The organism is Paenibacillus sp. JGP012 (assembly GCF_014203995.1).
Taxonomy (GTDB): domain Bacteria; phylum Bacillota; class Bacilli; order Paenibacillales; family Paenibacillaceae; genus Paenibacillus; species Paenibacillus silvae.
Genome location: NZ_JACHKG010000009.1, coordinates 1 through 212,477 on the forward strand (window position 1 = coordinate 1; position 212,477 = coordinate 212,477).

Sequence of the window (212,477 nt, forward strand, 5' to 3'; positions counted from 1 at the left end):
CATGATACTTTAATTATAAGCGAAAAAGGTACAGTCTCCACAATTTTCTTGAGAGCTGTACCTTTAACATGGAATGGACTTTTTCAGTGGCCTCGTTCAATACAGAGATCATCTTCTTCAAGCCTTATGAGTTTTTTTAGAAATGTCCTTTACATAGGGTACAGTTTAATCAGGCAAACCTTTTTTTGTCGTCTAATTTCATTAATTCAATATCAGAAACCTAATACAAATTGTAAAAATGAATACAAGAATAAATAGACAAATTATTTGCACGTCACAATATTCTTAAGATACTTCAGCAGATCCTCCCGCAGTTCGGGGCGCTGCAATGCATAGTGGATGGATGTTTCAATAAAACCTAACTTCTCACCAACGTCATGGCGCAGACCGTCAAAATGATAGGCCAGAATCTGGCGCTGTTCGTTCAGACGGGACAATGCGTCCGTCAGCTGAATCTCTCCGCCTACACCGACCGATTGTCTGCCCAATATGTCGAAGATGTCCGGCGTAAGAATGTACCGGCCCATAATCGCGAGATTGGAAGGCGAGTCTTCCGTCTTCGGCTTCTCGATTAAACGGCGGGCGCGGAAGACACGTTCATCCGTGGGAGTCAGCAGCTCTCCGTCCACGATACCGTAACGGGATACCTCGTTCCAATCGACTGGCTGCACGCCGACGATGGGAGACTGCAACTCATCGTAGACTTCAATCATCTGCTGCAAACATGGGTGGTCCGCTTCCACAATGTCGTCCCCGAGCAGGACGGCAAACGGCTCATTGCCAATAAACTTGCGGGCACACCAGATGGCGTGACCCAGTCCTTTGGGCTCCTTTTGCCGAATATAATGAATGTCTGCCATCTCGGAAGGTTTGCGTACCTCGTTCAGCAGTTCCCACTTCTGTTTGTCTGCTAGGCTCTGTTCCAGTTCAAAGGAATAGTCGAAGTGATCCTCGATCGCCCTTTTCCCTTTTCCCGTCACGATAATAATATCTTCAATTCCGGAAGCAACCGCTTCTTCAATAATGTACTGAATCGTTGGCTTATCCACGATGGGCAGCATTTCTTTGGGCATGGCCTTGGTGGCAGGCAAAAAACGGGTTCCCAGTCCGGCGGCTGGGATGATCGCTTTGCGAATACGTATAGGAAACACTCCTTTGGCTGCATTAGTAGGATGGTATAGAAACTGCACGATCATTCGGTTGGGATAAGAGATGCATTTCTCTATACATTACCATAAATAATTGACAATCGTTGTATAAAAAACAGACTCGCTCTAAACCATCAACAGCTCGCGTATGTCCTGTTCGGACAATGTCGTTGATCCTCCATCGCCTGGTTCAATGACCTCTGCAATCAAGTCCTTTTTCCGCTGCTGCAGCTCCAGAATTTTCTCTTCGATGGTGCCCTCCGTAACCAGACGGATCACCTGAACGACCTGTTTCTGACCCATCCGGTGCGCACGTCCAATAGCCTGTTCCTCGACAGCAGGGTTCCACCACAGATCATATAAAATGACAGTATCTGCTCCCGTCAGGTTGAGCCCGGTTCCACCAGCCTTGAGCGAGATAAGAAACAGCTCTGCTTCTCCCTCGTTAAACCTGCGGCACATGTCCACCCGGCTCTGGGCAGGGGTCTGTCCATCCAGATAGAACAGGCTGTTTCCTTGGGCTGAAAGGGTCTGACGTATGAGATTAAGCATGCTTGCGAACTGGGAGAAAATCAAAATCCGTTTACCCGCGGCCAGACAGTCCTGAACGGTCTCAAGCAACTGCTCCATTTTCCCCGAATCCCCCTGATATCCATCTACAAAAAGAGCCGGGTGACAGCATAACTGACGCAGACGGGTGATTCCGGCCAAAATTTTGATCCGATTTTTCTGAAAGCCGTTATCCTCCATATCTTTCGTCGTTTCATCCTGAAGCTGAGACAGATAAGCCGCGTACAGCTTTTTCTGCTCCACTGTAAGCTCGGAGCGCTGCACCGTCTCGATGCGATCCGGCAGCTCTTCCAGCACGTCTTTCTTCAGGCGGCGCAGTATGAACGGCCTTACCATCCGAGAGATACGTTCCGGCGGCAGGTCACGAAATCTTCTGTAGCTTGGGAACAACCCCGGGAATATGGCTTCAAAAATTGACCACAGTTCATCCAGCGAATTTTCCACGGGTGTGCCTGTCAAGGCAAAACGGCGCGGGGCCTGAATTTGCTTAACGGCCTGTGCGGTCTGAGAGGACGCATTTTTGATCGCCTGTGCCTCGTCCAGAATCAGCGTATGGAAGGTGCGGCCCAGATACGTATCCAGATCACGGCGCAGCAGCGGGTATGATGTCACAATGACGTCTGCCTGATCCATATCCTCCAGCATGCTGGCTCGTTCGTGCTTTTGCCCGGCGGCAATCAGTACATTCAGATGCGGAGCAAACCGCACAAACTCATTCGCCCAGTTGTAGGTCAACGAAGCGGGAGCAACAACCAGAATCGGCGGATGAGTGGTGCGTATGCGGATGGTCAAACCGTCCTGCTGAGAGATATGCCATGAATTATCTGCGTTTGGCAATGCACTCGCGGCTTCCAGTGACTTCTGCGTAAGCTCCTCCAATAACAAGCTGTGAGGCAAGCGGCTTCCAGCTTCCGAATCTGTGCCCAATGCCGCTTGGTTCGCTCGCGCCTCCTGCTCATATACGGGCTTCTCCTGCAGCGATGCGGTGATATAGGCGATGCTTTGCAGTGTTTTTCCCAACCCCATATCATCAGCCAGAATACCGCCAAACCGATAATGCGCCAGTGTACGAAGCCATTGATACCCGCTCGCCTGATAATCACGCAGGACAGGTTCAAGGGTCTGAGGCAACGGAAAGTCCATCCGGTCAGGATCACGCAGATCATCGAGGAAACGTTTAAGCGAGCCTCCCCATTTCACATGACCGGATACCTCGTCTCGGCCTGGAAGCTGCAAAGCCCTTACCGCAGGCAGCCGGATAGGGCTGCTCTGAATGTCTCCTGCCTCCAGCCCAAGCGCATCAGCCATCTGAGCGAAGCTGCTAGCGCCATCGTGTTCAAGTGACAGGAATACACCGCTTCGCAGGCGGAAGAAAGCTTTCTTTTCCACAATGCTGCGCATCAGCTCCTGCAGCTCCTGCTCATCTACTCCCTCCATCTCGAAGGAAATCTCCAGCCAGTCCAGTCCTTTCCCCAGATCAGCACGCACCTTCGGCGGCACTGGATGAGTCGGCATCATCGCTTTCACCGCATTGGGCATGTAGATATCCGCCAGCTTCTCCAGCTCGGGTAAAAGGTGATACAACACATCATAGATCGCGTCCTCGCGCTCACTTGCCCAGACACTGCCCTCGCGCTCCAGAAAGGAGCGGTCCAGCCGCTCAATCAGATTTCGTTCCTTGAAGCGATCGCGGATCAGAATAACCTTCTTTTCTTCTTCTTGGATCAGATACTCTGCCAGCGGGTTAATCACCATCACACCATAATCAAATTCCAGGCGGACTGTAATGCGTTCCCGGTAAAAGTCGATGTACAGCTTCGGTGTCAGCTCAGGCTCTGCAATCCGCTCGCGCACACGTGAATCAATCGACAGATGCCCCAGTGTCCGAAGTTCCGGTACAACATGCTGCACAAACTCATCCACCTGCTGCGCCGATATATCAATACTCTCTTTGATTCCATATGACGTGAGCGCACTGCTAAGGTCCTCCAGACTCCGGATCTGCATCGGCTCCAGCATATAGAGCTGGCCTTCGACCACCGCTGCATCATACGCCGGAAGCAGGATCAGCTCACGCAGTCCCGATACTTCCAGCTGATATCCTTCATTAGCCCCCTCTGCAATTCGATAAAACAAGGGCAGCGCTCCCTCTGCCACGGCAAGCGGCCCGTTAGCCAGTCCCGCTCCCTCCATCCGACTGTCAGCCTGCAAAAGCAGCTCTAACAGCGGTTTCCAGATCATCGGCGCGATCAAAATATCCCTTCCGTCCGAAGCCCCCAAATACCCGGAAATCGACTGTCGGTATGCTTCTTCACTCTGCTTCATGCGAATGAGCATGGATAGAATCGCTTGATCGTGGGCATTAAACACATGCAGCAGCGGATCATAATGGAACAGCTTGGTGAAGGACATCGGCTCGCCCTTTTCGATACAGCTCAGAAACTGCTTGACCTTCTGTACAACATAGAGACGTTTGTTGCCCACCTTTAATTCAAGCGCAAGCCTGGCTCCTCCGCGAGAAACATGCACCAGCTTGCAGATGAACTGAACCTGAAGCTCCTCACGCAGCATGGAACGAGTGACTGGTGCCTTATATTTTTGCTCCCGTTCATGCGGCAATCTGCGCTCTTTGGCAAACAGGGACAAAATCTGATCTGCTGTACGGTAGGACGGTTTATCCGCAGAACGCCCCCAGCCTGAAGCAGAGCTTGGACGACCCGCCTGGACAAAGGGTGACGGCGATAACGCCTCCGGCTGTTGCCGCTGTGGTTGCTGTCCTTGTGGAGACGTTGAAGTTGAATAGGGCCGCTCCCATGTCTGTTCTTCGACCAGTGTGCCGACTTTCGATGGCGTAATTTTGCCACTGGACGGTTCTAGCGTGTCTTCACGTTCATGAATTGCGAGCAGAACAGCAGCTACGTGTTTGCAATAGTCATAATAGTTGCCGTACGCCGGGCAATTGCAGTAGGCTTCAATCTCTCCTGTGTCATCCAGATCAACTTTCACCTTATACGACTTTGTACCCCGGACGACGGCATCATAGTGACATCCGTCCTCGCTCACCATTAGTTTGCCAATCCTGCCCGACTGTTGATATTCTTCACCGCGTTTAAATGCCGTAACTCCGCACAGCAATTTGATATCCATTATCGTAAATGGCGCCATACTTCACACCTCCTCGGCTGCCGATACCGCCTTTTATAGAAAAAACCCCAAGAGCTCCGTAAAGCAGAGATTGGGGTCGCTTATTAAGTTGAAATAAGGAAGTTTACACGTGCACTTCGATGACAGAATAACCTTCCAATCGCTGTTATCCCCAGATTTTTTTGATTCCCTTTTGTAAAGGGGAAAATCCGGTGATAAAGGCGAACGCTTCGCTTTTTCAGGTTTTTTCTGTCCTCTCCGTTTTTGTGTAAAAAATAGTTCAACTTATATACCTTGTTGTTGCATTTATTTTACCAATTGACCGCGTGTAACGCCCAGCTGGTTCGTTGCTTTCAGTGTTTTCCATACTTGCGTACCGCTGATTTCGCCGCGCAGTGCACGGTTATACAAGTCGATAACTTCTTTCACTTGCTCCGGTGTCTCTTCCAGGAACTCTACCCGGTAACGGGATACACCCAGATCCATGAAGTTGGTCAGATACTCGGCACCCGATTGTTCCACTGCGTTATAGACGGTGTTACGGCAGCCTTCATCTACACGTACCGGGTGAGACATGCCGATCCGGTCCTGCAGGGATGCCCGTTTTTCCTCACAAGGGCGACCACAGTTTGTATAGTCCGTACCTTCACTCATAAACGTACAGTATACGCAGTGCTCGGTATGGAACATCGGCAGATGCTGATGAATAACGACTTCCGTCTGGCTTGTACGGGAGTTGCCGAGCAGATCAACCATCTGCTGAATGTTCAAGTCATACGATGGCGTGATCCAGTCGCAACCTGCTTCCAGGAACAATTCAACCGCTTTGTGATTGGCAATGTTCAAGGAGAAGTCACCGATCAGCTGCGGATGCTTCGCGTCCGGGTTCATTCTGCGGTGACGCAGATAGAAGTACAGCGCACCTGTGTTGCGTACCAACACGGCATCCGGCTCCAAACGCAGGATGTTGTTGTGGTAGCCGTTCTCGCCAGGCATGTGGATGCGCGGTGTAGCCAGCGCAATTTTGCGGCCAGCGGCATGTACAGCTTCCACCGCTGCCGGGAACTGCTTGATGAACTCGAAGTCGGCGTAGATCATGCCAACACCCGCCTCCAGCGCTGCCTCCACTTGTGGCAGGCTGCGGCAGAGTGCGGTCAGCTCCGCTTGACCGCGAGCTACTGGCGATGCCGGTTGTACTGCATCGCCGTATACGTCCACCGCCCGTTTCACGTAGACGGGCGGTTTCGGGCGCTCGCCCGCGAGTTGTTCTACCGCCTGACGGCGAATATTATTCAACTCGCGCATCGGGATGATGACGTCACCGTGCAGGTTGACGTCCAGTTCCTCCAGCTGGAACACGGTGCCGCCGAGACGTCCGAATTGCTCCTCGAGCAATTCATGGGTCATCGGACGTTTCTGGGCAATATCCAGTTCCATCTCCGAATCCACGCGCACGGTTGTGCCCTTCTGCACGTCGGTCCACCACGTGCTGAGCGGCTGGCCCGGGCTGCCGATAACTTTGACTTTGACCGGGAAGACACGATACGGCTTGTCGGTCTCAAAGGTTTGACGCAGACGTTTGTCGAGCGCAGGGTCATTCGTTTTCCATACCTTGTCGCCTACCTTCACGCGGCGCAGGTCCACATCACTGCGACCTGGCACGAGGTCTACGATCCAGCCCTCGCCAGCTTCGCCTTCGATTTTCACACCTTTGCGGCGTACATCATATACACGTCCGCCTTCTTCTTTTTTCGTTGGATCACCCGCGTCAAATACAATGCCGTCTCCACGCTTCACAGGTGCATCCAGCTTCAGCACAACACCGTCACGCAGCACTTGATCTACCCGACCAAGGTACACGCCGCGGCTTTTCGGGAACGTACCGTCCACCAGCTTTTTGTTGTTGATGCCATCCAGGAAACCATGTGTGAAACCACGCGAGAAGCTTTGCTGCAGCTCACGGATTTCTTCCTTGCTTGCTCGTGTATTGTCACCGTCAAAATAACGGTCAATCGCTTTACGGTACTTGCTAACAACGTTCGCTACGTACTCCGGCGTTTTGAGGCGGCCTTCGATTTTGAAAGACGTCACGCCCGCTTCGATCAATTCCGGCATAATATCAATGGCTGCCAGGTCTTTCGGAGACAACAGGTAGGCCACATCTCCCATCGGCTGGTGCACACCATCCACCATGAGGTCATAGGGCAGACGGCAAGCCTGCGCGCATTCCCCACGGTTCGCGGAGCGTCCGCCCCACATTTCGGAGGTCAGGCACTGCCCGGAATAAGACACGCAGAGTGCGCCGTGCACGAATACTTCCATCGGAAGTTTTGCCTGCTCGCCGATCTTCTGAATCTGCTTCAGATTGTTCTCCCGTCCGAGTACAACACGTTCCATGTCAAACGGCTTCGTGAACTCCACCGCTTCAGGCGACGTAATCGTCATCTGCGTGGAACCGTGAATCGGGAAATCCGGTGAAATCTCGCGAATGAGCTTGACCAGACCCAAATCCTGTACAATGACAGCATCCACACCTGCATCCACGCAGGCATCGATCAGTTCCTTGGCATCTTTCAATTCATTTTCAAAAATCAATATATTAAAGGTCAGAAACCCTTTTACGCCATAACTGTGCAAAAACGCCATAATCTCCGGCAGCTCGTCCATGCGGAAATTGTTCGCACGTGCACGTGCATTAAACTTTTCGACTCCGAAGAAAATCGCATCCGCTCCGTTGGCTACCGCCGAACGCATGCAATCCCAGTCCCCTGCCGGTGCCAGAAGCTCAACGTCTTCTCTTCGTATTGTTGCTGTTTTCATGTAAATCCTCCCCATACCGGCCTGTGCCGATGTTCTTGCCTTGGTACCTGAATTTCGGTACGTCTGCATTGCTGTCAACGTCAAGTATCACGATATCTATACATTATATCTGTATTGCCTGAAATTCAGGCGTACAGTCTCTCTATTTAGGCAATCAGCAGTAATAACTCCTGAACTAGTATAGTGTACCACTTCTGCACTGACTCTTCTACGCTTTCCTGAAAAAACCGTTTATCAAGGGCATGTCTTGAAACCTGCTGAAGTGCATCTTTTACTTTTACTTTTACTCCCCTTTCGCCCCTGCTGCGCCGTTTTCCCTTGATGTGCCCTGGCACGCCTACGGTAAACTTCCTGGCTTGGAACAAAATTTCGGCAAAATTGGCTGCCTTCAGCGTTTCAGACATACCTAAAAAAACCGGAAGGTCCTCAGACCCTCCGGCATTATTTCTGGTTCACCTTATTTAATAAAAGTAAATGAGTTCACTGCCTTCTCCAGCATATCCGCCTGGACCTGCGTACGATTGGCATCATTCAAACCTGTGGTGATCGTATACGTCGTGCCATTCTTCTCAAACACAATCTGACGTCCGGTATACGGCACGCCCTTGTCCGATTCATGATACGTGAAGGAGAACGCCGGTACTCCAGCAAAGGTCAGCTCTTCACTGCGAATCAGATTAAAGCTCTTCCGGGTTTTGGCTGCCTCGGCATACGCCTCTCTCAGCTGACTAACCGTCATCTCGATGGATTTGTCCTCCGTAGAAGCGATGGATAATTCTCCACCCGTAAAGGTATAAATGACAGGTGAGCTTTCAAACTTATCACTGTAAGGTGTCCAGTAGCGCGGGATATCAACGCTGTAATGGTAACGCTTGGACGTGCGAGTGATTGTTTTCGTTTTGTCTGTCAAATATGGATCTTCGTCCAGCTGACCAAAATTATCTTCTACCATTTCGAACTCGATCTCGATGCTCTTCATAATGCGTTCAAACCATGCCCGATCATCCTTCTGTTCCTCAGGGAAGGTATACTCCACATAATAACGATACCCGTTCTTCTGCAAAAGAACGTCAAACTCCGTCTGCCAGCCCGCACCGAAGTTATAACGGAACTCGTTGACCTCCGCCGTTTCACCGTATATCTCCGTCTTGAAGGAGCCTACCTGTTCATAGCTTTCGGGCGTAAACGTATCACTCATCCACTTGTGCAGCTGGTCACTCCAGTCTTTCACCGTTGCCCCAGCCTTGGCAGAAGTCACACGAAGCTGCAGATAAGCACCGTCCTCGCCTTCATATACCATGTTTTTATTATCCATGGACCAGCCTGCCGGAACCGTCAAGCCGATACCATAATCCTCATTCCATACCGCACGCATGCCATCTTCTACCGTTGAAAGGTCCTTGATCGTGCGATCGGACTGTGCGTAGCTTGGCTCAAAGGAGTTCAGCAATGAAGCATGCTTGCCCAGATCCTTGTAATTCGTTGCTTCATAATCCGCTAAATAAACATCATATTGACGTCCATCATGGACATACTGACGGAGCTCCCATAACAGACCATCCATATCTTTGACAACGACACGTGCATACGGTTTGTTTTTAGAAGCTACGGCTTCACGATCCAGGATCGTATCTCCCGACTGTTTAGCCACTTGTACAAGCTGGGTCAGCAAGTCGTCTGCATCCAGTGCTACATTCTGGTCGCTCACGTACACTTCCAGGTAATAGCTTTCGTCTGCTGCTCCAAAGGTCATCATGCTCTCCTGCTCGCTGGATTGCAGCACAAGCAGATCAGCCGGGTAATGGATGGACCAGCCATAGTAGCTGTTGCCGATACGTGTTTTACCCTTATCCAGATCGATGCCGCCAACATCTGTCACCTCACCCGTTTGCAGCAGACGAATGACGATCTCTCCCGAACTGTTCGGCGCAATCGTAGCACCAATTCCAGTAGCAACCGGGCGAAGCGGAACCATCAGCACACCATTCACCATTTTGGGCGCTGCACCCAGCTCCACTTTGATGCCATCAATCCAGGCTATAGGGCTGTTTATCGTCAAGGCCGCCACATGCGGGCCTTGTTTTATTTTGATTACGTCATTTTTCTCAAGCACGATCTCACTGCCAAAAGCTTTCTTGAACACCCCGACAGGTACCATGGTTACCCCTTGAATTACAAGGGGTTTCGTAATATTTTGTTTCTTGCCGTTGATAAAAGCACTGGTGCTTCCTGCTTTGACCCGCAGCTCGCTGGTAACCAGATCATCCGATGCCCACACCGGCAGCGCTGTTCCAGCCAACAACGCACCCGCCAAAACAGCCGTGCCTAACACACGTAACCATGACTTCTTCATTCCGTTCATTCGTCCTCTCTACATCCGGTTACTTGCCGGCTCTTATTCTTCTTAGTCTGCCAAAAGTGAATCATCCGCCTCGTCCAGCAGATCTTCACGATCAGCAAGGACCAAGGTGCGGGTAACGATATCCCCATCGGTTTGCACCAGCAGCTTCACTTTTTGTCCAGGCAAGTAGGCTTTCAGCAGCTCATTGATGTCTACAACCGAAGATACACGTTTACCTGCTACGCTGTAGATGGCATCGCCTTCTTTAATTTTGGCCTTTTTGGCTTCCGGGCTCAGCACTTCCGTTACGGTCAGTGGATCTTCCGCAGGCAGGCCTACAATGGCGGACCAGCTCTCTTCCAGCTGCAGACCGAGGCTTGCCCGTTTGATTGTTCCATACTTGAAATATTGATTCACAACATAATTAACAGTATCTATCGGGATGGAAAATCCCATGCTCTCAATGCCTACCGCAGAGAATTTCATCGAGTTAATGCCAACGACTTCGCCCTTCAGGTTAACCAGGGGGCCTCCGCTGTTACCCGGATTAATAGCCGTATCCGTCTGAATGAGACGGTAGGATGCTTCCACGCCGCGATTCAGACCACTAATGACACCGACCGTTGCCGAGTTACGCAATGAAAAAGAGATTGGCGTCCCAATCGCAATGACCGTTTCACCCACAACCGCTTGCGAAGCTTTGGCAAATACAGCCGGCTTGAGCGACTTGACATTAATTTTAATGAGCGCCAGATCACTTAACGGATCACTGAATGATTCGGTTATGTTATATGTATTGCCATCTGTCGTTACCACGACTGGATTGATCAGTCCATCAATGACATGGGCGTTGGTCACAATCCATCCATTCGACCGGATAATGACACCTGTACCATGCGCCAGATTGTAACGATCGTTATCCGTACCATCCTGCCCCTCTGTTGATTGGCCGATAATGCCTACAACCGACGGAGATACCTTTTCGATCACTTTCGGGATGGCCGAACTTCCTTTATACGTATACGTTCCTGACTTCGAATCGTACTGCCCACTGCCGCCAAACATGTTCACCAGATCCTTGGTATTCACATACACCTGACCATCGATTACTTTCGCTTGCATGCCTGTTTTGGACGCCGCTGCACCAGCTGAAGCTGCCATCATACCGATGGAGAGCATCGTGACCATCATTACAGCTGCCGCTCGTTTCACTACCCTTTTCATCATTTCACCTGACCCTCTCTATACATCCTTCTTGCGCGACCGGACAGGCGATCCCTGGCCAAATCTATGATCTCTCTCATCTGCAATACTGGTATCCCTCAATGTATCATACAAATAATGGCTGTACAATCGTTTTAATTTTCGATTTAATTCGACAAAAATTGCAACTGGATTGTTGAAAAACAGCCATGAAAAAACACCTTCCATGTCTAGCGTGGAAAGTGTTCGTTATTGCTACTGCATGTCCGTATGTCTGTTGTATGCTAGGATATTTGATACTGCTTTGTACTCCATTACATTTTCACTACATTTGTCTCGCGTTATGAACCAAACCAGCCCGTAATCATCGCATAGTCTGTCATCAAAAATACGAGCAAACTGACAATTGTAAACCCGATGGCAAACAAATTTTTCTTCGGTGCCCGCAGTAAACGGACCAATCCGATGAAGATCAGGATTGTAAACAGGATGACAAAGATATCAAATGCATTAAAATTCGATGTACTCGCCGTGGCAGCCTCTGCAAGCAGCATGGATAGACAGACCTCCTCACCATAGTTGAACAACTGATTAACGCATACCCTAAACTCTTCCTCTATGTTATCTGTACCCTGTTAGTAATGCAAGCCCTATCATCCAGAAAAATGAAAAAAATCCAGCCTGACCGCTCTGCCCACGAAAGCTCGCCCCCTCTTATATGTAAACACTTTCATTGAATCACTCGATTCATGACCATTCCGTATTTTTTTGTCGACCACAGCTGTAACTAACGGCGGCCCACAATCGCCGAATCACATCCATTTCTTATCCCGGGAGGACGATGACTTGGAAGTGGAGAATGAAGAGGAATGATAAAGAGTGTGTGCAGACACGCTGTGCTCTGAAGACGTGAATTGGTATGCGTGAGCGGTGCGCCCTGACGACGTGGAATCGGTGTGCGTGGGTGGTGTGCCCTGATGACGGGGATTGGTTCGTGGGCGTTGTGCTCTGAAGGCGGGGATTGGTTCGTCGACGTTGTGCTCCGAAGGCGGGGATTGGTTCGTCGGCGGTATCACTCTGGAGGAGTGGATAAGTGCGTAGTAGTCGTGGTAACTGTCATGTTATGTGTTGGATGCGAAAATGAAGCAGCGATGAAGCTCTAACGATCTCCAGAAAGCTTATTTCGTCTTATTTGACGTGTTTATAAATCTAACGAATCGAGGAAACCTTATTTTACTCAAAATCATCAAAACATAGCCTAATTCAAGCATTTTTGTTGGAATAACGTTTCTAGGAATCGTTAGAATTCTTAAAAGCCTGATTTCATGCAAATAAGCTTTCCTGGGATCGTTAGAATTTTTCGCCCCCAATAAATGCATGCAGCTAATGCGGCTGACCGACTTTACTGAGTAATTGGTACAACTTGCGAATTTTGAATTGTGATTTGCGAGTTCTGACTTTCAACTTGCAAACTGCGAATGGCGACTCGTGACTAGAGACTTTCGCAGTTTGAATTGTAACTTGTGACTTTGCGATTTGTCAGTTTTGACTTGCAACTTGAGATTTGTGACTTGCGAACTGCGAATGGCAGCTCGTAACTCGTGACTTTTGCTTTTGGCTTGTGACTTGCGGATTGCGGATTGCGACTTGCAACTTGCAAACTGCAAATGGCGACTCGTGACTAGAGACTTTCGAATTTTAAATTGTGACTTGTAACTTGTGACTTGTAACTTGTGACTTGCGGCTTGCAAACATACAGACTTATTACCAAACTTACAACTTATGCCTTGCAACGTGCAGCTTGCTGCACATGGCAGAAACGAAATTCAACACGGACATAATGCAAAAAAACCTTCTGCACCTGGGAGAGAGTGCGGATGATCATGCGCAGCTCTTCTCAGGTGCAGAAGGTCTTTCTTCAGCTTATTACACGCTATAAGGTTAGTCAGCCAGCTGCAGTGCCCGGCTTCGTTCCGTATCGCGCTCCAGAACAGGCTTCAGATACTTACCCGTGTATGAAGCTTCCACTTGAATGATATCCTCCGGCGTTCCGGTCGCTACAATCGTGCCGCCGCCGCTGCCGCCTTCCGGCCCCAGGTCAACGATATAATCGGCTGTTTTAATCACATCCAGATTATGCTCGATGACAAGCACGGATTCGCCTGAATCCACGAGGCGATGCAGTACGTTCAACAATCGGTCGATATCATCGACATGCAGACCTGTTGTCGGCTCGTCCAGAATGTAGATCGTTTTGCCCGTACTGCGTCGGTACAGCTCGGAAGCAAGCTTCACACGCTGTGCTTCACCACCGGACAATGTCGTTGCAGGTTGACCCAGATTAATGTAACCAAGTCCAACATCCAGCAGCGTTTGCATTTTGCGGTGAATCTTAGGAATGTTCTCGAAAAATTGGGTTGCGTCCTCCACCGTCATTTCGAGCACATCTGCGATATTTTTATTTTTATATTTCACTTCCAGCGTTTCACGGTTGTAACGTTTGCCCTTGCAGACTTCACACGGCACGTATACATCCGGCAGGAAGTGCATTTCGATTTTGATAATGCCGTCTCCGCGGCAGGCTTCACAACGTCCACCTTTGATATTAAAGCTGAACCGGCCTTTTTTGTATCCGCGCACCTTCGCTTCGTTGGTCTGTGCAAACAGGTCACGAATATCGTCAAAGACACCTGTATATGTGGCCGGATTGGAACGCGGTGTGCGGCCGATTGGCGACTGGTCAATATCAATGACTTTATCAATGTGCTCCAGTCCGCGAATCTCCTTATGCTGCCCTGGGCGTACACGCGCACGATTCAGGTCACGCGCCAGCGTTTTGTACAAAATCTCGTTAATCAGTGTTGATTTACCCGAACCGGATACTCCGGTTACCGCAGTAAATACGCCGACCGGAATCTTCACATTCAAATTCTTCAGATTGTTTTCTTTCGCTCCGCGCACTTCCAGCCAGCGGTCACCGACACTTCGGCGCTCCGTACGAACCGGGATAAACTTCTTGCCGCTGAGATACTGACCCGTTAACGATTTCTCGTCGTTCATAATTTCCTCAGGTGTACCTTGCGACATGACTGTGCCCCCGTGAATACCTGCGCCTGGACCAATGTCGATAATATAATCTGCCGCCATCATCGTATCCTCATCGTGTTCAACCACGATTAAGGTGTTCCCGATATCACGCATATGCGCCAGCGTAGAGATCAAACGGTCATTGTCCCGCTGGTGAAGACCGATACTCGGCTCATCCAAAATGTAAAGTACCCCCATCAGACTGGAACCGATCTGCGTAGCCAATCTGATCCGTTGCGCCTCACCCCCGGATAATGTTCCGGCAGCACGGCTTAGCGTCAGATAATCCAGACCGACATTGACAAGGAATCCAAGGCGGCTGTTGATTTCTTTCAAAATCAGCTTTGCAATCGTCTGCTCTTTCTCCGTCAGCTGCAGCGAATCAAAGAAACGTCCCGCTTCACCGATCGACAGACCCGTTACATAAGCCATATTGTGGTCATTAATCGTAACTGCAAGGCTTTCGCGTTTCAAACGCTGTCCTTTACACGTACCACATGGCTTCGCGCTCATATATCCTTCGATAAATTCACGGATGCCCTCAGAAGCCGTTTCGCGATAACGGCGCTCCAGATTATTCACGATGCCTTCAAACGTAACCAGTGCTTCCTTGCGCTGACCAAAATCATTTTCGTAACGGAAACGGATTTTTTCGGAACCTGTGCCTTGCAATAGCTTGTTCATCTGATCGGCAGGCAGATCCTCCACAGGCACATCCTGCGGAATGTTGAAATGCTCGCATACGGATCTGAGGAACTGCGGATAATACGTGGACGTTCCGCCTGTCCAGGCATCGAACGCTCCTTCTTCAATTGTTTTGCTGCGATCCGGTACAAGTAAATCCGGGTCTACAATCATCTTCACACCCAGACCGTCACAATCCGGGCAAGCACCAAACGGACTATTAAAAGAGAACATACGCGGTGCAAGCTCATCAATGCTGAAGCCGCAAACCGGGCAGGCAAAGTTTGAACTGAATCGCAACTCTTCTTCGCCAATGATGTCAACAAGCAGCTGCCCGCCGGACAGATTAAGCGCCGTTTCAATGGAATCCGCGAGGCGTGCCTGAACGTCATCCTTTACGACAATCCGGTCAACGACAACATCAATGGTGTGTTTTTTGTTTTTCTCCAATTGAATGTCCTCTGACAGATCACGCAGTTCACCATTCACCCGCACACGGACAAAACCTTGTTTGGACACGTCAGCAAATACACTTTTGTGCTCACCTTTACGTCCTGCAACAATCGGTGCGAGAATCTGCAGACGGGTACGTTCCGGGTACTGCATAATACGGTCGACCATCTGCTCCACCGTTTGCGATGTAATCTCGATGCCATGATCCGGACAATGCGGGTGGCCGATACGCGCGAACAAAAGACGCAAATAATCGTAAATTTCGGTAACCGTCCCGACAGTGGAACGCGGGTTGCGGCTTGTTGTTTTTTGATCTATCGAGATAGCAGGAGACAATCCTTCAATGGAATCCACATCCGGTTTCTCCATCTGGCCCAGGAACTGACGCGCATAAGCCGACAATGACTCCACATAACGCCGCTGTCCTTCGGCATAGATCGTATCAAAGGCCAGCGAGGATTTGCCTGAACCGCTCAGACCGGTCAATACGACAAACTTGTCACGCGGAATGGTAATATCAATGTTTTTCAGGTTATGCGCTCGCGCGCCTTTAATGACAATATTCTCGCTCGCCAATACTATTCATCCTCTCATTGCTAATCTATAAACCTTTTAACCAATTTTATCTGTTATACCAGTATTGACCTGATTACAACATTTCAATATTTTCGATATGGAATAATATCGGATCATTTATGCCGGTTCATTACTCAACAAGAGAACGGCCAATTGGCCGTTCTCTTATCACAAATTCTCCATCCAAGAACATCATCTATCAAATTACGTACAATCTATTCAGCTCGCAGTTCCAGCAGTGCATCACGAAGCTCGGCAGCACGCTCGAACTGAAGGTTTTTGGCTGCATCTTTCATCTCTGCTTCCAGACGCTGAATGAGCGACTGACGTTCCTTCTTCGACATCTTCTCGGCAGCGCCGGTCAGATACTCGTTTTTGGATTCGGCAACCTTCGTTGCCTCAATGACATCACGCACTTTTTTGCGAATCGTCTGTGGTGTTATGCCATGCTTCTCATTGTATTCCATCTGTATGGCACGGCGGCGCTCCGTCTCTTTCATCGCTTTATCCATGGAGTCTGTCACTTTGTCACCATACAAAATAACTTTACCATCGCTGTTCCGCGCCGCACGACCAATCGTTTGAATGAGCGAACGCTCGGAACGCAGGAAACCTTCCTTATCGGCATCCAGAATCGCTACCAGTGATACTTCCGGCAGATCCAGTCCTTCCCGCAGCAAGTTGATCCCGATCAGTACGTGGAATGTCCCCAGCCTCAGATCACGCAGAATAGCCATACGTTCCAGCGTTTTGATCTCGGAGTGCAGATATCGGACCTTGATGCCAATCTCCTTCAAATAATCCGTCAAGTCTTCCGACATCTTCTTCGTAAGCGTAGTGATCAGCACCCGCTCATCCTTCGCAATCCGGTCATGAATCTCGGCAATCAGATCATCAATCTGCCCCTTCGTCGGACGCAGCTCAATGACAGGATCAAGCAGACCGGTTGGACGGATGATCTGCTGCACCATCGTATCTGTATGCTCGATCTCATAAGGACCTGGCGTTGCCGAGACATAGATAATCTGGTTCATTTTCTCTTCAAATTCTTCGAATTTGAGCGGACGGTTATCCAAGGCAGATGGCAGCCTGAAACCATGATCTACCAGCACCGTCTTTCTGGCCTGGTCACCGTTGTACATCGCCCGAATCTGCGGCAGGGTCACATGAGACTCATCGACCACAATCAGCATGTCATCCGGGAAATAATCGAGCAGTGTATACGGCGTATCCCCACGCTCGCGGAAAGTCAGCGGCCCGGAATAGTTCTCAATGCCCGAGCAGAAGCCCACTTCCTTCATCATCTCGATATCATACCGCGTACGCTGCTCCAGCCGCTGAGCCTCCAGCAGTTTGCCCTGCTCACGCAGCACTTCAAGACGTTCTTCCAGTTCACGCTCAATATTCACCAGCGCCACACGCATCGTCTCTTCCTGTGTTACGAAGTGAGATGCCGGGAAAATAGCAATATGCTCGCGCTCACCGATCAATTCTCCTGTCAAAACATCAATTTCGGTAATTTTCTCAATCTCGTCTCCGAACAGTTCAACCCGAATCGCATGTTCACCCTTGGAAGCCGGGAATATCTCAATGACATCACCACGAACACGGAACGTGCCCCGCACAAAGTTAATATCATTCCGCTGGTACTGAATCTCCACCAGACGTGACAATATCTGATTGCGCGGCTTCTCCATGCCTACCCGCAGTGATAACAGCATGCTGGAATAATCATGCGGCGAACCGAGACCGTATATACACGACACACTCGCTACAATAATGACATCCCTGCGCTCAAACAACGAGCTGGTCGCCGCGTGCCGCAGCTTGTCAATCTCTTCATTAATGCTCGAATCCTTCTCGATATACGTATCGGATGAAGGAATATAGGCTTCTGGCTGATAGTAGTCATAGTAACTGACAAAATACTCCACCATGTTGTTCGGAAAAAATTCCTTGAACTCACTCGCCAACTGCGCTGCAAGTGTCTTGTTGTGCGCAATAATCAGCGTAGGACGCTGCAGCTTGGCAATGGTCTGTGCAATAGTAAATGTCTTGCCCGTACCCGTTGCACCCAGCAGTGTCTGGTATCTCTTCCCTTCCTGAACACCCTTCACCAATTCCTGTATGGCAGCAGGCTGATCACCCTGGGGAGAAAACTCTGACTCGATTTCGAACGTTTTGTCGCTCATAATAATATCGCTCATTGCCGTATCTCACCCTATCGTCTAAAATAATAGTCACTATATATTGTCGAAGTTCCCCGAATTTCCAGTTGGGAAAACTTATAGTAATAGGAATATTTGTTCCCGTTCAATTATACCTTGTTCGTTTTCGTGTTGCAAACGTGAATTGAAGATAGGAGTGGGTTAATTTATGGATATTGCGACACTTATCGGTATAATCGCCGGAATTGCCGCAGTCATCAGTGGTTTTCTATGGGAAGGCGGACAGCTGTCCGGTCTGCTTCAGAAAACCGCTGCTTTAATTGTGTTCGGTGGAACCATTGCTGCTGTTGTGGCCAGCTTCCCCACATACCGTCTGCGTACGATACCTGCTGCATTGCGCATGGCGTTTGGACGTCATCGTTACGATTCCAAACAATGGGTAGAAGAACTGATCGAGATGTCCACCATTGCCCGCAGATCGGGGGTGCTTGCTTTGGAGCGCAAAGTTGTAGATCATCCCAATCCGTTTTTACAAGATGGCATCCAGATGGTGGTTGACGGAACAGACCCGGATATTGTTCGCCAGATTCTGGAGATGGAGATTGACTCCGTCGAGCAGAAGCATGAAGGTTACGCCAAAATATTCGAAGCAGCCGGTGGCTATGCCCCAACAATGGGTATCATCGGGACCGTAATGGGACTAATCCAGGTGCTTGGAAGCTTAACTGATCCCACGGGGCTCGGGCCAGCTATCGCTGTTGCTTTTACCGCGACCCTGTACGGGGTGGCTAGTGCCAACCTGATCTTCCTGCCTATCGCCTCCAAGATCAAATCCAGAAGTGCTGACGAAGTTCAAGCGATGGAGATGATGCTCGAAGGTGTGCTTGCAATTCAGAACGGTGAGAATCCACAGCTTGTCCGCAAACGGCTGGAGTCTTTTACACTCACACATCGTCAGGACGCACCGTCTCCACTGGCAAAGGAGGGATTGGATGAGTCGGCGCAGTAAACGGCGTGCGAAACGTGAGACGGCTGACCATCGGGATCGGTGGATGATTACCTATGCCGATCTTATTACGCTGCTGCTGATCTTTTTTGTCATCATGTACGCCATGAGCAATCTGGATACAGGTAAATACGACGTCGTTACCCAATCCCTTCAGAGCACTTTTAACAAATCCAACTCCATACTTGAACTGGGAAATGGACTCGGGGATACTCCCGGTCAAACGATTAGTAAAACACCTTCTGCACAGGTTCAGGGAGAATCGGATAACAAACAGGAGAACCCTGCATCGGATTCGGAAAAAGATACCCCGGATGATACCAACCGTCCGCTTACCGAACGGGAAGAGCAGTTCAGAACGCAGGAGCAGGAGCTGCAGAATCTGTTCAATGTGATTACCCAATATATTGAGGATAATAAACTGGAGAACCAGATTTATGTTGCGGACAAGCCGCAAGGCATCTCCATTACGCTCAGTGACCGATTTCTGTTTGACCAGGGACAGGCTGCACTGAAAAAGGATGCCGCACCTACACTCAGCAAACTTGCCAGCTTGTTTCGTAATCTTCAAATGGTCGTCAGCATCGAGGGGCATACAGACAATGTTCCGATTGGAGCGAACTCGCCCTACAAGGATAACTGGGAGTTGTCTGGTGAACGTGCGTTATCCATCCTGCGGTTTTTTCTGGATAAAGAAAAACTTGATCCAGACCACTTCCAATATGCGGGATACGCAGATACTCGTCCAACCGGAGATAACAAAACTCCTGCCGGAAGGCAGAAAAACCGCCGCGTTGAAATTACCGTTCTTCGCCAGCTGCAACCTTAGTTGACGACTGAATGTGATGCCTTCTAATAAATGGAGCTTGTCTGTTCCGTTATGATGGAACCACTCATGCAGCTTCAGGAATGCGCTGCCTGCATTATGACATGGTGGTATACTTTCGAATCTGTAGAGACTAGAAACAGCAAAAAGCACGTTCTGCGGTATGTTCATCTACCTGACAGACGTGCTTTTTTGATTTTATTTTTACCTACATTACCTATTCCTCTTTTACCTACATCATCTCATCCTCTATTACCTACATCATCTCATCCTCTAAATTATCTTTCGATCTAATTCTCTCTACTTAAATTCATTCGTCTATTCGTTTATTTATCCACTCATCTATTGATTCTATGCTTGTTCTCGCATCACTACGCATCCATACCTGGCTGATCAGGCCGAAGGATGGCGGAGCCGACAGCCAGCAGTATCACAGCCATTGCACACAGAATGAGCAGAGGAAGTGTAATGTCTGCGAGCGTGCCCCCGGCAGAGATCGTTTCGACGGCCTGAATCGTCCATTTCTGCGGCACAAAGTTCGCCAGCTTCTGCATATATTCCGGCATGATGGACAAGGGCCAGAAACAGCCTCCAATCATACAGGTGGGTACAATAATAAGGGAATTCAGCATACTGGCATTTTTCGTTTCACGGATCAGACCGCTTACTGTGCTTGCAAGCCCCATGGATACCAGCATAAACGCGCCAAGAATCAGAAAGTGAATGCCAAACGGAATTCCTGCATCATAATGCAGCACCCACCTGCTAATCCCCAGCACAAGCACAATCTGGATGACTCCGATAGCAAAACTGCCCAGAAAGTTGCCCAGCGCAATCTCGTAGGATCTGACTGGAGCTGTGTACATCCGGGCCATCGTACGCTGCTTGCGATCCTCCATAATAACAGACACCGCACTGGTTAACAGCCCCATCATAAACATGACTGTAAACCCGGTGACGTTATTCAGCCCTGGCTTGGGATAGAGCCGCAGATGCAATTCTTCCCCTGATATCGTATGCTTGCTCAACTCGTGAAGCAGCTCTTCAAACTTTTTCCCGGTGTCTACCGCTTCAACATTAGAGGAAGACTTTAAGGAAAAGGCACGAACAGCAGATGCGGACTGCGTAAGTCCCTCTGTCAAACCTTCAACAGTAGCCCGAAGTGTATACGAACTTTCACTGACACGCATCTCGATCAGTTCGATATCTGTCTGCTTGCCTTCCAGCAGTGACTGTGTGTAATGAGCTGGAATAACGATGCCCGTGCTGCCTTTTTGCGAAACGATATCCGACCTCACTGCTGCTTCACTATTTACAGCCCTGAAGCTGTATTCTTTGTTCCGGGCAAGCTCCTGGATCAGCCATGATCCCGCAGTACCCTCATCCAGGTTCACATAAGGAACGACAGCACGACTTGCCTGCTCGCTTCCAAAAAGAGCAACCGCACCTGTCACCACGAGACATGGAAGCAGCAGAAAAGCAATAAATCCTCGCTTGCGTCCCAGTGTTCTTCTGATCATCAGCCAAGCGATATGCAGACTATTCATAGCGGTATCCAACCTTTCTGTAGATCACTGCCGCTGCGGCAGCGAGCACTGCACATACCGCTCCAAGCATATAAATGTTGTACATAATTTCGCGTGACGGGGCATCCAGCATCATGCTGAGAAAACTTTGAAGAGCCCAGTGATTCACTGTAAACTCGCTGATTCGCTGGATGACATCTATAGCAATTGGAGTAAATCCACCACTAATAAATGTCATGAAAATAATAATACCCTGCATCAGCGAACTGGCTGAAGCGGCGCTTTTGCTTACAAGTGCCACGATGATGCCCAATGTCATGGATGCCATCGTAATTAACACACAGATCAATACAATCAACCAAAGGTGACGACCCCAATTCACACCAAATAACAGATATGTCATTACAATAATAATGATGGCCTGCATGAAGGCAAGAAGACTGTTACCCGCGATTTTACCAGCAAATATAACCCCACTGTTCATCGGAGCAGCCTGAAGACGAGCAAGTGTTTTTTTGTCTCTTTCCGTATACAAGCTATTAATCGCGGTCATGCCGGAATACAGCATGAACATCGCCAGCATCGCTGCGGCGTAATATTGGGATGCACTATACGACTGGTTAGAATCGCCGGGACTGCTAATCGTTATATTCGATTGTGCAGCCACCCCCGTTTCAGCCCCTGCATCTGTGTTCAAGATCATCTCAGGCCCGAGAACCTTTGCAACCGCCGCCTGTCGGTTTAACTCATCCGTAAACCGGGTGAACAATGTCTGTCCTACCACATTCAGTGTGGCGTCTTTGCCCAGTATCCATTGCAGCGTGGTCTGTTCTCCCGCCATCCATTGCCGCACCATATCGGACGTAAGGATAACCGCAAAATCAAGGTTGCCTTCTTTTAAAGCGTGTACCGCTTCGTCCTGAGAAGACATAGGCTGAACCGTCAGCATCTTGGCTACCGAAGGAGCCACCACGAATGCTTCCAGTGCTTCACCCACAGGAGAGTCAGCAGCTTCAGCTGTTTCGACCACTCCCACACGCAACTGACCCGGTACAGCTGCCTTACCAGTTCCCATGGCACTGGATAGGGCAGTTCCTAATATAAAAATTAACAATAAGGGCAAAAGAAAAAGATTCAGCACAACGGAACGAATTTTCAGTATGCGCCTTAATTCAAACAAGCAAATATGCCATACTCTCATTCCACGTCCCCCTAATCTCGCAGCGTGCGCCCGGTCAGATTAAGGAACAATGTTTCCAGATCAGGCTCTTCGACTCGCAGTGAATGAATGGACACCTCATGTTTACTGCAAATGAACAGCATATCCTGCAGCGCGAGCTGCGCAGAAGGCAGGATAATGGTCAGTGTATCTCCACTCACTTCAACCGCCCGGACACGCGGGTGAAGCTTTAGCTCCTCCACAACACCGGCATTGATGCCAGAGGTGGTGAGCACTATTTTTTCCTCCGATGCAACACGTTCTCTCAGCTCACCCTCGGTTCCGCAAGCAATGATTCTCCCTTGATCCATAATAGCCACCCGATCACTAATCGCCGCAACTTCCTCCATATAATGACTGGTGTAAATAATTGTCGAGCCCATCTTGTTCAGCGTTCGAACCGATTCAAGAATGTGATTGCGGGACTGCGGATCAATGCCGACTGTCGGTTCATCCATAATAATCAGATCGGGATGATGGCTGAGAGCACATGCAATGTTTAACCTTCGTTTCATTCCTCCTGAAAAGGTGGACGGGGCTTCCTTGGCTTTATCCTGCAATCCGACAAACTCAAGGGACTCCTGCACTCTCTCTTTAAGCATTTTCCCTCGCAATCCATACAGCCGTGCAAAAAAAGTAACATTATCCGCAGCACTCATCGTTTCGTATAACGCCAAATCCTGTGGCACAAGCCCGATTTTGCGCTTTGCATCCAGCGGCCGCTCCTTCACGGATATACCATCCAGCCTGATCTCTCCCTGATCCATGCTCAGGAGACCGGCAATCATACTGATCGTTGTACTTTTACCCGCTCCATTGGGACCGAGCAGTCCAAAGATTTCTCCCCGGCCTACATCCAGATTGAGGTGATCTACTGACAGCTTGCTGCCGTACCGCTTCACAACATGATCGATTTCCAGTATGTTCATTGTTATACGCCCCTTATCGGTTTGAGCTTTTGCCACGAACTTTCGTATTTCCAGTATAATAAATTGTTTACTTTTCTGAAGGTACACAAAGTCATGAGTAAAGGTGACTTAAGTCACCTCCTGTATCGGAGATGGCCCGTGCTATAATCAAGGATGCAGTATCAACATAAATAATTTTTACTATATAGGTTGAACTAAAGATTTTACACAATCCACTCCGATGACAGAACAACCTTCCAATCTCATCATCATACAAAGGATGTCAATTACATATGCCGATGCGGTTTCTTCAATATGGTTTATTACTTGTGCCAGCTGTGCTGTACAGTCTGATGCTGCCCGTAGAAAGCGAGGCGCTGTATACCTTCTATATTCTCATTGCTGTAGGACTGGCGGTTGCCCACCGCTTCACTCGTTCAGGTGCATCGCAGGCGCTTTTATTTCTGGCAGAAATATTGTGGGGCTGCTATCTGATTGCTTTATACGGCCCTTTCATGTTATCCACCGGCTTATCAACGCTCTATGTATACATGTACCGACTCAATGGTTCTATGCGATGGATGATGTTAACCATACAGGTCACTGCCATTAATCTTGCATTATATGGGCATTATTCATCTTCAACAGGGCTGATGTGGAAAGCTGCGGAGCTTCAGGCTTGGGACTGGTTCTCGGAATCAACACAGGTGAGCCTTGCTGTGAATTTGCTCCTGATCATGACCACTGCGCTGTGCTGGCAGGGAGCCAGCACATCTGCGAGCAGAGGACAACTGGAGCATGTGTATGACGAGCTGCGGAATAAACACTATGAGCTGCAGGAGGCACGCGCGCAATTACTGCTGTTTTCCAAACAACTGGAGGATGCAGCCCAACTCGAAGAACGCACCCGCATATCCAGACAGCTGCATGACGATATAGGTCATCGCCTGATCCGTACCAAAATGATGTCTGAAGCTGCCCTGCTCACACTACCCTTGCATCCAGCACAAGGCCTTGTCATGGTTGAGCAGATTCGGGATCAACTAACGGCCAGCATGGATGATATGCGTAATACGCTGCTGAAACTCAAGCCCGATTCACAACCTTCCGATGCCTACGCGTTAGATCGTCTGCTAGAGGAGGTTGGCCGGGACACCGGTATTAAAACCAATTACGAGATTCGTGGTCAGGCTTACCCCATCTATCCGAGCACACAGATTGTGCTGTACAAAAATGCCAGAGAAGCAATAACGAATGCACTCAGGCACGGAAAAGCCAATGAGATTACATTAAGACTGGTATTCGAACCGCATGAGGTCACGATGATGATCAGTAATGATGGCAGCACTCTCTCGCTTCTACATGCAGAGGGCTCCACCAGTACAGGTCTTGGACACGAAGGCATGCGTCAGCGTACACAGTTCATGGGAGGCACCCTGGAGATTCAAGCCGGCTATCCGTACACTGTAATCACACGCATCCCTGTTTCAAATCAAATGAAGCTACTCTAATCAAGGGATTTAGAAGGGAGCACACTTATGTCTGAGCCAGAGCATGAAAAGAACGTTGACAGCAAGAAGCTGCCACCTGATGCCTCTTCTCGTATTCAGGTGCTGCTTGTGGACGATGATCACTTTATCCGAGAGAGCCTGAAGGTTGTACTCGGTCTGGATACAAGCATTCACATCACAGGCACAGCCTCCAACGGGAAAGAAGCACTTGATCAACTTAATTCTGGAACGCCCGCAGACGTGATACTCATGGATATTCGAATGCCCGAATGTGATGGAGTCGAAGGCACACGTCTGATCAAATCCCGTTTTCCCGACGTTCAGGTGCTGATGCTGACAACCTTTGATGATGATGAATATATTATTCAGGCTTTGCAGAACGGAGCAAGCGGATATTTGCTGAAAAATGTACCTCCTGCCCGTATCATTCAAGGGATCGCAGCGGTATACCGAGGAGATATGCTGATTCATCCCGATATTGCTCGCAAACTTGCGGGACTCCTTCGTGCACCGGCTTCTGCACCCGCACATGAACCTCTCGAAACCTATGGTCTTACTCGGGCAGAGCTGTCTGTTGCTGAAGCAATATCCGAGGGTCTATCCAACAAAGAAATTGCCGCCAAGCTGTTCCTGAGTGAAGGCACCGTCAAAAACTACGTAACAGACATTCTGGGCAAGCTGCACCTGCGTGATCGTACTCAAATCGCCATTTTTATGTTAAAAAAATAGCCAAATCAAAAAGGCAGCTCTCCACGCCAATCCTGGCGGAGGGAGCTGCCTTTTTGATTACATTTCAACAGAACCTTTGTCGCTCACTACAGGAGCTGATGGCAGGGCAAGAGGGGCCTCATCCATACGCCGCTCTTTCCGGCGTGTGAACAGCTTGAGCGTCAATACCTGAAGCAGCGTCACTGGACGCGGCTGCACGGCCCATGCCTCATGATTATCCGGTGCCATAACGACTCCAAGCTGGTGATGCTCGCCTTCGTAGATGGCGCGCTGCATAAACTTGCTCTCTCCTTGATGGTTCCGTACCTCCAGCTTGCAGAAGGCCGAATTCATACGCAAGGCCCGGTGCAGCTCTTCCGGTGAATGAACAAGCATGCCATTCACCTTGTACAGCGTCTCCCCTGCTTCGATGCCAAGTTCAGCAGCCGGACTGTTCGGGATTACACTCAGAACCTTGAGTCCATGCTGTGGATGCACAAATGCCGGACTGAGATGCTGCTCCTCCAGCGCGCTATACCATACCAGAAGCTCATGCCCGGCAAAAGCCACCAGCGCAGCAACTACGGTCAACGGCGGCCACCACACGGCAAGCAAACTGAACACGAGCAGGGTCATGCTGTATAACAACAAACGCTTTGCTGTAAGCTTCATTTTACGTCCTGGCAGCATGCTTTGTGTATTATCACTCAGTCCTAGCAGGATGGGAAGTGCAATCAACGTGTAACCTTGCCCCGCTTGAAACAGCGGAGTCCACGGAAGGGCTGCACCGCCTCCATTGGTGGGAACAAGGATCAGCAGCGGAAGTGCCCAGAAAAGCTGCATCTGATATCCGCCTACCAATTTGCCTCGTTTGCCCTCCATCAGAAACGGGGAAGCCATAGACACCCCCTGCATGCGGGCGAACGCTGCTTCGCAAATGTGCAATAACGCAGCCAGCACAAGCAGCGCAGGCATGTCCAGTCCACGCACAGTCTCTACAACCTGCCCAAGCATACCGGTAGGCTGCCAGCCAGAAGCCATATTGAATGCAAATTGAAGTATACCAAGCGCGCCCGCCGCATATGCAAAGCACAGGTAACGTATACGAATAAGAGCTAATACTAACGCTGCAACCCATATACTGATCAGACTGCCCAAGGTCAGGTGAGCGCCGAGGAACAGAAACACAATGGATACCGCGACGCCAATGACAATACCTCCAAGTACAGCTCGAATCGTCTGAGTAATCGAGCTCTGCATACGAACAAGGAATAGTTTACGCTCCTGGAGCAACTGACGATGGTACATCAAGGCAATCATAATGATTGCGATATAATAAAACGGCTGAATCAACAACTGTAACAATGCTTCCCCTAAAGCAGTTAACCACGGCCATACCCATTCCATTGTGGCATTCACTCCTCTCCTTCAGCCGGTTCAGAAAAAAAGAAGGCTGAAATTCAGCCTTCTCTATGGCTTCGACACAGCGGACGAAATATCCTTCGAGACATTTTCGATCGCGCGTTTCAGCTGTGCATCATATTGAGGATTAGCAATCCGTTCGATCAGAGATGCTTCCAGCGATTCAGCCGTTTTTTCATCAATCTGACCTGTAACCTGGATGCCTTTTTTCTTCTGGAATGCCTTGACTGCTTCTTCCGTCTTCTGATCGTAATATCCATCTACACGATCCGGCTTGAAGTCAAGTCCTCTCAGCATCGTCTGCGCGCTTTTCACATCCGTGCTATTGCTGTCATATTTCAGCGGCAGCTTTTCTTTATTAATCGGAGCAACCGAGAAATAGTCCGGCTGATTTACGGCAATATCCGGTTTAATGCCTTTTTCATGAATCCAGTCTCCGTTAGGCGTCAGCCACTTGGCAATGGTAATTTTCAGCAAGCTGCCGTCACCCATCTGTTTATCGTAGCTGGTCTGTACGGTTCCTTTACCAAACGAGTTCTCACCCACCAGCGTAGCACCTGCCGACTGCTGCAGAGCTCCTGCCAGAATCTCGGATGCACTTGCGCTGCCCTTATTCATCAATACCGTAATTGGATACGGTTTGGCTGAACCATTTGACTTGCTTTGTTCCTTCTTGCCATTTTTATCTTCCACCTGAACGATGACTTTGCCCTTAGGTACGAACTGCTCCGCGATATCAATAACGACTTGCAGCACACCGCCCGGGTCATTCCGTACATCAATAATCAGGCCTTTCATATTCTGCTTCTCCAGCTTGGCCAGCTCTTCCTTGAAGCGCTCACCTGTATTCATTGAAAACTGGGTGATGTTAATGACACCAATGCCGCCGTCCTCCATATGGGCATAGACGGTTTCCAGATCAATATCATCACGTACAATCGTGAATTCAATCGGCTCTGTGGATCCGGCCCGTTTCACCTGTACTTTGGCTTCACTGCCTTTAGGTCCTCTGATCTTGTTAACGGCTTTGTTTAATTCAAGCCCTTGAAGAGATTCCCCGTTAACAGACAAAATGATGTCCTTCGCACGTATACCCGCTTTTTCAGCTGGTGAGCCTTTGATCGGGGATACAACAACAACATAACCATCCTTCGAGGAAACCTCTGCGCCGATTCCTGTAAATGAGCCTTCAATCGACTCTTCGAATTGGGCCGCCGTTTCCTGGGCCATGTAGTTGGAGTACGGGTCACCAAGTGATTCCATCATGCCATTGATCGCACCATCAATCAGCTTGGTACGATCCACTTCTTTATAATAGTTTCTGGAGATCAAATCCATCGCGGTTTCAATCTTCTTCATATCGTTCTTCTGCTGTGAACTTCCGGTAACACTCGCCAGAAGTCCTTCGCCTGGTGCAGCCTGACTTGTAATCCCCGGATAAGTCATTAACACCAGCGTTAAGAGACTTCCGCCAAGCAGACCCAGTATTACGAACAGCAGTGCCGATCTTTTCTTCATCATCCGTTTGTCACCGCCTTTTGTTTTGAAGCTCCTCCGATTCGCACGATCCGAATCATTCCCTGAACATGCCAGCTTAGTATATGTCTAGCTTGTACGGATTATGTTTTTTCCATTCGGGCATTAAAAATTTTATGCACTTTATCAAAGAGTTCAACATGAATACACTCGTCAATGATTTAACGATTACACAGTCATCAATGTGACCATTCTACAGGTAATTCATCGGGTTCACAGCCGTTCCATTATCACGCACTTCAAAGTGCAAGTGTGGCCCGGTAGAGTTGCCTGTATTACCAGACTCGGCAATGACATCTCCTTTGTTTACTGTATCCCCTTTGCTGACCTTCAGACCACCCTCACGCAAGTGTCCATATAATGTCCACAGTCCGCTACCATGGTCAATGATAACCGCATATCCATATCCACTATACCATTCAGCCATAATGACGATTCCGCCGGCGGCGGCATGAACCGAGGTTCCTACTGGAACCGCGAAGTCGACACCATTATGCATTTTACCAACTTCCCCGGTAATCGGGTGAACCCGAGGACCAAATGGCGAAGATATACGTCCACCAGATACTGGTTTTGCGAAGATGCCGCTGCCTGCGGAATAGGTCACTGCACTGTCGCTGCTTGTACTTACACGGGTCGGCGTCTTCGCCGCTGCTTTGGCTCTTGCCGCAGCTTCAGCCCGAGCTTTGGCTGCTGCTGCAGCCTGCTGCTCACGTAATTTATTTTTTTCCTGCAACAGAGCAGACCGCTTGCTGGCAATCTGCATTAACACATCTTCCTGCTCTTGTGTCAACTCTTCGGATTCTTCAATTTTAGCATCATAAGAAGCCAGAAGCACCTGCTTTTCCTTCTCCTTCTCGTTCAGCTGTGATTTCCGCTGCTTCTTTTGCGCATACAGACTTTTGGCTTCGGCATACTGCCGGTCCAGGTCTGCCTTTTTCTCCACAACCAGCTGCTTGTCTGCTTTGTGCTCGTCCAGCAGATGCTGATCCTGGTCTACAATCGTTTTGAGTGAATCAGCACGGGTCAGAAAGTCGGTGAAGCTGGTGGAGGACAACAGGACATCCAGATAGGATACCGCACCGTCTGTATACATCAGGCGTACACGTGATTCCAGCAGCTTTTCTCTTGCCACAATGCGCTCTTCTGCGGCCTGCAGATCTTTTTTCGTTGTACGAAGGTCCTCCTCCGTATTTTCAATCTGCAGCGATACACTCGCCAGCTCATCACTAACGACATTGATCTGCTCCAATACGACCTTCAGATACGCATTGGTTTTATTCTTATAATGCTGTGCTTCCTTTTTGTTGGCAGCAGCTTTCTTCTGCTCCTGCTTGGCAGTGGCTGCCTTGCTCTCCAGCTGCTGAATCTGCTGATCAATATCGCTGATGCTGTTCTTGGCATATCCGTCAGAAGGTTGAAACGTCATACCGGCCAGTAACATAAAGGCCAGCAGCGAAGCGGTTTTTTTCAAAATGATAATCCCCCATCCTATGAATTCACAAGAAAGCAATCTGCACAGATGGTGAACAGCATGTTCCTTTGCTTTCTTTCATTGCATGTTCCTTTGAACATTTTGAACGTTGCGTCTTTTCTACATATCGTCAAACAGCGCCCAATAATGAACCTGTTCTGCTATTCTTTTTCGACAATTGCTGCGCAATGCAGCTTACACATTGAGCGACTTGCGGATGGACAGCGTACTGCCCAGAATACCAACCAATACACCAAGCCCGATCAGAAGCGTTCCCATCAGCGGCCAAATCTCACTGAGCGGAACCAGATTAAGCATCTGCATAAAGACATCCTGACCAATAGTCGCCATCAGGCGGCTGTATCCGAAGAAGAGCACACCCACTGTAACAATCGAACCGATAAGTCCAATCAACGCCCCTTCAATAAAGAAAGGCCAGCGAATAAAGGTGTTGGTTGCACCCACCAGCTTCATAATGCCAATCTCCCGGCGGCGTGCGAGAATCGTTACGCGAATCGTATTCGAGATCAGGAACATGGACATGAGACCCAGTCCTCCAACAAAAATAAATCCGATGTTCCGAACAAGCTTCGTAAATTTGAACAGCACTTCAACCGTTTCCTTGCCGTAGTTTACTTTCATAATCGGCTTCTCCGGGTGCTTCTCGTTCAATGCTTCAATCTTCTGTGCTACAAATGTGACCGTCTCCGGTTCAATCACTTTCACTTCAATCGTATCTGGCAGTGGATTGTTATCCACATCAAAGCCGCTTAATACATTATCTGCGCTTGATCCAAGACGTTCGCGGAACTCCTTGAGCCCTTCCTCCTTGGAAACAAAACGAATCTCGCTGACCTCAGGCATCGCGCTGATCTCCTGCTGCAACGTATTACGCAGGTTCTCGTCCACATTCAGCTCCAGAAACGTACTGATTTCCACCTGACTGTCTACCTGATTCGCCATGGAGTTCACGTTGAGCACCAGCAGCATAAACACGCCAAGAATAAACAGAGAGACGATGATCGACATCACGGATGCCACTGACATCCAGCCATTGCGGAATACGTTCTTGAAGCCCTCCCGCAGATGCCGCAAGAGAGTACTAAAATTCATAACCGTATTCCCCTCTCATCTGATCCCGTACAATCTGTCCGCGTTCAATGGCGATAACCCGTTTACGCATCGTATTAACGATGTCCTTGTTGTGCGTAGCCATCACAATTGTCGTTCCCCGGAAATTGATCTCGTCCAGCAGCTGCATAATGCCCCATGACGTCTCCGGATCCAGATTCCCTGTAGGCTCGTCCGCAATAATCACCGAAGGATTGTTGACAATCGCACGTGCGATGGCAATCCGCTGCTGCTCTCCGCCGGAGAGCTGTGAAGGCTCACGATTAGCCTTGCTGCGCAGGCCTACCAGATCGAGCACTTCCATGACCCGTTTCTTGATATGCCGCTTGGGCGCTTCAATAACTTCCATCGCAAAAGCAACATTCTCAAAAGCGGTCATCTTCGGCAGCAAACGGAAATCCTGGAACACTACGCCGATGTTGCGGCGCACGTAAGGAATTTTCCGTGGTTTTAACTTGCCAATATTAAATCCGTTAATGGATATTTGCCCTTTGGTCGGCACTTCTTCTCTGTACATCAGCTTCATAAATGTCGATTTGCCTGCACCGGATGGACCCACGATATAGACAAATTCATTGCGGTCGATCTTCACCGACACCCCTTGTAATGCGTGGGTCCCGTTGGCGTAGGTCTTCCACACGTCCTGCATTTCTATCACATCATCACTTCCTGCTCACATAGTTAGCCATTATGATTTCGACACAATCCCGGCATTTCCTTTAAAAAGACCTGAAATTCATCAGGAAAAATCCACGGTTCCCCTCTTATGCTGGTGAAGCATGGATTCATATGAAGTTTATTGTAACAAATTTGTTACCTATTGAGTACCCGAAAGTTTTCCACCCCTGGATCATATAGATAGATAATGTTACGAATTCCGAAACAACAGAAGCCAAAAGGAGCGTTCGGTTATGAAAAAAATTCATGTTACGGTCATCGTCCTGTTCTCCCTGCTCTTGATCGGCTCCGCGTCCTATGGATTGCTCTATATGTACGTGAATCAGCCCAATTTGCCTAAAGGTGTGAAGGTCGGTGGCTGGGAGATGGATGGCAAACCTCGCAAGGAAGTGCTGACAGAGCTGCGCATACGCATCCAGCAATTGCAGGACTGGCCTGTTACTCTTGAGATCGCTGAGCCAAGCCCGATCACAATGACTCATACCGCAGGCGAACTAGGGGTGAGCTACCACGCAAACAGCTTTGCAAATGCCCTAAAAAAGCTGGAGGAAGGCAACCTGTGGGAGCGCGCATACGCAAGGTATCAGTTTCCCGAAACATTCCCTTTGGATATGACCTATAACGAACCAACACTCAAGCAACTGCTTAGCCCTGCCTGGGAAAAAGAAACCTTCGGTACCCCGGCGGAAGCCGTGCGCCGCATCACCGCAAATGATAAAGTACAGTACATTCCGGAGAAAAGCGTACACCGGATTGATTGGAAAACTCTCTCTACCCTTGTGCAGACGAAGCTGCACCGGGAACTGAGCGATGTACATGAAGGCGCAAAGCCAGATCCCATTCGCATTTCTTTACCTTTATACCTCTTGAAACCCGAGGTTACGATTGATTCATTGAAGCAGGAAGGCATCGACCGCAAAATCATTCAATTCTCCACAAGTCTGGGCAACAGCAGTAAAGGCCGGGTACATAATGTCAGCGCTGCGGCTCAAGCGATTAACGGTATGATTTTGCCGCCCGGAGGTATGTTCGATTATGAGAAAGTCATTCGTAAAGCGGAGAAGGAATATGGCTTTCGGGAGGCTCCGGTCATCGTCAATGGACGACTTACACCGGGAATCGGCGGGGGGATCTGTCAGGTTTCCAGCACCGTTTATAACGCTGCCCTGCTGACAGGGCTGGATATTGTGGAGAGACGCAATCATTCGCTGCCGGTTAAATATATACCGAAGGGACTCGACGCCACCTTTGCGTCAGGAGCAATTAATTTTCGTTTCAAAAACAACACTGAAAAATCATTATTGATTCACGCGAAGGTGCAGGGCGGGCGCATGGTTGTGAAGTTTTTTGGTACATTTCCCGAAAATGTCAGCTATGCGCTGGAGTCCCGTACCATTGAAACGCTGAGCGTGCCCGTAAAATATGTATCCAGCAACGTGCTGCCCGATGGGGCCCAGCAGGTGCTTCAGAATGGACAGCCTGGTTATATTGTCGAGACGGTTCGCACCAAAAAAATTGATGGCAAGGTAGTCGAGTCCAAAACGATCTCACGCGATACTTACAAGGCACAGAGCCGCCTGATTGCACGCTCAGGTCACATCAGCATGCCTGATCCGAAGCAGCCATCTATAGTGGAGGACGGCATCCGTGAAAGTAATCAGCCTTAAACTCAGTTGTACTACAAGTAGAACGAGAGAACTTAACACTTGGCACTCCGAGGTCAGAGTAACTCCGGTGGTGGCCGCTAACGATTCCCAGAAGCCTTATTCCGTGCAAATTGGGTCGTTTGAAAATGTAACGATTCGTAGAAACGCTATTTCGATGGAAGTCGTGCAGAAGTGGAGGAAATGGCATCATTTTGACAAAATAGCGTCTTGTGAAATCGTTAGAATTTCAGGATGGTCTAATTCGTGTAAATAACGTTTCCTGGAATCGTTAGCGGCGAGGTCAGCAACCGCACTGCGTGCAGCTCCCAGCAAGCAGTGCCCTGCTTCATGTCGAGGGTGGTCAGCCTAGACGGAGTTTAGTTCTAGCCTGGTTGGAGTCAGGTCAAAGTGTGTGCAGAAGGAGGTTACCAGCGGAGCTGCTGCTACAACCATTCCCATCACCCATCCAGCTCACAGGAAAAACCATTCCAATACGTAGCTATATCAGGTACACATTCAAAAAGACACATTCTCATGCACTTTACAGCATACATGAGAATGTGTCTTCTCAGGATCTATGTTAATTTGTAATACATGCCTTAAAATTTGCACTGAAGAGAATAGTCCGTGTCTGAAAACGCTGAAGGCGTTGAATTTTCGTTCCCATCTAGTACGTTTCCCGCAGGCATGCCGGGGCACGTCAACGGAAGGTTACGCAGCAGGAGGCGAAAAGGCGGTAAAAGATGCACTTCAGCGGATTTCAAAACACGCCCTAGTAAAGCTTGAAATGACTCCGTTTAATTTCTTGTTAATGCCCGGCTGTATACTCATGCTGCTCTTCGCCCACAACCATCTTCTCGTTGCCCATGAAGAATGAAGCAAGCAGCGCAAGTGCCGCAGGAATTACAGCCCAGGCAAACAGCTGTACAATGGAGGATGACAGCGCATGTGTAATCGCATCCAGCACGTGAGACGGAATCTGTTGTCTTAGTTCTGGTGATAACAGCGCGTGCGGGTCCGTCAGATCCATTCCGGCAGGCAGACCGCCAGCAGGCGCTCCAGCTGATGCTCCGGCTTCTCCGACAGCACCAGCCATGCTGTCCGTCATTTTACGTGTGAACACCTGGCTCTGCACAATTCCAAAGATCGTAATGCCCATCGTCATCCCGAGTGAACGCAGGAAATTCAGCGTAGAGCTGGCCGCTCCTCTTCTGCGCGGCTCAAATGCATTCATCGCTGCATTGCTCAGCACGGAGAACGATGAGCCGACACCAAGACCAATCATAACCATGTAGACCCGAATGGTCCATAAGGATGAATCCTCATCCAATGTAGTCAACAGGCCCAGACCCAGAACCAACAGTGCCAATGTAGGAATCATAATGTTGCGATACTTGGTTTTGGTCATAAGCACACCGCCCATGGAAGCCGTCACTACAGAGCCCAGCATCATCGGCAGCAGGACAAGCCCGGAGTTGGTCGCTTTGCCGCCGAGTACACCCTGGATGAAAATCGGGATATATACCGATGCCGTAATAAATGCAGCGCCGCTAAACATCGCAATCACATTGCTTGACCAGTACACGCGCTTGCGGAACATGCTGAACGAAATAATCGGCTCCTTCGCTTTGCTCTCTGCATACAGGAAGAGCAGTGCCAGCACGACGAATCCCGCGAATAACCCCAGAATCTGCGGGGAGTCCCAGGCATATGTTTTGCCGCCCAGCTCCAGCCCGAAGATCAGGCAGACCACTGCACCGATCAATGTCACAGCACCCATCCAGTCAATCTGCTGCGACTGGTGCTGATGGGATTCCTTATAGAAAAATGCGATAAACAGGAACGCCACCAAGCCAAGCGGAAGGTTAATGTAGAAGACCCATTCCCAGGTTGCATATTCTGTAATATATGCCCCCAGCAGCGGCCCAAACACACTGGAAAGTCCAAATACCGCACCAAACAATCCACCCAGCTTGCCTCGCGCTTCCGGTGCCACTACATCAAACATAATGGTAAAGGCAATCGGCACCAGTGCTCCTGCACCAATCCCCTGAATCGCTCTGTACATCGTGAGTTCCACGATGGATGTGGCCGTACCGCATAAAGCCGAACCCAGCATAAATACGATGATTCCGAATACAAAAAACTTTTTGCGTCCATACATATCGGACAGCTTGCCAAAGATGGGCATACCCGCCATCTCCGCTACCATATAAGCAGAGGTGACCCAGACAAACTTGTCGAGTCCTCCGAGCTTGCCGACGATATCCCCCATCGCCGTAGCTACAATGGTATTATCCATTGAGGCCATCAATATGCTGAGCAGCAGCCCTGCCAGCACAAATCCAATTTTATTATTACGTGCAGCCATTGTTGTTAATCTCTCCATTCCCGTTCTATATCATATGACTGCATTAGTATATCCGAAAAGCAACAGCAAGCAATCAGTCCAAGGACCGATTGCTTTGTGGTAAAACCTTCTACCTGTGGAGGATAACTCGTTACCAGATATATCGTCATTTAACTCTAGCAGTCTGCCCTCAACCTCTAGCAGGGCAGCATCTAGATTAGCTGGCTATGTCCTACCTTTGCTTCAGGATCAACCGAAAGCTCGCCCGAATACTCTACGATGCGAATATTACAGCCGCGCCCGATATGAACTCGGGTACCCCGAACCGTATCTGCTTCGGTATCCTCGAGCACAATTTCATCCCCTTCGATGAGCTGAGCCCGGAAGGAAGGTGCACCGCCCAAACCAAGTGCTTTCCAGAAGCCGCTCCGTTCCTTGCGCCGAATATCGATACGCTCCCCGCCTACTTCTCTCGCGGAAGAGGCCGTATATAAACGAATCTGCACACTGTCTGCATTAAGCAATCCGCCTACCTTGATATTGCCTTGAACGCTGATTACTTCACCCTGAACATCTCCATCAATCGTTGCCATACCGCCGATATCGATGCGTTCACCATCCACTCTGCCTCGTACATTACATTTTCCGTTCACAGTTAATTCAGGCGTAGACAGGTCACCATCAATCGTGGTCATGCCATCGATCCGAACTCGGGAGCTGTCCAGTGCACCATTGATCGTACACATTCCGTTAACCGTAGTATGTTCAGCACGAGCCGGGCCGTGAACCCCAAGCGTTCCATTCACATCCAGGGACTGAGTGCGCATCTCCCCCTCCACCTTGGCCATTCCGTTAACCGTTGTGCTTTCAGAGGTTAGGGAACCATAGATTTTCAGCGTGCCGTTAACGCTCAAGGAGAAACAATCCAGGTCTCCATCCAGTTTGGCCATACCGTCGATATTAACCCGGTGATAACTACCCCCGGTCGTTTTGCGTGACCCTGTAACATTCAGATCGTTTCTCAAATGACGTTCTTCCATGCATAACTCCCCCTCAGCCCAATTTAAGTTTCAATTCTTCCATAAATGATGCCAGCGGAATGCGCAGTACCACTTTTACCCCTTGATCAAAATAAAGCTCTGCTCCCGCGCCCACCAGCATGAAGGCAGGTACGCCCATCTTGCGAATCAGCAGCAGTTCGCTCGCACGGTCACGGAAGCGATAGTAATGTTCAGACATCACATCAATCAGCAGCATGCCTTCCTGCTGGGTAATGTCTCCGCTCAGCAGCAGCTTCTCAAGCACATACAGCATCATAATCTGTTCCAGGCCATATAATGACTGCTGCCGTCCGGTTTCGTTTAACAAATCCAGTGCAGATAATGAAACAATGTTTCGATCCAGCAGCTGCTGGTCAGACATCTCCACCTCACCGAGTGTTGGCGAGAATACATCAGCCAGTTCATCCAGCGATAATCCGTCTTTCATATGAATGATCTTGTCAATTCGCTGTAAAATCTGTTGTTTCGGAAAGAACGTTTCCTGTCCGGTAAACGAGGACTTCCGAATAAACCATTCCTCGGGAATGAGATTTTTCCGTTTCCAGCGATACAATTGACCATATGAAATGCCTGTCAGATCAAGCAGTTCTTTTTTGGAGATCAAATCATCCGTCATATCCGGACCCCCTTTTCGCAAAGATAGTGTAACAAAACATTGTTACGTTGTAAAACATAATGATTGAATGCGTTTTCGAAAATTTCATTGCGTTCGCTTTATTTTAGATATAACCTTTGATTATAGGCCAATCTTCAATGATGAAAGGGGTTACTTTTTAATGGCACTCATCAAATGTGAATTTTATTCGGACACGCTCGGACTAAGCACCAGTATGCATGTGATTCTGCCTCAGCAAACCCATAGTCAGATCGGCATGCACAATGTCACCGGTTCTGGTCTGCACCCAACCCTGTATTTACTTCACGGTCTGTCTGATGACGACTCCATCTGGCTTCGCCGTACATCGATCGAACGTTATGTTGCCTCTCTTGGCATTGCTGTCGTTATGCCTCAGGTTCACCGCAGCTTCTACACCGATATGGCTGAGGGAGGACGATACTGGACCTTTATCAGCGAGGAATTGCCCGCACTTGCCCGCTCCTTCTTCCCGCTATCACCTCAAAGAGAAGATAACTTTGTTGCAGGACTATCGATGGGCGGTTACGGGGCATTCAAGCTGGCTCTTCGCAAACCGGAACAATACGCTGCTGCCGCAAGCCTCTCAGGCGCTCTGGACATGGCTGCTCATATGAACAACGAAGTACCTTCGGCCTTACAGCGGGCCGAGCTGTTACGTATCTTTGGACCCGAATTTGCCGGTTCGGATAATGATCTGATTCATCTGCTCAAGGAAAGCAAAAACAGTCAGGGCCCACGCCCTCTCCTTTATCAATGCTGCGGAACAGAGGACTTTTTATATGAAGAGAATCAGACATTCCGCAAAGCCTGCTCAGAGACCGATTTCGAGTTAACTTACGAGGAAGAACCAGGCGAGCATGAGTGGGGATATTGGGATATGAAGATTCAGGATGTATTGAAGTGGCTGCCGCTGACTAAACAGTGCTAAAGAACCGCCACAGCCCCGAATTAAGATTCAACAAAACAGGCCTGGGATCAAGCTATATTCCATGAGTTAGTGTCATGTCGTTCTTAACGATGACCATCCTTGGAGGCAGCTCTTCCCGGCCTGTTTTTTATCCGAACCTGTATATTCCTACTATGTTCACCAATCCGATTTTCCCTCTTCCGGCAGCAAAGCTTTAATTCGAAAAGCCATGCGAAGGCGCAGCGTTTCTTCCGGGTCCTTCAGACTGCGGCCAATAATCTCCTCGCATTTTTCCAACCGATAAATGACTGTATTGCGATGAATGTACAGCCTTTTTGCCGTCTCGGCAAGATGACAGTGCGTTTCCAGATAGACAGACAGGGTATGGAGCAGCATCTTGTGGTCCTTGAGCGTTTCATCTTCAAAGCCCTGCATCGTATCCATATAAAATTTCCTCAGATGCTCTTGGGGGATCAGACGCAGAATTTCCGGCACTTCCTTGGGCTGGTATAGCTCTATAAAACGTTTCTTTCCCGTAATGCCTCCGAAATAGAGCGCTTCATTCGCTTCTTTGTAGGACAAAGGAATCTGGGGCAGCGACTGGGCGTAACTGCTGAACCCAAAGGACATGTCCGACTCGTAATATGCTGCAATTTTGCTCTGCAAACGTTCCAACAGCTCAATGAAGAAAGGCCGGATTACCTTCCATTCCTCGGTCAGGCGCATCAGTAAAATGTAGGATTGATCGTAGGTATACACATGGATCGGATAGCGAAACTGAGCCACTTCTCCTTCAAGATACTCAGCGATCTGATCCTGCTCTGCCTTGTACTGCAGAAACGAAGTCGTTCGATCCTTATTGCTCAGCTTGCCGACTGCACAAATATATCGCTGGTCATTAGACAGCCCAAACTCCCGTCCCCGACTGGCAATCTCTTCACTGCCGGAGAATATCCCCCCAATGAAATTCGAAAAAAATTCATTCTGGATGCGGCGACGATTCTGCTTCAGGGCATTGTCCTTCATTAATTCAAACGCAATAACGTTGGTCGCTTGTTCAATGGTCAGGATACTCGAACGTTCAGAGGGCGGCACAAAACCTGTAATACAGAGGTAGTGCAATTGTCTATGCGTATAAACAGGAAACAGCGTTAACGTCTCACCTTTCTCCCCTAACAAGGAAAACGCCGAGAAGGTGGAAGGCGGCACGTAGAAACGCATACCTGCGGATAAAATTTCCTCAAGCTGCAAAGCCGTTCGGGGTGACAAGCCACCAAAGACAGGCTGCAAATAGGGGCCCAGCAGAATGACAGGCAATTTCAGTAAGGAGGACAGCTGATCCAGCAGCTTGGGAACACCCTGGCCGCTCATAATCTGCTGCGTGAACTGTCTGTGCGTTTGTATTGCATGGTGCAGCTGTGCTGTCTGTACATCGAGAATATGATTAAGCGCCTTATTGACAATATCCCCAAGCGAAGGCTCCACGGGCAGCTCCAAAAGAGGCAGATGCAGTTCGTCTGCCAACTGAACGGCTGATTCAGGTATGCTCCCCAGAAATCTTTTGCTTTTGATACCCAGCCCCGCGCATTCCTGACGGCCCATCTCCCGAATCAATTCTAACAAAGCTGGCAGATCATCCTTGAAGTGAAAAGCCGTTGTGATCAACAATTCACTCCTTTTCAGATAAGGAATAATATCAGGAGCATCCATCATATTTACCGTATGAACTTCCCTGTTTAAACCCAGCTCTCCCCCCACAATGGTTGTCCCGTTGAATATGGGCAGCTTTAGCAGGTCGTTTATTTTCATCTTCCCCACCCCTATGGTTAACATGCACAATGAATTGAATGATTCTTCTACATTTTCGTGAATGATTTCTATTATTTTTTATTTTACGATTAATTACACGCAATGCCAAGTCAATTAATATAACATCAATTGGAAAGCTTGCACTGCCGGAATGGGGGTTATTGCATTTGATGATTAAACAATTGAAACCATCTGCCTTATCAGCGCAGATTGAAGACATGGTTGAATGGCTGGCCTCGTACGGATTAGAACAAAGCGGTGGCGTAACCCGTTTACTCTATGGCCAAGCTTGGATTTCAGCTCAGAAGGCAATCCAGGCGAAAATAGAACAGCTCGGACTTACGGCACGTTACGACGATGTTGGCAATTTATTTGGCCGGCTTGCCGGAAAAGATTCCGAAGCCAAGGTTATATTAACCGGCTCTCATATTGATACCGTTACAGGTGGCGGCAAATACGACGGAGCGTTCGGAATTGTTGCTTCACTCCTTGCCGTGGAATATTTGCTGACGCATCACGGTCAGCCACTCAAACCGATTGAGATTGTATCGCTGTGTGAAGAAGAGGGAAGTCGTTTCCCCATGACGTACTGGGGTTCAGGAAATATAACAGGAGTAAAGGATCGGGGTACCGTCCATAACGTCAAAGACGTAAACGGAATATTACTTGAGCAGGCGATGAGGGATGCAGGGTTTGGATCAGGCCTTCATTCACCCCCCAAGCGTACGGACCTCGAATGCTTCATCGAATTACACATCGAGCAAGGCGAAGTGCTTGAACGTGAGGGGAAATCCATCGGGATCGTCAGCCACATCGTCGGGCAGCGCCGCTATAACATTACGGTGTACGGCGAGAGCAATCACGCAGGAACAACACCTATGCAATGGCGCCAGGATGCGATGTTCACCGCCGCCGAAATGATTCGCCTTTTGACGCATCGCGCCAAAGCGGACATGAGTGGACTTGTGGCTACTGTCGGACATATGGAGGTCAAGCCGAATGTAGGTAACGTTATCGCACGCGAGGTTACCTTCAGTCTGGATGTACGCCACAGTGATGCGGATACCATTGAGCAATTTTGCGAGACATGCTTTCGTGAATTCGAGACAATCGCGGCTGAACACGGAACACGAGTCATGTATCATAAATGGATGGATGAACCGCCGGTCGCAATGGATCACACGTTGAACGAGGCGGCTGAAGACATTCTGAGGCGCGAGGGAATCTCTTATAAACGGATGACCAGCGGAGCAGGACACGACTCACAGATCTTCGGAACCTATTGTCCGACAGCTCTGCTGTTTGTACCCAGCCGGGGCGGAATCAGTCATTCCCCCGCTGAATTTACCCACACGGAAGATTTGCAGCGCGGTGTACTCCTGCTCATCGACCTGTTATATAAGCTGGCATATTGAATGAACAATCAGGAGGCGATTACGAGATGACACAGTATCGGGAAATTAATGCACCTTTGAGAACGATTATGACGCCCGGCCCCGTTGAGGTGGACCCTAGAGTTCTTCGAGCCATGAGCACCCCTGTTTTGGGTCAATTTGATCCGGATTTTACCCGCATGATGAATGAAACGATGGAGATGCTGCGGCAAACATTCCAAACGACAAACCAATGGGCTTTCCCCGTAGACGGCACTTCACGTTCAGGCCTGGAAGCCGTGTTATGCAGTCTGATTGAGCCTGGCGACAAAGTGCTTGTACCCATTTTCGGACGTTTCGGACATCTGCTGACCGAAATCGCTGAGAGACAGGGTGCCGAGCTCCACCTGATGGAATGCCCATGGGGACAAGTATTCGACCAGCAAGCGGTGATCGACGAAGTGAAACGGGTTAAGCCGAAAATACTGGCAATCGTGCACGGCGAAACATCCACAGGCTGCATGCAGCCACTAGACCTGATCGGTCCAGCCTGCCGCGAACTTGGTGTCCTCACGGTAGTGGATGCTGTCGCTTCCATTGGAGGTGCCCCGGTCAAAGTGGACGAATGGCAGCTGGATGCCGTTATTGGCGGAACCCAGAAGTGTATCTCTGTTCCTTCCGGCATGGCGCCGGTCACCTACAACGAGCGGGTGGAACGTATTCTGACGAGTCGGAAAAAGGTGGAACGCGGCGTTGCACTGGATAGTGATCGCCGTGATGTCGCACATCCGATCCGCAGCAATTATTTTGATCTCAGTCAGCTGCAGGACTACTGGGGACCGCGCCGTTTGAACCATCACACCGAAGCAACCTCCATGCTCTATGCACTGCGCGAAGGTCTGCGTATCCTGCTTGAGGAAGGACTCGAAGCACGCTTCGCTCGCCACAAACTGCATGAACAGGCGCTAATGGCCGGCATACGCGGTATGGGACTCGAGCTGTTCAACGATGTGGCATGGAAGCTGCCCGTCGTAACCTGTGTAAAAATTCCGGCAGGTGTTGATGGCGAGGCTGTGCGCACCACTCTTCTGCAACAGTTTGGCATCGAGATCGCCAGCTCGTTCGGTCCACTGCATGGGCAAATCTGGCGAATTGGAACGATGGGCTACAGCTGCCGGAAGGAAAATGTACTCTTCGTCCTGGCTGCACTGGAAGCCGTGCTTATTCGGAATCAAGCTCAAATTGTCATCGGGCGCGGCGTGCAGGAAGCTCTGGACGTTTACGAACATGCTGATTGCTCGCATTAAAAATGATAAACTAAGGCGAACTATATCTAAATATGACGAACTAAGTCTAACTATATCTATAAATCTTATTCAGGCCAACCCATAAACTTCCGATGCAGCTTTCCTGCACAAAACTTTTCACTAAGGCCGCTAACGATTCCCAGAAGTCTTATTCAGCGCAAAATGGGTTGTTTGAAAATGTAACGATTCGCAGGAACGCTATCTCGCTGGAAATCATGCAAAAGTGGCGGAAATGGTATCATTTTGGCGAAATAGTGTCTCGTGAAATCGTTAGAATTTCAGGATGGTCTAATTCATGTAAATAACGTTTGCTGGAATCGTTAGCGTGATCAGCCGTAGAGGGAGTGTAGTTCAGGCTCATTGGAGATTGCAGTGGAAAAGATTAGGTCAATCTATATGCACCGCTAATAAACTTTGTAATGGCACAAGCAAGAAGGATTCCGGGAATTACCGGAATCCTTTTGTATCATAGAGCGAATCAACGATTCAGTGAATCTATTAAAAATGGATTCGGTAGTCTGGTAAGCTGGTGACTCCGCAATACAGACGTTTCAACATTTAACTTTGCATTCAGCCGGGCAGAAGTCCTTATACATTTAGATATAATCGATCTTTAATATTCATTTAATACGCAAACATCTTCATATATATGTATTTTTTGATATACTAATTTCTATATGCAGACATTCAGGCTTCTTATAGAGATACATTAATGGTCTGTAATTATATACGCGGAACTTATCAACGAAGCGTTAAACGGAAGGTGACACATGGTTCATACCCACTGGCTGCGCTCCGGACTGGCCGGACTGCAGTGGCTTTTCTTTTTATTTACCAATACAGTCGTTATCCCCATTACCGTTGGAGCTGCATTTTCGCTGCCCCAAGACAACATTCAATTCCTGATCCAATGCTCATTTGTGCTCACAGGGCTGGCATGCGCTGCCCAGGCAGCATTTGGACATAATAGAGCCGTGATGGAAGGCCAGTCAGGATTATGGTGGGGTGTTATTCTGAGTCTTGCCGCTGCCGCTCCCTCACTGGGCATATCACTAACCCAACTGGGAGGCAGTCTGGCTGTCGGAATAATGATCTCGGGCGCGATCACAATTCTCATCGGTTTATGCAATCTGGCTAAGCCATTTTCGAAGCTGTTCACGCCGGGCGTGATGGCTGTGTTCATGTTCCTGCTCGCCTGCAGGTTAAATATCATTTTTCTCGAAGGCATGCTCGGCATTTCGTCAGGTTCATCTGCTGAAAACAAAGTGATTCAGCCGCTCGTCTTTCTTCTGGCTGCAGCTGTAGCCATCTTTGTTGTTGTCCTGTCTGTGAAAGCGCGCCCAGCCATCGGACAGTATGCTTTGTTAATCGGCATCTTGGGTGGATGGGTATTACACTTTTCTATCTTCGGCAGCACAAGCGAGGCATCAAACGTTGGTACTGCGGGAACAGGCTGGTTTCCGCTCGGAGCCCCCTCGGACGGACTGAACGCAGGTGTAGTGACAATTGCCATTATTACCGGTCTGATTAACACCTCGAATACGTTCGGGGCCCTGAAGGGCACCGATCAGCTATATGAACGGGAAACGTCTGGTAAACAATATAAACGATCCTTTACAATAAGTGGTGTACTTGCGTTGATCTCCGGTCTGCTGGGACTGGTGCCCTATGCACCTTACGTCTCATCCATCGGATTTCTCCAGCAGACCCGCATCCGGGATCGCATGCCGCTTGTCATTGGCGGTCTGCTGTTCGCGGCGATCGGGTTGGTTCCAGCCATCACCAATGTGCTGACCACACTTCCGCTCAGTATCGGAAGTGCCGTACTGTTCGTAACATACCTGCGGCTGTTAGGCTCCTCGCTGCAGTATTTCGGACGCATTCATATGAATGCAGCAAACCTGTATCGGACAGCTGCACCGTTATTCACAGGTATTATCGTTATGGGCCTGCCATCTGAAGCTTTCGTTTCACTGCCTCCTTTGTTACGCCCCCTGCTTAGCAACGGGCTATTAGTAGGCATATTACTTGCACTATTGTTAAATCAAGTTCTCTCCAGCTCTCCCCGGAGTATGCTGAGTCCAGGTGTGAATACGAAAGGAGAACAACCATGAGCGTTTATGACGAGAATCAACCCGAGGTTTTGCTGCCACATCCAAATAAAACAGAGCACACTCCCCCGTCTGACCATTGGGGAGCGTATGTAAATGCCGGGTTAAGGCTGCCTGCCATGCAGCCCGGCCCGCTCAGCGGACTGTCTTTTGCCGTGAAGGATGTCTTCGACATCAAGGGTAACACCAGCGGGGCAGGCAACCCGGATTGGCTGCGCACACATCCTCCGGCAGAATCCACCGCTCCGGCACTGCTGGCCTTATTGCAAAGCGGCGCTGCGCTTGAAGGCACAACACAGACGGACGAGTTGATGTACAGCCTGAACGGGGAAAATGCCCACTACGGAACCCCGATCAATCCTGCTGCTCCTGATCGAATCCCGGGCGGATCATCCAGCGGTTCAGCTGTTGCAGCGGCAGCCGGACTGGTTGATTTCGCCATTGGCACCGATACCGGCGGTTCTATACGCATCCCATCTTCCTATTGTGGTCTATATGGCTTTCGTCCGACACACGGAGCTGTTACCACGGAAGGCCTTATCCCGCTCGCCCACAGCTTTGATACCGTTGGCTGGATGAGCCGGGATGTCAACATTCTACTCAAGACAGGTCGTGTCCTGTTAAAAGAAAACCACGCAGCTCCTGAAGACGCAGCAGCACTTCAGACCGATATCAGAAACGACGCACAACACCCGTCTGACCTTGATTTTTCACCCTTCACCCACTATTATATCGCAGCAGAAGCGTGGAACTTGCCAGAAGCAGCAGACCGCTCCCTTCTACTTTCGAGATTGCAGCAGCTTCCGGGTTGGCAGCCGGATCACACGACTACAATACAGCTAACAGAACCCAGCGAAAGCTTGGCAGACTGGTCAGCAGCCTTCCGCGTTCTTCAGGGGCTCGAAATTACGCAAGAACATGGCGAATGGATTTCTAAGGAGCAGCCCACATTCGGCCCAGGTATCGCAGAACGCTTCGCATGGGCCGGGCAACTGGAACAGTCCGCAAGCACTGAAGAAGCGAACCTTCGCGCTCGTGTCAGACAAACACTGGTTGATCTGCTGGGGAAAAACGGATTGCTCGCGATTCCAACAGCACCCGGGCCGGCGCCCCTCCTTGGCCTGAAAGGTTCCGAAGCCGAAGCTTACCGCGCCAAAACGATGCAGCTCTCTTGTATTGCCGGGCTTTCGGGCCTGCCTCAGATTACTGTGCCCGTCCTTCGAACAGATGGACTGCCTATCGGCTTATCATTCATTGGCGGTACACATACAGACCTGAGACTCCTGCAATGGGCAGCCAAGCATTTTACAGAAGAGGTGTGCAGATGAAACTGGTAACGATTGAACACGAAGGCCGGGAGCAGGTTGCTTTCTGGACCGAACGCGGCGTTATCCCGATGACCTGGCTGAATGACCAAGCAGGCACAGACTGGAACACTGAACTTTTCGCCTTACTGCAGCACAACCAGTTCACCGAACTTCGTGACTGGTATGACAATCAGGGTCAGGAGAAACTCTCCTCTCTGCCTTATCTTCCACCGAATGAAACAACCTATCGCGCACTGTATCGCAGACCAGGAAAAATCATTGGGGTTGGCCTGAACTATCGAGAAAAGGCGATCGAGCTCGCTGGACGGGCAGCCGAGGAAGAGCCTGTGATTTTCATTAAACCGGATTCGACATTGATTGGTCCCGGGGAATCGATCCGATTGCCGGGCAAAGCAGGTCAGGTTACGGCCGAAGCTGAGCTCGCCCTGGTCATTGGACAAACATGCAAAAACATTCAGGAAGAGCAGGCCATGAGTGTCGTGGCCGGTTTTACAACGTCTCTTGATATGACCGCCAAGGACATTCACGCACGCAACCCGCGATTCATGCAGCGCGCCAAGAGCTTTGATACCTTCCTGAGTCTTGGCTCCTCCATCTCCACGCCGGACGAATACAGCAATCTGGAGGCTCTTGGGATCAAGACGGTGCACAACGGGCTTGTTGCGCACAGCAATACGGTTAGCAGCATGATCTTTTCTCCTGCCTACTTGATCGCTTTCCTTTCCGATGTAATGACACTGCATGCAGGAGATATCATTTTAACAGGAACTCCAGGTTCAGTCCCTATTCAACCGGGCGATACAACAGGCTGCGAAATTGCAGGACTCATGCAGTTAAACAATGTGGTCGAGGGCTAAATCCGAACATTCACAAGCACCTTTTACAATAAATTACGCTTATAACACCCCCACTCCTCTAAAATAACATCATATGTCATATTTTTTCATGCAAATTCAACAGAAATTTAGATGATAATCTACGTTTTTGTCAATGAATTGTACAAACAAGCTGATAAAATAAGATATATGAAGTTTAGGTAAGGAAATATAACACAAATAAGTTATTATACCTTACATTTTTTTATATCATTCATGGTGTGGATGCAGACTGCCCGAATCACTCGTAACCTCGATATCGTTCAGCCCCTGCATGCCCCATATTAAAGAGGAGTGGGGAAGTTATGTCTACCAATTTAGCAGGACAAGCACTGGAGCAGGCACAGCTGCATGAAGAAATCAGCATGGATGACTCCCTGAAGCCCAAACGTGAGACTGATCGAACGGTGGGCCCCGTACCTTATATGTTCATGTGGATCGGGGATGGTGTAAATCTCGGTAACATGACACTCGGAGCAAGCCTGATCGTTGCTGGAGTTGCTACGCTGAATGTGTTTCAAACATTTGTAGCAGCGATGATTGCCATCGGCATCATTTCCTTGATCTTTGCGATCAATGACCGCTTCGGTTATCGGACAGGCATTCCCTATGTTGTTCAGCTGCGCATGTCCTTTGGCATCAAGGGAGCTATTATCTCCTCCTTCCTTCGCGGTGTACCGGCAATCGTCTGGTACGGCTTCCAGAGCTGGGTCGGAGCAACAGCCCTGAACGAAATCGTCAAGGTGTTCAGTGGTGGCAGCTTCGATAGTATTCCGATCTGTTTCGTATTGCTTCAGGCTGTTCAAATCATCCTGTCCATGTACGGATTCCATGCCATCAAGTGGGTGGAAACCCTCGCTTCCGTTGTAATCATGCTGGCACTGGTTTATGTGTTCGGCATCCTGCTTAACTCCCACAGTGCAGCAATCAGCCAAAACTGGGTGAATGCCAAAGGCACATGGGGACTTCCCTTCTTCGGCTTTATCATGGTATTTCTGGGCAATTATGCGGCCATTTTCCTGAGTGCAGGTGATTATTCCCGCGAGCTGAAAAGCGGCATCAGTGACAAAAAGCGCAGTATGCTCTACTTCTTGCCTATCGTGATCGCCTACGGTTTCGTTCTGACCATCGGAGCAATGATGGCCGCAGCAACGGGGATATCCAATCCGGTCAAAGCCTTCGCTGTCATTGTAGACAACCCGTACATCACCGTATTCGTATCTGCCTTCATCGTCATTGGCGCAGTTGCCGTCAACATGGTCGCTAACATCGTGCCACCCGCTTATGTCATCTCACTGGTTACCAAGCTGAAATACAAAGCGGCAGTTATCATCACCGGCCTGCTTGCACTTTGTTCCTTCCCATGGGTACTTGTCCAGGATTCCTCTGCTCAAGGCTTGAATACGTTCATTCTGATCTACTCTGCCTTCCTTGGCCCGATTGTAGCGATCATGCTGGTTGAATACTACATTTTGCGAAAACAAAAGGTGGATACCGCTGAGCTGTACATGGATAACGGTATATTCAAAGGGTATAACCCCAGCGCTCTGTTAGCGATGGTAATTGGAGCTGGCGCTGCCTTCCTGCTCGTAGATATCGGCTGGATCATCGGATTTATATCAGCAGGCACAGCCTATTTGCTGCTAAGCAAGTTTGCTTTTAAAGGCTCATCCTTCAAAAAAGGAACCATCTACGAGTGAACAGACCTGAATTAGCACAGCAAGACATACAATTCATCAACGATCGAAGAGGAGAGAGGTATATGGAACGTTATGATCTGATCATACGCGGCGGCAGTGTCGTACTGCCTGAAGGTGTCACAAACGTAGATATCGGCGTGAGGGATGGCAAAATTGCAGCGATCGCTGCTGCACTGGAAGGCGAAGCCGCACAGGAATGGGATGCTGCAGGGCATCATGTGCTTCCAGGCATGATTGATGTACATGTGCATTTCAGCGAACCTGGACGCGAGCATTGGGAAGGCTTCACCACCGGTTCAGCGATGATGGCCGCTGGCGGCTGTACCACCTTTTTCGATATGCCGCTTAACGGTATACCCTCGACAGTCACGGAGGAAGCACTGCTGGAAAAAGCACGCATCGGCAATGAAAAGTCACTCGTTGATTTTGGCCTCTGGGGCGGACTCGTGCCTGGCAACGAAGATGACTTGCAGCCCTTAGCCGAATCCGGCGTCATTGGATTCAAAGCCTTCCTGTCAACCACCGGCAATAAAGAATTCGAAGCTGTAGACGATATGACACTGCTGACAGGCATGAAAAAGATTGCGGCTCTCGGCAAAATTCTGGCTCTCCATTCAGAAAGCGCGGCGATCACCAACTGGCTGAAAGCGGAGAAGGAAGCCGCCGGGCTTGTCAGTGCCGATGATTATCTGGAGACACGGCCGATTCTTGCAGAAGTTGAGGCGGTTGAACGCGCACTTTATTATTCAGAAATTACAGGCTGTGCCCTGCATTTTGTGCACATCAGCTCTGCCGCAGCCGTAGCCAGAATCGAAGCAGCCAAAGCACGCGGCATGAACGTGACAGTCGAAACGTGTCCGCATTACCTGCTGTTCAACCATGACAGCCTGCGTGAAAAAGGTACGATTGCCAAATGTGCACCTCCACTGCGGGAAGCAGATGAACAGCAGCGGCTGATCTCCCTTCTGCTAGATGGCCGATTCGATATGCTGTCTTCAGACCATTCACCTTGTCCTTACGAGATGAAGGACCCGAAAGATTATAATCTTTTTCAAGCATGGGGCGGCATTAGCGGCGGACAATTCACACTGCTCTCCGCTCTCGAACTTGCAATTGCACACAACGTCCCACTTGAAAAGGTTGCTGCCTGGACAGCCTCGAATCCGGCAGAACGCTTTGGTCTTGCAGAACGCAAAGGCAGGATCGCTGTTGGCATGGATGCAGACCTTGCCCTAGTACAGCTGCATCAGCCCTTTACTGTAACGGAAGAAAACTACTACGCGAAGCATAAGCAAAGCCTTTATATCGGTCATACCTTTCCGTCCAGCGTGGCCGGCACGATTGTCCGCGGACATGTCGTTGTTCAGGACGGCAGGGTGATCACTTCTACAGCTCCTGAAGGCGGCTGGCAGAAGCCCTGAGATTGCTTGCACATCAACCTGAGATCACATGCACTAAACCTTAGATCACGTACACACAAAAAGAAGCATGTCAGAGAATACTTTTTCTCGAACATGCTTCTTTTTGTATGTTTCTTATCTATTTGAGTCCTGGTCAGGTATTGCTAAATTGTTAACCTCTGTTTTCAATCCACTGTTCCGTTGCTCCGAGCATCTTCTCACTGCGAGCAATTGCCTCTGCCACTTGACCTGAAGCCGTACCACCGTATACATTACGCGCGTTGACTACAGCTTCCGGCTGCAGTACATCGTAGATGCGATCATCAAACAGCGGTGAGAATTGCTTGAATTCATCAATCGTCAGATCAAGCAAATATTTGCCGTTCTGGATACAGTACAACACCGTTTTACCAATCACCTCATGCGCTTGACGGAAAGGCAGGCCTTCACCTACGAGGAAATCAGCGATATCCGTTGCATTCGAGAAGTCCTGGTTCACGGCTTGACGCATGCGATCCTTGTTGACCTTCATTGTAGCGATCATCGGAGCGAACAGCTGAAGCGCTCCTTCCAATGTAGCTACGGTATCAAACATGCCTTCTTTGTCTTCCTGCATATCTTTGTTGTATGCCAGCGGAAGAGATTTCAGCACCGTCAGCAATCCGATCAGGTTGCCGTATACCCGTCCGGTTTTACCACGAACAAGCTCAGGCACGTCCGGATTTTTCTTCTGCGGCATAATACTGCTGCCTGTGCAGAACGCATCATCCAGCTCAACAAAACCAAACTCTGTACTGCTCCACAGCACCAGTTCTTCGCTCAGACGGGACAAGTGAGTCATAATCAGCGAAGCAGCCGCCAGAAACTCCACGATGAAGTCACGGTCACTTACCGCATCCAGACTGTTCTCGTATACACCATCAAAGCCAAGCTGCTCTGCCACAAAATGACGATCAATCGGGAACGTTGTTCCTGCAAGCGCCCCTGCCCCCAGCGGAAGCACATTAATGCGTTTGTAGCTGTCCATCAAACGTTCAGCATCACGTTGGAACATCGATACATAAGCCATCAGGTGATGTGCAAACAGAATTGGCTGTGCACGTTGCAAATGAGTATATCCCGGCACAATCGTATCCAGATTATCCTTGGCTTGTCCGATCAGCGCTTCCTGCAGCGCATGCAGCATGCCAACAAAGCCGACTACACGCTCACGCAGATACAAGTGCATATCCGTTGCGACCTGATCGTTCCGACTGCGGCCTGTATGCAGTTTTCCGCCGACAGGACCAATCGTTTCAATCAGGTTTTTCTCAATGTTCATGTGGATGTCTTCATCGGATACCGAAAACTCCACCTCACCTGCACGGATTTTATGCAGAACGGTGATCAGGCCTTCTTTGATGGTTTCTACATCTTCCGCAGGCAAAATACCGCATTTTCCCAGCATCGTTACATGGGCCAAACTGCCTTGAATATCTTCTTCTGCCAACGCTTTGTCAAAGTTAATCGATGCCGTGTATTCCTCAACCAGATGGTTGGTTTGCTTTGTGAAACGTCCTCCCCACAGCTTGCTCACAGTGAGTATCCCCTTTCGCTCATGGACAAAGCCGCCCCTGCCAGAATGTGCAAGAACGGCCCGCCTTGTCAGTAAAGTAATTATAAGATAGCGTGAACACACGCTATAAATTATTTTTTGTTTTGCTCCACACCGGAATGTACTTTCAAGCGCAGTGCGTTCAGGCGGATAAAGCCTGTTGCATCGCCTTGATCATACGCCTCCGATGGATCAGCCTCCATTGTAGCAATGTCCGGGTTGTACAGGCTGACAGGGCTTTTCACCCCTGCGCCAATGACGTTGCCTTTGTACAGCTTCACACGAACCGTACCGGTTACGTTCTTCTGACTTTCGGTCACCAGCGCTTGCAGTGCCAGACGTTCCGGTGCGAACCAGAAGCCGTTGTATACGAGTGTGCTGTAACGTGTGATCAGGCTGTCACGCAGGTTCATCACTTCACGGTCCATTGTGATGGACTCCATTTTGCGATGTGCTGTGAACAGGATCGTTCCACCTGGTGTTTCGTATACGCCGCGGCTCTTCATGCCGACAAAACGGTTCTCTACCATGTCTACACGGCCGATACCGTGTTTGCCGCCCAGTTCATTCAGCTGCTCCATCACTTGCAGCGGGCTCAGACGCTCGCCGTTGAGGGCAACACAGTTGCCTTGCTCGAACTCCAGCTCCAGATATTCTGCTTGGTCTGGTGCATCCTCAGGTGCGCTGCTCAGCAGGAACATGTCTTTGTTCTCATCCGCGCTTGGATCGAACCAAGGATCTTCCAGCACACCGCTCTCATAGCTGATATGCAGCAGGTTGCGGTCCGTGGAGTAAGGCTTCGCCGCAGAGGCGGTAACCGGGATGCCATGCTTTTCAGCATAAGCAATCATCTCGGCACGTCCCGGGAACTGGTTGCGGAACTCTTCCAGACGCCAAGGCGCAATCACTTGAATATCCGGTGTGAGCGCAGCCGCGTTCAGCTCAAAACGAACCTGGTCATTCCCTTTTCCCGTAGCACCGTGAGCAATGGCTGTAGCACCTTCTGCACGAGCGATATCCACCATACGTTTAGCAATAAGCGGACGTGCGATGCTTGTGCCGAGCAGGTATTGGCCTTCATAGAGGGCACCTGCCTGGAACATAGGGTAGATGAAATCTTTCGCGAACTCGTCGCGCAGATCGTCGATGTATACTTTGGAAGCGCCCGTAGCCAGTGCTTTTTCCTCCAAGCCATCCAGCTCATCCTTCTGACCGATATCCGCTGTAAAAGCGATGATCTCTGCATCATAGGTTTCTTTCAGCCATTTCAGAATTACAGATGTGTCCAGTCCGCCGGAATAGGCGAGTACGATTTTTTCCTTAGCCATGTGATATGGTCCTCCCCAAGATCAGTTACGATATTTCATCTATCATCGCCAAATTGGCGTGTAAAATCAACCCATTATCGCAAACTGCGATTATTCGCTCATCAATGCAGCCATCAATGCCTTCTGTGCATGCAGACGGTTCTCTGCTTGATCAAAGATCAAGGAGTTCGGGCCGTCGATAACTCCTGCGCTCACTTCTTCGCCGCGGTGTGCTGGCAGACAATGCAGGAACATGTAGTCCGGCTTCGCACCTTTCATCAATTCCTCATCGACCTGATAAGCCGCAAATGCCTGCTCCCGAATCTTCTGTTCTTCCTCGAATCCCATGCTTGCCCATACATCAGTGTACACGATATCGGCATCCTTCACCGCATCCTGTGCATTGTACGTTACGAGCACTTCCGATCCGCTCTCCTGCGCGATTGCACATGCCTGCTCAACTACAGAACTGTCGGGCTCATACCCTTCCGGTGTGGCTACCGCAACGTGCATGCCCATTTTCGCTGCACCCAGCATCAAGGAGTGTGCCATGTTGTTGCCATCGCCAACGTAGGCCATCTTCAGACCAGCCAGTTTGCCTTTATGCTCAAGCACCGTCTGGAAATCCGCCAGCACCTGGCACGGATGCGCCGCATCACTCAGGCCGTTAATGACTGGAACATCAGCATGCTCAGCCAGTTCAATCACATTATGATGTCCAAACGTACGGATCATGATGCCGTCAAGGTAACGGGACAGCACTTTTGCTGTATCATGTGTCGTTTCACCGCGCCCCAGCTGAATGTCATTTTTGCTCAGGAACAGCGCGTGTCCGCCGAGTTGGAACATGCCGACTTCAAAGGATACACGTGTACGTGTAGATGATTTTTCAAAAATAAGTCCGATCGTTTTGCCTTTCAGTGGTTGAAACGGAACACCGCTTTTTTGCTTGCCTTTGATCTCAATCGCAAGATCCAGCAGGTAACGAATTTCCTCTGCCGTATAGTCCGTGAATTCGATGAAATCCCGGCCTCTCAAGTCAATCTTCTGTACCTTGTCTGTATGCTGTACTGCCATCTCTTGTATTCCTCCTCATTTCCGGTTCCCTGCACCCGCACGGGCAGAAGTCTCACATCCGCTACGACTTCCGCTGTCTGATCACCACGCGGCTACAGGGATTCTTTCGCTTTAATCTGCGCCGGGGGCCGTAATGGCCCCGGTTCAGTCATTGATTTTCAATAGATCAGGCTTTCGCCGCAACGTGCTCTTCAATCAAGGTTCCCACGAGGGATACCGCTTCATCAATCTCTTCTTTACTTACGTATAGGTTAGGAAGCAAGCGGATCACATTTGGGCCAGCAGAAACAAACAGTATGCCGCGCTTTTGTCCTGCCAGCACAATGTCACCAACCGGCTCTGCGCATTCAATCCCTACCAGCAAGCCCATGCCGCGAACGTCTTTTACGAACGGGATACCCGCCAGGCGGCTGCGTAACGATGTCATGAGATAGTCTCCCATCTCTGCCGCACGCTCTGGCAAGCGATCCTCCAGCATCGTCTCAATGGTTGCAATAACGACGGAAGAAGCCAGCGGAGTACCGCCAAATGTTGTGGCATGGCTGCCCGGTGTAAATGCATCCCGCAGGAAACCTTTACCCAGCATTGCCCCAACAGGGAATCCACTACCGATGCCCTTAGCTACAGTGAACACATCCGGCTCAACACCATAGTGCTCGTGAGCAAACAGCTTGCCTGTACGTCCCATACCTGTTTGCACTTCATCCACGATCATCAGCAAGCCGTGCTCATCACACAGTTTACGCACATGTTTCACAAATTCCGGTTCTACCGGATACACGCCGCCCTCGGCCTGAACCATCTCCAGCATAATCGCTGCGGTCTTCGGTCCAATTGCTGCTTCGAGCGCAGGGATATCATGCAAAGGCACAGTTACAAATCCGGCTGGCAGCGGCAAAAATCCTTCTTTTACTTTATCCTGTCCGGTTGCCGTTAACGTTGCCAGTGTCCGTCCGTGGAACGATTGGGCAAAGGTAATGACTTCGTACCGATCTTCGCCCTTTACCTTCTGCTGATAACGACGAGCCACTTTGATGGCTGCTTCATTCGCTTCAGCACCGCTATTGCAGAAAAATACAGCATCTGCACATGTGTTCGCCGTCAGCAGCGCGGCTGCCTTTTCCTGACCCGGAATCTGGAACAGGTTGGATACGTGCCACAGCTCATCGATCTGAGCTTTCAGCTTCGCGCCGACTTTCTCCGGTGCATGGCCGAGGCTCGTTACAGCAAGTCCACACATGAAATCGAGATAGCGATTCCCCTGATCATCCCATAACCAGCTGCCTTTTCCCTTGACCAAGCTGATTGGATACCGTGCATACGTTTGAAAAAGTGAGCTTTCCGTATGTGCCGCTGCACCTGTTGCTGCTGCGCCTGCGACGGCTGTGCCAGAACCTGCCTGTTCGTTGCCTTTTGCCATGAGCAAATCACTCCTTGTCGATGAGTACATGCCAATTAATTATGAGAAAACCTTTATATACACGAGGCACTTCGATGAAAGAATACCTATTGATTGCTCTTATCCGAGGATTTTTCGATCATACTAATTGAACCAAATACAGTTTACACCAGCCACTCCGATGACAGAACAACCTTCCAATCGCTGTTATCCCCAGATTTTTTTGATTCCCCTTTGTTAGGGGGAAAATCCGGTGATAAAGGCGACCGCTTCGCTTTTTCAGGTTTTTTCTGTCCTCTCCGTTTTAGTGTAAACAAATCGTTCAAGGATGATAAACGAGTGAAAATCCATGATAATGCGAACACTTCGCTTATTCAGGCCTCCTTCGTTAACGTGTAAATTTAACTTTCTCATAAAAAACGTCGTGTACAAATTTTTTTATATTAACTAAAACCTTTAAAATCTGAATCTCGTGTTGCGTCCTACTGCATTCGAATAATTCGGGTACCGATCGTCTCTCCGCCAAGCACTCGGCTCAGAATCTGCGGCTCGCTGCCGTCCACGATAATAACCTCTCTCACATCCCCATGGATGCATGCAATCGCCGCTCGCACCTTAGGGATCATGCCGCCGTAGATTTCGCCAGTCTGGATCATATCCTCGATCTCCTGTACGGATACGGATGGCAGTACCTTTTTCTCGCCGCCAATGGTCTTCATAATGCCTGGTACGTCTGTTACCACGATCATGCGGCTTACGCCGAGATGGGAAGCGACTGCCCCTGCTGCGGTATCTGCGTTAATGTTATAGCGCTGACCGCTGGCATCCACACCTACAGGTGCAATAACAGGCATGTAACCCATGTTTACGATGCCCTGAATAATCTCAGCTTTAACACTCGTCACGTCGCCAACCCAGCCGATTTCAGCGTGGTTTGTTACAGGCTTCGCCTGGATCAGACCGCCGTCTACACCCGACACACCTAATGCCTGCCCCCCTACGCTCTGAATCAAACGTACGATTTGTTTGTTAATGCTGCCTGCCAGCACCATCTCTACAACGTCCAACACAGGCTCGGTCGTTTTGCGCAGGCCATTCACAAATTCCGTTTCGATCCCAAGCTTCGCCAGATTATCCGAGATGGCCGGTCCTCCGCCGTGAACGATAACCGGACCATTTCCTTGAGACTGCAAGTCACGAAGATCTGCAAAAAAGGATTCAGGCAGTGCAGCCAGTGTACTGCCTCCACATTTCATCACAAACATCTGTTTCTCCGTACCTGTCTCCGCTGCAATACTGCCAATTGGCAATGTAGAATTCAAGAGGCAAGGCTCCTTTCGTTGGACGATGATATCAGACTTAACACTTAAAACAATTCTTGGTAGACGAAATGGGCCGTTCCAGATTCGGATCGTTCTTTCGATCGCCGTTGCCTCCAGGTTTTTTAGGATTCCCTTCTCCAAAGGGAAAACCCGGAGACAAATGCGAACGCTCCGCTTCTACAGAATCGATTCCGCCTCTTCCACTACAGTCGTCTATTGTTATTTTTTAAAGTTCAATTCTTATAGATCATTTTTACATCTATGATGGTACGCAGCTTTCCAGAGATCAAGCTGCAAAAGATTCTAGTCAATGTGAATTCAATTCAAGGAATTTTCATTCAATTGGAATGGCATTGAGACAAGCTGATCGAAATAAGATCAAACGATTTATATCCAAGTGGATAGAGTCTCGACATTTAAAATGACATTAAACATTAAAACACATTATTAGAATTAAATATGCAAAAACCACACATACAATTAACTAAGCATTTATTTACGTGCGGTATGCCGCGTTAATGCGTACATAGTCGTACGTCAGGTCGCATCCCCACGCTACTGCGTGGCCTTCGCCGTGATGCAGGTCCACCACAATGCGCACCGTATCGGTCTGCAAGTATGCCAGCGCCGCTTCTTCGTCAAATACTACCGGACGAGACTGTGCAAGCACCGAGATGTCTCCCAGACGGATATCGACCGTATCCGGGTTCACCGGCTGGCCTGCACGGCCCACAGCGGCAATAATCCGCCCCCAGTTGGCGTCAGCACCAAACATGGCGGATTTCACCAGGCTGGAACCGATCACCGTCTTGGCAATCGCTTGAGCAGACTCATCGCTAACCGCACCCGTCACTTCCACTTCAACCAGCTTCGTTGCCCCTTCACCGTCCCGCGCAATGGCTTTGGCCAGCACTTGGCACACATAGGTGAATCCGGCAGCAAACGCATCCCAATCCGGGTGCTCCATCGTGAGCTCTTCATTGCCTGCATAACCACTGGACATCGCTACGAGCATATCATTGGTGCTGGTATCTCCATCTACAGTAATCATGTTGAACGTACGGTTGGTCGCCTGACGCAGCAGGCGCTGCAGTGCTTCTGCCCCGATGACCGCGTCTGAGGTCATAAATGCCAGCATGGTGGCCATATTCGGATGAATCATACCCGAGCCTTTGGCCGCTCCCGCAATTGTTACCGTCTTGCCGCCAACAACGACGGAGACGCAAGCTTCCTTTTTGACCAAATCGGTAGTGAGGATCGCCTGTGAAAATTGTTCTGCCTCGTTCGCTTCCTTGCCCATCTGCTCCGGCAGCGCCTTGATGCCCGAATGCACCGCATCCATCTTCAGCAACTCACCGATAACACCTGTGGAAGCCACAGCTACATCCTCTTCGGCTACTCCCAGCTCACGAGCCGCTGCTGCACGCATCGCATATGCATCGTCTTCGCCCTGTTTGCCTGTGCACGCGTTCGCGTTGCCGCTGTTAACAATCACCGCCTGCAATCGCCCGTTGCTTAGACTTTCGCGAGTGACTTTGAGCGGTGCTGCTTGAAACACATTCGTCGTGTATACCGCCGCAGCTGTCGCAGGAATATCACAGCGAATGGCTCCGATGTCGTTGCGTGATGTTTTTTTCAATCCGCAATGCAGTCCACCCACGGTGAACCCGGCTGGCGTTACAATGGTTCCATTTTCAACTATAGTAAAAGCCTGTTGCTCCACGTTTGTTCCCATATCATATCCCCCGTATGCGTTCAGCCACATGCTGATCAACCGCCTGCTTCAACTGAAACTGCCCAACCTCTACCCATACTGTATGACCGGCAGATGAGACACCGCTTCTTCGTGCTTCCCCATGCGGTGTGCTTACCCGCTGCATGTTGTTATGGATACACTGGTGTCATGTTCAGCCCGAGGTTTTCCTCCCATCCCATCATCAGGTTCATATTTTGAATCGCTTGCCCGGATGCACCCTTCACCAGGTTGTCAATGACTGAAATAATCGTCAAACGCCCTGTGCGCGGGTCCACCGCAAATCCGATATCACAATAGTTCGATCCATATACCTCTTTGGTTGAAGGCCAGATGCCCGGCTCACGCACACGGACGAAAGGTCTGTTTTCATAATATTTACGGTATAAATCAACAAGCTCCCGGTCGCTGTGTTCTCCCGTTAGCTTCGCATACATCGTACTCATAATACCGCGTGTCATGGGCACCAGATGTGTTGTGAATGTCACGGTTACCGGGCTTCCGGTGATGTTACCAAGAACCTGCTCGATCTCAGGGATATGCTGATGTTTATTCAGTTTGTATGCTTTGAAATTCTCATTCATCTCGGCATAATGGTTGGTCAGGCTCGTTCCGCGTCCTGCACCAGATACGCCTGATTTCGCGTCAATGATGATCGTTGATGGATCAATCCAGCCTGCCTCCACCGCGGGAATCAGACCCAGCAGTGTCGCTGTCGGATAACAGCCCGGGTTGGATATAAAATCCTTACCTTTCACTTCATCCCCATACACCTCAGCCATACCGTATACTGCCCGTTCCAGCAGATCAGCCGATGGTGCAGGGTGTTTGTACCAATGCTCGTAGACCGATCCATCCTTCAAACGAAAATCACCGGACAGGTCGATAACCTTCAGCCCGGCTTCCAGCAAGCTTGGTACGAGCTTTGCGCTTACGCCGGACGGGGTCGCAGTGAACACGAGATCTGCACGGGTTGCAATCTCCGCCGGATCAACGCCGTCCAGCGGCCTGCGAATCACGTCCGTTAAATGTGGAAATCCATCTGCGATGGACTCCCCACTGCTGGATGAAGAGATTACCGATGTAATTTCAACCTGCGGGTGATTCTGAAAAAAACGAATCAGTTCCACCCCGCCGTAGCCGGTGGAACCGACGATTGCCACTCTTAATTTGTTATTCACTCTCGCTCCCCCAATCCTGTTGTATGCGCTACTTGTGCCATGTTCATGCCTCACACAGCAATTCCGTCGCTTCTATGCATATTTGTGTATTATTATACGACTCTAGTTATATAAATACAACACTCTATCATCAATTTAACACGGATTTCCAACAAATCCGAACGATATCTTTTTTGCTGTAGGGACGAACAGGGTTTCTTCTGTTAAAATACATAATAGCAGGAAACATTACATACAGAGTCTTGTTCCAAAGTACATCTTGTTATGCGAGGTTATATGGTATTGAACAGACCCTGATAAGTCATTATGAGACACGGAGGACTAAAGTGCATATTGAATCTATCTTACTTGTTATACTCCTGGGCCTGAATATTATTTTTGCGGCGGCCGTTGTATTCTTCGAGCGTAAGGATGCCAGTTCATCCTGGGCATGGCTGCTTGTATTGAACTTTATTCCGGTCTTCGGGTTTATTCTTTATCTTTTGACAGGGCAGAATCTGACGAGATATCGGCTCTTTCAGTGGAAAGAACGTAAAAAGCTCGGTCTGGAGGAACGCATAGCGGGCCAACTGGAGCAGCTGCAGGATAATCGGACTCCCTTTCACAACAAGGCAACCGAGAACAGCCAGGACATGATCTATATGAACCTCAAGCAAAATGGCGCATTGCTCACCGAAGATAATGAGGTGGAGATTCTAACCGACGGTCATGTCAAATTCCAGCGCCTTCTGGATGATATCGAGGCTGCACAGGACCATGTGCATGTGCAGTATTACATCTACCGCGGGGATAGCCTTGGCAAACGCATTCGGGATGCCCTGATCCGCAAAGCACGCGAAGGCGTGAAGGTACGTCTGCTCTATGACGCGCTGGGTTCACGGCGGGTCACGAGTCGCTTTTTCAAAGAGCTGCGGGAAGCCGGTGGACTGGTGGAAGTCTTTTTCCCATCCAAATTCAGTCTGATCAACCTGCGGATGAACTACCGCAACCACCGTAAAATCGTCATTATTGATGGTAATCTTGGTTATACAGGCGGGTTCAACGTTGGTGATGAGTATCTCGGTCTGAATTCGAAATTCGGCTACTGGCGCGATACCCATCTGCGGATACGAGGCAATGCAGTGCATGCGCTGCAAACCCGTTTCCTGCTGGACTGGAACGAAGCCTCCAAGCAGCATGACACACCTTACATCCCTGCTCATTTTCCTCATATTGAGGGCTCAGGCAAAACCGCGATGCAGATTGTTTCCAGCGGACCTGACGCCGAAACGGAGCATATCAAAAACAGTTATCTGAAAATGATCAATAATGCCAAGCATTCGATTATTATTCAAACCCCGTATTTTATCCCGGATGCCAGTGTCTATGAAGCGCTTCGTCTTGCATGCCTGTCAGGCATTGATGTGCGCATTATGATACCGAATAAACCGGATCACGCCTTTGTATATTGGGCCACGTTGTCTTATATCGGAGAGCTGTTAAAAGTAGGGGCCAAAGCGTTCATCTATGATAATGGTTTTATTCACGCCAAAATACTGATCATCGACAGTCTGGTCGCTTCCGTCGGAACTGCCAATATCGACTATCGAAGCTTCCGGTTAAACTTTGAGGTGAATGCCTTCGTATATGATGAAACGATCGCTACCGCGCTTGTACAGACGTTCGAGCATGATCTGCAAGTATCGCGTGAACTCACGTCTGAGGAATATCGGAAGCGCAGTTTGCTCATTCGTTTCAAAGAGGCTATCTCACGTCTGTTGTCTCCGATTCTGTAAACGCGTCGATGAGGGACCTGATTCCCAACGTATGGAAAGAAAACAAAAAGCAGATTCTCCTGCCCGTCATTCGGGTGAAGAGAGAATCTGCTTTTTTGGTGTACCTTTTCCCATGCTATGCCTGCTTCGATTTCATATATGCTCGCCGCGTTTAAAGCCTTCCCCCAGCACCTCTTGAGCATTGCTTATAATGACAAAAGCATCCGGGTCTACAGACCGGATCAAGGCCTTCAGGCGTGGCACTTCACTTTGCCCAACAACCACCATCAGCACCGTACGCTGATCATTCGTATATCCACCTTTCGCCTCCAGCTTGGTTAAACCGCGATCCAGATCAGCCAGAATAACCTTTGTAATCGGTTCTGTCTGGTTCGAGATAATGTACGCTACCTTGGAGTACCCCAGCCCCATCTCGATAGCATCAATCACTTTTCCTGTCACGTACAACCCGATCAATGCGTATAGGGACTGCTCCAGAGACAGCACAAAGGCCGCCATTATAATAACGGTCGCATCCATGATTACCACACATACCGAGTAGCTGAGTCCGCTGTACTTCTGTACAATTCGCGCCAGAATGCTCATGCCCCCGGTTGAACCTCTCCCCCGGTATACAATGCCAATCCCCAGTCCCACGCCGATGCCCCCATATAATGAAGCGAGCAGCGGATTGGTAGTGGGTATCACCCAATGACTCGTCAGATACACAAAGAGAGGCAGCACGATACTCCCGAGGATTGAACGAACGCCGTACTGCTTGCCGATGAGCAGGAAACCTGCAATCAGCAGTGGAATGTTAATAGCCCATTGTGTATATGCCGGTTCCCAGCCGAACCACTCATGCCCCAGAATGGATAACCCGGATACTCCACCGGAAGCGATCTGATTGGGAAGTAAAAATAAATTAAAGGCTACCGCGATCAAAAACGAGCCTACAATAATGAACAGGGTATCGATGACGTTCCGCCACGGCCCGTTCAGGGGAATGGAGGTAGCCAGCCTCTTCTTTCGTTGAGGGTATGAATGTTGTTGCTCTTGCATGATGTCGTGCTCTCCTTTTATATAATTGATCAAAAAAAAGCCCCTGTATACACCAGCATGCGCATGAGCACACGGGTCCATACAGGAACTTAGATTAATCGGCTTCTACTTTAATTTGGCTGCGCAAATAACCGTCGATGAATGCATCGAGGTCGCCGTCCATAACCGCTCCAGTATTTCCTGTCTCTACGCTCGTACGGTGATCCTTTACCATACTATAGGGATGGAATACATAGGAGCGAATCTGGCTTCCCCACGAAATATCCGACTGATCCCCTCGGATTTCGTCCAGTTCTTTTTGCTGCTCTTCAATTTTACGCTCATACAATTTCGAACGAAGCATCGTCATCGCACGCTCACGGTTTTTAATCTGTGAACGTTCGTTCTGACAGGTTACAACAACTCCGGTCGGGATATGTGTAATCCGCACGGCTGAGTCCGTGGTGTTAATGTGTTGTCCACCGGCACCGCTCGCACGATAGGTATCAATCTTGAGGTCCTCGGTACGAATGTCGATCTCAATGGTATCATCAATCTCCGGCACAACATCACAGGATACGAAGGATGTATGTCTGCGGCCTGATGAGTCAAAAGGAGAAATCCGGACCAGACGGTGAACTCCCTTCTCCGCCTTCAGATAACCATAGGCGTTATGTCCCTTGATGGACAAGGTTACGCTTTTGATGCCTGCTTCGTCGCCCGGAAGGTAATCCAGCACCTCAACCTTGAAGCCGCGCTTCTCGGCCCAACGGGTGTACATACGCAGCAGCATCTGTCCCCAGTCTTGTGACTCGGTGCCGCCTGCACCCGGATGAAGCTCCAGAATCGCATTCATTTTGTCATACGGCTGGTTCAGGAGAAGCTGCAGCTCGAACTCTTCAAGCTTGCCTACAATTGCTGCCACGCTGTTACCAATCTCGGCAGCCAGCTCCTCATCGCCTTCTTCATCTGCCAGTTCAGCCATCATTAGCGCATCATCGTAATCCTGCTGCAGCTTGGCGTATTGATCTACAGATCCTTTTACCGCATTCATCTCGGCAATTAAGGCTTGTGCCTTCTCATTGTCATCCCAAAAGTCGGGAGCGGACATTTTCTCTTCGAAGTTCTCAATCATCTCTTGCTTGAGATCTAAGTCAAAGAGACCCCCTAAGGTTTGTTAATTTCTTGCCTATTTCACGCAGGTCCTGCTTCACGCTTGGATCAATCATGTGCAATTCCTCTTTTCATTAAGATAAGCTCCTCGCATTCCGGGAGGTTCAATCAGACCCAGTGTCGAATGCATCTCTTCTTCTTACAGAGCAGCGCCTATACTGTTACCAGCAGGCATGCCAGCCCTATCAAGCGCCATATGATTATTCATATGCACCATTCAAAGATTATGCATCCTTCACTTTATCCTATTGAACCCCCGGCTGCAAGGAGCCGTATAAGTCAAACGATATACATCAGATTATATAATTTGAACTAAAGATTTCACACAGTCCACTTCGATGACAGAATAACCTTCCAATCACTGTTATCCCCAGACAAAAAACTACTCTTGACCGTGGCAGTGTTTGAACTTTTTGCCGCTGCCGCAAGGACAAGGATCGTTACGGCCAATCTGGTCGGAAACTCGCACTGGACGTTTCTCCGCAGGTTCACCGCTTGTCGAGATTTGGCTCTCGTCCACAACCGCTTGACGCTCTTGGTTGCTTTCGATCTGTGCTTTCATCACGTAGGTCGCCACTTCTTCCTGAATCGAAGAGATCATCTCGTGGAACATCTCGAAGCCTTCGAACTGGTACTCACGAAGTGGGTCTGTACCGCCGTATGCACGGAGGTGGATACCTTGACGCAATTGATCCATCGCATCAATGTGGTCCATCCACTTGCTGTCTACTGCGCGAAGCACAACCACTTTCTCGAACTCACGAACCATTTCTTCACCGATACGTTCCTCACGAGCATTGTACTTGTTCTGCACTTTCTCGAACAGATACTCGATGATCTCCTCGGCTTCTTTGCCCCACAGCTCATCTTTGGTAATAGAGCCTTCATCCAGAAGTTTGCTGTTCATGTAGTCAGCAACCTCTTGCAGCTCCCAGTTCTCAGGAATGTCGTCACTACAGTGTGCTTCAACAATGCGCTCAATGGATGGTTTGATCATATCCATAACGATCTGTTTAATATTTTCGGACTCCAGCACCTCACGACGCTGTTTGTAGATGATCTCACGCTGCTGGTTCATAACATCGTCATACTGAAGGACTACTTTACGCACGTCGAAGTTATTGCCCTCAACCCGCTTCTGTGCAGATTCTACAGCACGAGTAATCATGCGGCTTTCGATCGGCTGATCTTCTTCAAAGCCAAGACGCTCCATCATATTCAGCACGTTGTCTGCACCAAAACGTTTCATTAATTCATCGCCCAGCGACAGATAGAACTGTGTAGAACCTGGGTCACCCTGACGGCCCGCACGACCACGCAGCTGGTTATCAATCCGGCGTGATTCGTGACGCTCTGTACCGATGATATGAAGGCCACCAACTTCAGCAACACCTTCACCCAAAATAATATCTGTACCCCGGCCGGCCATGTTCGTTGCAATGGTTACTGCACCCGCTTGACCGGCACCGGAGATAATTTCAGCTTCTTCCGCATGGAACTTCGCGTTCAAGACCTGGTGTCTGATACCACGTCGTTTCAGCATGTCCGACAGACGCTCCGAGTTCTCGATGGATACTGTACCCACCAGAACCGGTTGGTTTTTGCTGTGACGCTCCACGATTTCCTCCACAACCGCTTTGAACTTGCCATCAATGCTTTTATATACGACATCCGCCATATCATTCCGTTTGTTCGGACGGTTGGTTGGAATCTGCAGCACTTCAAGGCCGTAGATTTTCTTGAACTCTTCTTCCTCTGTCTTCGCTGTACCTGTCATGCCCGCAAGCTTACGGTACATCCGGAAGTAGTTCTGGAACGTAATCGTTGCCAGCGTCATGCTCTCGTTCTGAACCTCGATGCCCTCTTTTGCTTCAATCGCCTGGTGCAAGCCATCGCTGTAACGGCGACCAGCCATCAGACGACCTGTGAACTCATCGACGATCATGACTTCTTCATCCGTAACAACATAATCCACGTCACGGCGCATAATCACGTTAGCTTTCAGCGCCTGTACAATGTGGTGGTTCAGCGTCACGTTGGCATGGTCATACAAGTTCTCGATGCCAAAGGCTTTCTCAGCTTTCGCTACGCCGCCCTCTGTCAGCGCTACGGATTTCACTTTGATATCTACTGTAAAATCCTCTTCCGGCACAAGACGTTTCACAAAACGATCCGCTGCATAGTACAGGTCGGTCGATTTTTGAGCTTGTCCGGAAATGATCAGCGGTGTACGCGCCTCATCGACAAGGATGGAGTCCACCTCGTCAATGATACAGAAGAACAATGGACGCTGTACCATTTGCTCTTTGTACAGAACCATATTGTCACGCAGGTAGTCAAAACCGAATTCGTTATTCGTACCGTACGTAATATCACAAGCATATGCATGCTGCTTCAAAGCGTGATCCATGCCGCTGAGGTTAACCCCAACCGTCATGCCGAGGAATTCATAGATTTGCCCCATCTCCTGGCTATCCCGTTGAGCCAAATAGTCATTAACTGTGACTACGTGTACACCTTTGGACATCAATGCATTCAAATATACCGGCAATGTTCCTACCAGCGTTTTACCTTCACCCGTTTTCATCTCGGCAATACGGCCTTCGTGCAGTGCAATCCCGCCCAGCATCTGTACGTCATAGTGACGCTTGCCAAGCACACGGCGTGACGCCTCACGTACGGTTGCAAATGCCTCAGGAAGAAGCTCGTCCGTTGTTTCTCCCTTTTCAATACGGGCACGGAACTCCTCCGTTTTTCCTTTCAACTGCTCATCAGACAAAGCCTGAAATTGCGGTTCCAGTTTATTGATTACATCGACCGTCTTCATCAGACGTTTCACATCACGCTCGTTCATGTCTCCGAAGATCTTTTTGACAAGTCCTAACATGGTATACCCCTTTCGTGCAAAACAGAATAGACCCCCTGCTGCCGCCATGCGGCACCATCCGATGGATTGTTCATCCAATGTCCCCGGGGGGTGACAAACAAAACTAAAATATAGATGAATCAACCCCAGGCTTGCCATGTCTCATGAAGCTGATTCGGTACTCACTTGAGCCTGGTTTTTAATAAAAAAAGTGCCCGCACTCAAGCCTATTGAATCATGTTCATGGTGCTGTGCCTGTCATTGATTATGATTAGCGATCATTCGTTGACAATTCTTCATCAGGACAATGATTCTCTTTGCATAAATTGTAACAGTTTGTAAGGGTCGCCGCAACACGCCGCAGCAGACTTCTTCGAACTTCACTCCCCCAATAAAGAGAGTTTAAGTGCAAAAAATCATAGTCGTTAGCAGAAGTGATAAGAGAACTCATTTATTTCCCGGCAAGCCACAAGGCGCAAGCATCGATTAATGGGAAATATGGAAGTTAACGGAATACTATTCAAACAGCCCAACTTCTACTCTATTAGACGCAACAGTACCCGTAATAGTTTCATCATTTTATTTTCCAGCGCTGTCCATTGTATTAAAGCTGCTACGCACAAAAGAGCCCCATCCCTTAAAGGATGGAAGCTCTTGTTAGGTTCATTTCAGGAAGCATAGTTCCTGCTTATATTCAATAATGGGATGTTCTATTCAATTGAAGCGATGTTATTGCCTGAGCTTAACCTTGCTCGATTAAACCGTACTTGCCATCGTTCCGTTTGTAAACCACGCTTACTTCCTCATTCTCGATGTTGGAGAATACGAAGAAGTTATGACCAACCATGTTCATCTGAAGAATGGCTTCTTCCACGTCCATCGGTTTCAGCATAAAGCGCTTCGTACGTACAACTTCCAGATCATCATCCGTATCCGTGTCCAGCTCGGCTGTAGCTACTGTACCTGACGGATCTTCCACGAAGAGTGTTTTCAGGCTGCCTTCCTGACGGAATTTACGGTTAATTTTCGTTTTGTGTTTGCGAATCTGACGTTCCAGCTTGTCCACAACGGCGTCAATGGATGCATACATATCATCGCTGCCATCCTCCGCACGAAGCACAAAGCCCTTCAAAGGAATCGTCACCTCAACTCTATGCAAGCCTCTTGTCGTGCTCAGTGTAACCGCACCATCAGAGGTAAGGGGTGCATCGAAATACTTCTCGAGTCTACTCAACTTTTTGTCGACATAATCTTTCAAAGCCTCAGTAACCTCGATTTGTTGACCTCGAATACTCAAATTCATAGGGCACTCCTCCTTTATCTTTGCACCTTCATTATACCACGAATGTAAGCGTCATGTAAAAACTCCCGGTGACCGAATAATGACATCTCCTCCAGCCACCTCAGGCAATGTCTGTTTAACGCCATATTTCGTGATTTTTCGCCATTTTCGGGCAAAATCAATTGTTTTGATGGAGTTATTTATCAGGCGCTTGATGATGTATTTAACCGTTTTGGAGCTGGTTTAATCGGTTATGTAAAATGATCTCTCCAAAGGCCCAGAAATTCATTTCTTAGCGTAGACATTGACACCCTTCGAATAGGCTGTTGAAGGAAATTTGAGACGCTCTCCCGCAAGCTAAACTAAACAAAAAAAGACCCCGGATCACCGGAGTCTGATGCTAGCGATAATTCAATTTGGTAACCATCTAACCATATATGTAGGTCGGATTAACCGGATGATTATAATTTGATTACGTTAGCTGCTTGCGGTCCACGTGCGCCTTCGACGATGTCGAATTCTACGGATTGACCTTCTTCCAAAGTTTTGAAGCCTTCGGATTGAATTGCGGAGAAGTGTACGAATACGTCGCCGCCGTCTTCAGTCTCAATGAAACCGTAACCTTTTTCTGCGTTGAACCATTTTACTTTACCTTGCATGCACTAACATTCCCTTCGTCATCAAATGAAGTGAAGCCCTGGCCAAGACCCTAGCCCACAATTCAGATGATATCACCTAATCTTATCCATTGTCAATTGGTAAAGAAAATGTTTTATTGGTATTTTTTTGTAGATTATTGTTGAAATATAAGATTTAACTATTCTGTCTAAGCTTTAACTCAAAGAAGCCCTCTCATTGTGTATAAGAATCAATAGCTCTTGGTTATTTGTCTTGGACTCAGCGATATCGAGATACCTCAACGCCTTAGAAAGATCCAAAACCGACATTTCTCTAGCCAAATGCAACCATAACCTAGCATTCTCCTGATTGCTTTGTAAACTTGCAACAAGCAAATCAATATTCCGTTTTTTCTTTGCCTTAAGGTCAACAAGATTAATATCATAACCATCATGCAATAAATGGATATCACTAGATGTGCGCGGAATATCACCGTAAGAGATCTGTTCATGAATTCTATCAACGTACCTTAAACGAGAAGGGAATAATCTCACGTACCCGACAGGGATAACCTCCACGATTTCTCCAGCAACTGTATTATCATAAATAATGTCAAATACGGCTTCCTGACCACGATCTATTTGATTCTGAACATATGAACGTATTTTAGACTGTTCTGTATCAGGTAAAACATCATCTGAATCTACAATGAAAACCCAGTCATGAGTAACTTGTTCTAAAGAATAGTTGCGTGCTGCGGCAAAGTCGTTAATCCATTCATACTGATACATCCTGATATGAGGATAATCTTGCACATATTGTTTAACAATTTCAATCGTTGCATCCGTTGAACCAGTATCAACAATTACGATCTCATCGACTGAGTTCACTATACTATCAAGGCATCGGGCAATACATCGTTCAGAATCTTTTACAATCATAGCAGCTGAAACTCCTATTTTATTTCCCCCCACTATAAAGTATAGAACATAATACTTTTAATATAGATTATCTTCTTTGAACAACCAGTCTAGCGAGATAGGGATCCTCACTTTTGTAAATTGACATCCCTTGACCTTTTTTATAATATTTTTTTTCAAAATTATACTTTTCCACCAAACATCCTAAGAGATCCTCTGCAATGACAAATCTACGATAATGATTTTGAAAATGCTTATCGATATCTCTGTCTTCAATTGTTCTAAACTCCGCTGCGATAACATCTCCTTTTATCATATTTTTAGAGAGTACCTCCAGCAACTTTTCTTCTGTTTCCTCCGTAATGGAATGTAACAGAAATCTTAGATATACCAATATTTTTCTATTTTTATTCGTGCTACTCTTCCGAAATGATGTGAAATAGTTGGAGAATTCTTCCTTATTACTAATATCAATAGTATGAAAGCTTATTTTATCATTGATTTCAGAAAAATCTTCCTTGATTTTATTATTAAACTTAATTGACTCTTCTGAACGATCAATCCCGATTACTTCATAACCACTTCGAGCAAATGAGAAAGCATCTCTTCCAGATCCACAACCGACATCTAATACTTTTATTTCAGTATCATTAATTAAAGCCTTGACGAATTTACAAAAAGTTGACTCTTCAACCAAATTGAAATTTTTATAAAATTGGTTCCAGTAATCAACATTTTCTTTCTCGCTAAAATTCATATCATTTAATTTTCTCAAAATTAACACCGCCGATACTTTTAATTTTCAATTGCAACACTTTTAAGAGCCTCTTCTATGATCTCCCATGTATTCCAAACAGAATTGGCATCAATACTTTCGAAGAATACAGGAGCTAAACGTTCCCTGTCCAGTCTGTAGTAATCGTCGTTATAACATGAATTCAGCAATTCTGATTCAAGATCGCTTTGGGTTTGTACTTTGGGTCCGGCTGTCCAAAATTCATAAGGTTCTAGGGCAAGTCCTCGTTTTAACCTATATTCTTCAAGATCGCTATTAACAAAAACAGTAGGTTTATTCATAAATAAAAAATCATTATATACTGTTGAGTAGTCAGTAATTAAAACATCTGCGCCATTTAAAATTTCATACAAATCTAATCCAAAAGAATCAAGTGTATTATTGTTAATAAAATGAAGGTTTTTCAATTTTCTTTTTTTTGTTTTACTTGTAACTGAGGTTTCTTCACCATGATGTACTTTTGAAATACACACTAAATTATTCTTCTCAAGAAAATCATCAAATTTCTCATAATCAAAATTGTGTATTTTGAAGCTATCATTCAAATTAATATCTCCTTCTATACGACCAATTCGCTCAAATACATGAAAAGTAGGCATATTAAATATTATTTTTTTTGAGGAAAAATCTTTATTTAATAACTTTTCTATATTCTTTCTACCATCAGTATTTAGCAACATATCATTTCTAGCCATTCCAGTTATTCTATATTTATTCTCTGGTATCGCATAGAAAGAGCTAAAAACTATCATTTGCATACGGGATGCTACGCAAACAAGATCAGCTTTTTTAAAAATTTCAGGATTCCCTCCTGAGTTCTTATCTTCCTTATCCATTAAACCACAAGATTTCAAAATAATCCCTGCATGACCAACCTCAATATTAAAAGTAAATTTAGGAAGATATAAAAATGTAGAAAAACCTGAAACAGTCACAGAACCCCAAAGGGGTATTTTAACAACATTCTCTGTTTTATAAATATCTTTCCCATATATAACCTTAACATTAAATTTGTTTTTAAACTCTAGAGGAATATACTTTATTAATGCTCCAACATTGGAGTCAGCAGCATTAAATTTGTTAAACACCACTGTTTTAGTATATTTTTTCAATTTTATGTGATTCATCAAATCTGGACCGATATACACTCGTTCTATTTTTGTTCCTTCTATTACTACTACTTCACACTCTTTGATACCGTGCTCAGCTAGTAGTCTAATTTCTTTAACATAATTAGAGTTGTAAATAACCATAACTTTAATTTTTGATTTATCATCAAACAGGCCAATTAAATCTTTTGAAAGAGAATCTAATGAAAGAACCTTTTCTATATGAACCCCATATTTCTTCAAAACCTTTAAACTATTTTCATCAATTTCACTAATCATATTCGACAAACAAATAATTTCCTTTTCTTTCATTTGTGACAACAGAAACATATACAATGGAGAATGATTAGCCCTTTCATCATTTCCAATATTCTCATAATTCTGATAATACAAGAATTTATAGTATATATTAAACATTCTTTTAGTATGTTCATCTGTTATGTTAAAAGTTTTAAATTCTTTAACTTTGTTTATACTTAAGTAGGCTAAAGGAATTAAAGCATTAAAATCACCGATTGAAAATCTATATTTTAATTCCTCAATTAATTCTTCTCTCACAAAATTTGATTTAGAATAACCTTCTATAAATTCAAAGTAATCTTCAACTTCTAATAATGAATTTAAGTAATGCAAGACAACAAAGTTATTTTTTTCAAACTGATTGTAAACCAACTTCATTTTTTCCTTATATCTACCCGTATCGTCGAAGCTAGTACATATCCAGTATAAGGTTGAGAATACCGATGATTGATAATGCGATACTAAATTAAACAACTCACTTTGAATTTTATCTCTTTCATTTTTGAAGTTTTCTTCAAAATCCAATGAACAATTTGCTAAATTGGAAATTAGAGCAGCTCTTGCATTCCAATTATTTTTTAATATAAACTTTTTTACTACTTCACTGTTTACCTCTACAGCTAAAGATTCATTTATCGCTCTACTGAAATCTAAACCATTATTGGCTATAAATGTATATTCTTTCCCTACAGCTGTATCGGTCATATAAGTTGTTATGACAGGCAGATGTGAGGCAAGGTATTCATATTGTTTTATAGGGTCACAGTTAATAATTATATTAGTCTCAGCCTTAAAAGGGATAATTCCAGTCTGCATATGCCTCAGATAATATTTTAATTCGCTATGTTTTTTTTCCCCCAAAAAATATAAGTTAGGGAGCGAATTGGATAATAACTCCGTTTTACCAAATCCTAAAATTACAAAAGATATATTAGGGTTCATCGATACCACTTCATTAAATAAATCCATATCAAACCATTCATATATTGCACCTGCGTATACAACTCTAGGTTCTGGAATATTTATCAAATCACTTGGCATGCTCTCTATTGAATAATCTAAAAAGTCAGAATCATTAACTGCATTTCTTGACAAAAATACATTTTTCCTTTTTTCGATACAACTACGTTGTAAATAAAGTGCTGTGGCTGTTGTAGTAATTGCATCAGCGGAATCCATTAATTCTTGTTCCCAAGCGATATCACTCTCATGTCCCCAAAATGAATACTTCAAATCAGAATGATCATCCACACACTCATAAATGTGATAAAACTCACCATTCAAGGATTTAATCGTTTTTATTTGAGAAGGTAAATATGATATGATCACTACTTCTTTATTTTTCGACAGATATTCATCCAACAAATGTTGGATGACTGATAAATAATTATCAATTACGAAATTGTTTTTTTCATCTTGCACTTCTAGAGTACTATAAATCTTAACACCGTCAATTTTTCTTGCTGAATTTATTGAATAGCTAAGAAGATCTAATGAAAGTATATTTTTATCATCTGAAATTAAATTCTTCTTTCTCTCAACATATAGTACTTCGTTTCCAAACTTAGATAGGGACCTTGCAATATGATGAGTCCTCTGATAAACATCTCCCCAAATATTTGAGGATAGTAGAATAAATACTTTTTCCTTGCTTTCTGAAGCTGTCATAAATATATTTTCTAGCGCTTCATCTCCAGCTTGGAACATTCGTTTTAATTCAAGTTTAATGTTAGAGTCATTTAAATATTTATACGCTCTTCCATAATAAAGAGCAGCGTCACTAAAACTACCTATTTTCTCCAAAGCATATGCATAATTGTAATAATAATCTCCATTTGTATCTTCTAACTCGATCGCGTTGGCAAGACAAGAGATTGAAGCATTATATTCATCCACTTTTAAACAGAGAATACCTCTCATATTCCAGTATTCTGCATTATGAATAAGCGATTCTTCGTTCTCAATTATTAAATTATACGCACTTTGAATCTGATCTGTATTTATATAATCCGCAATTTGATCAAGTATATGTTTCATCTCTACCTCCTGATGTTATAAAGTACGATATTCCTAAGGGGTCATTAGATGGCGTGAATACAAATCTTGAGTTTTTTGATCTAAAACACTCGCTATCCGGCCAATTTTCTGATTGATTACATAAAAATCAATCTCATTACTTTTATGCAAATTCTTGTCTAACTCAGTCAACCAAGATAGATATACACTGAGAATTTTAAATCTCACAGCCATATTCATTGAAAGTAATCCGTTACTTAAAGCAGTCCAGATATTCCAATGTAGCACTCTAGATAAATAGACACTTAATAATTCTATTCTTGTTTGAGGGTTGCTTACATATTCAGCAAAAAGATTTTGAACCAAAGTAAACATCTTCCTGAGATATTCAAAATTCTCGACAGGATTTTTATATACAGACTGAGATGACGATTCCGTATTCCCTTCTCTAAACCTGTAGTTATATACAATCGAAGAGAGGTTATATATTTTTTTAGTTTTCAAAAGACATTCGATGGTAAAGGCTTGATCTTCTCCATACTTTAAGGTTTCTGTGAAATTCATTTGTTCCACGACACTCATTTTAAAAAGCTTCCCACAAGTGTAGACCGAATAAAGAATGGCAGGAACTTTATAAACATTTAGTTCCCCTTCAGTTTTAAGTTCTGGATATATATTAAATATGTTCGAAATCGAACTACTACTCTTATCAAACCTTTCATATAATCCAGTTACAATATCAGCATTATGTTCTACTGCTGCATTGCACATTTTTTCTATGGCTTCTAAAGGGAGGGTATCGTCAGAATCCAGAAAGAAAACATAATCTCCTTTTGCTGCTCTTAATCCAGCATTTCTCGCGCTTGAGACCCCTTTATTTGTTTCTTGTTTTATTAACAATATGTTTCTATTAGTAAGAGAATATTGGATTGCAATCTCATATGTTCTATCAGAGGAACAATCATCAATCAGAATCACTTCAATATTTTTGTAGGTTTGGCCTATTATAGATTCTAAACTCTCCTCTATAAATTCCTCTGTATTAAACATAGGTACTATTATCGAAACAAGTGGAGTCTTCTCCTTCATCTATAGTCACATCCTCATTCTTTCAGCTAACTGAAGATTATTTATATTTACTTTTAATTTTGAAACTCTTTCATCTTCAACGCTAATCATTTCTAAATATTTAATAGCTCTGATCGCATCATTCTGTCGAATTGATAGGTTGCAAAGGAGTATTAAAGTGTTATCCTTCTCCTCTTGATAATCAAGGGTGAGTTCCAAAAGGTCTAAAATGTGACTCCACTCGTTTTCTTCATGCAAATGATTGATTAACATATTTATAGTACTTAGCTTATCTTCAATAACCTCTAGATTAGCCTTGACTGTCTGAACCACTATTTCATTCGAAACCAGCAATTTAGTAATTTCTTTTAAAGCTAATGCCCTTTCAACTCCATTTTCAATTCGTAAAAGAAGGAATTTTATCCACTTCGATATATCTCCCCTGAGGTTAAGGGTCTCTTTTATCTGATAAATCCATTCCAGGATCTGATCACTTTTCGCTTCAATTTTCTCCAACCAATACAGGGCCTTCTCATCTTCACCAATGCCATAATAGATGGTCCCCAGATTAAAGTGCGTTGTTGCATCTCCAGGAACTAGTTCATGAGCTTTTGAGAGGAAAGATAAAGCATTTCTGATTTGATCCTGTTCATAGTATGAAATCGCAAGATAATTCAGTAAAGCTGTGACAGGACCATCATAAGTTTTAACAGCCTTTAAAATAAAGTCAGGATTATTTTTCAGTATTGTCTCCAACACTTCAATATTTGTATTCCTGAATAACTGATTAAATTGATCATGTAAAACATCAAAGTTATCAACTTTTTTCGCAAGAATTATAAAATACTTTGTATTCACTATTTCAGGAGTCAATCCGGAGACATAGTTGCCTAGTTGTCTTATTAACGCTTGTCCCTCAGTCGTAATCGCTTCACTTATTGACAAGACATCATATATGTTAAATTCTAAGGCATTCAAAACTGATGTAAGACTCTTTACACTCCAATCATTTATTTGATGACTGGACAGTTCCTTACCACTAATTAAATCAAGCACTACTGAATAATGTCGTGAATTCGGAAGGAACACAGCCAAATTACCGTTTTGTTTCAATAGGTTCTTAGATATTTCTAATGAGTGCTTAATATTATTGGTTGTATTGAGGATAATATAATCAAAAGCTTCTACTTCACAATCATGTAAAGAATCTAAAGTAGTAATAAAACTGTTATTGATGCTATTACTTATTCTTAATGCTCCTAAATTTGTTTCAATTCCATATATTTTGGCATTAGGAAGAGCATTGTGTAGATATAGCAATATTTCACCACACCCACTCCCCACAACAAGTGCACGAGCATCATCAGACTCATCATAGCTTACAAACTCATCTATCATTTCATGATAGTTTGCTATGGGTAAACCATCAAATCCCCATCTCGCTTTAAACTCTCCACTAGAACAGTAATCTTCCTTTTCTTCCAATCCATAATGGTGAACAAAAACATTAGTGCAGACCATCAACCTGTAATTTGCTTCCCTAATTCTCAAACAGTAATCAATCAACATTTCATGTCCAGATAGATCATCGTGAAAAGAACCTGTTATATCTACAACATTTTTTTTAAAAAGTATACAAAACCCTTCTAATGTAATTTTTTGTTTTAGACCAAAGTTTCTATTACATTCCCGCCCATACTGAAGCATTTCTTCCATACTGTGATATTCTACGTTTACTTTCTGAATATCATGAGCTTTATTAGAGACAGGGCCTACCGCTGCAATGTTTTCATTCTGATATAACGACTGAAGCATATAATCTAACCAATACTCTGTTACCAAAGTATCACTATGCATCAGAAGAATATTATTTCCAGATGCTACTTCTATACCTTTATTCCAAACCTGACTCTCAGCTAAAATATTCTCGTTGAACAACGTTAGAATATCTGTCTGTTCTGATAGCCACTCTTTTAGCTTGTAGTTGCAAGAGTGCTCCACCACAATCAGTTCATAAGTTCCTTGCTCAGTAAATCTGCGTATATTCTCAATCAAAGCTGCTACATACTCATGATCATGAATTGAAGCATTGATTACAATACTAGTCTTGTACATAGAGGCCTCCCCTTTATTTCTTTACTATCTCAAAGTCTTTTAGCTCCACGTGCAACTAATATATAGACTCAATTTCTGCCAGTCTGTTTACTGATGGCTCATAATCAAAGGAAGCAGCCTTAGTATATTGTTCCTTTGCAAGAGTTGTATTCCCTATAACCTCGTAGTAAACCCCCAGATTATGATGGGCAGCATAACTTCCTGTTCCTTGAATACTTCCTTCTTGATCATTTTCTCCGATCTCCAAAGCCTTCATGTAGTTCATCTCGATTAAACCAAGCAGATGTTCATATTTTGAAGGCTCACTTAAAATGAGTTCCAGCAGATATAGAGCTGACACAAAAAAGAAATCCGGATATTCACATAAGAATTCTTGTTCATTATTAATTACATCTACACCATATTCCAAATTCCCGGAATGCATCATTGAGTAAATATAATTAACAATTAAGGATGGAGCATAGGCTTCGTGTCGAGTAATCATATTGTAACCTTGATGAAGGTAATTAAATGTCTTCTCATATTGCTCAAGTCCACGATATTCCTTGGCAATTTGATAATAAAAATAAGGGTCATTTGGATACTCATTAATCATATCCAGTAACAGTGGAATATTCCGGTCCCCTTTAGTTTGTTGATAATAACCATCATGCTTAATTTCGACATTTAACTTAACTCTAGGATATATGGTGTTTATCTGTTCATGAATAGCTCCACTATATCGGCAACTTGATGGAAAAAAGCGGGTGATAAAACTCTGCTCGTATTCCACACCAGTTTGTCCTTGATACTTATTAACTACCTTAACCTTACCAACAGCTAAAAAAGGTGACAGCATTAATTCTTGAAATGCTTCTGAAGGATTATTAGAGATATATTCATCTGCATCCAAAACCAAACACCAGTCACAACTAGCTTGTTCTAAGGCATAATTACGCGCAGCCGAGAAATCATTAACCCATTCATAATCAAAAACCTTAGCTTGGAATTCTCTAGCAATCTGTTTAGTAGAATCTGTAGATCCAGTGTCTACCACGATAATTTCATCTACATAACTTACAACACTTTCTAAACATCTTCTCAGATGATTTTCTTCATTTTGCACTATCATAGTTAAAGAGATGGAATTATTCATAATTACCTCTTTCAATTAATTGATCGTTAAGAACTGACTGCACGATAATATGAAAAACCATTTACATTTTAGAAAAAATAAATATCTTGATTGACCAAATAAAAAATTACAACAATTCTTGAAAGCAACATTCACCTGTTATATCTATTTATCGGTAATTCACTTCTTTTCTAAGAGCCCAAGATTCAATTTTTATATTGTATTTTCTTCCACTAAACATAATTCCGTGTTTATTCTCTTTATCTCACTAGGCAAATAACCGATAATGGTTTATAGATACAACTTTTTCTTTTAGGAAGGACTATATTTATGAAACCAAAGATCAAAATTTCTCTTTTCCACCTTTCATCCTCAGGTTCGAATAATTATCATTTATTTCACAATACTCCAGAATATTTATTAGAGAAATATGATATTGAATTATTAACAAAACACCAGGTGCTCTACAATTCTTCTATGGACCAAAGTGATGTATACATCACTACACACGGAGAATATGTCTCTGTTTATGACAAAATCAATATTGATCTCTGGCATGGTTTTCCTCTTAAAGGCATGGCTAAAATGGATAAAAATGAAACTGTCCCTGATGAAAGTATCCAAAACCACTGGTCTAAAGTAGACATGATTATGTCTTATTCAACTATGTATAACACTGCTATGAATGCCTGTAATGGAGCCAACATTGCTAAGTATCGTATTACAGGCGTGCCTAGAAATGACGCATTACTATCAAGTAAAAGCAAGGATGAGCTAAAAAAACTGTTCCCGGATATAAGCAAGACTGATCAAGTAATCTTTTTTATGCCGACGTTCCGAAAATCTATAATCAATCCGAACAAAGTAGAAGGTTCAAAGAATTCTGGAAATCTGTTAGGTATATTGGAATACAATAGAGATCAATTACAATCCTTTTTAAAAGCAAACAATCTGAAACTAATTCTCAAACTCCATCCGTTTGAAGAACAGTATTTCCAGAATGAATTGGCTGACATCCGATCGGAACAAATCTTAACTTTAAATGATCAGGACCTGGCTCATTATAATCTTGACCTGTATAACGTTCTTGGAGCAGGAGATATGTTAATTACTGATTATTCTTCAGTGTATATTGACTACCTGTTGTTAAATCGTCCTATCATTTTCACACCTGTTGATCTTGAAGAGTACAAGGAAAACCGTGGATTATTGTTTGAACCTTATGACTTTTGGACACCTGGACCCAAGGTCTATACTCAGCCCGATTTACAAAATGCTATTGAACGTTACATTGCAGACAAAGATTATTATGACAAGGAACGGAATACTCTACTAAATCTGTTCCATTTCTACAAAGATGATCAGTCCTCTAATCGGATATGGACAGAAATTGATCGTTATATTGAAGAGAATCTTGAGATTATTCACAGTAGAAGAGTCCATATGAGAGAGCACAAAGAATTACAAAGCAAAATTAAGCAGACTATCCAACAAATGATTGAGAATGGGTACTTGGCACAAGCAAATGAAGCTATCCAACAATATTTAGTGGATAACCCTGCCGATCCTGACATCTTTGCCATGAACGGCATGCTGCATTTAATGAATGGGGACAGCGCTGAGGCTATTCAGTCATTCCTGAGAGGACACCAGCATTTTCCTTGGGATGAAGACTTACTCTACAACTTGGGATATGTCTATGAAAGTATAGGAGATATTGAGTTGGCTCACTCTTATTACCAACAATCATTAAATCAAAGTCGGAAACCCGAACTCAATACAATCATTAATGAAAAATTGAAAACCTTTAATACTTCGAGGTAAGGGGGTCTCCATTTTGAAAAAAGTCATTACGTATGGAACATTCGATTTACTTCATTATGGTCACATTCTTTTACTACAGCGGGCTAAGACACTCGGGGATTACCTTATAGTAGCTTTGTCTACTGATGAGTTCAATCAATTAAAAGGTAAAAGTGCTTACTTCACATATGATGAGCGAAAGATGATGTTAGAAGCAATTAAATATGTAGATTTGGTTATACCCGAGGAGAATTGGGAGCAAAAAGCAAACGATATATTACGTTGGAATGTAGATGTATTTGTTATGGGAGATGATTGGAAAGGCAAGTTTGATCAATTATCAACGTTATGTGATGTGATCTACCTATCAAGAACTCCAGACATTTCTACTACATCCATTAAAAGCTCGTTACAATCTGCATCTCAATGACTTGTTACAATAACAAAAACGAATGATTTTGAGCCTGTATCTGAACTCGCAATCATTCGTTTTTTTAGTTTACACCGTATAGTTCAATGCTTCAATTTCTTTGTCCAGAAATTCTCTTACAAAAGAAATTTCATCAAAATCAGAAAATTGATTTTTGAAATTTTTCATTAGCCTCAATTTATCCTCTTTAAGTGCCAAGCTAATGAGGGTTTTATAAATATGCCTTTTTCCAGGCTCATCTAGCAACGCTTCATTAAGAAATTCGACTGCATCCTCTATATATTTTTGATTAGCATGATAAACCCCTAAATTTTCGAAACTCATGCCACTCAATCTGTTTCCTGATAACAATGCAGAATAATAGTTCATCGCCAACTCTACATGATTCATGTCATAGAAATAATTGGCCAATTTATTAGTTAAATCATCATTATTGATTTTGTTAACCCATTGATCAAATACTTCAAATTCTTTAAGCAAAAATAGCTGCCTAGACACAGCAAACAGATCATCCGTTGTAATTCTTGAAGGATCGACTGGTTTCATTTGCGAAAAAGCGTCAACCATGGTTTTAGCAGATAACCATACATCTTTATTCTGAATTTTTTTCGCAATTTTATCTAATAAGGAAGTATCGTTCCACATCAATACCCCCGTAATAACTTGCAGGCAAATATGCTCTTCATCATGAGATATCAGAGTCAAGTTATCTATCAGCTCATGCATCCCGTTCAAATTCCGATTCACAAGCGATAGCTTTAATTGATCACCAGGGCTTAGATCCATACTCATTGGAGTTAATGCCTTATAATGATTTACTAGCAACCTATTCCCTAAGAACAACGAAACTTTAAATAACAATAAATAATCCCCGTCAGTTGGAGAAGTGTAAATCTTCTCAAAAAAACGGATAACGGATTCTTCATCTTCATTCTGTAATAACCATTCCATCATTTTAGCTACATATCCAGGGTTCTTATTGTTTTTGTTAAGTTGCTTGGACATCCAATAAATTGCGTTCTGATTGTCATTAAGTCGAAAATACAATCCTATAAGCTGCTGCACAGGAGAATCAAAGCTGTACATCGGATCAATCAACCAAATGTCCTGTTTGCTTTTTGCTCTCTTCTCAGCAATATTAATAGCTTCAATATAACTAAGCCTGGCTTCATCAAAGAAACCTAATGTTTCATAATGGATACCTCTAACCGTGTAATACTCCGGAAATTGGTTATAACGAACGAGGTACTGTTCTGTTAGTTCCCAAGAACGTTTAAGTTGATCTTGACCATAGTAAAGACTAATTAACCCCATAACACAATGAGGATACCAAGCTTCATCTCGTTCTGCACCAGTCATCGCTTTCTCATAACATTCTATGGCCTTAAGCTCATTTTTTGCATAGCGATACTGATTACCTAACGTATACCAATCATAAGAACACAGATCTTGCTCTAACATCATTTGCTCAAAAATACTCATATTCCGTTCATGTTTATTTTTATCTTTGATATGGCTTATCTGATAACCGGTATGATAAATATGAAGATTCAATGTTTTATGAAACAATTCGCCTTTCGACCCTCTGGTTAATTGTTCATGTATTGGGCGTTCAAATGTTATTCCCATATGGTTTGGAAAAAGTCTTGTAACAGGTGATGTCGTAATTTCATCCTCAAATTCTTTCTCACCCGTAAAATTAATAATGGGAAGAGTATACGCCAAATGTGGCACTGGCTCTTCTTGTATTAGAAAATTTATCCAATCCCGATGATCCTCTTGAGATATATATTCATCCGCATCAAGAACAAGAATCCATTTCCCCGTTGCAGGTTGAATAGATTGATTGCGAGCTTTCGAAAAGTCATTGCACCATTTGAAATCATAAATATGATTCGTATACTTTGAAGCTATTTTTTTGGTTTCATCTGTCGAACCAGTATCCACAATGATAATCTCATCGGCGAGATTCTGTATACTACTAAGACAACGTTCAAGTACCTTTTCCTCGTCCTTGACAATCATGCAAACACTCAACAGCGTCATTGCTTCCCAACCTTTATTCAGTTTTTCATATCAAAGAATAAACTATCAGGTGCATAATTTGAACTATATGCATTTTTCTGCACCCGAATAGTTCCCTGTTTATTCAACCAGCTGGCCGCTTCATTTTTGAGTAACGACATTTTATTGATTAAGATCTGGTCATATTCCAAGAGTTGCTTGACCTTGGCTTTATCTGATTCATTAAGCTGGATGCCATCAGCCTTCATGTTATTTACTAAAGATTCTCTTTGATCTACAAAAGATGCCATCTCTTCGTAGTTAATTACATCAAGGCGATGAATAACTTGTAAAGTAAGATCATACAGACAATCTATATATTCTCCTGAGATTGTCATTTGACTGTTCCACCGGTGCTTTTACTAGCAATTTCCCAGGCTTCCCGCAGCTCGATCAGATAGGAAAGTGTCTCTTGTGCCGGTTTAACATCTTTTTTAAGATTAGCTTGAATTAAGCAATAGATCATATACTCATATACTGAGTACAGTGTCTTGGCAACAGGATAATCATAGTTTAATGCAGCGATTAACTCGTGAATAACTGCCTGTCCTTTGCACAGATTCATGTTTGTTTTTTCGAAGTTGGATTCTTCTATGGCAGCAATACCAGATTTCACAAAACGGATAGCACCATCATATAACATTAACAACAGTTGTGCTGGAGACGTTTGAACCTGATTTTGTTGATACTTTTGAAGGGGAGAATTGATCAATTTACTTCACTCCTTAATACTAAAAAATTAGCCCAGCATACTGGATAGACTTGAAGAAGTACTGTTATACTTATTCATTGCCGTTTCCATAGCCGTAAATTGCTTGTAATATTGATTTTCGATTCGAGTTAATCGTGACTGCAAATCGGTAATTTGACGTTCGTAAATAGTTAATTGATTCCCCATTTGGCTTTGAGGTAAAAATGCAGTTGTTAAATCACTACTAATTTTAGATGTTCCTGCTTTTTCCGATAAGCTTTCCAAAGCAGTTGCATTAATTTTCTTAATTCGACTAAACAAACCATCATCGCTGGTCACACTTTTGGTAGAGCTATCCACCTGACTAAACAACGCTGTTACTTGTTCAGGATTGGACTCTAACGCTGTCCGCAACTTATCTTCATCTAGGATAAGTTTTCCTCTTTCACTATAGCTACCTGTTGTAATGCCAATCTGAGTAATGTTCAGCTTGTTGCCTCCGAAATTAAAATCAGAGATCATAGCGGTACGCATATCACTTAAAGTCTTGTTAAGGATGGAATCGTTCTTTAACAACCCGCTTTTGGCTTTACTTTCCCAAAGTTCAATTTCACTGTCTTTCATATCTGCTTTTTGTTCAGTACTCAGAGGTAAATATTTTCTATACCTCTCTTCATTTGTTTTTTGATTCATTAATGCGATCGTTTCATTATAAAAATCAACAAATGCTTTGACTGTATCTACGATTGCATCCGTGTTCTGTGTGACTTCAATTTGATTCGTTTGCCCGGCAGGAGTTACCCCGGACAATGATAATTCTACACCGTTTACAGTAAATCGATTGGAAGCTTGCGTTGTTTCCAATCCGTTAATTATGACTGTAGCATCAACGCCCTTTTTCACTCCGGTTGTTGTGAAATTTGTATTACTTGTAAACAATTCACCAGTCAACTCTATATCTTTATTACCTGTGTCTCTATTCGTTAAAGACAGGCCACCTGTTGCAGAGTTAAATACCGCTGTAACACCGGAATCTTTGTTACTGTTGATTTTCTTCACAAATGATTCAATCGTATCATCTGCTGAGAAATTTATCGTTGCCCCGCCTACTTTCACGCTGGTTTCTGTTCCTGAATATAAATCAGACATCTTGGTGGCTCCGGCTGAGCCTTGATATACAACGTTTGAAGATGTTGCCAAGTTTTTAACACTTACATTCAATACAGAGTTGGTAGCTGCCCCTGTCGCCGTGGCAGTAAGTACGCCTGTTGCTCCTGTGACCAAAGCTTGTTTTGAATCTATATTCTTACTTAAATTCAAATTGGATATTTTTTCATTGAAACTCACCAATTTGGTACTAATTGTACGATAATTATCTCTTTTCCACTCCGTTTGTGTTTTTTGCTGATTAATCTTATCCAACGGGACTCGTTCTGCAGTCATTAACTTTTTTACCATTGCGTCAATATCGAGTCCTGAAGCTAATCCGCTGATTCTCATTCGATCCCCTCCATTTAAGCTTTTCTGTCAATGATTAAACCACTTAACTCCATAAGACTAGCAGCGACATCAAGAAGCTTTTCTTTAGGAATTTCCCTAATGAGCTCCCCTGTTGCTTTATTTTTAATTTTGATCATGATGGCTTTTGTCTCTTCGTGCACTGAAATTTCGAAAGTTTTCTCAGGTCCTTGAAGAGCTCTTGTCGCTATCTCCAACTGATCCATAGCTTGCTCTTGTTCACTTAATGAGTTCAGTCTTTCTCTGGCCATTGTATTGTTCTGAATTAACAATTCAGCTGATTCCTCTGATGTAGTTCTTGTTGAAATTGTTCTATGAGCACCCAGCGTTCCTGTAGTTCCTGAAGTTCCCTGGACTCTATGTTCCACCGCGCTTCCCTCCCGAACCCTTTTTCGAATCTATTGAAGATCATATTATGTATATCGGATAGAATTCTTCCGAAATGAAGAGATAAAAAAAAGAAGCCTTGAAAACAAGGCCTCCCTAATTTGTAAAATTTGAAGATTAACGAAGTACAGACAGAACGCCTTGCGGAGCAGAGTTCGCTTGTGCCAACATGGATTGGGAAGCTTGCAGCAAGATGTTGTTTTTAGACAATTGAACCATTTCTTTAGCCATGTCTGTATCACGTACACGAGACTCAGCAGCAGTCAGGTTCTCAACAGTAGTACCCAAGTTGTTGGAAGTATATTCCAAACGGTTTTGCACAGCACCCAGTTTCGCACGTTCAGTGGAAACACTGTTAATTGCTTTTTCAACATCAGCAAGACTAGTACCTGAACCCAGGCTGCTAAAGTCTGTAGTAGAAATTGTTCCAATTGTGATAGAACCTGTTGCTTTATCGTTAACAGTAATTGTAGCACCTTTAGTGATACTGATTCCGTTAAACGTAGTTTTAGTCATGATGTTATCAATTTGAGCACCCAGTTCTTTCAACTCTTCATTGATGTTGTTTTTATCGTTTGAGCTGTAAGTACCGCTTGATTTTTGAACGTTCAATTCTTTCATACGAGTCAGCATGGAGGATACTTCGTTCATTGCACCCTCAGCTGTTTGTACGAACGAGATTCCGTCTTGAGCATTACGTTGAGCTTGCTCCAAACCACGGATTTGTCCACGCATGGACTCGGAGATGGAGAGACCTGCTGCATCGTCAGCCGCACGGTTGATGCGCAGTCCGGAAGACAATTTCTCCATGTTTTTGCTTGCAGCTGTTGTGTTAAGTGTCATGTTACGGTGCGTGTTCAACGCTGGTACGTTATGATTGATAATCATTTGATATTTCCTCCCTGAAATGGTTTAATGCCCACATCCATGTGGTATTAGCGTCTTCACAGGTCGGCCGCCCTGAAGAATTACCGCTCTATAGTATATATCGACCATGAATTAAAAATTGTTTATAGCATTCTGCATTTTTTTTTACTTTAGTGTATTCTTATTGATTTGTTCCAGCGCTGCTTGAATCGTTACCGGATCCATCACAGCATTCTGATTATTCTGACCAATGGAATCAAAAATTTCTTTGCGGTAGATATCTACATCCTTGGGGGCAGAAATACCTACTTTAATATTCTCTCCCTCTACTGAAAGTATGGTAATGACAATGTTGTTATCAACGATTACTGATTCTCCTTTTTTTCTGGATAACACAAGCATTAAAGATCTCCACCCTTCATGTTCAGGTCTCTATCAGCCCACGGCGCATGTTTAGTCGAGTAGCCTGTATTCTGTAAAATAATCTGCTTCCCGGTATGGTTGGATGTATTCAATATAATTGGGGCAAGGAGATTAACTGTCACTTTATCCAGATTACTGTGCCATGTAACAATACACTGCACAAATACTTCTTCTCTATTGTTAACATCAATATCTTGCATGGCCTCTTGAGAAAGCTCAAACTCGTAGGTTGGATACAGATCAAAAGGATTAATTGTAATAAATGCAACATCTGGCTGAGTCAAGGATTGGAAAAGGTTAAACACCTCATTGTGGGGCTTCAAACAAAAATCCTGATGATGTTCAAACCCGGGTATTCCTTTCGCAAATGTATAAATTCTGCCTTCATTCTCACTTAGGTTCTCCAGCTCCACTTGTCATATCCTCCTTAATAATGAATAAAGCCACGGACTACTTATTGTCCATAGCTTATCACAATTCTCAGTTTATTTTATCTCATGAAATCCATCAAAGATGGTTGCATAATTTGGGCTGAGGATTTCAGCGCCGCTTCATATATAGTCTGAGCAGAAGTCGCCTGAATGAGCAAACTTGCTATATCCGCATCTTCTGTTTTTGACTGCAATGTGGTTACATTCAGATTATAATCATTTAATCTTGCCTGAACCAGCTCAACCCTATTGGTCCGGGCGCCCACTTCGGATATGCAAGATTGCATTTTCGTTGCTCTCGATTCTAATTTATCGGATTGACGAGACACGCCTTCATAGTCACCAGTGTCTAAAGCTTGGACTAGATCATCCATGATCTTGAAAATATTATCATCTTCAGTGGATTTCCCAAAATAATCAGAACCTGGAGTATTGATTTGAAAAATAGATTGATCCCCGATTGAATAATTAACGGCTGCATTATCTGTATCAATCTGGGAATATGCTGTAATAGTCCCGCCTAATTCATAAGGAGCTTTGTCATAGTTTTGCCCGTTAAAAATATATTTCCCTCGAATTTGACTGTTACCTATGTTAACCATTTGCTTTTGCAGCTCTTGCACTTCAAGTTTTATTGCATCTAATCCCGACTGAGGTACTGTCCCGCTCGAACCTTGTACAGCCAGTTCTTTAAGTCTCTGCATAACGTTACCTGATTGCTGCATTGTCGTATCTGTAGCGTCCAGCCAACTGACAGCTGCATCGGTGTTCGACTGATACTGTTCATTCGCAGCCAATTCGGCACGATAACGCAGTGCATAGGTTACACCAACGGGGTCATCGGAAGGTTTGTTTATTTTGCGGCCTGTGGAGAGTTGATTGGACATCGTATCCATCCGGTTCAAGTTGCGATTCAGGTTGCTGAGCATTTGCGTGCTCATCATGCCTGAGGTTACACGTATAGCCATTAAAGGTTACTCCCTTCTACCTCTTAGCGACCAACTACGCCGGTGCTGTTTATTAGTTTATTTAACAATTCATCATAAGCTGTCATAAAACGGGCAGCTGCGCTGTAAGCATGCTGAAATTTAATCAAGTTACTCATTTCTTCGTCCAGGGAAACACCACTCACAGATTGACGATTCAGATCGACCTGCTCTGTTAAAAGCTGAGCATTCTGTGCTTGACGATTCGCTTCCTGCGTTTGTACACCCAACTGCCCTACAATTGCACCGAAGAAGTCATTCACTGTGGTGGGCTTGGACACAGCAGTTCCAAAATCAAATTTGGCATCTTTTAGACCTGCAAGCGCAAGTGCAAGGCTATTATTACCTAGTACTACACTTTCATTTGTACCCGTTCCCGTCGTGCGCATTGAAGTTGCTATTTTGTTAGGATCGTTCTGAATATCTTTACTCAACGTAATATTGCCTGCCGTTATGGTTCCTGCGCCATCTTTAGTAGTGAAGAAGTCTTCCCCTGCTGTCGGCGTATTTCCGCTAAGCGTATAACCAAGTTTGTGTAACCCGTTAATGCCTTGAACAGTCACTTTAAGATCCGAGGTTATTGTTCTGTTATTGTTGGCATCCGAATAGGTTACGTTGTTCAGTACCGTATTGTTAGGCAATACAGAACCAGCCGGAATCGTTATTTCAATATCGCCCGTAGCCAGTGTATTTGCTAACTGGTCTAACTGTTTACGATAGTCAGCGACATACTGATCACGCGAGTGAATCATTCCGTATACCTCGCCACCTGTTAAGGTTCCAGCTTGATATGCATTTTCCAAGATGTCTGCAGTAACAGGAGTGACCGTCGCTCCAGTAACTGCAACTTGGCCTGCCAGTGTTACTTGATATCCACTGTCCAGTTCAGTGATCTGGACGCCTGCAATTTTGGAGAGCTGGTCGACTGCATAATCCCGTTTATCACGTAAATCATTGGCATTATCTCCAAGCTGCTCAACTTTTACAATATTGTTATTGAGATCAGCAATGGATTGCAGATATGAATTAATTTCCGTTGTTTTCAGTGAAACATTGTTAGTCAAATCATTGGAAAGCGCATCCAGTTGCAAACTGATCTGATTCAAACCATCCGTTAAGGCCAGTGTTGTTTCTTTTACAATTTTGCGGTTGGTCACATCCTGTGGATCCTGGCTTAAATCAGACCATGCATTCCAGAAATTATTGAGTACTGTTCGAATGCCAGTATCCGAAGGTTCGTTCATAATCGTCTCGAGTTTCTCCAACGTACTGTTACGAACGGTCCATCCCCCAAGCGAAGTATTCTCGTTACGAAATTGACCATCCAGGAACGTTTCTCGTACACGTTTAATAGAGTTGAACTCCACTCCCGTTCCTAGCTGTCCCGGTGCAGTCGTGCGATAAAACGCTACAGCATCAATAGGATCTGCTGCTGTCATATTGACCACTTGACGTGAATATCCTGGCGTGTTTGCATTAGCGACATTGTGTCCCGTTGTATTCAGAGCTGCAGTTTGTGTGATGAGACTGCGCTTGGCTGTTTCAATCGAATGAAAGGTTGAAGCCATCGTTGTTTTCCCCCATTATTAACCACGAGTATCAAATAACCCGGAACGAGCTACACCATAAGATTTCTCTAATGGATTTTGATAGGTGGCTTCTGATTCTGCATGAAATGACATCGTCTCAAGGAAGAAGTCAATATATGAAAGTGATTGCTTAATAAGTTGCTGATTAACTTCGTTTATGTGCTTCACTTGCTGTAATACATCGGTTAGGTCAGTTTGAGCTTGATAAAGCCTTTTCTTTTCCTCTGTATCAAAAACCAGTCTCATCAGCTCACTAATTGTCAAATTAAGCTTTGATTTGATTCCTCTTTCTTCAAGAAATTGATGGACAGCCTGCATCCTTTGCTGTTCAATCAACTCAATTTTCTTGGCCAGTTTGGACTCCTGATTAATCAGTGTAATCAAAACGTCCACTTTGTTAGCAACAACTGCTTCCTTTTTTTGTTCACCTAACTGAAGCATTTCAATATGAGCGGCCTGCAACTGTCCCAGTACACTAATTAAAGATTCAACCGCCATGTGTCCTCCTATTGTTCAGGAAAGTTTTTAAAGTATGGTGCTAACTTGTCTGCAAGTTTACTGCTGTCTACCTGATACGTTCCTGAACTAACCTGCTCTTTCAGCTCCTGAATTCGCTGCAATCGTCCCGCATCCTGCGTACGTCCTTGTTCTTCAAGCATTTTCATCGCCTCCGGAGAAATGGATACTTCATCCTTGCGGCGGCTTTTCTTGGTTTCAGCCTGCTGATTGGATTCAACATTCCTCTGATATGAATTGATGGCTCCAATTCGACTCGGTTCATTGATTTTCATTTGAAGTGCACTTCCTTTCAGTTAAAATGTGACGATTTACGTTTTTCTTTCTTTATCTTTATGTGTTTAAAACGAGTAGGATAATAAAAAAAACCGATAATCTTTAATAAGTTTATCGGTACGTTCCAAAACATTTGTTATAGCATTATTCGGATTTAAGACCACGTTCCTATTAGTCCCGTAGTTTGTCGACAGCATTGTAGGTTCGTCCGCCTACCTGGTTGTTCTCCTTCTGACCTACTTCACGAGCAGCGCCAGCCAAGTCTTTCGTTAACCGGGTACGGCATGAATCACACATATGTCCTTCACGAATCAACGTTCCACATACTTCACAAGGATACATCATATTCGGAGCGTTTTCGATGGAAATACGTCCCTCTCGAATAAACTTGGTAATCGTTTTGATTGAGACTTCTGTTGCATCCGATAATTCCTGTATATTGGCGCCTTTATTCTCGCGCAGATAGTCTACACAGATCTGATATTCCTGCTCCATTTCTTTGATACAATTCGAGCATACATCCCGAAAATTCAGTGCGTACAATCTGCCGCAGCGAGGACAATTTCCTAGATTCATCGCCAAAACTCCCCTCTTAATCTCGCTTTCCCGACTAGCTAATACCTATAGATTACCTTATTTTCTCATATGAAGTCCATATAATATTTGCAAACATTAAATGTGGGCTATTGCGTAGATACGCAATATATTCTATAGCTAAACTCTGCTATTGAACATAAATATTTACGTTGAGAAAAATAATATTTGCGTTTAACTGTATTTTAGAGAAAAACGGAGTGAACAGAAAGAAACTAAAAAGGCAAAGTGAACATCACAAATCAGGATCTTGCTAATGTCAGCGTATAAATATCCACCGGGATACCAGCATTTTTTGCAGCAGCCAGAATGACCTGCCCGCAAGCATCCAATGTACTTCCGGTTGTGTAGATGTCGTCAATTATAAGGATTTGTAAGGCTGTATCGGCATTGTTGATCTGATCGGATGATTGGGGCACGGGAGAATGATTCATTCTCCTGAAGATTGTTGCGAGATTCTGTGGATGAGTTTCTGGGTTTTGAGAACCTCGGTGGCCTTTATCATTCCAAATCTTTGTAATGAGTTCAAAACCTTCAGGATGAATAGAGAAAGCATGTTTCATCGTCTCGAATCGTTCGGCGCGAGATTTGAAGCTTTGTTTCCCGGTGTTGATCTGGCGCTGCAACAGATCAACACAGGGGATCCGGGCGGCGGTGGCAAGCCCTGCTGCCAGCCGCTCCGCCTGATTGAAGCCGCGCTCGGCCAGGCGCTCCTCGCTCACGGGAACATAAGTGAGCGCGTCAGGTCGCCAGAGCGGCTTTGGGATTTCTTTTCCACATATACGGGTCAGTTCTTCGCTCATCGCTTGAAAGGCTTGAATGAGAAGTGCCGTTAGCAACGGGGCGTAGCGCTCATGCCCTCTGAATTTATACATGCTAATCCATTCTCTCATTAAGTCATTGTACTGTACCGCACTGCGATTACAGATGAAGGAGCGGCGCTGCATATGCGGACGGACACAGTCGGGACAACCTACTCCCCGTCCGCAACGCTGGCATCGAATTGCGCGAATCCACGGAATCTGCTGCACACAGCGCGTACATATTCCCGGATAACGTGAGGACAACAGCGCTCGCATGCCGCAAGTCAGGCAGGAGGAGCCAGGCGGGCCGAGCAGATGGTGGAGATGTCTAGTTAGATGCTGCACACGTTCGAAGAGATGGGAGATGTAGTTCAACATGAAGCAAGGCTCCTTTCCTTACAATGTAATACCCTAAGTATGTAATGACCGTTGTAGTTCAATGTTTCATTAACGCTTGATGAAGAGGTTACTAATTTTAATGAAAAGATGGATGCTGGCGAAAACATGCTTTTGTATGAACGATTAACCTGTAGAGAGCCTTTTCGAATTCAACTGAGAGTAAGATGAGTTATGATCGTTATTTGGAGACGGGTGGGTGCAGGTAGCCTTTGCGGCGGGCGATGGCATTCATTTTGCGAATCTGGGATACCGCTTTGACTTGAGAACGAGTCCGGCGTGAGGCGGCGAACACAACCCGGCCTGCCGGATCATCCAGGGAGCGCCCAGCACGGCCAGCCATCTGTACTAATGAAGCTTCATCAAAGAGCCCGTTGTCTGCATCCAGTATAAACACATCACTGCGCGGTATCGTCACCCCCCGCTCCAGAATGGTGGTCGTTACAAGCAGGCGAATGGAGCGCTCGCGAAAAGCAATGACTTTGGACGCCCGCTCCGCATCCTGCGATGAAGTGCCTTCAATCGGGATATTCGCAAACGTTCGGCGCATCAGTTGAACAAAGGCTTCGATCTGCGCGATCCGTGTTACAAAAACAAACACCTGCGCATCGCGCTCCAGCGAAGAGCGAATGCTGCTCACGATGGAGGCGGGCAGCTGTTTACGCTTGAGGCACTGGGCTACGGTTATCATGCGCATTAGCTTGGGGACAGGCAGCGGATGCCGATGGAAACGGACGGGTACTTTGGCATGCGCGAGCTTGCCTAGAGCAGCCTCTCGCTGCAGCCGGGCTGGCGGCGTGGCCGATAAATATACGAAATGTCCATCCGGCTTGCAGGAAGCAGCAGCAGCGTGAGCCAGCATGGGATCGTTATGATACGGATAGGCATCCAGCTCGTCGATAATGACCAGATCGAATCCGTGATAAAAGCGCATAAGCTGGTGTGTGGTCGCCAGCGTGAGCTGAGCGTCTTTCCAGCGCTCCATGCTTCCGCCATAGAGCGTAGCAAGCGAGGTGTCCGGGAAAGCTTTCGCCAGGCGCGGAGCCAGCTCCAGCACGACATCCCTGCGCGGTGTAGCGACCAGAGCTTTGCCCCCGTGATCCAGTGTGTGCTGGAGCAGTGGGAATATCATTTCCGTCTTGCCGGCCCCGGTCACGGCCCAGAGCAAGAACCGCCCCGGCCCATCCCCTGCGGGAGGCCGGGCCAAAAACGCAAGCGCCGCGGCTGCTGCCGCGCTCTGCGCTGCGCTTAGCCCCCACCGGGCGAGTTCGCCGCCGGTGGGGGCCAGGGCCGTGCCCCGCGGTGCTTCGCCGCGTACGGGCACGGCCCCTTGCGCTGCACTGCGCAGCAGCAGCGCACAGGCACGGCTGCGCCCCAATGCGAGGCATGCCTCGCAGTAGGCGCACGCCGCCAGGCCGCAGGCAGCGCAGGGCACGCGCTGCCTGGCTTCGCTGCCACAGCGGTGGCAGCGGGGCGCGCTTCGCGCGCGGCCAAGCCACGCGAGCCGGCGGCGCGTGGCAGGCCCTTGGAGGGCGGCTGTCAGCTGCAGCCGCCCATGCAAGCGCGCGAGCTGCGCAGCCGCGCGCCAGCCCTCGGGCGGCATGGCGGGCTCTGCCGCCAGCAGCGCCTCGGCCTCGGCCGCCAGCAATTGGCGGCCGCTCATGCGCTCAGCCAGCAGAGCAGCGCACTGCAGCAGCTGAGCCCAATGCTCGGCGGGATAGGCCCTAGGCATCCCGCCCACAATAACTGCCTGTGCAGCAGCACCTCTTCCTCGAGCTCCAGTTCCACCACCCCCATCTTCTCTTTTACTACTCCTCCACCCACCTGCTTCACTCCCCTTCCCACCCCAGCCGCTCGCTCCCATGGCCACAGCCACAGCACCTCTAGCCTCAATCTCACCTGAGTCCCGCTCGTATTCAAGCAGCTTTGCGTTCAGATAACTTTGCCATGCCTCAACATCCCACCCGGTCATGCCGCGCACAGGCACAAACTGCTCCACCAGCCATGCGGCCTGACTTAACGGCAGCTGCAAGCTTAGAACCAGCCACTGATGAACCTGCCGACCACTCACACCCTCCAGCCACCACACCACATCGACCTGAATATCAAGAGACAGGATCATGCTCCACTTTTCATCCGTGCGACATACATACAACGCCACCTTCATCTCCCCAACTCCTCCCTCTTGCGATCCAAAGACTTATCCCGAAACGCAAAAAAGCACATACTACCGGCGGCTTCGCCGGAGCATGTGCTTCATGTTCCTGTCGTTTCACAGATATGATTCTGACCTCAGTATAACGATAATGCCAATTCATAAACAACCGTTTACTTCCCAACCCAGACTTTTGGCAGCTGATCTGAGCCGGATCGGATATAGATTGATTCTCCTGGATGCAGTTTTCTTATGTTCAATTATATGGATATCTTTCATAGCAGTCAATGCAACCGATAATTCCAGTCCTTGCTTATTCAATTGCCTTGAATTTTTCTTTGAAAAATCGCGCAACTTTTTCCAGTTTTCTCAGTCTATACTTTTAAGTTAAGACTTCTGACTTCAAAATGCTTCTCGGTCCTTAACCAAAGCAATAAATCCAGTCTTCAACCATAAGTTGCAATAAAACCCATATTCAATTTAAAGGCAGACTTGGCTACAATTACAAAAAAAGACTACAGCATTGCGCTGTAATCTTTCTCCATATGAATTGCATATCAACATCTGCATCACATCATTGTCTTGCTTGCCTGAATCCGGCTTCATCACTGGATTTGCGCAGATCAATGAGACGATAACCGCCATTCACCTGCTTGCTGCGGTCAAGCTCTGATGGCACAGCCGGAAGATAAGAAAGCTCCAGGCCCTGCTTCTGCATCATCTTCTCAATGATCGTAATCGTCTCTTCATCATGATGATCAGCGACCACTGTTAATGTAAAGCTCTTTCCACGATATAATAATTCCCGGCAAAGTGCTCGAATAATGCCCTCAATCCGTCCTGCCTGATTGGAAGGAATGAGCAGAATCTGCTCGAAGCCTTCGGACTCCGGGCGGGAAATATGGCGCTGGTGCATAACATGAACGGCCATTGCCGCCAGGAAGTATATAAGCAGAATCATAGTCAAATGAGCAACCATGGCAACTGCACCTCCTCGGAAGGTCATGCTCACCCATGGCGAACATCCCTGTATACAGCAGTATATGCTGCGTATTCCGAAGGGTTACAACCAACGCCGGTCCGTGCTCCGATTTGAACAGATGTTCAGCTCACCCTCGCACTTTGTTCATTTGCAGTGATAAAGTCCATCAACCCGCAAACCAATCCAGCTACTGGAAAGGGTGCGAGTGAATACAGGTTAAATGAACAATGAACAGATAGTTTAGAGCGTAACCCAGCCATATTTGATGGAGTTGATAACAGCCTGTGTACGGTCGTCCACTTCCATCTTTTGCAGAATGCTGCTGACATGGTTTTTGACCGTTTTTTCACTGATAAACAGGAATTCACCAATCATCTTGTTACTCTTGCCCTCAGCCATCAGACGCAGCACTTCGGCCTCGCGGCGTGTAAGTGGATTGTTGTCACCCGCCACAAATTTAACGCCAGCTTCCTTCGCAGTGCCTTCACTCATTGCACCCGTTTCGTTCAGATACGTCATGCGGCGAAGCTGCATAATCAGTTTGCCTGTTACTTTAGGGTGAATAAATGCATGTCCTTCATGTACCGAACGAATCGCATTAATCAGTGACTCTGCCTCCATGTCCTTCAGCAAATACCCGTTAGCCCCTTTACGGAGTGTCTCGAATACATAGCTTTCATCATCATGGATGGACAAAATAATAACCTTCACATCCGGGAACAGCTCACGCAGCTTCTCGGTGGCCTCCACCCCGTTCTCTACAGGCATGTTGATATCCATCAGCACGATATCCGGTTTTTCCTGATTACAGAATTCCAGCACTTGGATACCATCGCCACACTCACCGATGACCTCAATGTCGTCCTCCATATTCAAAATGCGTTTCAATCCCTCACGGAACAGCTGATGATCATCAGCCAAAAGAACTTTAATTGATGTTTTTCCAGTATCACGGTTTTCCATCCTGCTACTCCTTTCCCTTATCCACGTTAGTCGGGATATGAATGACTATTTTGGTTCCCTGGTTCTCTGCGGATTCAATCTCTATTCTTCCCTCTAACAGTTCAACCCGTTCTCTCATCCCGATCAGACCGAAGTGGTTGTGGTCCTTGCTTTTCTTCGCAAGAAGCTCCGGTTTGAACCCAAGCCCATTGTCCTGTACGACAATTTTGACGAGCTGAGCCTGGTATGTAATTTCTACGACAACATACGTGGGATAAGCATGCTTGGCAGCATTAGACAGACCTTCCTGCACAAGGCGGTAGATTGCAGCCTCCATTGCAGAAGAGAGACGATGTTCCTTGCCTCTTGTTTCAAAAAGCGACCGGATTTTTGTTTTTACTTCAAAATCCTGCACATACTTCCTCAGCGTCGGGATCAATCCCAGATCATCCAGTGCCATAGGACGCAGATTGAAAATAACTTTTCTCATTTCTTCAAGACTTGAACGAACCTGGCCTTTCAAATCTACTATTTCGGCCTGGACCATCTTAAAATCCTGCTTAATGAGCATTCTTTCTACAATTTCCGTCCTAAGCACTAGATTGGCGAGCATCTGCGCAGGCCCGTCATGAATCTCCCGGGCAATCCGCTTCCGCTCTTCCTCCTGGGCCAGAATAATTTTCAAACCTATCATTTGTCGATTCTTGGCAGACTCGATGATACGGGTCACTTGACCTAACTCGCCTGACAAGTATTCTAGCACAACGCCCATCTGCGAACCAATGGTCTCGGCACGCTCCACAGAAGCCTCCACATTTTTGGCACGCTTCTGCAGATCATCCCGCCGGGCCTTCAGATACATTTCCTTCTCACGATAAATCATCAGATCCAGCTGCAACTGTGTCGCTTTCTCATACGCCTGCTTGATATCATGCTCCGAATAACGGACAAAGTCGCGGCTTACCTCGGTAAGCCGAATCCGGGAACGGCGATAATTCAGCTCTAACTGATCTACTTTCTCGATCGTTTCCGCCGTTTCCTTCAGCACCGACTTCAACTCCTCGTTGAGCGTCTTCAGCTCCTCACGAGTGGAGTCCATGATTTCAAACATTTGATATTTGCTGTTTTCCATGACTTGTATGGCGTTTTTTATGACGCGGTCTATGGCATCGGCTTGTAAATCCACGTTTGTTCGACTCCATTTCTATCGTTTCCGGTATATATCATACCATATCACGATGAGATGGTAACGGTCTTCGTGTTCTGTTCCCATTTTACAGTCAGCCCAAGCTGCTCCGAAACAAGTCTGAGAGGGACTAAAGTCCTACCCCCGCTTACGTAAGGTGCAACTGATGCGCTCTGTCTTTTGCCATTCAGAACAAACTCTTTCTGACCTACCACCAGATCGATCAGCTTGCTGCCGCGAATTACGGTAATCCGCTGATTTTTGCTGTCCCAGCCCGCCTGTCCGCCGAAGGCGTCCAGCACGTGTTTGATGGGTACATATGTTGTTCCATTTTTAATGACTGGTGCTGCATCAATCGCTTTGGTTGTACCATTCACCGTCATCGACTTCTTTCCAAGCACGAGAGAAGCTGTTCCCGTAGGCAATCCGGCCTCGCTGGACTTGGATGGCATGGTGAAGGCAATATTGTCAAATGCCACCGTTCCTGTCATTGCGCGCTCATCCTGCCCCTCTTCCACGTTAACGACATACACACGCTTCAGCTTCGCCGGATAAGCAATGTTCAGCCCGTTCAGGTCCACATTCACCTTTTTCCATCCATTCCAGTCAATCGCTTTGGCCAGATCGGCATATACCGTTTTGCCCTTGGCATCCGTAAACTCGGCACGCAGCCAGTTCAGGCTCTTGTCACCCATAACATCCATAGACATGGAGGTTGCAGAAGCAGAAACCTCGCGGCCTGTCGAACCGTTCAGCTGAGCGTAAGCGTACATTTTGCCCGTTCCACCTGTCATGTCGTAGCTCAGCTGCAGCACCTTGGAGCCGGCCTTTTCACCCGTTCCTGCAACGACTGCAGATGATCCTGTTACTCCTGCCGCATTCGTTGTGAAATTAATCGGATAATTCACGCTTTCGAAGTTTTCCCAGATGGTCTCGCTATCTGCTGCCGAGAGCACAACGACCGTGCTGAAGCCATCATAACGACCGATCGCATAACCAACCTGCGCTCCATCATTCACAGACGACACCGTCAACTGATCTCCTGCCACCTTGCCTTTGAAGCCTACAAATTCCCAGGTGAGAGAGTCTGCCGGTACAGTCACACTTTGCCCGCTCTTCGTTGTCGCGGTCACTGGAATCGAAACTGTCGTACCCGCCTTGAGCGAACCAAGACCCGATCCTGCCGTCAGAGACGCCAGCTCACTGCCACCCAGCACCGTGACTTTGATGGAGGAGGAAGCGCCGCTGCTTGTAGCTGTCAACGTTGCTGTGCCCGGCTTCACACCTTTAACCGTTCCGTTGCTTACACTTACAATGTTATTGTTGCTTGATTTCCAGGTCAACGGAATATTACCTGTGGCGATCGGGTTGTAATACGTGTCATACCCTTTCGCAGTATACTTGCCTTCCTGACCCGCAAGCAGTGTCTGACTGCCACTTACCGCAAAGCCCTTCAGCTTGCCTTCCGGTGCTGTCGAGAATACACCCAGTGTGTTCACCACTTGGCGCTGTTCTGTACCGTACTCGGTATTAAACGTCAGACTCGCAGATTGTTCCCCTAGTGGACGTGTCACCATCGTCGTTGAGCCGCCGCCGTCCAGGTTCATGCCTTTCCACACCCCGATGCTTGTCATAAACGACTGAAGCTCGGTCAGTGACAACCCGCTGCTGTTGCTGTTTTTCTCCGCTGCAATGATGTACACATAACGCCCGTCCTGAGAATAACCTACCGCTGTTCTTGCACGAATCCCGCCAATCCCGGAGGCAACGATATCCCGCGAGAACGGTGTCGATTGTCCGCCGTTGACGAGAATCGTATGACCGCCGATCATCATCTCCAGATTGCTTGGATCAACCGATTGTCCTGTCGTTTTGGCGACCAGCTTGTAGTCCGCTCCCAGTGTCTGACCAACAGACAGATGAATCATTACCCAGGTTGCCGCAGTACCATGTGCCCGCAGAATGTAGCCGTCCTCCGGTACAGTCATATTTAATGCTTTTTTATCCGAAATCTGTGTGATGACCCCGTTCTGTACAAGCACCTCTGTCGGCGTGGTGGATGGATCGTTCGGACGTTTGGTTGATGTCCAGGCAGGTGTATAAATATACATGGAGTTGGCATGGCTGTATGTACCTGAACCCGTCTCAACGGTATAGTCCTCCTTATTTATCCCACGCAGAGCGAAGGTTGAACCATCCTGTGCCTTAATTGTGCCGTCAAACGAATATTCGTCGATCATCGGCTTGCCATCTTTGGTTACGGTGAGGGCATACATGCCCTTCAGCTCTGAAGGCGTGGACACCAATACCCCGTCAGAGACTTGTCCGCCAATCGGCGCGAGTTCCCCGGATACGTTGAAATAATCCCCGTTCACGGCAGCGACTGCACCGTTTTCCTTGGCCATGCCGCCCGTGCTCTGCTTGCTATTCAAGTTGCCGCCCTTACCCGTCATCACGTCCAGCTTCACGTACGGATTCTGCAAATCCACCTGCACGACATCTGCAAGTACATTGACCTTCGAGCCTGAACGTGTCGTTGTATACCTGTATTTCATGAGCTTCGCACCCGAAGTCAAAATTTCCTCACTCAGCTTGCTTGTATTGGTTGATGCCGCCGCTGCCACAGACTGCCAGGACGTTCCCGACCACATTTGTCCACCCGCACTCATCACCGGCGCGATCCAGATCACACCTGCCAATGTCACGATCGCCCATTTTTTTGCTTTGCTATGCTTTACGTCTTCCAGCTGTCTCCCATGTTTCCCCAGCATGTTCGAAACGTCTCTCCCATCTTGTATATCAATCTTAGATATCACATCTATGCTGCCGGACGGCAATACATAGAGCGACCCCTAGTATACTCTTCTATTAATAGACTGTTTTTTGTGGAAAAAGTTACGCCGAAAGCCAACAATCAGGCATAAATTGGCTATTGTTTAATGCATAAGACTCCTATTCTCTGTGTAATCTGCAATCTCCGAGAAAAAGACGCTTCAAGAAATATACATTCTCGAAGCGCCTCCATATGATAACTAAAGTATAAAGCTATATAACCGACTCTATTGCCTCACAGATAACCGAGTTTATCCAGAACCCTTTTCAGCATAACCGCTGCTTGTGCACGAGTTGCATTGCCTTGAGGTACAAACGTATTCGTTGTCATGCCTTGAATAATGCCCGCTTGAACCGCTTTGGCAACAGAATCCTTGGATTGAATTTTTTTGTTATCCTTGAACTTGGACAAAGTCGTAGCCGCAGAGGATTGAAGTGATACGGTTTGACCACCGTAGTTCATCGCACGAACCATCATGATCGCCATCTGTTCGCGGGTAATTGCACTTTCCGGCTTGAATGTACCATCTGTGTTCCCCGTAACGATTCCGGCCTCTGCTGCTGCACCGATATAAGCACTCGTCAGATCTCCACCACGGATATCCCGGAAACGCCGTGCTGCGTTCTGATCGCCCTTCAAGCCTAGCCCCTTAGCAATCAATTCGGCAAATTCAGCTCGAGTGATCTTCTGGTCAGGGCCATAGAAAGAACCATTGGAGGTCCCGATAATCCATTTAGAGGACAGCTCTTTGATAACTGCACCTGCCCAGTGATTCGTTGTATCCTGATAACTTACGGGATGAATGACTGGCACCACTGTCTGATTTCCGTTTAAGTACCCTTTAACAACTACCCCATTAGCAGCTGCTACAAAAGTATGGGGAACATTAGCCAAAAGCAATGTAACCGGATCAATATACGTCAGACCCGAGGTAAGAATTTCTGTTTTAGCGGACAACTGGATAGAAAGCTGACTCTTGATATCTTGCTCGACCCGCTGATTGTTATTAGCATTGAATGCCGACAGGTATACATTTGTATTGTTTCCCAGCTTCTGTGCTCCGGCAGCAATCAACATTCCATCCAAGGTTCCTGATAAAGATACAGGTACAGTCTCTATTTGCACATACAGATAGGACGAGCCCAGATTAGTCGCCGTACCCAAAGCCTGAATCATGGAGGATACATCCAGATTAGTCATAGGAACGGTCCACAATCGATCCCCATATTTAATCCCGATTGAACCCGTTCGATTGCTTGATAAAATCTGAGTCAGTGCACTAAGTGGAAATCCAACATAGGCTGATGACTCGTCTCCGTCCACTTCAAACACAACAGGCTGTGTCGTCTTTCCTGCATCTTTGGCGTATTCGAACGCCTGTAACAGCTTTGTTGAATCGACATTAAACTGCCGTGTGGACAGATTATTTCGACTCATCGTTAATGCATTTGAAGCCGTGTCACTGCTCATAACAAGCAGCGCTTGACCATAACGGGATGAATCTTGCTCTGTTAGCCAGGAAGGACGGCTATTATTTGGATTGCTCGTGTTTGAACTGCTGCTTTGCTGTAAAGCGAGCGGTCCAAAAGCTTCAATTGTATTATTCAGCCCATCACGTAAGGGTACCGCTCCTGGTGCGTAACTGACTGAACCTGTTTGTCCTGAAGCTGCCGCGCTGGACAGGTTCAATGTCACAATTGAACCCGCTATTGAAACGTTAAGCACATTGATGGTTGTACCACCGAGTTGTACATTAAATTGAGAGGGGCTTATAGCCGATTGGGCCTGAAGCACATCACGAAAATTGATGAAAACTTTATCCCCCTGAAGAGTAGCTGACAAAATTTTACCATTCCCGAAGGTATAGGTCACAGGAGCAAGATTTACATAGCCCGCCGGGTTACCGTTCAAATCGGTCAAACGCAATGTACCGGGTACATACGAGAAGGTAACATTCTGTGTACTTGCCACACTGCTAGCGAGAGTCAAAGTGATCAGATCATCTTCAATCTCGGAGTCGTTTACAAAAACGGCTTTCCCATCCACCAGGACAGAGTACTGGCTTTTCAGAGGTTTATTGGTGCGGCTAAGCGGCTCATTATATCGAATCCACATCTTGTTCCCGCTAATTTCAGCATTCTTGAATTCAGGGGGCTTGGTGTCGATACTGTTACGTACATAGAAATCAGTAAACCCTGCCAAGGTTTGACCGCGGCTGTCTTTTACAGGCCATGCACCAGGAGCATAGGACACGCGTACCACCTGGCCATTATCAATAGAACGACTTAAATTCAGCGTAACCAGTGAACTGTTACTCGTTGACATGCTGTTGATGGCTACAGATGCTCCGTCTGCTGTTACACTAAATTGTTTTACTGCATCGCTCGAACTGATATACACTGTCTCGGGATAATAAAGACTTATCGTGCTGTAGTAGGCTGTTCCTTCCCGAGGTTTTGACATAATGGAATCCAGACTGTTCTCGACATCCCTTGATCCGAATGAAGCCGCAGCGTTCAAGGACAAATCCTGTATTTTACGAGTACCTGTACCGGCGGTATACGCTACACGTACTACCTGTCCTACGGCAACTCCTGTATCAATAACGACATATACACTGTCTCCAGATATATAAGCTGTGCTTACATTACGGTTCTCTCCATTCACAGTTACTGTGAAGCTTGATGCGAACAGATCATAACTGGAGAGCAATTCATCATACGTGAGACGAATAATCGTATTGCTGTACATTTTGGCTGTTTTAAGCACAGGCGGTGTCGTATCAACGGTTAATGTTCTGAACGACCACGATGAGCTTCCGTTTAACCCCATGAATGGATTGCCGGTCTGATCTCGGAAAACATTCGCAGGGATATCCACGGTATATACGGTGTTGCTGGTCAAGCTTGCTTGTGGAATAATGCGTAATTGCCGAGCATTAGATGTACTAATTAAGGTAGTAGAAGGCACGATACTGCCATTAGCATTTTTTACTACCGCAGACCCTGCGATGTTACGATCAAGATCTTTATTAAAGGTAAGTAAGAATTCACCAGAAAGGGATACTCCTGTTGCTCCATTGGCAGGAGATACACTGGACACTGTCAGAGCCGTAGGATCAGATATCACATTGAATCCCCAGTTCCCTCTTTGAATAGCCGCCGTATCATTGTTGAGATCATCACGCAAAAATCCCTCAGGAACTGCAACGTACACCGTACTATTATTAGCCCAATTGTTAACGGGATCAATGGTTACGGTAGTTCTGCTTGAATTAAAGCTAATCCGAGAGGAGGAGGCATCAATCTCTTCAGTGAGTGTGCTTCCACGATAAATTTGGAGTTTACCTGCCCCTGTTTTCATTGCCCGGTCATATGTAAGCTGAATATTGGAAGATGCCGATACGTTCGTAGCAGCATTGGCAGGAGTCTGTGCTGTCACTTGTGCCGTTCCGACTCCAGCTGTTCGGAAAGTCCACTCTTTGTTTAAGCCTTCTACCGGCTGACCATCTTCGCTTACAAAAGATTGTCCTCCCACCTTCACATAGAACGTTCCGCCAGGAAGTGCAGCGGGAAGCTGAATTTGTACACGTTTTCCCAAACCGGCATCCGTGATTTCATTATCTGGAATGACTGTCACAGCCGGGTCTGTCACCCTAATCTGGGTTACCACTGAATCATCCTGAACTCGATACACAATAATCGATTCTGTACTTGTCGTAATTTTTCTCACGGGTTTAATGAAGTCTATCGTTAAGGGTTTTGTTCCATCCGCCTGTTGTGCATTCACAGCAGGTGATGTTGCATTGATTCCCTTTCCGAGCAACTCATCTGCGGCATAAGCGGTATGTCCACCGTTCCAGCCAATTAACAAGCCTTGTGTCATTAAGATAACGACTAATAGTGCAATCCATCCCTTGCGGGCCCATTTGTTCACAAACACCCATCCTTCCCCCTCAATACTAATTCCTTCTGTCTGATTTACAGACCTCTATATGTATGTCGGTCAGAATGGGTATTTATTTTAACAAATTGGAAATTACAGGGTTTTTATTTTGGGGGAATCAGCATAAAAAAACCTTTGATCCCAGAAGGAACCAAAGGTTTTCATGATCATTACTTGGACAGCTCTCGTATTACAGACCCGCTTGAGACTTCAGCAGTTCCGCTTTGTCCACTTGCTCCCAAGGGACATCGAGGTCCGTACGGCCAAAGTGACCGTAAGCTGCCGTTTGTCTGTAGATCGGACGACGCAGATCCAGCATACGAATAATGCCAGCAGGACGAAGGTCGAAGTTGTTGCGTACAAGCTCTACCAGCTTCTCTTCGCTGACTTTGCCTGTTCCGTAAGTATCCACGTTGATGGATACCGGATTCGCTACGCCAATCGCGTAAGCGAGCTGAATCTCCACTTTGTCCGCCAGACCCGCAGCAACGAGGTTTTTCGCTACATAACGAGCCGCGTAAGCCGCAGAACGGTCCACCTTAGTCGGATCTTTACCCGAGAACGCGCCGCCGCCGTGACGTGCATAACCACCATATGTATCTACGATGATTTTACGTCCAGTCAGACCTGCATCCCCTTGAGGTCCGCCAATAACGAAACGCCCAGTCGGGTTAATGAAATATTTCGTTTGCTCATCCAGCAGCTCAGCTGGAACGACAGGCAGGATGACATGCTCTTTGATGTCCTTCTGAATCTGTTCCAAGGTTGTCTCTTCCGCATGCTGCGTGGACACTACGATGGTATCGACACGAACCGGCTTGTCACCGTCGTATTCAATCGTCACTTGTGTTTTACCATCTGGACGAAGGTAATCAAGCGTACCGTTCTTACGCACTTCCGCGAGGCGGCGAGCGATACGGTGAGACAAAGCGATTGGCAGCGGCATAAGCTCTGGCGTTTCGTTGGTTGCAAAACCAAACATCAGGCCCTGGTCGCCTGCACCAATGTTCTCTGTTTCACGTGCCATTTGCTCTGGATCACGATGCTCCAGGGCAGCATTGACACCTTGTGCAATATCAGCGGACTGCTCGTTCAGTGACGTCAGCACCGCACATGTATTATAATCAAAACCGTATTTGGCACGCGTGTACCCGATTTCCTTCACCGTATTGCGCACGATGGCAGGAATGTCCACATATTCAGACGCGGAGCTGATCTCGCCAATTACAAGCACGAGGCCTGTAGCCACCGAAACTTCGCACGCTACGCGAGCGTTAGGATCATTCGCAAGAAATGCGTCCAGCACGGCGTCCGAGATCTGATCGCAGATTTTATCCGGATGTCCTTCAGTTACAGACTCCGATGTAAAAAGATGTCGGCCTTTAATAGACATGAAGTTTCAACCTCCCATAACTATATAGTATGGCGATTGCCCGAACAAAACATAACGACGATTCGTTCACTATGCTCCCGAAGGCGCTTTACAGCATAATAAGGATACTGATCCGCATTCACGAAGACAAGGATTTTTCAGGTAATTGCCTTAACAAAAAATCAACCTTTCCCTAGTGGAAAAGGTTGCATACCTCATTTGCCATCTTATCGTATTTGTCAAGTGGTGTCAATTCAAGGGCATGTAACGTATGAGTGCTACAGGTGCTGTTCGGCCTGGCGAATCAGGCGTTTCGTAATCTCTCCACCAACCGAACCATTCTCGCGGGAAGTGAGGTGTCCCCACCCTTTATACTGCCCATATGAATGATTCGTCATCTCGCCAAGCTCCCCGCCAAACTCGGTATCGGCACCAGCCAGACTTCCGCGACCGCCATAACCCACGTTCAGACCAAACTCCGCCGCAATTTCATACTTCATCTGATCCAGCATTTGACGACTTTCCGGTACGACCTTCCGATTGCTTCTAGCCATCGTTCCTGCACCTCCATGGATTAGTTGTCTACAAATATAGAGTGAGCAGGAACATATCCGGCTAGCCGTATTAATGTTTGTTAGAACTGGGTAATCTGAGCAATAACATGAAATGAAAAAGAATAATTTCTAATCAAGTTGCACAACCTATTTCAACGTATATCCACCGCGTACCATGACCGTCAGACTGTATTTGTTACCGTCCAGAACCGTAATGCCCCGTCCATCCTTTGGAAAAGAAAGCAGGTGATTGGTCGGCGCTGCCTGACCATTCGTCAGGTCTACCCCGTCCGTCAGATCGGCTACACCATTCGTACCCTCACTGACGATCACCGCTTTGCCGCTGCGTACAATGAACTCCGCGCCCGATTTGCCGAGCAGCTGTTGACCCGGCTTCACGGTGACAATCTCCACGGCATCGGCTGCACCGGATACCAGCGGTGGAAGCCCCGAATCGGTACTTGTGCCGCCCGTGCTTCCTGTTCCTGCCGATCCATTATTGCCCGTGGATGCGCCTGAACCTGTTCCCGCACTACCACCGCCCAGCGCCTTCTGAATCTGCTGATCCACATAACTTTTTGTCACGACCGGATCATCCGCCGTTCCGGGCTGGATTGTACCTGCGCCTTTGGCTGTATCGTTATATACCGCCCCAATCCATACACCTGCACCAATCGCCAGTGCGGCCAGAGATACTTTCATATAAGCTTTCATCTGTAATATGTTCCTCCTCTGGTAATCTATTAACTTTAACTATAGAGAAAAAAGTAAGATGGGACAAGCAAAACCTCGCTTCCTGCATTGAAGGAGCGAGGTTTGCTGCGTTCGTTTTATGAATCAATCAATGTAAGACATAGTTATCCTTGGTGAAAGCTAGCATGACCTTATCTTACGTCCGTAGGCTCTTCCTTAGGAAGCTTTGTCAGGTCATATCCGTAGCTTTGCTCAGCCAGACGCAGACGTTGTCCCTGGAACTGATCATCGACGCTGAGACGATATGAACCGCCACGCAGCTTCTCGAAGAAGCTGTCCTCGATGCTCCAGGTCAACGTTTGGTTCTTGCCTACCTTGATGTCTGTACCTAAAGTCAGTTCTTTCTCATACGTTTTGCCTGCTTGATCTGTCAGTGTAAGAATCAGCTTATGCTCATTCTCACCCATCTCAATCTCTTCACTGCGCGACAAACTATAGTTCATCTCAATCTGTACAGACGAGCTGCCCGCCAGATAAGCACGTACGCTGTTCGCCGTCAGGCTATAAGGGTAGAGATCAATATTGCTAAGGTTACCTTGCACACTGATCGATACCGGCGGCACTTCAAAGGCTACCGCATTTACATAAGCTGTTGCCTCGCCTTCACCCGTAACAAACTTGCCATCGGCAACCCCTTCACCTACAACCAGCTTCAGGTCAGAGAAGGTAACGGACTTCGGCAGCTTCGCCCAGAACGTCACGATTGATTTCTGTCCAGGTCCAGGCAGACGTTCGGATTGCTTTGCCGTAGCACGGTAATACTGTCCGTCTGCTGTTTTGTAATAAGCCACGAGCTTACCAAGGCCGCTCTGACGTAGAGATTTATTCGTCATTTCAAATTCAGTGTACACGATATCCGAGGATGTACCCGGGTAACGGATGGTGCGACGTGAGCCCATTTCCGTCTCTTTGTCCCCTGTACCCGATGTGTACGTTTTGCCTTTAGAAATGAAGAATATCGGTTGTATCAGCCCTGAAGTACTCAGGGTGATCCATTCATTCATTTCCTCTTCACTTACCTTTTCGTTCAGGCTGAGCTCCAGACGAGACATACGCAGATCTGAAGGGATTTTCGTTAACAGATATGCTTCCGTTGTCATACCAGCACCCAGTAGTTTACCCGCTTGCGTGTAGATTAACTTTTTATCACCATCGATTTTCGCAGAGTCAATCGTAAACATCGCTTCAAGCTCAGGCAGCTGCACCGTTTTGCTTGACGCATTTCGAATGGTCACTTTGGCAGCAATGATGTCCGTATCAAGCCAAGGTAAACGCTGCAAGCTTCCAATGGACACCCCAAACGTGCCTTTGTTATTATTAATAACGGTTTCGGTAGTCAATCCATCTCCACCAGAAACGGACTCGGGCATCGTGTAGACACCTACTGGATAAGAGAACACTAAACCGCTGGCTGGCGTTGTGGTGGCGGAGTCGGTGCCTTCGGTCTTATCCTTGGGACTCATAACATACAGCTTCATCTTGCTGGTGTCCCCATCTCCCTGGAATGTACCACTTAGCTTGACCGTTTTGATATCCCCCGGATTAAGCTTCAAATTATCCAGAGCCTTTGTTTCAATCGGATTAATCGTTCCATCATCAGTTCGTACCTCAAATGAGTAGGTTGGAACCTTAATCGCTTTCTTGCCTTCATTTTTGAACACCATCTGCATCGTTAATGTATACTCCCCATCCTCTACACGAGCACGGGATGAGCTTAACAAAGTAGACAACGGCTGCCCATCAATCGATATGATATTCGGCTGATTTGCCGCTACACTTACATTACTTTTACTCGCTTCAGGCAGCTGCATCGCGGCTACAGGAAGTACACTTTTCTCTTCACCCTGTTCTTCTACGAGCAGCAGCTCGGATTTTTGCAGCTTCACCGATGTGGGCAAAGAGACCATCAGACCAAGCGATTTGTTCGCTTGAGCTTGAATACTCACCGGAGTACTATCCTTGTCCGGGGTTAAGGGATAGTTCACACCACCCGGCGTACGCAAAATCCATTTGATATTCGGATTCTCCAGTAATTTATAACTAATATTGTTTAAATTCACACCAATTTTCACATACTGATTCTTATCTTCACCTGGATAGACTTTGATGCCAGCGACTTTTACTTTTACCGCAGAGTCACTTAGACGAACCGTCTTCGGTTTACCCACAGGTGTAGTAATGCTATAGGAAGCTGGCACATTAAATTTGCCCAGGGTACGTTCATAGTTAGCTTGACTGAAATCCCATTTCACAATCAGGAAGTTCAGATCACTGATCTTGACTTCACGGCCTGCTTTCATTACATAAGTGAGATCAACCGTTGAACCAGGCGATACAGATTTCTTCTCCTGATCCTTCGCAATCAGCTTAGGTGAGAACAAGGTGCCACCCTTCGTTTTGACCTTGCTCCAATAATCAATCATCATCAATGGTTTACTGTCATTATTCTTATACGACAGCGTATATGTCACGACATTACCATCGTCCTGAGCCAGGATGTTCACATCCGTCAATCTTACGGTACTACGTGCAGTCACCTTCACAGGTGATAAATTGCCTAGTGTATGTACAACCGGTTTCGGGGCTGTTGTTTTCTTAGTTGTATTACTATTTGTACTGGCAGACGATGACTTAGTGGCTGCTGTATTGGCAGCCATCGCCATACCCGCCGTTGAACTGATCAACATCGCACTTGCGAGCAAGCTCACAACCATTTTCTTTTGATCCACTTCCAAACCTCCCATAAGTTGCTTGTTGCTATATAGTATAAACGTTTGGGGAGGCGAGAAAGTTACGATGTTGTTGTGAATTATCAAATATACGACATAAAAAAAGACCCTTAGATTTCTCTAAAGGTCTTCTCTTAAAAACTTATAAATTAGTACTGTCTTTGTACGGAAACGTTAGAAGGATCTGCAGCGTTACCGGATTTGTCAGTTACAAATTTGTTAGTTGCATTTGTAGAATTGAGGTACAGTTCTACATAAGAACCAGCCAATTGAGTAGTTCCATCAGCTTCAAATGTAACTACTACTTCATTAGGGTTAGTACCAGCTTCAACTTTAGTAACTGTAGCTTCGGATCCGCCAATACGAGCCAAGAAGCCAGTAGTGTTGTTAGCAACATTCAGGTCTTCGTTGAATGTCAATGTAGCAGTGTATTGTTTTTTACCATTAGCTTGAACAGCACCTTCAACTACGCTGAAGTTGTTGTTTTCTGCCAATTTAGGCGCAATACCATCAGTCAAAGCTTGGCTCAGACTGCCTGCAACTTTGATTCCGTTAGGGCTAACAGATTGAATGTTCGCAGCTGCAACGGAAGTGAAGTTTGCATTTGTAGGAACAGCAGCCAACTTATCATTGGAAGAAATTTCGAAGTGAGCCAAAGTATTACCATCTTTAGTCTCAACACTACTCAATTTCAGACCGTAAGTTGCGCTAGTTGTAGTGATCGCGAAATCACTTGCACTTACAGAAGACAGGTATCCATTGAATTGGACATCAATCTTGTTGTCAGCTACAGCTTTAGCAGACTCAACACCGATTGTTCTTGCAGCTTTAGCAACAACAGGTGTAGAAACTACGTTACCAGCGATGTAGTTATCTTTTGTATCAGCAACATTAGCGATACGCAGATTCAAAGTATCATTAGTACCCAGGTATCCATTTTCTTTGGCAGGCAAGGTAATGCGAACTTGTTGAGCATTCACTTGAGTTACCTCAGTGTTGTTAGGAAGCGGCAACAATGGACCATTATTGATTTGGTAGTTATATTTGTTTGGATCGATTGCACTACCGTTACCACTTACAGCCATTTCTTTGCTGAATGTAACGTAGATATCAAGATCTTGCAAAGATCCGTTACCAGTGCTTTCTTGAACGAACCAAGCATCGTTAACTTTTGGTTTAGCAATATCACTTACATCTACAGTAGTGGAGTATGGCAACATTGTGTTTGGAATTGCAGCGATATCACGGATACCAGAGATTTCCAAAGTGTATTTACCTTGTGCCAATTCACCAATTGTAGTGATTTGTACACGTTTGTTACCAGTACCATCTACGAATTTAGGAGTGTTAACTGGGTGACCAGCTGCTGTGAAGCCTCTGGTAGTTACCAGTTCACCTTTTTCATTTTTCAAAGTGAAGTTAGCGTTAGCTGTTTTCAACACATCAGCAGCTTCAACAGCTTTGCTGAATTCAACAGTGATCACGTGGTTGTTGTTGTAAACTTCAGCAGTTACAGAAGCTACTTCTGGACGAGTAGTATCGATAACTGGAGTCACTTTAGAAGTACGAGTAGCAGAGTTGTTGCTGTAGTCTGTTACACCTTCCAAAGTAATTGTGTTTTCACCCAAGCTCAGCTTGTTGTCGTTTTCGAAGTTTACAGTTACTTTGTTATCTTCAACAGTAACAGTTCCTGTTTTACCAGAAGACGTGTGGTAAGCTTTGCTTACGGATTTAACGGACTCGTTAAATTCGATTTCTACTTTGTTCAGGTTTGTAGCTTTAGCACTAACAACTTCTGGAGCTGTAGTATCTTCAACTACTTCAAATTCAACTTCTTTTTGCAGAAGTTTGTAACCTGCATAGTCTTCAACACCATTTACTGTCAATGTGTGTTTACCAACGCTCAGGTCAGTTGTGATAACTGCAACACTTGGATAAGTGAAGTTAACATATCCAGAGATTGCTTTACCGTCGATGCGGAAATTAGAAGTTGTGTTTACAGAAGAAGCTTTAACTGGCTCAGAGAAAACAACTTTGAAAGCTTTAGTTCCGAGACCTTTAACTTCTGAAACTTCTGGCAAAGTAGTGTCAACTGGAGTCACTTGTACTGTCTCTTTGAACACTTTGGATTTGTCAGAGTTTTTAACATTGCTAACATTCAACTTGTAAGTTTTTTGGGAAGTCAATGTTTGCTCTGCTGGCAGCAACAAAGTTACTGTTTTCTTGTCGGAAGACAATGTAGCAGATTTGAATTTGAATCCGTCGATTGTGTAGTTGGACTCCAGCTCAGCGCTATCAGCATCAACATCACCATCAAATGTTACAACAACTTGTTTAAGGTTGTTAGCAGTTGCACTAACTACTTTTTGAGCTGCTGTTACTACATAAGTAACTTTCTCAGTGAAAGCTTTATCTTTGTAAGTGAATTTCACTTCAGTTTCTTTGTTAGCTTCCAGAGCTTTATCCAAAGTTACTTTAACGGATTCACCATCGCTGATTTTGAAAGTAACAACTTTACCAGCTTCGCTTACTTCATAAGAAGTAACTTTGATGCTTTGAGCTTGATCGATGGAGTAAGCTGCACCTACCAGCAATTCGCGGGAAGCGTTAGCGCTGAAGTTAGCTTTAGCGTCTACCAGACCAGCGTTGATTGCTGCTTGAACGTAACCTTTAGCCCATGCTGGTGCACTGTTGTCAGTTTCAGCAGGGATTTCCAGATCAAGAGCACGAGTCAGGATTGTAGCCATTTCTGCTACTGTTACTTTACCGTTGAAGTCGAAGATTTTCTTCTCAACGTTTTTACCTTCCATGATACCCGCAGCAGTTACTGCTTCGATGTAAGGTACAGCCCAGTTTTTAGCTGTGTAGTTTTTGTCTGTGTAAGACAGTTGGCCAGTGATCTCTTTCAGACCCAGCAATTTAGTGATAACTTTTGCGAACTCAGCGCGAGTCATCTCTTTGTCCAGACCAGCTGAACCATCTGGGTAACCATTGAAGATACCTTTTGCTTTCAATGCATCAAATTGTTGTTGCGGTGTTACTGCTGTATCACCGAATGCTACAGAAGCAAACATTGAGAATGCCATTGCTGTAGACAAAGCGACGGATAAAATTTTCTTCATAACCTTTTTTTCTCCTCCTTGGGTGTTCATAACATTGGAATTTTCTTTAATAGGGTCGCTCGTGTTCCTCATTCTATTGTCGCACCCCCTTTCCAGAGTCATGAGCAAGTTAATATAAATGATGTCTGTGAGCATATCACAGAAACTTGTTACCTAAAATAATGATAGATTCATACGTAAATAGAGTAGTTTCCTAATCCTACCTTACGTATTATACAATGGGTCTCTCGAGCCGTAAAGCAATTTTTTCTAATAAATAGACAAGATTCTTCACGAGGTCAATCTTGGTAAGTTCCCCAATGTTTTTGACTCTACATCTTAAACGCAGTAGATTTCAAAAAGTTGCGCATTCCACAAAAAAAGTTTTGAACTTATTTATGTATTGGTGCAGTGCGGGTTTTTAATGAGTTCAAAACCAGTCATACCGCCACTTCCTTGATGTCTAACCTGAGACAAGCAGGTGTAGAAATTGTGTGGGACGTTTATTTATACCCGCTATTCTATACGATGAAGCGACAAATTTCACAATTTTCCAAATAAAAAAGAGAGCCGCATTGGCCCTCCTTCTGTTATAACATTCTGTAAATTAGCGAATTTTCATCGCAAGATCAATAATCTGTGCGCGCATATTCGGATCACTGTTCAATCTCAGATACATGTCATCAATTGCCAGTCTGTTCTCCCGATATGTCTTCTCATGCTTCATGGTTGTATGAGACCATTCAATAAGTTCATTTTCTGCCAGAACCAGATTATTATAGGCATCATGGAAGCCGGTTGTCTGTACAAGCCCTTCCATGACTTCCTGAGTGATCTCCTGAGTTTTGCGTGTATCTTCCAGCTTCTTCTCCAGAATGACTGCCTGCTTCTCGAACTGTGTCTTTGCCTTCATGTAGCCCAGCTGGGACTTCGAATAAATCGGTTTCATAAGCTAACTTCACCCTCTAGATCATTGTGTATTTGTTGCTATTGTATCTTAATCTCTAGCAAATTACAAAAATAGTTATTGGTAAAAATCCGTTTCCTTCTATTATAAAAGGGTTCTGAACCAAATTAAAAAAGAGGCATAAAAGACCCATCCCTCTAGTCTAAACTGTACCCTATGTAAAGGACATTTCTAAAAAAGACTACACTGCTTTAAGAAGATGATCTCTGTACTGTACAGGGGTCATCCTTTTTAGGTTCCACTGGTATCTATAGTGATTGTAGTAGGTCATATAGGATTTAATTTCTCGTTTAACTGCGTCTAGTGAGTCACAGCTTTTCAACGAGGTTTCGTCCTTAAAATGACCAAAGAACGACTCCTGTGGTGCATTATCCCAACAGTTCCCACGTCTGGACATGGATTGCCCAAGACCCATACGTTTTACTTTCTTCTGAAAATCAGGATGGGTGTAGTGGGTTCCTTGATCGGAATGAATGAAGGCGCCTCTGCTCTTCTTGAATCTGCGATTTTTCTGTAAGTGAAGTAACGTATTTGTCGCCAAATCCATGGTCATTCGCTCCGACACATAGTAGGCTACAATTTCATTGGTTGAACTATCCTTGATGGTTGATAGGTAGGCTCTCTTCCCTTGACCATAGTTTAAATAGGTAATATCCGTAAGAAGCACCTTGCCCGGAATATCCTGTTTAAAGTTACGTTGCAACAGGTTAGGCATGGTTCGATGCTCCTGGGTTGCCTTCATCATTTGTCTGTAGGGATTTGCTTTTCGATGAGGACATATCATCGCATATTTTTTCATAATTCGTCGAATGCGCTTGAGATTCCAGATGATTTGATATTGTCCTTCCAGCGTCATTTTGATAGAACGAGCACCTTTGTTTCGTTTCTTAAACTGAAAAGCGCGACGGACATGCAGGCTGATTTCTTCATCTTTCTGTTCCTTCTGCATGCGTCTGTGAATGGCTGAATGACTCCAGTAACGATAATATCCACTTCTAGACACGCCTGCCGCTTCACACAAAACACTCACCATGCGCTGGAGTTGATATTTCTCCATCACCTTTCGGATTAACCTGTATCGCAAATTCGGTGTTCGTTTTACTCGTGATTCCACCCCCGTTCGGCCAAACGAATCTTTTTTAGAAGCTCGTTCTCGGCTCGAAGCAGATGAATCTGCGCTTCCAGTTTCGCGTTCTTCTCTGCCAAACTCAATTCTCGCTTCAGGGAGCTGCCAAAATGCTTGCCTCGTGTATCTTGTAAGCCTGAAACTCCTTGCTTGTTGTAACTTGCTTTCCAACGTTTAGCAGCGGCCTTGACCCGGTTCATGCCAAGGGTATGAACTTCAAATCCACACGTTTCAAAAATTTCTCTAGGCATCTTTCCTTGCTGATTCGATGTAATAAAGAGTTGTTTAAACTCGTTCGTATACGTGATCCCTTTGGTCGTTACGGACTTCACATAAGGATTTCTAGCCAGCTGCTCCACTTCATAGGCTGTAAATGTTTTTTTACTCATTCATCATGCTCCGTCCTGGTCTTGGTCATAGGTCTATAACAAAAATACCCCATAGAGAGACTTTTTCAAAGTGTCTACTCTATAGGGTACAGTTTAAGTCCAAGGGACAGGTCTTTTAAGACGTTCACAGAGCTTAACTTAAGTTTTTAGGGAATAGCTTGGTACTCTTCTTGAGCAACTCTACGGCAATTTTAGCCGCTTCTGCGCGGGTCATATTGCCTTTAGGATTGAATTGGAACTGCTGCTTGGTTGAGCCCGGTACGGTTACTGGGCTGCCCTCCATAATTTTGGCTTTCGTAACGGCAAGCACCGCAGGACGTGCATAATACTCGATTGACCCTGAATCAAGGAATGATTTTCCAAGTGTAGCTGCAAGCTTGCTGTCGTTCGCAGCTAATTTGGAGTTCATAGCACGAGCAATCATCACGGACGCTTGTTCTCTGGTAATTGGCATCTCAGGTTGGAAATAACCATCACTCAGACCTTGTACAATACCTGCACGTGCCGCAGTTTCGATCGCCTCATAGGTCCAGCGGTCCGACTTGGTGTTGGCCGAGACGTCCTGGAACGTTTGCTGATTCGCATAATTCAAAGGAATATCCAGCCCTTTAACAAGCAACGTCGCGAATTCACCACGAGTGGTCTGATCATCAGCACCAAATGAGCTTGCTCTCAGCGGATTCATAATACCTTTGGAATACAAAGCATTAAGCAGATTACGTGCCCATGGATGATTCGTAATATCTGGATAACTTCTGCTTAGCTTCATGACTTTGTAGTAACCAAACTCATCAAACGGAACTGTGATGGTATGGCTCTTGGTATCCACGATCCCGCCAATAGGAACCCACTTACCTACATTTGTTTTATCCGAATATCTGAATACTGTAATGGTTGAACCCACATCGTCAACGATGGAAGGATCATATGTGAGTTTTAGACTTCCACGCTGGGAAGGCGTCAGCACTCGCTCTGCTGCATACTGCGTGAAATTACCTTCCAGGCTGTATGGAGCCAACCCGTTAGTTCCGGCACTATAACCACTTTCACCCTTATCCCCCAATTCACCGATACCACCATGAATCCAGTAAATTTCGGAGATCGGTGTGAAGTTGTTTGTGTTCAGTGTAGAACTGAACAAGCCCGAGAGCTCAGGGGATACTGTAATAAAGCTCTGTGCGTTTTCACTACCTTCATCCGGTGAACCAATCCAGTTACCATAGTCATTCTTGCGTTCTACAATTCCTTTATCCGGATCAGCTATACCAAAAAGTATTTTGTTATCTGGATAGAACTTCGTCATATTTCTTACTGTTGTAGATTGAAGGACCGTTCCTTTTGGCATGGAAAGCTCTACTTTTTTGTTAAACACGGTATACTTGTTGGCTACTTTTGGAGCCATATACTGTGTATCGGTTGTAATCGTAGATGTATAGAAAACATTCACGGTATCATTGATGGTTCCACCTGGACGAGTGATTTGAATTTTGATTACGTTATTCTTATCAGGTTTGAGACCTACGTAATCCAATACAAAACGACTGTTCGAATCCGTCCGTTTTACCGCTTGCTCCTTATCAATGACAACTTGAGTCGCGCCTTCGGCTTCAATATCAAACCTTACAAAGTTTTTGTTAACCACAATCTTGTCTCCAACCGTTGGCTGCGGAGCAAGGATACGATAGGAAGAAGGCTCGCGTACAATTTCAAGTCTTTGTGTTGTTCTTGCACCCGTTCTGTTGATCAGCTCGAGCGTATATACGTGTGTTCCCGGAGCATCGAACTTCTGATTCTGGATTCGAATGAAAAATTGATTTTCATTACCTACAAAATCATACGTCGGCAGGCCATCATTACCCGGCTTGTTCGTTTCAAGCACTCGATCTGTTGCTTGTGTATGAGTGAAAACGAGCTTGGAGCCGAAGTATACGTTGGCAATCTGCGCACCGCCGCCATTAACAACCAGATCATAAGACTCTTCGCTTGTTACATACTTGTCCTCTTTGAATGCAAATTCAGGTGTTACTGCAAAAATCTTTTTCAGTTCATCTTGAGTATAGCTCGTTAAGGATTTATCGACAAAAGGCTGTCTTGAATCCTTAGGAACCAACGTAGGCATAAACGTCGTGATTGTTGACTGATTTGTGTCGATTACGTTGATTCTTAGTGTCGTAGTTATCGTTGTTGGCTGTTTATTCGCATCCTCATCAACAGCACGAATGACGATGGTATTCTCACCGTAAACGATAGGACCTTCTTTTAATACCTTCAATTTAATTGAAAAATCTCCATTGGCATCAGGGAATCCAGTTATAACCTCAGCGTAGTCGGTGTCCTTTTTAAGAACCTTCCCGTTGACTACAAGCTCTGGCGTAAAGTTGGTTCCCAGTGTCTTGAAACCAATAAATTTACCTGTAACCACCATCGTTTGCTCTGTACTCTTGGAATCAAAGCTATAGGTTTGTCCGTCTTGTAAATTTTCTACATAGATGGAGCTCACAGATGAATACGATATTTTAGCTACTTTTGGCAAATCGGTTGGTTTACCATAATAAAATCTGACTTGCTGTTCTCCGCTCACAAACCCGGTAATTTTGTAGATTTGCTGGTTGGCTGTTAATGCCATATCACTTGTAGTTGGAACTGCATCGATTTTTAATTTGGTTACTCCCGTAGGCAGATATTCACCAATAAGAGTCGCACTGTTAATTGGCTTGCTGGATTCCACCAAAATATAAAATGTGTCGCTTTTCACTCGGGAACCATCCAGCTTCGTTTTGGATTCTACCGGTCCAGAAACATAGTCAGGAAGATAGTACATGTTCAGAATATCTTGAGATCCTGGGGAATAGATGTATCCGCCCACAAAACCTGTACTGAAGTTACCGTAGGTTAAGTTAACCTTCACCTCTTGATTTTTCTTCACATCGGTTCCACCATCAACCAATTCCATATTAAACGCTGTGTCCACTTCAAAATCCACCAGACGATACTCCAGACTGAGTCCATCTGCTCCGGCAATTGTAATTGAATCCGTTACCCGAAATACAATCGGCGTAGTTTGATTCAGATTACTGTTGGAGATCACGATCGAGCCATTGGTTGGGCTAAAATCGGAATTACTTGCCGAATATGGCAGTAAAACCTGACCTTTTATTTTCCCTTGAGTCTGTCCTGTTTCAGTGAAATTGGGATTAGCATCATTCAGAATAGATTGTGTTTCTGTGCCGACGGTGACATCCAGCTTTGTGAAAGGCTGATTTTTGTCAAAATAATAAACGGAGCGCTCCGTCTCTATTGAATTAGATGCGCTTGAGATTTTGAATTTAAGTGTATTTAGTCCTGCTGTCAGCTTCAGCTGCGGCAAGAAAAACGAGCCATCCTGAAGCATAGAGGAGTCGAAAGAATCGCCCCCATTAACGGTAACGGTAACTTGAGTTGCATTCTGTACCTTACCTTGAATGGAAACCCTCTCTGTATTAACGACTGTTTCAGAACCAGCGTTCAGATCATATGTTGCATTTCCAGTACCACCTGAGACGACTGTCGAAATTTTAAAATTTTCAATATACGGGGCCTGGTCATATAGAATATAAAAGGTATCCGAGCGTTCTACAGAACCCTGCACACCTAAGAAGGTAATTTTATTAAATCCTGGAAACAAGGTAAGATTATTTGCATTAAATTTGTTATTACCACTGCTGTCCGCTGTCACTGCCGTAGTAATTGACTTGGTTTCATCAGCAACCCATTTACTTATTCCGCCATCTACCGTCGAGTTCAACTGTTCTACTTTTACTTTCATTGTATCTTTGGATACAAAGGAGTAGGAACCCGAAATGCTAATCGTTGATGTCGTTGTTGTATAGGCATTACTTCTTGAAAGGAATGCTTTCCCCGTCACTTTATCGATCAAAGATAAAACGGAAGTTTCTCTCAGTGCCTTAATATCGGGTGTGAAATAAGTTGAATAGGCATTAGATCCCGTCGTGTCACCGTCCGCAGCCGAAGCAACGGCCCCACCGAATAGACCCTGTGGGAACAATGAGAGCACCATGGCGACCAACATGATCCAGACCAACGGCCGTTTCTTTTGTTGCATTACGTATCATCTCTCCTCTTTTTAAGTCAGTTACCGTTATTTATCGGCAAAAAGGTTCCAATTATTTAGTAAAAATCTCAATAAAAACAAAAAAGCCTTATCCACACGGGATAAGACTTGGGGCTGAAATGATATTCAACAATAGCGGTAATCAATAAAAATGTATTTAAGATTTCGAACGGGTCTGCGGGTTCAGCTTGACGCGCATACGCATCAGGAAGTTGATGACCGGCTTTCTCGTTTTGCTCACGAGACCGATGACCTCCGCGCCCACTTGCAGGAAAAACATCATGATACAGATGACAACAAAGGTCACCCAGTTGGCTTCAAACATCGCTGCGGAGGACTGGATAATCGCCAGTACACCGAAGAAAGCAGCAATACCGTAAATGATCAGCACCGTCTGACGGTGGCTGAATCCAAGCTCACGCAAGCAGTGATGCAAGTGACCTTTATCCGGTGAGAAGATCGGCTTCCGTTGTACCGCACGACGAATAATGGCAAAGAGCGTATCCGACAGCGGCACGCCGATAATGATCAGCGGTGTAATGAAGGACACCACGGCAATCTGTTTGAATCCGAGCATCGACAGCATAGCCAGAGAAAAACCTAGGAATAACGAGCCCGTATCCCCCATAAATATTTTGGCCGGGTGGAAATTAAAGAACAGGAATCCGATAATGCTACCAAGCAGCACCAGACACATCAGAGCAATCATCGTATTGCCCATCAGGAAAGACATCACTGCGATCGTACCAATAGCAATACCAGACACGCCAGCAGCCAGACCATCCAGTCCGTCAATCAGATTAATGGCATTCGTTACCCCGACAATCCATAGAATTGTCAGCGGAATCGATACCCACGTTTCAAGGGAAGAATACGCATCCTGGAACGGAATGTTCACGAAGTCTACACGGATGTTAAATCCGAACACAACAACTGACGCAGCTACAATCTGGCCAAGCAGCTTGACTTTGGCTGACAATTCAAAGCGGTCATCCAGTGCACCAATCAATACAATGATGGTACCCCCGATCAGAAATGCACTGACAAAGCTCATATCCCTGGTCGTAAACCATGAGGATACAAATGGAAGCAGCGCTGCAACCGTAACGATAAATGCCAGATAAATCCCGAGACCGCCAAGACGAGGCATAATCCGGGTGTGCACCTTACGTGCGTTTGGCTTATCCATAGCACCGATGCGGACTGCGAACTTTTTGACAAGTGGTGTCAGAGCTAAAGCAAGTCCCATTGACACAAGAAATCCAATGATAAAGATCGCTACCATTTGAACATTCGACCCCCAATTATAATACCGTACAAAAATTATAAATCCCCTGATCTCTTTTTCTTTCTATATATAAAAAAATGTTGTTTGTCACTGTTGATGAAAATGTTCCTGTTGCACATTTAACGGAGAGGGCAGAAATAACCTGTAGAAGCGCAGCGTTCGCATTTATCACCGAATTTCATCCTTGAACAAGGATAAATAGAAATTTGGGGATAAGGGCGATCAGAAGGTTGCCTTGTAATCGTAGTAATAAGTGTAACAACTCCAGTTCTAGCCAGAGTGCCTAGTGCAACTTAAATTTTTTCATGGAGTGGCACACGTGTGCCGGAATGAATTATACGCTGATCACCTGTGAAAAGCTATCTTCAATTTCTAGCAAAAACACGCAATTATCTCGCAATTACCTGTTTTTAACGGGCTTTTGTCACGTTTTCTTTGTCCCGCATCACTTTCAGAGCGAATTTCGGGAGCGCAAGCATACGTCCAGCCCGGCTAGGTTCACGAAGCAAACGATAGAACCATTCAAGTCTCAGCTTTTGAAACAGCTTGGGTGCCCGTTTCATTTTGCCTGAGATGATATCAAAGCTGCCGCCAACCCCCATGGTGACAGGAACCTGCAGCTCATGCTTGTATTTGTGAATCCAGGGCTCTTGCGTATCCGCACCGCGAGCAACGAACAACAGATCCGGTGCAGCCTGCCGAATAGAAGCAACAACCTGCTCATCCTCGGCCGGACCAAAGAAACCGTCTCGATAACCCACAATACGAATAGCCGGATATTGCTGTTGTAACCGATCTGCGGTAGCTTGAATCACCTCAGATGTGGAGCCAAGCAAGTACACGCCCCACCGATAGTTTTCTCCAACGCGTAGCAATTCATGTAAAAGATCAAACCCCGGTACCCGCTCGGCTACAGGATCACCGCAATAATTGGCAGCCCACACCACGCCGGTTCCGTCCGGAACAATCATCTCGGCATCCTGCATGACCTGCATCATCGCCGGATTTTCCAGTGCGGCCATAACCATAATCGGATTGGCGGTAATGATCTGATGCGGCTGTTTGGACAGCACCGCTTGCTCAAGCACCTCGACCGTTTCTTTCATCGTTAACTTGGAAAAAGGAATACCATAGATCGAAACGGTAGGAATAGATCCCGTCTGACTCATTGTTATCTCATCCTTTGCGGCCTAAATAGGTAATAATTTGCTTTGCAGGCTCTCTGGCCTCCTGCTTCAACGCCGTAATGCGATCCTCATGCTGCTTCAGCCATTGGGAACGCTGGTCCAGCAATCCGGCTACCTGCTCGGCAAGCTTGTCGCCATCCAGTGAGCCTGTATCTCCCGCTGGTTCACTCTCCAGTCGAAGCAGGAACTGATCGATCTTGGGATCATATGAAATGCCGACTGGCAGAACGTACTGGGAAGCTGCGTAGATCAGACTGTGCAATCTCATACCGATCATCAGATCACACCGGCTCACTTCCTCCAACATCAATTGAGGATCGGTGAGGTCCTCTGTGATACTGATCTCACTGCCTTTACCGGTTATATCACCGAGCATCTCCATAATAAAACGCGAGGCCTGCACATCATCAGGCAGATGGAATGGCATGAAGCGCAGATGCACTGCCTTCCTGGCAGCCAGCTTCTTCAATCCGGCAGCAATAGCTGTCAGCTCCTTGCGATCCGCTTCCCAGAAACGAACGGACACACCGATCACTGGAAGCTTGACATGTTTCGTCTCGGAAGTATCCGAGCCTACTTGCTGCTGCTCCAACGTAATATCAGCGTCAACATCTACACCAGAAGCATCATGGGCAACAACAGTGCTGTTACCACCATCAGCAGTTGCATCTACAGTATCAAAAGCAACATTTTCTCCGCTGCTTTGTACAGATACTTTCTCCGGCAACGGCAGCCCCATCACCGGATCAGGCACAACATGAATCTGATTCCACTTCAGTCCAAGTCTGCGTAGATAATCTGCGGACTGCTCATCTCGTACCGATACGTAGGTACAGGACTTGAATACCGATCTGATCATCGGGTTAAATATTTTACGATTCACAGGGCCAATACCCTGAGCATAGATAAATGTAGGCTTCTTCAACCATTGAGCCAGCTTGATCACACCCAGATAATAAGGGATGGACTTCAAACCCGTTGCATCCTGCAGCAGACTGCCTCCGCCACTGATGAGTCCATCACTCTCCTTGAGCGCTTCACGAACTTCCTTCAGCTTCATCCGATGTACAGCACGCACGCCATACATGGAGGTTGTCCATGCGGGGTCGATCGAGAGCACAATCGGTTCAATGGTCACATTGGATCGCTGACTCTCTTCCTCCAATGCGTTCAGGATGGATTTCAGTACAGCTTCATCTCCGCTATTGCGAAATCCGTAGTACCCTGAAATGACTAGCTTTTTAGTAGTGGGGACCATTTTTTCCAACATCCTTCCGCGACTTGCCACACACCCACAGCAATGATACCAATGATCAAGCCAAGTCCGAGTCCCATCACACCGCGAATCAGTGACAGCACAGCCGGTGTATGAATATGCGCAAATGTATCCACCATAGACAGTTGACCCATCGTAGCGATAATCAGCGCAAAGATGACTTTACGGTATTTTAAAGCGGCGAACACGCCAACGATAAACAGTGGGTGTCCCAGCACAAATTCTTTAAATCTCGGCCGTACACCAAAGGTATCCTCCAGCGTTGTACGCAGGAACATCTCAAATGGCGTAACCGAACCGGAGTTGCCTGTACGGCTCAAATAATAATATCCAACAACAGCAGCAACAAGTGCCAATATCACCATAATGACGGTAATTGGCATACGGAGCAAATCCTTGATCTGTTTCACAGAGATTGAACCCGAGCCGCGGTAGAACACAATGTAGAGTGCAACCAGCCCGATCGGGGCAAAGTGCAGCAGGCTCACACCACGGAACTGGTTAATCACCAGACTGTACGTAATGTTATTCAACAATGCAATCACAAAAGGTACAGCTACGAATGTAAGAATTGAAGTTCTTACATACAGAATAATCGTCTGTTTCAAACGGCGACCCGCAGGGGCATCCGGTTGACGAAGCTGCTGCGCATTAACGGTACGAACCGCGAGGACCATTGCAATGGTTGGTGCAGCTATCGCCGCCAGCAAGGCAATCGCCTGCTCTAACAGCGTTGGCTTCATCAGGAACAGACCTGCGCTGCCCACCAATCCAAGAAGGAATACAGCAATCGTGATTACAGGTACAAAATAAGAAACCATGAGTGATATTAAAGCGATAGCCCCAATAAGCGCAACCAGCTTCGCATACCGCTGAATGGATGAATCCTTCACCGTGAATGCTTCGGCTTGTCCGAGCTCAAAGCCATGTTTGGCCATACGCTCAACGGCATGTCCCGGCTCACCCAGACTGTTGATCAGATTTTCGATCGGATCTGTGATCGCCGCTTTAGCTGTATTTCGACTTGGTGAAGCATTCATATAGATCATACGAATGTTGCGGTCCTTCGTTGCCAGCACGAAACGGTCGGCAATCGTATCCACCGTCAGATTCGCATCTGCATCACTTAACGAGTACAGACGGGCTACGTTGTAATCAATTTTGTAAGCCAGCGTCTGGAATCCAGCCTGCGGTTTTTTGAGATTTTCAATAGCAGCCAGACCGATATGATGTTTGTTCAACAGCTCAGCAAACTGATCCAGGCTCTTCATCTCTTCATTATCATTGTACCCTTTGACCGCATCTCCATCAAACAGAATACGTGTCACACCATTCTCTTCGAAGAAGGTAAGCAAACGTTCCATCGATTGCTGGTTGTATGGCACACTGTCCGAGATACGGGGTAAAATATGAAAACCTTTATCACGCAGCATTTTCACCGCGACCGGATCGGGCTGCATCGGCTGCATGTTGGCATTCTCCGGTGGTGTCTGCAATATTAAGCCGCTGCGACCTTCATATTCCCATGGTTCAACAGGAATCTGACGCTCAGCGAACGTTTGTTCAATGATAGGGGTGTAGGTCTTTGCGTTCTCTTCCGACGTGAACAACACGTACGTATAATTCGCATTGGAAGGAATGTTGCTTTTCGTCATATTCGCAATATCCTGACCAGAGTACACCATTAAGCGGCGTGTTTTCTTGAGCTCGTCCAGCGTGCTCTCAAACACGGCCATCGTTGTCACGCCAGCCTCTTTGAGCCGCGCTGCTTGTTGATCAATAAAATCCTGGGGATGAGCCTGATAAGCTGAAATATCCAGCAGTCCTCGATAGTTGAAGACCAGCTCCACTTTATTCGCCGAAGATTCCGTCTGCACCCGATCACGGATGACAGGAATGGATGCTACCAAACCGATAATAACGATGAGCCACAACCACTTCCGGGAAGCATTATTCCATAAAAGCCATTTTTGACGCACTACATGTACCTCCTCAGTTGTTGGAACCAAAACTTGTTTTCGCATGCCCCGAAGGGGATTAGTCTCAGCATGTGTTAACATGCTCTCTTATATGCCAGCACACCTGCTCTTTTATTTCAAAGAAAAGCCCCTCCGCCAACCAACCTTACGGTGCGGAGAGGCCTTCTCATCTTTTTATTGCAACACAATCGATTTTATTGTGCGTCTACACGGGACATCACGGCTGATGCCAGACGCTCCACTCTGCCCTCTGCATCTTCCAGGCTCTCACCACGTACTGCAAAGTAAACTTTGATCTTAGGCTCTGTACCGGAAGGACGCAGGCAGAACCAGGAACCGTCCGCCAAAATGAATTTCAATACGTTCTCCTTAGGAAGGCCATCGAGACCCAAAGAGTAATCCAGTACATCCTGAACAGCGATGCCAGCCACTTCCTGTGGCGGATTGCTGCGCCAGTCCGTCATTTTCGCCTGAATCTGCGCTACGCCGTCTTTGCCCTTGAGTGTGCGGGACTCCAGCTTCTCCAGGAAGTAGCCAAACTGGCTGTACAGCTCCTGCAGCACATCATAGAGTGTTTTGCCCTGGCTCTTGTAATAGGCAGCCGCTTCAGCAATCAGCATCGAAGCAAGGACAGCGTCCTTGTCACGGGCATAATTGCCGGAGAGGTAGCCATAACTCTCTTCATATCCGAAGAGGAAGGTATGACTTCCGGTGGCTTCGAACTGGTTCATTTTTTCACCGATATATTTAAAGCCTGTCAGGGTGTTCATCACTTCTGCACCGTAATGCTGAGCGATCACTGCCCCCATCTCACTGGTTACAATTGTTTTGATTACCGCACCGTTGCTAGGCAGTGTACCTGTCTCCTGCAGACGGCTCAGCAGATAATGTACCATAATGGCACCAGACTGGTTGCCAGACAAGACGAAATATTTGCCATCCTTGTCCTTCACAACCGCACCCATGCGGTCTGCATCCGGGTCTGTACCGATCAGAATGTCCGCGCCAACGGACTCACCCAGCTTCATCGCCAGTGTGAACGCCTCGCGCTCTTCCGGGTTCGGGGATTTTACTGTGGAAAATTCGGCATCCGGCTGCTCCTGCTCGGCAACGATGTACAGCTGCTCGAATCCGATCTGCTCCAGTACGCGGCGAACCGGGAGGTTGCCTGTGCCGTGCAGCGGGGTATATACGATTTTGAAATCACGGCCGATGCCGGATTGAATCAGTTCACGGCTCAGACTGCGGCTTGCCACCGTGTCAATGAAGGCCTGATCTTCTGCTTCACCGAGCCAGATCAACAAACCTTGTGCTTCTGCCTCTTCGCGAGTCAGCTTTTTCACATCAGCGAGAGAAGGAACCTCTTGAATATATTGAATGACTTTCTCTGCTTCATGCGGAACCAGCTGACCGCCTTGGTGGTTGTACACTTTATATCCATTGTACTCTGGCGGATTATGGCTCGCCGTAACAACGATCCCCCCTGTAGCTTTCAGATGGCGCACGCTAAAGGACAGCTGCGGTGTGGAGCGCAGGGATGGATACAACTTGGCTACAATACCGTTCGCTGCCAGTACAAGCGCCGCATCCAGCGAGAATTCAGGTGAGAAGTGACGGGAATCGTGAGCGATGACAACCGAAGGTTTGCCTTCCTTGTCCCCATGCTGCTCCAGCAAATACCGGGCAAAGCCTTGTGTCGCACGACCAACCGTATATTTGTTCATCCGGTTGCTGCCGGCACCAATCACACCGCGCAATCCACCTGTACCAAACTCCAGGTTTCTGTAGAAACGCTCTTCCAGCTCTTTCGGTTGATCCTTCAGATCACGAAGCTCCTGTTTTGTTGCTTCGTCAATAGAAGCATCCTCCAACCATTGCTGTAGTGTCTCGGCTGCTGCTGCGCTTAACTGTTCCATATCCAATAAGCCCCTTCCGTCTATAAGAAATTCTGTAATCAGCTTAGCTGTTCTGCATTTTCATAAGTTGGACTAAAAACATTCACACCGTGCACTCCGATGACAGATATTGTGTATCGGATTAGTTCAACTTATCTGCATGATACATAAGTACCCAATTAATCAGCTTGGGTCTGACAGTGCAAACATGATCTCGCCTTCAGCGACGATTTTGTCATCTACGCGAGCTGTTGCTTGACCTTTGCCAATCGAGCCCTTCAGACGTGTGATCTCCACCTCAAGAATCAACGTATCTCCAGGCACAACTTGTCCACGGAAACGGAAGTTATCCAGTCCCGCCAAAAAGCCGATTTTGCCTTTGTTTGCTTCCAGATTAAGCATCGCAGCCGCACCAACCTGAGCCAAAGCTTCGGTGATCAGTACACCCGGCATTACCGGGTATTCAGGGAAATGTCCTACGAAGAACGGTTCATTGATGGTTACATTTTTCAAACCTACAGCACGCTTGCCATCCTCCATCTCCAGAATGCGGTCCACCAGCAGGAATGGCGGGCGATGCGGAATAATGGATTGAATTTGTTTGATATCTAGCACAATATAATCTCCTCTCGGGGTGTTTATACGAGGGCTCTCCATCATGCAATAATGTAATGTCGGCACATTAGAGTCGTTCCGGGAATGGATCGTTCCCTCGATCGCTGTTGTCCCCGAATTTTCTATGATCCATTTTCCAATGGTCAAAATTCCGTGACAAAGGCGAACGCTTCGCTTCTTTTGAACGATTCCTTTCCCTTCACTTACTGTAGTGCGGAAACCATTACCCAGCATGATCAAGTCGAGCTTCATATAAGTGGTTTTCATTTTCAGTTTGGTTCTGGTTTTCATTTTTAATTGTATGAAATGTGGTTTAAAGGTTAACAATAGTTATATCCTTCATGACTGCAGTAGTGAAGGTTGAGATAAGGGGTCTCTCTTCGCGAAGACAGCAAGTCTTTCGCAGGGGAGGCCTCTTCTGACGTTAAACGTCACCAATCATTATACTGTTTTCAACACCAAAAAGAAAACTCCTGCCTGCGCAGGAGTTTTCGCTGAACTCGTTATCTTATGGAGCAAATACCAGATCATAGACATGCTTCCAGGTACTCCATTGCCATACGGAACCGATATCCTGTTTGCCCAGTACCACATATCCAGCGACCATTCCGCCAGCGAGGGCAAGAACAAGCAGAATCGGAATCAGGAACCATCTTGCGATGCGCCACCAGCTCTTCTTTTTCTTCTTGACTTCCTTCGGTTCCGGCTTGCTGTTCTGCTGCTGTGTTTCTGTCATCCCATTCACCTTTATGCTCTCATATTATTGGCAAGACCCGCCATGGAATCACTGGACGTCAGCGCTCGTGCAGCCAGTTGATATGTCCGCTGTCCTTGCATGAGCAGTGCCATCTCCTGCGTCAAATCTACATTAGACTGTTCAAGGAATCCGGTGCGAATCGACGCCTGAGGCTCACGTGTTGCCGCATTAGCCCCGAACACATCGTCCTCGGTTAATCCTGCGTCCAGTCTAAACAGATTATCTGACAGCTGTACCAGCCCATCAGGACGTTCCACATCCACCATTTGCAGTTGTCCAGCAATGACAGCGTTAGCCGCATTACCCTGACGCACCAGCAAATTGCCTTTCTCATCAAAAGCAACCGTGCTGTCCTTAGGCGCCGTAATCGGCTGTCCTTGACGATTGAGCGCGAAGTAACCCTGGTCATTCACCAGCACCATCAGGTCCGGGGCGTTAGGATTAGCTTTGGGACGCATATCTGGCACAAAATGAAACGCACCCTGACGTGTCCACACCTTCTGACCATTGGCCTCCACAGCAAACAATGCATCCCCTTCAATCGCCAGATCTGTCGGATTGCCTGTTTCCTTCATGCTTCCCTGGGACATATCTCTGGTGAGATTAACCAGACGGGCACCAAAGCCCAGGTTATATCCCATTGGCGTCGAACGTCCATCCTGCTTGTACTTATCATCCTGCTGCTGCACACGCGTCAGCGCATCCTCAAAACTTGCCTGCTTGCTTTTATAGCCTGCCGTATTCACATTGGCAATATTATCGGAAATGACATCCAGTCGCTGCTGAATCGCGGTCATGGACACCTTGGCACTAATCATGGAATTGTTCATGCGATCGTCTAACCTCCCGGTATGCCTCGCTAAGGGCATGCAGCCCATCGCTATACATATATATCAATAAGCTGCGATTCGTTATACACGGCCAACTTCATTAACGGCTTTATCCAGACTGCGGTCGTAGAATTGAACCACCTTCTGGTTGGCTTCATAAGCACGGAATGCAGCGTTCATGTCAACAGTTGCCTGAGAAGCATCTACATTCGAGCCTTCCAGATACCCCTGATGAATCCGCACAACATCGGTAGCGCCCATGCCCCGTGCGGTTGCACCCGCATCTTCATTCAGGCTAAAGTTACCGTCCCCCTGACGAACCAACTGGTTCGGCTGGTCGATAATGTTGATGCCCAGCGTCACCCCTGTCGGTGCGCCCGTAGCAGCATCAAGAAGGCGGCCCTGCTCATCCACTTTAAATTGCTCTACAGCGCCTGTCAATACAATCGGCTGACCATTACTATCCAGCACTTGAGCGCCAGTCGAGCTGAGCAATTGTCCTGTTCCGTTCACATCGAAGTGACCATCACGTGTATAACGTGTGTCGCCGTTCGCATCCCGAACCGTAAAATATGCTTGTGGCTGATAGATTACGGTTCCGTCTGCCCTTACGAATTTACCGGAAGCATCAAATTGTATTGGCTCTCTTGTCTGCGGATCATTCACACTCAGATTCGAGGAGATCGCAAAATCACTTTTGCGCTTCGTTTCCATAAGAGCACCCTGAACATTCATTGACAAGCTTTCTTCGGCAAACACACCCGAGTTCAGCTTGCCTAGCCGCTTCGTGGGCAGATTGGCATCCCCGCCCATCAACGTAATGAGCATTTCCGGGAATGCACGGTTTACACTGTTCACCTGTTTATATCCCGTTGTGTTCATATTGACGATATTTTGTGTTGCTGTATCATGGCGGCGCTGCTCTGTAATCATTCCCGCAGCAGCAGTGTACAGACCTCTTAACATGAATGAACCCCTCTCCTCAAACGCCTCGCCTGCATCGCAGACCGCTGTTTGTCCGTTCTGTTCACCCGAAAGTGAACCTGCCTGCTTTTTATATCGGCAAACTAGAACTTTTTCTTAACGACTTGATCCAAATTATTCAACATAATGCCTGTGCCTTTCACGACACAATGCATGGGGTCCTCTGCAACCCATACCGGTACATGCAGTTCATTCGATAACAGCTCGTCCAGTCCGTTCAGCAATGCGCCTCCACCCGTCAGAACAACCCCGCGGTCAATGATATCCGCAGACAGCTCAGGCGGTGTGCGTTCCAATACGGACTTGGCCGCAGCGATAATAGATTGCACGGAATCCCATAGCGCTTCCTGTATTTCACTTGCCGACACGGTTACGGTCACAGGCAGACCTGTTACCATATCACGACCGCGAATGTCCATCTCGGCCTTATGTGCAGCCGCATTCACGGTACCAACCGCGATTTTGATATCCTCTGCTGTGCGTTCCCCGATCATGAGCTTGTATTTTGCTTTGATAAACTTGGTAATTGCTTCGTCGAACTTGTCCCCTGCGACTTTAATAGAAGAGGCGGTGACTACGTCGCCCATAGACAGGACTGCAACGTCAGTCGTTCCGCCGCCGATATCCACGACCATATTGCCGCTCGGCTGAAAAATATCCATTCCCGCGCCGATGGCTGCCGCTTTCGGCTCTTCTTCCAGAAATACTTCTTTGGCACCGCTGCGCTCGGCCGCTTCACGGATGGCCTTCTGCTCTACAGAAGTAATATTCGTAGGTGCACAGATCAAAATTCGCGGGTGGCTGTACCAGCTTCTTGCCCCTACACGATTAATGAAATGTCTCAGCATCGCTTCCGTAATTTCGAAGTCCGCAATAACGCCGTCGCGCAGCGGTCTGATGGCAACAATGTTACCCGGCGTACGCCCTACCATCCGACGCGCCTCTTCCCCGACAGCAAGGACCCGCTTCGTATCGCTTTCAATGGTCACGACGGAAGGTTCATTGAGCACAACTCCGCTTCCTTTCACGTGAATAAGCACGTTCGCCGTGCCAAGATCAATACCGATATCCTTGCTTAACATAAAAGAGCCCCCAAAGTGATATTATTTGGTCAGCGTATCCTGTGAAAAAGAGTCTCTTATCACGTCACCGCTCGTTCGACAAAGTGCAACATATATATGTAAAAATCGGGCTGATAAGATGTCATAATTCGATCCTGTACCAGCTTTTAACATATCATACTTCAGGGGAGGGATTCAATCCATGCTGTGAGCTTTTTGGCCTAGTTCTTGAAGAATATGCCTATGATTTAGCGGAAGCCAGCACCTCACGTTTTTTACCACTCGTTTTTTTGTACTTGATTTTGGTCGCCTCCCCGCCCCGCAAATGACGGATGGACTTGTGATACTCGAGAATGTGTTTGACCTGGTCAGCAAGATCAGGGTTGATTTCCGGTAAACGCTCCGTCAGATCCTTATGCACAGTGCTCTTTGATACGCCGAACTCTTTGGCAATGGTACGGACCGTATTTCTCGTCTCAACAATGCAGCGACCAATTTTGATGGTCCGTTCCTTGATGTAATCGTGCACGCTCCCGCCTCCCTACTGTGTGGATAGTTTGGTACATTATATGAGGAGCATGCCTATATATTCGCGGTTTAAAGGTGTGACAAGCTTCGAAGGTCCCATAATTTTCTGAAAAGCATAAAAAAAGCAGAGGTTATTCACCCCTGCCCATGTAATTGCTGCGGTAAAAATCATTTATTTTTCCGGAAGATATCCTTGCGGGTTCACAGGCTGACCATCTTCATACACTTCAAAGTGAAGGTGGTTCCCCAGGTTTTTGCCAAGCTCACTCACACCAGCAGATGCAATGGCATCCCCTTGCTTCACTTCATCGTCCTGCTTTACTTTGACGTCGGCAAGGCTTTGGTACACCGTTTTCAGGTTATCGCCGTGCGTAATTTCCACCACTTGACCTGTGAGCGGGTTCTGCTCAACACGTGTAACTTTTCCGCTGAGTGCTGCTTTGACTTCAAATGTCTTGTTATCACCACGAGCCAGATCCACGCCTGTGTTTGGAATAAATGTGTCATTGTACTGTACCATAGCCGCCTCGTGTTCCTCGCTGGAAGCTTCGTTGTCATAGAATGGCTTCACAACTGAAATTTCGGACGGGGTTGATACAGGCCATACGAAATTTTCCGACTTTGCAACCACTTCTACACTTTCCTCGCCGCCAGTTGTCGTTCCCTCGGTGCTCGCTGCGCCTGTTTCTACTACTTCTTTAGCAGAGTCCGGGTTGAGCGCTTTGTCGCCTGTTCCCTGATAGACCCACACTAGAGTTAGTATAATGCCTGCTGCTGCGATGTAAACTGCCGGGAAAACCCAACGTTTGGACATTGCTTTTCTCCATGAAGAGGGCTGAGCTGCCGGTACTCCCTGCGTTGTTTTAGGAGTTTCTTCTTGGACTGTTTTTTTGTTGTTTTGTTCATTCATCTTGATCACCTCAGTAACAAGTGTTACCGGGTGCAACTCTTTTATACACGCGCGACTCTAAAAATTTTCACAGTGCTTTCAAAGAGTGCTATATATGTTGGGGGTGAGTGTTAGTATGGGTGGTTAGTACGTGGGCCGCTCCCAGGCCAGAAAACCTTTCGACCGCTGCTGTCGAATCTTCGAAAGCTCGTTTTCCACTCATCTGAGCCATTGTAACGAATCTCAGAAGCTCTATTTCATCATTTCCCCCAACTTTCGGATTGTAACGATTCTGAGAGACTCTATCTACACTAATGGGCTGCTTTTACGCCTTAAACGATCAACTTTTTCAAAAATAGCGTTTCTGGAGATCGTTAGCCCCTACTTTGAGGCCAGCATTCTGGATGCCTGTCCGAAGGAGATCCCCGTGTAATAATGCTTCAAAATCTCGGTGGCCGTGTGTCCCTCCTGCGCCATGCCATTCGCCCCCCACTGACTCATGCCGACTCCATGACCGTATCCATACGTCGTGATCTCTACTTCGTCACCTTCTACCTTCCAGCTGAACTGGCTGGATCTCAATCCGAGCAGCTTGCGAACCTCCGGGCCGCTGAATGTTTCGCCTGCAATCTGTATCTCTTTAATTCGATGCCCCTCTGTAGTTGATAACACCTGCATCCATGAACCACCCTGCTGTACGCTCGCCGGAACACTATCCAGGTTTAATTTCTGCAACATTTCACTGCGCTTCATCGTAACCGTTTCTTTGAAGCCTGGTGCCAGCTGTTTATCCCACGGACTATCCACACTTTTCAAATAAGGAACCACGCTGCCCCACACGTCCTCTGCATTCTCCGTATAACCATTGCTGGTGGAAAAGAAAGAAGCGGTAATCGCCCGTCCTTCATAGGTCATAACGGCATCGCGACTTTCACGGACAGCCTGCTGCAGCTTCTCCCACTCTTTCTCTTTGCCCAGCCGGGTCCACTCTGCCTTCACCTGATCTGGTGGAATGAACACCTGATGACTTACCGTGTCCGTAACATCTGCCGCACCAGACGGCACTCCGCTTGTATCGTTCGCAGCCAGTCTTCTCACAATAAAGGTACGGGCCGCAATCGCTTGTGCCTTCAATGCTTCCAGCTTGAATTCTGCCGGCATCTCTGCTGCAACAACTCCAGTCACATAGTCCTCCAGCGGCAGTTTCATCGTTGTATTTGCAGCTGACAGGTACACTCGTACATATGGCTCGGGATAGGTTGCGGATACGACAGGTGCTGGCGTCTGTGTACGTGTATCTCCTGCGGAGCTTATATCCGAAGGAGAGGGTACAGGATCAACCTGCCCGCCCGCTCGTGGCCAGACCAGAATGACGGGGATTGCCAAAGCCAGCACTAGCAGTACAGATACTGCGGCTGCAGGCTGCCAGCGTCCGGACTTACGTCCCCAGCGCTTGCGACCAAAAGCCCGCATACGGCGCTTTTTTACTTTTTGGAACGCATCTAATTCAATGACAGGTGTATGCACCTGCTGCTCAGCAGCTCTCTGCTTTGTTCCTGCCGCAAGATCAGGCTCCGTTGGAAGAGGTACGATCCCGGAACGGCTTGTCTTCATGCTCTGAACAGTTAACGATCTCTCCTTCACTAGAGCTGGAGCTGGAGGTGAAACGGGCTTGTCTTTCTCAACATGCTTAGCTGGGTTATCTCCCCATTCCTGCATCCCGGATCGCGGGACAACAGGTATCTTCACCTGTACGCGAGCTTCTTTCATCTGAGCTAACCCTCCGTTATGCAGCACCGGATTGTGGCCGGTTCTTCTTTGATCTAATCCATAGTTTAAGGTATGAGTTTGCTCGATCTGATAGAACCGGATTTGAGAGAAACGAGGGCTTTGCGGAAGAGAGCAGGTGACCCTCGCCATGATATAACAATGCCCGCTAAACATGAATGCAGCGCCCTTTTCCATACCGAATCCTCACTCACTGACACTTCGCGAATGCCCTCTCATTTCGTTCAGAATCCGTACAGAATGGTCTGTTACGCTATTCAAGTTAGGACCAGCTATTAATAGAATCAGGTACTTAGAAGGCGAGCTTTTCTTAGATTTCATTGAAAATCGAACACAAAAAAAGCCAAGCCCGAAGGCTTAGCTTATGACAATTCCAACGTATGCATTTCCTCACGTATCCGCAAGCCACAGCCTGCTGTGGCAATACGAGGTAATACTTTGTTAGCCTTATTATCGTTTGCAGACCAGACCTTTGACTAGTGTCAACAGATCAGGTAAACAGACATTTTACACCCAGGTCGGCTGTATTTTGAACATTGGTGCTTCTTCCTGAACCTTCTCGCTAGGAGCTTTGGAAGCCTCTTTTGAAACTTCTTTGGAAGCATCCAATTTAGGCTCATCCACCGAAATGCGGTAAATATCTGCGCCCAGACCATTAAGCTTCTCTGCCAAATGTACGTAACCACGGTCGATGTGATGCACACCGCCTACCTCGGTTGTACCTTCAGCTACCAAGCCAGCAATGATCAGAGCAGCCCCTGCACGCAGGTCTGTAGCTGTCACTTTGGCACCCTTCAGCTTGGCATTGCCCGTGATGATGGACGAACGTCCCTCAACTTTGATCTCGGCATTCATCAATTGGAACTCGTCAACGTGCATGAAGCGGTTCTCGAACACCGTCTCGGTCACTACGCTGGTTCCTTCAGAAGCAAGCAGCAAAGCCATCATCTGGGATTGCATATCTGTCGGGAAGCCTGGGTATGGTAATGTTTTGACATCCACTGCTTTGAGAGGACGATCCGCAATTACTCGAACACCATTCTCGTCCGGCTGTACGGTTACACCCATCTCTTCCAGCTTGGCAATAACAGAACCCAAGTGATCGGAGATCGCACCTTCAACATAAACATCTCCACCGGAGATTGCAGCAGCTGCCATATACGTGCCAGCTTCAATGCGATCCGGGATGACCGTATGTTTGACACCAGACAGCTTCTCCACACCTTCAATACGGATCACGCCTGTACCTGCACCACGAACTTTGGCTCCCATTCCGTTAAGGAAGTTAGCCAGATCAACGATCTCAGGTTCCTTGGCAGCATTCTCCAGCACCGTTACACCTTCAGCCAATGTTGCAGCCATCATAATATTTTGAGTGGCACCTACGGAAGCCACATCCAGATAAATTTTTGCACCGCGCAGCCGCCCTTGGCTGCGTGCTTCGATATAACCCTGGCCCAAGCTAATCTCGGCTCCCATGGCTTCAAAACCTTTGAGGTGCTGATCAATCGGCCTTGTACCGATCGCACATCCTCCAGGCAGTGAGATTCTGGTTTGACCCAAACGCGTCAACAAAGGCCCCATGACCAGAAAAGACGCCCGCATCTTACTAACCCATTCATACGGGGCTTCACAAGAAGTCAGATTCTCCGCATTCACGGTAATCACTTCGTCCCGGTATGTAACTCCCGCTCCCAGCGATTCCAACACTTTGTTAATCGTCATCACATCGTCTAGAGGAGGTGCGTCAATAATAACGCTTTGTCCTTCTTCCCCTAAGAGAGAGGCAGCGATGATCGGAAGAACAGAATTTTTAGCGCCGCTAACTTTGACACTTCCGGTCAATCTTTTGCCACCGCGGACGATAAATTTGCTCATCATGGTTCCCTCCGCGCTTTTATTCCCTTTTCCTCATTCCGGAATACGTAAGCCCCACTGTGTTAGAAAGGACTGTTGCTGTGTGTGGAATTTCGACATATTCTGGCATGGTTGCTCAGATGTCAGTTCAGAAAAGAATTGGTTTGTATAATTCATGATCAATGATACCATGCGTACTGCTCACCCTGCTTCATGGCTTGTAAAACATCATACAGGCCATCAAAACATCGAAACAGACCCATATGGGATGATTTTTAGCCGGTTGCTACCGGGTATCCCGTTTATAACCTGCATAATTAATGAAAAATTGTGAATTCCCTAACTTCCATCATAACATTGTTGAATTGAACGATACAAGCATTTTTACATAAAACATTACAAATTGATCAAAATAAATGTTCACATTTCTTTCTTAATTTCTTAAGCCGTCAACTCATACTCTAATTGTTAACACAATTAATCGATGTTATTCGACATTGAGCAGCTTGAAGAACCTAACAGATGATTAACCACCCATCTCAACATTAAAACAAATTTTTCAGCATTTGTGTCCATGACAAGTAGTCAATAACAAAGCCAGCCACGGCATGCCCCAAAATAATAGCAAGCAGCAAATGCAGCAGTCTTCCCTGAGCACCTTTTGGTTGTCTGATGACCAAATCCAATTTCAGATTTTGCAGCGCCCACCATGATATCGCTATACATAAAAGGGAGACGACCATTGAGATCAGGCTATTTGTGCTCAACGTCTGGTTCACCTGATTCGCCAGATCATTAACCATACCTTCTTACCTCCACCTCGATTGTTGCAGCGATTCAGCATATCATATGCCAAACACCCATAACATGTTAGTAAATAGAATGTTCGGAGCAAGAATGCCGGTTCAGCTGACAGTTATACTCCTGTTTTGCAGGATCATCTGCTGACTCTAAGGAATATAGGCTGTTTCTCTATCTTTTGTCAATTACATTGTTTTCCACTTCAAAAACATTTTAATTTTAATTGATGAGGATTGGGTAACTAAACCGACATAAAAGAACGTTATATCGATATCGATTCTGTCATTTCCTCGGAAATAATTCAACTTTTTATCGTAAAAATGGTTCTATATAAGTTGAACTAAAGATTTTACACAACCCACTCCGATGACAGAACAACCTTCCAATCGCTGTTATCCCCAGATTTTTTCGATTCCCTTTTCCAAAAGGGAAAATCCGGTGATAAAGGCGAACGCTTCGCTTTTCCAGTTTTTTTCTGTCCTCTTCGTTAGAGTGTAAAAGAATAGTTCAACTTATATAGTAGCGGTATCCGCCTATAATTCTTTAGTCCTATATGTTATTCATCCTGAAAGATAATGGTGATGGATTAGAACATTTATACTATATAAAGAGGTGCACCTCTAATCTTCAAATTCACGAATCTCTTTAAAAAGGTAAAAGAACCCGGCAGACTGTGCCGCCGGGCTCTATAAATCACATTATTTGCCGTGTACGTTGATCCGGTTAACCGCTTTTTGCAAAGCAATCTCTGCACGGCGGTGATCAAAGTGGTCCTGATTGCTTTGGCTGGCAAGCCGGCGTTCTGCCCGCTCTTTAGCCGCACGCGCACGATCCACATCAATGCTTTCCGGGAATTCGGCACTCTCTGCGAGTACAACAACCTTATCTTTGCGGACTTCGATAAAGCCGCCGCCAATGGCAACCTGCTTGTTCTCTTTTCCGTTTTTGATAATGATCGGTGCAATTTTCAATGGGGTTACCATAGGAATATGCCCTGGCAAAATCCCCAGTTCCCCGTCAACCCCGGTTGCGATAATGCTATCCACCTGCTGTGAATAGACAAGACGCTCAGGCGTTACAATCTCCAACAAAAAGGTGCTCAATTCCATCCCTCCTGAAACTATCCGAAGGATAGCTCGCTTCATAAGGACAATCCTGGACTCAGATTATACCAGTGTTTTTGCTTTCTCCACTGCCTCTTCAATCGTACCCACGAAGAGGAATGCTGCTTCCGGCAGATCGTCATGCTTGCCTTCGAGAATCTCTTTAAAGCTGCGCACCGTTTCTTTAACCGGAACGTATTTACCCGGAATACCGTTAAATGCTTCAGCAACGTGGAAAGGCTGGGACAAGAAACGTTGAATTTTACGCGCACGATAAACGAGCGCTCTGTCTTCTTCGCTGAGCTCGTCCATACCCAAGATCGCGATGATATCTTGAAGCTCGTTATAACGGGCCAAGATACGTTTAACGCCTTGAGCAACGTTGTAGTGTTCCTCACCTACAACTTCAGGAGCAAGGATACGGGAGCTGGATGCGAGTGGATCTACCGCTGGGTAAATACCCATCTCGGAGATTTTACGCTCCAGGTTCGTTGTTGCATCCAAGTGAGCAAACGTTGTTGCAGGAGCCGGGTCAGTATAGTCATCCGCAGGTACGTAGATCGCCTGGATGGATGTAACCGATCCTTTTTTTGTAGATGTGATACGCTCTTGCAATTGACCCATCTCTGTAGCCAGCGTAGGCTGGTATCCTACCGCGGAAGGCATACGTCCAAGCAAGGCAGATACTTCTGAACCCGCTTGAGTGAAACGGAAGATGTTATCGATAAAGAGCAACACGTCACGGCCTTCTTCATCACGGAAATATTCCGCCATTGTCAGACCCGTGAGGGCTACACGAAGACGTGCGCCTGGTGGCTCGTTCATTTGTCCGAAGACCATTGCAGTTTTGTTGATAACGCCGGAATCACTCATCTCGTGATACAAGTCGTTACCTTCACGTGTACGCTCACCAACACCGGCAAATACGGAGATACCGCCGTGCTCTTGCGCAATGTTGTTGATCAGTTCTTGAATGGTTACCGTTTTACCTACACCGGCACCACCGAACAGACCGATTTTACCACCCTTCGCATAAGGCGCCAGCAAGTCGATAACTTTGATTCCTGTTTCAAGCATTTCGGCTTGAGTCGTCAATTCATCGAATGAAGGAGCAGAGCGGTGAATCGGGTTTTTCACTTCGGTTTTCACTTCACCATTGGTATCAATCGCTTCACCCAGCACGTTAAATACGCGGCCCAGTGTAGCTTCACCTACAGGTACAGAGATCGGAGCACCTGTATCCACTGCTTCCAGACCACGTACGAGACCGTCCGTGGAAGACATCGCGATACAGCGAACACGATTGTCACCCAGATGTTTGGAAGCTTCAAGCGTAAGGTCGATTGAAACGCCGCTTTCATTCTGCGTTTTAATCGTAATGGCATTGAGGATTTCCGGCAGACCGCCGCGATCAAACTCGACGTCAACAACCGGACCCATGATGCTCACAACGCGTCCTTTGTTCATCTTAACGTTCCCCTCCTACAAGCCTGCTACTTTTTGCATGAAATGAGTTATCTCATTAAGTGCATTGCAAGCTTTCATATATAAACACGTACATTCATAACCGTTCACGGCTAGTTCTCACCGTATAAAACATCCGTTAACCTTGCGCGTTAGCTCCCGCTACGATCTCCGTGATCTCCTGCGTGATTGCAGCTTGACGAGCCCGGTTATAAGTCAATGACAGTTCATTGATAAGCTTGGACGCATTTTTGGTCGCGTTGCCCATGGCTGTCATTTTCGCACCGAGTTCACTCGCCTTGCCATCCAGAAGAGCTCCATAGATCAACGTTTCCGCATAACGAGGCAACAGTACCTCAAGCACGGCTTCAGGAGACGGCTCATATTCGTAGCTGGCAGTCAAACCTTCAGAAGCAGATACCTCTGGTGTTTCCATTGGAAGAAGACGTTCCACCGTAGGAATCTGAGTCAATGCATTCACAAAGCGGTTATAGCAAATGAATACTTCATCAAACTCAGCAAGCTCATAACCGTGTACAGCCTCGTGTGCAATGGACTTGATATCTGCAAATTCAGGTGAATCGGACAGGTCCGTTGTATTCGACACCATATCCATCTCACGTCTTCTGAAGTAGTCACGACCTTTACGGCCAATGACGAACAGAGCGTAATCATTTTTGGAGTTATGCTTTTCCTTCAGTGTCTGATTCACCAAACGCAGGATGTTCGCATTGTATCCACCCGCCAGACCACGATCCGATGTAATCACAAGATAAGCTGTCTTTTTCACCGGACGACTTTCGAGCATTGGATGTTTAATGCCTTTTGTGCTTGTTGCAATGCTCGCTACAACCTCTTTCAGTTTCTCTGAATAAGGTCGTGCTGCTTCAGCCTTCTCCTGTGCTTTACGCAGTTTGGCTGCTGCAACCATTTCCATTGCTTTGGTGATCTGCTTTGTACTTTGCACACTTTTAATTTGCCGCTTGATTTCGCGCATGCCTTTTGCCATGATTTCACCACCTTAAAGTTTTGACAAAGTCAAAACTACTTCGTAAGCATACACTGAACTTTGGCGATGCCAAAGTGCCTTCGTAAGCTTCTGTAGACTTCAATTGAAATCGCACATGCAGACATGCGGAATCGTATGCCAACTCCGCAGCCGCATCTATCTATTAGTGTGAGGCAGCGAAACTTTTTCTGAACTGCTCAATCGCAGCTTTCAATGCGGTTTCGTTGTCCCCAGTCAAGTCTTTGTTATCCACGATGGATTGAAGGATTTCCGGTTTGGAACTTACCATGAACGCAAGGAATTCACGCTCAAAACGAGTTACATCACCTGTTGGAATCTCATCCAGATATCCTTTAACTGCAGTGTACAAGCTGACAACCTGTTGTTCTACAGGCAGCGGCTGGTTAACACCTTGTTTCAGGATTTCCATCATGCGGGCACCACGATTCAGGCGGGCCTGAGTGGATTTATCCAGGTCAGAACCAAATTGGGAGAACGCCTGCAACTCACGATATTGAGCGAGGTCCAGACGCAGGGAACCTGCAACCTTTTTCATCGCTTTGATCTGTGCAGAACCACCGACACGAGATACCGAGATACCTACGTTAATCGCTGGACGTTGTCCGGCATTAAAGAGATCGGACTCCAAGAAGATTTGACCGTCTGTGATGGAGATTACGTTCGTTGGAATGTAAGCAGATACGTCAGAAGCCTGTGTTTCAATGAATGGCAGAGCGGTTAAAGAACCACCACCAAGTTCATCGTTCAGCTTCGCTGCACGCTCCAGCAAACGGGAGTGCAGATAGAATACGTCACCCGGATAAGCCTCACGGCCCGGAGGACGGCGAAGCAGCAAGGACAATTCACGATATGCTGCCGCTTGTTTGGTCAAGTCATCATATACTACGAGCACGTGCTCGCCTTTGTACATGAAATACTCACCCATGGAGCAGCCGGAGTATGGTGCAATGTAGAGCAGTGGTGACGGATCGGAAGCCGATGCCGTTACGACGATTGTATATTCCATCGCACCTCTGCGACGCAGGGTTTCTACGACCTGTGCTACGGTAGATTGCTTCTGACCGATCGCTACATAGATACATTTCATACCGCTGCCTTTTTGGTTCAGGATCGCATCGATTGCAATCGATGTTTTACCTGTTTGACGGTCACCGATGATCAACTCACGTTGACCACGACCGATTGGAACCATTGCGTCAATCGCTTTGATCCCTGTTTGCATCGGCTCATGAACCGATTTACGATCCATAACGCCAGGTGCTTTACCTTCAACCGGACGGAATTCCGTTGTAGCGATTGGCCCTTTGCCATCCACTGGAATACCGAGCGGGTTCACAACGCGACCAATCAATGCTTCACCAACGGGTACCTGCATGATTTGACCTGTACGTTTTACTTGGTCGCCTTCACGGATATCCGAGTAAGGTCCAAGGATAACGACACCGACGTTGCTCTCTTCAACGTTCATGGCAAGACCCATAACACCGCTTGGGAACTCAACCAACTCGTTGGACATGACATTCTCGAGTCCGTATACACGGGCAATCCCGTCACCAACCTCGATAACTGTACCGACTTCGACTACATCGATATCGGTCTTGTATTGTTCGATCTGGCTCTTAATTAATGTACTGATTTCTTCTGGCTTGATACTCAAGTGTCCTCACCCCAATCTACTGTACTCGTCTGTTAAAAGACTGCTCAAGACGTTCCAGCTTGCCAGCCAAGCTGCCGTCATAGATCGTATCGCCAATGGCGACTTTCAATCCGCCCAGCAGAGCAGGATCGACAATGTTCTCGATACGAATCTTTTTATTCACACGGCTTCCGAATTCACGAGCCACCGCTTCTTTTTCTTCTTCGTTCAATGCATATGTCGAGTATACGTGAGCATCGGCAATTCCCAGGGAATCTCCTTCAATCTTCACATAGTCACTCAACAACTCTTCCAGCAACTCGACACGGCCACGCTCAATGAGGAGCTGCACCGTACGCAGGACAGGCTCAGACACTTTGCCATCAAGACTTGCCTGAATCACTGTTTTTTTGGCTTCATCCGAGATATTAGGAGATACGATAAATTTGATAATATCGGCATCACCAGTCAATCCATGGACAACGGCATGAAGTTCCTGTTCAACTTCAAGCACTCGCTGCTGCTCAAGCGCAACTTCAAATAGTGCTTTGGCGTAACGTTTGGCAACAATCGTATCGCGGCTCATTGTCGGCCCCCTACCTCATTGAGGTATTGGTTCACAAGCTCTTCCTGTGCAGGACCGTTCTCAACTTCTTTTTTGATCAGTTTTGAAGCGATCTGTACCGAAGCAGAACCAAGCTCACTGCGCAGTGCTGCAACTGCTTTGTTTTTCTCGCTTTGAATCTCTCTAACCGCATCGTCTTTCAAGCGATTTGCTTCAGATTTTGCATCTGCCAAAATCGTTTCAGCTTGTTTGTTACCTGTTTGTTTGGACTGCTCGATGATATCGTAGGCTTCCTTGCGCGCCTGCTCAAGAGCCTGCTTTTGCTCCTCAACATACGCCATAGCTTGTTCACGAGTCTGCGCAGCCTCATTCATCTGCGTCATTACGAGTTCACGGCGTTTCTCCATGATAGAGAAAAGCGGGCCAAACGCATAACGGCTAAGCAGCCAGTATAAAATAACAAAAGCGATAATCGCCAGAACTGTATTTTCCCATACGAAATTCAATCTGTTCACTCCTTCCTGGAGATATCCTCAGGCTGCACTTCCGAAATATAACGGACGCTACCTAAAAAGAAGGCGCGGAGGGCTGTGGCCTTCCCCGCCAAACCTGCATTAATATTAAGCCGCGCCGTAGAACATGAACGCGAGTACCACACCGATGATCGGCAATACCTCGATCAAACCTACCCCGATAAACATTGTTGTTTGCAGTGTGGATTTCGCTTCTGGTTGACGAGCGATCCCTTCTACTGTTTTGCTGATTACCAAACCGTTACCGATACCTGCACCAAGTGCGCCCAATCCTGCAACAATTGCTGCTGCCAATAATGCCATTGCTCCCATTTGTATATCCTCCTTAGAATAATCGTAAAATTTTATAGTTCAGTCCTGCAGAGCTAGTCCGTCTGGACTTGAATCTTAATGTTCTTCGTGTGACTCAACCGTTTGTGAAATGTATACCATCATCAATACGGTAAAGACAAAGGCCTGAATCGCACCGATAAAGATACTGAATCCTTGCCAAGCTGTCAGCAACGGAATCGCCGCAATGGCACCGATCCATTTGAACGCCGTCAACTTCATGATGGTGGAGATGAGCACCTCACCAGCGAAGATGTTTGCAAACAAACGCATACCGTGTGTAAGCAATTTGGATGCCGTCTCGACGATATTAATCGGGAAGAACAACCAATGTGGCTGGAAGTAGTGTTTAAGATACGCTTTGGTATTCTTGAACAATCCCAGTCCGTGAGCAATCAAAAACGCGATGATTGCGAGTCCCATCGTAACAGACAAGTCTGCCGTTGGAGATTTCCACCATGCGATTTCAATGTGAGGGTGAGCTTCCGGGTTCTTCTCATGTGCTGTGTTGTAAGCTTCAACTACACTAACAAGCGGCTGTCCCGCGATCTTGGCTTGGTCTGGTTCTGTAATACCAGTCACTACCCCGAAAGGAAGCCCCAGCATATTACCAACAAAAATGAACATAATCATCGTGGTTGCCAGAGTAAGGAAGTGCTGACCTTTCTTCATGTCCATCGTACTTGAGATCAGATTGCGTACAAATTCGATAGCCCATTCCAAAAAGTTCTGCAGCTTACCCGGGTTCTCCACGGACAAGTTTCTTGTTGCCAGCTTACAGATCACAAAGACAATTAAGCTAGTCACCACCAGCATAAGTAATACTGATAAATCCAGTCTGAATCCACCCAAATCAATTATGGGAGCTTCATGCATATTTTTCTCACCCCTTTCTCGCGCGCGATACGGTTTAAATCCTAAACTTCTGTGTTACGGGATAATATAATCCCTATAAAAAGGAGGGAAAATTGTGCAAGAAACAGTCCGCCTACAACCGCATATGTATTGAAGTACTGCGGAAATTGCATCGCCAGAAAAACACCGAGCACTGCAAGCGCTGCTCTTGTCAAAAAACCCAGATTCACCCTTTTCAAATTACCTCCGACCGCATCATCTGCCATAATTCTCACTTTACGTCCCAGATACGAGGCATTAATCCAGCTGATTACAGCACCTAATGCAATTCCAACCCCGATGGTCTGTATAGCGGGAAACAACGCAGCAATCAGAAAACAGATCATGAGGATGGTCAAAATACAAACGGTCATCCATCTGCGATATCTGGCTAGTTCACTCATCACTTTCCCCCATGAATTTTTTAGCAATAAAGTAAATGCTTACTCCACCTGCTGCGAGAAAAAAGAGAACGCTTACGGCGATCCATATTCCGCTTCCTCCAATGGTCTTGTCCAACCACGAGCCTGCGTAATATCCGGCAACAGCGAGCAAAGCAATCTCGATTCCAAAAGCTGTAACGAGCCCCATTGCTTTCCATACCTTATCATCATGGTTACGGGATGAATTTGGTTTGTTCGAATCGGCCATTTTCCACGCCACCCTTGCAATCCCAGTTAATTTTACTGAATGATGAGAGCCTTTGTCAATTGATTGATTTTAGCGTTTTAAAGGGGCAAACGCCGGGTTTATGGACTTTCAAAGCCCATAAACCCGCGTAAACCGTACAGTTTAACTGTATGCTATCCCCTCTATAAATCCAACAGAAAATGTGAATTATTTTTTGAACTTTCTGTGAAATGATTCCGGACGCTCACTATTTACGCCGAAATGGTGCAAAATCGCATTGACAATTCTTTCCGATGCATGTCCATCACCGTATGGGTTGGCAGCCTGGCTCATGCTTGCATATAACATTTCATCTGTAAGCAGAGCTTTGGTCCGTTCATATACACGTTCCTCGTCCGTCCCTACCAATTCCAGGGTGCCTGCTTCAATGCCTTCCGGGCGCTCTGTTGTATCACGCAATACAAGGACAGGCACACCAAACGAAGGCGCTTCTTCCTGCAAACCGCCTGAATCAGTCAGGATCAAGTGTGTGTGCGGGTAAAAGTTGTGCAAATCCACTACGTCTAGCGGATCGATTAACTGTATACGGGGATGATTCCCCAAAATCGCGTGAGCCGGCTCCTTCACAGCAGGACTGAGATGCACCGGGTACACGATGGCAATATCCTCAAATTCGTCAGCAATACGTTTGACGGCTTGGAAAATGTTGCGGTGAGGCTCGCCCTGAGATTCACGGCGATGAGCAGTCATCAACACCAGGCGTTTGCCTTGTGCCCAATCTAGTACCGGGTGCTTGTAATCCTCCCGTACTGTATATTGAAACACATCTGTTACGGTGTTGCCTGTGACGTAGGTACTAGACTCCGATTTATTTTCCTTGGCAAGGTTGGAGGCAGACCAATCCGTTGGTGCAAAATGCAAATCGGCCAGAACACCCGTCAGTTGGCGGTTCATCTCTTCCGGATACGGCGACAGCTTGTTCCACGTCCGCAGTCCGGCTTCCACATGCCCTACCTGAATCTGTTGCAGGAACGCTGCATAGCTGGCTACAAATGTTGTAAGTGTATCGCCGTGAACGAGTACAATATCCGGCTTCGCTTCGCGCAAAACCGGCTCCAGGCCGCCAAGGACGCGAATGGTAATCTCGTTCAGTGTCTGACGATCCTTCATAACATCCAGATCATAGTCGGGATGAATGTCGAAAACTTCAAGAACCTGATCCAGCATCTGGCGATGCTGCGCAGTTACGCAAACAATCGACTCTATCGACTCGGGATGTTTCTGCAATTCAAGAATCAGCGGAGCCATCTTGATGGCTTCCGGGCGCACCCCGAAAATGGTCATGACTTTAATTTTTCTGGACATTCAAGCAAAGCCCCTTTTCTCATCAGCATGTAATATGCTTATTTGGTTCCGTACAGACGGTCTCCTGCATCGCCTAATCCTGGCACGATATATCCATGGTCATCCAAACGGTCATCCAGTGCTGCCACATAGATATCTACATCCGGGTGAGCATCCTGTACCGCCTTGACACCTTCCGGTGCTGCTACGAGATTCATCATTTTGATCTGAGTGCAGCCGCGTTTTTTGAGCACATCAATGGCTGCGATTGCCGATCCGCCTGTAGCGAGCATCGGGTCAATCACAATCAGCTGACGCTCCGTCACGTCTGTAGGCAGCTTGGTGTAATATTCAACCGGCTGCAGGGTTTCCGGGTCACGGAACAAGCCAACATGTCCAACTTTTGCCGCTGGCAGAAGCTTCACAACGCCATCCAGCATACCGAGTCCTGCACGCAGAATAGGCACCAGCCCAAGCATACGGCCAGAGATGACTTTTCCTTGTGTCGCTGCTACAGGTGTCTGCACGTCAATCGTTTCCAGTTCTACATCTCTTGTAATCTCATAAGCCATCAATGTGGCTACTTCATCAACCAGTTCACGGAAATCTTTCGTATTCGTACGCATGTCGCGTATAAACGTCAGTTTGTGTTGAATCAGGGGGTGATCACATATTACTAATTTTCCCATTCCTTTGTCCCTCCGGTAATTTCTTCATGTGTTAAGCATTTCCAAATATACCTTGCCGTCATTCACAGGCCCGATAAATCCTGTATATTATATCATCACCCACACCGAATTACACCATCAAAGGGCACCTAATCATTACAGAAAAGCAAATCCTACAAAAACAGGACCGGAAAATGATCCATCCGGTCCTGTTTGCTCGTGCTGTTATGTCACTTGAGAGTTGAAAATGCATGTGAACACTATGGATGCTCCGCAAACCGAATGACCTTCCGATCGCTGTTATCCCCAGAATTCTCTGATCCACTAATTAAATGGTGAAATTCTGGTGATAAAGGCGAGCGCTTCGCTTCTTCAGGTTCTTTCGGTTTGCTCCGTCTGCGTGTTCACATATTAAACATCTCAAATACAAACAGCACGAGCAATGTTTTTTAGTAATACTAGTATTTAAGGTCAGTGTAGAGCGGGTATTGGTCAGTCAGGGCTGTTACTTCTGCGCGCGCCTGATCAAGTGTTGCTGTGTCTTTTGGATTTTTGAGCGTTTTGGCAATGATTTTACCGATGGCTACCATTGCTTTCTCGTCCATACCGCGTGATGTTGCCGCAGGTGTTCCGATACGGATACCGCTGGTGATGAACGGACTAGTCGGATCAAACGGAATCGCGTTTTTGTTCACGGTAATGCCGATGGAATCGAGCACATGCTCAGCTTCCTTACCCGTGATGTTCACGCTGCGTGTATCGATCAGCATCAAGTGGTTGTCTGTACCGCCGGATACGATGTTCAATCCTTCAGCGATCAATGTTTCAGCCAAAACTTGTGCGTTTTTCACCACGTTTTGAGCATACGTTTTAAACGAAGGCTGCAATGCTTCACCAAATGCTACAGCTTTCGAAGCGATCACGTGCATCAACGGTCCACCTTGGGAACCCGGGAATACGGCTTTATCAATGGCAGCTGCCCAGGATTTGCGGCACAGGATCATACCGCCACGTGGTCCGCGCAGCGTTTTGTGTGTTGTTGTTGTTACAAAGTGTGCATGCGGCACCGGGTTAGGATGCAATCCAGCTGCAACGAGTCCTGCGATATGCGCCATATCAACCATGAACAGAGCGCCAACATCATTGGCGATGGAAGCCAGCTTTTCAAAATCAATGGTACGTGGATATGCACTTGCACCCGCTACGATCAGACGAGGGCGGTGTTTGAAAGCTGCTTTGCGAACTTCATCATAATCAATGAGGAATGTATCTTCCTGTACGCCGTATGCAACGAAGTTGTACAGCAAGCCGGAAGCGTTAACCGGACTACCATGCGTCAAGTGACCGCCATGCGCCAGGTTCATACCCAGTACCGTGTCACCAGGCTTCAATGCTGCCAGGTATACTGCCATGTTTGCTTGCGCGCCGGAATGCGGCTGCACGTTGGCATGCTCTGCACCGAACAGCTCTTTCGCACGGTCACGAGCGATATCTTCAACAACATCCACATGCTCGCAGCCGCCATAGTAACGTTTGCCAGGATAACCTTCAGCGTATTTGTTGGTCAGAACGGAGCCCAGTGCTTCAATTACCGCTTCACTTACGATGTTCTCGGATGCAATCAGCTCGATGTTGTTCTGTTGACGCTTCAATTCAAGATTCATCGCTTCCAGTACTGCAGGGTCATTCTTGCGCAATTGTTCCATGTTTAAATTCCTCCTAAATTATAATGAAGTTATAAAGCGAGCTTTCAGGTTACACGCCTGACTTCGATTGCATCACCATCTTACGATCACTGTTATCCCCGGATTTCTTTGAACCCCTTTTGACAAAGGGGAAATCCGGTGATAAACGTGAACGCCACGCTTCTCCAGATTGGTGTTGCACTCTCCGTTTACGTGTAAACATCATTTCGCTTTATACGTTAGTCACAAAAAGTAGCATCTGGCTGCTCTTCCATTCGGTATACCGCACGCTCTCCGCCAATCAGCTTCGGACGTGTAAGTGCTGTTGTGACACGCGCCTCACCGATGTATCGAAGTGTTGTACGGAAAGGAACAGCAACATGGCAAAGATGCATGCCAATCATCGTTTCCCCGATATCCAGACCCGCATGAGCCTGAATATGTTCAGCTAGACACGGTTCGGACAATGAACGATAGGCCGCAGAAGCCATCGATCCGCCAGCCTTAGGCACAGGTACAGCCCCGACCTCTGTTAGTCCAAGCCGGTTTAGCAGCGCACGTTCCATAACCAGTGCACGGTTCAGGTGTTCGCAGCACTGAAATACGGTGTCGAAACCAAACTCCGTCTGTACTTCGCGAATGCCTGCAAGCAGCTGCTGCGCGACATCCACTGCACCGCTGGTGCCGATGCGTTTGCCTGCTACTTCACTTGTGCTTGTGCCAATCACAACGATGTGACCCGAGCCAAGCTTCCCGGCAATTGCCAGTTCACGCAGGATCGATGCGGTTTGCTGCTGCAATCCGGGTTGTTCTGAATCCAATTCAATCGTCATCCCATCGCCTCCCGATAAAATCATGCCCGCTGCTGCATGGCATTTCAGGTTCTATTATAGCGAAAAATCAGATGAAAGACGAAAAAAAGAGCAGTCTGCGGGTAACGCAGAATTGCTCTTTTGCCCAGGCGACCGGCCGTTTGTTTCGGTGCTCCATTGTGGTTGTGCCCACTTCGTCGCCAGTTACACCGAATCCCTGTTTTCCCCTTCATCATAAATCAACGCCACTCTAAAATCAACGATTAATTTACATTCCATGTTCTGTTTCTCTATCGTTCCTCTGTCTGCCTGATTTATTCAAGCTTATCCAACAGCTTGGATAACGCTGTACGAATCTCTGCCGCCGTAATATTGTAATCGTCCCGACTGCCTCCAAACGGGTCCGAGATATCAAAGCTCGGGATGCGCTGCCGAATCTCGATGGCACGCTCCCGCTCGGATGCCAGAATCTCCTGGCCCAGTGCCCGCTTCATCTCCAATGTGGCAAACAGGCTGTCCAATTCTTCCAGGTCATGAAGCACCTGCTCGTCATTTTCGACATACTCCTTCAGCGTATAGGTCTTCTGAATGGAATCGGGAAACACCTGCATCACATGCTGCTTGTGACTCCGGGTTAATGTCAGCACAAGATCCGCCCACTCGATCAGCTCTGCACTGAGCTGGGTAGATTGCGACGGCCCCTCTGCCTGATGGTCTTTCAAAACTGCTTCAGCATGGCGGGATATCGGCATGCCTGTGGATGCCGCCACACCTGCGGAACGAACATTGACCTGAATGCCGCGTTCGGCCGCAAGTTTACGCAAAAGCCCTTCTGCCATGGGGCTGCGGCACGTGTTTCCTGTACATACAAACAAAATATGCTTCATTGTGATAGCCTCCCCATATGATCCAGATGTGATATGCCTATCTTATCGTTCAACTGTTTTATTTTTAAAATATAAACAAAAGTCCAAAGGCAAGCAAGATGGCCCCGCCTACAGCTTCACCGTAATCGCCCAGATTCTGCCTTACCCGGCGCCCCAGCAGCAAACCCATGATCGACATCAAGCCGCCGCAGAAGCCAAAGGCCAGAATGGTCAGGACCAGATCACTGCTAAACATACCCAGCGAGACACCAACGGAGAAGGAATCCACACTGACACTGAGCGAAAACAAAATAATACCCAGCATGGATCGATGATCCACCAGCTTGGTCTCCCCTTCGCGAAACGCATTCAGAATCATGTGACCGCCCAGCAGCACCAGCAGACCTCCTGCCGCGTAGTTCGTTATATCACCCAGCAAGGAGCTGACATACTTGCCCATGTACATGCCAGCCAGCGGCATGATGACATGAAACAGCGCGGTGACGGTACTGATCTTCAATACATCCCTCAGCCTTATGCCCTTCATGCCAATTCCGATGCCCAGCGAGAACGCATCCAGTCCAAGCGCAACCGCCATAATCAGAATGGTTACCAACTGCCCCACATGGGCAGACACATCCCACATTCTCATTCCCCCAAGTCGCATAAAGGTTCTTGTACACGATATGCGGACAAGGACCTAAACATGACCTTTGCGGGACTAACCCCTCCTACCAGAAAAATTATTTATCCCACTGTATAGGCAGTTTTTCATTGGTCTCTTCGAAATCTTCAAAATCGTTGGTTTGTTTTATATAGGCTTGTGAAGCCGAAGTAATATCAAAACCGTTAAATTGCTCAAAAGCCGCATGGTAACTGTTTATATTTTCAAAGGTATCTTCCAGGTTGTCACTCATCCAATAAAAATCGTTCAGACTTATGGCATGTGTTTTTTTAGCAATCTCCCATGAATCATACGTGGATAACCCAAGAGATTCTAATATTTGATTCGCCCCTTGACGTTCCTTTGGAAAAACACGATCACTCAGCCAAAGCCTAATATCTTCCTCATTTGGGGAGGTGTCTTTATTAATATAAAATTGGCCAGAGTTATTACGCTTTAGCTTATTACAACCCAAATGGATATCCTGCATCTCCTAATTTAGCAGCTTCAGCTGTCGGTGTGTATTTCTTTCCATCCATTGAAAATTCCCCGATGACCACTGTCTTGTATCTAAGAAAATAAACGTTGGACATGATTATACCTCCTGACAACAAACTGTTTAATGAAATCAGCGTGTTATGAATAATATAATAAAATATAAACACCCATGGCTAGTGCAAGTGCGCCACCCTCTACTTGGAGTGCTAACGATCAGGAAAAGCCTTATTTCGGCAAATTTTGGCTTTGGAAAATGCTAACGATTCCCAGAGACGCTATTCTGCTGAAATCAGCTTGATGAGGCTCATTTTTCAAGATGTTGAATGAAATAAGCTTCCTGGAGATCGTTAGATTTCAAATATCCCCGAATCGGGACAAATAAGCTCCCTGGGGATCGTTAGCTTTCCATCTTTTAATTGAGCAGCCAGGAGCGCCAGGGGTGAAGCGGCGACTCAATCCACTTGAATAAGTTGATTGCCCGCCGCCTTGAGCAGCCGATTCATGACGGCTGCTCCCAGCCCCTCGCGTGAGCAGGCTTCCGCCACAATATATGTGGCGCCCTGCTCATCGCAGCTGCGCAGCGCGGCGTACAGCCTGCGCGCAGCCTCCTGCAGCTCGCTGGCGCTGCCCAGCGAGAACACGGCATCGGCGCGGTACTGCTCCGCGTGCTCGGCGAATGCCAGCACCGCGGTGCGCTCTCCGCGCTGCGCCGCCTCTGCGAGGGCGGCGCGGGTCCAGGCCGCCACCGCTGCGGGCGGCCCCTCCACCACGCACAGCGCCCCTGCGGGTGCGTAGTGCGTGTACTTCATGCCCGGCGAGCGCGGCGCCGGGCTGGTGCTATCGCCAGCGGCCCCTTCGGCGAGAAGCGCCGGGTCCGTGGCGACACGGGCGGCCACGGCGGACAGCTGTTCCGCCGTGATGCCGCCAGGGCGCAGGATGGTGACGGTCCCGTCGTCACCGGCCTGCACCACAGTGGACTCGACGCCCACCCCGGTGGGGCCGCCGTCCACGATGCCGCCGATGCGGCCATCCAGATCCTCCCGCACATGTGCGGCGAGGGTCGGGCTGGGCCGCCCGGAGCGGTTGGCGCTTGGCGCAGCCACGGGGCAGGCCGCCGCCGCGATCAGTGGCAGAGCCACCGGGTGGTCCGGCATGCGCACGGCCACCGTATCCAGCCCGGCGGTCACCCGCGGGGATACCGCCCCCGGCCTAACCGGCAGCACCAGCGTCAGCGGACCCGGCCAGAAGGCCGCCATCAGCGCTTCCGCTGTCTCATTCACCTCCGTAACCAGTTCATGCAGCTGGTCACGGTGTGCGATATGCACGATCAGCGGATTGTCGGACGGCCGTCCTTTGGCGGCAAATACCGCCTCCACCGCTTCCGTGCTGCGCGCGTCTGCGCCGAGACCGTAGACCGTCTCGGTCGGGAAGGCTACCGTCTTGCCTTGACGAAGGCAGGCCGCGGCCGCCTGCAAGTCCACGAGCGCCGTCTCACGAGCGGCGCTCCCCTTTTTCACATCGGAAATCGGGGAATGCTCTTGTTCTTGTACTACGTCTTGCTCTATGTCTCGCGTTCTGTCTCCCTCGCCCTGCGAGCGCAACAACGCTCTGACATCCCAATAGGCCGTGCGTTGTTCACCCTCATTCCGTGCTGCCCCCACATGGCTATGTCTGTCCTCTAACGAGGTGCGTTGCAATTCACTATTCTCATGCTCTCGGTTCATCTATATCATCATCCCTAAACGTCAAGTAGGTTCATTTTCAGTACATATCATTATATCATATCTCCGGTACTTCAGGTTTGGCCTGGTCGTGATGTGCCTTTCCCAAACAAACATGAATCAAAAAAAGAAGCCCCCGCACACTGCTGCAAAGCTTCTCCCTTTATTCCGCCTAACACCCTATTTTACGTATACACTAAAGTATTTTATTTACCTTGTTATGAGAACAATCCTGCTACCCAATCCCACAATTTCACAGCCACATCCCAGAGGAAAAATCTCGCTTCAGGCGTTTCCCCCTGCACGGATGCCTTCACTTCTACCGAGTCCGCTGCTGCGGCAGAGACTGTGGACGGCTTTGCCAGCGCATCTCCTGTGCTTGCATCAATGAAACACAGCGGCGGGAACAATACACACCACCAGTTTTGCCCCTTGCCTTCTCCCAGCGTAATGCGCACGGCTTCATAATCTCCCGCAGGGTATACCATACCCCCATACAGCTTCGTTGGAAAAGGGACCGTGCCCAGCTCCACCTGATAATCATAGGTCAGGCCGCGTTGTTTCAATTCCTCTCCCACCCGATTCTCGATCTCGGACAGATGCTCGCGGATTACATCACGTGCCTGCTCCAGACTTTGCGGGTCCTCCAGCTCTCCAACCCATTCTCCCATCTGCGCAACGACAGCATCCCGAATCTCACGTTTCACAAGCTGGTCTCCTGCCGCATCGGAATTAGCCAGAATCCGCAAACGGATCGACTGCTCCGGAATCGCCGTAGCGGCTACAGCCGCATCTGTTTTCTGACCTTCCCACATCATAATGACCATCATAAGACATACAATAATAAGTCCAATTTGCTTCACAATTGGTCTGCTCATCCCGTTCTCCCCCTCGGCTCGGTATCCCATCACGGTGCCAACTCTCTCATGTCTATCAGTATGCCCGGTAGAGAAGGAAGTAAACCTGGTACACGCACAAATCTATTAAAATAATAGAAATACAAATCAGCCAGTGAAATACCTCAGCACTTCAAGTGACTCTGCCAAACAGAGAATCATGTTATAACCTATACAAGACGTTTTAAGCATTTAATCATTTGTACTCCATAGAAAAAGGGGCTGTCCGACCTATCCATAGGCGTGCCAACCATTTAAAAGTAGATTAAATGTATAATATAGTAATTAGATATAATTAAATGGTTTATTATGTTGATATAAGTAATAATATGTTGTATTATGTAAATATACTAATGTTTTGTCAATTTCTATACATATAAATTTAGTCCTACTTATCTGCATTATCCTATCTATGCTTACAAAAGTGTGGCGCCACACATTTAATATTTGTAAGAAATTAAAGACTGGAGAGTGTTTATTCTGAAAAAGAAATTTTCTTCTTTATTGTTGGCTATTATGATGTTTACAATGTTCTGTGTTCCCGCTTTCGCAAGTGAGACGACAGGTAATACAAACGATGAAGGTGCTTCTTTTGATTTAAGTACGAAAGTTGCTCAAGAAACCATCACAACAACTCCGGATGGAAATACTATTGTTTACGGAGTTGAGCCTGTCATTGATCCAGATGCTGTCCAACCTTTGGCAAGTGAGTATCCTAATGCAACTGGTCAATGGAAAGTCTACTTTTACTCTGGGGTATTGAACGGAGAATATTATATTGATATTAATAGCAACAGTAAAATTACTAGAGCCTATGATCAATGGCATTTATTCACAGGATATACGGTTGCCAATTCTGGACTTGAACATACTAGTACAACCGCTAGAGGATGGTGGGATTTGGAACTCCTAGGATCGAGTTGGTTGTCAGCGAGATGGGAATTAAGAGCTGAGATGAATGGTACAACTCTCAAAACTTGGGTGAACTAATCTATTAATTTTATTTTGTATGGTATAAAGGTGCTCTAGAGGATCTTTATACCATACATTTTTTTGTTTTATAGCTATATCTTACTTTAAATCCTCAATCTTCATTTTGTTCAATTCCTCTTGTTGCAAACTTTTCTTTTTTGAGGCTTTAACACCATATCTAATGAAATACTTTATTATCCATATCAATCCCCAAACCGTTAAAGGAACAGCAAGAATTAACATTAGAGTGACCATATTACTTCTCTCCTTTATTTCTGGACTTTTTAAATTCGCTCACAAGCAACTTCGCTGTTTCAAAGTCAATTTGATCGTTCAAAGCCATGCGTTTAATAAGAGAAATAAAGTTATCCTGATCATCATGATCATGGATATTTATTTTCTGAATTAGTCGATCTAACCGAAGACGGACTGTAGGATAAGACACTTCATAGATAGCTGCGATTTGTTTCAGTGACCCTGATTGCAGAATAAAGTTTTTTATAAATGTTACATCTTCATCATCAAGATTGAGCATCCATTCTGGAACACTTTTCATTGTCATAAAACAACCACCCACCCTAACAACTTTCATAATATTAATATATATTTAAATTTAATTAAAGTCAATATTTATTTTTAGTTTAAATAACTTTCAATACATAAAAAAAAAGCACGTCATCCAAAAAAAACGATGTGCTTTTTATAAAATCTTTCTCTACCATATGAACTTATATAAAATGAAGTTTGCCCACTAATCATCTTCTTCAATGCCTTGCCAACATCTTTTATCAATTCATAACTAGCCAATTCTAATCCCTCAAACATGAAACACAGCTACATTGTACTATTCTCCTTTTTCACAAGACTCCAGATTCGCTGCATCAGCGAGGGACCCTGTTCCTCCGGCAGCAGTTCATCCTCGTCCTCATCCCCATATAGCTTAATGCTCATGACTAATCCAATACAGGCCATATTAATCAGTAAAGACGTCCCCCCGTAACTGATAAAAGGCAAGGTAATGCCAGTAAGCGGCATCAGGCCAAGGAACGCACCTACATTCTCAAACACCTGATAGAGCAGCATGCCGATAATTCCCACAATGATTATGGGTCCCGCACGATCCTTGCACCCTAGCGCAATCAGCACCATCCGATGAATGAGGATAAAGTACAGCAGAATCAGCAGCGAAGCGCCTACAAAACCGAATTCTTCCGCAATCACCACAAAGATCGAATCTGAATAGGTATACGGCACACGCCCGCTTTGAACAGAGGTTCCTTCCAGAAAACCTTTGCCCGTGATCCCGCCTGATCCGATCGCAAGCCCTGCGTTTTTCGTATGCCACATCGCTTTGGCTGTCGCTTTTTCGGGAACAAGCCACGGATCAATGCGCTCGGCCCAGTGCTCTCTTTTTATTTTTTCCAAAAAGGTAAATACCTCATCATGGTAGAACGTATAGGATTTGATAAAACCGATTAAAATCGCACCTATTATCGTCACCCCGATGATCGCATGTTTTAGCTTGATGTTCCCGATCCACAGGACAGCCACCAGAATAACCACATACCCCAGTGCATTCCCCAGATCATTCTGTGCCATGACGAGCGCAAACGGAACAAACGTCCAGCACCCGATCGGCACCACATCTCGCCAAAACCCCAACTCCCCCCGCTTTCGCTTCACGATGAGGTGGGCGAGAAACAGAATTAGAATCATTTTGAACAGCTCGGCCGGTTGAAAAGAAATGCTCTCGCTGATCTTCAGCCAGCCATTTGCGTTATTCACCTTACTTCCCAGCACATTCGCAAGGATGAGGAAAAGGATGCCTATTCCGTACAGAGGCAAGGCATATTTCACGTACAGCTTGTAATTGACTAATCCGATGCCGATGACAGCGATAAATCCAGCGATATAGAAATATATAGTTTTCACATGATGGCTATCCAGCTTGGGATCAAAACGTGTTCCGCTGTATACCGCCAACACACTCATAATCATCAGCAACAACAGTACAAACAGAATGACACCATCCAGCTTTTTTACCGTTTTCCACATGATGCTTGAATATCCCCCTAATCTCACTTTTCATTTTCCAATATAGATCAATATTACCATTGTATCTAATTGAAAGCATGAATGGAAATCCGGGTAACGAGCGGGTGATGTGGATTAAACAAAAACAAAAAACCTTGGAGACTCTCTCCGGCAAAGGCCGGAAGGAGCGGTTCCAAGGTTACTATAGATTATTTAACGAACTATTTTCGAGTATGAGCTTGCAGACAAGCCTTACTGTGAATTCAAATGCCGAATACCGGCCTTCATATTCACTGTTCCGTCTGTTCTTGCTGAGCAGGCTTGCGTCTGAAGAGCTTCATTACAAGTTCCGTAATGCTCGGCTGCTCCGCCGATCCCAGAATATCCTCGTTCTCCTCCGTATGCACCTTGATGCTCATCGCAATACCCATGCTGATCATGTTAATCATGATCGAGGTCCCTCCCGAACTGATAAACGGCAGTGTGATACCTGTCAGCGGCATCAGACCGATGAATGGACCGATGTTTACGAAGATCTGATACAGCAGCATCGCAATGACCCCGACAATAAGATAAGGTCCCGCGCGATCCTTACACTCCAGCGCAATCAGAACCATCCTGTGAATCAGAATGAAGTACAGCAGCAGCAGCACCGAGGCACCGATAAAACCAAACTCTTCTCCAATCTGCACAAAGATCGAGTCCGCATAAGCAAGCGGTACACGGTTGGATTGAATCGTTGTGCCTTCCATGTAACCTTTACCTGTGATGCCACCCGAGCCAATTGCAAGCTTGGCATTATACGTCTGCCACAATACGTCTCTCGACGTCTGTTCAGGCACCAGCCATGGGTCAAAACGATCCGCCCAGTGCGAACGACCAATGTCCTTCAGAAATTTTACAATTTCATCATGATAGTGAATATACGCCTGAATCCCGCCGACAAAAGCCACGACCGCAATAATAAAGCCGATAAAAGCGTGCATAAACTTGATATTGCCAATCCACAACAGCCCGATGAGGATAATAACATAACTCAAGGCGTTCCCCAGGTCGTTTTGTAGCAGTACAAGCAGCAGCGGCGGCAGAACGCAAAGGGAGATCGGAATCACATCACGCCCAAAATACAGCGGCCGATTTTTCTTCCGCGCCAGTATAGCGGATAAAAAAACGATAAGGCACAGCTTGAATAACTCGGCAGGCTGCAAGCTTACACCCATGATGGATAGCCAGCCTTTGGCGCCATAATACTCTTTACCAAAAAACATGACAAAGACAAGCAGCAGCATGCCTACGCCGTAAATATACAAATAGTTTTTCAGAATAAACTTGTAGTTGATCATGGATAGTGCGAAAAACACGATAAAACCTAAAATATAATAAAGAACCGCACTTTGTGTAAGCCCCCCCAGCTTGGGACGGCCAAACGTTGTGCTATGAATGGACAAAATACTGATGACCATCAGGATCAAAAGTATAAAAACGATGGAGTAGTCGATCTTTTTGAATTTGTGCAGCATGTAATTATGTTCCCCCAAGCATTCAGAAAATCTTCGGCATACCCCATTGTAGAGGATTTCACGGCAAAAAGAAAACTTACGCGCCTTACATTTTTGTCATCTGTTCCGAAAGTCGAACACCCAGGACATGCCGCTCAATTCCGGCAAGATCGGGAACGATCATAATCTCCGGCCAGTGCCCCGCCGATTCCAGCAGCGCCGCTACGTCCCGAGCCTGCCCCATGCCCAGCTCGAAACCGATCACCTGCGGCGGCGCAGGCAGCAGCCGCAGCTGCTCCAGCATGATGCGGTACGGGGCCAGCCCGTCCGGACCGCCATCCAGTGCGAGGCGCGGCTCATGATCGCGCACCTCCTGCTGCAGCCCGGCGATATCGCCCGCCGGGATATAGGGCGGGTTGGACACCAGGATGTCCAACCGCTCCCCGGCGAACGGGGCCAGCAGATCGCCTTCGCGGAAGTCGATCTGTACCCCGTTCGCGGCCGCGTTGCGCGCGGCCACCTGCAGGGCATCCGCCGAGAGGTCACCGGCGGCCACCTGCCACTGCGGGCGAAGCGAAGCCATCGTTACCGCGATGGCGCCGCTGCCCGTGCCAATGTCGACGGCGCGCACCGCATCGCCGCCGCCGGCAAACACGCGGTCTGCTGCGCGCAGCACAGCCTCGACCAGCAGCTCGGTCTCCGGCCGCGGAATTAGCACGGCCGGTGTGACCTCGAACGGCAGCCCGTAAAATTCCTGGCTGCCGATAATGTACTGCGCCGGCTCACCCGCAGCCTTGCGCGTGACGGCGTCTTCCCAGCGGCTGCGCAGCTCGCTGGGGAACGGCTCCGGCTGCATCATGTAGTACCGGGCGCCATAGACGCCCAGTACATGCTCCAGCAGCAGCCGGGCATTGTTGTGCGGCTCGTACACGCCGCACTTCTCCAAAAAAGAGGAAGCCTCAACAAAGGCTTCCCGGCAACTCTGCTCCGGCGTCATCACAAACTGCGCGCGCGTCACAGATTATTCTCCTCTTTCCATCATTTCTGCCTGCTGTGCAATCGTCAGTGCAGACAGAATTTCTTCAATCTCCCCGTTCATCACCTGATCCAGCTTGTGCATGGTCAGACCGATGCGGTGATCGGTAACACGGCTTTGCGGGAAGTTGTACGTACGAATCCGCTCACTGCGATCCCCTGTGCCCACTTTGCTTTTACGTTCTACCGAGATTTTCGCTTCTTCTTCCATACGTTTCATATCAAAGATACGTGTGCGCAGCACTTGCAGCGCTTTTTCCTTGTTGGAGTTCTGCGATTTTCCATCCTGACATGTCGCTACGATACCTGTTGGCACGTGAGTTACCCGCACCGCAGATTTCGTAGTATTAACCGATTGTCCGCCTGCACCACTGGAGCAGAACGTATCTACACGAATGTCTTTATCATGAATTTCGATATCAAAATCTTCCGCTTCCGGCATAACCGCAACCGTGGAAGTTGACGTGTGAATCCGTCCGCCGGATTCCGTCGTTGGAATACGCTGCACACGGTGTGCACCGCTCTCGTATTTCATTTTGCTGTACGCGCCGCGGCCGTTGATCATGAACACAACCTCTTTGAACCCGCCGAGGTCGTTCGTATTCACATCCATCAGCTCAACCTTCCAGCCTTGTGCATCCGCATAACGTGTGTACATGCGGTACAAATCAGCCGCAAACAATGCCGCCTCATCTCCGCCAGCCGCACCGCGAATCTCCACAATGACGTTTTTGTCGTCATTCGGGTCCTTCGGCAGCATAAGCACACGGATCAGTTCATCCAGCTCTTTCTGGCGAGCAGACAGCTCTTCAATCTCCATTTTGACCATCTCGCGCATCTCGTCATCCAGCTTCTCATTTTGCATTTCCTTTGCCGCTTCCAGATCCTCGCTCACCTGTTTGTACTCATTGTACGCATCATAGGTCGGCTGAAGATCGGATTGCTCCTTGGAATACTCACGCAGCTTTTTGTTATCGCTCGCTACATCCGGGTCACACAAAAGCTCGCTCAGCTTGTCATAACGATCGGCTAACGCCTGCAATTTATCCAACATGTATAGTCACCTCACGTTTTATTTTGTCCTGCACATGTCGTCTTCCATAACGATTCCACATGCATTATTTGCTTTACCTATCTATAAATTCAAAATTCCACAAACCACAGGATTCTTCCTGAATCCTCTGACCGCAGCATGTCATTCAAATTCACACAGTTATATGATCGACGTATAACCTCGCTACAACGTCATCAAATCCTTTACTTGTAAAGTGATATAAAGAAATCGCCCCCTCCTGAACCCCCGTCTCATCTCATCGATTGGAACAGGACAGTCATCATGGGTATACGACTCTTAATTATAGCATATTCTTATGCTTCTGAACAGTAATGGTTCACAGGACCAGCAGTAAAGAATTCATCTGAAAACCTGTCCCGATATTTAGGATTACGTATAATTTCCACTCAATTACTGATAATACAAAGCAATACCATATCAAAGGAGAATTTTCATGTCCTTGAAACGACACTTTCGTTCAAAAAAAATACGAAAAATCAGCGAAATGAGTCTCTCAAAGGATGCTCAGGTGGAAAATCCATTACACCGCAGTTTACAGCAAAACCTTCAACAAATTATCAATGAATTCGGACATAGCTCAGATCTTAATGTACGTACGTTTCAAGTGCCTGGCGCAGCAGATTCCCCTGTCGCTGTTGTTTATATGGAAGGCATGACGGACACAGAAAAAATCAATGATTTTGTCACCCATTCCTTAATGTCCGTCAACGCATTAAACGATGCCCTGCCACCTGATCCAGATGCAGGAACCCTTTTTGATTTTCTTCAATCCAGAGCCTTAAGCACTGGAGATACACACATTCTGAACCAGTGGGACAACATGATAAACTCCATTTTGTCCGGGTCTTTAATCATTCTCATTGACGGTTCCACAACCTGTATCACTGTGAATCTTCAGAGTAGCAATGAACGCAGCATTATGCCGCCTGAGACAGAGATTAATATTCGAGGTCCAAAGGACAGCTTTACCGAATCCATCGGAACCAACATTTCACTGATTCGTCGTCGTCTCAAAAGCCCGAATCTATGGCTGGAATCTATGAACATTGGAGCTGTAACCAACACCCAGGTGGCCATGATGTACTTGCAAGATGTTGCCCCGCAACATCTTGTAGAGGAGTTAAAACAACGGTTAAAAGACATAAATATCGATGCGATCCTCGAATCTGGTTATATCGAAGATTTAGTTCAAGATGATGCCATCACCCCGTTCCCAACTGTATTCAATTCAGAACGTCCGGATGTTGTTGTTGGCAACCTGCTGGAAGGACGAATTGCCGTCCTCGTAGACGGCTCGCCAAACACGTTGATTCTGCCAACGACCTTCTCACAGTTTTTCAAGGCGGCAGAAGATTACTACCAACGATTTGATTTCACCATTTTAATGCGTATCATTCGTTATTTTAGCTTTTTCATCGTCATTCTTTTACCTTCCATCTACATTGCGGTTATGACGTACCACCATGAGATGATCCCAACACTACTGGTTATTAACCTGCTAGCCCAGCGAGAAGGCGTTCCGTTTCCGATCGTTATAGAAGCTTTGCTGATGGAGCTGGCCTTTGAAATCATGCGCGAGGCTGGCACACGTATGCCCCGGGCAGTGGGGCAAGCCGTTTCAATTGTTGGTGCCGTTGTTCTGGGACAAGCGGCGGTACAAGCTGGTATCGTTACGGCCATGATGGTCATCATTGTGTCCTTGACAGGCATTGCCAGCTTCACTTTGCCCGGTTATACGCTGACCAATGCTGCCAGATTAATTCGTTTTCCGCTTATTCTTGCTGCTTCCATACTCGGCTTTTACGGGATCATCATCGCCATGATTATGCTGATAGCTCACCTGGCCAGTTTGAAGTCTTTTGGTGTCCCGTATTTGTCACCGTTTTCGCCCTTTGACTTAGAAGGGCAGAAAGACACGATCTGGCGTTCTCCGATGAAGTCGGCTGCGACACGCTCTCACGTTAAGGGCAGGTCATTGCCATCCAATCCTCAAGTGAAGACGTCGTCAAAGTCCTCATATCAAAACGGAAGGAATGAATAATCATGAACCTGAGAGCAAAGCTTTTGGTACTCCCTTTTCTTTCTCTGCTGCTCCTGACAGGTTGCTGGAACTACCGGGAACTGAATAATTTGGCGCTGGCCTTGGCGATTGGCATTGATAAAGTGCCTGATCGGGATACCTATCGTTACTCCTTTCAAATTGTTAACGCAAGAGAGATTGCTGGTGGAAAAACGGGACAGGTTGTCCCGGTTGTCGTGTATAGCAGCGAAGGACAAACGCTGCTGGAAGCTGCTCGCAAAGCCTCCAAAAAAGTTCCCCGCCGGCTCAACGTGCAGCATGTAAGAATTTTGATTATAGGGGAAGAGACAGCAAAAAAAGGCATTGAATCCTTATTCGATTTTATGGAGCGAGATGCCGAACCTCGACTGCCAACCAAAGTTTTTATCGCTAAAAATACCGATGCAAAAAGCATCCTCGAGACCCTGACCCCCATAGAAAGTATTCCGGCCAACGCCATTCTGGGAAAATCAAAAACATCAGAGCGATTTTTAGCTGAAAATTTCGAGTCAGGCATCGATGATGTTATTCGCGGCCTGCTGATTAAGGGAGGCGGGCCTGTCATTAGCGGCGTGGAAATTAGTGGACCGCAAAATTTAGGATCTAACAAGTCTGTTCTGGAGCGGGTAGATGTTCCTGCTCAGCTTATTGTTAATAGCCTGGCCCTCTTCAAAGAAGGCCGTTTAAGCGGCTGGGTCAACCATAAGGATGCTCGGGGAATTTCGTGGATCAACAAAAAAATCCACAATACGATTGTAAGTCTGGATTGTGAAGATAAAAAAGATGCAATCGCCATCGAAGTGTTAAGCAGCAAAATAAAAACAGAGGCTAAGTTCAGGGGTGGCCAACCTGTCGTACACATCCGAATACGGGATGTCAGCACAGTGGGGGAAGTTATCTGTCCTTCGATTGATCCATCCAAATCAGAGGTAATCCGCAAATTGGAGCAGCAGGTGAACGCCAGAATTAAGGAAGAAGTCGAAGGGTCCGTCCGAAAAGCGCAAGCGATGAAAACCGATGTGCTGGGGTTTGGAGATGCGATTAACCGGACCAACCCGAAGGCATGGAAGCGGATGGAGGGCAACTGGGGTACATTGTTTTCCACTTGTGAATTCGATGTACACGTCGAGTCGAAGATCCAGCGTACAGGCAAGATTACGAAACCGTATTTATATGAATTAAAGAAAGAAAAATAGTGAAGCAGGAGAGGTGAATCCGGTGTGGAAAAAGCTAAAATCAGCCCTGGCCAGTTATTTGCCTTAATCCTGCTTTTTGACGCAGGAACTGCGATTATCCGTGTTCTTGCTACCAAAGCAGAGAAGGATGCTTGGCTGGCTATCCTTTTTGGGGTGGCAGGAGGCCTTCTGATCTTCTCGATATATATTTCGCTGTATCGCTTATATCCAAAGCTTCCACTTACAGGCTACGCTAAAGCTATTTTAGGCCAAAAGGTTGGCTGGTTTCTGGGTTTACTCTACATTCTCTTTTTTATTCATGGAGCGGCGAGAGATTTGCGTGAAGGCTCCGATTTGCTGATTAGCTCTTTGCTGGACCAGACGCCTGAAGTTGTTGTCAGTGCCGTAATGATCATGTCCATCGGGTACGTTCTTAGAAAGGGCATAGAAGTGTTGGCCCGAACCGCACTAATCTTTGTTTTCGTTCTTGGAGTACTCGCGGTGTCCAGCAACCTTTTGATGTATGTTGCCGGTATCGTTGACGTTGACCGACTGCTTCCCGTGCTCGAAAATGGTTGGCGTCCCATCTTTGACATCACGTTGAAGCAAACCTTTGAGTTCCCATATGAAGAGTTGGTTTGTTTTACAATGCTTTTGCCGTATTTACATAACAGCTCTAGGCGAGGAACACGTGCGGGCTTTGCCGCAGTACTGACCAGCGGTATTCTGCTCAGCTACTCCAGTGCAACCAATATCGCAGTGCTGGGAACGCAAATATTGAATCGAGCCACCTTCCCTCTGTTGTACACCATCAGCCTAATCAACATCGGCGATTTTATGCAGCGTCTGGACGTTTTTGTAGTGCTTACACTGATTGTCGGTGATTTTTTCAAAATCGCGATTTTCCTGTATGCCGGCATTATGGCTGCTACAGATCTGTTTCAGGTTTCGGACTACCAAAAATGTGTCTCCCCGATCGCAGTGATTGTGCTGCTGGTGTCATTAGTGCTCTCCGGAGATTTTGCAGAACAGATTGAAGAAGGGGATGTATTGCTTGTTACCGTCTTTCTTTTGTTTGGCGTCGGGATTCCCCTTTTCTTGTGGATGGTTGCCAAACTGCGCATCATTATAAAAAAAAGATCATAGCCATTCGGAGGTGCAAACAGTGAACGAAGTTAAGATCAATGCTCAACAACTGCTGGCTTTGATGGTCCTGTTCAATATGGGAACTGCACTGGTTGTTAGTTTGGGGACAACAGCAGAGCGAGATGCCTGGATCGCAACCTCGCTTGGGGCAGCTGGCGGAATAATCCTCTTCGGCGTATACGCAGCCTTGTTCCGGCTTGGTCCCAAGCTTCAACTGATTGGTCATCTGAGACTGCTTGGCAAACCGATCGGTCTGGTCTTGGGTATGCTTTACATTATCTTTTTCCTGTATGGTGCTTCCCGCGACCTGCGTGATGGTGGAGATTTACTCATCAATTCGGTACTGGATCAAACTCCTCTTATTGTTGTTGAAGCTTCGATGATCCTGGCGATAGCTTATGTTTTGGATAAAGGACTCGAGGTATTAGCCCGAACCGCACAGATATTTTTGATCGTACTTCTGCTAGTCGGTCTGCTTAGCGTGGTGCTTTTATTCTGTTCCAACGTGATCGAAACGGAGCGGCTATTTCCCATATTGGGCGATGGGTGGGGCGCTGTGCTTACCCCCTTTTTGAAACAGACCTTTGAGTTCCCTTATACCGAATTAATCTGTTTTATGGTGATCTTGCCTTCCGTGAATCAACCCAATCAAGGCCTTCGTTTCGGATTTGTCGCAGTGCTGATTAGCGGCGTTATTCTCACCATATCCAGCATACTTCAGATTGCCGTTCTCGGCGTAGATATCACCTCACATAGTACATTTCCCTTGCTGGACATGATCGGCCTGATTGAAATGGGCGCATTTGTGCAGCGGCTGGACGTCTTTTTCGTTCTTTTCTTGATTGTTGGCGTATTCTTCAAAACTGCGATTTTCTACTATGCCTGTGTGAGTTCGATTACAGATTTATTCCATATTCGGGACAAGCGGACGCTGATCTTACCTGTTGGACTCCTGATATTGGCGGCTTCACTGATCAACTCCGGTAATTTTGCTGAACATATTGAAGAAGGTAATATCGCACTGCATACGGTTTTTGTCTCCATGGGTGGAGCAATTCCGGTCATATTGCTGATGGGGGGATGGTTGAAAAAATGGAGAAGATGGAAAAAGGTACATCCTGAGCCCTGAACAATCAGGTTATTTCCGGCTCACATAATAAGTGATGACCGGTTTGCCAATGACATAGAGCAGCACAAGGATCAGGGTAAACCATTCGTCCGTTTTCATAAACAAAAAGGGTGACGTCACATTGCTGATCGAAACGTAGAGAGGCAGACCGATCAGCAAATCCATGAGGATGACAAAACCGCTGCTTAGACCTAAAAGCACTAGAGAAATAATAAGCACTCGCATGAGGAAACCTCCGTTACCGTTTGATTTTTGGGGTATTTCCTTAGTATGATAACCCGGCTATGTTTTCATTCAATTGGAGGAACCCGGCAAACTTTTTATAAAAAACAAGGCAAAAACCCCCGGATTATCGCTGCCGATATCCCGGGGGCTAGAAAGAAACTGCGTAAACCATGCATAACGTTCAGTTCATGCAAAACTAAATTACACGTTGAATCGGAAGTGCATGACGTCACCGTCATTCACCACGTACTCTTTACCTTCGAGACGCAGTTGACCGCGTTCTTTGGCGCCGTTCATGGAACCTGCTGCAACCAGATCGTCATAGGAAACCACCTCTGCACGGATGAAACCGCGCTCGAAGTCTGTGTGAATGACACCCGCTGCGCCTGGTGCTTTTGTTCCTTTACGGATGGTCCACGCACGAACCTCTTGTACACCTGCTGTAAAGTACGTGTACAGGCCAAGCAGCTTGTAAGCCGCTTTGATCAGCAGGTTCAGACCGGATTCCTGAATACCCAGCTCTTCCAGGAACATTTGTTTATCTTCGCCTTCCAGCTCGGAGATTTCTTCCTCGACCTTCGCACTGATTGGCACCACTTCTGCATTTTCAGCAGCAGCGAATTCTCTAACTTTTTGCACATATGCATTGTTCGCTACGTCACCGATTTCATCTTCAGCCACGTTGGCAGCATACAGAACCGGCTTCAGTGTGAGCAAGTGCAGATCACGTACGATCAGGCGCTCTTCATCCGATAACTCCATGCTGCGTGCAGGCATATCTTCATAAAGAACCGCTTTGACTTTCTCCAATACTTCCACTTCTTGAGCAGCCGTTTTGTTGCCGCCCTTCATGTTTTTCTTGGAGCGTTCGATTTTTTTCTCCACACTCTCGATATCAGCCAGAATCAGCTCCAGGTTAATCGTCTGGATGTCGCTGATCGGATCGATTTTGCCATCCACGTGGGTGATGTTCTCATCTACGAAGCAGCGTACCACGTGTACAATCGCATCCACTTCACGGATGTGGGCAAGGAACTTGTTGCCCAGACCTTCACCTTTGGACGCTCCACGCACCAGACCTGCGATATCTACGAATTCAAATGCAGTAGGAACTGTTTTTTTCGGTTCAACCAGTTCTGTCAATTTGTCCAAACGCTCGTCCGGTACTTCGACGATCCCCACGTTCGGGTCAATCGTACAAAACGGATAGTTCGCGGACTCGGCACCTGCTTGTGTAATTGCATTAAACAATGTAGATTTACCAACGTTCGGCAAACCTACGATCCCAGCTTTCAAAGCCATGTATATGACAACTCCTCATTCATTACTTGTTCGGTATGGATAATCCTAACCATTATATATGACAAACCCCAAGGCATCAAGGAACTTCGCCGATTCATCGGCAGCCATTCCAATCTTCAAATCCCCTGCTTCCTACTTGCATGTGTATATCCCCTTCGGGCCATATGTTTAAAGTTGCTCACACGGCCTGAATGAATGATCCATTTTTAATTATAGGAGTTACAGGGTTAAAGCTTAGCTTCAGCCCTTGTCCTTGATCTCTTTATACATCGTCAAATCCGTCACTTCATAGCCCATTTTGCGATACAGGCTGCTCGCCCGCACATTATGTCCAAACACATGCAGACCCATGCGGTCCACCCCAAGACTACGCGCTGTCCGCTCAAGGGCTTCCATCGTCTCTGTGCCGTACCCTTTGCCGCGATGTGCCTCTTCTACCACAATATCCAGCAAAAAGGCTTCTTTCCCGCGACGATTTTCCGTAACATTAAACCAGATGTACCCGACAATGCCGTCCACCGGATGCACCAGATTGTACACGTATGCCCCTGGCGTCTCCAAACCTTCCGGCAGATAACGCTCATAGGATTCCTCTGCCCGTTCCAGCGCCTCCTCTGGCGCCCACGTGCCTGCTTCTACCTTTTCCTCTGCAAAATCTGCAATCGAACGACTGCGAAAACTCGCAAATTGCTCCCCGTTCATTGGCAACAGTTCCATGCTGTATTCCTCCTCATCTGGGTGTGATCACTTAGGTGTGATAGGTATGTATAACTGGACAGCTAATTGATCTTGGTTTATTGTACCCTAATTGTACTGTACCCTGATGATGTAAGTTAGGTATTTCTCTTTTTTCCATGTCTACTTATGTTAAAATATAAGGGCGAGCGACCGGCCAAAGTTTCTCGCCCAGAGGTCGATGGGTTATTCCATCGGCTTTACCCTTTTAACATGATTATACCGATTAATTAGCTCGTCCAGCACCATGGACTGGTGGATGACCCTAGGGTGAAGAAGGTCGCCGTACTCCGTTTTTAATTCATGGAGTTTCTGCCTTGCTTCTTCAATTCGCAGTTTGAGTTCGTCACGATCCATAACACCCCTCCCTGCTGTACCATTTTAGAACATCCTGCTAATTAGCAGAAATTCAAATAAACTCCAACATAAGATAGCAAAAAAACACCCTTTACCCGAAAGCCTCTGAACAATCTATGACGATCGTCTATTCAAAGAGCATTTCGAAAGCTGAGGATGTATCCGCGCGAAAACTGCCTCTCTTCAACTGTGATAACTGTCTATACTTAGGTGGCGCTATACTTAAGTTTCTTGACGATTTTTTACGCTTTAACATTTGGACTATATAATCTCTGAATTTTCTCAATAAGCTGTTCTGCGCTTGGCTTAGCACCCCGTCCGGTTGCATAGTGCTGCAAATCCTCAAATAACCCCAAGCAATCCAGAAGACCATCCTTATTCATATTTTCAATTGCAAATTCCATGCCTTTACGGATATACCCTACGCCTCTATCATAATCGTTATTTCTTAAATAGTACGTACCCAGTCCTGCCAGCAAAATACCATATTGATCATTGGTGTATTGCTTGCTCATTTTTCCAAATCGACTGCTTTGCTCCTCGTACATCAGATAGGACTGATACTCATCAAGAACAGAATCAATATTGATATTATACCGATTCGCTGCGGTCACAATCGCGCATAGTGCAGGGAACACTTCTTTTTTTCGAGCAGAGATGTACTTTAAATAATCTTGAATCAACTCTGTCTCACCTGATAATAATCTAAAATAATAGTTATTTCCTTCTGACCAATCCTGAAATTGAAGAATTACGATCTTTTCTTCTTCGGTAGGGTCTTTGATCCAGCTGTAGTCAGCGTATTTTGAGACATATTGAAGCGTTTCTTCATAATTTCCATGTTGATAAGTGACCTCGGCAAGAGCAAGGTAAGAGTACAAAGCATAAAATACAATCTTCTTCTTGGTTTTAGTCTCCACTTCTCTTAATGTTTTCTTGGCCTCATATTGAATAAAAGCTTTGATCTGTAACTGTTCAGCAAACTCTTTCACTTTCTCCCAGCGGCGTAAGGAAGCGTACACATTAATTAGATCATTCAGTGCGTCGAATTGGTAAGGTTCGTCAAGCCGTTGAACAAATAGCTCGAATTGTGTGGCTAATGTCAGATTGTTGCTCTGGTCATTAGAAAGCCCAATGGAAAACAAACGGTACTGGCTTAAAGCCAGACGCTCCGAATGCTGCAATTTCTCACTCTCGGCAACACAGCGGTATAAAGGTATGCACGCTTCCAGCTTCCCCTCGCTATATAACTGTTCAGCCAGCTCAAACAACATGGGAACATACGAGAGGCGATCAACCACATATCCGACCGCAGTCTCCATATAAGAGACGTGACCCAATTCCGCACAACGATATAAAAAGGGCCTCAGTCTTCGCCAATCCAGATTGGAATCGACTAAATATTCGTGTATGTATAGTTCATATAAGTGGCCTTCAGGTAAGCCCATTCCAGCAGTAATCCGATCCAACTGATTCAAGCCTATTGGACGAAGTCCTTTCAATGTGCCGCTTAGCGTCCCGGAATTAACACCTGAAATCTCTGAAAAACGATGAATGGTCATCCGATTATTTTTCAAATATCGTTCTAAATGGTCACAAATTGTGGCTTTTGAATTCAAAGGGACACCGCCTTCCCATATGAAATGAAGCTCGATCAACAAAATCATACAATATTTATGTAATTATCTTCAATATTTACTTGTGGATTGTTTACTATTTATACAAAACAAAAACCCGCTAACCCGCATGCATAAACACAGACTATGCTTATCAAAGCGAATAGCACATTCGATGGAAGGTCAAGAATATATGTTATTCCATATGCAGGCCCCGCCCAAACGATGGACGCAGGAATAAAAAGTATAGCTACGTCTAAATAATACCCAGCAAGGAGCAAAATCACTCCCGTTAACCAGAACAAAGTAGATCGCAGCACAAACCCGTCCCCCTTGCTCTTCATGCCCAGAACAAACCATGAAAGAAGGAACAGCAGAGAAGCTATAGCTTGATATATGTTAGGGGGATGCCCTTTTAGATAAGAACTAAAATTAATGATAGTAAAGGGAACTGCAATTAAGATCATAATCAACACTTGTTTGTAATTACTCATTATATTGCTGTCAATTGAATGTTTCTATCCAATATTCTAGGGCTGTATAACTCAAAAATATACTCCATACCCCCATCAAATCGCATAGAGCTCACCTCGTTCTATTTGATATAAATGCTGGCATCCGTACTACTGTAACATACCTTATTTCACAGAATCTTTAGGGGAGTGATACATAAAGCTGAGAATGAGGTCAAGCAGCTGAAGACTATTTCAATGTCACACACTCCATACAGAGGTGCGAATCTCCCGGGAAAATCATGTGAGCTTGGGGTTCGCACCACGGAATGCCCTTCTCTAGCACATCCCAATCCTATATTAAACGATCACCGAGTGCCCGATGGACTTCACGAATTCTAACGATTCCTAGAGACGCTATTTAGCCCATTTGAGTCACTTTGAAATTCTAACGATCTCCAGAAGCCTTATTTACTCCAAACACCGGGATTTTCACCGAAATTTCTGCGTTTTTGCCCAAATAGCGCTTCTGTGAATCGTTAGATTTTTAAAACCCGCTTCACGAGTAAAATAAGGTTATCTGGATTCGTTAGCGCTTTTGGTTGCATGACCCAACCTTCGTTTCTCCACTCAAGACTCCTCAACGTCCACAAAATTCCGCTCCTATTATGCCCCTAGACAAGCCCGTTGCGCGACGCCCTTCCCATGTGATCTTCATGCCCCAATCGCACATCAGCGCACCACCATTACCTAATCCAACTAAACCAATCCTTACCTCCGCGCCACTAGACGTTTTGTCTGCTTCACATCTGCAATGCTGCCTGCACCGATGCCAAACATGACGGTGCGCAGCTCGAACTCGACCTGCTCCAGCCGTTCGGATAGCGCTTCGTCGGAGGTGACAGCAGATTCGAGCAGCGAGCGGCCGAAGCCTGCGAGGTCGGCACCCAGAGCGAGCGCTTTGGCGGCGTCCACGCCCGTGTGCAGTCCACCGCTGCCGATCAGCGCCCCATCTGGATTAAGCGCGCGCACGTCCTGGATGCACTCGGCTGTGGGAATGCCCCAGTCGGCAAAGGCTTCCGCTGCCGCCCGGCGTACCGGGTTATTGTTGCGGTACTTTTCCACCTGTACCCAGCTTGTCCCACCCGCGCCAGCCACATCGATGAATGCGATGCCCGCTTCGTACAGACGCTGTGCCGTCACACCATCGATGCCAAAACCAACCTCCTTCACGCCGACGGGCACTTCCAGTTCACGGCACAGGCTCTCGATCCGCTGGTACAGACCGCTGAAGTTGGTATTGCCTTCCGGCTGGAACACCTCCTGCAGCGTGTTCAGATGCAGCACGAGCAGATCCGCACCAGCGATATCCACTGCACGCTGGAAATCAGCTGTGCTGAAGCCATAGTTCAGCTGAACCGCGCCAAGGTTCGCGATGACCGGGATGTCCGGTGCCCAGCGCCGGACATCAAATGTGCTCGCGAGCTCCGGCTGCTCCACGGCAGCCCGGATCGAGCCTACCCCGAGCGCCCAGCCTCTGGCGTTCGCTACTCGTGCCAGGCGCTCATTGATGGCGCCTGTGGTTTGGCTTCCACCCGTCATCGAGCTGATGAGCAGGGGTGTGCGCATTTTTTTTCCAAGAAACGAAGTGTCCAGTTGCACCTCTTCAAAGTCCAGCTCAGGCAGCGGGTGATGCCGAAATGCAAACTTCTCCAGTCCGCTAGTAATGCCTTCTCCTGCCACATTCTGCTCCAGACAGAGGCGCACGTGCTCCAGCTTCCGTTCTCCCGTTGCCACTTCGGGCAGCAGCCGTTTGCCGGCTCGTTCTTGTTCATTCATGTTGTGACCTCCTATGTGAGTATGATGTGTATCGGCAGGAATGAAAGCAATTTTTGTTTCATATTTCAAGTTTCGTGCTTTACGTTTCATGTTGTTTCCTGCTCATCGTTTCCTGCTGTCCGCCTTATGGTTACTTGCTCCGTATCTCTTGTTTCTATGTAAACAACTCTATCCAGTATACCGTTCCTGTTCACCTAATGAAAGGATGCTCCAACAGGTCGCGAAGCACCCATTTCTCTCCGCATCTGTATTACCTGCCCATCTCCGCTACAAGCTGCTCACCCACAAACTGACCGGATAACGTAACAATCGGGGTTCCGCCGCCAGGGTGGGTTGTGCCGCCAACGTACCAGAGTCCCTGAACATCGCTGCTCTGATTGCCTGGACGCATGAAAGTCTGCTTCATTGAGTTGGATGAAATTCCGTAGATGGAGCCTTGATGAGCTAATGTATCGTGAGCGATCTGCTGCGGTGTATATCGGATAAGCACGTCTGACTGTTTCAGTCCACCAATGCCGCGTGCTTCCAGCTGCTCCAGCACAAACTCGCCGTAACAGTTCTGCTGCTGCTCCCAGTTCCAGGCGTTCGAGAGATATGGCGCATTCACCAGAATGAACAGATTGCTCGCTCCCGCAGGAGCCATGCCTGATTCAGAATATCCAGAGTAACAGATATATATCGTTGGATCGGCTGGCATCATGCGGTCACGAAAAATATGCTCGAATTCCGGCTCGTACCGCTCAGGGAAAAAGACGGTATGATGCAGCAGCTGACCGTATTGTCTGCGTACTCCGGCCAGGGTAACAAAACCGGAGATAGACGGTTCATACTTTGCAATGCGGACATCATTCATACGTTTCCGATGCTCGGGTGCGAGCAGCAGCCGATTCACACTAAGCACATCACCGTTAGCCACAATTCGGTCAGCCTCCATCAGTCCCCGATCCGTATCCACGCCAGCGACCTTTCCATTCCGAACGACAATCTGGTGCACCTCTATACCTGTGATGATCTGTACACCTTTCTCCCGCGCAAGCCGGGCCATGCCCTCAATAAGCTGATACGTTCCGCCTTTTACCCCGTAGATCCCCACTTCTGCTTCAACATGACCCATCATGGCAAAAATGGAGGGAGACAGATACGGCGATGATCCTACATACGTAGCATACCGCCCAAACATCGCAAGGGTATGCGGATGGCTGAAATACCTGCGCAGCAGCGTATCCAGCTTGACCGCAGGACGCACCCGGAGCAGACTGCGCAGCATTTGCAGATTGTATTTGTCGGATGGTTTCAGCAGCAGCTTGCCAAGAAAATGACGATTCGCCTCCATATACAATGACGCAGATTCATCCATAAACGCATCATAACGCATGGCATCCTGCGGGCTGTATGCAGCGATCTGCTCCTTCATCCAGCCACGATCTCTCGACAGATCAACAACCGTGCCGTCTGCAAACACATTCCGTGTCCGCGGCTCCAGCTCATACAGCTGCACGTAATCCTCCATCCGCACGCCAGCCTGCTCAAACACCGAGCGAAATGCATCCGGCATCGTAATCGTGCTTGGGCCCCGGTCAAAGTGATACCCGTCCTGCTCGATTTGCTGCAGCTTGCCGCCCACATGCTCCTGCCGCTCCAGCATAGTTACACGCAAACCAGCCGAAGCAAGACGGATCGCACAGGACAGGCCCCCGAAGCCTGCACCGATAATAATGACATCCTGTTTTGAGTTCCCGCCTGATGCCGCCGACCGGTGCCCGTTATGCATTTCTACTCCTTCTCCCGGCAGCATCCCTGTTCCTGGCCGTTCCCCCCCTTCTATTACTTTAGCTATTTCTTCACCTATTTTTTTACCTGTTTTTTCACCTTCTCCTGATCCTTCATCTCTCCCATTTGCATTTGCATTCCCGTTCCCCTGTACATTCAGCATCAGCTATACCGCCTGCCTTTCCATACGTACCCTTTACCGGATCGCCCCGCCTGCCATGAGGCCAGACCGATGGCAATGACACACGCCATGCTGATCGGTTGAAAAAGTGCCAGCCACCACGGCTGACCTCCGATATGATCGGATACTCGTTTTACAGCCATGCCAAGCAACGTGCCTATGAATCCATACAGAATGGACGTCTCGTTCCCCGTAAGCAGCCCTGTAACCAGCCCCAGCGGCGGCACAATGTACATGATAAAATATATAAACATCGTGCCAATAAACAGTGCATCTCTCCGGCCCATACCTTCGTACATGTTTTTTTTATACCCGTTCCATACCTCTTCACCGTTCTGATACATACGTGTACTCGTTACATCATGCACATCCGCGAGCATCACGGGATGCCCGGCACGTTTGACCGCTTTGGCAAGACTCATGTCATCCACCAGATGTGCCTGAATTGCAGCATGACCGCCGGATGCTTCATAACTTGTGCGATGGATAAGCAAAAAAGCCCCCGTAGCGGCAACAAACATCGGACTGGCCGACCTGCGTATCATGAAAATAGGCAAATGACTGATGATCGTAAACATCATCATTGGCACGACCAGCTTTTCCATCCAGGTTCTTGCCACCTGATAAGGGAATCCTGTAACCAGACCGCTACCCTGGGCACACCCGGCAGCCAACGTCTGCCGGATCGCGTCCGGTTTCACTCGAACATCGGCATCGACAAACATAAACCAGTCGCCCTGCGCCTCCTGAACCAGACGATGACAGGCATGGGATTTGCCCATCCACCCTGCAGGTAGGTCGGTACCGTGCAGCAGCTGCACACGCGAATCCCGGTCAGCAATCGCCTGAACGAGTGCAGCAGTCTCATCTTCAGAGCGGTCGTCAAGCACCAATACTTCCATGCGAAATCCCTTCGTATGACTGGCAAGCACACTTTCTAGACATTCTTCAATATGTAATCGTTCATTCCTTGCAGGAATCAGAACGGAAACCAGCAGATCGGGCGGCTGGATGCTGCCTCTTTGGAGAGAACGTATTTTGGGCAAACAGGCAGCATTCCATATAGCAAACAACAATTGCACGAGCAGCCATCCCATCAGACATATCCATACAATCTCAGCTGTACTCACACCTTGATTCATGCTATCGGTTCACCCGCTTTCGTGCCTCATCGTATTTTTCACTGGTAGAGCGCATGCCGCGAATCAAAGGAGTCGCGCCCGGCATACTTCCTTGCCCAAGTTGAATCAAAGCGGCCCTGTGATCATCCAGCTGTTGTTCCAGCACACGTCCCAGCCGCTCTGCAATCTCTTCACTCTTCCACGCTTTCCAATCTTCCACGATAGGCAAGCCAGCCTTCATTGAGATTTCCGGCAGATCATGCTGAACCATGCCATGACATAATGTGACCGGCACGGCAACAGCCTGCGGGAATCGGCGCAGCACAAGTCCAATACCCGGGCGAAACTGAATCGGCCGAGCCTCCTGATGCAAAATTTCACCCTGCGGGAAAATCCAGACCCTTTTGCCAGCAGCGAGAAGTTCGCCTGTATATTGCAACGATGTTCGAACACCAGATGCATTGTCCTTGTTGATTGAATACGCCCCGAGCTTGCGAAAAAAAGCATACTGCCGAAGCTGCCGCTCCTCCATCATCACATAATGATCACCGCGTGAGGTTTGCTTCGCTGCATGGTAGAGCAGCAGGCCATCCCACCATGAGCTATGGTTCATGAAATAAATAACGGGCTGATCCGGTGCCATAGGCAGCATCCCGCCCAAGCCATTACCCTCCATCATCTGCGGGTCAAGCGAGCCCGAAAGCGTAAACGAACGAAAACGTCTGCGCAGCAGATAATAATGATTGTACAGGGTGAATATCCGCTCAAACGCTTTGGATCTTTCGGCGCGTATCATAAAACCAGCTCCCCTCGGCAAGCAGCACACCTGCAATCGCGATGATGAAGCTGCCTGTGATGCCTTCCTTCAACGCCAACAGACCGAATAGAAGAATGAACAGCTGATACAGCCATTTCGCTCGCAGGAGCGAACGGCGATCGTTAGGCACAGCTGGCAGGAAAAGCGAAAGAAACGCCCCCATAATGAACCAGCTAATATAATTCGTCCATGGTACTCCATAGAATCCGCCTGGCGCCTGCCATTCCCAGAACCCTCTCGCATGAGCAACCGGGTCAAGCACCAGATCCAGTACAATCGCCCAAAAGCCTGTTTTGAATGCACGTACCAGCTTGCCACCCCAGGTCGATCCGCCACCGCTGATCAGCGCTGAATTGCCAACAACGGCAATCCAGGCGAATCCAAGCGTCACGGGAACACTGAACAGATGAATGCCAAAGAAGTCGGAGTACGCGTATTCTCCAAAAGGCCAGTGGGTGTGTACACCGATCCACTCTACGCTCATGCCCCCCAGCCAGATGATTAATGAAGCAATCCAGAGGTCATGACGCAGCCATTTGACTGACTGGTCGGACAGATTCGATTGGTTGGATTGCTGATATATAAGGTCAAGCACGTACAGTGCATAAAATACAAGAAATAGTCCGTTCGAGAAGGATAACACCTCGGGAACACCAATCGTAAGCATCAGGATGGCTCCGATGGTATACCACACCCAGTACACCCACTGGATCATCAGGATACCGCCATTCGGGAAGATTGATAAGCCAGCATCGGGTAACGCTTCATAATCGCACCGAGCATCTCCAGTTTCAATTCGTCGGTGACATACGCTCGTTTCGTATACACATCATAGTCGTTACGCTCTACGGCGTGCAGAATCGTGGAATAAAACGCCGCCGCAAGCTCGATTGAAAATGCACTCTCCACCGGATAGGTGTCCAGACGATCCATGCCGATGCGGAACCAGTTCAGCGCCGCCGACTTCATGTCATGGATAATCGCAACAAACCGTTCATCCACCACGCCGTTCTCCCAATCCTGCTCGGAGTACCCGTGCTTCTCCATCATCTCCAGAGGCACGTAGCGGCGCAATCTTGCCCGGTCCTCACCCACATCACGAATAATGTTGACGATCTGCATGCCTTTACCGAGTGCTATCCCGTTCATCGCCACTTCTGCCCCGTTATCGTTACGCAGCACAGGCAGCAGCATCTCGCCGACAGTTCCAGCTACCAGATAACAGTAGTGCTCCAGCTCCTCCATCGTGTCGTAATGGGTCTTCTTCAGATCACTTAACTGACCTTCCATCTGACGGAAAAAAGGGCCTTTGTCCAGATGCGGGAAGCTGCTGAACAGCCATCTCAGTGCAGGCCAAATGAAATGTCCCTCTGCCTCCTCCAGACGCTCAAACAAATCATGAATTTCATGTATCGTATATGTCGATTGCTCGGGTTCATCCACACTGTCGTCAATCATGCGGCAAAAGGCATAAATCACATATACCGCCTCGCGGCGCGGACTTGGCAGCCCTTTGAAGGCCTGATAAAAAGACGAGGAGCCCTTCTGCATCAACTCTTCACATCTGCTCAATATTGCTTCATTCATTTTCCCATCTCCTTCATGAGTTGATTGACAGCCATTCGTGCGCCTTGCATAACGATGGGCACGCCGCCACCTGGATGCACCGATGCGCCGGCAGCGTATAAGCCTCTGATCTGCGGAAACGGCTTGGGCTGCGGACGGTATACACCCGACTGAAACAGCACAGGTGCAATGCCAAAGCTTCCACCACCATACAGACCGTCACGCGCTGCGTCAGCAGGGGTCCGTACCTTTTTCCACTGTAACGCTGCACGAAGTCCCGGGAATCCCCGCTGCTCCGCCTCCTCCAGCACACGATCTGCCAACGCCTCGCTCTGCTCTTCCCAGTTCACGCCTTCAGCGTCCGGCACGGGAATGAGGAAATACAGTACACTCTGCCCTGAAGGAGCAGCCGAATCATCCACCGCAACCGGGTTGAACACATAGAACGAAGGATGTGCCGGAATACGCCGCTGCTTGAATACTTCCTTGAGACTTCCATCCAGACTTGGAGGCAGGAAAAACTGGTGTGTCACCGCATCATCCCAGCGTTTATCTGCCCCTGCGTAGACGAGGACACAGCCGGAAGAGGGACGATAGGCCTTTCGTCTGCCAGCTGCTTGAGGTGTCTGCTTCAATAGATCGTTCACATGGGGAAAATCCCCATTATAGATCACAGCATCCACATTTTCCGCGCCATCTGCCGTTTCTATACCTGTGCACACGCCACCTTGGATCATCAGGCCGGTAACTTCCGTCTGCAGCTTGATTCTGCCGCCGCGCGAGAGCAACTCCTGTTCCAGAATAGCCGGCAAAGCAGCATAACCGCCCTTCACCACCCAGATGCCATACTCGTGCTCCGCATAAGGAAGCAAGGAATAAATACCGGGAGTACCGAAGGGTGATCCACCGATATACAGGCTTTGCAGCGAATACGCATCGAGCAGTTCTTCATGTTCAAAATAATCCCCTACCGCCTTGCGCACACTTTTGTGTGCTCGCAGTCTGCCCATGAGTGACATGAGCGAAGGGGTGAAGAAATCCCTTTTGCGTGGAAACATCTGTTCCAGAAACGCTGCACGGCCTGCGGGAAACAGAGTGTCCATATCCTTCATAAACCGTGTGAATCCACGGCCCTCGCCGGGGAACAGCCGTTCAATCTCTGCCGTTTGCTGATCACGATCCGTCATCTTGGTCATGACACGTCCGCTGTGATAATGCACCCGGTATAACGGGTCACAGCGCAGCAGCTCAACCTTGGAGCGGTCCACGCCCGCCTCTTCGAGAATGCCCAGCAGCATCTCCGGCAGCAGTACAATCGTCGGTCCCTGATCAATGCGGTAATCGCCTTCCTGTTCAAAAGCAATTCGTCCACCCACGCGGGAACCCCGTTCGTATACCGTAACATCCCATCCTTGACGGTTAAGCAGCAGCGCGGAGGTAAGCCCGCCAATTCCTGCGCCTACAATCGCAGCCCGCTTCATGAGTGTCCTCCGACTTCCGCCGTCTGCACATAGGATGAAGGCTTGGTATGTCTGCGTGCATCCTCTTCCTGAATGAGTCTGACACTGATGCGGGCCGATTCAAAAATCGTCGGCAAACCGCTGCCCGGATGTGTACCTCCACCCACCAGCCATACACGTTCCAATTCCTCGAACTGGTTATGCGGCCTCAGGTACATCATCTGACCCAGATTATGAGCCATGTTGAAGGTTGCCCCGCGGTATACATCCAGCTCATTCTGCCAATCCAGCGGCGTAAACAGCATGCATTCTTCAATGCGGCCACGGATGTCAGCCAGCTCAGGAACCGCTTCAAGCCGCTTCAGCATCGCTTCCTGCACTTTCGATCGTTCGGCTTCCCAGTCAATGTCTCCCGTAAGGTTCGGGGTTGGCATCAGCACATAAAGTGCAGATTTTCCTGACGGTGCGAGTGTCGGATCAAGTCTGGATGGGTTATGAACATATAGAGACGGGTCTGCGGACAGCATTTTGTGCTTTGTAATCTCGTCTACATTGACCCGGTAATCCTCTGGAAAATAAATCGAGTGATGCGGCAGATCAATCTCGCCATCTACACCCAGATAAAGCATTGCTGTGGAGCAGGAATATTTTTTACGTTTCATTTTCTCAGGGGTGTACTTCTTCAGTACGCCAGGTTCAAACAAATGGTTCACTGCATGGGCAAAATCGGCATTAACGACAACATGATCGGCTTTAAGCCGTTCGCCGTTCTCGAGCAGCACACCTTCAGCCCGGCCATTGCGAACGATAACCTGCTTCACAGGTGTGGCGGTGTGAATACGTCCACCATATTCTTCAACGACATCGGCCATGGCCTGGAATACACGATTCACGCCGCCGATCGGATGAAACAGTCCATATTGGTGCTCGATAAACGACAAAATCGTAAACGTGCCCGGACAATCCCAAGCGGACATGCCCAAATATTTGGACTGGAATGTAAATGCCCAACGCAGGCGTTCATCGGTAAAATACCTGGAAAGAATGCCGTAAACGGTATTATTTATATCAAGCTTGGGTAGTGCGGTAATCGCATCTTTGCGCAAATAATCGGTGAGTTTGCCAAACGGACGCCGGAGCAGCGGCATCACTTTGCCAAACTTCACTTCCTCGTCTCGCATGTACCGTAGATAATTCTCTTCATTACCAGGGAAAAGCTCCTTGATCTGTGCTGCTGTCTCTTCGCGATTCCGTGAAGGCTTGAATACCTTGTCTCCAAAGTTCAAAGCGTACAGCGGGGTCAGTTCCTTCATATCCACATAATCCGACAGCTTGCGTCCGACCACATCGAACATTTCTTCGATCAACTGAGGCATCATCAGAAACGTAGCCCCGCGGTCAAACTTGTATTCACCCAGCTCCAGACGGGAAGAACGTCCTCCAATGGCTGGCTGCTTCTCGTACACATCGACCTCATATCCCTGACCAGACAGTAACATGGCTGCAGCAAGTCCGCCTGGACCTGCGCCAATGACGGCTGCACGTTTGCGTTGTTGATTCGGTATCATGCCACTCACCTTTCTATGTAGGGAACCTCTAGTTCTTAAGCCCCTAACCTACTATTAAACTGTGAAGAAACACTTCAATCGGATAAACCGAACAACATTATACAAATGTAGTACAAATATTATACGACAAGTAAAACATAAAATGACCGACGGGTCAAATTAATGTTCTTTTTCGGTGATTACACAGCAAAAAACATCCCTTAATCATTAGATCAAAGGATGTCCGCTAGATATGAATCTATTCTTTTTATCTTCGTTTTATGTTGAATGAGTATTGAATGTTGCTGTCTGTTTGATGGTTGTTCGCTGGCTGACAGCTCGCGGCTGTTCTGCAAGCTATTCATTAAAATACTCGCGTTCAATCCACGACTGCCAGTCTCCTGAATCTTCGGGCATAATCCACTCCGGGTATCGTGCATGTTCCGCACGTTCGAACCCTTTGCCACCCAGGACAAAGCGTACATGAGGAAACTCCTCCCGAATCCGGTCGATCAGCTGATCGCAGGTATCCACCAGTCCAGAGTTGGTAACGGACAGACAAACCAGCTTGATCTTCTGCTCGCGAATAATCGGGAACACACCTTCTTCCGGTGTATTGGCGCCAAGATACAGCACTTCGGCCCCATTTTTGCGCATAAATAACGAAAAGAGCAGTAAACCGACCTGATGATGCTCCCCTTCCGGGCACATGGCCAGAACTTTGGGCAGATGCGGATAGATCGGGAACAGATGGAAAAACTGATAAAAACGCTGGGAGATCAGCTGCGTCATAAAATGCTCCTGTGCTACCGTTGCACGCCCTTCCTCCCATGCGTCTCCGACCCGAACCAGAATGGGTACGAGCACATGATAGAACATGCTGTCGTATCCGTACATCGTGAATCCAAAATCAATCAAACCGTTGGCACGCTCGCCCTGAAAATGATAAAGAGAGTCATAAATCTGATCGGTCATATGTTCATATGCCTCTTCAGCATTAGGTACTGGAGGCGCTGTAGGCATAGGAATAACTGCTCTAGACCTGCTTTCTTTCTTTTCCTTCAACATGCGTACGGCCTCGGAGATGCTGGTCTGATGCTGATCAATCTGCTGCTTCAGCCAGCGCAGGTCAGCAACATGCTCTTCCGTGTACATGCGGTAACCCGAATCTGTCCGCTCAGGGGTGACCGCATTATACCGATTTTCCCAAGCCCGGAGCGTGACCGCCTGAATGCCAAGCATAGCAGCGACTTGTTTGATGGAATACACATGATTACCTACTTTCTCTCCATGAACGTTCTACAAAAATAATACACTCATTATACACAATGGCTCTACACCTGTCGATTAACGCGCTCCATTTCATCCTGCTGCACCTCTGGTGGGCATTCGCACACTTTTACTGCGTCAACATCGTCACACCTGTGGTAATATACGTCATTCAGCAAGCACAGAAGGGAGGCATCTACCATTGGTTTCATCGCGCCGCAGCATCTCGGAGCAACGTTCTCCACAACGCAAATTTCCTTACATACGAACAGCTATTGTGCTGCTTATTCTATGGCTCATTGCCGTGATGATCTATCAGACCTACAAGCCTCTGCCGCCAGGTATTTCATACGAAAGTCAGGAGTATCGGGTACAAAACGTGCAATTCCTGCACGATCTCACCTATCCTTCCTCCGATGGGCAGATGGAGCATGAACAGCAGATTTTCCAGCGAATGCTCCAGATCGTGAAGGATGCGGAGCAGTTTGTCGTCGTAGATATGTTTTTGTTCAACAACTATCAGCATAAGGGACAGCACTTTCCCCCTGTCAGTCAACAGTTCACCGATGCACTCATAGCCAAAAAAACAAAAAATCCTGATATGGATATCTGGTTCATTACCGATGAAGTGAATATCAACTATAGCTCTGCCCCCAACGCGCTGCTGGAGCAGATGATACAGGCCGACATTGAAGTCGTCATCACTAACGATGATCCGCTGCGCGATTCTACACCGATTTATTCTGCGGTCTGGCGTACGTTCTTCCAGTGGTTCGGTCAGTCCGGGAACGGCTGGATTCCTAACCTGATGGCAACAGACGGTCCGGATTTCACCCTGCGCTCCTATCTTAAATTGCTGAATGTGAAGGCCAATCACCGCAAAGTGGTTGCCAGCGAGAAAACCGCCATTGTCTCCTCAGGCAACATTCATGATGCCAGCGCTTATCACTCCAATATCGGTTTCGAGGTAACCGGCCCGGTCATCGGGGATATTATTCAAGCGGAGCAAGCCGTTGTAGATATGTCTGGTGGGGGGCAGCTGCCTGTATATGACGCTTCATCGCAGACCTCCTCTTCCTCTTCAGATTCCTCTCCCTCCTCCGAGGCAGCAAAGGAAAGTGAAAGTGAAGGGCCGATTCGTCTGCGATATTTGACCGAGGGTAAAGTTAATGATGCGCTGCTCTATGAGATCAATCAGACTGGCAAAGGCGATACGTTATGGATGGGCATGTTCTACATTGCTTCACCCAGAGTGCTGGAGGCATTGCTGGATGCATCGAAGCGAGGCACAGACATTCGGCTTGTGCTTGATCCTAATGAAAATGCATTTGGTCAAGAGAAGATTGGCATTCCCAATCGCCCTGTAGCTGCGGAGCTGCATGACAAATCCAGTGGCAGCATCCAGATTCGCTGGTATAACACCACCAAGGAGCAGTACCATACCAAGATGATCTACATTGCAAAAGCAGCCGGAGATCATATCGTTATCGGCGGCTCAACCAACTTCACCCCCCGGAATCTGAATGACTACAATCTGGAAAATGATATATGGATTGCCGCCCCGGCAGACGCTGCCTTCACGATTGATGTTGCTGATTATTTCAAACGGATATGGGCGAACGAGGATGCAACGTTTACATTGAATCTGGAGGAGTTTCAGGAGAAAACGACTTTTCTGAAAGGCATCCTTTACAAACTTCAGCTTATTCTAGGTTTTACTACATTTTGAGCTTTGCATTTATACTCGCTTTGAGCTGTGCTTTTATGATCGCTTTGAGCTGTGCTTTTATACTCGTTGAATGAAGGGTTATTTCCACGAATACTCCGTTGAATGACAGAACAACCTGTAAATAATTATTTCAGCACAATATGGCGAGTTCAGCTTACACCATGTGTCGACTTCAGGTCACAACAATAATAGGGACTTCAGATCACAAATAATAGCGTCTAAGATCAAAACAATATATAGAGACATCAGATCACACCATTATCCAAATACCTTATTATATCTGTGTGTATTATACATCCGTCTGCATTCCTCATTTGCTGCGGGTGTATTTTTTATCTTGACAGAGGATGAGATGTGTGAAAAGATGTTACCTAACGAACGTTAGGAAGGTGAACACAATGACTGCTCATTCCATTCGGGATGCAGCCCTTTTCCATTTTGCCAGAGACGGCTATGAAGGGGCTTCATTAAGAGCGTTAGCTGATGAGGTTGGAATCAAGAAACCGTCGATATATGCGCATTTCAGCGGGAAAGAGGACTTGTTCATGCGCACGCTTGAGTATGCATTTGATGAAGTACGGCGGCATACCTTGGAGTATTTTCGTGACCATACCCACCTTCCACTGGAAGAGCGTCTACGGGGGTTGCTGACGTGGTTTGAGCAGGAGTATCAGGAACATGCCTCTGCCAGGTTGATGCTACGTAACTGTTATTATCCGCCGCCTGATCTGTACAGCCAGGTCATGGATCTGGTGTATCCTTTTCTGGACGGCATGGAGCGTGCTTTGTCCCGGCTGTTGCAGCGAGCGATCCGCGAAGGAGATGTTCCGCCTCTTCCTGCCGAGCAGGCAGCGATTGCATTTATGACCTTTCTCGATGGCATTACGGTCGAGATCATATACGGAAGCTCGCGCCGTTACAAGCGAAGACTGGATGCTGCATGGCCTGTCTTTTGGTATGGCGTAAGAAGTTTGAATGAAGGGGCACGTTCCGCTGTGCCAGAAGGAGATTGACATCATGAACCGCAACTGGTTATACGTTTTTATTGGAGGAATCATCGAGATTGTCTGGGTCAGCGGGCTCAAACATGCCTCAAATACATGGGAATGGGCTTTGACAGCAGCAGCCATTGTTATCAGCTTTGCGTTAATCATCGCTGCTTCCAAAAGGCTGCCCGTTGGTACGGTCTATGCTGTATTTACAGGGATTGGTACCGCTGGCACGGTGTTGACCGAGATGGTGCTGTTTGGCGAGCCGTTTCGTTTGGCTAAAATACTGCTGATCGGACTGCTGCTCTGCGGTGTCGTCGGATTAAAGCTCGTGACAGATCAACAGGAAAGCAAGGAACCACAAGTTAAAGGAGGTGCTGCATAATGGCTTGGCTCGCGATTGCTGGCGCAGGAATCTGTGAAATTTTTGGCGTCATCGGTATTAACGGGGCTTCTTCTCGCAAAGGATGGCCTTACATCGTTCTGATGCTCGTATCCTTTGTATTCAGCTTCTCGCTGTTATCCTACGCTATGACTGCCATTCCTATGGGCACAGCCTATGCTGTATGGACGGGTATCGGTACGGTGGGAAGCACGGTGACAGGCATGCTGCTGTTCGGTGAACGGAAGGAAGCAAAGCGGCTGCTGTTTATCGCCATGATTTTGGTGGCGGCTGTCGGATTGAAGCTGATTACGTAACAGAAAAGCATGAAACCAAACGCTGGAAAGTTGAACCGCTCCCGGCGGTTTGGTGTTTATGTATTTTTTCGTATGATAACGATTCCAGGAAACGCTATTTGGGTGATATGACATGTTTATATTTTCTAACGATTCCAGGAGACCTTATTTGAGAGATCTGTTAATAAAATCGGCCCTTTTTCTTGTGTTATAGCGAAATAAGGTTTCTGGGAATCGTTACATTTTCAGATGGCTCTAAATCATCACTATAAGCTCATCTGAGTTCGTTAGAATATCCAGGTATGCGGGGAAACAACACAATCCTGAATGTTCAAGCAAAACCACTCTGAATTTTTAGCTGGAACATATTTCCTATGATATAAGCACATCATTTTATGCCTTCAAAAAAACACAATCTCTTTGCATTTAAACACACAACTTTATGCATCCGCGCAACACAAACGGTATACATTCAAGCACAAATTCAAGCAAAACGCGCTATACAATCGGTCAAGCAAATCAAATTACAACCACTATAAACGTTCAACGCATACTGACTCCCGCCTCATGAATTAAGCCGACAGTGAGTTAAGGCGTGAAGGAAAGTTACAGTGTCAGGCCAAGTTATAGCATGAGGATGGAGGAACAACAATAAGGATGAAGTAACAGTGGGAGAGTGTGTGCGTGTGAGAAAGAACAAGAGTAGATATGCACATGAGATTATGAAAATGAGAGAGGTTATACAGTAGGTTATACAGTGGGTTAAACAGTGAGTTATATAGTAAGTTATACTCTAAGTTGTACATAATAGTGAGTAAATAAAGCACATGATAAAATAAACTCGCCTGATAGACTGTGCCAGAGTGTCAAGCCCTCCGATCCAATACCAAAGGGCCCACAGTCAAGCCAAGCCTTGCCCCTGATCTATTCCCCTGTTCTATCTATTCCCCTTGTCCTTCAATAACAACCCAAGTACAAGATACAGCTTATTCACCGCCTGTAGAATGTACTATTTTTTGGCATTTTCATGCTAGGTTTGCGAACGAGAGAGCATGGATATTTCTTTTCTTCACCCGCATCTGCGCCCTCAAGACATAGAGAATTTGTAATCTGTTAATCACATCGTTTATACTTAGTTTGACCGCAAAGTCAATTCAAGAACTCAAGAGTTCCCGATGAGGTGAATGTATCCTTAATGAACCCAATTCATGAGATGAACGAAAAGAGAAAGCTGATCATCACCACAGCGCTCAAGCTGTTTTCTGCCAAGGGCAGTGCCGCTACCTCCATGCAGGAAATTGCCGAGTTATGCGGGATGTCCAAAGGCAGCTTGTATCTGATGTTCAAATCCAAGGAGGAGCTGGAGGCCAGTACGCTGGAGTATTGTGTGTACGTACTGATAGACGAGATGTCCCAGATCGAGCACGAGACCAGTCTGACCTCTCGAGAGCGGCTACACAAGCAGATTGAAGCGCTGCTGACACATGTCGCGGAATTAAAGGAATTTTTGCGTGTGCAGATGCGGAGCATGATGATGGATGATGAGCAGCAGCGCAAGGAAAAATGTACTCCTCAGCAAAGAGATATCGAGATTCGCACACTGCATTGGTTCAAAAGCAAACTGGAGGACTTGTACGGCCCTGAGATTGAGCCTTATACCATTGATCTCATTATGCTGACGCATGGGCTTTTCCTGTCTTATGTGAAAATCTGGTTTACCGAGATGCCTTCACTGACAGTGAACAAGATGGCATCCAACCTCCTGCAGATGATAGATTATGCAGCAGCAGGTTATCTCCAGCAGCGTCCAGAACCGTTATTTCCGCTTGAGCAGTGGCCAGCCTGGGTTGCGGAAACTCAGCCGGATTCAGCGATACTGCGCCATCCCTTCCATATTTTGAAGCAGATGCAGGACATCGCATCCCGGGAAATTCCTGCAGGACAATCAAGGAATGATGTCCTTGAGACCATTGCCATACTAAGACAAGAGATCATGGAGTTTTCTCCAAGACGAGCCATCATTCTGGGTATGATGCGCAATCTGGAAGGAATCGCACTGCTTGAACCTATGCACTCCGAGCTTCAGCACATTATGGATACCATGTATAACCGGTTTATCCAGGCTGACTCGTCAAACACATAAACAGGAGACACAGAGAGGAGAAGAAACCAACGTATGAAAGGCATTATTAACTTTTCACTGAACAACAAGTTTGCGATCTGGATTCTCACTATCATCATCTCATTTGCTGGTCTGTACAGCGGAGTTACGATGAAGCAGGAGACCATTCCCAACATCAATGTACCGTTTCTGAATGTCACGGCGATTGATCCGGGTGCAGCTCCTGAGGGTATTGTGGAAGATGTCACGAAGCCGCTCGAACAGAAGCTGCGCAATGTCGAAGGTGTAAAAACGATTACCTCTACCTCGATGGAAAATGCAGCATCCATCACTCTTGAATTCGATTACGGAACGGATCTGACGAACGCAACAGCAACCGTTCGTGAAGCACTGAACGAGGTACAATTACCGGACAGTGTGCAGAAACCAACCATCTCCAAATTCAGCATTAACTCGTTCCCCGTTGTTTCCCTGAGCTTGTCCGACAAGGACGGCGGTGATCTGGAGGAACTGACACGTCTTGTGGACACGGATATCAAACCCGCACTTGAAGATATTGACGGTGTGGCTCAAGTCCAGGTGTCCGGTCAATATGTCAAAGAAGTACAATTGAAGTTCAATCAAGCCAAGATGGCTGAACTGGGCCTCAGCGAAGATACGGTAGACGGTATTGTTAAAGGCTCATCTATTCGTGTGCCTCTCGGCCTCTTCGAACTGGATAAATCCCAGAAAGCGGTCGTGGTGGATGGCAACATCATCGGGCTGGATGATCTGAAAAATCTGGCGATTCCGGTTGTACCAAGCGGGGCTGGAGCTTCTGCCGGCCAAGGTGCCGGGCAGGGTGCTGCCGCTCCGCAAGGTTCTACAGGCAGCGGAGCCCAGGCAGGTCAAGCTGCTGATCCAACAGCTCAAGCCGGGATGGGTGCTGCTGGCGCTGCACAAGGTTCTAGCCCGTCAACCGGGCAAACCGGCGGCGGAAACGCTGCTGCTGCGAATCCTTCCGGTGCCGCAGGATCTGCCAGCGCAGCTGGAATTCCAACGATCAAGCTGAGCGATATCGCCAAAATTGAGGTGATCGGTCAAGCCGAGTCCATCTCACGCACCAACGGCAAGGAATCCATTGGGATCTCGGTAGTCAAATCCAATGATGCCAATACCGTCGATGTCGTTAAAGCAGTGAAGAGCAAAGCCGAAGAACTGCAAAAGCAGTTTAAAAATGCCGAGCTGACCATCCTGCTTGACCAAGGTAAACCGATTCAGGATTCCGTGAATACGATGCTGGGTAAAGCGGCCTTCGGCGCTTTGTTCGCAGTACTCATTATTTTGCTCTTCCTGCGCAACATTCGTTCAACGATTATCTCCATTATCTCGATTCCGCTCTCCTTGCTGATGGCACTGACAGCACTCAACCTGATGGACATTACATTGAACATGATGACGCTGGGAGCGATGACCGTTGCGATTGGTCGGGTTGTCGACGACTCCATCGTTGTTATCGAGAACATCTATCGCAGGATGACTCTCAAAAACGAGAAGCTTAAAGGCCGTGAATTGGTTCGTGAAGCCACTCGTGAAATGTTTATCCCGATTCTCTCCTCTACCATTGTTACGATTGCGGTATTCCTGCCGCTGGCACTCGTTAGCGGTATGGTCGGAGAGCTGTTCACACCGTTTGCCTTGACCATGGTATTCGCCCTGCTCGCCTCACTGCTGGTTGCGATCACCATCGTTCCGATGCTGGCACACAGCCTGTTCCGCAAAGGCATCAAAGGTAAACAGAATCATGAGGAGAAACCGGGCAAGCTGGCTGGTGGTTACAAACGCCTGCTCAACTGGACACTCAATCATAAAATCATTACGGTCAGCATTGCCATTCTGCTGTTGGTCGGCAGCTTGTTCCTGTATCCATTCATCGGTGCAAGCTTCCTGCCAGAGCAGAAAGATAAATATGTAACGATTACGTACAGCCCGGAAACAGGCTCACTCCGTGAAGATGTAGAGAAAGAAGCACTGGTGGCTGAGAAATGGCTGCTGAAACAGCCAGGTCTGGAGAAAATGCAATACTCCATCGGCGGCGGCAGCCCGCTCGCCAGCATGGGTGGAGGCGGCGGAAACTCCGCACTCTTCTATATCCAGTACAACCAGGATACCAAGGACTTCACCGAGGTGAAGAAACAGCTGGTTGAAGGTTTGCAAAAAGAAGTAACCAAAGGCACGTGGAATGAACTCGATATGTCCGGCGGATTCGGCGGCAGCAACCTGAGTCTGTCCATCTACGGCGACAATGTAGAGCAGTTGAAACCGGTAGCCGAGGAAGTTCTGAAGCTGGTTCAGGCAGATAAGGACTCTTTTGAAAAAGCGGATACCACGATCTCCGACACGTACGGTCAATACACGCTGGTTGCCGATCAGGAGAAGCTGAGCAAGCTCGGTCTTACAGCAGGTCAACTGGCCATGACACTCAGTCCGGTACGTGAACGTCCGGTGCTCACTGAAGTAGACATTGATAACAAAACGTATAAAGTCTACGTTGAAACTGACAACAAAACATTCAGCAGCATTAAGGATATTGAAAACGAAACCGTGACATCACCGCTGGGCATCCAGGTTCCGATCAAGGATGTTGCCAAAGTGGAGGAAGGCACTTCACCGAACTCCATCATGCGTATTGATGGTAAAGTGGTTGTGCAGGTCACAGCCAACATTCTGGCTTCCGATGTAGCCAAAGCTTCACAGAACCTGCAAGCAAGCATCGACAAGCTTGACCTGCCAGATGGCGTTGAGGTGAAGTTTGGCGGTACAACCGAGCAAATCAATGATACATTTACACAGCTGGGGCTGGCGATGCTGGCAGCCATTGCGATTGTATACTTCGTGCTTGTTGTAACATTTGGCGGTGGACTTGCTCCATTCGCAATTCTGTTCTCACTTCCGTTCACGGTGATCGGAATCATGGTTGGTCTATTCATCGCAGGAGGCACGCTTGACGTATCCGCTATGATGGGTGCACTGATGCTGATCGGTATCGTGGTTACGAATGCCATCGTGTTGATCGACCGTGTTATTCACAAAGAAAACGAGGGACTCTCTACGCGTGAGGCACTGCTCGAAGCAGGAGCTACGCGTCTGCGTCCAATCCTGATGACGGCACTGGCTACTATCGGCGCCCTGCTGCCACTCGTCACAGGTCTGGAAGAGAGCGCGGGGATTATCTCCAAAGGGCTCGGCATCACGGTTATCGGTGGTCTGATCAGTTCTACACTGCTCACCCTTGTCATTGTGCCGATTGTGTATGAGTTCCTGATGAAGTTCAAAAAGAAAAAAATCGCAGATTAATGTAATTCTCTAGGGCGTGTCTGAAAACTCTGAAGGTGGCAGATTTTGCTGAATTTTCGTTCCAAGCCAGGAAGTTTTCCGCAGGCGTGCCGGGGCACGTCAAGGGAAAGTGACGCAGCAGGGGGCGAAAAGGCGGTAAAAGATGCACTTCAGTAGGTTTCAAGACACGTCCTAATCACAGCACAGCAAGCTTCTAACGTGCTGGAAAAACAGGCTCTGACGGGCAATGGAATGATGACTGCTTCCATTGCCTGATCAAGGGCCTTTTTTTATAAACATCGATGTAAGAAAAACTTTCATAATCTACTTTGATTTAAGAGGTATCACAAAAAGATCAAGTGTTTTTGTCATTCAAACCAAAGAATGTAAGGTTTAAGCTCATCGTCTGCAAAAGCACGTATACTTATTCTTACAACAGCCTGAATAAAGCATATGATTGCATAGTACCAAACAGATGATCATTGGCGAAGGGCGGTGACTAGGTGGAAGAACCTACGCTTCATATCCAAATCAGAGACATGCTGAAACGTCCCGTATTTCGCAAGGCGGAATATGTGGCCAGTGATCGTGCGCTGGAGCGTTATGTGCGCTGGGTACATATTATGGAGGTGCCAGAGATCGGGGATTTGCTCAGTGGAGGAGAATTGATCCTTACTACAGGCATTGGCTGGTCTGAAGGCAATCAGTGCGGATTGTCCTTTCTGCATCAATTGATTACCTGCGGCGCATCTGGATTATGTATTGAACTGGGAGAGCATACCCGCCCTCAGCTGGAAGGGCTGAAACAGATCGCTGCTGAAGCTGATTTTCCGCTGATCTGGTTTCATGATCAGGTTCGGTATATTGATATTACTCAAGATCTTCATTTTGCCCTGATCCGCAGTCATCAGCGTATGGTTGCCGAGCTGGACCAGCTCACCACCTCCTTTCATCAGCTGCTGCTGAATGGAGACGGTGTACTGCCGTTACTACGGCTCCTGTCGCGGAATACGGGATATGCCGTAGCTCTGTATCCACTGGAAGGAGAGGCCATTGCAGTACCGTATGTCCCCCCGGAGCAGCTGGAGGCGCGGAGACAGCAGTGGCGGAGACAGCATGTTTTTACGGAAAACCATACGCAACCTGATGAACAGAATTCAGCTGAAGACGCTGCAGCTCAATTCGATATCGGGTCTACCCCGCATTCAGCACATCGAATGAACGGCATCAGCATGCCTGTTCAGGCGTTAGAGTATACCTTCGCAGATCTTGTCCTTTTTCCACATCAACCTGAAAACATCGACCTCAACCAACCCCCAGAGACCCGTCCATCTGAAGCTTATGTTGTTCAAGCACTGGAGCGCTGTGCTGCTGCCATAGCCCAGGACTGGATGCGTACAAAATATATGGAGGAAAAACGACGTTACAAAGAGGATATGTGGGTCATCGACTGGTTAAACGGAAGCCACTCCACCAAGGATATTCAGGAGTATCTTTCGGCTGCCGATCCCCGGCTCTGCAACGCCCAGGCTGCCGTTATTTTATTTGATAGCCATCCAGTCCACAACGACAGTCTCCGACTGCAAAAGCTTTTGATTCAGCGTAATATCGTGGCCCGCTCCATATTTGCCCGAGAGGGCTTCACGCTCTACAGCACCGTACTTAACCTACAAATTATTGTTATCGTAATTGATCCTCAATCAGAAACCCTGCGTAAAAATAAGGTTTGGCACTGCATACAGCAATTAAAACAGCATGAGCAGGAGCAGACCCATCAACTCTTCTCTGGTCTCTTGGGCATTGGTCAGAGCTACTCCGACTTATCCCGTCTGCGGGAGAGTCTGGAATCAGCCAGGGAAACGCTGCGCATTCAGAAGGACATTGGTGTGATGCAGCAGCCTTTCTACAGTAATCTTCACTGTTATCGAATTATTGCGAGTATGAAGCAGAGCGGCAATTTGAATGATTTTATTACCGAATATTTAGGCCCCCTTATCAGATATGACGCAGAGAAAGGCGGTCAGCTGCTCCTTACGCTGAAACAGTACCTGACGCTCTGCTGCTCCAAACAAGAGACAGCCAGTGCGCTGTTTATTGTCAGACAGACGCTGTATCACCGTTTGGACAAAATTGAATCACTTTTGGGAATAGACTATCTCCTGCCGGAGAAGCGAGTGGCCATGGAGCTTGCGCTGTACGCTTATGAATATATAAACGGACCGCTTTTGTAAGAAGTCTTAGCTGTTATAAGAAGAGATCGTGTGATAAATCGTGCTGTGTGCTGTAAACAGCAGTGAAGCAGTCCATGTATTGGAAGGGATTACGCTCCTCGCCGGGTCTGCAGCTGACGAATCAATATATGGCTGAACCACTTACGTCCTGCGGCTGTGCCCACATGCTGCTCCACATGCTCCCCCGGGAGATCAGGGTGCTCCCATGTAACATGAGCACCCTCCAGATGTTCCCGAACCGAGCAGATCCGATACCCCTGTGCCACCAATCGTTCAATCGTATGCTTCTCTTCCTCAAACGTTTCGCGCTCCGACATCAGCTTCGCCCCCCATTCAATGCAGCCATTGCAGAGAGCTGCTTCCTTGACGGGAGCGGTTCCTGCGCATCGTATTTGCTGCGCTTCACATATTCTCCTGCCCCGGATGCCCCGACAAACTGCCGATTCCGTATCACATATTCTCCCCGACACAGCACGGTTACCGGGCAGCCCTGCACCTGCATGCCTTCGAACGCGCTGTAATCCACGTTCATGTGATGGGTTTCTGCCGAAATGACCCTCGTTATGGATGGGTCAAAAATGACGATATCCGCATCCGTACCGACAGCCAGTGTTCCCTTTTGCGGAAATAACCCGAACAATTTGCTCGCCCTGGTCGAGCACAGATCAACCCACTGATTCAGTGAAATTCGGCCTTTAGCCACTCCCTCCGAATAGAGAATACTGACCCGATCCTCAATGACTGGCCCGCCATTCGGAATTTTGCTGAAGTCCTGCCTGCCGAGGTCCTTCTGCCCTGTAAAATTAAACGAGCAGTGGTCCGAGCCGATCGTCTGCAGCTGTCCGCTTTTCAAAGCATTCCACAGCGCCTCCTGATGCCCCTTCTCCCTTAACGGTGGAGACCAGACATACTTCGCCCCCTCGAAATCGGGTTGATCCATGATGGACTGCTCCAGCGTCAGATACTGTGGACACGTCTCTCCCCAGATTCGATACCCCAGCTCCCGCATTCTTGCGATCTGCTCAACCGCTTCCGCACAGGTGACGTGCACCACGTACAGCTGCGAATCCGCCAGTGCAGCCAGGCGGGCCGCACGTCCGGTCGCTTCTCCCTCCAGCATGGAGGGACGAGTCAGCGCATGGTAGATCGGCGCAGTTCGCCCTTCGGCCAGGGCCTGCTTCACAAGCAGGTCAATGACATCTCCATTCTCGGCGTGCACCATAACCAGTGCTCCGTATTCTTTCGCCTTTTGCAGTGTCTGAAAGAGGATTCCGTCATCCGCCTGGAACTGGTTTTTGTACGCCATAAATACCTTGAAGGACGACACGCCCTCCTCTTCAATGATCTGCGGGAGCTCCTCCAGCACCTGATCATTCATCTCACCGATCATCAGGTGGAATCCGTAGTCAATGACTGCCTTGCCTCTGGCCTTGTTATGCCATTCCTGCAGCGATTCGGATAAGGGACGGCCCTTCTGGGTCAGACAAAAATCAATGATTGTTGTTGTTCCTCCAAATGCAGCCGCCTGCGTTCCTGTAGCAAAATCATCCGCGGTGACCGTGCCGCCAAACGGCATGTCAAGATGAGTGTGCGGATCAATGCCACCTGGTATGACATAACAGCCCGATGCATCAATGACTTCTGTCTGGTCATCCGGCGTTAGGCCTATGCCGATCTGTTCAATTTTCCCCGCCGTAATCAAAAGGTCTGCTTCAAACGTATCCGATGCCGTCACTAATATCCCATTACGAATCAAAGTACGCGTACTCATGAAATCGCCTCCTTGGTTGATTGGTTACGGACGGACTGCAGCACAGCAATCGCCGATTGACGTTCATTCCATGTAACGGGTGCCTGATCCGATGCCAGTTCTACCATCTCGATTGCCCCTTCCACAGGACAGACAATGGAGCACAGATTACACCCAACGCAGTCCTCCTCCACCACCTCCAGATAAGCGCCTGACGGGTCGGTTAACATGTCAATGCATTGATGGGACGTATCTTCACAAGCAATATGGCATTTGTTGCAGTTGATACAGACATCACGATTGATGCGGGCCACAACCTTGTAATTCAGATCGAGATTGCCCCAATCCGAATATTTGGGTACGGTCCGGCCCACCAGCTCCGATACACTGCTGAGTCCCTTTTCGTCCAGATAATCGTTCAGGCCGTCGATCATATCCTCCACAATGCGGAAGCCATGATGCATGGCCGCCGTACATACCTGTACCCCCGTTGCACCCATTAGCAAAAATTCCGCGGTATCCCGCCAGTCGGATATGCCGCCAATGCCGGATATCGGTACTCCAACCTCGGGATGGCGAGCACACTCAGCTACCATGTTCAGTGCAATAGGCTTCACTGCGGGGCCGCAGTAACCGCCATGTGCTCCCTTGCCGCCTACATGCGGCACCGTGTTCCACGAATCCAGATCAACACCAGCGAGAGAATTGATCGTGTTGATCAGGGAAATCGCATCTGCACCACCACGCACAGCCGCCCGGGCTGTTGCTGTAATATCCGTGATATTCGGCGTCAGCTTCACGATGACCGGTGTGGCAGCTACTTCTTTGACCCACATCGTTTGCAGCTCGACAAGATCCGGCTGTTGGCCTGAAGCAGCACCCATGCCGCGTTCAGCCATACCATGTGGACAGCCAAAGTTCAGCTCCAGACCATCGACCCCGACGGCCTCCACCTTTTTAACAATCTCATGCCATTTCTCCCTCCGCGGCTCAACCATGAGAGAGGCGACGACCGCACGGTCCGGGAAACGCTTCTTGGTCTCGGCAATCTCGCGCAGATTCACTTCCAGCGGACGGTCAGAGATCAACTCGATGTTGTTAAAGCCCGCCACGCGCTGCCCGCCAAAGTGAACTGCCGCAAAGCGGGAGGAGGTGTTGATAATCGGCTCGCCGAGTGTCTTCCATACCGCACCGCCCCAGCCCGCCTCAAACGCACGCTGGACCTGGTATCCCGTATTGGTCGGTGGTGCCGAAGCAAGCCAGAATGGATTAGGCGACTGAATGCCCGCCAGATTTATCGATAAGTCCGCCATATCAATCCCTCCTTGAATAAGAGCTTTATGAGTTCTGTAAATTTGTGAGTCTCCCATCCTAACGATTCCCACAGCGCTTATTCAGCTGAAATACGGCCTTTGGATTTTCTAACGATTCGTAGGAACGCTATTCAGCTGTTTTCGCACGTTTCCAGCCGCATTTTGGCGTTTCTGAATGAAATAAGGCTCGTGAGAATCGTTAGATTTCCCCATGCCCCCTTTTCGCCTTAATAAGCTTTCTGGGGATCGTTAGCCGATCCGGAGCCAATATGAGGTCCCGTGGAGATGAGTTTTTGCGTACGTCGTGAGTGTTTACGAAGACCGCCGACACCGACGTCCGACATCATTTCAATACACCTGTGTTTTACACTTGGACCTTATCTCATGCACCTTCCTTACGTCCTCATGACTTTCCTCATACACTTTCCTCATACACTTTCCTTACGCACTCTCCACAGTGCGACCCGGGAGTGCCTTCATGATCGCAGCGGCAGCCAGTTTGCCCTGTTGTGCAGCCGAAACCACCATCGCCTCTCCTTGACCCTGACCAAAAACAACATCGCCAGCCGCATACACTTGAGGATGCGAAGTGCGGTACGTATGCGTCTCCACTTCCACAACGCCTCCGTTATGACGCAGCTCAAACGCTTCAATGATTGGCAGCAGCCGATTCTGTCCAATGGCCCGAATGACGGTGTCACATTCAACGATGAAGGTCGAGCCCTCCACAGCTACAGGCAGCGCCCGTCCGCCGCCAGGCGGTGTGACAAGCTCCATTTTCACACATTCTACGGCACGAACCCGGCCATTCTCGTCACCCAGAATACGCTGCGGCATCGTAAACCAACGAAACTCCACACCCTCCTGCTTGGCAAAAGTATACTCAAACGCATAGGCTGTCATCTGCTGCACCCCGCGCCGATACAACATCTGCACCCGCTCTGCACCCAGCCGTACGGAACAGGTCGCTGCATCCACCGCCGTATTGCCTGCACCAATAACAGCTACGTTCAAGCCATGGAGCGCTGGCGGTACACCCTGCTTGGTGGACTCCACAAGTTCAATGGCATCATACACACCTTCCAGCGACTCCCCCTCAATGCCCAGCATCGGAACCGATCCCATGCCACAAGCCAGAATTACAGCCTCGTGCCGCTCCAGAAGCTCCGACGCCGCCATGTCGATGCCAATGCGAACACCATAGCGAATCTGCACGCCCAGCGCTTCCACCTGTTCTACTTCCCACAGCGGAACCTGCTCGGGCAAACGGAAGGATACGATGCCGTAGGTATTCAGCCCGCCGCCCTTTGCCTTGGCTTCATAGATGGTCACTTCATAACCTGCCCTTCCCAGCTCACGGGCTGCCGAGAGTCCGGCAGGTCCTGCACCGACAACAGCAATGCTTCTGCCATTTGCAGGAGCTGCATGGAAAAGAGGTTCATTGCTCTCCCTCGCCCAATCCGTTGCATAACGCTGCAGGTCCCCAATGCGAATCGGCTTTGAAGATTCGTTCAGCACACAAGCACCCTCGCATAGCTCCTCCGTGGGACAGACTCGAGCGCAGCTCGCACCGATTGGATTGGCATCCATGATCGTGCGTGCCGATCCTTTCAGATGCCCTGTTGCTATTTTTTTAATAAAAGAAGGGATGTTGATATCGGTGGGACACGCCTTAATACACGGAGCATCGTAACAATACAAACAGCGGTTGGATTCCTCCATCGCTTCCTTGCCAGTCATTGCCGGTTTCATCTCGACAAAACGTGACTCCCATCCATAATCGGACCCTGCTGCTCCAGAGTGATTCATCAATGTACGCACCTCCTGTAGATTAACGACAATTCCACTGATCCAATGCACACGACTCGGTGGACACATGCCAGGTTTATCCGGGCTGCAGCATCCTCCACTCCTGTCAAACCATACCTCTGTTACCTGCCTGCATCAGGGTTCATAATTAAAGTTCATAATCGGAGTCATATCCAGACTCACGCCTGTATTCACTTTCAGTCAGCCGCACTACAGACTCACCAGCTGCTCATACGTCTCAGGTCTGCGATCCCGATAAAATTGCCACACATTACGCACTTCCCGAATCATCTCCGTATCCATCTCGCCAATAACCACTTCATCCTGGTCCCTGCTGCCTACAGCCACCATGCGTCCCCTCGGGTCCACCAGATACGACTGGCCATAAAATTCACCCATATTCCACGGCGCTTCCACGCCTACACGATTAATTGCCGCTACATAATAACCGTTGGCTACCGCATGGGCCGGCTGCTCCAGCTTCCACAAATACTCCGAGGTGCCTGCCACCGTAGCGGACGGATTAAACACAATTTCGGCCCCTGCCAACCCGAGCAAGCGCGCTCCTTCCGGAAAATGGCGGTCATAACAGATATACACGCCCACTTTGGCGTAGGCCGTATCAAATACCGGATAACCGAGGTTGCCGGGTTTGAAATAATACTTTTCCCAGAAGCCGTTTGTCCCCTCTCCTGCCTCCACATGCGGAATATGATGCTTGCGGTATTTGCCCAGATACGTTCCGTCCGCATCAATGACCGCCGCTGTATTGTAATAGGAAGCAATTCCGTCTACCTCGTACACAGGCAAAATAAGGACTACAGCAAGCTCCTTCGCCAGCTCCTGAAAGCGTCTGGTCGTCGGTCCTTCCGGCACTCGTTCTGCCGATGCGTACCATTTGGGTGTTTGCTCTGTGCAAAAGTAAGGTCCATAGAAAACCTCCTGCAGCCCGATGATCTGCGCCCCTCTCGCCGCTGCCTCACGTACAAGCCTGATGTGCTTCTGGATCGCTGCCTCCTTATGCACTTCAACAGGGGCTCCGCCCTCAATGTCATGGGATGCCTGAATCAAACCGATACGAATTACACTCATAACGTCATCACGCCTCCTTTGGTAATATGCACATGCTGCGGATGGTGCGGAACAGCACCTCTGTACCCAGCGCAATATCCTCAGGGGAGGAATATTCACTTGGATGATGACTGATGCCATCCTTGCTGCGAACAAAAATCATGCCATAATCACACACATATGACAGTGCCAATGCATCATGGAACGGGCCGCTCATCAGCTCCGGAAGGGGCAGCTGAATCTCTTCTGCGGCAGAGCGAATGACAGACATGATCGACTCGGCGCAGTATCGAGGCTCACTGTTGGTATCCTCGGTGACGGTATACGTTAGACCATAACGGGAGCTGACCTCGTCCAGCAAAGTCATCAGCTGCGCCTGGAGCCGATTGCGGCGTTTCATATCCATATCCCGTAAATCCACCGTAAAGCTTACTTCCTCAGGAATGATATTCCTCGAATCCGGGAACACCCTCAGACTTCCTACCGTACCAACAGTGGGGGCATCCGGGTCTTCACGCACCATATCATCAAAAGCGGCAATCACTTTGGCACTGCCTGCAAGGGCATCATGACGCATAACCATCGGAACAGAACCCGCATGCCCGGCCATCCCCTTCATCGTTACCGTGAACCAGAGCGGCCCGGAGATGCCTGTCACCAGACCTACAGGAGCATTCATAACTTCCAGCACAGGCCCCTGCTCGATATGCAGCTCCAGATATTGCCCGATAGAACCAGGCAAATATGCAGCAGCAGCGAAATCAGCTGGCGAACAGCCGCAAGCCTCCAGTGCCTCCCGCCGAGTCACCCCGTTCTTGTCCTGACGTTCCAGCTCTCCTTCCTCCAGCTGATTCGTAATGCCGCGTGAACCGAACAATCCCTTGTTAAACCGGGACCCCTCCTCATCGCAAAAGGCAATGACTTCAATTGGCATCAGCGGCTGTATGCCTTGTTCAATCAGGGATTGTACGGCCTCCAGCGCACCTAATACACCAATTGCTCCGTCATAACGTCCACCATAAGGCTGGGAGTCGATATGTGAACCGACCATCAGGATCGGCAGGGTTGCATCCATTCCTTCCAGACGACCAATCAGATTGCCAAAAGCATCGATTCGAGTCGAAAGACCTGCCCCTTCCATCCAGGCTCTGACCCGTTTCACCCCCTCCATATCCTCCGGCGTAAGAGCAAGCCTGCATACACCTGTATCTGCGATCCTGCCAATCTGCGCTAGCTCCTCAATATGCTGCATCAGCCGCAGCTGATTAATCGATGGGTCGGTTGTTGTCTGCATTCTGCTTCCCTCCTTGCATCAGCTTGTGCGCTTCATAAGCTCATCCTCACCTCATGCTCATCTCACTTGACGCCCCCGCCCCCTAATTCTGATCATCATTCAGACTGCGAAGCGCATTAAACAAGCTGGCTGCGATGAGATCGAGTTCTTCCTCGGTGGTGACAAACGGCGGCGACAGCGTCAAAATATTGGAAAATCCTGGCACCGTATCTCCATTCTTGCCAATCAATATGCCAGCCTGTTTACAATGAGCCAGCACCTTCATCACGTTCTCCGCTTTCGCTGGCGAACCGTCCGGCTCAATCAGCTCGATGCCGCAAGCGAATCCGAAGAGACGGATATCGCCTACGGACGGAAGCTGAAGCAGTGGCGCAAGCTTCTCGTCCAGCATGCTGCCCAGCGCAGCTGCCCGGCTAACCAGCTGCTCCCGTTCCAGAATCTCAAGATTTGCCAGTGCTATCCGGCACGATACCGGATTACCGCCAAACGTATTCACATGCCGAAAGTGACTGTCATCGCCTGGTTTGCGGAATGAATCGTATAAGTCCGATCTTACTGCTGTAGCGGAGAGCGGTGCATACGCACTCGTCATGCCCTTGGCCATCGTAACGATATCCGGCTGCACCCCGTAATTCTGATGGCCGAATTTCTGCCCTGAGCGTCCAAAGCCACAGATCACCTCATCCACAATGAGCAGCACGCCATATCGCTGGCAGATATCCTGTACGGTGCGCATATAATCCGGCGGGGGAACAATCATGCCGCCGCCAGTAATAACCGGCTCCATAATAACGGCGGCCACCGTCTCCGGGCCTTCCCAGCGGATCACCTCTTCATAAATGGCCGCACATTCCAGTCCGCAGCTATCCCTGCTTTTGCCAAACGGACAGCGGTAGCAGTATGGCGGAGGAACATGGGAGAAGCCCACGCCAAGCGGCTCGTATTTGATCTTGCGGGCTGCCTGACCCGTCGCACCAAGCGCCCCCATGGAGTTCCCGTGATATGCCCGGTGACGGGAGATGAATTTGTGACGCGTGGGCTCACCATTCTGATGGTGGAACTGACGGGCTATTTTGAAAGCCACCTCATTCGCGTCCGAACCGGAGTTGGAGAAAAAAATCCGATACGGCCCTTCGAGCCATTCATTCAGCTTCTCTGCCAGCAAAATTGCGGGTTCATGACTCTGTGTCATCGGAATATAGGCGAGGGTTTTCATCTGTTCATAAGCGCTCTTCGCGATCTCCTCACGCCCATGCCCTACATTGACACACCATAATCCCGACATCGCATCAAGATAACGCGTGCCCTCCTGATCCGTAATCCAGCTACCCTCTCCGCTAACAGCAATCATCGGATGATCGTTATGAGGTGAGATGTGGTGCCAGACGTACTTGCGATCCTTCTCCAGCCATTCTTCTCTCGTACCGCTCATGGGCTGGGGCTGCTGATTCACAGAACTCATCCATATTGCTCCTCTCTGATTGGGTATGAGCATGGCATGGTGCAGTGTTCAATGGTATAAATTATTCTCAATGCACTTACTTACTTCACAGCCTCTTCATACACGTTCTTCTCCAATGCCTCATCCAGTTTAGCTTCTTTTTTGATCAATCCATATTTCAGAGCGATGTCGGCTGTACGGGCAAACGACTCATCCACAAAGCTGCCCACCTGCTTCTCGGTAAAGCCCTCCGGGCGAATCAGCTTTGCAATCTCTGCCAGCATCGTTACCTGATGCTCACGGGTTGTGCTGCCCTCCGTCACATTACTCATGACGATGTCCACCGTTTCATCCTGATGATCAATGGCATAATTCCAGCCTTTCAGGATCGCCCGGGTCACTTTGACCGCCATCTCATGATTGCTGTCCACCCAGTCCTTCTTGGCAATCAGCGTATCCTCCAGCATGCCAACTCCGGCATCCTCGATGTTGAACACATCCAGATCAGACTCCTTTACGCCGCTTTCGAGCACCACGTGATATTCGTTATAGATCGTGGCCGTTGCCACATCCACCTGATCATTGAAAAACTGATCCATCGTAAAGCCCTGTTTGACAAGGTTGATATCTTTTTTCGGATCAAGTCCATTCTTCTCCATAAAAGCAAGCACCTGAAACTGCTGGCTGCCAAACCAGGTGCTGACCTTCTTGCCCTTCATCTGAGCCGGGCTGGTAATTCCTGCGGACTTCTTGGCAATCAGCCGATAACTGCTCTTCTGCGAGATCTGGGCAAGTGAAACGAGGGGCAAACCGTTATCACGGCTGACCAGCAGGCTATCCACTCCTGTAATGCCCACATCGGCTGCGCCGTTGACCACCTGCTGCTCAATGACGATATCAGGCCCCCCGGGAATAATCTCCGCATCAATGCCTTCCTCTGCAAAAAAACCTTTTTCCTTTGCGGCATAGATTCCGGCAAACTGCGCCTGCGGCACCCATTTGAGCTGAATTTTCACCTTGGTTAACGACGAATTGGCTGCTTCGTCCCCACCCGAGCTTGCAGCAGCTGGCTGCGATGACGGCTCGGTTGAGGCCGAGCATGCCGAAAGCAGCAGAACACACAAGACCAGGGCGTGTCTGAAAACTCTGAAGAAAGCAGATTTTGCCGAATTTTCGTTCCAAGCAAGGAAGTTTCCCGCAGGCGTGCCGGGGCACGTCAAGGGAAAGTGACGTAGCAGGGGGCGAAAAGGGGGGAAAAGATGCACTTCAGCAGGTTTCAAGACACGCCCTAGCACCCATAAAACTGGCTTCCACGTTTTGTTCATATACAGAATGACCCCCTGTTTATATATGGAATTTGTTCTTCTGCTCCATGAATCTGGCTGCTCAGCCAACCGTACGCGTTTGATTCCAGGGAAGCAGCCGTTTCTCCATGAACACAACCAGCTCATAGAGAATGATGCCAAGCACTGCTGCGATGACGATGCAAGCCCAGGCCAGAGGCATGTTAGCCAGTCGAATCTGATCGGAGAGCAAATAACCCAAACCTTGTGAAGCGATAAAAAACTCTCCGACAATCGCTCCGATAATGCTGGTCGACATGTTAATTTTCAATCCCGCAAAGAAAGAAGGCAGGGCATGCGGCAGTCTGAGTTTCCAAAAAAATTGCTTGCGGCTCGCAGCCAGACTATTCAGCAATTCGCCATACTGCGGCTGGATCGAGGTGAGTCCCTTGAACAGGCTGACCGCCATCGCCGCCATCGTAATAACCGACACCACAGCGATGCGGGACCAGATCCCGTCTCCAAACCAATTGTTCATGATTGGAGCGAGGGCCACAATCGGAACAGCATTGAGCGCAGACAACACAGTGACCGCTGCCCTGCCGCTGTTCGGAAAAAATGACGCTCCTGTGGCAGCCAGCACCCCAAGAAGCGAGCCAATCAGAAAGCCGCCCAGCATCTCGGTTCCGCTGTAGACGGCATAGCGGAGAAGCATCTCCGCATTGTCGCGGATGGAGAAAACAATCGCAGAAGGGACAGGAAGCTGATAAACTTCCAGTGACAGCAGGACGTGAAAGAAGCGCAGCTGCCACAAGGTCAGAAATGCGGCTCCTGCCAGCCAGGGCAGCAAAGTACGGAAGAGGGTGCTGAGCTTGATTCCATAGCCTTGTGTATCCTTCCGGGAACTGTCGATAGGAATAGCCGTATTTGCAGCCTGAACCGACTTTATTCTCACGGGAGGCATCATACCCGCTGCGGCTTCAGCAGTTACTCCGGTGCCGGATGCTGTTCCCTCCTCACCCTTTCGTGGCAGTACAGTGCCTTCACTCATGCTGACCCGCCTCCCGTTGACCTGAATTCAGGCTGCCATGGTGTAAGCCAGCGTTCAATCAGGCTGATCAAAAGATAAGAGATCATGCCAATGCCCATGCTAAGCATGATGGTGGCCCAGAACATACCGACTTGTGCATGACCGTAGTACAGTGAACTGACCATCAGTACGCCAAGCCCGTCCGGCGCGCCCATCAACTCCACGACGATGGAGGAGGTCACCGCGAGCGGTGCTGCAATTTTCAAGCCGGAAAACAGCCCTGGCAGCGCCGAAGGGATCAAACATTTCGTGTAATGTGCAGTCCGCGAGGCACCACTCGCCCGCATGAGCTCCAGATGTTCACGGGAGGTACTCTTTAAACCTTTTAACGTATGGATAATAATCGGGAAAAAGGTGACGTAAGCCGCCATCAGAATACGCGCCCAGGCAGCGTTATGAATAATGCCATAAACAATCGGCGCCAGTCCGATGACCGGGATCATCTGCGAAGATACAACATAAGGGGACAGCGTGCGCTCTAACCAGCCGGCGGCACTCATGAGCAGGGCCAGAAGCAGACCCAGTAACGCTCCTCCAGCGAAGCCAAGAGCCGCATTCCCGAAGGTTACTGCGCCCTGCTCTGCCAGCGTGCCTGAATAGCGAATAAACGCCTCAATAACCTGGTGAAGATACGGCAGGCGGGAAGCAGCCTGCTGAGGAGACATGAACAAATGTAATACCCAGGCTATGCCTTCCCAAAATATAAAAAAAGAACTGATCCAGATCATCATCCAGACACGATAGCCCGGTTTACCTAAACGAAGAAACATTGGATGGATCACGCTCCCCCTGAAAACAGTTGCGAATCGTTGTGATCATCTGATAAAAGGCTTCCGTCTCCCTCAGCTCGCTCTGTCGTTCGGCAGGCAGATGCACGTGATGGATGGAATGCACTTGGCCCGGATGGGCGGAGAGAACAATAATGCGATCGGATAAAAAAATCGCTTCGGGGATGCTATGGGTAACAAAGAGGAAGGTCTTGCCGGTAGAGCGTTTGATCTCCAACAGCTCCAGCTGCAGCTTTTCCTTGGTGAACTCATCGAGGGCCGAGAAAGGTTCATCCATCAGCAGCAGCGGCGGATCAAGGGCAAGCGCACGTGCGATGGATACTCGCTGCTGCATCCCGCCACTAAGCTGCCAGGGGTAATGATCCGCAAATCGGGTCAGCCCGACCATTTCCAGCAGTTCACCGCTAATGCGGCGGCACTCCTTCCGCGGGGTACCCAGCAGTTCCATGGGCAGTTCTACATTACGGCGCACGGTACGCCAATCGAACAGAGCCGGAGTCTGGAAAACGATGCCGAATTGCCTCTGCATTCTTGCTCGCTTCGGCTCCTGCCCTGCAAGCCGAATGCTGCCCGTTGTCGGCTGAAGCAGATCAGCCACTAATCGGAGCAGCGTTGATTTGCCGCAGCCCGAAGGCCCTAATAAAGAGACAAATTCGTTGGAATGCACATGAAACGTTACATCGGATAAGGCCGTCACTTGCTGACTCCCGCTGCCAAATACGACGGAGACATGATCCACATCAATGAGCTTGTTTGCGGAGGGAATGACAGCCTGGTGAATCGATGCTGGAGATTGAGAGGTCATAGGCATTCTCCTTTGCGGTATGAGAAGGTTAGATACAATTCAGGAGCAGGTGGCAGGTTAAGCTACACGAGAGTAACAGAGTTTAGCTTGTTAGGTACTACTATATCGTGTTGGGGGAAAAATACATTATACAAACTGTTTGGAAAATAGGCTGATCCATGTGACATACTGTAAAACGAGCGGGATACCGCTCCAATTTGCTATACATTTACTGTAAAGTGATATAACAGAAATCTTCCATACATCAGACATGCCTTCTCAACCTATCCCCTCTGTAATCTGCGTATATTCATTTGTATTAATTGATCAAATATTCGGAAAATTTGACATAACCCCTCGTAATCACATGTGATTTCATGTATAACGTTGGATATAGACAGAGAATAGTTCGTAAGCAAGCGTCGGTACTGCTGTAACACCAAGCCTTAATCAAGTTTGAAATCATTGAAAACAAAGCTGTTCAAGGGCTGTTCAAATCCAGATATCGGGGTGGTCATGATGTTTGATTGGCTGGGATGGAAAAAAGGATTGCCGCTGTGGTGGTCTTATCGGTTGAATGCACACCGTACACATGATGTGGAGCAGATTTTTGAAGGGATTGCCGAAACCAGAAGGCAGTTAATGATGGATTGGGCGAGTGATCAGTGGAACCATCTGGACCGCTTGCTGCATCAGATGGAATCGGTCAGACCCCAAGACGTGAAGCCAGGATCGCCACAGGAAGAGAAGTTGAAAAGTTTGTTTAAAGCGAGTTATGTCCGATCACAGGATAGCACTGAATTGTTTATACTGAACGAGCAGCATCAGGTCGTATTTTCTACATATCAGAAACATATTGGACAACGTTACACCACTCATGAAAATGCTTCTTTCGAACGTGGCCTAAACCACGTAATAACAGGTGCACCCGGCCAAAAATGCTTGTATGGCCCTTATGCTGATCCGCTTACACTGGAGATTGGGCCACGCTCGTCCACATTCCATGACGCCATTACGCTGATGTTCATTGCTCCGATTGTTCATCAAGGTAAATATGCAGGAGCTTTGTGCAGCCGTATTCCCGGTGATGTGCTTGGTGATCTCATTCAGCGTGAGTCAGGACATATCTACCCGGACTCCGGCGATAACTATCTGTTTATGGCTGAATCTGTCCTGCGGCCTGAACTGCAGCCAGGGACAGCCTTGTCCCGAAGCCGCTTCGAGGATCGAACGTTTACCCATGGTGAAAATCTGAAGGATGGCGTAACGACCGACTGGGGCATCGTGTCTGTGCAGGCACATACAGAACTTGAATTAATGTTCACCGATCCGTCCACAGGACAATTACATCCTGGCGTATCGAAAACGATTCAGAACGGCTCAAATCTGTTTGTTGCCTATCCTGGGTACTCGGACTATCGCCATATTCCCGTTATCGGTAAAGGCATCACCTTTCAGCTTCCGCACTGCCCGGATCGCTGGGGCATGATGTGTGAGGGCGATCTGGAGGAAGTGTACCGCATCCGCAGTATCGGATGGCGGCAATCGAAACAGCATGGCATTTATATTATTCTCTCGGCAATTCTTGCAGCTTCCTTGATTTTTGTTCTGACAGGCAGCGGCTGGAGTGCTGCTGCGATTGCCGGTTTTAATGTTATATTTGGATTCTTTGGCGCATGGCAGCTTCATCGCAAACAATACAACCGCGTGCATGAAGACCTGGGACGCCTGAGCCAATTCATTCGCATTAATGCGGAGGGCAAGGGGGACCTGACCCAGCGTCTGGACACGAATTCTTTTGCCCAGGATGAATCCGGCGAGCTGGCCAAATGGATCAATAACATGATTGATTCGCTCGAAAGCATCATGCTCAAAGTTCAGCGGGCTACGGAGGATGTCATGGATAATCAGTACCTGATGCGCACTTCCACCGAGACAACACAGGTGACTACAGATCGTGTGAATCTCAAGCTTGGCTCCATGATTCAAGCTATCCGCACCCAATTGCAGGATCTGGATCAAGCGAAGCAAGCCGCAGACCATATGCGACTGACGCTGCAGCAGCTGGAGATGTCGGCTAATGAACAGATCGGCGTGGCCAGACAGGAAGTGGATCGCATCGGTGACAAGATGATTCAAATCTCCGGTGCAGTTTCGGATACAAACCAGACAATTCTGTCTTTCCTTGGCACTATGAAGGAAATCTACCGCGCTTTGGCGGTCATTGATGAAATATCTGCACAGACGAATCTGCTTGCATTAAATGCAACGATTGAAGCTGCTCGTGTCGGAGAGCACGGTCGCGGATTCTCCGTCGTCGCTGATGAGATTCGCAAGCTGGCTGACGTCTCCCGCTCTTCCACGGAGGATATTCATCACATTCTGGATCGCATCTCGGTTGCGGCAAGCGCAGCTTCCAAGCAAATTACCGAAGGGGATCAAGTGCTCGCGGAAGGCACCAGCCTCGTTCAGGCCGCCTCCGAGCTTCTCCAGAAAGCCACTGCGGAAGAAGCAGAGCGCACACAAGTGGTGGATCAGGTCGTATTTCTGATGGAGAATATTGCTGCAATCAGTCACCAGAATCGGGCCACCTCCGCCGAGGTGGAAGCCGAGATGATGGCGCTCATTCGGGATATGATGAAAGTGCAGCAATCCTCTCATGATGTGGAGGCGATTACCCTCTTCCTGCAGCAAGTTGTGGGACAGTTCCAGCTGAACCAGCCTGCCTGAATTGCTGTCACCGGACGTCATCGTTGACGCGGATCGGAGAAATAGCTAAAATTTGATGCAACTGTTGCTTTCGTAATTGTCGTATCATTTATTATAGAAGATATCCAATCTGAACGTTGAAAGGGTGGTCTGCATGGAACTGCTTCAGGATTCATTTGGCCGAATACATGACTACATCCGTATTTCCGTTACGGACCGCTGCAATCTGCGCTGCGTTTACTGCATGCCCGCGGAAGGCATGGAGTTTGCTCCACATGATGAAATTATGAGTTATGAAGAGATTGCGGAAGTACTGAAAGTGCTCGCCCCCATGGGCATGCGCAAGGTTCGGCTCACCGGCGGGGAGCCGCTGGTGCGTAAAGACCTGCACAAGCTTGTGGGCATGATCTCCGCCATCGACGGCATTGAAGATATCGCACTGACGACCAATGCCCTGCTGCTGGACAAACAGGCACAAGCGTTGAAGGATGCAGGCTTGAATCGTATCAATATCAGTCTCGACTCGCTGCATGCCGACCGCTTCTCCATGATTACTCGCGGCGGAGATGTGAATAAGGTGTTAAAAGGCATTGAAGCTGCCACGGCTGTCGGACTTGCACCGATCAAGCTGAATGTCGTGCTGATGAAGGGCATTAATGATGATGAGATCAAGGATTTCATTGCCATGACGATCAATCAGCCGCTGCATGTGCGATTTATTGAATACATGCCTATCGGACACGCCTCCGATTCCTGGCGCAAATCGTATCTGCCGCTGGAAGCAGTGACAGATGTGTGCGCAGAAGCTGGCTGGACGGTGGAGAACACCGAAGGCCCTGCCGGGAACGGTCCATCTCGCAACATGAGAATCAAGGGCTCCCAAGGTACTTTTGGCCTGATCCATCCGGTAAGTGATCATTTCTGTGACAACTGCAACCGGCTGCGGCTGACCGCGGATGGACATATCAAAGCCTGCTTGTATTGGTCGGATGAGTATAATGTTCGCCGCTTCGTGGATGATCCCGATGCCATGGCGGCACTCTTCCTCAAAGCGCTGGGTACGAAACCGAAGAATCATGAGATGGCTCTCGCTCTGGAACAAAAAATGCAATCTCATACGCCGACTGTACGGCGCATGTCCCAGATTGGCGGATAAAAGGAAGAATTATTCTCTTTATTTGAACGGTGGAAATGTCACCTGTCCATCCATCCAACGGCTCGAACTGCTGCTTCAAAGGCATAGGAAACAGACTGAAACAGACGAGAACACCACGTTCCCGTCTGTTTTGGCGTTGCTTCTTATATGATCAGACATTGCTTTCTTGTATACGATCAAACATCAACACATTGTTGTACAATGATTCAAACGTTCTCAAAAAAATATAGTAGACATTATGCCCTCTTCGAGTCTAAAATTCAATAATCTATCTGACGATGTATTATATACGACCATATGATAAATACACATATACTATAGGAGCTGACCTTATTGAACATTGTAGAAGCACTCGTTGCAGCAAGCCCTTATTTCAAAATCATGTTAAAGGAACACGATATTATGATTGCCGTAACCGATACGGAGAAGTTCTGGTATTACGTTCCCAGCAACGAGCTTGATCTTGGCATCAAAGCCGGAGATCCCATCTCTCTTGAGGACCCTACCTTGCGCCGTGCATTAGTGAACGGTGAAACTTCGGCCAATCGAATTGACGCCAAATTCTACGGTACAGCGATCAATTCGGCGGCCACGCCGCTGTATGATGATCATGGAAAAATTGCAGGTACGCTTGCTATTGGATTTTCTCTTCATAATGAAGAAAAGCTGGAGTACTTTACCGAACTGATTACCGGCATCAGTGGCAGATTAACCGATATGGTGCAGACTGTAGCTGCACAGTCCGAGCAGTTAACAGCATCCTCCACACAGATTCTGGACAATACCCGTATAGCGGTGCAAAATTCTGGCGAGGTTAACAAAGTCGCCGGATTTATCCGAGAGATTTCAGAACAGACGAATCTGCTCGGTCTGAATGCTGCCATTGAAGCTGCACGAGCTGGCGAGGCAGGTGCAGGATTCGGTGTCGTTGCAGCCGAGGTACGCAAATTATCTACGGGCACCAAGGAAGCAACCGTCAACATCGAACGTTCACTCAAAGACGTGCAGACCTCCATTCGACAGATGGAACAGGAGATTACCTCTATAGCCCAGTCCAGTAATGAACAGGCCGAATTAGTAACTGAGTTCAGTGAAGCGATTGATCATCTGAACGAAGTGAGCCGGGATCTTAAATTGTTCATTGAGTCCATGCTGCTAAAAGCTGAATAAGCGATGGTGAGCTGTGTTTTGTTTCAGCTGCAAGCTTGCCTGACTTTCATACATTTCTCATCAAACAGTTGTGACCTGTGTTTCTTAATTTTATTTCTATGAAGGTATATATCTCGATTGATATTAACTGTAAGTATCGCAATACATTCATTAGGGGAATCAATAAAAAATTGTAGACGGGCTGAGAGGGCGCGCCGACGAAGAAACAAGCGCCCTCTCTAATGCCCTGCTGATCCTGAACGGTGAGTAAGAGAAGAAACGTCAGGTTCAAGCGTTATTCAGAAGGATCATGACACAAGTATTATCAGGGACATGAAATATGAAGAGCTACGGCTCGCTGCTTCTAGTATTTCATTCATTGAAGGTATGTTTTTCTAAAATACACATGCAAGGTACTTTGATGGGTTACAAAAAAGAATACACTTTAACATGCTAGATAAGTTGACGATATGCTCATCAATCCAGGCACATTCGTCAAATATTACCCATCGCCCATGGCTAGTGCAAGTCTGCCACACTCTACTGCGAGCGCTAACGATCAGGAGAAGCCTTATTTGGGCATATTCGGGCTTTAGAACATTCTAACGATCCCCAGAGACGCTATTCTGCTGAAATCAGCTTGATCAGGCTCATTTTTCAGGATTTTGAATGGAATAAGCTTCCTGGAGATCGTTAGATTTCAAATGTCCCCGTATCAGGGCAAATAAGCTCCATGGGGATCGTTAGCATCCCATCTTCGAAATGAGCAGCCTGCCAAGACTGGTATTCTTGCCCTATTACAGCGCTCTTTGACGAGCATGAACCGTTAATCGGCATCATGTCGTTTCTTTAGTTCAATTTATATACTGTACTTGCCAAAAACTGCTTCCAATTTATTTACAGTAGAATAACAAAGTTTAGGCTAATCGTAGTTGCTGCTGGACCCATTCAAAA

General features: G+C 47.4%; 166 protein-coding genes and 1 riboswitch. Of the genes, 32 read left to right on the top strand and 134 right to left on the bottom strand.

What is annotated here, in order from left to right; all coding sequences use genetic code 11:
- Positions 1-263 precede the first annotated feature (263 nt).
- The 7 genes from galU to HNR77_RS13170 form a co-directional block, all read right to left on the bottom strand.
- Positions 264-1,142, bottom strand: a complete 879-nt coding sequence (gene galU, locus HNR77_RS13140) for a UTP--glucose-1-phosphate uridylyltransferase GalU (protein ID WP_184185145.1) — start codon at positions 1,140-1,142, stop codon at positions 264-266.
- Positions 1,143-1,274: 132 nt separating this feature from the next.
- The gene (locus HNR77_RS13145; protein ID WP_184184800.1) at positions 1,275-4,883 is read right to left on the bottom strand and encodes a DEAD/DEAH box helicase; all 3,609 of its coding nucleotides are present in this window, start codon (positions 4,881-4,883) and stop codon (positions 1,275-1,277) included.
- A gap of 285 nt (positions 4,884-5,168) precedes the next feature.
- Positions 5,169-7,682 (bottom strand): U32 family peptidase, encoded by a 2,514-nt coding sequence (locus tag HNR77_RS13150; RefSeq protein ID WP_184184803.1) that lies wholly within the window; start codon positions 7,680-7,682, stop codon positions 5,169-5,171.
- Positions 7,683-7,828: 146 nt separating this feature from the next.
- Entirely contained in the window at positions 7,829-8,086 is a 258-nt protein-coding gene (locus HNR77_RS13155) for a hypothetical protein (protein ID WP_184184806.1), read from the bottom strand.
- A gap of 53 nt (positions 8,087-8,139) precedes the next feature.
- Complete coding sequence (locus HNR77_RS13160) at positions 8,140-10,035, bottom strand: stalk domain-containing protein (protein ID WP_260410557.1); 1,896 nt, start codon at positions 10,033-10,035, stop codon at positions 8,140-8,142.
- A 51-nt stretch (positions 10,036-10,086) separates the two neighbouring features.
- A complete protein-coding gene (locus HNR77_RS13165; RefSeq protein ID WP_184185148.1) occupies positions 10,087-11,247 on the bottom strand; it encodes a S1C family serine protease in 1,161 nt (386 codons plus the stop codon).
- Between the two features lie 320 nt (positions 11,248-11,567).
- Positions 11,568-11,780, bottom strand: a complete 213-nt coding sequence (locus tag HNR77_RS13170; RefSeq protein ID WP_184184812.1) for a hypothetical protein — start codon at positions 11,778-11,780, stop codon at positions 11,568-11,570.
- Between the two features lie 1,256 nt (positions 11,781-13,036).
- Between HNR77_RS13170 and HNR77_RS30310 the strand changes: the two genes are divergently transcribed.
- A complete protein-coding gene (locus HNR77_RS30310) occupies positions 13,037-13,165 on the top strand; it encodes a hypothetical protein (protein WP_260410558.1) in 129 nt (42 codons plus the stop codon).
- 2 nt (positions 13,166-13,167) lie between these two features.
- Here the strand turns inward: HNR77_RS30310 and uvrA are convergent, their stop codons facing one another.
- Together uvrA and uvrB are read right to left on the bottom strand one after the other, a co-directional pair.
- A complete protein-coding gene (gene uvrA / locus HNR77_RS13175) occupies positions 13,168-16,026 on the bottom strand; it encodes an excinuclease ABC subunit UvrA (RefSeq protein ID WP_111269159.1) in 2,859 nt (952 codons plus the stop codon).
- Between the two features lie 215 nt (positions 16,027-16,241).
- On the bottom strand, positions 16,242-18,233 hold the full coding sequence (gene uvrB / locus HNR77_RS13180) for an excinuclease ABC subunit UvrB (protein WP_111269158.1): 1,992 nt from the start codon (positions 18,231-18,233) through the stop codon (positions 16,242-16,244).
- A 169-nt stretch (positions 18,234-18,402) separates the two neighbouring features.
- Between uvrB and HNR77_RS13185 the strand changes: the two genes are divergently transcribed.
- Complete coding sequence (locus tag HNR77_RS13185; RefSeq protein ID WP_184184815.1) at positions 18,403-19,203, top strand: flagellar motor protein; 801 nt, start codon at positions 18,403-18,405, stop codon at positions 19,201-19,203.
- Positions 19,187-20,029, top strand: coding sequence for a flagellar motor protein MotB (locus tag HNR77_RS13190; protein WP_184184818.1), 843 nt, complete (start codon positions 19,187-19,189; stop codon positions 20,027-20,029). Before HNR77_RS13185 ends, HNR77_RS13190 begins: the two co-directional genes overlap by 17 nt.
- A 368-nt stretch (positions 20,030-20,397) precedes the next feature.
- On the opposite strand, the gene HNR77_RS13195 is transcribed toward HNR77_RS13190, so the two are convergent.
- From HNR77_RS13195 to HNR77_RS13205, 3 genes are read right to left on the bottom strand one after another with little or no spacing between them, the layout of a single operon-like run.
- Positions 20,398-21,585, bottom strand: coding sequence for an ABC transporter permease (locus HNR77_RS13195; protein ID WP_260410559.1), 1,188 nt, complete (start codon positions 21,583-21,585; stop codon positions 20,398-20,400).
- The gene (locus HNR77_RS13200) at positions 21,566-22,753 is read right to left on the bottom strand and encodes an ABC transporter permease (protein ID WP_184184824.1); all 1,188 of its coding nucleotides are present in this window, start codon (positions 22,751-22,753) and stop codon (positions 21,566-21,568) included. The genes HNR77_RS13195 and HNR77_RS13200 overlap by 20 nt, the downstream gene beginning before the upstream one ends.
- 11 nt (positions 22,754-22,764) lie before the next feature.
- Positions 22,765-23,700, bottom strand: coding sequence for an ABC transporter ATP-binding protein (locus tag HNR77_RS13205; protein ID WP_221443830.1), 936 nt, complete (start codon positions 23,698-23,700; stop codon positions 22,765-22,767).
- 272 nt (positions 23,701-23,972) lie between these two features.
- Here HNR77_RS13205 and HNR77_RS13210 point away from each other — a divergent pair, with 272 nt between their 5' ends.
- Positions 23,973-25,190 (top strand): sensor histidine kinase, encoded by a 1,218-nt coding sequence (locus tag HNR77_RS13210; protein WP_184184828.1) that lies wholly within the window; start codon positions 23,973-23,975, stop codon positions 25,188-25,190.
- A gap of 27 nt (positions 25,191-25,217) precedes the next feature.
- A complete protein-coding gene (locus HNR77_RS13215; RefSeq protein WP_184184831.1) occupies positions 25,218-25,919 on the top strand; it encodes a response regulator transcription factor in 702 nt (233 codons plus the stop codon).
- A gap of 57 nt (positions 25,920-25,976) precedes the next feature.
- Here the strand turns inward: HNR77_RS13215 and HNR77_RS13220 are convergent, their stop codons facing one another.
- The 5 genes from HNR77_RS13220 to ftsE form a co-directional block, all read right to left on the bottom strand.
- Positions 25,977-27,305, bottom strand: a complete 1,329-nt coding sequence (locus tag HNR77_RS13220; RefSeq protein WP_184184834.1) for a PDZ domain-containing protein — start codon at positions 27,303-27,305, stop codon at positions 25,977-25,979.
- A 63-nt stretch (positions 27,306-27,368) separates the two neighbouring features.
- Positions 27,369-28,841, bottom strand: a complete 1,473-nt coding sequence (locus HNR77_RS13225) for a S41 family peptidase (RefSeq protein ID WP_184184837.1) — start codon at positions 28,839-28,841, stop codon at positions 27,369-27,371.
- A 208-nt stretch (positions 28,842-29,049) separates the two neighbouring features.
- Positions 29,050-30,330, bottom strand: a complete 1,281-nt coding sequence (locus tag HNR77_RS13230) for a murein hydrolase activator EnvC family protein (RefSeq protein ID WP_184184840.1) — start codon at positions 30,328-30,330, stop codon at positions 29,050-29,052.
- Positions 30,331-30,525: 195 nt separating this feature from the next.
- On the bottom strand, positions 30,526-31,443 hold the full coding sequence (ftsX, locus tag HNR77_RS13235) for a permease-like cell division protein FtsX (protein ID WP_184184843.1): 918 nt from the start codon (positions 31,441-31,443) through the stop codon (positions 30,526-30,528).
- Positions 31,433-32,119, bottom strand: coding sequence for a cell division ATP-binding protein FtsE (gene ftsE / locus HNR77_RS13240; RefSeq protein WP_056693908.1), 687 nt, complete (start codon positions 32,117-32,119; stop codon positions 31,433-31,435). The genes ftsX and ftsE overlap by 11 nt, the downstream gene beginning before the upstream one ends.
- A gap of 253 nt (positions 32,120-32,372) precedes the next feature.
- Between ftsE and HNR77_RS13245 the strand changes: the two genes are divergently transcribed.
- A complete protein-coding gene (locus HNR77_RS13245; RefSeq protein ID WP_184184846.1) occupies positions 32,373-33,806 on the top strand; it encodes a VanW family protein in 1,434 nt (477 codons plus the stop codon).
- A 787-nt stretch (positions 33,807-34,593) separates the two neighbouring features.
- On the opposite strand, the gene HNR77_RS13250 is transcribed toward HNR77_RS13245, so the two are convergent.
- The 3 genes from HNR77_RS13250 to HNR77_RS13260 form a co-directional block, all read right to left on the bottom strand.
- Positions 34,594-36,156 carry an MDR family MFS transporter gene (locus HNR77_RS13250; RefSeq protein ID WP_184184849.1) on the bottom strand — a complete coding sequence of 521 codons (1,563 nt, stop codon included), beginning with the start codon at positions 36,154-36,156 and terminating at the stop codon, positions 34,594-34,596.
- Positions 36,157-36,347: 191 nt separating this feature from the next.
- Positions 36,348-37,175: a polymer-forming cytoskeletal protein gene (locus tag HNR77_RS13255; protein WP_184184852.1), complete on the bottom strand. Its 828-nt coding sequence runs from the start codon at positions 37,173-37,175 to the stop codon at positions 36,348-36,350.
- Between the two features lie 13 nt (positions 37,176-37,188).
- A complete protein-coding gene (locus HNR77_RS13260) occupies positions 37,189-37,812 on the bottom strand; it encodes a YhbD family protein (RefSeq protein WP_184184855.1) in 624 nt (207 codons plus the stop codon).
- A gap of 160 nt (positions 37,813-37,972) precedes the next feature.
- On the opposite strand from HNR77_RS13260, the gene HNR77_RS13265 reads away from it, so the two are divergent.
- Entirely contained in the window at positions 37,973-38,761 is a 789-nt protein-coding gene (locus tag HNR77_RS13265) for an alpha/beta hydrolase (RefSeq protein ID WP_184184858.1), read from the top strand.
- Positions 38,762-38,917: 156 nt separating this feature from the next.
- Here HNR77_RS13265 and HNR77_RS13270 read toward each other — a convergent pair whose 3' ends face one another.
- Positions 38,918-40,549 (bottom strand): PucR family transcriptional regulator, encoded by a 1,632-nt coding sequence (locus tag HNR77_RS13270; RefSeq protein ID WP_184184861.1) that lies wholly within the window; start codon positions 40,547-40,549, stop codon positions 38,918-38,920.
- Between the two features lie 170 nt (positions 40,550-40,719).
- On the opposite strand from HNR77_RS13270, the gene allC reads away from it, so the two are divergent.
- From allC to HNR77_RS13305, 7 genes are all read left to right on the top strand, one after another.
- Positions 40,720-41,964 carry an allantoate deiminase gene (allC, locus tag HNR77_RS13275; protein ID WP_184184864.1) on the top strand — a complete coding sequence of 415 codons (1,245 nt, stop codon included), beginning with the start codon at positions 40,720-40,722 and terminating at the stop codon, positions 41,962-41,964.
- 26 nt (positions 41,965-41,990) lie between these two features.
- Positions 41,991-43,229 (top strand): pyridoxal-phosphate-dependent aminotransferase family protein, encoded by a 1,239-nt coding sequence (locus tag HNR77_RS13280; RefSeq protein WP_184184867.1) that lies wholly within the window; start codon positions 41,991-41,993, stop codon positions 43,227-43,229.
- A gap of 770 nt (positions 43,230-43,999) precedes the next feature.
- Positions 44,000-45,343, top strand: coding sequence for a uracil/xanthine transporter (locus HNR77_RS13285; protein ID WP_184184870.1), 1,344 nt, complete (start codon positions 44,000-44,002; stop codon positions 45,341-45,343).
- Entirely contained in the window at positions 45,340-46,668 is a 1,329-nt protein-coding gene (locus HNR77_RS13290; protein WP_184184873.1) for an amidase family protein, read from the top strand. Before HNR77_RS13285 ends, HNR77_RS13290 begins: the two co-directional genes overlap by 4 nt.
- Entirely contained in the window at positions 46,665-47,525 is an 861-nt protein-coding gene (locus tag HNR77_RS13295; protein ID WP_184184876.1) for a fumarylacetoacetate hydrolase family protein, read from the top strand. Before HNR77_RS13290 ends, HNR77_RS13295 begins: the two co-directional genes overlap by 4 nt.
- Positions 47,526-47,848: 323 nt before the next feature.
- Positions 47,849-49,243, top strand: a complete 1,395-nt coding sequence (locus HNR77_RS13300; protein WP_184184879.1) for an NCS1 family transporter — start codon at positions 47,849-47,851, stop codon at positions 49,241-49,243.
- Between the two features lie 62 nt (positions 49,244-49,305).
- Entirely contained in the window at positions 49,306-50,664 is a 1,359-nt protein-coding gene (locus HNR77_RS13305; RefSeq protein WP_184184882.1) for an allantoinase, read from the top strand.
- A gap of 151 nt (positions 50,665-50,815) precedes the next feature.
- Here the strand turns inward: HNR77_RS13305 and argH are convergent, their stop codons facing one another.
- The 8 genes from argH to argC all read right to left on the bottom strand — a co-directional run bounded on the left by argH (position 50,816) and on the right by argC (position 60,276).
- On the bottom strand, positions 50,816-52,219 hold the full coding sequence (argH, locus tag HNR77_RS13310) for an argininosuccinate lyase (protein ID WP_184184885.1): 1,404 nt from the start codon (positions 52,217-52,219) through the stop codon (positions 50,816-50,818).
- 110 nt (positions 52,220-52,329) lie between these two features.
- A complete protein-coding gene (locus HNR77_RS13315; protein ID WP_184184888.1) occupies positions 52,330-53,565 on the bottom strand; it encodes an argininosuccinate synthase in 1,236 nt (411 codons plus the stop codon).
- Positions 53,566-53,655: 90 nt separating this feature from the next.
- A complete protein-coding gene (gene argF, locus HNR77_RS13320) occupies positions 53,656-54,621 on the bottom strand; it encodes an ornithine carbamoyltransferase (protein WP_184184891.1) in 966 nt (321 codons plus the stop codon).
- A gap of 166 nt (positions 54,622-54,787) precedes the next feature.
- Positions 54,788-56,041: an aspartate aminotransferase family protein gene (locus tag HNR77_RS13325; RefSeq protein ID WP_184184894.1), complete on the bottom strand. Its 1,254-nt coding sequence runs from the start codon at positions 56,039-56,041 to the stop codon at positions 54,788-54,790.
- A gap of 461 nt (positions 56,042-56,502) precedes the next feature.
- The gene (gene argB / locus HNR77_RS13330; RefSeq protein ID WP_184185154.1) at positions 56,503-57,285 is read right to left on the bottom strand and encodes an acetylglutamate kinase; all 783 of its coding nucleotides are present in this window, start codon (positions 57,283-57,285) and stop codon (positions 56,503-56,505) included.
- Between the two features lie 553 nt (positions 57,286-57,838).
- A complete protein-coding gene (argJ, locus tag HNR77_RS13335) occupies positions 57,839-59,077 on the bottom strand; it encodes a bifunctional glutamate N-acetyltransferase/amino-acid acetyltransferase ArgJ (RefSeq protein ID WP_184184898.1) in 1,239 nt (412 codons plus the stop codon).
- A gap of 1 nt (position 59,078) precedes the next feature.
- The gene (locus HNR77_RS13340) at positions 59,079-59,222 is read right to left on the bottom strand and encodes a hypothetical protein (RefSeq protein ID WP_184184900.1); all 144 of its coding nucleotides are present in this window, start codon (positions 59,220-59,222) and stop codon (positions 59,079-59,081) included.
- Positions 59,223-59,226: 4 nt separating this feature from the next.
- Positions 59,227-60,276, bottom strand: coding sequence for an N-acetyl-gamma-glutamyl-phosphate reductase (gene argC, locus HNR77_RS13345; protein ID WP_184184903.1), 1,050 nt, complete (start codon positions 60,274-60,276; stop codon positions 59,227-59,229).
- A gap of 326 nt (positions 60,277-60,602) precedes the next feature.
- On the opposite strand from argC, the gene cls reads away from it, so the two are divergent.
- Positions 60,603-62,051, top strand: coding sequence for a cardiolipin synthase (gene cls, locus HNR77_RS13350; protein ID WP_184184906.1), 1,449 nt, complete (start codon positions 60,603-60,605; stop codon positions 62,049-62,051).
- Positions 62,052-62,183: 132 nt separating this feature from the next.
- On the opposite strand, the gene HNR77_RS13355 is transcribed toward cls, so the two are convergent.
- From HNR77_RS13355 to HNR77_RS13405, 11 genes are all read right to left on the bottom strand, one after another.
- Complete coding sequence (locus tag HNR77_RS13355) at positions 62,184-63,092, bottom strand: YitT family protein (protein ID WP_184184909.1); 909 nt, start codon at positions 63,090-63,092, stop codon at positions 62,184-62,186.
- Between the two features lie 94 nt (positions 63,093-63,186).
- Positions 63,187-64,300 (bottom strand): peptide chain release factor 2 gene (prfB, locus tag HNR77_RS13360; RefSeq protein WP_111269125.1). Its coding sequence is split into 2 segments (ribosomal slippage): positions 63,187-64,227 and positions 64,229-64,300, totalling 1,113 coding nucleotides; the frame shifts between segments, so codons are not numbered across the junction.
- 326 nt (positions 64,301-64,626) lie between these two features.
- Positions 64,627-67,131: a preprotein translocase subunit SecA gene (secA, locus tag HNR77_RS13365; protein WP_184185156.1), complete on the bottom strand. Its 2,505-nt coding sequence runs from the start codon at positions 67,129-67,131 to the stop codon at positions 64,627-64,629.
- A gap of 721 nt (positions 67,132-67,852) precedes the next feature.
- Complete coding sequence (hpf, locus tag HNR77_RS13370; RefSeq protein ID WP_111269123.1) at positions 67,853-68,413, bottom strand: ribosome hibernation-promoting factor, HPF/YfiA family; 561 nt, start codon at positions 68,411-68,413, stop codon at positions 67,853-67,855.
- Between the two features lie 440 nt (positions 68,414-68,853).
- Complete coding sequence (locus tag HNR77_RS13375; protein ID WP_024631599.1) at positions 68,854-69,051, bottom strand: cold shock domain-containing protein; 198 nt, start codon at positions 69,049-69,051, stop codon at positions 68,854-68,856.
- Positions 69,052-69,225: 174 nt separating this feature from the next.
- A complete protein-coding gene (locus HNR77_RS13380) occupies positions 69,226-69,984 on the bottom strand; it encodes a glycosyltransferase family 2 protein (RefSeq protein ID WP_311768616.1) in 759 nt (252 codons plus the stop codon).
- A gap of 34 nt (positions 69,985-70,018) precedes the next feature.
- Complete coding sequence (locus HNR77_RS13385) at positions 70,019-70,705, bottom strand: class I SAM-dependent methyltransferase (RefSeq protein ID WP_184184913.1); 687 nt, start codon at positions 70,703-70,705, stop codon at positions 70,019-70,021.
- A gap of 20 nt (positions 70,706-70,725) precedes the next feature.
- The gene (locus HNR77_RS13390) at positions 70,726-74,172 is read right to left on the bottom strand and encodes a CDP-glycerol glycerophosphotransferase family protein (protein ID WP_184184916.1); all 3,447 of its coding nucleotides are present in this window, start codon (positions 74,170-74,172) and stop codon (positions 70,726-70,728) included.
- A 33-nt stretch (positions 74,173-74,205) separates the two neighbouring features.
- A complete protein-coding gene (locus HNR77_RS13395; RefSeq protein WP_184184919.1) occupies positions 74,206-75,240 on the bottom strand; it encodes a glycosyltransferase family 2 protein in 1,035 nt (344 codons plus the stop codon).
- 6 nt (positions 75,241-75,246) lie between these two features.
- Positions 75,247-77,334 (bottom strand): glycosyltransferase, encoded by a 2,088-nt coding sequence (locus tag HNR77_RS13400; RefSeq protein WP_184184922.1) that lies wholly within the window; start codon positions 77,332-77,334, stop codon positions 75,247-75,249.
- A gap of 55 nt (positions 77,335-77,389) precedes the next feature.
- A complete protein-coding gene (locus HNR77_RS13405) occupies positions 77,390-78,469 on the bottom strand; it encodes a glycosyltransferase family 2 protein (RefSeq protein ID WP_184184925.1) in 1,080 nt (359 codons plus the stop codon).
- 309 nt (positions 78,470-78,778) lie between these two features.
- On the opposite strand from HNR77_RS13405, the gene HNR77_RS13410 reads away from it, so the two are divergent.
- Positions 78,779-80,272 (top strand): CDP-glycerol glycerophosphotransferase family protein, encoded by a 1,494-nt coding sequence (locus HNR77_RS13410; RefSeq protein WP_184184928.1) that lies wholly within the window; start codon positions 78,779-78,781, stop codon positions 80,270-80,272.
- A 13-nt stretch (positions 80,273-80,285) separates the two neighbouring features.
- Positions 80,286-80,681 (top strand): glycerol-3-phosphate cytidylyltransferase, encoded by a 396-nt coding sequence (tagD, locus tag HNR77_RS13415; RefSeq protein WP_184184930.1) that lies wholly within the window; start codon positions 80,286-80,288, stop codon positions 80,679-80,681.
- Positions 80,682-80,750: 69 nt separating this feature from the next.
- Here the strand turns inward: tagD and HNR77_RS13420 are convergent, their stop codons facing one another.
- The 63 genes from HNR77_RS13420 to spoIIR all read right to left on the bottom strand — a co-directional run bounded on the left by HNR77_RS13420 (position 80,751) and on the right by spoIIR (position 154,423).
- On the bottom strand, positions 80,751-82,727 hold the full coding sequence (locus HNR77_RS13420) for a tetratricopeptide repeat-containing glycosyltransferase family 2 protein (RefSeq protein ID WP_184184934.1): 1,977 nt from the start codon (positions 82,725-82,727) through the stop codon (positions 80,751-80,753).
- 17 nt (positions 82,728-82,744) lie between these two features.
- The gene (locus HNR77_RS13425; RefSeq protein WP_184184937.1) at positions 82,745-83,083 is read right to left on the bottom strand and encodes a hypothetical protein; all 339 of its coding nucleotides are present in this window, start codon (positions 83,081-83,083) and stop codon (positions 82,745-82,747) included.
- Positions 83,080-83,457, bottom strand: coding sequence for a flagellar export chaperone FliS (gene fliS, locus HNR77_RS13430; protein WP_111269112.1), 378 nt, complete (start codon positions 83,455-83,457; stop codon positions 83,080-83,082). The genes HNR77_RS13425 and fliS overlap by 4 nt, the downstream gene beginning before the upstream one ends.
- A 27-nt stretch (positions 83,458-83,484) precedes the next feature.
- Complete coding sequence (gene fliD, locus HNR77_RS13435; RefSeq protein ID WP_184184940.1) at positions 83,485-84,936, bottom strand: flagellar filament capping protein FliD; 1,452 nt, start codon at positions 84,934-84,936, stop codon at positions 83,485-83,487.
- Positions 84,937-84,950: 14 nt separating this feature from the next.
- Positions 84,951-85,322: a flagellar protein FlaG gene (locus tag HNR77_RS13440; protein ID WP_311768617.1), complete on the bottom strand. Its 372-nt coding sequence runs from the start codon at positions 85,320-85,322 to the stop codon at positions 84,951-84,953.
- Between the two features lie 136 nt (positions 85,323-85,458).
- Positions 85,459-86,229: a flagellin N-terminal helical domain-containing protein gene (locus tag HNR77_RS13445; protein WP_111269109.1), complete on the bottom strand. Its 771-nt coding sequence runs from the start codon at positions 86,227-86,229 to the stop codon at positions 85,459-85,461.
- A 144-nt stretch (positions 86,230-86,373) separates the two neighbouring features.
- Positions 86,374-86,610 carry a carbon storage regulator CsrA gene (gene csrA, locus HNR77_RS13450; RefSeq protein WP_184184943.1) on the bottom strand — a complete coding sequence of 79 codons (237 nt, stop codon included), beginning with the start codon at positions 86,608-86,610 and terminating at the stop codon, positions 86,374-86,376.
- On the bottom strand, positions 86,610-87,044 hold the full coding sequence (fliW, locus tag HNR77_RS13455) for a flagellar assembly protein FliW (RefSeq protein ID WP_184184946.1): 435 nt from the start codon (positions 87,042-87,044) through the stop codon (positions 86,610-86,612). The genes csrA and fliW overlap by 1 nt, the downstream gene beginning before the upstream one ends.
- A gap of 77 nt (positions 87,045-87,121) precedes the next feature.
- A complete protein-coding gene (flgL, locus tag HNR77_RS13460) occupies positions 87,122-88,030 on the bottom strand; it encodes a flagellar hook-associated protein FlgL (protein ID WP_184184949.1) in 909 nt (302 codons plus the stop codon).
- Positions 88,031-88,053: 23 nt separating this feature from the next.
- The gene (flgK, locus tag HNR77_RS13465) at positions 88,054-89,616 is read right to left on the bottom strand and encodes a flagellar hook-associated protein FlgK (protein ID WP_184184952.1); all 1,563 of its coding nucleotides are present in this window, start codon (positions 89,614-89,616) and stop codon (positions 88,054-88,056) included.
- 18 nt (positions 89,617-89,634) lie between these two features.
- Positions 89,635-90,135 (bottom strand): flagellar protein FlgN, encoded by a 501-nt coding sequence (locus HNR77_RS13470; RefSeq protein WP_184184955.1) that lies wholly within the window; start codon positions 90,133-90,135, stop codon positions 89,635-89,637.
- Positions 90,136-90,143: 8 nt separating this feature from the next.
- On the bottom strand, positions 90,144-90,428 hold the full coding sequence (flgM, locus tag HNR77_RS13475; RefSeq protein WP_111269103.1) for a flagellar biosynthesis anti-sigma factor FlgM: 285 nt from the start codon (positions 90,426-90,428) through the stop codon (positions 90,144-90,146).
- A 172-nt stretch (positions 90,429-90,600) separates the two neighbouring features.
- Positions 90,601-91,005: a TIGR03826 family flagellar region protein gene (locus HNR77_RS13480; protein WP_111269102.1), complete on the bottom strand. Its 405-nt coding sequence runs from the start codon at positions 91,003-91,005 to the stop codon at positions 90,601-90,603.
- Between the two features lie 260 nt (positions 91,006-91,265).
- Complete coding sequence (locus HNR77_RS13485) at positions 91,266-91,826, bottom strand: ComF family protein (RefSeq protein ID WP_184184957.1); 561 nt, start codon at positions 91,824-91,826, stop codon at positions 91,266-91,268.
- Between the two features lie 577 nt (positions 91,827-92,403).
- Entirely contained in the window at positions 92,404-94,389 is a 1,986-nt protein-coding gene (locus HNR77_RS13490) for a helicase-related protein (protein WP_184184960.1), read from the bottom strand.
- A 562-nt stretch (positions 94,390-94,951) separates the two neighbouring features.
- Entirely contained in the window at positions 94,952-95,356 is a 405-nt protein-coding gene (locus tag HNR77_RS13495; protein WP_184184963.1) for a hypothetical protein, read from the bottom strand.
- 243 nt (positions 95,357-95,599) lie between these two features.
- Positions 95,600-96,322, bottom strand: coding sequence for a response regulator transcription factor (locus HNR77_RS13500; RefSeq protein ID WP_111269098.1), 723 nt, complete (start codon positions 96,320-96,322; stop codon positions 95,600-95,602).
- 4 nt (positions 96,323-96,326) lie between these two features.
- Positions 96,327-97,487, bottom strand: coding sequence for a sensor histidine kinase (locus tag HNR77_RS13505; RefSeq protein WP_111269097.1), 1,161 nt, complete (start codon positions 97,485-97,487; stop codon positions 96,327-96,329).
- 47 nt (positions 97,488-97,534) lie between these two features.
- On the bottom strand, positions 97,535-100,258 hold the full coding sequence (locus tag HNR77_RS13510) for a stalk domain-containing protein (RefSeq protein ID WP_184184967.1): 2,724 nt from the start codon (positions 100,256-100,258) through the stop codon (positions 97,535-97,537).
- A gap of 296 nt (positions 100,259-100,554) precedes the next feature.
- Positions 100,555-104,262, bottom strand: a complete 3,708-nt coding sequence (locus tag HNR77_RS13515; RefSeq protein ID WP_184184970.1) for a SwmB domain-containing protein — start codon at positions 104,260-104,262, stop codon at positions 100,555-100,557.
- Between the two features lie 193 nt (positions 104,263-104,455).
- Positions 104,456-105,658 (bottom strand): methionine adenosyltransferase, encoded by a 1,203-nt coding sequence (metK, locus tag HNR77_RS13520; RefSeq protein ID WP_110895579.1) that lies wholly within the window; start codon positions 105,656-105,658, stop codon positions 104,456-104,458.
- Between the two features lie 257 nt (positions 105,659-105,915).
- A complete protein-coding gene (locus HNR77_RS13525) occupies positions 105,916-106,191 on the bottom strand; it encodes an alpha/beta-type small acid-soluble spore protein (RefSeq protein WP_184184973.1) in 276 nt (91 codons plus the stop codon).
- A 147-nt stretch (positions 106,192-106,338) separates the two neighbouring features.
- Positions 106,339-106,905: a hypothetical protein gene (locus HNR77_RS13530; protein WP_184184976.1), complete on the bottom strand. Its 567-nt coding sequence runs from the start codon at positions 106,903-106,905 to the stop codon at positions 106,339-106,341.
- Positions 106,906-107,075: 170 nt separating this feature from the next.
- Positions 107,076-109,673, bottom strand: a complete 2,598-nt coding sequence (locus HNR77_RS13535; protein ID WP_184184979.1) for a hypothetical protein — start codon at positions 109,671-109,673, stop codon at positions 107,076-107,078.
- Between the two features lie 149 nt (positions 109,674-109,822).
- Positions 109,823-112,795, bottom strand: coding sequence for an S-layer homology domain-containing protein (locus HNR77_RS13540; protein WP_260410560.1), 2,973 nt, complete (start codon positions 112,793-112,795; stop codon positions 109,823-109,825).
- A gap of 586 nt (positions 112,796-113,381) precedes the next feature.
- Positions 113,382-113,723 (bottom strand): hypothetical protein, encoded by a 342-nt coding sequence (locus HNR77_RS13545; RefSeq protein ID WP_111269090.1) that lies wholly within the window; start codon positions 113,721-113,723, stop codon positions 113,382-113,384.
- Between the two features lie 199 nt (positions 113,724-113,922).
- Positions 113,923-115,256 (bottom strand): IS3 family transposase gene (locus HNR77_RS13550; RefSeq protein WP_260410561.1). Its coding sequence is split into 2 segments (ribosomal slippage): positions 113,923-114,852 and positions 114,855-115,256, totalling 1,332 coding nucleotides; the frame shifts between segments, so codons are not numbered across the junction.
- A gap of 133 nt (positions 115,257-115,389) precedes the next feature.
- Positions 115,390-119,358: an S-layer homology domain-containing protein gene (locus HNR77_RS13555; protein WP_184184983.1), complete on the bottom strand. Its 3,969-nt coding sequence runs from the start codon at positions 119,356-119,358 to the stop codon at positions 115,390-115,392.
- A 166-nt stretch (positions 119,359-119,524) separates the two neighbouring features.
- Complete coding sequence (locus HNR77_RS13560; RefSeq protein ID WP_111269088.1) at positions 119,525-120,652, bottom strand: glycosyltransferase family 4 protein; 1,128 nt, start codon at positions 120,650-120,652, stop codon at positions 119,525-119,527.
- A 413-nt stretch (positions 120,653-121,065) separates the two neighbouring features.
- Entirely contained in the window at positions 121,066-121,824 is a 759-nt protein-coding gene (locus HNR77_RS13565) for a WecB/TagA/CpsF family glycosyltransferase (protein WP_184184985.1), read from the bottom strand.
- A gap of 7 nt (positions 121,825-121,831) precedes the next feature.
- Positions 121,832-123,100 carry a polysaccharide pyruvyl transferase CsaB gene (csaB, locus tag HNR77_RS13570; RefSeq protein WP_184184987.1) on the bottom strand — a complete coding sequence of 423 codons (1,269 nt, stop codon included), beginning with the start codon at positions 123,098-123,100 and terminating at the stop codon, positions 121,832-121,834.
- Entirely contained in the window at positions 123,076-125,097 is a 2,022-nt protein-coding gene (locus HNR77_RS13575) for a DUF5693 family protein (RefSeq protein WP_184184989.1), read from the bottom strand. Before HNR77_RS13575 ends, csaB begins: the two co-directional genes overlap by 25 nt.
- A gap of 194 nt (positions 125,098-125,291) precedes the next feature.
- Entirely contained in the window at positions 125,292-127,013 is a 1,722-nt protein-coding gene (locus HNR77_RS13580; protein ID WP_184184991.1) for a phospho-sugar mutase, read from the bottom strand.
- A 162-nt stretch (positions 127,014-127,175) separates the two neighbouring features.
- Entirely contained in the window at positions 127,176-127,607 is a 432-nt protein-coding gene (fabZ, locus tag HNR77_RS13585) for a 3-hydroxyacyl-ACP dehydratase FabZ (RefSeq protein WP_111269083.1), read from the bottom strand.
- 508 nt (positions 127,608-128,115) lie between these two features.
- Positions 128,116-128,343, bottom strand: coding sequence for a DNA-directed RNA polymerase subunit beta (locus HNR77_RS13590; protein ID WP_111269170.1), 228 nt, complete (start codon positions 128,341-128,343; stop codon positions 128,116-128,118).
- A gap of 11 nt (positions 128,344-128,354) precedes the next feature.
- Complete coding sequence (locus tag HNR77_RS13595) at positions 128,355-129,194, bottom strand: flagellar hook-basal body protein (protein WP_184184993.1); 840 nt, start codon at positions 129,192-129,194, stop codon at positions 128,355-128,357.
- Between the two features lie 81 nt (positions 129,195-129,275).
- Positions 129,276-130,160: a flagellar hook-basal body protein gene (locus HNR77_RS13600; RefSeq protein ID WP_184184995.1), complete on the bottom strand. Its 885-nt coding sequence runs from the start codon at positions 130,158-130,160 to the stop codon at positions 129,276-129,278.
- Between the two features lie 101 nt (positions 130,161-130,261).
- Positions 130,262-131,260, bottom strand: coding sequence for a rod shape-determining protein (gene mreB, locus HNR77_RS13605; protein WP_145404427.1), 999 nt, complete (start codon positions 131,258-131,260; stop codon positions 130,262-130,264).
- Between the two features lie 220 nt (positions 131,261-131,480).
- Positions 131,481-131,768 carry a sporulation transcriptional regulator SpoIIID gene (gene spoIIID, locus HNR77_RS13610; protein WP_024632710.1) on the bottom strand — a complete coding sequence of 96 codons (288 nt, stop codon included), beginning with the start codon at positions 131,766-131,768 and terminating at the stop codon, positions 131,481-131,483.
- 171 nt (positions 131,769-131,939) lie between these two features.
- Positions 131,940-132,677 carry a stage II sporulation protein SpoIIQ gene (gene spoIIQ / locus HNR77_RS13615; RefSeq protein ID WP_184184997.1) on the bottom strand — a complete coding sequence of 246 codons (738 nt, stop codon included), beginning with the start codon at positions 132,675-132,677 and terminating at the stop codon, positions 131,940-131,942.
- A gap of 360 nt (positions 132,678-133,037) precedes the next feature.
- Positions 133,038-134,426 (bottom strand): stage II sporulation protein D, encoded by a 1,389-nt coding sequence (gene spoIID, locus HNR77_RS13620; RefSeq protein WP_184184999.1) that lies wholly within the window; start codon positions 134,424-134,426, stop codon positions 133,038-133,040.
- 525 nt (positions 134,427-134,951) lie between these two features.
- A complete protein-coding gene (gene murA / locus HNR77_RS13625) occupies positions 134,952-136,322 on the bottom strand; it encodes a UDP-N-acetylglucosamine 1-carboxyvinyltransferase (protein ID WP_184185001.1) in 1,371 nt (456 codons plus the stop codon).
- Between the two features lie 524 nt (positions 136,323-136,846).
- A complete protein-coding gene (locus HNR77_RS13630; RefSeq protein WP_111269076.1) occupies positions 136,847-137,104 on the bottom strand; it encodes a DUF1146 family protein in 258 nt (85 codons plus the stop codon).
- Between the two features lie 696 nt (positions 137,105-137,800).
- The gene (locus HNR77_RS13635) at positions 137,801-138,205 is read right to left on the bottom strand and encodes a F0F1 ATP synthase subunit epsilon (protein WP_184185003.1); all 405 of its coding nucleotides are present in this window, start codon (positions 138,203-138,205) and stop codon (positions 137,801-137,803) included.
- A gap of 63 nt (positions 138,206-138,268) precedes the next feature.
- Complete coding sequence (gene atpD / locus HNR77_RS13640) at positions 138,269-139,672, bottom strand: F0F1 ATP synthase subunit beta (protein WP_110895619.1); 1,404 nt, start codon at positions 139,670-139,672, stop codon at positions 138,269-138,271.
- A 136-nt stretch (positions 139,673-139,808) separates the two neighbouring features.
- Positions 139,809-140,678: an ATP synthase F1 subunit gamma gene (atpG, locus tag HNR77_RS13645; RefSeq protein WP_111269074.1), complete on the bottom strand. Its 870-nt coding sequence runs from the start codon at positions 140,676-140,678 to the stop codon at positions 139,809-139,811.
- Positions 140,679-140,841: 163 nt separating this feature from the next.
- Positions 140,842-142,356 carry a F0F1 ATP synthase subunit alpha gene (gene atpA, locus HNR77_RS13650; protein WP_111269073.1) on the bottom strand — a complete coding sequence of 505 codons (1,515 nt, stop codon included), beginning with the start codon at positions 142,354-142,356 and terminating at the stop codon, positions 140,842-140,844.
- 16 nt (positions 142,357-142,372) lie between these two features.
- Entirely contained in the window at positions 142,373-142,921 is a 549-nt protein-coding gene (locus tag HNR77_RS13655) for a F0F1 ATP synthase subunit delta (RefSeq protein WP_184185006.1), read from the bottom strand.
- Positions 142,918-143,406 carry a F0F1 ATP synthase subunit B gene (gene atpF, locus HNR77_RS13660; protein ID WP_111269071.1) on the bottom strand — a complete coding sequence of 163 codons (489 nt, stop codon included), beginning with the start codon at positions 143,404-143,406 and terminating at the stop codon, positions 142,918-142,920. The genes HNR77_RS13655 and atpF overlap by 4 nt, the downstream gene beginning before the upstream one ends.
- A 114-nt stretch (positions 143,407-143,520) precedes the next feature.
- Positions 143,521-143,745, bottom strand: coding sequence for a F0F1 ATP synthase subunit C (gene atpE / locus HNR77_RS13665; RefSeq protein WP_110895629.1), 225 nt, complete (start codon positions 143,743-143,745; stop codon positions 143,521-143,523).
- A gap of 75 nt (positions 143,746-143,820) precedes the next feature.
- On the bottom strand, positions 143,821-144,639 hold the full coding sequence (gene atpB / locus HNR77_RS13670; protein ID WP_111269070.1) for a F0F1 ATP synthase subunit A: 819 nt from the start codon (positions 144,637-144,639) through the stop codon (positions 143,821-143,823).
- Between the two features lie 41 nt (positions 144,640-144,680).
- On the bottom strand, positions 144,681-145,061 hold the full coding sequence (locus HNR77_RS13675; RefSeq protein ID WP_145404430.1) for an ATP synthase subunit I: 381 nt from the start codon (positions 145,059-145,061) through the stop codon (positions 144,681-144,683).
- Positions 145,054-145,308 (bottom strand): AtpZ/AtpI family protein, encoded by a 255-nt coding sequence (locus tag HNR77_RS13680; RefSeq protein ID WP_110895634.1) that lies wholly within the window; start codon positions 145,306-145,308, stop codon positions 145,054-145,056. The genes HNR77_RS13675 and HNR77_RS13680 overlap by 8 nt, the downstream gene beginning before the upstream one ends.
- A gap of 186 nt (positions 145,309-145,494) precedes the next feature.
- A complete protein-coding gene (gene wecB, locus HNR77_RS13685) occupies positions 145,495-146,652 on the bottom strand; it encodes a non-hydrolyzing UDP-N-acetylglucosamine 2-epimerase (RefSeq protein WP_184185008.1) in 1,158 nt (385 codons plus the stop codon).
- Between the two features lie 38 nt (positions 146,653-146,690).
- Positions 146,691-147,320: a uracil phosphoribosyltransferase gene (gene upp / locus HNR77_RS13690; protein ID WP_017691929.1), complete on the bottom strand. Its 630-nt coding sequence runs from the start codon at positions 147,318-147,320 to the stop codon at positions 146,691-146,693.
- Positions 147,321-147,757: 437 nt separating this feature from the next.
- Complete coding sequence (locus HNR77_RS13695) at positions 147,758-149,005, bottom strand: serine hydroxymethyltransferase (protein WP_184185011.1); 1,248 nt, start codon at positions 149,003-149,005, stop codon at positions 147,758-147,760.
- A gap of 218 nt (positions 149,006-149,223) precedes the next feature.
- Positions 149,224-149,817 (bottom strand): TIGR01440 family protein, encoded by a 594-nt coding sequence (locus tag HNR77_RS13700; RefSeq protein ID WP_184185013.1) that lies wholly within the window; start codon positions 149,815-149,817, stop codon positions 149,224-149,226.
- Positions 149,818-149,932: 115 nt separating this feature from the next.
- A riboswitch (ZMP/ZTP riboswitch) is annotated at positions 149,933-150,014 on the bottom strand.
- A gap of 96 nt (positions 150,015-150,110) precedes the next feature.
- Entirely contained in the window at positions 150,111-150,683 is a 573-nt protein-coding gene (locus tag HNR77_RS13705) for a low molecular weight protein arginine phosphatase (RefSeq protein WP_184185016.1), read from the bottom strand.
- Positions 150,684-150,747: 64 nt separating this feature from the next.
- On the bottom strand, positions 150,748-151,308 hold the full coding sequence (locus tag HNR77_RS13710) for a manganese efflux pump MntP (RefSeq protein ID WP_184185162.1): 561 nt from the start codon (positions 151,306-151,308) through the stop codon (positions 150,748-150,750).
- Positions 151,309-151,405: 97 nt separating this feature from the next.
- A complete protein-coding gene (locus tag HNR77_RS13715) occupies positions 151,406-151,816 on the bottom strand; it encodes a hypothetical protein (protein WP_184185019.1) in 411 nt (136 codons plus the stop codon).
- Positions 151,791-151,919: a hypothetical protein gene (locus HNR77_RS30315; RefSeq protein ID WP_260410562.1), complete on the bottom strand. Its 129-nt coding sequence runs from the start codon at positions 151,917-151,919 to the stop codon at positions 151,791-151,793. The genes HNR77_RS13715 and HNR77_RS30315 overlap by 26 nt, the downstream gene beginning before the upstream one ends.
- A 357-nt stretch (positions 151,920-152,276) precedes the next feature.
- On the bottom strand, positions 152,277-153,548 hold the full coding sequence (locus tag HNR77_RS13720) for an L-threonylcarbamoyladenylate synthase (protein ID WP_260410563.1): 1,272 nt from the start codon (positions 153,546-153,548) through the stop codon (positions 152,277-152,279).
- A 215-nt stretch (positions 153,549-153,763) separates the two neighbouring features.
- Positions 153,764-154,423, bottom strand: a complete 660-nt coding sequence (gene spoIIR / locus HNR77_RS13725) for a stage II sporulation protein R (protein ID WP_184185022.1) — start codon at positions 154,421-154,423, stop codon at positions 153,764-153,766.
- Between the two features lie 537 nt (positions 154,424-154,960).
- Between spoIIR and HNR77_RS13730 the strand changes: the two genes are divergently transcribed.
- Complete coding sequence (locus HNR77_RS13730; protein WP_221443832.1) at positions 154,961-155,431, top strand: DUF5626 family protein; 471 nt, start codon at positions 154,961-154,963, stop codon at positions 155,429-155,431.
- An 81-nt stretch (positions 155,432-155,512) separates the two neighbouring features.
- On the opposite strand, the gene HNR77_RS13735 is transcribed toward HNR77_RS13730, so the two are convergent.
- The 6 genes from HNR77_RS13735 to prfA all read right to left on the bottom strand — a co-directional run bounded on the left by HNR77_RS13735 (position 155,513) and on the right by prfA (position 161,035).
- Positions 155,513-155,668, bottom strand: a complete 156-nt coding sequence (locus tag HNR77_RS13735) for a hypothetical protein (protein ID WP_184185028.1) — start codon at positions 155,666-155,668, stop codon at positions 155,513-155,515.
- A 1-nt stretch (position 155,669) separates the two neighbouring features.
- On the bottom strand, positions 155,670-155,975 hold the full coding sequence (locus tag HNR77_RS13740; RefSeq protein ID WP_184185031.1) for a DUF2089 family protein: 306 nt from the start codon (positions 155,973-155,975) through the stop codon (positions 155,670-155,672).
- A 272-nt stretch (positions 155,976-156,247) separates the two neighbouring features.
- Positions 156,248-157,468: an FtsW/RodA/SpoVE family cell cycle protein gene (locus tag HNR77_RS13745; protein WP_184185034.1), complete on the bottom strand. Its 1,221-nt coding sequence runs from the start codon at positions 157,466-157,468 to the stop codon at positions 156,248-156,250.
- A 269-nt stretch (positions 157,469-157,737) separates the two neighbouring features.
- The gene (locus HNR77_RS13750; RefSeq protein WP_184185166.1) at positions 157,738-158,967 is read right to left on the bottom strand and encodes an FtsW/RodA/SpoVE family cell cycle protein; all 1,230 of its coding nucleotides are present in this window, start codon (positions 158,965-158,967) and stop codon (positions 157,738-157,740) included.
- Between the two features lie 85 nt (positions 158,968-159,052).
- A complete protein-coding gene (prmC, locus tag HNR77_RS13755; RefSeq protein ID WP_184185169.1) occupies positions 159,053-159,943 on the bottom strand; it encodes a peptide chain release factor N(5)-glutamine methyltransferase in 891 nt (296 codons plus the stop codon).
- A gap of 24 nt (positions 159,944-159,967) precedes the next feature.
- A complete protein-coding gene (prfA, locus tag HNR77_RS13760) occupies positions 159,968-161,035 on the bottom strand; it encodes a peptide chain release factor 1 (RefSeq protein ID WP_111269058.1) in 1,068 nt (355 codons plus the stop codon).
- Positions 161,036-161,564: 529 nt separating this feature from the next.
- On the opposite strand from prfA, the gene HNR77_RS13765 reads away from it, so the two are divergent.
- The 4 genes from HNR77_RS13765 to HNR77_RS13780 are packed head-to-tail and all read left to right on the top strand — an operon-like array spanning position 161,565 to position 166,565.
- The gene (locus HNR77_RS13765) at positions 161,565-163,097 is read left to right on the top strand and encodes a spore germination protein (RefSeq protein WP_184185037.1); all 1,533 of its coding nucleotides are present in this window, start codon (positions 161,565-161,567) and stop codon (positions 163,095-163,097) included.
- A 2-nt stretch (positions 163,098-163,099) separates the two neighbouring features.
- Positions 163,100-164,311: a Ger(x)C family spore germination protein gene (locus tag HNR77_RS13770; protein WP_184185040.1), complete on the top strand. Its 1,212-nt coding sequence runs from the start codon at positions 163,100-163,102 to the stop codon at positions 164,309-164,311.
- A 24-nt stretch (positions 164,312-164,335) separates the two neighbouring features.
- Positions 164,336-165,436: a GerAB/ArcD/ProY family transporter gene (locus HNR77_RS13775; RefSeq protein ID WP_184185043.1), complete on the top strand. Its 1,101-nt coding sequence runs from the start codon at positions 164,336-164,338 to the stop codon at positions 165,434-165,436.
- Positions 165,437-165,455: 19 nt separating this feature from the next.
- Positions 165,456-166,565, top strand: coding sequence for a GerAB/ArcD/ProY family transporter (locus HNR77_RS13780; protein ID WP_184185045.1), 1,110 nt, complete (start codon positions 165,456-165,458; stop codon positions 166,563-166,565).
- 9 nt (positions 166,566-166,574) lie between these two features.
- Here HNR77_RS13780 and HNR77_RS13785 read toward each other — a convergent pair whose 3' ends face one another.
- The 14 genes from HNR77_RS13785 to HNR77_RS13850 all read right to left on the bottom strand — a co-directional run bounded on the left by HNR77_RS13785 (position 166,575) and on the right by HNR77_RS13850 (position 182,822).
- A complete protein-coding gene (locus HNR77_RS13785; protein ID WP_184185048.1) occupies positions 166,575-166,790 on the bottom strand; it encodes a YczF family membrane protein in 216 nt (71 codons plus the stop codon).
- Between the two features lie 201 nt (positions 166,791-166,991).
- Positions 166,992-168,092 carry a redox-regulated ATPase YchF gene (ychF, locus tag HNR77_RS13790; RefSeq protein WP_111269052.1) on the bottom strand — a complete coding sequence of 367 codons (1,101 nt, stop codon included), beginning with the start codon at positions 168,090-168,092 and terminating at the stop codon, positions 166,992-166,994.
- 240 nt (positions 168,093-168,332) lie between these two features.
- Positions 168,333-168,809: a GNAT family N-acetyltransferase gene (locus HNR77_RS13795; protein ID WP_184185050.1), complete on the bottom strand. Its 477-nt coding sequence runs from the start codon at positions 168,807-168,809 to the stop codon at positions 168,333-168,335.
- Positions 168,810-169,013: 204 nt separating this feature from the next.
- Positions 169,014-169,184 (bottom strand): aspartyl-phosphate phosphatase Spo0E family protein, encoded by a 171-nt coding sequence (locus tag HNR77_RS13800; RefSeq protein ID WP_184185053.1) that lies wholly within the window; start codon positions 169,182-169,184, stop codon positions 169,014-169,016.
- A 242-nt stretch (positions 169,185-169,426) separates the two neighbouring features.
- Positions 169,427-170,761, bottom strand: a complete 1,335-nt coding sequence (locus HNR77_RS13805) for a transcriptional regulator (RefSeq protein WP_260410564.1) — start codon at positions 170,759-170,761, stop codon at positions 169,427-169,429.
- A gap of 1,262 nt (positions 170,762-172,023) precedes the next feature.
- Entirely contained in the window at positions 172,024-173,091 is a 1,068-nt protein-coding gene (fni, locus tag HNR77_RS13810) for a type 2 isopentenyl-diphosphate Delta-isomerase (RefSeq protein WP_184185056.1), read from the bottom strand.
- A 250-nt stretch (positions 173,092-173,341) separates the two neighbouring features.
- Positions 173,342-174,862 (bottom strand): phytoene desaturase family protein, encoded by a 1,521-nt coding sequence (locus HNR77_RS13815; protein ID WP_184185175.1) that lies wholly within the window; start codon positions 174,860-174,862, stop codon positions 173,342-173,344.
- A gap of 161 nt (positions 174,863-175,023) precedes the next feature.
- Positions 175,024-176,184 carry a glycosyltransferase family 2 protein gene (locus HNR77_RS13820; RefSeq protein WP_221443833.1) on the bottom strand — a complete coding sequence of 387 codons (1,161 nt, stop codon included), beginning with the start codon at positions 176,182-176,184 and terminating at the stop codon, positions 175,024-175,026.
- Position 176,185: 1 nt separating this feature from the next.
- Positions 176,186-176,959 (bottom strand): lysophospholipid acyltransferase family protein, encoded by a 774-nt coding sequence (locus tag HNR77_RS13825; RefSeq protein WP_184185059.1) that lies wholly within the window; start codon positions 176,957-176,959, stop codon positions 176,186-176,188.
- Positions 176,928-177,695, bottom strand: a complete 768-nt coding sequence (locus tag HNR77_RS13830; protein ID WP_184185062.1) for a carotenoid biosynthesis protein — start codon at positions 177,693-177,695, stop codon at positions 176,928-176,930. The genes HNR77_RS13825 and HNR77_RS13830 overlap by 32 nt, the downstream gene beginning before the upstream one ends.
- Positions 177,695-178,567, bottom strand: a complete 873-nt coding sequence (locus HNR77_RS13835) for a phytoene/squalene synthase family protein (protein ID WP_184185065.1) — start codon at positions 178,565-178,567, stop codon at positions 177,695-177,697. Before HNR77_RS13835 ends, HNR77_RS13830 begins: the two co-directional genes overlap by 1 nt.
- Positions 178,564-180,027, bottom strand: coding sequence for a phytoene desaturase family protein (locus tag HNR77_RS13840; RefSeq protein WP_184185068.1), 1,464 nt, complete (start codon positions 180,025-180,027; stop codon positions 178,564-178,566). The genes HNR77_RS13835 and HNR77_RS13840 overlap by 4 nt, the downstream gene beginning before the upstream one ends.
- Positions 180,024-181,574, bottom strand: coding sequence for a phytoene desaturase family protein (locus HNR77_RS13845; protein WP_184185070.1), 1,551 nt, complete (start codon positions 181,572-181,574; stop codon positions 180,024-180,026). The genes HNR77_RS13840 and HNR77_RS13845 overlap by 4 nt, the downstream gene beginning before the upstream one ends.
- A gap of 336 nt (positions 181,575-181,910) precedes the next feature.
- On the bottom strand, positions 181,911-182,822 hold the full coding sequence (locus HNR77_RS13850) for a MerR family transcriptional regulator (protein ID WP_184185072.1): 912 nt from the start codon (positions 182,820-182,822) through the stop codon (positions 181,911-181,913).
- A gap of 202 nt (positions 182,823-183,024) precedes the next feature.
- Between HNR77_RS13850 and HNR77_RS13855 the strand changes: the two genes are divergently transcribed.
- The 7 genes from HNR77_RS13855 (at position 183,025) to HNR77_RS13885 (ending at position 193,886) form a co-directional block, all read left to right on the top strand.
- The gene (locus HNR77_RS13855; RefSeq protein ID WP_184185075.1) at positions 183,025-184,551 is read left to right on the top strand and encodes a phospholipase D family protein; all 1,527 of its coding nucleotides are present in this window, start codon (positions 183,025-183,027) and stop codon (positions 184,549-184,551) included.
- Positions 184,552-184,949: 398 nt separating this feature from the next.
- Positions 184,950-185,564: a TetR/AcrR family transcriptional regulator gene (locus tag HNR77_RS13860; RefSeq protein ID WP_184185108.1), complete on the top strand. Its 615-nt coding sequence runs from the start codon at positions 184,950-184,952 to the stop codon at positions 185,562-185,564.
- A 4-nt stretch (positions 185,565-185,568) separates the two neighbouring features.
- Positions 185,569-185,925, top strand: coding sequence for a DMT family transporter (locus HNR77_RS13865; RefSeq protein WP_184185111.1), 357 nt, complete (start codon positions 185,569-185,571; stop codon positions 185,923-185,925).
- Positions 185,925-186,239, top strand: a complete 315-nt coding sequence (locus tag HNR77_RS13870; protein WP_111269038.1) for a DMT family transporter — start codon at positions 185,925-185,927, stop codon at positions 186,237-186,239. The genes HNR77_RS13865 and HNR77_RS13870 overlap by 1 nt, the downstream gene beginning before the upstream one ends.
- A 1,192-nt stretch (positions 186,240-187,431) precedes the next feature.
- Positions 187,432-188,361: a TetR/AcrR family transcriptional regulator gene (locus HNR77_RS13875; RefSeq protein ID WP_184185112.1), complete on the top strand. Its 930-nt coding sequence runs from the start codon at positions 187,432-187,434 to the stop codon at positions 188,359-188,361.
- A 33-nt stretch (positions 188,362-188,394) separates the two neighbouring features.
- Positions 188,395-191,676: an efflux RND transporter permease subunit gene (locus HNR77_RS13880; RefSeq protein ID WP_184185115.1), complete on the top strand. Its 3,282-nt coding sequence runs from the start codon at positions 188,395-188,397 to the stop codon at positions 191,674-191,676.
- 482 nt (positions 191,677-192,158) lie between these two features.
- The gene (locus tag HNR77_RS13885) at positions 192,159-193,886 is read left to right on the top strand and encodes a PucR family transcriptional regulator (protein ID WP_311768618.1); all 1,728 of its coding nucleotides are present in this window, start codon (positions 192,159-192,161) and stop codon (positions 193,884-193,886) included.
- 89 nt (positions 193,887-193,975) lie between these two features.
- On the opposite strand, the gene HNR77_RS13890 is transcribed toward HNR77_RS13885, so the two are convergent.
- From HNR77_RS13890 to HNR77_RS13940, 11 genes are all read right to left on the bottom strand, one after another.
- On the bottom strand, positions 193,976-194,203 hold the full coding sequence (locus tag HNR77_RS13890; protein ID WP_184185118.1) for a hypothetical protein: 228 nt from the start codon (positions 194,201-194,203) through the stop codon (positions 193,976-193,978).
- Positions 194,203-195,657: a dihydropyrimidinase gene (gene hydA, locus HNR77_RS13895; RefSeq protein ID WP_184185120.1), complete on the bottom strand. Its 1,455-nt coding sequence runs from the start codon at positions 195,655-195,657 to the stop codon at positions 194,203-194,205. Before hydA ends, HNR77_RS13890 begins: the two co-directional genes overlap by 1 nt.
- Positions 195,654-196,949 carry an NAD-dependent dihydropyrimidine dehydrogenase subunit PreA gene (gene preA, locus HNR77_RS13900; RefSeq protein ID WP_111269033.1) on the bottom strand — a complete coding sequence of 432 codons (1,296 nt, stop codon included), beginning with the start codon at positions 196,947-196,949 and terminating at the stop codon, positions 195,654-195,656. Before preA ends, hydA begins: the two co-directional genes overlap by 4 nt.
- A gap of 441 nt (positions 196,950-197,390) precedes the next feature.
- Positions 197,391-198,758: an NAD(P)-dependent oxidoreductase gene (locus HNR77_RS13905; RefSeq protein WP_184185184.1), complete on the bottom strand. Its 1,368-nt coding sequence runs from the start codon at positions 198,756-198,758 to the stop codon at positions 197,391-197,393.
- Between the two features lie 210 nt (positions 198,759-198,968).
- On the bottom strand, positions 198,969-199,850 hold the full coding sequence (locus HNR77_RS13910) for a nitrilase-related carbon-nitrogen hydrolase (RefSeq protein ID WP_184185123.1): 882 nt from the start codon (positions 199,848-199,850) through the stop codon (positions 198,969-198,971).
- 7 nt (positions 199,851-199,857) lie between these two features.
- Entirely contained in the window at positions 199,858-201,123 is a 1,266-nt protein-coding gene (locus HNR77_RS13915; protein WP_184185126.1) for a M20 family metallo-hydrolase, read from the bottom strand.
- 82 nt (positions 201,124-201,205) lie between these two features.
- On the bottom strand, positions 201,206-202,585 hold the full coding sequence (locus HNR77_RS13920) for an aspartate aminotransferase family protein (RefSeq protein WP_184185129.1): 1,380 nt from the start codon (positions 202,583-202,585) through the stop codon (positions 201,206-201,208).
- Positions 202,586-202,665: 80 nt separating this feature from the next.
- On the bottom strand, positions 202,666-203,889 hold the full coding sequence (locus HNR77_RS13925; protein WP_184185132.1) for an ABC transporter substrate-binding protein: 1,224 nt from the start codon (positions 203,887-203,889) through the stop codon (positions 202,666-202,668).
- Between the two features lie 61 nt (positions 203,890-203,950).
- A complete protein-coding gene (locus HNR77_RS13930) occupies positions 203,951-204,898 on the bottom strand; it encodes an ABC transporter permease (RefSeq protein ID WP_260410565.1) in 948 nt (315 codons plus the stop codon).
- Positions 204,895-205,707 (bottom strand): ABC transporter permease, encoded by an 813-nt coding sequence (locus HNR77_RS13935; protein WP_184185135.1) that lies wholly within the window; start codon positions 205,705-205,707, stop codon positions 204,895-204,897. The genes HNR77_RS13930 and HNR77_RS13935 overlap by 4 nt, the downstream gene beginning before the upstream one ends.
- Positions 205,688-206,530 (bottom strand): ABC transporter ATP-binding protein, encoded by an 843-nt coding sequence (locus HNR77_RS13940; protein ID WP_184185138.1) that lies wholly within the window; start codon positions 206,528-206,530, stop codon positions 205,688-205,690. Before HNR77_RS13940 ends, HNR77_RS13935 begins: the two co-directional genes overlap by 20 nt.
- Positions 206,531-206,965: 435 nt before the next feature.
- Between HNR77_RS13940 and HNR77_RS13945 the strand changes: the two genes are divergently transcribed.
- The 3 genes from HNR77_RS13945 (at position 206,966) to HNR77_RS30635 (ending at position 211,544) form a co-directional block, all read left to right on the top strand.
- Positions 206,966-209,239: a methyl-accepting chemotaxis protein gene (locus HNR77_RS13945; RefSeq protein WP_311768619.1), complete on the top strand. Its 2,274-nt coding sequence runs from the start codon at positions 206,966-206,968 to the stop codon at positions 209,237-209,239.
- Positions 209,240-209,372: 133 nt separating this feature from the next.
- Complete coding sequence (gene moaA, locus HNR77_RS13950) at positions 209,373-210,374, top strand: GTP 3',8-cyclase MoaA (RefSeq protein ID WP_184185140.1); 1,002 nt, start codon at positions 209,373-209,375, stop codon at positions 210,372-210,374.
- Positions 210,375-210,707: 333 nt separating this feature from the next.
- On the top strand, positions 210,708-211,544 hold the full coding sequence (locus HNR77_RS30635; RefSeq protein ID WP_184185143.1) for a methyl-accepting chemotaxis protein: 837 nt from the start codon (positions 210,708-210,710) through the stop codon (positions 211,542-211,544).
- The last annotated feature ends 933 nt before the right edge of the window (positions 211,545-212,477 follow it).

Excerpts from the sequence above, each read along its gene's own strand:
- HNR77_RS13145 (WP_184184800.1), bottom strand. The coding sequence starts at position 4,883 with ATGGCGCCATTTACGATAATGGATATCAAATTGCTGTGCGGAGTTACG.
- HNR77_RS13150 (WP_184184803.1), bottom strand. The coding sequence starts at position 7,682 with ATGAAAACAGCAACAATACGAAGAGAAGACGTTGAGCTTCTGGCACCG.
- HNR77_RS13155 (WP_184184806.1), bottom strand. The coding sequence starts at position 8,086 with ATGTCTGAAACGCTGAAGGCAGCCAATTTTGCCGAAATTTTGTTCCAA.
- HNR77_RS13160 (WP_260410557.1), bottom strand. The coding sequence starts at position 10,035 with ATGAAGAAGTCATGGTTACGTGTGTTAGGCACGGCTGTTTTGGCGGGT.
- HNR77_RS13165 (WP_184185148.1), bottom strand. The coding sequence starts at position 11,247 with ATGAAAAGGGTAGTGAAACGAGCGGCAGCTGTAATGATGGTCACGATG.
- HNR77_RS13170 (WP_184184812.1), bottom strand. The coding sequence starts at position 11,780 with ATGCTGCTTGCAGAGGCTGCCACGGCGAGTACATCGAATTTTAATGCA.
- HNR77_RS30310 (WP_260410558.1), top strand. The coding sequence starts at position 13,037 with ATGGCAGAAACGAAATTCAACACGGACATAATGCAAAAAAACCTTCTG.
- uvrB (WP_111269158.1), bottom strand. The coding sequence starts at position 18,233 with ATGAGCGATATTATTATGAGCGACAAAACGTTCGAAATCGAGTCAGAG.
- HNR77_RS13185 (WP_184184815.1), top strand. The coding sequence starts at position 18,403 with ATGGATATTGCGACACTTATCGGTATAATCGCCGGAATTGCCGCAGTC.
- HNR77_RS13190 (WP_184184818.1), top strand. The coding sequence starts at position 19,187 with ATGAGTCGGCGCAGTAAACGGCGTGCGAAACGTGAGACGGCTGACCAT.
- HNR77_RS13200 (WP_184184824.1), bottom strand. The coding sequence starts at position 22,753 with ATGAGAGTATGGCATATTTGCTTGTTTGAATTAAGGCGCATACTGAAA.
- HNR77_RS13205 (WP_221443830.1), bottom strand. The coding sequence starts at position 23,700 with ATGAACATACTGGAAATCGATCATGTTGTGAAGCGGTACGGCAGCAAG.
- HNR77_RS13210 (WP_184184828.1), top strand. The coding sequence starts at position 23,973 with ATGCCGATGCGGTTTCTTCAATATGGTTTATTACTTGTGCCAGCTGTG.
- HNR77_RS13215 (WP_184184831.1), top strand. The coding sequence starts at position 25,218 with ATGTCTGAGCCAGAGCATGAAAAGAACGTTGACAGCAAGAAGCTGCCA.
- HNR77_RS13220 (WP_184184834.1), bottom strand. The coding sequence starts at position 27,305 with ATGGAATGGGTATGGCCGTGGTTAACTGCTTTAGGGGAAGCATTGTTA.
- HNR77_RS13225 (WP_184184837.1), bottom strand. The coding sequence starts at position 28,841 with ATGATGAAGAAAAGATCGGCACTGCTGTTCGTAATACTGGGTCTGCTT.
- ftsX (WP_184184843.1), bottom strand. The coding sequence starts at position 31,443 with ATGAATTTTAGTACTCTCTTGCGGCATCTGCGGGAGGGCTTCAAGAAC.
- HNR77_RS13245 (WP_184184846.1), top strand. The coding sequence starts at position 32,373 with ATGAAAAAAATTCATGTTACGGTCATCGTCCTGTTCTCCCTGCTCTTG.
- HNR77_RS13250 (WP_184184849.1), bottom strand. The coding sequence starts at position 36,156 with ATGGCTGCACGTAATAATAAAATTGGATTTGTGCTGGCAGGGCTGCTG.
- HNR77_RS13255 (WP_184184852.1), bottom strand. The coding sequence starts at position 37,175 with ATGGAAGAACGTCATTTGAGAAACGATCTGAATGTTACAGGGTCACGC.
- HNR77_RS13260 (WP_184184855.1), bottom strand. The coding sequence starts at position 37,812 with ATGACGGATGATTTGATCTCCAAAAAAGAACTGCTTGATCTGACAGGC.
- HNR77_RS13265 (WP_184184858.1), top strand. The coding sequence starts at position 37,973 with ATGGCACTCATCAAATGTGAATTTTATTCGGACACGCTCGGACTAAGC.
- HNR77_RS13270 (WP_184184861.1), bottom strand. The coding sequence starts at position 40,549 with ATGAAAATAAACGACCTGCTAAAGCTGCCCATATTCAACGGGACAACC.
- allC (WP_184184864.1), top strand. The coding sequence starts at position 40,720 with ATGATTAAACAATTGAAACCATCTGCCTTATCAGCGCAGATTGAAGAC.
- HNR77_RS13280 (WP_184184867.1), top strand. The coding sequence starts at position 41,991 with ATGACACAGTATCGGGAAATTAATGCACCTTTGAGAACGATTATGACG.
- HNR77_RS13285 (WP_184184870.1), top strand. The coding sequence starts at position 44,000 with ATGGTTCATACCCACTGGCTGCGCTCCGGACTGGCCGGACTGCAGTGG.
- HNR77_RS13290 (WP_184184873.1), top strand. The coding sequence starts at position 45,340 with ATGAGCGTTTATGACGAGAATCAACCCGAGGTTTTGCTGCCACATCCA.
- HNR77_RS13295 (WP_184184876.1), top strand. The coding sequence starts at position 46,665 with ATGAAACTGGTAACGATTGAACACGAAGGCCGGGAGCAGGTTGCTTTC.
- HNR77_RS13300 (WP_184184879.1), top strand. The coding sequence starts at position 47,849 with ATGTCTACCAATTTAGCAGGACAAGCACTGGAGCAGGCACAGCTGCAT.
- HNR77_RS13305 (WP_184184882.1), top strand. The coding sequence starts at position 49,306 with ATGGAACGTTATGATCTGATCATACGCGGCGGCAGTGTCGTACTGCCT.
- HNR77_RS13315 (WP_184184888.1), bottom strand. The coding sequence starts at position 53,565 with ATGGCTAAGGAAAAAATCGTACTCGCCTATTCCGGCGGACTGGACACA.
- argF (WP_184184891.1), bottom strand. The coding sequence starts at position 54,621 with ATGGCAGTACAGCATACAGACAAGGTACAGAAGATTGACTTGAGAGGC.
- HNR77_RS13325 (WP_184184894.1), bottom strand. The coding sequence starts at position 56,041 with ATGGCAAAAGGCAACGAACAGGCAGGTTCTGGCACAGCCGTCGCAGGC.
- argB (WP_184185154.1), bottom strand. The coding sequence starts at position 57,285 with ATGTTTGTGATGAAATGTGGAGGCAGTACACTGGCTGCACTGCCTGAA.
- argJ (WP_184184898.1), bottom strand. The coding sequence starts at position 59,077 with ATGGGAACAAACGTGGAGCAACAGGCTTTTACTATAGTTGAAAATGGA.
- HNR77_RS13340 (WP_184184900.1), bottom strand. The coding sequence starts at position 59,222 with ATGCAGCGGGTAAGCACACCGCATGGGGAAGCACGAAGAAGCGGTGTC.
- HNR77_RS13355 (WP_184184909.1), bottom strand. The coding sequence starts at position 63,092 with ATGCAAGAGCAACAACATTCATACCCTCAACGAAAGAAGAGGCTGGCT.
- secA (WP_184185156.1), bottom strand. The coding sequence starts at position 67,131 with ATGTTAGGACTTGTCAAAAAGATCTTCGGAGACATGAACGAGCGTGAT.
- hpf (WP_111269123.1), bottom strand. The coding sequence starts at position 68,413 with ATGAATTTGAGTATTCGAGGTCAACAAATCGAGGTTACTGAGGCTTTG.
- HNR77_RS13375 (WP_024631599.1), bottom strand. The coding sequence starts at position 69,051 with ATGCAAGGTAAAGTAAAATGGTTCAACGCAGAAAAAGGTTACGGTTTC.
- HNR77_RS13390 (WP_184184916.1), bottom strand. The coding sequence starts at position 74,172 with ATGAAACATATACTTGATCAAATTGCGGATTATATAAATACAGATCAG.
- HNR77_RS13395 (WP_184184919.1), bottom strand. The coding sequence starts at position 75,240 with ATGAAGGAGAAGACTCCACTTGTTTCGATAATAGTACCTATGTTTAAT.
- HNR77_RS13400 (WP_184184922.1), bottom strand. The coding sequence starts at position 77,334 with ATGTACAAGACTAGTATTGTAATCAATGCTTCAATTCATGATCATGAG.
- HNR77_RS13405 (WP_184184925.1), bottom strand. The coding sequence starts at position 78,469 with ATGAATAATTCCATCTCTTTAACTATGATAGTGCAAAATGAAGAAAAT.
- HNR77_RS13410 (WP_184184928.1), top strand. The coding sequence starts at position 78,779 with ATGAAACCAAAGATCAAAATTTCTCTTTTCCACCTTTCATCCTCAGGT.
- HNR77_RS13420 (WP_184184934.1), bottom strand. The coding sequence starts at position 82,727 with ATGACGCTGTTGAGTGTTTGCATGATTGTCAAGGACGAGGAAAAGGTA.
- HNR77_RS13425 (WP_184184937.1), bottom strand. The coding sequence starts at position 83,083 with ATGACAATCTCAGGAGAATATATAGATTGTCTGTATGATCTTACTTTA.
- fliD (WP_184184940.1), bottom strand. The coding sequence starts at position 84,936 with ATGAGAATCAGCGGATTAGCTTCAGGACTCGATATTGACGCAATGGTA.
- HNR77_RS13445 (WP_111269109.1), bottom strand. The coding sequence starts at position 86,229 with ATGATTATCAATCATAACGTACCAGCGTTGAACACGCACCGTAACATG.
- csrA (WP_184184943.1), bottom strand. The coding sequence starts at position 86,610 with ATGCTTGTGTTATCCAGAAAAAAAGGAGAATCAGTAATCGTTGATAAC.
- flgL (WP_184184949.1), bottom strand. The coding sequence starts at position 88,030 with ATGGCTATACGTGTAACCTCAGGCATGATGAGCACGCAAATGCTCAGC.
- flgK (WP_184184952.1), bottom strand. The coding sequence starts at position 89,616 with ATGGCTTCAACCTTTCATTCGATTGAAACAGCCAAGCGCAGTCTCATC.
- HNR77_RS13470 (WP_184184955.1), bottom strand. The coding sequence starts at position 90,135 with ATGGCGGTTGAATCTTTAATTAGTGTACTGGGACAGTTGCAGGCCGCT.
- flgM (WP_111269103.1), bottom strand. The coding sequence starts at position 90,428 with ATGAAAATCAATGAACCGAGTCGAATTGGAGCCATCAATTCATATCAG.
- HNR77_RS13480 (WP_111269102.1), bottom strand. The coding sequence starts at position 91,005 with ATGAATCTAGGAAATTGTCCTCGCTGCGGCAGATTGTACGCACTGAAT.
- HNR77_RS13485 (WP_184184957.1), bottom strand. The coding sequence starts at position 91,826 with ATGAGCGAAGAACTGACCCGTATATGTGGAAAAGAAATCCCAAAGCCG.
- HNR77_RS13490 (WP_184184960.1), bottom strand. The coding sequence starts at position 94,389 with ATGAAGGTGGCGTTGTATGTATGTCGCACGGATGAAAAGTGGAGCATG.
- HNR77_RS13495 (WP_184184963.1), bottom strand. The coding sequence starts at position 95,356 with ATGGTTGCTCATTTGACTATGATTCTGCTTATATACTTCCTGGCGGCA.
- HNR77_RS13500 (WP_111269098.1), bottom strand. The coding sequence starts at position 96,322 with ATGGAAAACCGTGATACTGGAAAAACATCAATTAAAGTTCTTTTGGCT.
- HNR77_RS13510 (WP_184184967.1), bottom strand. The coding sequence starts at position 100,258 with ATGCTGGGGAAACATGGGAGACAGCTGGAAGACGTAAAGCATAGCAAA.
- metK (WP_110895579.1), bottom strand. The coding sequence starts at position 105,658 with ATGTCTATTAAAGGCCGACATCTTTTTACATCGGAGTCTGTAACTGAA.
- HNR77_RS13525 (WP_184184973.1), bottom strand. The coding sequence starts at position 106,191 with ATGGCTAGAAGCAATCGGAAGGTCGTACCGGAAAGTCGTCAAATGCTG.
- HNR77_RS13530 (WP_184184976.1), bottom strand. The coding sequence starts at position 106,905 with ATGAAAGCTTATATGAAAGTATCTCTGGCCGCACTGGCGATTGGTGCA.
- HNR77_RS13540 (WP_260410560.1), bottom strand. The coding sequence starts at position 112,795 with ATGAAGAAAATTTTATCCGTCGCTTTGTCTACAGCAATGGCATTCTCA.
- HNR77_RS13545 (WP_111269090.1), bottom strand. The coding sequence starts at position 113,723 with ATGAAACCGATTTATTCGAAGTCCCAGCTGGGCTACATGAAGGCAAAG.
- HNR77_RS13555 (WP_184184983.1), bottom strand. The coding sequence starts at position 119,358 with ATGCAACAAAAGAAACGGCCGTTGGTCTGGATCATGTTGGTCGCCATG.
- HNR77_RS13560 (WP_111269088.1), bottom strand. The coding sequence starts at position 120,652 with ATGGTAGCGATCTTTATCATTGGATTTCTTGTGTCAATGGGACTTGCT.
- HNR77_RS13565 (WP_184184985.1), bottom strand. The coding sequence starts at position 121,824 with ATGAGTCAGACGGGATCTATTCCTACCGTTTCGATCTATGGTATTCCT.
- csaB (WP_184184987.1), bottom strand. The coding sequence starts at position 123,100 with ATGGTCCCCACTACTAAAAAGCTAGTCATTTCAGGGTACTACGGATTT.
- HNR77_RS13580 (WP_184184991.1), bottom strand. The coding sequence starts at position 127,013 with ATGGAACAGTTAAGCGCAGCAGCAGCCGAGACACTACAGCAATGGTTG.
- HNR77_RS13590 (WP_111269170.1), bottom strand. The coding sequence starts at position 128,343 with ATGACAGAAACACAGCAGCAGAACAGCAAGCCGGAACCGAAGGAAGTC.
- HNR77_RS13595 (WP_184184993.1), bottom strand. The coding sequence starts at position 129,194 with ATGAACAATTCCATGATTAGTGCCAAGGTGTCCATGACCGCGATTCAG.
- HNR77_RS13600 (WP_184184995.1), bottom strand. The coding sequence starts at position 130,160 with ATGTTAAGAGGTCTGTACACTGCTGCTGCGGGAATGATTACAGAGCAG.
- mreB (WP_145404427.1), bottom strand. The coding sequence starts at position 131,260 with ATGTTAAGCAAGGATATCGGTATTGATCTTGGCACGGCGAACGTGCTT.
- spoIIQ (WP_184184997.1), bottom strand. The coding sequence starts at position 132,677 with ATGAATGAACAAAACAACAAAAAAACAGTCCAAGAAGAAACTCCTAAA.
- spoIID (WP_184184999.1), bottom strand. The coding sequence starts at position 134,426 with ATGAAAGAAGCTCGCGTACAGGTGAAGATACCTGTTGTCCCGCGATCC.
- murA (WP_184185001.1), bottom strand. The coding sequence starts at position 136,322 with ATGAGCAAATTTATCGTCCGCGGTGGCAAAAGATTGACCGGAAGTGTC.
- HNR77_RS13630 (WP_111269076.1), bottom strand. The coding sequence starts at position 137,104 with ATGGTTAATGATCTGGCGAATCAGGTGAACCAGACGTTGAGCACAAAT.
- atpD (WP_110895619.1), bottom strand. The coding sequence starts at position 139,672 with ATGAACAAAGGACGCGTTGTGAGCATCATGGGTCCGGTTGTTGACGTC.
- atpG (WP_111269074.1), bottom strand. The coding sequence starts at position 140,678 with ATGGCAAAAGGCATGCGCGAAATCAAGCGGCAAATTAAAAGTGTGCAA.
- HNR77_RS13655 (WP_184185006.1), bottom strand. The coding sequence starts at position 142,921 with ATGAGCCGCGATACGATTGTTGCCAAACGTTACGCCAAAGCACTATTT.
- atpE (WP_110895629.1), bottom strand. The coding sequence starts at position 143,745 with ATGGGAGCAATGGCATTATTGGCAGCAGCAATTGTTGCAGGATTGGGC.
- atpB (WP_111269070.1), bottom strand. The coding sequence starts at position 144,639 with ATGCATGAAGCTCCCATAATTGATTTGGGTGGATTCAGACTGGATTTA.
- HNR77_RS13675 (WP_145404430.1), bottom strand. The coding sequence starts at position 145,061 with ATGAGTGAACTAGCCAGATATCGCAGATGGATGACCGTTTGTATTTTG.
- HNR77_RS13680 (WP_110895634.1), bottom strand. The coding sequence starts at position 145,308 with ATGGCCGATTCGAACAAACCAAATTCATCCCGTAACCATGATGATAAG.
- wecB (WP_184185008.1), bottom strand. The coding sequence starts at position 146,652 with ATGTCCAGAAAAATTAAAGTCATGACCATTTTCGGGGTGCGCCCGGAA.
- upp (WP_017691929.1), bottom strand. The coding sequence starts at position 147,320 with ATGGGAAAATTAGTAATATGTGATCACCCCCTGATTCAACACAAACTG.
- HNR77_RS13695 (WP_184185011.1), bottom strand. The coding sequence starts at position 149,005 with ATGGAACAATTGCGCAAGAATGACCCTGCAGTACTGGAAGCGATGAAT.
- HNR77_RS13700 (WP_184185013.1), bottom strand. The coding sequence starts at position 149,817 with ATGACGATTGAATTGGATTCAGAACAACCCGGATTGCAGCAGCAAACC.
- HNR77_RS13705 (WP_184185016.1), bottom strand. The coding sequence starts at position 150,683 with ATGAAGCATATTTTGTTTGTATGTACAGGAAACACGTGCCGCAGCCCC.
- HNR77_RS13710 (WP_184185162.1), bottom strand. The coding sequence starts at position 151,308 with ATGTGGGATGTGTCTGCCCATGTGGGGCAGTTGGTAACCATTCTGATT.
- HNR77_RS13715 (WP_184185019.1), bottom strand. The coding sequence starts at position 151,816 with ATGCAGGATATCCATTTGGGTTGTAATAAGCTAAAGCGTAATAACTCT.
- HNR77_RS30315 (WP_260410562.1), bottom strand. The coding sequence starts at position 151,919 with ATGTCCAACGTTTATTTTCTTAGATACAAGACAGTGGTCATCGGGGAA.
- HNR77_RS13720 (WP_260410563.1), bottom strand. The coding sequence starts at position 153,548 with ATGAACCGAGAGCATGAGAATAGTGAATTGCAACGCACCTCGTTAGAG.
- spoIIR (WP_184185022.1), bottom strand. The coding sequence starts at position 154,423 with ATGAGCAGACCAATTGTGAAGCAAATTGGACTTATTATTGTATGTCTT.
- HNR77_RS13730 (WP_221443832.1), top strand. The coding sequence starts at position 154,961 with ATGTTTACAATGTTCTGTGTTCCCGCTTTCGCAAGTGAGACGACAGGT.
- HNR77_RS13735 (WP_184185028.1), bottom strand. The coding sequence starts at position 155,668 with ATGGTCACTCTAATGTTAATTCTTGCTGTTCCTTTAACGGTTTGGGGA.
- HNR77_RS13740 (WP_184185031.1), bottom strand. The coding sequence starts at position 155,975 with ATGACAATGAAAAGTGTTCCAGAATGGATGCTCAATCTTGATGATGAA.
- HNR77_RS13745 (WP_184185034.1), bottom strand. The coding sequence starts at position 157,468 with ATGTGGAAAACGGTAAAAAAGCTGGATGGTGTCATTCTGTTTGTACTG.
- HNR77_RS13750 (WP_184185166.1), bottom strand. The coding sequence starts at position 158,967 with ATGCTGCACAAATTCAAAAAGATCGACTACTCCATCGTTTTTATACTT.
- prmC (WP_184185169.1), bottom strand. The coding sequence starts at position 159,943 with ATGACGCCGGAGCAGAGTTGCCGGGAAGCCTTTGTTGAGGCTTCCTCT.
- prfA (WP_111269058.1), bottom strand. The coding sequence starts at position 161,035 with ATGTTGGATAAATTGCAGGCGTTAGCCGATCGTTATGACAAGCTGAGC.
- HNR77_RS13770 (WP_184185040.1), top strand. The coding sequence starts at position 163,100 with ATGAACCTGAGAGCAAAGCTTTTGGTACTCCCTTTTCTTTCTCTGCTG.
- HNR77_RS13785 (WP_184185048.1), bottom strand. The coding sequence starts at position 166,790 with ATGCGAGTGCTTATTATTTCTCTAGTGCTTTTAGGTCTAAGCAGCGGT.
- ychF (WP_111269052.1), bottom strand. The coding sequence starts at position 168,092 with ATGGCTTTGAAAGCTGGGATCGTAGGTTTGCCGAACGTTGGTAAATCT.
- HNR77_RS13795 (WP_184185050.1), bottom strand. The coding sequence starts at position 168,809 with ATGGAACTGTTGCCAATGAACGGGGAGCAATTTGCGAGTTTTCGCAGT.
- HNR77_RS13800 (WP_184185053.1), bottom strand. The coding sequence starts at position 169,184 with ATGGATCGTGACGAACTCAAACTGCGAATTGAAGAAGCAAGGCAGAAA.
- fni (WP_184185056.1), bottom strand. The coding sequence starts at position 173,091 with ATGAATGAACAAGAACGAGCCGGCAAACGGCTGCTGCCCGAAGTGGCA.
- HNR77_RS13815 (WP_184185175.1), bottom strand. The coding sequence starts at position 174,862 with ATGCATAACGGGCACCGGTCGGCGGCATCAGGCGGGAACTCAAAACAG.
- HNR77_RS13820 (WP_221443833.1), bottom strand. The coding sequence starts at position 176,184 with ATGAATCAAGGTGTGAGTACAGCTGAGATTGTATGGATATGTCTGATG.
- HNR77_RS13825 (WP_184185059.1), bottom strand. The coding sequence starts at position 176,959 with ATGATACGCGCCGAAAGATCCAAAGCGTTTGAGCGGATATTCACCCTG.
- HNR77_RS13830 (WP_184185062.1), bottom strand. The coding sequence starts at position 177,695 with ATGATCCAGTGGGTGTACTGGGTGTGGTATACCATCGGAGCCATCCTG.
- HNR77_RS13835 (WP_184185065.1), bottom strand. The coding sequence starts at position 178,567 with ATGAATGAAGCAATATTGAGCAGATGTGAAGAGTTGATGCAGAAGGGC.
- HNR77_RS13840 (WP_184185068.1), bottom strand. The coding sequence starts at position 180,027 with ATGAAGCGGGCTGCGATTGTAGGCGCAGGAATTGGCGGGCTTACCTCC.
- HNR77_RS13845 (WP_184185070.1), bottom strand. The coding sequence starts at position 181,574 with ATGATACCGAATCAACAACGCAAACGTGCAGCCGTCATTGGCGCAGGT.
- HNR77_RS13860 (WP_184185108.1), top strand. The coding sequence starts at position 184,950 with ATGACTGCTCATTCCATTCGGGATGCAGCCCTTTTCCATTTTGCCAGA.
- HNR77_RS13865 (WP_184185111.1), top strand. The coding sequence starts at position 185,569 with ATGAACCGCAACTGGTTATACGTTTTTATTGGAGGAATCATCGAGATT.
- HNR77_RS13870 (WP_111269038.1), top strand. The coding sequence starts at position 185,925 with ATGGCTTGGCTCGCGATTGCTGGCGCAGGAATCTGTGAAATTTTTGGC.
- HNR77_RS13875 (WP_184185112.1), top strand. The coding sequence starts at position 187,432 with ATGAACGAAAAGAGAAAGCTGATCATCACCACAGCGCTCAAGCTGTTT.
- HNR77_RS13880 (WP_184185115.1), top strand. The coding sequence starts at position 188,395 with ATGAAAGGCATTATTAACTTTTCACTGAACAACAAGTTTGCGATCTGG.
- HNR77_RS13890 (WP_184185118.1), bottom strand. The coding sequence starts at position 194,203 with ATGTCGGAGCGCGAAACGTTTGAGGAAGAGAAGCATACGATTGAACGA.
- hydA (WP_184185120.1), bottom strand. The coding sequence starts at position 195,657 with ATGAGTACGCGTACTTTGATTCGTAATGGGATATTAGTGACGGCATCG.
- preA (WP_111269033.1), bottom strand. The coding sequence starts at position 196,949 with ATGGCGGACTTATCGATAAATCTGGCGGGCATTCAGTCGCCTAATCCA.
- HNR77_RS13905 (WP_184185184.1), bottom strand. The coding sequence starts at position 198,758 with ATGAATCACTCTGGAGCAGCAGGGTCCGATTATGGATGGGAGTCACGT.
- HNR77_RS13910 (WP_184185123.1), bottom strand. The coding sequence starts at position 199,850 with ATGAGTGTAATTCGTATCGGTTTGATTCAGGCATCCCATGACATTGAG.
- HNR77_RS13915 (WP_184185126.1), bottom strand. The coding sequence starts at position 201,123 with ATGCAGACAACAACCGACCCATCGATTAATCAGCTGCGGCTGATGCAG.
- HNR77_RS13920 (WP_184185129.1), bottom strand. The coding sequence starts at position 202,585 with ATGAGTTCTGTGAATCAGCAGCCCCAGCCCATGAGCGGTACGAGAGAA.
- HNR77_RS13925 (WP_184185132.1), bottom strand. The coding sequence starts at position 203,889 with ATGAACAAAACGTGGAAGCCAGTTTTATGGGTGCTAGGGCGTGTCTTG.
- HNR77_RS13930 (WP_260410565.1), bottom strand. The coding sequence starts at position 204,898 with ATGAGTGAAGGCACTGTACTGCCACGAAAGGGTGAGGAGGGAACAGCA.
- HNR77_RS13935 (WP_184185135.1), bottom strand. The coding sequence starts at position 205,707 with ATGTTTCTTCGTTTAGGTAAACCGGGCTATCGTGTCTGGATGATGATC.
- HNR77_RS13940 (WP_184185138.1), bottom strand. The coding sequence starts at position 206,530 with ATGACCTCTCAATCTCCAGCATCGATTCACCAGGCTGTCATTCCCTCC.
- moaA (WP_184185140.1), top strand. The coding sequence starts at position 209,373 with ATGGAACTGCTTCAGGATTCATTTGGCCGAATACATGACTACATCCGT.